The 224,378-nt window shown below is 73.3% G+C and carries 198 protein-coding genes, 3 tRNA genes, 2 pseudogenes and 1 riboswitch (2 of these 204 running past the window's edge); of the genes and pseudogenes, 83 read left to right on the top strand and 120 right to left on the bottom strand.

Annotation, left to right across the window (positions count from 1 at the left end):
- The 10 genes from ACZ3IL_RS11650 to ACZ3IL_RS11605 all read right to left on the bottom strand — a co-directional run.
- Positions 1–264: the beginning of an AvrD family protein gene (locus ACZ3IL_RS11650; protein WP_467389044.1), read on the bottom strand. The gene continues 780 nt to the left of window position 1, outside the view; 264 of the gene's 1,044 nt are visible here — the first part of the coding sequence; its start codon is at positions 262–264; its stop codon lies off the left edge, out of view.
- A 3-nt stretch (positions 265–267) separates the two neighbouring features.
- Positions 268–549 (bottom strand): acyl carrier protein, encoded by a 282-nt coding sequence (locus ACZ3IL_RS11645; RefSeq protein WP_388690920.1) that lies wholly within the window; start codon positions 547–549, stop codon positions 268–270.
- Positions 543–1,271: an SDR family NAD(P)-dependent oxidoreductase gene (locus tag ACZ3IL_RS11640; RefSeq protein ID WP_467389041.1), complete on the bottom strand. Its 729-nt coding sequence runs from the start codon at positions 1,269–1,271 to the stop codon at positions 543–545. The genes ACZ3IL_RS11645 and ACZ3IL_RS11640 overlap by 7 nt, the downstream gene beginning before the upstream one ends.
- A complete protein-coding gene (locus ACZ3IL_RS11635) occupies positions 1,268–2,617 on the bottom strand; it encodes a class I adenylate-forming enzyme family protein (RefSeq protein ID WP_467389038.1) in 1,350 nt (449 codons plus the stop codon). Before ACZ3IL_RS11635 ends, ACZ3IL_RS11640 begins: the two co-directional genes overlap by 4 nt.
- Complete coding sequence (locus ACZ3IL_RS11630; RefSeq protein ID WP_467389036.1) at positions 2,614–3,375, bottom strand: HAD family hydrolase; 762 nt, start codon at positions 3,373–3,375, stop codon at positions 2,614–2,616. Before ACZ3IL_RS11630 ends, ACZ3IL_RS11635 begins: the two co-directional genes overlap by 4 nt.
- A 164-nt stretch (positions 3,376–3,539) precedes the next feature.
- Positions 3,540–5,003 (bottom strand): MFS transporter, encoded by a 1,464-nt coding sequence (locus tag ACZ3IL_RS11625; protein WP_467389034.1) that lies wholly within the window; start codon positions 5,001–5,003, stop codon positions 3,540–3,542.
- Between the two features lie 39 nt (positions 5,004–5,042).
- Positions 5,043–5,837, bottom strand: a complete 795-nt coding sequence (locus ACZ3IL_RS11620; RefSeq protein ID WP_467389032.1) for an AAA family ATPase — start codon at positions 5,835–5,837, stop codon at positions 5,043–5,045.
- A 62-nt stretch (positions 5,838–5,899) separates the two neighbouring features.
- Positions 5,900–6,547 carry an AAA family ATPase gene (locus tag ACZ3IL_RS11615; protein WP_467389030.1) on the bottom strand — a complete coding sequence of 216 codons (648 nt, stop codon included), beginning with the start codon at positions 6,545–6,547 and terminating at the stop codon, positions 5,900–5,902.
- Positions 6,548–6,719: 172 nt separating this feature from the next.
- On the bottom strand, positions 6,720–7,580 hold the full coding sequence (locus ACZ3IL_RS11610; protein WP_467389028.1) for an MBL fold metallo-hydrolase: 861 nt from the start codon (positions 7,578–7,580) through the stop codon (positions 6,720–6,722).
- A gap of 323 nt (positions 7,581–7,903) precedes the next feature.
- Entirely contained in the window at positions 7,904–8,734 is an 831-nt protein-coding gene (locus tag ACZ3IL_RS11605; protein WP_467389026.1) for a helix-turn-helix domain-containing protein, read from the bottom strand.
- Positions 8,735–8,945: 211 nt separating this feature from the next.
- Here ACZ3IL_RS11605 and ACZ3IL_RS11600 point away from each other — a divergent pair, with 211 nt between their 5' ends.
- The gene (locus ACZ3IL_RS11600) at positions 8,946–9,974 is read left to right on the top strand and encodes a TetR family transcriptional regulator (RefSeq protein ID WP_467389024.1); all 1,029 of its coding nucleotides are present in this window, start codon (positions 8,946–8,948) and stop codon (positions 9,972–9,974) included.
- A 186-nt stretch (positions 9,975–10,160) separates the two neighbouring features.
- Here ACZ3IL_RS11600 and ACZ3IL_RS11595 read toward each other — a convergent pair whose 3' ends face one another.
- On the bottom strand, positions 10,161–10,814 hold the full coding sequence (locus tag ACZ3IL_RS11595) for a ScbR family autoregulator-binding transcription factor (RefSeq protein WP_467389023.1): 654 nt from the start codon (positions 10,812–10,814) through the stop codon (positions 10,161–10,163).
- Positions 10,815–11,302: 488 nt separating this feature from the next.
- Between ACZ3IL_RS11595 and ACZ3IL_RS11590 the strand changes: the two genes are divergently transcribed.
- Positions 11,303–12,319 (top strand): ScbA/BarX family gamma-butyrolactone biosynthesis protein, encoded by a 1,017-nt coding sequence (locus tag ACZ3IL_RS11590; protein ID WP_467389022.1) that lies wholly within the window; start codon positions 11,303–11,305, stop codon positions 12,317–12,319.
- 91 nt (positions 12,320–12,410) lie between these two features.
- Here the strand turns inward: ACZ3IL_RS11590 and ACZ3IL_RS11585 are convergent, their stop codons facing one another.
- The 12 genes from ACZ3IL_RS11585 to ACZ3IL_RS11530 all read right to left on the bottom strand — a co-directional run bounded on the left by ACZ3IL_RS11585 (position 12,411) and on the right by ACZ3IL_RS11530 (position 31,977).
- A complete protein-coding gene (locus ACZ3IL_RS11585; RefSeq protein WP_467389021.1) occupies positions 12,411–14,789 on the bottom strand; it encodes a non-reducing end alpha-L-arabinofuranosidase family hydrolase in 2,379 nt (792 codons plus the stop codon).
- 555 nt (positions 14,790–15,344) lie between these two features.
- Entirely contained in the window at positions 15,345–16,895 is a 1,551-nt protein-coding gene (locus ACZ3IL_RS11580) for a sigma-70 family RNA polymerase sigma factor (protein WP_467389019.1), read from the bottom strand.
- Between the two features lie 217 nt (positions 16,896–17,112).
- A tRNA-Thr gene (locus ACZ3IL_RS11575) sits at positions 17,113–17,186 on the bottom strand.
- A gap of 85 nt (positions 17,187–17,271) precedes the next feature.
- A complete protein-coding gene (locus ACZ3IL_RS11570) occupies positions 17,272–18,819 on the bottom strand; it encodes an alpha/beta hydrolase (RefSeq protein WP_467389017.1) in 1,548 nt (515 codons plus the stop codon).
- Positions 18,820–18,958: 139 nt separating this feature from the next.
- Complete coding sequence (locus ACZ3IL_RS11565) at positions 18,959–20,158, bottom strand: DNA polymerase III subunit delta' (protein ID WP_467389015.1); 1,200 nt, start codon at positions 20,156–20,158, stop codon at positions 18,959–18,961.
- 225 nt (positions 20,159–20,383) lie between these two features.
- A complete protein-coding gene (gene tmk, locus ACZ3IL_RS11560) occupies positions 20,384–23,794 on the bottom strand; it encodes a dTMP kinase (RefSeq protein ID WP_467389013.1) in 3,411 nt (1,136 codons plus the stop codon).
- A gap of 152 nt (positions 23,795–23,946) precedes the next feature.
- Positions 23,947–26,787, bottom strand: coding sequence for a type I DNA topoisomerase (gene topA, locus ACZ3IL_RS11555; RefSeq protein ID WP_467389011.1), 2,841 nt, complete (start codon positions 26,785–26,787; stop codon positions 23,947–23,949).
- A 363-nt stretch (positions 26,788–27,150) separates the two neighbouring features.
- Positions 27,151–27,348 carry a hypothetical protein gene (locus ACZ3IL_RS11550; protein WP_467389009.1) on the bottom strand — a complete coding sequence of 66 codons (198 nt, stop codon included), beginning with the start codon at positions 27,346–27,348 and terminating at the stop codon, positions 27,151–27,153.
- Between the two features lie 787 nt (positions 27,349–28,135).
- The gene (locus ACZ3IL_RS11545) at positions 28,136–29,683 is read right to left on the bottom strand and encodes a DUF7059 domain-containing protein (protein ID WP_467389007.1); all 1,548 of its coding nucleotides are present in this window, start codon (positions 29,681–29,683) and stop codon (positions 28,136–28,138) included.
- A 307-nt stretch (positions 29,684–29,990) separates the two neighbouring features.
- Positions 29,991–30,665: a small secreted protein gene (locus ACZ3IL_RS11540; RefSeq protein ID WP_467389005.1), complete on the bottom strand. Its 675-nt coding sequence runs from the start codon at positions 30,663–30,665 to the stop codon at positions 29,991–29,993.
- Positions 30,666–31,149: 484 nt separating this feature from the next.
- A complete protein-coding gene (locus ACZ3IL_RS11535) occupies positions 31,150–31,608 on the bottom strand; it encodes an ATP-binding protein (RefSeq protein ID WP_467389003.1) in 459 nt (152 codons plus the stop codon).
- A gap of 15 nt (positions 31,609–31,623) precedes the next feature.
- Entirely contained in the window at positions 31,624–31,977 is a 354-nt protein-coding gene (locus ACZ3IL_RS11530) for an STAS domain-containing protein (protein ID WP_056569340.1), read from the bottom strand.
- 80 nt (positions 31,978–32,057) lie between these two features.
- Between ACZ3IL_RS11530 and ACZ3IL_RS11525 the strand changes: the two genes are divergently transcribed.
- Positions 32,058–34,598, top strand: a complete 2,541-nt coding sequence (locus ACZ3IL_RS11525) for a DEAD/DEAH box helicase (protein ID WP_467389000.1) — start codon at positions 32,058–32,060, stop codon at positions 34,596–34,598.
- Positions 34,599–34,776: 178 nt separating this feature from the next.
- Here ACZ3IL_RS11525 and ACZ3IL_RS11520 read toward each other — a convergent pair.
- The 7 genes and pseudogenes from ACZ3IL_RS11520 to ssd form a co-directional block, all read right to left on the bottom strand.
- Positions 34,777–34,974, bottom strand: a pseudogene (locus ACZ3IL_RS11520) (Rv3654c family TadE-like protein); the annotation flags it as partial.
- 142 nt (positions 34,975–35,116) lie between these two features.
- Positions 35,117–35,569 (bottom strand): TadE family type IV pilus minor pilin, encoded by a 453-nt coding sequence (locus ACZ3IL_RS11515; protein WP_467388998.1) that lies wholly within the window; start codon positions 35,567–35,569, stop codon positions 35,117–35,119.
- Positions 35,556–35,792: a DUF4244 domain-containing protein gene (locus ACZ3IL_RS11510; RefSeq protein ID WP_467389298.1), complete on the bottom strand. Its 237-nt coding sequence runs from the start codon at positions 35,790–35,792 to the stop codon at positions 35,556–35,558. Before ACZ3IL_RS11510 ends, ACZ3IL_RS11515 begins: the two co-directional genes overlap by 14 nt.
- A gap of 106 nt (positions 35,793–35,898) precedes the next feature.
- Positions 35,899–36,669 carry a type II secretion system F family protein gene (locus tag ACZ3IL_RS11505; protein ID WP_467388996.1) on the bottom strand — a complete coding sequence of 257 codons (771 nt, stop codon included), beginning with the start codon at positions 36,667–36,669 and terminating at the stop codon, positions 35,899–35,901.
- Complete coding sequence (locus ACZ3IL_RS11500; RefSeq protein ID WP_467388994.1) at positions 36,666–37,535, bottom strand: type II secretion system F family protein; 870 nt, start codon at positions 37,533–37,535, stop codon at positions 36,666–36,668. Before ACZ3IL_RS11500 ends, ACZ3IL_RS11505 begins: the two co-directional genes overlap by 4 nt.
- Positions 37,532–38,707 carry a TadA family conjugal transfer-associated ATPase gene (locus ACZ3IL_RS11495; protein ID WP_467388992.1) on the bottom strand — a complete coding sequence of 392 codons (1,176 nt, stop codon included), beginning with the start codon at positions 38,705–38,707 and terminating at the stop codon, positions 37,532–37,534. Before ACZ3IL_RS11495 ends, ACZ3IL_RS11500 begins: the two co-directional genes overlap by 4 nt.
- A complete protein-coding gene (ssd, locus tag ACZ3IL_RS11490) occupies positions 38,704–39,819 on the bottom strand; it encodes a septum site-determining protein Ssd (RefSeq protein WP_467388990.1) in 1,116 nt (371 codons plus the stop codon). Before ssd ends, ACZ3IL_RS11495 begins: the two co-directional genes overlap by 4 nt.
- A gap of 578 nt (positions 39,820–40,397) precedes the next feature.
- On the opposite strand from ssd, the gene ACZ3IL_RS11485 reads away from it, so the two are divergent.
- On the top strand, positions 40,398–41,264 hold the full coding sequence (locus ACZ3IL_RS11485) for an HAD family hydrolase (protein ID WP_467388988.1): 867 nt from the start codon (positions 40,398–40,400) through the stop codon (positions 41,262–41,264).
- 363 nt (positions 41,265–41,627) lie between these two features.
- Here ACZ3IL_RS11485 and ACZ3IL_RS11480 read toward each other — a convergent pair whose 3' ends face one another.
- Positions 41,628–42,446, bottom strand: a complete 819-nt coding sequence (locus tag ACZ3IL_RS11480) for a Fic family protein (RefSeq protein WP_467388986.1) — start codon at positions 42,444–42,446, stop codon at positions 41,628–41,630.
- Between the two features lie 102 nt (positions 42,447–42,548).
- Between ACZ3IL_RS11480 and ACZ3IL_RS11475 the strand changes: the two genes are divergently transcribed.
- Positions 42,549–43,535, top strand: coding sequence for an ATP-binding protein (locus ACZ3IL_RS11475; RefSeq protein ID WP_467388984.1), 987 nt, complete (start codon positions 42,549–42,551; stop codon positions 43,533–43,535).
- 28 nt (positions 43,536–43,563) lie between these two features.
- On the opposite strand, the gene ACZ3IL_RS11470 is transcribed toward ACZ3IL_RS11475, so the two are convergent.
- Positions 43,564–44,883: a polysaccharide deacetylase family protein gene (locus tag ACZ3IL_RS11470; RefSeq protein ID WP_467388982.1), complete on the bottom strand. Its 1,320-nt coding sequence runs from the start codon at positions 44,881–44,883 to the stop codon at positions 43,564–43,566.
- A gap of 303 nt (positions 44,884–45,186) precedes the next feature.
- On the opposite strand from ACZ3IL_RS11470, the gene ACZ3IL_RS11465 reads away from it, so the two are divergent.
- The 6 genes from ACZ3IL_RS11465 (at position 45,187) to ACZ3IL_RS11440 (ending at position 53,142) form a co-directional block, all read left to right on the top strand.
- Positions 45,187–47,553, top strand: a complete 2,367-nt coding sequence (locus ACZ3IL_RS11465) for a SulP family inorganic anion transporter (protein ID WP_467388980.1) — start codon at positions 45,187–45,189, stop codon at positions 47,551–47,553.
- Between the two features lie 229 nt (positions 47,554–47,782).
- A complete protein-coding gene (acs, locus tag ACZ3IL_RS11460; RefSeq protein WP_467388978.1) occupies positions 47,783–49,738 on the top strand; it encodes an acetate--CoA ligase in 1,956 nt (651 codons plus the stop codon).
- Between the two features lie 245 nt (positions 49,739–49,983).
- Positions 49,984–51,375, top strand: a complete 1,392-nt coding sequence (nhaA, locus tag ACZ3IL_RS11455) for a Na+/H+ antiporter NhaA (protein ID WP_467388976.1) — start codon at positions 49,984–49,986, stop codon at positions 51,373–51,375.
- A gap of 36 nt (positions 51,376–51,411) precedes the next feature.
- A complete protein-coding gene (locus ACZ3IL_RS11450) occupies positions 51,412–51,897 on the top strand; it encodes a phage holin family protein (protein ID WP_467388974.1) in 486 nt (161 codons plus the stop codon).
- Complete coding sequence (locus ACZ3IL_RS11445) at positions 51,894–52,829, top strand: alpha/beta fold hydrolase (protein ID WP_467388972.1); 936 nt, start codon at positions 51,894–51,896, stop codon at positions 52,827–52,829. The genes ACZ3IL_RS11450 and ACZ3IL_RS11445 overlap by 4 nt, the downstream gene beginning before the upstream one ends.
- 121 nt (positions 52,830–52,950) lie before the next feature.
- Positions 52,951–53,142, top strand: coding sequence for a hypothetical protein (locus tag ACZ3IL_RS11440; RefSeq protein WP_467388970.1), 192 nt, complete (start codon positions 52,951–52,953; stop codon positions 53,140–53,142).
- Positions 53,143–53,225: 83 nt separating this feature from the next.
- On the opposite strand, the gene ACZ3IL_RS11435 is transcribed toward ACZ3IL_RS11440, so the two are convergent.
- From ACZ3IL_RS11435 to nth, 3 genes are all read right to left on the bottom strand, one after another.
- Positions 53,226–54,425, bottom strand: a complete 1,200-nt coding sequence (locus ACZ3IL_RS11435; protein WP_467388968.1) for a MarP family serine protease — start codon at positions 54,423–54,425, stop codon at positions 53,226–53,228.
- Between the two features lie 78 nt (positions 54,426–54,503).
- Positions 54,504–55,253, bottom strand: a complete 750-nt coding sequence (locus ACZ3IL_RS11430; protein ID WP_467388966.1) for an NUDIX hydrolase — start codon at positions 55,251–55,253, stop codon at positions 54,504–54,506.
- Positions 55,254–55,480: 227 nt separating this feature from the next.
- A complete protein-coding gene (nth, locus tag ACZ3IL_RS11425) occupies positions 55,481–56,485 on the bottom strand; it encodes an endonuclease III (protein WP_467388964.1) in 1,005 nt (334 codons plus the stop codon).
- 186 nt (positions 56,486–56,671) lie between these two features.
- On the opposite strand from nth, the gene ACZ3IL_RS11420 reads away from it, so the two are divergent.
- The gene (locus ACZ3IL_RS11420) at positions 56,672–57,346 is read left to right on the top strand and encodes a Crp/Fnr family transcriptional regulator (RefSeq protein ID WP_015034542.1); all 675 of its coding nucleotides are present in this window, start codon (positions 56,672–56,674) and stop codon (positions 57,344–57,346) included.
- A gap of 83 nt (positions 57,347–57,429) precedes the next feature.
- Here ACZ3IL_RS11420 and ACZ3IL_RS11415 read toward each other — a convergent pair whose 3' ends face one another.
- The 5 genes from ACZ3IL_RS11415 to ACZ3IL_RS11395 all read right to left on the bottom strand — a co-directional run bounded on the left by ACZ3IL_RS11415 (position 57,430) and on the right by ACZ3IL_RS11395 (position 60,985).
- Entirely contained in the window at positions 57,430–58,314 is an 885-nt protein-coding gene (locus tag ACZ3IL_RS11415) for a prohibitin family protein (RefSeq protein WP_467388962.1), read from the bottom strand.
- 246 nt (positions 58,315–58,560) lie between these two features.
- The gene (locus tag ACZ3IL_RS11410) at positions 58,561–59,391 is read right to left on the bottom strand and encodes an MBL fold metallo-hydrolase (protein ID WP_467388960.1); all 831 of its coding nucleotides are present in this window, start codon (positions 59,389–59,391) and stop codon (positions 58,561–58,563) included.
- A complete protein-coding gene (locus ACZ3IL_RS11405) occupies positions 59,391–60,275 on the bottom strand; it encodes an NUDIX hydrolase (RefSeq protein ID WP_467388958.1) in 885 nt (294 codons plus the stop codon). Before ACZ3IL_RS11405 ends, ACZ3IL_RS11410 begins: the two co-directional genes overlap by 1 nt.
- Positions 60,276–60,359: 84 nt before the next feature.
- Positions 60,360–60,830 (bottom strand): RidA family protein, encoded by a 471-nt coding sequence (locus tag ACZ3IL_RS11400; protein ID WP_467388956.1) that lies wholly within the window; start codon positions 60,828–60,830, stop codon positions 60,360–60,362.
- Positions 60,827–60,985, bottom strand: coding sequence for a DUF4177 domain-containing protein (locus tag ACZ3IL_RS11395; protein WP_106969341.1), 159 nt, complete (start codon positions 60,983–60,985; stop codon positions 60,827–60,829). The genes ACZ3IL_RS11400 and ACZ3IL_RS11395 overlap by 4 nt, the downstream gene beginning before the upstream one ends.
- Before the next feature lie 123 nt (positions 60,986–61,108).
- On the opposite strand from ACZ3IL_RS11395, the gene bagA reads away from it, so the two are divergent.
- On the top strand, positions 61,109–62,071 hold the full coding sequence (bagA, locus tag ACZ3IL_RS11390; RefSeq protein WP_467388954.1) for an ATPase BagA: 963 nt from the start codon (positions 61,109–61,111) through the stop codon (positions 62,069–62,071).
- A gap of 113 nt (positions 62,072–62,184) precedes the next feature.
- Positions 62,185–63,615, top strand: a complete 1,431-nt coding sequence (gene bagB, locus ACZ3IL_RS11385; RefSeq protein WP_467389296.1) for an ATPase BagB — start codon at positions 62,185–62,187, stop codon at positions 63,613–63,615.
- A 234-nt stretch (positions 63,616–63,849) separates the two neighbouring features.
- On the opposite strand, the gene ACZ3IL_RS11380 is transcribed toward bagB, so the two are convergent.
- Entirely contained in the window at positions 63,850–64,194 is a 345-nt protein-coding gene (locus ACZ3IL_RS11380) for a WhiB family transcriptional regulator (RefSeq protein WP_030495795.1), read from the bottom strand.
- Between the two features lie 416 nt (positions 64,195–64,610).
- On the opposite strand from ACZ3IL_RS11380, the gene ACZ3IL_RS11375 reads away from it, so the two are divergent.
- A complete protein-coding gene (locus tag ACZ3IL_RS11375; RefSeq protein ID WP_467388952.1) occupies positions 64,611–66,842 on the top strand; it encodes a transglycosylase domain-containing protein in 2,232 nt (743 codons plus the stop codon).
- A 94-nt stretch (positions 66,843–66,936) separates the two neighbouring features.
- Here ACZ3IL_RS11375 and ACZ3IL_RS11370 read toward each other — a convergent pair whose 3' ends face one another.
- Positions 66,937–67,401: a GatB/YqeY domain-containing protein gene (locus ACZ3IL_RS11370; protein ID WP_467388950.1), complete on the bottom strand. Its 465-nt coding sequence runs from the start codon at positions 67,399–67,401 to the stop codon at positions 66,937–66,939.
- Between the two features lie 74 nt (positions 67,402–67,475).
- Here ACZ3IL_RS11370 and ACZ3IL_RS11365 point away from each other — a divergent pair, with 74 nt between their 5' ends.
- On the top strand, positions 67,476–68,414 hold the full coding sequence (locus tag ACZ3IL_RS11365; RefSeq protein ID WP_467388948.1) for a metallophosphoesterase: 939 nt from the start codon (positions 67,476–67,478) through the stop codon (positions 68,412–68,414).
- Between the two features lie 114 nt (positions 68,415–68,528).
- A tRNA-Pro gene (locus ACZ3IL_RS11360) sits at positions 68,529–68,602 on the top strand.
- A 98-nt stretch (positions 68,603–68,700) separates the two neighbouring features.
- Here ACZ3IL_RS11360 and ACZ3IL_RS11355 read toward each other — a convergent pair.
- The 3 genes from ACZ3IL_RS11355 to ACZ3IL_RS11345 form a co-directional block, all read right to left on the bottom strand.
- On the bottom strand, positions 68,701–68,895 hold the full coding sequence (locus ACZ3IL_RS11355; RefSeq protein WP_467388946.1) for a hypothetical protein: 195 nt from the start codon (positions 68,893–68,895) through the stop codon (positions 68,701–68,703).
- Between the two features lie 243 nt (positions 68,896–69,138).
- A complete protein-coding gene (locus ACZ3IL_RS11350; protein WP_467388944.1) occupies positions 69,139–69,840 on the bottom strand; it encodes a class I SAM-dependent methyltransferase in 702 nt (233 codons plus the stop codon).
- Positions 69,841–69,947: 107 nt separating this feature from the next.
- Complete coding sequence (locus ACZ3IL_RS11345) at positions 69,948–70,412, bottom strand: glycine-rich domain-containing protein (RefSeq protein WP_467388942.1); 465 nt, start codon at positions 70,410–70,412, stop codon at positions 69,948–69,950.
- A 188-nt stretch (positions 70,413–70,600) separates the two neighbouring features.
- Between ACZ3IL_RS11345 and ACZ3IL_RS11340 the strand changes: the two genes are divergently transcribed.
- Positions 70,601–71,185 carry a helix-turn-helix domain-containing protein gene (locus tag ACZ3IL_RS11340; protein ID WP_467388940.1) on the top strand — a complete coding sequence of 195 codons (585 nt, stop codon included), beginning with the start codon at positions 70,601–70,603 and terminating at the stop codon, positions 71,183–71,185.
- Positions 71,186–71,815: 630 nt separating this feature from the next.
- Here the strand turns inward: ACZ3IL_RS11340 and ACZ3IL_RS11335 are convergent.
- Positions 71,816–72,694 (bottom strand): glycosyltransferase family 2 protein, encoded by an 879-nt coding sequence (locus tag ACZ3IL_RS11335; protein ID WP_467388938.1) that lies wholly within the window; start codon positions 72,692–72,694, stop codon positions 71,816–71,818.
- Positions 72,695–72,934: 240 nt separating this feature from the next.
- On the opposite strand from ACZ3IL_RS11335, the gene ACZ3IL_RS11330 reads away from it, so the two are divergent.
- On the top strand, positions 72,935–74,017 hold the full coding sequence (locus ACZ3IL_RS11330; RefSeq protein ID WP_467388936.1) for a serine/threonine-protein kinase: 1,083 nt from the start codon (positions 72,935–72,937) through the stop codon (positions 74,015–74,017).
- Positions 74,018–74,199: 182 nt separating this feature from the next.
- On the opposite strand, the gene ACZ3IL_RS11325 is transcribed toward ACZ3IL_RS11330, so the two are convergent.
- Positions 74,200–75,648 (bottom strand): tetratricopeptide repeat protein, encoded by a 1,449-nt coding sequence (locus ACZ3IL_RS11325; protein WP_467388934.1) that lies wholly within the window; start codon positions 75,646–75,648, stop codon positions 74,200–74,202.
- Positions 75,649–75,972: 324 nt separating this feature from the next.
- Complete coding sequence (locus ACZ3IL_RS11320; protein ID WP_467388932.1) at positions 75,973–76,803, bottom strand: class I SAM-dependent methyltransferase; 831 nt, start codon at positions 76,801–76,803, stop codon at positions 75,973–75,975.
- Between the two features lie 70 nt (positions 76,804–76,873).
- Between ACZ3IL_RS11320 and ACZ3IL_RS11315 the strand changes: the two genes are divergently transcribed.
- Positions 76,874–78,712 carry a S9 family peptidase gene (locus ACZ3IL_RS11315; RefSeq protein ID WP_467388930.1) on the top strand — a complete coding sequence of 613 codons (1,839 nt, stop codon included), beginning with the start codon at positions 76,874–76,876 and terminating at the stop codon, positions 78,710–78,712.
- 24 nt (positions 78,713–78,736) lie between these two features.
- Positions 78,737–79,477 (top strand): SURF1 family protein, encoded by a 741-nt coding sequence (locus ACZ3IL_RS11310; protein ID WP_467388928.1) that lies wholly within the window; start codon positions 78,737–78,739, stop codon positions 79,475–79,477.
- Between the two features lie 387 nt (positions 79,478–79,864).
- Here the strand turns inward: ACZ3IL_RS11310 and ACZ3IL_RS11305 are convergent, their stop codons facing one another.
- The 6 genes from ACZ3IL_RS11305 to ACZ3IL_RS11280 all read right to left on the bottom strand — a co-directional run bounded on the left by ACZ3IL_RS11305 (position 79,865) and on the right by ACZ3IL_RS11280 (position 85,631).
- Entirely contained in the window at positions 79,865–80,980 is a 1,116-nt protein-coding gene (locus tag ACZ3IL_RS11305) for a hypothetical protein (protein WP_467388927.1), read from the bottom strand.
- Between the two features lie 170 nt (positions 80,981–81,150).
- Entirely contained in the window at positions 81,151–81,879 is a 729-nt protein-coding gene (locus ACZ3IL_RS11300) for a SigE family RNA polymerase sigma factor (RefSeq protein ID WP_467388925.1), read from the bottom strand.
- A 534-nt stretch (positions 81,880–82,413) separates the two neighbouring features.
- The gene (locus ACZ3IL_RS11295) at positions 82,414–83,685 is read right to left on the bottom strand and encodes an aspartate kinase (RefSeq protein ID WP_467388923.1); all 1,272 of its coding nucleotides are present in this window, start codon (positions 83,683–83,685) and stop codon (positions 82,414–82,416) included.
- A gap of 223 nt (positions 83,686–83,908) precedes the next feature.
- On the bottom strand, positions 83,909–84,571 hold the full coding sequence (locus tag ACZ3IL_RS11290) for a DUF5063 domain-containing protein (RefSeq protein WP_467388921.1): 663 nt from the start codon (positions 84,569–84,571) through the stop codon (positions 83,909–83,911).
- A gap of 43 nt (positions 84,572–84,614) precedes the next feature.
- Positions 84,615–85,214 carry a recombination mediator RecR gene (gene recR / locus ACZ3IL_RS11285; protein ID WP_188271073.1) on the bottom strand — a complete coding sequence of 200 codons (600 nt, stop codon included), beginning with the start codon at positions 85,212–85,214 and terminating at the stop codon, positions 84,615–84,617.
- Between the two features lie 81 nt (positions 85,215–85,295).
- Positions 85,296–85,631, bottom strand: coding sequence for a YbaB/EbfC family nucleoid-associated protein (locus ACZ3IL_RS11280; protein WP_467388919.1), 336 nt, complete (start codon positions 85,629–85,631; stop codon positions 85,296–85,298).
- Between the two features lie 320 nt (positions 85,632–85,951).
- On the opposite strand from ACZ3IL_RS11280, the gene ACZ3IL_RS11275 reads away from it, so the two are divergent.
- On the top strand, positions 85,952–86,656 hold the full coding sequence (locus ACZ3IL_RS11275) for an SLATT domain-containing protein (protein ID WP_467389294.1): 705 nt from the start codon (positions 85,952–85,954) through the stop codon (positions 86,654–86,656).
- Between the two features lie 174 nt (positions 86,657–86,830).
- Here the strand turns inward: ACZ3IL_RS11275 and ACZ3IL_RS11270 are convergent, their stop codons facing one another.
- The 4 genes from ACZ3IL_RS11270 to ACZ3IL_RS11255 all read right to left on the bottom strand — a co-directional run bounded on the left by ACZ3IL_RS11270 (position 86,831) and on the right by ACZ3IL_RS11255 (position 90,507).
- A complete protein-coding gene (locus ACZ3IL_RS11270; RefSeq protein WP_467388917.1) occupies positions 86,831–87,481 on the bottom strand; it encodes a hypothetical protein in 651 nt (216 codons plus the stop codon).
- Positions 87,482–87,733: 252 nt separating this feature from the next.
- Positions 87,734–88,462: a GntR family transcriptional regulator gene (locus ACZ3IL_RS11265; RefSeq protein WP_467388915.1), complete on the bottom strand. Its 729-nt coding sequence runs from the start codon at positions 88,460–88,462 to the stop codon at positions 87,734–87,736.
- Between the two features lie 70 nt (positions 88,463–88,532).
- Positions 88,533–89,894, bottom strand: coding sequence for an aminotransferase class III-fold pyridoxal phosphate-dependent enzyme (locus tag ACZ3IL_RS11260; protein WP_467388913.1), 1,362 nt, complete (start codon positions 89,892–89,894; stop codon positions 88,533–88,535).
- Between the two features lie 166 nt (positions 89,895–90,060).
- Positions 90,061–90,507: a hypothetical protein gene (locus ACZ3IL_RS11255; RefSeq protein WP_467388911.1), complete on the bottom strand. Its 447-nt coding sequence runs from the start codon at positions 90,505–90,507 to the stop codon at positions 90,061–90,063.
- A gap of 156 nt (positions 90,508–90,663) precedes the next feature.
- Here ACZ3IL_RS11255 and ACZ3IL_RS11250 point away from each other — a divergent pair, with 156 nt between their 5' ends.
- The 3 genes from ACZ3IL_RS11250 to ACZ3IL_RS11240 all read left to right on the top strand — a co-directional run bounded on the left by ACZ3IL_RS11250 (position 90,664) and on the right by ACZ3IL_RS11240 (position 93,077).
- Entirely contained in the window at positions 90,664–91,500 is an 837-nt protein-coding gene (locus tag ACZ3IL_RS11250) for a helix-turn-helix domain-containing protein (RefSeq protein WP_467388909.1), read from the top strand.
- Entirely contained in the window at positions 91,497–91,736 is a 240-nt protein-coding gene (locus tag ACZ3IL_RS11245) for a DUF397 domain-containing protein (RefSeq protein WP_467388907.1), read from the top strand. Before ACZ3IL_RS11250 ends, ACZ3IL_RS11245 begins: the two co-directional genes overlap by 4 nt.
- A gap of 138 nt (positions 91,737–91,874) precedes the next feature.
- Positions 91,875–93,077: an FG-GAP-like repeat-containing protein gene (locus ACZ3IL_RS11240; RefSeq protein ID WP_467388905.1), complete on the top strand. Its 1,203-nt coding sequence runs from the start codon at positions 91,875–91,877 to the stop codon at positions 93,075–93,077.
- Between the two features lie 92 nt (positions 93,078–93,169).
- On the opposite strand, the gene ACZ3IL_RS11235 is transcribed toward ACZ3IL_RS11240, so the two are convergent.
- From ACZ3IL_RS11235 to ACZ3IL_RS11220, 4 genes are all read right to left on the bottom strand, one after another.
- Positions 93,170–94,066 (bottom strand): glycoside hydrolase family 19 protein, encoded by an 897-nt coding sequence (locus tag ACZ3IL_RS11235; RefSeq protein ID WP_467388903.1) that lies wholly within the window; start codon positions 94,064–94,066, stop codon positions 93,170–93,172.
- A gap of 241 nt (positions 94,067–94,307) precedes the next feature.
- Positions 94,308–95,252 carry an FG-GAP repeat domain-containing protein gene (locus tag ACZ3IL_RS11230; protein WP_467388901.1) on the bottom strand — a complete coding sequence of 315 codons (945 nt, stop codon included), beginning with the start codon at positions 95,250–95,252 and terminating at the stop codon, positions 94,308–94,310.
- Positions 95,253–95,400: 148 nt separating this feature from the next.
- Entirely contained in the window at positions 95,401–96,033 is a 633-nt protein-coding gene (locus tag ACZ3IL_RS11225; RefSeq protein ID WP_467388899.1) for an AAA family ATPase, read from the bottom strand.
- A 99-nt stretch (positions 96,034–96,132) separates the two neighbouring features.
- Entirely contained in the window at positions 96,133–96,954 is an 822-nt protein-coding gene (locus ACZ3IL_RS11220; RefSeq protein ID WP_467388897.1) for an NAD(P)H-binding protein, read from the bottom strand.
- Positions 96,955–97,042: 88 nt separating this feature from the next.
- Between ACZ3IL_RS11220 and ACZ3IL_RS11215 the strand changes: the two genes are divergently transcribed.
- A complete protein-coding gene (locus ACZ3IL_RS11215) occupies positions 97,043–97,465 on the top strand; it encodes a winged helix-turn-helix transcriptional regulator (RefSeq protein WP_467388895.1) in 423 nt (140 codons plus the stop codon).
- Positions 97,466–97,616: 151 nt separating this feature from the next.
- Here ACZ3IL_RS11215 and ACZ3IL_RS11210 read toward each other — a convergent pair whose 3' ends face one another.
- Positions 97,617–98,558, bottom strand: coding sequence for an NADP-dependent oxidoreductase (locus tag ACZ3IL_RS11210; protein WP_467388893.1), 942 nt, complete (start codon positions 98,556–98,558; stop codon positions 97,617–97,619).
- Between the two features lie 331 nt (positions 98,559–98,889).
- On the opposite strand from ACZ3IL_RS11210, the gene ACZ3IL_RS11205 reads away from it, so the two are divergent.
- Both ACZ3IL_RS11205 and ACZ3IL_RS11200 read left to right on the top strand, forming a co-directional pair.
- Positions 98,890–100,425 (top strand): PstS family phosphate ABC transporter substrate-binding protein, encoded by a 1,536-nt coding sequence (locus ACZ3IL_RS11205; RefSeq protein ID WP_467388891.1) that lies wholly within the window; start codon positions 98,890–98,892, stop codon positions 100,423–100,425.
- 166 nt (positions 100,426–100,591) lie between these two features.
- On the top strand, positions 100,592–102,520 hold the full coding sequence (locus ACZ3IL_RS11200) for a serine/threonine-protein kinase (protein WP_467388889.1): 1,929 nt from the start codon (positions 100,592–100,594) through the stop codon (positions 102,518–102,520).
- Between the two features lie 155 nt (positions 102,521–102,675).
- Here the strand turns inward: ACZ3IL_RS11200 and ACZ3IL_RS11195 are convergent, their stop codons facing one another.
- The gene (locus ACZ3IL_RS11195) at positions 102,676–103,959 is read right to left on the bottom strand and encodes an adenylosuccinate synthase (RefSeq protein WP_467388887.1); all 1,284 of its coding nucleotides are present in this window, start codon (positions 103,957–103,959) and stop codon (positions 102,676–102,678) included.
- A gap of 143 nt (positions 103,960–104,102) precedes the next feature.
- Here ACZ3IL_RS11195 and ACZ3IL_RS11190 point away from each other — a divergent pair, with 143 nt between their 5' ends.
- Positions 104,103–104,897, top strand: a complete 795-nt coding sequence (locus ACZ3IL_RS11190) for a diacylglycerol kinase family protein (protein WP_467388885.1) — start codon at positions 104,103–104,105, stop codon at positions 104,895–104,897.
- Between the two features lie 102 nt (positions 104,898–104,999).
- On the top strand, positions 105,000–106,061 hold the full coding sequence (locus tag ACZ3IL_RS11185) for a hypothetical protein (RefSeq protein ID WP_467388883.1): 1,062 nt from the start codon (positions 105,000–105,002) through the stop codon (positions 106,059–106,061).
- A gap of 159 nt (positions 106,062–106,220) precedes the next feature.
- Here the strand turns inward: ACZ3IL_RS11185 and ACZ3IL_RS11180 are convergent, their stop codons facing one another.
- From ACZ3IL_RS11180 to ACZ3IL_RS11105, 16 genes are all read right to left on the bottom strand, one after another.
- Positions 106,221–107,417, bottom strand: coding sequence for a cytochrome P450 (locus ACZ3IL_RS11180; protein WP_467388881.1), 1,197 nt, complete (start codon positions 107,415–107,417; stop codon positions 106,221–106,223).
- Between the two features lie 142 nt (positions 107,418–107,559).
- The gene (locus tag ACZ3IL_RS11175) at positions 107,560–108,225 is read right to left on the bottom strand and encodes a response regulator (RefSeq protein ID WP_467388879.1); all 666 of its coding nucleotides are present in this window, start codon (positions 108,223–108,225) and stop codon (positions 107,560–107,562) included.
- Positions 108,222–109,544, bottom strand: a complete 1,323-nt coding sequence (locus tag ACZ3IL_RS11170) for a sensor histidine kinase (RefSeq protein ID WP_467388877.1) — start codon at positions 109,542–109,544, stop codon at positions 108,222–108,224. Before ACZ3IL_RS11170 ends, ACZ3IL_RS11175 begins: the two co-directional genes overlap by 4 nt.
- Positions 109,545–109,658: 114 nt before the next feature.
- Positions 109,659–110,525, bottom strand: coding sequence for an alpha/beta hydrolase family protein (locus ACZ3IL_RS11165; RefSeq protein ID WP_467388875.1), 867 nt, complete (start codon positions 110,523–110,525; stop codon positions 109,659–109,661).
- A 252-nt stretch (positions 110,526–110,777) separates the two neighbouring features.
- Positions 110,778–112,019, bottom strand: a complete 1,242-nt coding sequence (kynU, locus tag ACZ3IL_RS11160) for a kynureninase (protein ID WP_467388873.1) — start codon at positions 112,017–112,019, stop codon at positions 110,778–110,780.
- Positions 112,012–112,872, bottom strand: coding sequence for a tryptophan 2,3-dioxygenase (locus ACZ3IL_RS11155; protein ID WP_467388871.1), 861 nt, complete (start codon positions 112,870–112,872; stop codon positions 112,012–112,014). Before ACZ3IL_RS11155 ends, kynU begins: the two co-directional genes overlap by 8 nt.
- Before the next feature lie 121 nt (positions 112,873–112,993).
- Positions 112,994–113,809, bottom strand: coding sequence for a DUF3152 domain-containing protein (locus tag ACZ3IL_RS11150; protein WP_467388869.1), 816 nt, complete (start codon positions 113,807–113,809; stop codon positions 112,994–112,996).
- A gap of 473 nt (positions 113,810–114,282) precedes the next feature.
- On the bottom strand, positions 114,283–114,696 hold the full coding sequence (locus ACZ3IL_RS11145; RefSeq protein ID WP_467388867.1) for a DUF3151 domain-containing protein: 414 nt from the start codon (positions 114,694–114,696) through the stop codon (positions 114,283–114,285).
- A gap of 139 nt (positions 114,697–114,835) precedes the next feature.
- Entirely contained in the window at positions 114,836–115,996 is a 1,161-nt protein-coding gene (locus ACZ3IL_RS11140; RefSeq protein WP_467388865.1) for a MalY/PatB family protein, read from the bottom strand.
- Between the two features lie 75 nt (positions 115,997–116,071).
- A complete protein-coding gene (gene fbaA / locus ACZ3IL_RS11135; RefSeq protein WP_467388863.1) occupies positions 116,072–117,094 on the bottom strand; it encodes a class II fructose-bisphosphate aldolase in 1,023 nt (340 codons plus the stop codon).
- A gap of 222 nt (positions 117,095–117,316) precedes the next feature.
- Positions 117,317–117,856 (bottom strand): orotate phosphoribosyltransferase, encoded by a 540-nt coding sequence (gene pyrE / locus ACZ3IL_RS11130; protein ID WP_467388861.1) that lies wholly within the window; start codon positions 117,854–117,856, stop codon positions 117,317–117,319.
- A 55-nt stretch (positions 117,857–117,911) separates the two neighbouring features.
- A complete protein-coding gene (locus ACZ3IL_RS11125) occupies positions 117,912–118,697 on the bottom strand; it encodes an aldose epimerase family protein (protein WP_467389292.1) in 786 nt (261 codons plus the stop codon).
- A 50-nt stretch (positions 118,698–118,747) separates the two neighbouring features.
- Positions 118,748–119,662, bottom strand: a complete 915-nt coding sequence (locus ACZ3IL_RS11120) for an SRPBCC family protein (protein WP_467388859.1) — start codon at positions 119,660–119,662, stop codon at positions 118,748–118,750.
- A 99-nt stretch (positions 119,663–119,761) separates the two neighbouring features.
- Entirely contained in the window at positions 119,762–121,408 is a 1,647-nt protein-coding gene (locus tag ACZ3IL_RS11115; protein ID WP_467389290.1) for a polyamine aminopropyltransferase, read from the bottom strand.
- Positions 121,409–121,695: 287 nt separating this feature from the next.
- Positions 121,696–122,217, bottom strand: a complete 522-nt coding sequence (locus tag ACZ3IL_RS11110) for a DUF2617 family protein (RefSeq protein ID WP_467388857.1) — start codon at positions 122,215–122,217, stop codon at positions 121,696–121,698.
- A gap of 294 nt (positions 122,218–122,511) precedes the next feature.
- Entirely contained in the window at positions 122,512–122,799 is a 288-nt protein-coding gene (locus ACZ3IL_RS11105) for a hypothetical protein (RefSeq protein WP_467388855.1), read from the bottom strand.
- A gap of 101 nt (positions 122,800–122,900) precedes the next feature.
- Between ACZ3IL_RS11105 and ACZ3IL_RS11100 the strand changes: the two genes are divergently transcribed.
- Positions 122,901–124,073 carry a pyridoxal phosphate-dependent aminotransferase gene (locus ACZ3IL_RS11100; RefSeq protein WP_467388853.1) on the top strand — a complete coding sequence of 391 codons (1,173 nt, stop codon included), beginning with the start codon at positions 122,901–122,903 and terminating at the stop codon, positions 124,071–124,073.
- Positions 124,074–124,249: 176 nt separating this feature from the next.
- Here ACZ3IL_RS11100 and ACZ3IL_RS11095 read toward each other — a convergent pair whose 3' ends face one another.
- Positions 124,250–124,783, bottom strand: coding sequence for a type III secretion system chaperone family protein (locus ACZ3IL_RS11095; RefSeq protein ID WP_467388851.1), 534 nt, complete (start codon positions 124,781–124,783; stop codon positions 124,250–124,252).
- Between the two features lie 107 nt (positions 124,784–124,890).
- On the opposite strand from ACZ3IL_RS11095, the gene ACZ3IL_RS11090 reads away from it, so the two are divergent.
- Positions 124,891–125,343: a hypothetical protein gene (locus ACZ3IL_RS11090; RefSeq protein WP_467388849.1), complete on the top strand. Its 453-nt coding sequence runs from the start codon at positions 124,891–124,893 to the stop codon at positions 125,341–125,343.
- Positions 125,344–125,353: 10 nt separating this feature from the next.
- On the opposite strand, the gene clpB is transcribed toward ACZ3IL_RS11090, so the two are convergent.
- Positions 125,354–127,945 carry an ATP-dependent chaperone ClpB gene (clpB, locus tag ACZ3IL_RS11085; protein ID WP_467388847.1) on the bottom strand — a complete coding sequence of 864 codons (2,592 nt, stop codon included), beginning with the start codon at positions 127,943–127,945 and terminating at the stop codon, positions 125,354–125,356.
- Between the two features lie 142 nt (positions 127,946–128,087).
- Here clpB and ACZ3IL_RS11080 point away from each other — a divergent pair, with 142 nt between their 5' ends.
- Positions 128,088–128,492, top strand: a complete 405-nt coding sequence (locus tag ACZ3IL_RS11080; protein WP_467388845.1) for a pyridoxamine 5'-phosphate oxidase family protein — start codon at positions 128,088–128,090, stop codon at positions 128,490–128,492.
- A 285-nt stretch (positions 128,493–128,777) separates the two neighbouring features.
- Here the strand turns inward: ACZ3IL_RS11080 and ACZ3IL_RS11075 are convergent, their stop codons facing one another.
- Both ACZ3IL_RS11075 and ACZ3IL_RS11070 read right to left on the bottom strand, forming a co-directional pair.
- Entirely contained in the window at positions 128,778–129,098 is a 321-nt protein-coding gene (locus ACZ3IL_RS11075) for a (2Fe-2S)-binding protein (RefSeq protein ID WP_388691288.1), read from the bottom strand.
- The gene (locus ACZ3IL_RS11070) at positions 129,095–129,370 is read right to left on the bottom strand and encodes a hypothetical protein (protein WP_467388842.1); all 276 of its coding nucleotides are present in this window, start codon (positions 129,368–129,370) and stop codon (positions 129,095–129,097) included. Before ACZ3IL_RS11070 ends, ACZ3IL_RS11075 begins: the two co-directional genes overlap by 4 nt.
- A 194-nt stretch (positions 129,371–129,564) precedes the next feature.
- Between ACZ3IL_RS11070 and ACZ3IL_RS11065 the strand changes: the two genes are divergently transcribed.
- Both ACZ3IL_RS11065 and ACZ3IL_RS11060 read left to right on the top strand, forming a co-directional pair.
- Positions 129,565–130,548, top strand: coding sequence for a helix-turn-helix transcriptional regulator (locus ACZ3IL_RS11065; RefSeq protein WP_467388841.1), 984 nt, complete (start codon positions 129,565–129,567; stop codon positions 130,546–130,548).
- A gap of 5 nt (positions 130,549–130,553) precedes the next feature.
- On the top strand, positions 130,554–131,024 hold the full coding sequence (locus ACZ3IL_RS11060) for a hypothetical protein (protein WP_467388839.1): 471 nt from the start codon (positions 130,554–130,556) through the stop codon (positions 131,022–131,024).
- Positions 131,025–131,085: 61 nt separating this feature from the next.
- Here the strand turns inward: ACZ3IL_RS11060 and ACZ3IL_RS11055 are convergent, their stop codons facing one another.
- The 4 genes from ACZ3IL_RS11055 to dnaK are packed head-to-tail and all read right to left on the bottom strand — an operon-like array spanning position 131,086 to position 135,234.
- Positions 131,086–131,529, bottom strand: a complete 444-nt coding sequence (locus tag ACZ3IL_RS11055; protein WP_467388837.1) for a heat shock protein transcriptional repressor HspR — start codon at positions 131,527–131,529, stop codon at positions 131,086–131,088.
- 4 nt (positions 131,530–131,533) lie between these two features.
- Positions 131,534–132,700, bottom strand: a complete 1,167-nt coding sequence (dnaJ, locus tag ACZ3IL_RS11050) for a molecular chaperone DnaJ (RefSeq protein ID WP_467388835.1) — start codon at positions 132,698–132,700, stop codon at positions 131,534–131,536.
- 30 nt (positions 132,701–132,730) lie between these two features.
- Positions 132,731–133,393: a nucleotide exchange factor GrpE gene (gene grpE / locus ACZ3IL_RS11045; protein WP_467388833.1), complete on the bottom strand. Its 663-nt coding sequence runs from the start codon at positions 133,391–133,393 to the stop codon at positions 132,731–132,733.
- Positions 133,390–135,234 carry a molecular chaperone DnaK gene (gene dnaK / locus ACZ3IL_RS11040; protein WP_467388831.1) on the bottom strand — a complete coding sequence of 615 codons (1,845 nt, stop codon included), beginning with the start codon at positions 135,232–135,234 and terminating at the stop codon, positions 133,390–133,392. The genes grpE and dnaK overlap by 4 nt, the downstream gene beginning before the upstream one ends.
- A 405-nt stretch (positions 135,235–135,639) precedes the next feature.
- On the opposite strand from dnaK, the gene ACZ3IL_RS11035 reads away from it, so the two are divergent.
- From ACZ3IL_RS11035 to ACZ3IL_RS11025, 3 genes are all read left to right on the top strand, one after another.
- The gene (locus tag ACZ3IL_RS11035; protein ID WP_467388829.1) at positions 135,640–136,221 is read left to right on the top strand and encodes a sugar transferase; all 582 of its coding nucleotides are present in this window, start codon (positions 135,640–135,642) and stop codon (positions 136,219–136,221) included.
- A gap of 57 nt (positions 136,222–136,278) precedes the next feature.
- Positions 136,279–138,534 (top strand): (Fe-S)-binding protein, encoded by a 2,256-nt coding sequence (locus ACZ3IL_RS11030; RefSeq protein WP_467388827.1) that lies wholly within the window; start codon positions 136,279–136,281, stop codon positions 138,532–138,534.
- Positions 138,535–138,727: 193 nt separating this feature from the next.
- Complete coding sequence (locus tag ACZ3IL_RS11025; RefSeq protein ID WP_467388825.1) at positions 138,728–139,630, top strand: Yip1 family protein; 903 nt, start codon at positions 138,728–138,730, stop codon at positions 139,628–139,630.
- 139 nt (positions 139,631–139,769) lie between these two features.
- Here the strand turns inward: ACZ3IL_RS11025 and ACZ3IL_RS11020 are convergent, their stop codons facing one another.
- Entirely contained in the window at positions 139,770–140,267 is a 498-nt protein-coding gene (locus tag ACZ3IL_RS11020) for a phosphoribosyltransferase (RefSeq protein WP_467388823.1), read from the bottom strand.
- 13 nt (positions 140,268–140,280) lie between these two features.
- On the bottom strand, positions 140,281–140,856 hold the full coding sequence (gene dcd / locus ACZ3IL_RS11015) for a dCTP deaminase (protein WP_467388821.1): 576 nt from the start codon (positions 140,854–140,856) through the stop codon (positions 140,281–140,283).
- A gap of 426 nt (positions 140,857–141,282) precedes the next feature.
- On the opposite strand from dcd, the gene ACZ3IL_RS11010 reads away from it, so the two are divergent.
- Positions 141,283–141,356: transfer RNA gene (locus ACZ3IL_RS11010), tRNA-Gly, on the top strand.
- A gap of 340 nt (positions 141,357–141,696) precedes the next feature.
- On the opposite strand, the gene ACZ3IL_RS11005 is transcribed toward ACZ3IL_RS11010, so the two are convergent.
- Positions 141,697–142,332, bottom strand: coding sequence for a TetR/AcrR family transcriptional regulator (locus ACZ3IL_RS11005; protein WP_467388819.1), 636 nt, complete (start codon positions 142,330–142,332; stop codon positions 141,697–141,699).
- Positions 142,333–142,459: 127 nt separating this feature from the next.
- On the opposite strand from ACZ3IL_RS11005, the gene ACZ3IL_RS11000 reads away from it, so the two are divergent.
- Positions 142,460–143,398: an alpha/beta fold hydrolase gene (locus tag ACZ3IL_RS11000; RefSeq protein WP_467388817.1), complete on the top strand. Its 939-nt coding sequence runs from the start codon at positions 142,460–142,462 to the stop codon at positions 143,396–143,398.
- A gap of 389 nt (positions 143,399–143,787) precedes the next feature.
- Here ACZ3IL_RS11000 and ACZ3IL_RS10995 read toward each other — a convergent pair whose 3' ends face one another.
- Positions 143,788–146,898: an FG-GAP-like repeat-containing protein gene (locus ACZ3IL_RS10995; RefSeq protein ID WP_467388815.1), complete on the bottom strand. Its 3,111-nt coding sequence runs from the start codon at positions 146,896–146,898 to the stop codon at positions 143,788–143,790.
- A 681-nt stretch (positions 146,899–147,579) separates the two neighbouring features.
- Here ACZ3IL_RS10995 and ACZ3IL_RS10990 point away from each other — a divergent pair.
- Positions 147,580–147,801 carry a hypothetical protein gene (locus tag ACZ3IL_RS10990; protein ID WP_467388813.1) on the top strand — a complete coding sequence of 74 codons (222 nt, stop codon included), beginning with the start codon at positions 147,580–147,582 and terminating at the stop codon, positions 147,799–147,801.
- A gap of 866 nt (positions 147,802–148,667) precedes the next feature.
- Positions 148,668–149,111, top strand: coding sequence for a rhodanese-like domain-containing protein (locus tag ACZ3IL_RS10985; protein WP_467388811.1), 444 nt, complete (start codon positions 148,668–148,670; stop codon positions 149,109–149,111).
- 2 nt (positions 149,112–149,113) lie between these two features.
- Here the strand turns inward: ACZ3IL_RS10985 and ACZ3IL_RS10980 are convergent, their stop codons facing one another.
- Both ACZ3IL_RS10980 and ACZ3IL_RS10975 read right to left on the bottom strand, forming a co-directional pair.
- Entirely contained in the window at positions 149,114–150,055 is a 942-nt protein-coding gene (locus ACZ3IL_RS10980) for a GNAT family N-acetyltransferase (protein WP_467388809.1), read from the bottom strand.
- Positions 150,052–151,371 (bottom strand): KamA family radical SAM protein, encoded by a 1,320-nt coding sequence (locus ACZ3IL_RS10975; RefSeq protein ID WP_467388807.1) that lies wholly within the window; start codon positions 151,369–151,371, stop codon positions 150,052–150,054. The genes ACZ3IL_RS10980 and ACZ3IL_RS10975 overlap by 4 nt, the downstream gene beginning before the upstream one ends.
- Before the next feature lie 747 nt (positions 151,372–152,118).
- Between ACZ3IL_RS10975 and ACZ3IL_RS10970 the strand changes: the two genes are divergently transcribed.
- The 5 genes from ACZ3IL_RS10970 (at position 152,119) to ACZ3IL_RS10950 (ending at position 158,628) form a co-directional block, all read left to right on the top strand.
- Entirely contained in the window at positions 152,119–153,417 is a 1,299-nt protein-coding gene (locus ACZ3IL_RS10970; protein WP_467388805.1) for a DinB family protein, read from the top strand.
- Between the two features lie 141 nt (positions 153,418–153,558).
- Entirely contained in the window at positions 153,559–154,857 is a 1,299-nt protein-coding gene (locus ACZ3IL_RS10965; RefSeq protein ID WP_467388803.1) for a lysine N(6)-hydroxylase/L-ornithine N(5)-oxygenase family protein, read from the top strand.
- Positions 154,857–156,026 (top strand): aminotransferase class V-fold PLP-dependent enzyme, encoded by a 1,170-nt coding sequence (locus ACZ3IL_RS10960; RefSeq protein ID WP_467388801.1) that lies wholly within the window; start codon positions 154,857–154,859, stop codon positions 156,024–156,026. The genes ACZ3IL_RS10965 and ACZ3IL_RS10960 overlap by 1 nt, the downstream gene beginning before the upstream one ends.
- 200 nt (positions 156,027–156,226) lie before the next feature.
- Positions 156,227–157,429, top strand: a complete 1,203-nt coding sequence (locus tag ACZ3IL_RS10955) for an MFS transporter (protein ID WP_467388799.1) — start codon at positions 156,227–156,229, stop codon at positions 157,427–157,429.
- The gene (locus ACZ3IL_RS10950; protein ID WP_467388797.1) at positions 157,426–158,628 is read left to right on the top strand and encodes an ATP-grasp domain-containing protein; all 1,203 of its coding nucleotides are present in this window, start codon (positions 157,426–157,428) and stop codon (positions 158,626–158,628) included. The genes ACZ3IL_RS10955 and ACZ3IL_RS10950 overlap by 4 nt, the downstream gene beginning before the upstream one ends.
- Here the strand turns inward: ACZ3IL_RS10950 and ACZ3IL_RS10945 are convergent.
- The 3 genes from ACZ3IL_RS10945 to ACZ3IL_RS10935 all read right to left on the bottom strand — a co-directional run bounded on the left by ACZ3IL_RS10945 (position 158,615) and on the right by ACZ3IL_RS10935 (position 160,859).
- A complete protein-coding gene (locus ACZ3IL_RS10945; protein WP_467388795.1) occupies positions 158,615–159,163 on the bottom strand; it encodes a GNAT family N-acetyltransferase in 549 nt (182 codons plus the stop codon). The two genes, ACZ3IL_RS10950 and ACZ3IL_RS10945, sit on opposite strands and share 14 nt — an antisense overlap.
- A gap of 135 nt (positions 159,164–159,298) precedes the next feature.
- Positions 159,299–159,514, bottom strand: a complete 216-nt coding sequence (locus ACZ3IL_RS10940; RefSeq protein ID WP_467388793.1) for a DUF6243 family protein — start codon at positions 159,512–159,514, stop codon at positions 159,299–159,301.
- Between the two features lie 271 nt (positions 159,515–159,785).
- The gene (locus ACZ3IL_RS10935) at positions 159,786–160,859 is read right to left on the bottom strand and encodes an alpha/beta hydrolase family protein (protein WP_467388791.1); all 1,074 of its coding nucleotides are present in this window, start codon (positions 160,857–160,859) and stop codon (positions 159,786–159,788) included.
- A 106-nt stretch (positions 160,860–160,965) separates the two neighbouring features.
- Here ACZ3IL_RS10935 and ACZ3IL_RS10930 point away from each other — a divergent pair, with 106 nt between their 5' ends.
- Both ACZ3IL_RS10930 and ACZ3IL_RS10925 read left to right on the top strand, forming a co-directional pair.
- The gene (locus tag ACZ3IL_RS10930) at positions 160,966–161,610 is read left to right on the top strand and encodes a GNAT family N-acetyltransferase (RefSeq protein ID WP_467388790.1); all 645 of its coding nucleotides are present in this window, start codon (positions 160,966–160,968) and stop codon (positions 161,608–161,610) included.
- Positions 161,607–162,545 carry a PaaX family transcriptional regulator C-terminal domain-containing protein gene (locus ACZ3IL_RS10925; RefSeq protein WP_467388788.1) on the top strand — a complete coding sequence of 313 codons (939 nt, stop codon included), beginning with the start codon at positions 161,607–161,609 and terminating at the stop codon, positions 162,543–162,545. The genes ACZ3IL_RS10930 and ACZ3IL_RS10925 overlap by 4 nt, the downstream gene beginning before the upstream one ends.
- A gap of 168 nt (positions 162,546–162,713) precedes the next feature.
- Here ACZ3IL_RS10925 and ACZ3IL_RS10920 read toward each other — a convergent pair whose 3' ends face one another.
- Positions 162,714–163,466 (bottom strand): maleylpyruvate isomerase family mycothiol-dependent enzyme, encoded by a 753-nt coding sequence (locus ACZ3IL_RS10920; RefSeq protein ID WP_467388786.1) that lies wholly within the window; start codon positions 163,464–163,466, stop codon positions 162,714–162,716.
- A 373-nt stretch (positions 163,467–163,839) separates the two neighbouring features.
- On the opposite strand from ACZ3IL_RS10920, the gene ACZ3IL_RS10915 reads away from it, so the two are divergent.
- On the top strand, positions 163,840–164,394 hold the full coding sequence (locus tag ACZ3IL_RS10915; protein WP_467388784.1) for a GNAT family N-acetyltransferase: 555 nt from the start codon (positions 163,840–163,842) through the stop codon (positions 164,392–164,394).
- 376 nt (positions 164,395–164,770) lie between these two features.
- Positions 164,771–165,607 carry an isocitrate lyase/PEP mutase family protein gene (locus tag ACZ3IL_RS10910; RefSeq protein ID WP_467388782.1) on the top strand — a complete coding sequence of 279 codons (837 nt, stop codon included), beginning with the start codon at positions 164,771–164,773 and terminating at the stop codon, positions 165,605–165,607.
- 195 nt (positions 165,608–165,802) lie between these two features.
- Here the strand turns inward: ACZ3IL_RS10910 and ACZ3IL_RS10905 are convergent, their stop codons facing one another.
- From ACZ3IL_RS10905 to ACZ3IL_RS10890, 4 genes are all read right to left on the bottom strand, one after another.
- Positions 165,803–166,303, bottom strand: coding sequence for an iron chaperone (locus ACZ3IL_RS10905; protein ID WP_467388780.1), 501 nt, complete (start codon positions 166,301–166,303; stop codon positions 165,803–165,805).
- A 106-nt stretch (positions 166,304–166,409) separates the two neighbouring features.
- Positions 166,410–166,808, bottom strand: coding sequence for a helix-turn-helix transcriptional regulator (locus ACZ3IL_RS10900; protein WP_467388778.1), 399 nt, complete (start codon positions 166,806–166,808; stop codon positions 166,410–166,412).
- Between the two features lie 25 nt (positions 166,809–166,833).
- Entirely contained in the window at positions 166,834–167,244 is a 411-nt protein-coding gene (locus tag ACZ3IL_RS10895; RefSeq protein WP_467388776.1) for a VOC family protein, read from the bottom strand.
- A 99-nt stretch (positions 167,245–167,343) separates the two neighbouring features.
- Positions 167,344–168,729, bottom strand: coding sequence for a glutamate decarboxylase (locus ACZ3IL_RS10890; RefSeq protein WP_467388774.1), 1,386 nt, complete (start codon positions 168,727–168,729; stop codon positions 167,344–167,346).
- Between the two features lie 593 nt (positions 168,730–169,322).
- On the opposite strand from ACZ3IL_RS10890, the gene ACZ3IL_RS10885 reads away from it, so the two are divergent.
- From ACZ3IL_RS10885 to ACZ3IL_RS10865, 5 genes and pseudogenes are all read left to right on the top strand, one after another.
- Positions 169,323–170,264 (top strand): class I SAM-dependent methyltransferase, encoded by a 942-nt coding sequence (locus ACZ3IL_RS10885; protein ID WP_467388772.1) that lies wholly within the window; start codon positions 169,323–169,325, stop codon positions 170,262–170,264.
- Between the two features lie 337 nt (positions 170,265–170,601).
- Positions 170,602–170,805 carry a cold-shock protein gene (locus ACZ3IL_RS10880; protein WP_030206327.1) on the top strand — a complete coding sequence of 68 codons (204 nt, stop codon included), beginning with the start codon at positions 170,602–170,604 and terminating at the stop codon, positions 170,803–170,805.
- A gap of 262 nt (positions 170,806–171,067) precedes the next feature.
- The gene (locus ACZ3IL_RS10875) at positions 171,068–172,477 is read left to right on the top strand and encodes a DEAD/DEAH box helicase (protein WP_467388769.1); all 1,410 of its coding nucleotides are present in this window, start codon (positions 171,068–171,070) and stop codon (positions 172,475–172,477) included.
- Between the two features lie 189 nt (positions 172,478–172,666).
- Positions 172,667–172,831: pseudogene (locus tag ACZ3IL_RS10870) on the top strand (CBS domain-containing protein); the annotation flags it as partial.
- 148 nt (positions 172,832–172,979) lie between these two features.
- Positions 172,980–173,237, top strand: a complete 258-nt coding sequence (locus tag ACZ3IL_RS10865) for an SCO5918 family protein (protein WP_388694865.1) — start codon at positions 172,980–172,982, stop codon at positions 173,235–173,237.
- 66 nt (positions 173,238–173,303) lie between these two features.
- Here the strand turns inward: ACZ3IL_RS10865 and ACZ3IL_RS10860 are convergent, their stop codons facing one another.
- Complete coding sequence (locus ACZ3IL_RS10860; protein WP_467388767.1) at positions 173,304–173,663, bottom strand: hypothetical protein; 360 nt, start codon at positions 173,661–173,663, stop codon at positions 173,304–173,306.
- Positions 173,664–173,767: 104 nt separating this feature from the next.
- Here ACZ3IL_RS10860 and ACZ3IL_RS10855 point away from each other — a divergent pair, with 104 nt between their 5' ends.
- Together ACZ3IL_RS10855 and ACZ3IL_RS10850 are read left to right on the top strand one after the other, a co-directional pair.
- Positions 173,768–174,196: a MerR family transcriptional regulator gene (locus ACZ3IL_RS10855; RefSeq protein WP_467388765.1), complete on the top strand. Its 429-nt coding sequence runs from the start codon at positions 173,768–173,770 to the stop codon at positions 174,194–174,196.
- Between the two features lie 337 nt (positions 174,197–174,533).
- Positions 174,534–175,142, top strand: coding sequence for a DUF5994 family protein (locus ACZ3IL_RS10850; RefSeq protein ID WP_467388763.1), 609 nt, complete (start codon positions 174,534–174,536; stop codon positions 175,140–175,142).
- 120 nt (positions 175,143–175,262) lie between these two features.
- Here the strand turns inward: ACZ3IL_RS10850 and ACZ3IL_RS10845 are convergent, their stop codons facing one another.
- Together ACZ3IL_RS10845 and ACZ3IL_RS10840 are read right to left on the bottom strand one after the other, a co-directional pair.
- Positions 175,263–175,619 (bottom strand): GntR family transcriptional regulator, encoded by a 357-nt coding sequence (locus ACZ3IL_RS10845; RefSeq protein WP_467388761.1) that lies wholly within the window; start codon positions 175,617–175,619, stop codon positions 175,263–175,265.
- Between the two features lie 2 nt (positions 175,620–175,621).
- The gene (locus tag ACZ3IL_RS10840; RefSeq protein WP_467388759.1) at positions 175,622–176,572 is read right to left on the bottom strand and encodes a DUF1648 domain-containing protein; all 951 of its coding nucleotides are present in this window, start codon (positions 176,570–176,572) and stop codon (positions 175,622–175,624) included.
- Positions 176,573–176,863: 291 nt separating this feature from the next.
- Here ACZ3IL_RS10840 and ACZ3IL_RS10835 point away from each other — a divergent pair, with 291 nt between their 5' ends.
- Positions 176,864–178,393: an ABC-F family ATP-binding cassette domain-containing protein gene (locus tag ACZ3IL_RS10835; RefSeq protein ID WP_467389288.1), complete on the top strand. Its 1,530-nt coding sequence runs from the start codon at positions 176,864–176,866 to the stop codon at positions 178,391–178,393.
- 45 nt (positions 178,394–178,438) lie between these two features.
- Here ACZ3IL_RS10835 and cobN read toward each other — a convergent pair whose 3' ends face one another.
- On the bottom strand, positions 178,439–182,044 hold the full coding sequence (gene cobN / locus ACZ3IL_RS10830; protein WP_467388757.1) for a cobaltochelatase subunit CobN: 3,606 nt from the start codon (positions 182,042–182,044) through the stop codon (positions 178,439–178,441).
- A 39-nt stretch (positions 182,045–182,083) separates the two neighbouring features.
- Positions 182,084–182,220, bottom strand: a riboswitch (cobalamin riboswitch).
- A gap of 109 nt (positions 182,221–182,329) precedes the next feature.
- Between cobN and ACZ3IL_RS10825 the strand changes: the two genes are divergently transcribed.
- The 3 genes from ACZ3IL_RS10825 to ACZ3IL_RS10815 are packed head-to-tail and all read left to right on the top strand — an operon-like array spanning position 182,330 to position 185,702.
- On the top strand, positions 182,330–183,553 hold the full coding sequence (locus ACZ3IL_RS10825) for a cobalamin biosynthesis protein CobG (protein ID WP_467388755.1): 1,224 nt from the start codon (positions 182,330–182,332) through the stop codon (positions 183,551–183,553).
- Positions 183,550–184,203, top strand: coding sequence for a precorrin-8X methylmutase (locus ACZ3IL_RS10820; RefSeq protein WP_467388754.1), 654 nt, complete (start codon positions 183,550–183,552; stop codon positions 184,201–184,203). The genes ACZ3IL_RS10825 and ACZ3IL_RS10820 overlap by 4 nt, the downstream gene beginning before the upstream one ends.
- The gene (locus ACZ3IL_RS10815) at positions 184,200–185,702 is read left to right on the top strand and encodes a precorrin-2 C(20)-methyltransferase (protein ID WP_467388752.1); all 1,503 of its coding nucleotides are present in this window, start codon (positions 184,200–184,202) and stop codon (positions 185,700–185,702) included. Before ACZ3IL_RS10820 ends, ACZ3IL_RS10815 begins: the two co-directional genes overlap by 4 nt.
- Positions 185,703–185,747: 45 nt before the next feature.
- Here ACZ3IL_RS10815 and ACZ3IL_RS10810 read toward each other — a convergent pair whose 3' ends face one another.
- On the bottom strand, positions 185,748–186,479 hold the full coding sequence (locus ACZ3IL_RS10810; RefSeq protein WP_467388750.1) for a cobalt-precorrin-6A reductase: 732 nt from the start codon (positions 186,477–186,479) through the stop codon (positions 185,748–185,750).
- A gap of 12 nt (positions 186,480–186,491) precedes the next feature.
- On the opposite strand from ACZ3IL_RS10810, the gene ACZ3IL_RS10805 reads away from it, so the two are divergent.
- Positions 186,492–187,616: a cobalt-precorrin-5B (C(1))-methyltransferase gene (locus ACZ3IL_RS10805; protein ID WP_467388748.1), complete on the top strand. Its 1,125-nt coding sequence runs from the start codon at positions 186,492–186,494 to the stop codon at positions 187,614–187,616.
- 14 nt (positions 187,617–187,630) lie between these two features.
- Here ACZ3IL_RS10805 and ACZ3IL_RS10800 read toward each other — a convergent pair whose 3' ends face one another.
- Positions 187,631–188,044, bottom strand: coding sequence for a PIN domain-containing protein (locus ACZ3IL_RS10800; RefSeq protein ID WP_467388746.1), 414 nt, complete (start codon positions 188,042–188,044; stop codon positions 187,631–187,633).
- Entirely contained in the window at positions 188,041–188,319 is a 279-nt protein-coding gene (locus tag ACZ3IL_RS10795; RefSeq protein ID WP_388694895.1) for a CopG family transcriptional regulator, read from the bottom strand. The genes ACZ3IL_RS10800 and ACZ3IL_RS10795 overlap by 4 nt, the downstream gene beginning before the upstream one ends.
- A gap of 119 nt (positions 188,320–188,438) precedes the next feature.
- Between ACZ3IL_RS10795 and ACZ3IL_RS10790 the strand changes: the two genes are divergently transcribed.
- Complete coding sequence (locus tag ACZ3IL_RS10790) at positions 188,439–188,513, top strand: 50S ribosomal protein bL37 (RefSeq protein ID WP_372460710.1); 75 nt, start codon at positions 188,439–188,441, stop codon at positions 188,511–188,513.
- A 69-nt stretch (positions 188,514–188,582) separates the two neighbouring features.
- Here the strand turns inward: ACZ3IL_RS10790 and cobM are convergent, their stop codons facing one another.
- The 3 genes from cobM to ACZ3IL_RS10775 form a co-directional block, all read right to left on the bottom strand.
- A complete protein-coding gene (gene cobM / locus ACZ3IL_RS10785) occupies positions 188,583–189,332 on the bottom strand; it encodes a precorrin-4 C(11)-methyltransferase (RefSeq protein ID WP_467388743.1) in 750 nt (249 codons plus the stop codon).
- Positions 189,329–190,552, bottom strand: a complete 1,224-nt coding sequence (gene cbiE / locus ACZ3IL_RS10780; RefSeq protein WP_467388741.1) for a precorrin-6y C5,15-methyltransferase (decarboxylating) subunit CbiE — start codon at positions 190,550–190,552, stop codon at positions 189,329–189,331. Before cbiE ends, cobM begins: the two co-directional genes overlap by 4 nt.
- Positions 190,553–190,685: 133 nt before the next feature.
- On the bottom strand, positions 190,686–190,826 hold the full coding sequence (locus ACZ3IL_RS10775; RefSeq protein WP_467388739.1) for a DUF6126 family protein: 141 nt from the start codon (positions 190,824–190,826) through the stop codon (positions 190,686–190,688).
- 187 nt (positions 190,827–191,013) lie between these two features.
- On the opposite strand from ACZ3IL_RS10775, the gene ACZ3IL_RS10770 reads away from it, so the two are divergent.
- Positions 191,014–192,105 (top strand): LLM class flavin-dependent oxidoreductase, encoded by a 1,092-nt coding sequence (locus tag ACZ3IL_RS10770; protein WP_467388737.1) that lies wholly within the window; start codon positions 191,014–191,016, stop codon positions 192,103–192,105.
- 5 nt (positions 192,106–192,110) lie between these two features.
- Positions 192,111–192,734 carry an FMN reductase gene (locus ACZ3IL_RS10765; protein WP_467388735.1) on the top strand — a complete coding sequence of 208 codons (624 nt, stop codon included), beginning with the start codon at positions 192,111–192,113 and terminating at the stop codon, positions 192,732–192,734.
- Positions 192,735–192,779: 45 nt separating this feature from the next.
- On the opposite strand, the gene ACZ3IL_RS10760 is transcribed toward ACZ3IL_RS10765, so the two are convergent.
- Positions 192,780–193,781, bottom strand: a complete 1,002-nt coding sequence (locus ACZ3IL_RS10760; protein ID WP_467388733.1) for an alpha/beta fold hydrolase — start codon at positions 193,779–193,781, stop codon at positions 192,780–192,782.
- Between the two features lie 217 nt (positions 193,782–193,998).
- Here ACZ3IL_RS10760 and ACZ3IL_RS10755 point away from each other — a divergent pair, with 217 nt between their 5' ends.
- The 3 genes from ACZ3IL_RS10755 (at position 193,999) to ACZ3IL_RS10745 (ending at position 195,828) form a co-directional block, all read left to right on the top strand.
- Complete coding sequence (locus ACZ3IL_RS10755) at positions 193,999–194,475, top strand: DUF7144 family membrane protein (protein ID WP_467388731.1); 477 nt, start codon at positions 193,999–194,001, stop codon at positions 194,473–194,475.
- Between the two features lie 75 nt (positions 194,476–194,550).
- Complete coding sequence (locus ACZ3IL_RS10750; RefSeq protein WP_467388729.1) at positions 194,551–195,573, top strand: endonuclease/exonuclease/phosphatase family protein; 1,023 nt, start codon at positions 194,551–194,553, stop codon at positions 195,571–195,573.
- Between the two features lie 18 nt (positions 195,574–195,591).
- Positions 195,592–195,828 (top strand): DUF2630 family protein, encoded by a 237-nt coding sequence (locus ACZ3IL_RS10745; RefSeq protein ID WP_467388728.1) that lies wholly within the window; start codon positions 195,592–195,594, stop codon positions 195,826–195,828.
- A gap of 154 nt (positions 195,829–195,982) precedes the next feature.
- On the opposite strand, the gene ACZ3IL_RS10740 is transcribed toward ACZ3IL_RS10745, so the two are convergent.
- Positions 195,983–196,390, bottom strand: a complete 408-nt coding sequence (locus ACZ3IL_RS10740; RefSeq protein ID WP_467388726.1) for a hypothetical protein — start codon at positions 196,388–196,390, stop codon at positions 195,983–195,985.
- Between the two features lie 138 nt (positions 196,391–196,528).
- Between ACZ3IL_RS10740 and ACZ3IL_RS10735 the strand changes: the two genes are divergently transcribed.
- From ACZ3IL_RS10735 to ACZ3IL_RS10725, 3 genes are all read left to right on the top strand, one after another.
- Entirely contained in the window at positions 196,529–198,487 is a 1,959-nt protein-coding gene (locus tag ACZ3IL_RS10735) for an FUSC family protein (protein WP_467388724.1), read from the top strand.
- 191 nt (positions 198,488–198,678) lie between these two features.
- Entirely contained in the window at positions 198,679–200,160 is a 1,482-nt protein-coding gene (locus ACZ3IL_RS10730) for an APC family permease (protein WP_467388722.1), read from the top strand.
- 339 nt (positions 200,161–200,499) lie between these two features.
- The gene (locus tag ACZ3IL_RS10725; RefSeq protein ID WP_467388720.1) at positions 200,500–201,489 is read left to right on the top strand and encodes a hypothetical protein; all 990 of its coding nucleotides are present in this window, start codon (positions 200,500–200,502) and stop codon (positions 201,487–201,489) included.
- A 36-nt stretch (positions 201,490–201,525) separates the two neighbouring features.
- On the opposite strand, the gene ACZ3IL_RS10720 is transcribed toward ACZ3IL_RS10725, so the two are convergent.
- Complete coding sequence (locus ACZ3IL_RS10720; protein WP_467388718.1) at positions 201,526–203,604, bottom strand: PhoX family protein; 2,079 nt, start codon at positions 203,602–203,604, stop codon at positions 201,526–201,528.
- A gap of 274 nt (positions 203,605–203,878) precedes the next feature.
- Here ACZ3IL_RS10720 and ACZ3IL_RS10715 point away from each other — a divergent pair, with 274 nt between their 5' ends.
- Entirely contained in the window at positions 203,879–205,726 is a 1,848-nt protein-coding gene (locus tag ACZ3IL_RS10715) for a VWA domain-containing protein (RefSeq protein WP_467388716.1), read from the top strand.
- 167 nt (positions 205,727–205,893) lie between these two features.
- On the opposite strand, the gene ACZ3IL_RS10710 is transcribed toward ACZ3IL_RS10715, so the two are convergent.
- Both ACZ3IL_RS10710 and ACZ3IL_RS10705 read right to left on the bottom strand, forming a co-directional pair.
- Complete coding sequence (locus ACZ3IL_RS10710) at positions 205,894–207,030, bottom strand: sensor histidine kinase (protein WP_467388714.1); 1,137 nt, start codon at positions 207,028–207,030, stop codon at positions 205,894–205,896.
- The gene (locus ACZ3IL_RS10705) at positions 207,027–207,680 is read right to left on the bottom strand and encodes a response regulator transcription factor (RefSeq protein WP_467388712.1); all 654 of its coding nucleotides are present in this window, start codon (positions 207,678–207,680) and stop codon (positions 207,027–207,029) included. The genes ACZ3IL_RS10710 and ACZ3IL_RS10705 overlap by 4 nt, the downstream gene beginning before the upstream one ends.
- Before the next feature lie 131 nt (positions 207,681–207,811).
- Here ACZ3IL_RS10705 and metG point away from each other — a divergent pair, with 131 nt between their 5' ends.
- Positions 207,812–209,419 (top strand): methionine--tRNA ligase, encoded by a 1,608-nt coding sequence (gene metG / locus ACZ3IL_RS10700; RefSeq protein WP_467388711.1) that lies wholly within the window; start codon positions 207,812–207,814, stop codon positions 209,417–209,419.
- Positions 209,420–209,546: 127 nt separating this feature from the next.
- Here metG and ACZ3IL_RS10695 read toward each other — a convergent pair whose 3' ends face one another.
- The gene (locus tag ACZ3IL_RS10695) at positions 209,547–209,813 is read right to left on the bottom strand and encodes a DUF397 domain-containing protein (RefSeq protein WP_467388710.1); all 267 of its coding nucleotides are present in this window, start codon (positions 209,811–209,813) and stop codon (positions 209,547–209,549) included.
- A complete protein-coding gene (locus ACZ3IL_RS10690) occupies positions 209,810–210,652 on the bottom strand; it encodes a helix-turn-helix domain-containing protein (RefSeq protein WP_467388708.1) in 843 nt (280 codons plus the stop codon). The genes ACZ3IL_RS10695 and ACZ3IL_RS10690 overlap by 4 nt, the downstream gene beginning before the upstream one ends.
- A gap of 155 nt (positions 210,653–210,807) precedes the next feature.
- Here ACZ3IL_RS10690 and ACZ3IL_RS10685 point away from each other — a divergent pair, with 155 nt between their 5' ends.
- The 8 genes from ACZ3IL_RS10685 to ACZ3IL_RS10650 all read left to right on the top strand — a co-directional run bounded on the left by ACZ3IL_RS10685 (position 210,808) and on the right by ACZ3IL_RS10650 (position 220,240).
- The gene (locus ACZ3IL_RS10685) at positions 210,808–211,245 is read left to right on the top strand and encodes an ATP-binding protein (protein WP_467388706.1); all 438 of its coding nucleotides are present in this window, start codon (positions 210,808–210,810) and stop codon (positions 211,243–211,245) included.
- A 299-nt stretch (positions 211,246–211,544) separates the two neighbouring features.
- On the top strand, positions 211,545–212,420 hold the full coding sequence (locus ACZ3IL_RS10680; RefSeq protein ID WP_467388704.1) for a helix-turn-helix domain-containing protein: 876 nt from the start codon (positions 211,545–211,547) through the stop codon (positions 212,418–212,420).
- 38 nt (positions 212,421–212,458) lie between these two features.
- The gene (locus ACZ3IL_RS10675; RefSeq protein WP_467388702.1) at positions 212,459–213,292 is read left to right on the top strand and encodes a hypothetical protein; all 834 of its coding nucleotides are present in this window, start codon (positions 212,459–212,461) and stop codon (positions 213,290–213,292) included.
- A 189-nt stretch (positions 213,293–213,481) separates the two neighbouring features.
- Positions 213,482–214,069 carry an SseB family protein gene (locus ACZ3IL_RS10670; RefSeq protein ID WP_467388701.1) on the top strand — a complete coding sequence of 196 codons (588 nt, stop codon included), beginning with the start codon at positions 213,482–213,484 and terminating at the stop codon, positions 214,067–214,069.
- Entirely contained in the window at positions 214,066–214,713 is a 648-nt protein-coding gene (locus tag ACZ3IL_RS10665) for a hypothetical protein (RefSeq protein ID WP_467388699.1), read from the top strand. The genes ACZ3IL_RS10670 and ACZ3IL_RS10665 overlap by 4 nt, the downstream gene beginning before the upstream one ends.
- Positions 214,713–219,353, top strand: a complete 4,641-nt coding sequence (locus ACZ3IL_RS10660; RefSeq protein ID WP_467388697.1) for a putative T7SS-secreted protein — start codon at positions 214,713–214,715, stop codon at positions 219,351–219,353. Before ACZ3IL_RS10665 ends, ACZ3IL_RS10660 begins: the two co-directional genes overlap by 1 nt.
- Positions 219,343–219,846, top strand: coding sequence for an Imm50 family immunity protein (locus tag ACZ3IL_RS10655; protein WP_467388695.1), 504 nt, complete (start codon positions 219,343–219,345; stop codon positions 219,844–219,846). Before ACZ3IL_RS10660 ends, ACZ3IL_RS10655 begins: the two co-directional genes overlap by 11 nt.
- Positions 219,833–220,240: an Imm50 family immunity protein gene (locus tag ACZ3IL_RS10650; protein WP_467388694.1), complete on the top strand. Its 408-nt coding sequence runs from the start codon at positions 219,833–219,835 to the stop codon at positions 220,238–220,240. The genes ACZ3IL_RS10655 and ACZ3IL_RS10650 overlap by 14 nt, the downstream gene beginning before the upstream one ends.
- A gap of 150 nt (positions 220,241–220,390) precedes the next feature.
- On the opposite strand, the gene aspS is transcribed toward ACZ3IL_RS10650, so the two are convergent.
- Positions 220,391–222,214 carry an aspartate--tRNA ligase gene (gene aspS, locus ACZ3IL_RS10645; protein ID WP_467388692.1) on the bottom strand — a complete coding sequence of 608 codons (1,824 nt, stop codon included), beginning with the start codon at positions 222,212–222,214 and terminating at the stop codon, positions 220,391–220,393.
- Between the two features lie 146 nt (positions 222,215–222,360).
- On the opposite strand from aspS, the gene ACZ3IL_RS10640 reads away from it, so the two are divergent.
- Positions 222,361–224,378, top strand: partial view of an ATP-binding SpoIIE family protein phosphatase gene (locus ACZ3IL_RS10640; RefSeq protein ID WP_467388690.1) — the 5' portion only. It continues 103 nt past the right edge of the window; 2,018 of the gene's 2,121 nt are visible here — the first part of the coding sequence; it begins with the start codon at positions 222,361–222,363; its stop codon lies beyond the right edge, outside the window.

The raw sequence follows: 224,378 nt of genomic DNA, 5'->3' as shown, positions 1-224,378 counted from the left end.
GAGCTGGACGCCGAGGACGAGGGCGTCCACGGTGCTCAGGTGCGGGCGCAGGTCCGTGCCGTCCTTCTTGCGGGACCAGTCGGCGGGGTAGCCGACGTCCACGGTGGCCCGGATGCCGGGCCGTTCGGTCCCGGCGGGGGTGGCGACGACGTCCCGGACCAGATAGGAGGCCCGTTGGTACCCGCGGGAGAAGAAGCGGCCCTCACCCGGCCCCAGGTAGTCGTCGATCGACTTCAGGGTCAGTGCGGAAACGGCGGCGGTCACGGCTCACGCACCCACCGTCGCACCGGTCGCCGCCCGCTCCAGCGCGGCCTCGTAGGCGCCGACCAGCTCGCGCAGCGTGCGGACCTCCGTGATGGAGAGCTGCTCGCCGAACGGGTCCACGCCCAGCTCGGTCTCCAGCTGTATCAGCAGCTGCGCCAGCATCAGGGAGTTGACCCCGGACTTGAGCAGCTCGTCGTCCAGCGACAGCTCCTCCTGGTCCGAGCTCAGCACCACGGACTGGATCTCGCGCTCGATGATCTCCTTGACGTTCTGGTCGTTCAGCATGTGATTCCTCCGTCGATGACCAGTGACTGACCGGTGATGAAACGTGCCTGCGGGGAGGCCAGGAAGAGGACCGCGTCCGCGATCTCCTCCGCCGTGCCGAGCCGCCCCAGGGGGGTGCGGTGCTGGATCTTCTCCCGATTGCGATCGGTGACGTCCGAGGTGAGTTCGCTGTCGAAGAAGCCGGGGGTGACGGTGTTGACCCGGATGCCGACCGGCCCCAGCTCCCTGGCGAGGGCGCGGCCGAAGCCCTCCAGGCCGGCCTTGGCCGCCGCGTACACCCCGACGCCGCGGTAGCCCCGGACGGCGTTGATGGACGAGATGTTCACGACCGCCCCGCCGTCGCGCATCATCAGCCGCACGCACGCCTGGGTCAGGTGGACGGGCGCCGTCAGGTTGGCGGCCAGCAGGTCGTCGATCTTCCGGGGGGCGATCGTCGCGAAGAGCTCCTGGTGGAGCACGCCCGCGTTGTTGACGAGCAGGCCGACCGAACCGAACCGTTCCCGCACGGTCTTGACGAACCGCCGGAGCGCCGCGGTGTCGTGGAGGTCGACCGGCTCCCACAGGAAGTCCTCCGGCCGCTCCCGCTCCGTCGTCTCCGTGAACCCGCTGGGCTTGCGGCTGAACGTCGCCACCCGCCAGCCCTCGGCCAGCAGCCGTTCCACCAGGACCCGGCCCAGTCCCCGGCTGCCGCCGCTGACCACCGCGACCCGGGGCCCGCTCACGCCGCGACCCGGATCTTCTTGAAGCGGTCCGAGTGCGTGTCCGTCTCGGTGACGTCGACCACGACCGGCACCTTGAAGGCCTCCAGGCGCCGCGCGCAGTGCTCGCGCACCCGGCGCGCGGTGACCCTCGGGTCGTCGCAGGGCCCGGTGAGCTTGACGACCGCCTTGACGACCTGGCCGGTGACGTGGCTCGGGCGGCCCGAGACGACGGCGTCGGCGACGTAGTCGAGCTCCAGGAGCACGTTCTCGACCTCGTTGGGGTAGACCTTCTCCCCCGCGACGTTGATGAGTTCGGACGTGCGGCCCAGGATGCGGACGTACTCGCCGTCCGTCTCCACCGCGTCCTGCGTGTTGAAGTAGCCCTCCTCGTCGAAGGGCGCCGGCGCGTTGAGGTAGCCGAGCATCGCCATGTCGGAGCGGATCCACAGGATGCCGTCGACGATCCGGTACGAGAACCCCTCGCCGCCCAGCTTCACCCACAGGCTGCCGTCGTCGCGGGACTTGGTGGGCATGATCCCCAGCTCGGAGAGCCCGTAGGTCTGCTTCAGCCGGACGCCGGGCAGCGCCTTGGCCAGCCGGGTCAGGGTGCCCTCGGGCATCGGCTCGGTGCCGTAGGTGATCAGCTTCAGCGAATCGAGGTCGTACCGCTCGTAGGCCCGGGATATCAGCAGCATGTTCAGGAACGTCGGCGTGGTCGGCAGGATCTGGATGCGGCTCCGCTCGATCTCCGCGCAGACGGTCTCGGGGGTGCGCTCCCCGACGGTGACGAGGGCGCCTCCCTGGCTGAGGGTGTGCAGCAGGGTGTTGATGCCGCCGATGTGGTCCAGGCTGAGGAAGCCCAGGGTGCGGGCGGGCCGGACCGGCGGGCCGTACTTGGCGAGCACCTTGGAGAAGTCCAGGACGCTCGCCTTGCTGCGGCCGGTGGTGCCGGAGCTGAAGAGCACCAGGCCGGGCACGCCGTCGGCGCGGAGCCTGCCGTAGAGCTCGTGGCCGGCCTCGCGGCCGGTGGTCTCGACGGCGCGCCGCCAGTGCGTGGAGTCGATCGAGATGACCGTCTCGACCTCGGCGACCTCCAGGAACTCGGTGCGCTTGGCGGCCGGCAGGGGGGTCAGCGGGACGACGATCGCGCCGCGTGCGACGAGCGCGAGCAGCCCCGCGCAGGCCTCGACGCTGCTGATGCCCTCGATCGCGACGACCCGGCCGGCCCGGACGTCGTGCCGGTCGAGGAACCGCTCCCAGTCGCCGGTCAGCCGCACGAGCTCGGCGTAACTGTGGGTGACGCCGTCGAAGACGATGGCGTCGGCGTCGCCGAAGCTCCGCATCCGGTCGAAGAACCAGGAAGTCATACGCTTTCCACCTCTTTCACCTCGTTCGTCACGGCCTCCGGGAAACCGGTCGGGCCGGTGTGCCACAGCGGTAGGTCGAGCGCCGGCGGGACCGGCGCGGCGGGCAGCAGGGACCACCCGTTGATGCGTGCGTGGGCGCGCAGGACCTTGTCGCCGCCGACGACCACCGCGGTGCCCGCGGCCCTGAGCATCGGCAGGTCGGAGACGTGGTCCCCGTACGCGACGCAGCGCTCGGGCCTGGTGCCGTGCGCGGCGGCGACCTTCCGCAGCGTCTCGGCCTTGCGGCCGGCGAGCATCGGGGGGCGGTACAGGTTGCCGGTGTAGCGGCCCCAGACGATCTCCGGCTCGGTGCACCAGACCTCGTCGGCGCCGAGGTGGTCGGCTATGGGGTCGAGGACGGCGGGGAAGGAGCCGGAGACGAGGACGACGCGGGTCCCGTCCTGCTGGTGGCGGCGCAGTGCCGCGACGCCGTGTTCGTGGAAGAAGCCCCCGGCGCGCAGTTCCTCGCGGAACCAGTCCTCGGCGAGGACGTTGACCTCGGCGGCCCGGGCGCCCTCCAGGTTGGCGAAGTAGGCCCGGTTGGTGGCCTCGCGGGGGCAGCCGATCTCGTTCATCGCCTTCAGTTCGCGGCGGCGGCCGATGTACTCGTGGGGCGGGTGTCCCCGCGCGGAGAGGTAGTGGCGCAGGAAGCGGAACATGCTCGGGACGGTGGTGAGTGTGCCGTCCACGTCGAAGAATGCGGTGCGGTGGCCGTTCATCTGCGTCCTCAACCTTTCCGGGCGTGGTCGGGCCGGGGGCCCCGGCGGGGCCGGGGCGCCCTGGCCGCGGTGGGAGTGGTCCCGGCGCACCGCGCCCCTCCCCCCGCGGGGGTCTGTGGAGGGAGGGGCCGTGCGACGGGCGTCCGGCGCGAGGGGGAGCCGCGTCAGACGCCTTCGGTGACGGCCGGGGCCGGCTCGGCGGTCACCGTGTTCGCGTCACCGGCGGCGACCCGCGTCGCGGCCGGCTTCTTCAGGCCGAGCGTCGCGAGGAAGGTCAGCGCGATGCCGGCGGCGGTGGCCCAGGTCGCGACGAGGATGCCGTCGGTGAGCCGGGCCGGGTCGGTGGTGTCGCCTCCGGCGGCGGTGGCCGCGACGGCGATCAGGACGGCGAGGCCGACGGCGCCGCCGATCTGCTGGCCGGTGGTGGCGATGCCGGAGGCGATGCCCTGCTCCTCGTCGGCGACGCCGGTGGTGGCGGCGGCGAACATGGCCGTGAAGATGACGCCCTGGCCGAGCGAGAGGACGATCAGCGGGACGGCGATGACCGCGTACGAGGAGTCCCGCGTCAGGGTCAGCGCGAGGGCGACGGTGCCCACCAGGCCGACGGTGAGGGCGAGCAGCAGGGTCTTGCGGGCGCCGTAGGCGTTCATCAGCTTCCCGGCGGCGACGGTTCCGATCAGGACGCAGCCGGAGGGGAGCAGGAAGGCGAAGCCGGTGGCCCAGGCGCTGTAGCCCTGGACGACCTGCCAGTACTGGGTGAGGAAGTAGGCGTAGGCGCCGAACGTCGCCATGAAGAGGAAGGTGACCGAGGTGCCGACCGTGACGTTGCGGTTGGCGAAGAGGCGCAGCGGCATCATCGGCGCGCGCGTCCTGGACTCGATGCCGAGGAAGAGGGCGAAGAGCGCCAGCGAGCCGATCAGGCTGCCGACGGTGGTGAGCGAATCCCAGCCCGCCTCGGGCCCGTTGACCAGGGTGAAGACCAGGAGGGTGGAGGCGACGGTGCCGGTGACGGCGCCGGGCAGGTCGAAGCCGCGGGTGCTGGCCTTCGCGGTCTTCGGCAGGGCGCCGATGCCGTAGGTCATGGCCGCGCCGGCGGCGATGACGTTGACCCACATGACCGCCTGCCAGCCGAACCAGTCGGTGAGCAGGCCGCCGAGGATGGCGCCGAGGACCATGCCGAAGCCGCCGGCACCGCCCCAGACCGCCAGGGCCCGGTTGCGCTCGGTGCCCTCCGCGAAGAGGGTCGTGACCAGGGACAGGGTGGCCGGCGCGAGGAACGCGCCGCCGAGGCCCTGGACCACCCGGGCCGCCACGAGCAGCCAGGACTCGGTGGCGAGACCGCCGAGGACCGAGGAGGCCGCGTAGAGGAAGAGGCCGAAGAGGAACATGTTCTTCCGGCCGAAGAGGTCCGTGGCACGGCCGCCCAGGAGCAGGAAGCCGCCGAAGGCGACGGAGTAGGCGGAGATCACCCACTGGAGGTTCTGGGCGGAGAATCCGAGGTCGCTGCCGATGTCGGGCAGTGCCACGAACATGATGTTGTAGTCGATCGCGATGATCATCTGGGCGAAGGCCAGGAGGCCGAGGATCGCTCCCAGACGACGCGGCTTGGCCTGCACGCTCGTGGGCACGCCGGTTTCCTTCCGGTCGGGTACGGGTGGGGGGGTGGATCAGTAGCGGAAGGCGTAGGCGAGGCGGCGTCCGAAGGACTTCCGTCGCTGCGCCTCCATGTAGGCGAGGTTCGCCTGGAGGTCCTCGATGTCGGCGGCGACGCGTCGCTCCGCCTCCTCGATGGCCTCGGGGATCGGGACGACGACCGGCAGGCCGAAGATCTCGACGATCTTCTCGATCCGCTCGGGGATCGGGCCGCCGACGATGCGGTAGGGGATCTTGATCTCTTCCAGGGCCTCGACGAGCAGGTCGTCGGAGAGCCGGCGGAACGGCTCGGACACCGGGCGGTGGCCGTCGGCGTCCATGTCGAACTCCACCGGCAGGTGCACGTAGGCGTCGTACGAACGCTTGGCGCGGTCCTTCTGGATCTCGCCGAGGGTGTCCGTGTACTTCTGGTAGAAGCGCTTGGACGTCACGCCCATGGCCTTCTTGACGCCCTGGAACCACCACGGCATGCCCGGGTTGATGCCGACCCGCATGCGGGCCTCGAAGTACACCCACTCGTGGAAGACGCCGCCGTCGGATATGAAGGCCCCGGTGCCGGACTCGTTGGCCAGGCGCTCCTCGTAGCGGCGCAGCCCCAGCTTGACGAGCTCCATGGCGTTGAGCTCCATCACCGTCTTGCCCGGGACGAGGTCCACGAGCAGTTCGCGGGAGGTCTTGGCGTGGGTGCGCGGTATGCCGGTCGCGATCGAGAGTGCTTCCGTGGTGGTCGACTTACCGGACGAGTACGTACCGGATATCGCCAGCTTGAGATCGGGCTTGTCGCTCCACTGGGGAACATCGAGCTTCATTTTCTCGTGCCTTTCTCTGGTGGCGCTTCGGATGCTTCGAGGTGAGTGGAACGGAGCCGTGACTACTTTCCCTGTACGGCGTCGAGCGCCTTGTCGATGTCGACGACGGCGGGCAGCCCGGTGATGTCGAGAACCTTCTGGAGACGCTCGGCCGGCGTGCCGGTGACCGTGTGGACGGGAAGCCCGGTGTCCGCGAGCGCGGGCAGCAGGACCTCGTCGGAGAGGGTGCGGAAGATGTCGTTGATCGGCGGGTTCTGCTCCGACATCGGGAATTCGATCGGGAGGTGGAAGAACGCGTCGTACGCGGTCTTGGCGTGCCGCACGGCCAGCTTGCCGATGTTGTCCGCGACGTCCTCGTAGGCGGCGGTGACCTCGTCGCGGAAGCGGCTGTCCACGGGGGCCTCGGTGCCCGGGGTCGGGCCGGTGACCAGGCGGAGCTTGGCGAAGACCCACTCGTGGACGATCGAGCCGTCGCTGATGAAGCCGGCCGGGTGGGCGGCCTCGTTGAGGGTGCGCTCGGCGTAGCGCTTGACCGTGAGCTGGAGGAGCTCCCCGGGGGTCCAGTTCCAGATGTGCTTCCCCTCGCCGCCGATGGGCTCGCGCATGGCGGTCCCCTGCGTGTAGGGAAGTCCGGTCGCCTCGGAGAGGGCCTTGGAGAGGAGCGTCTTCCCGGAGCCGTAGGCGCCGACGATTGCGATTCTCTGAGTCATGCCGAAATCATTTCAGCCGACTCGCTCCTGTCCCAGCCCTTATTGGTGGTGCTGTTGCGGCACCTATTGCCGCCGGCAACAGGGAGGAAAGAAAAGGAGACATGCGGAGGTCCCGGCCCCGCGAATACCGGGGCCGGGCCGAAGGAAAGGAATTCCTGTCGCGGGCGTCATGTCATGCGCGAAGTTCTTCCAGGGGCTCCCAGCGGGCGGTTCCGGATTTCTCGGAAAGGCGTCCGAAGACGACGTCGGAGAAGTGGTTGGCGAAGGCGAGGGTGCCGGGCTCGGCCAGTTCCGCGAGCATCGCCCGCCGGGTGGCCACGCCCTGCTCGGGCAGGGCGTCCATGGAGACCTTCCACTCCGGCCGGGCGAGCTGCGCCGGGGTGTGGAAGACGTCGCCGAAGGCGATCAGCCGGCCCTCGTCCGTGTCGAGGACGTACGAGGTGTGACCGGCCGTGTGGCCGGGGGTCACCCGGGCCGTCACGCCGGGGAAGACCTCCTCGCCGTCGTCGATCACCCGGACCCGGGGCGAACCTCCCACCGGTTGCGGCCAGTTCGCCCATTCGGGCGCGGAGGCCGCGAACACGGCGGAGGAGAAGGGGGACGCGGCACCCTCACCGGGCCGGAAGGCCCAGCCGAAGTGGTCGTCGTGCAGATGGCTGAACGCGACCAGCTCGATGTCGGCCGCCCGCACGCCGGCCCCCTCCAGCGCCGCGGGCAGCTTCCCGCCGACGAGCACGCCGAGGGCGGGGTGGGTGTGGGCGGCGGGGATGTCATGGGGGCCGAAACCGGCGTCCACCAGCATGGCCCGGTCCCGGTACTGGACGAGCAGGGCGCCGATGGAGGCGGCGAGACAGCCCTCGGGGTCCAGCAGCCCGGCGTTCTCCCCCGCCCAGTCGGCGGCCGTGGTCTCCGGCAGCCAGCGGCGCGGGTCGAGCTGCACGTAGCCGTCGGGGAGCCAGGTGACCGTGTGGTCGCCCAGCTTCAGCGAACGGGCCGTGCGGGCCGGGGTGTTCCACGGGGTGGCCATCGCCATGACGGAGGGCTCCTCTACTGGTCCGGTGGGACGGGGTCGGGGCGGGGGTGGGTCAGGAGTGGGGGCCGGTGCCGGGCCGGAGCCGGAGCCGAGTCCGGGGCGGTGCCGGGTCCGGGGCGGTGCCGGGTCCGGGGCGGTGCCGTACGGGCGTGGGCCGTTCGGGCACGTGCCCTTCAGGCGCGGGGCGTTCATCCGTGGGCCGCTCGCCCGCGGGCCGTTCGGTCACGCACCGTTCGGCCGCCGGTCGTCCGGGCGGGCGCCGTTCGGTCGTGTGCCGTTCAGGCGACGGCCGTTCGGGCAGGTGCCGTCTGGTCATGTGCCGTTCATACGGCGGCCGTTCGGGCGGGAGCGCGGGACGCCCACAGCCCGGTCAGTTCCGCAGTGTCGTACTGCGGGGTCAGTAAGATCACCTGCACTCCGGGACGGCCGCCCACGCACATCGAGACCCGGGTGAACTCCAGCTCGCCCAGCTCCGGGTGGCGCACCGTCTGGGTCTCGCCGCCGCTCCCGGCGACCAGGTGCCGGGCCCACAGCGAGGCGAACACCGGGCTGCGTTCGGCGAGTCCGCGCACCAGCGCGGCCAGCCGGGCGTCGGTGAGCATGTCCCCGCTCTGCACCCGGAAGGCGGCCACCGCGGCGGCGGCGTCCCGCTCCCAGTCCGGCAGCCGCTCGCGTGCGGCCGGGTCGAGGAAGAGCGTCTCCAGGTAGTTCGGCCGCTCGCCGGTCAGGCCCAGCAGCCGGGTGGCGGAGGAGTTCGCGACCATCACGTCCCAGTAGGGGTTGAGGACGTAGGCGGGGCTGGGCAGGAAACCGTCCACGATCCTGAGGAGCAGCGGGAGTTCGTCGTCCGCGCAGGACTGCGGGCGTCCGGCGCCCGCGTACCCGGCGAGCCGCAGGGCGTACCGCTGCTGGGCCTCGTCGAGCCGGAGCACGCCGGCGATGGCGCCGAGGATCTCCGGGGAGACGTTCCTGGCGCGGCCCTGCTCGATCCAGGCGTACCAGGACACCCCGATGCCGGCCAGCATCGCGACCTCCTCGCGGCGGAGTCCGGGGACCCGGCGCGCGGCTCCTCCGGGCAGTCCGACCTGCTGCGGGGTGACCTCGGCACGGCGCTCCGCAAGGAAGTTGCCGAGTTCGGCCAGCCTGGGATCCACGCATCTCCGGGGCCGCGCGACAGCGGCGGAGGGCGCCGTTCCGTTACGAGTCATCGTGCATCTCCTCCTCACTCCAACGGAAGCGTAGAGAACGCTCGCTCTTTTTTCTACATCATAGAGAGTACTCTCTTTGTTTTTCTGGGATGCTCTTTACCCATGAGGACCACGGCCGGGGGGCCGGAAGGACGCCGACCACCGTGAAGGGCCAGGCATGACGAACTACGGGCGATCAGCAACCAAGCAGGAGCGGGGCGGACGCACGCGCGCGCTCCTCATCCAGGCAGCGGGCCAGGAGTTCGCGCACCGCGGGTACGCGGGCACCTCCCTGACCCGGATCAGCCGGGCGGCCATGGCCACCATCGGCGCCCTGACCTTCCACTTCCCCGCGAAGAACGAACTGGCGGAGGCCGTGTGCGAACGCGGCTGCGCGCTGACCCGGCTCGCCGTCGAACGGGAGATCCGCGAGGCCCGCTCCCCCGCCGAGGGGATCGCCAGGGTCACGGAGGCGCTCGCCGGACTCCTGGAGAAGGAGGACGTGGTGCGGGCGGCGGCGCGGCTCTCCCGCGAACTTCCGGTGGAGCACGACTGGCGCGACGCCTGGGCGCCGGCCGTGCGCTCGCTGCTCTCCGCCGCCCACCGCGGCGGCGAACTGCGCGAGGAGGACCTGGAGATGGTCGGGGTGTTCGTCGTCTGCGTCGTGTCCGACCTGGAGGTCTCGGCCCTGCGCGCGCACCGGCCCCCCTTCGGGGGCGGGGGCCGCGACGGCGCCCCGGGCGCGGGCGGGGGGGACGACGGACGCGCGGGGACCGGCCTCCCCGGCGCGGGGCTTCCCGGCACGGGGCTCCCCGGCACGGGGCTTCCCGGTGCCGACGGCGCGTGGGGCGTGCGGGGCCGGCTGGCCAAGGTGTGGGAGGTGGTCTGGGCGGGAATCCCGGGGCGGCACGGCCGCCCGCTGCCGGAGACCCCCGGGACGGAACGGCACGGCAGCGCCCGGGCGGAGGCCCCCGGGGCGGAACGACACGGCAGCGCCCGAGCGGAGGCCCCCGGGGCGGAACGACACGGCAGCGCCCGAGCGGAGGCCCCCGGGGCGGAACGGCACGGCAGCGCCCGGGCGGAGGCCACCGGGCCGGGACCGCACGGCCGCCCCCTGCCGGAGGCCCCGGGGGCGGGGCCGGGGCGGCGCGCGCCGGAGGGCGTCCTGCTCCCCGGCGGACGCGACGACGACCCCTCCATGGCCTGAAACCCACCGCCGGACTTCACCGCGATCGCACACGATCCCCCAACTCCGCTCTTGCTGAAGGGAGTTGGGGTTAAGTTCGAACGGTCCGCCCGGGGCCGCGGGCCCCGGCCCCGGGCGGGCCGGCCGGGGCGCGACGGCGGCACCGCGCCGGCGTGGGACCGGCGCCCGCACCCCCGGGCGGGCCGGTCAGGAGCTGTTCGCGGAACTCTTCCGGCGGCTCTCGGCGACGACTTCACGACCGCGCAGGTCGAGGCGCTCGATCACCTCGGGCGTGGCGATGGAGGGCAGCAGGTACCGCCAGAGCGTGGCGATGCGCTCCATCAGGTCCTCCCGGCCGGTGGTGATGTTCGACATCAGCTGGGTGCCGGTGTAGGCGCCGACGAGGATCTCGGCGAACTCGGCCGTGTCCACCCCCGGCAGCAGCTCGCCCCGGCGCGCGGCGGCCTCGAGCTGCTCCCGGAACACCTCCGCCCACAGCTCGTACGGGGCGGCGTCCCGCATGCCGAAGTCGCCCTGCTCCACGGCCAGCCGGACGCCGGCGCGGAAGAGGACGTTGGTGCGCATCTGGTGGGCGACCTCGAGGTTGATGTCGAAGAGCCGCTGCAGCCCGTCCTCGCCCTCGGGGAACGTCAGGTCGGACGCCTGCTCGCTCATGACCGTCTGCGCTATCTCCTCCTTCGAGGCGAAGTGGAAGTACATCGCTCCCATGGTCGTCTCCGCCCGGCGCATGATCTTGTTCATGCTGGCCCCGGAGAAGCCGCTCTCGTCGAACACCTCGGCGGCAGCCCGGATGATCTTCTCTCGGGTCCGGATGGCACGGGTTTGCCTTGGCTGCGGCACGATCACTCCAACTACCCCTGGGACGAATGTCTGACGGCCCCCCGTCGAAAGAAAGCGAACACCCGCTATGTTATGCGAAGGGGTCGCCTGAGGCCCGTTCAACGATCAACGCATCCTCCGGCAGTCAGATCAAGCCACTCTCGGGTTTCGATCGTTCTCCTCTCGACAAACAAAACGAGCACTCTCTACTTTAATCCCGAGCAGCCAGCCGCGAGGGGAACCCGGGCTTCGCCCCTCGTCCTGTCGGCACCACGCCTGTGCGACGACCGCGCACCACGAACTGCGCCACTCCAGCACATGCTCCAGCACCCGGCACAGCACCCGCACCGCGTCAGCTTCAGTACTGGACCTGTACCCGCGTCAGCACTTGCCGTCCGCACCCGTGCTCGAACCCGGGCCGCCCTCGCGGCCTCCGGGGCTCCGCCCCGCCCTGCCCGAGCCCGTCCGTGCCAGGCCTGTGCCCATCACACATCTTCCAGGGGGATCACATGGAGATCGAGTACGCCCAGCGCACGTCCAGCACCGCCCTCCGGGCCGCGTTCGGCGGGCCGGCCGAACCGCCCGCCACCGTCACCACCACCGTTCCCCGCGAGTACGTCCACAAGGCCGCCCTCGCCGAGGTGCTGCTGACGGGCTGGTACCGCACCGGTGAGGACGCCTTCACGGTGACCGCCCAGTGGCCCCGCTCGCACAGTGTCCTGCGGTCCCGGCACGGCGTCCACGACCCCCTGCTGTTCGCCGAGACGGTGCGCCAGGTCTTCCCCCTGCTCTCCCACGCCGCCTACACCGTGCCGTTCGGCCACCACCTCATCTGGGAGCACTTCAGCTACACCACCGACCCCGCCACCGAGGGGCTGCGCGCCGGCCTGCTGCCCGCCGAGATCACCCTCGACATCACCTGCCACGACATCGTGCGGCGGCGCGGCGGCCTGTTGGCCCTCTCCCTGCGCGTGGAGGCCCACCGCGACGGAGTCCGCCTGGGCAACGCCGAGACCCGTTTCACCAGCCACGCCCCGGCCGTCTACAACCGGCTGCGCGGGGCGTACGCGGACAAGGAGGCCGCCCTGGCGGCGGCCGTCCCGGTCCCGCCGCCCGTCCCCGCCCACCGGGTCGGCCACAAGCTGCGCGAGAACGTGGTGCTCGCCGCCACCCGGACCCCGCGCCGCTGGCAGCTGCGGGTGGACACCCGCCACCCGGTGCTCTTCGACCACCCCGTCGACCACGTCCCCGGCGCGGTCCTCCTGGAGGCGGCCCGCCAGGCCGCCCACGTGGTCGCCGGTCCGCTGCCGACCGCCGCCACGGCCATGGAGACCCGCTTCACCCGCTTCGCCGAACTCGACTCCCCCTGCTGGGTGGACGCCGAGCCGGAGGCGGACACCGGCCGGGTGCGCGTCACGATCCACCAGAACGGCCGGGAGCTCTTCACCGCGGCCGTGACCACCACCCGCCTGACGGCGGACGGCCCGCTGGTGGCGGCCTCCCGCCCCGCGTACGCCCACTCCTGACCCCGGCGGAACCCGGAACGGGGCCCGGGCCGGTCACCGGCCCGGGCCCCGTCGGGGCGCGTCACGCGGCGGTCACCGCCGGCGGGACGGGTCAGCGGCGCAGGGTGAGGAGCCCCGGCCGGTACGGCAGCCGGTCGTAGGGCCCGGTCGCCGTCGGGGACTTGCCCTGGTAGAGGAACTGCAGGTTGCAGGGGTCGACGGTCATGGTCTGGTCGGGGTTGCCGCGGACCAGGTCGCCGTGGCTGATGTCGTTGGTCCAGGTGGCACCGCTGTTGGCACTGCCCGCGAAGGGGTTGCCCTCGGTGGCGGCCTGCGGGGTCCACGAGCCGTTCAGTGTGGTGGCCGTGAACGAACGGAAGTAGCGCCCGTTCGCCCCCATCGCCTCGACGATCATGAGGTACTGGTTCCGGCCCTGCACCTTGTAGACCTGCGGCGCCTCGAACAGGTTGTTCTTCGTGTCGCTCATGACCGTCGTGTACGAGGAGCCGAAGTTGCCCGGGAAGTTTCCGATCGGCATGCTCGCCCGGTAGATCTTGCCGTTGTCACCGGCGAAGAACAGGTACATGTTCTGCCCGTCGGCGATCAGGGTCTGGTCGATCGGGCCGGTGTCGGAACCGGAGACGCTTCCGGTGAACAGCGGCTGCGGCGCGGACCAGCCGTTGGGGTCGGCGGGGTTGCTCGACGTGCGGTAGACGAAGGGCCACGCCCCCCACTGGTACGCCAGCACCCATGTGTTCTTGGGCGCGAAGTAGAACAGCGTGGGCGCCACCGCGGGCCGGCTCATCCCGGTCTGGGCGGCCGACGCCATGTCCGACCAGTTCGTGAAGGGCCCGAACGCCATCGAGCCGTACGACGAACCCGACGCGTTCGACCCGTAGACCAGGTGCTTGCCGTTGTGGACCACGTGGGTGAAGTCCTTCAGCGAGGCCCATCCGTTCGCCGGCTGCGCCAGGGCGCCCGTCGAGCTCCACCGGTACGTCGCCGGAAGGGCGCACCCGCCCGCCGGCGGAGGGGTCGCCGCCCCCGGGCCGGTCCACTTCTGGTTGGCGCCGCCGGACCAGCAGGAGTACAGCTGGAGCCCGGTGCCGTCGGTGGTGCCCGCGCCGACGGCGTCGAGGCACAGGCCCGACTGGACGCCGGTGATCGTGCCGTCGGCGTTGACGTTCCACTGCTGGTTCGCGCCGCCGTTGCAGTCCCGGACGACGACCTCGGTGCCGTTGACGGTGCCCTTGCCCAGGGCGTCCAGGCACTTGTTCCCGTGGACCGTCAGCTGCTTGCCGGAGGTGTGGGTCCAGCGCTGGCCGGTGCCGCCGTCACAGCCCCACAGCCGCGCCCGGGTGCCGTTGGCGGGAACGGAGTCGCCCGCGCCGACGCAGCGGCCGGAGGGAACGCCCCTGATCTCCCCCGTGCCGGAGGCGGAAGCGGAGTCGAGGGCGTTCCTGACGGCGGCACGGGCGGGCTTGGGCTTGCCGCCCCCGTCGAACAGCAGGGGTTTCTCGGCGCTGCGCCAGGAGTCGCTGTCCCGGACGCCCCACACCGTGACGCCGGTGCACCGGGCCACGGACAGACAGGCCCCGACCGCGTCGGCGTAGTGGACGGGCGACGCCTGGGCGATGTCCAGCTCGGTGATCTGGACGTCGACGCCCAGGGCGGCGAAACGGGACAGGGCGGTCCGGAAGCCGGCCGGCGGTCCGGCGGTCCCGAAGTGGCTCTGGAAGCCGACGCAGTCGATGGGCACGCCGCGGGACGTGAAGTCCTTGACCATCCTGTACACGGCCTGCGTCTTCGCGTCCGGCCAGTTCTCGATGTTGAAGTCGTTGTAGCAGAGCCTGGCCGAGGGGTCGGCCGCGCGGGCGGTGCGGAACGCCTCCTCGATGAAGCCGTCGCCCAGCACGTTCTGGAAGACCGAGTCGCGGCGCTGGGCCGAACTGTCGCCGAACGCCTCGTTGACCACGTCCCAGGCGTAGATCCTGCCCTTGTAGCGGGACATCGTGGTGGTGATGTGGTGGTTCATCACGGCGCGCAGCGTCCGCGCGTCCTTGATGGACCTGACCCAGGCGGGGAGCTGCGCGTGCCAGACCGTGGTGTGGCCGCGCACGCGCTGGCCGCGGGCCGCGGCGTGGTTCACGATCCGGTCGGCGGAGCCGAAGGTGAAGTTGCCCCGGGACGGTTCGACCGCGTCCCACTTCATCTCGTTCTCCGGGGTGACCACGGTGAACTCCCGGTCCGCGATCGCGGTGTACGCCGGGTCGCCGAGCCGGCCCGCGGCCACGGCGGTACCGAGGTACCTGCCCGCGGTCGCGGCGGTGGCGGAGTACGGGCCCGCGGGGGCCGCCCCCGTGCCCGCGCCCGGGGCCGAGGCTCCGGCGGAGCCGGGGAGGAACGTCGCGGCGCCGGCGATCAGCGCCGCGGCCGCCAGTCCCGTCGTCAGTGCCCGGCGGCGCCGGCCGAGCCGGTGCAGGCCCTTCATGACTCTCCTCGGGGGTCTCGGGGCACCGCGGGTGCCGTGGTCGCGCGCGAACCGGCCGCGCGGGGTTCTCGGGTGTGTCGCGTCATCGGAGCGGCTTTCTTCGGGGGATACGTCACGGGGGAGGCCGGAACCCGCCGCACCGGCACGTCGTGACGAGCGGCGGGAAGGACACCCCCGTGAAAGGAGGCCGCCGGGCCCCCGGCCCCGTAACGGAAAAGTCGCGCCGCCCGGGAGAACGCCCGGTGACACATCTCGCAGCCGGAAAGCGTTACGCCGGACCCCCCGGCGTGGTCGTCACCGCGGAGGGGCGCGCGGCGGCGGGGGCCCACCGCCGTGGAGAAGTAGAGGTACGCCGGACGGGGAACGGCGCGGCACGGGAGCACGGCGCGGCACGGACGCGCGCGGCACGGACGCGCGACGCGATACGGGAACGCGGCACGGTACGAACGCACAACGCGGTACGAGAGCACGGCACGGTACGGGAACACGACGCGGGCGATCGGCGGCCCGGCCGGGCGCCGCGCGGCCCGGCCCCGGAGGGCCGGGGGACGGCTCTCAGGCCCAGGGGCCTCGGACGAGGAAGGAGGCCTGGCCGGCGAAGGCCCGGGTGCCGTCGGAGCCGTCGAGCCGGATGCCGCCGTCGCGGTGGCGCAGGACCGAACCGGGATAGTTGTGCGCGCGCAGCGTCACCGACCCGGCGACCGCCCCGGGCCCCGGGCAGAAGGTGGCGTCCTCGCGGAACAGTTCGCTGCCGTCGTCGGGGCTCAGTCGCAGCCGCAGGTCGCGGTGGCGCAGGTAACGGCCGTCGGCGGCGCGGAAGGTGACGCACCGCGCGTCGGCGAGTCCCCGGACGACCGAGAAGGTGGCCCGCTGCCGTGCCCGCGCGCCGCTGGACGCGGAGACGCGGCCGAGCGTCGCGAAGTCACCGGCGTACGTGAGGTACAGGGCGGGCCGGTCTGCGGACTCCAGCGCGTGCGCGCCCGGCGGAACGGTGACCGCGGTGGCGGACGGGCTCACCGGGGACGGCCCGGCCGGCGGGGCGGTGCGCGACGGAACCGGCGTGGGGCCGCCGGTCGTGGGGGCGGCGACGGGGCCGTGCGCCGGACGCGCCGGTTCGGGCCGGGTCGCGTAGGTGGCGGCCCCGCCGATGAGCACCGCGCCGGCGGTGAGGCCCACCAGCGGATGGGCGGCCGTCGCCCACAGCTTGCCGGCCAGCGAACCGTGCAGGCCGCCTCCCCCCGCCGCCGTGCCGGCGGCGGCCTGGGCCGCAGCCGGCACGGCGGTGCCGAGGGCCGTGCCCGACAGCAGGCCCTTGGCGGCCAGCGCGGTGACGAGAGCGGCCGGGACCGCCAGCGGCGCGAGGTCGAGGAGCAGCCGCTCGGCCGGGACCCGCTCCGCCGCCGTCGCCGCGCAGACCGGGCATTCCCGGACGTGCCGCGCGATCCGCTTGCGCCACACCGACGCGGGGAGGCCGTCCCAGCCCGTGACGGTCTCCTCCAGGCGCGGGCAGCGCGGTTCGGCCTCCAGCGCGGCGACGATCGTCCGGCCCAGTTCGAGCTGCTCGCGCATCCGCTGGAGCCGCACGCCGGCGTGGGGGACCGTGAGCCCCGTCGCGGCGGCGATGTCCTCGCGGCTCAGCAGGCCGGCGTTCTCCTGCCACCACAAGGCCAGCAGGGCCCGGTGGTCCGGGTCGAGCCACCGGCCGGCCTCGACGATCCGGCGGCGCTCGTCCGACATGCGCAGGCGCAGGATCGTCGCGTCGTCGGGTCCGGCACCGGCGTCCGGCACCTGGTGCGCCTCGTCGAGGACTGCGGTCCGGCGGACGGAGGCGTGCTGCCGGTGCCGGTGGGTGCTGATCTGACGGAGCGCGATCGACACCAGCCAGGACCGGAAGCTCTCCGGGGCGCGCAGGGAGGGCAGGTCGCGCACCACGCGCAGCAGGGTCTCCTGGACGACGTCGTCGACGTCGGCGTGCCCTGCCAGCGCCCGCCCGACGATGTTGTAGAGCAGCGGCAGGTACGCGGCGATCAGCTCCTCGCGCGCCCGCCCGTCACCGGCCTGCGCCGCCACGACCAGCCGCGCGTGCTCCGCGTCCGTGAGCCTCATCCCCACTCCCTCAGGGGAACGATCCACCCCGTACGGCACCCCCTCGGCGCCGGTACACGTATCCGACACGCTGCGACCGGGTCCGCGCAAGATCCGACCCCCACCGAAGCCGCCCCCAACCGGCACCGCCCGGCCCCCGGGCAGCCCCGCACCCCACGACCACCCCCGGAAAGCACAAAACCCCAGGTCACGGCGAGTGAGTCCTGGGGTTTCGCAGAGCCGCCTTCGGGATTCGAACCCGAGACCTACGCATTACGAGTGCGTTGCTCTGGCCAACTGAGCTAAGGCGGCATGCCGTGCGTTCCCATGGTGGGTGCAGCGGCCTCGCCAAGTCTACACAGTTTCCGGGGGTGGTCCGACCACCCCCGGGGAGGGCCTACGAGCAGCGCTTTCCGTCCGTGGGAGGGGTGCCTTCCAGGAGGTAGGTGTTGATCGCCGTGTCGACGCAGTCGCTGCCCCGGCCGTACGCGGTGTGGCCGTCGCCCTCGTAGGTCAGGAGGGTGCCGGAGGAGAGCTGGGAGGCGAGGGACCGGGCCCACTTGTACGGGGTGGCCGGGTCGCGGGTGGTGCCGACGACGAGGATCGGGGCGGCGCCCCCGGCGGTGACGCGGTGCGGGCGGCCGGTGGCGGGGGTGGGCCAGTACGTGCAGTTGAGGGCGGCCCACGCGAGGCCCGCGCCGAAGACCGGGGAGGCCTTCTCGAAGGACGGGACGGCCTTCGCCGCGTCGGCGGGGCCCTGGTAGGCGGGCGGCAGGTCGAGGCAGTTCACGGCGGCGTTGGCGTACATGAGGTTGGCGTACGTGCCGTCCGGCTCGCGCTCGTAGTAGCTGTCCGCGAGGGCCAGCAGGCCCGAGCCCTCGCCGCCGATGGCCCGGGTGAGGGCCTCGCGGAGCTGGGGCCAGGCGCCCTCGTCGTACATCGCCGCGATCACCCCGGTGGTGGCGAGCGACTCGCCGAGCTTCCGGCTCTCCCCCGTGGGCAGCGGCGCGGCGTCCACGACGCGGAAGAACTTCTTCAGCGCCTTCCCGGCCGCCGCGACGGACTCCGTGCCCAGCGGGCAGTCCTTCCTGCGGACGCAGTCGGCGGCGAAGGCCCGGAAGGCGGTCTCGAAGCCGGCGGTCTGGTCGCGGTTGAGGTCGAGCGCGGAGAGCGAGGGGTCCATCGCGCCGTCGAGGACCAGGCGGCCGACCCGGTCCGGGAAGAGTTCGGCGTAGGTGGCGCCGAGGAAGGTGCCGTACGAGGCCCCCACGTAGGTGAGCTTCTCGTCGCCGAGGACCGCCCGGAGGACGTCCATGTCGCGGGCCGTGTCGACCGTGGAGACGTGGGGGAGGATCTTGCCCGAGCGCCGGGCGCAGCCGGCCGCGAAGTCCTTGAAGGCCGTGCCGAGCGCCCTGGTCTCGGCGGCGTCGTCGGGCGTCTGGTCGACCTGGGTGAACGCGTCCATCTGCGGGCCCGTCAGGCACTCGACCGGTTCGCTGCGGGCGACTCCGCGCGGGTCGACGGCCACCATGTCGTAGCGGGCCCGGACGGGCGCCGGGTAGCCGACGCCCGCGTACCCCTGGAGGTAGCCGACGGCGGAGCCGCCCGGTCCGCCGGGGTTGACCAGGAGCGAGCCGAGCCGCTTGCCGGGGCCCGTGGCCCGTACCCGGGAGACGGCCAGCTTCACCTCGCCCGCGTCGGGCTTCGCGTAGTCCAGGGGGGCGCGCAGGGTCGCGCACTGGAAACCCGTCACTCCGCAGTCGCGCCACGTGAGCTTCTGCGTGTAGTACTTCTCCGGGGCGGCGGAGGCGGAGGGGGCCGCCACCTGCGCGCGGGTCGTCGTACGGGGCGCGGCGGCGTCGCTTCCGCCCGAGCAGCCGGAGAGGATGAGTCCGGCGGCGGCCAGGGCCGTGGCGGACGTGCGGAGCAAACGCCTGGAATCCATCCCCGGAGCGTATCCGGACCGGTACGTACCGTGTCCAATCGTGACGGGTCGCCCGGACGACCGGCCGCTCCGCGGGCCCGTGGCTCCCGGGGGTCACTCCGCGGGGCCCGTGGCTCCCGGGCCCGCCGTCTCCGTCCCCCTACCGCAGCGCCATCGTCATCGCCTCCACCGCGAGGAGCGGTGCCACGTTCCGGTCGAGCGCCCTGCGGCAGGCGAGGACGGCCTCGATGCGGCGGAGGGTGCGCTCGGGGGTGGTGTCGCGGGCGATCCGTTCCAGCGCGTCCCGCACGTCCTCGTTGGCCAGGGCCGTGCGGGCGCGGAGCTGGAGGGCCAGGACGTCGCGGTAGAAACCGGTCAGGTCGGTGAGGGCGAGGTCCAGGCTGTCGCGCTGGGTGCGCGTCCTGCGCCGCTTCTGCCGCTCCTCCAGCTCCTTCATCGCCCCGGCCGTGCCGCGCGGCATCCGTCCGCCCTGGGCCGCGCCGAGGGCGGTCTTCAGCTCGTCGGTCTCCTTGACGTCGATCTCCTCCGCGGCCTGCTTCGCGTCCTCGGCCGCCGCGTCGACCAGTTCCTGGGCGGCCCGGAGGCAGCCGCCGATGTCCTCGACCCGTGAGGGCAGCTTGAGGACGACGGACCGGCGCGCGCGGGCCCGTTCGTCGGTGGCGAGCCGCCGGGCCCGGTCGATGTGTCCCTGGGTGGCGCGGGCGGCGGCCCGCGCCGTCTCGGGTTCGATGCCGTCGCGCCGTACGAGCACGTCGGCGACCGCCTCCACCGGCGGGGTCCGCAGGGTCAGGTGCCGGCAGCGGGAGCGGATCGTGGGCAGCACGTCCTCCAGGGACGGCGCGCAGAGCAGCCAGACCGTGCGCGGCGCGGGCTCCTCGATGGCCTTGAGGAGGACGTTCCCCGCGCCCTCGGTGAGCCGGTCGGCGTCCTCCAGGACGATGACCTGCCAGCGTCCGCCCGCCGGGGAGAGCTGGGCCCGCCGGACGAGTTCGCGGGTCTCCTTCACGCCGATGGACAGCAGGTCGGTGCGAACGATCTCGACGTCCGCGTGCGTGCCGACGAGGGTCGTGTGGCAGCCGTCGCAGAAACCGCAGCCCGGGGCGCCGCCGAGGGCCCGGTCGGGGCTCACGCACTGGAGGGCGGCGGCGAACGCCCGCGCCGCCGTCGCCCTCCCGGCCCCGGGAGGGCCGGTGAAGAGCCAGGCGTGGGTCATCTTCGAGGTCTCGGGGTCGGGCGCGCCGGCGGAGTGGGCGGTCACGAGCGCGTCGGCGTCGCGCGCGGCGGCGGCGAGCTGTTCCTCGATCCGGGTCTGTCCGACCAGGTCGTCCCATACGGCCATGTCTGCCCCTCCTCAGGTACGCCCTCCATTGTGGGGCAGGGCTCCGACAGTCCCCGCCGGACCGGGAGCGGGAGCGCGGCGGCGGCAGCAGCCACGTCGCGCGGCCTCACGGGAAGAGCCGGGAAGAGCCGGGACGAAGGCGCGGGAGCCGGTCCCCCCGCCCGGAAACCGGCCCCCCGCCCGGGACGGGGGGGCCGGCTCCGTCCCCGGGCCGGGGACCGCGCGTCAGCCGCGGCGGCGGAAGTCCTCGTCCTCGTCCCCGTGCGGGCCGAACAGTTCGTCGGCCAGCGTCGGCAGGTCGTCGAGCGGGGTCTCCTCCGCCCAGTCGGAGCGCCGGCGCGGGCGGCCGTTCTCGTCGAGCTGGGGCAGTTCCCGGGTCCGGTCGTTCGCGCCGTCCGGCTCCTCCCGCCGCGCGCCACCGGACGCACCGGTCCGCTCGTCGCGGAAGAACCCCTTCGGCACCCGGGGGGCCGGCCCGGTCGTCCGGGCGTCCCGTGCGGCCGCCGGGCCGGACGGCGTCCGGGGGTCCTCGACGGCGGGCAGGACGGCGGTCTCGTCGGCGTCCCGCTCCTCGCGGATCTGCGGCAGGACGGCGGTCTCGGCCTCCGGACGCACGATCGGCGTGGCCACGGTGACCTCGTCGGGCGAGACGGTCGGGGCGTCCGGTTCCGTACGGTCCCGCTTCCCGGCCGTCCCGGCGTCCCGTGCTCCGCCGGGCCTTCCGCCGGGCTTCACGACCGGGGTCGGGACGGTGACCTCGTTCGGCGAGACCTCGGCGGCACGGACGGTCCCGGCCTCCCCGGCCTTCCGCCGTTCCGCCCGCTCGGCCTCGGCACGCTCCCGGGCCGCCCGTTCCCGGTCCTCCCGCTCGCGGGTCTCCTTCGCCTCGGCCGCGCGCCGGGCGGCCTCCCGCTCCGCCGCCGCGCGTTCGGCGGCGGCGCGCTCGGCCGCCGCCTTCGCCGCGGCCTCGGCCGCGAGCCTCTCCGCCGCTTCCTTCGCGGCGGCCTCCTCGGCCGCCTTCGCCGCCGCGGCGGCCTCGGCCGCCCTGCGGGCCTCCTCCGCGCGGAGCAGCGCCTCCTCGGCCTTGCGCTGCTTCTCCAGACGGCGGGACTCGGCCTCGGCACGCAGCCGGGCCTCCTCCTCGGCCTGCCGGCGGAGCCTTTCCTGCTCCACCTGGCGGGCCTTCTCCTCCGCCTCGCGCCGCCTGCGCTCCTCCTCTGCGGCGATCCTGGCCTCCTCGGCCCTGCGGCGGGCCTCCTCCGCCTGCCGCTCGGCCTCCAGGCGGCGCGCCTCCTCCTCCTCGCGGCGCTTGCGCTCCTCCTCCTCGGCCCGCAGCCTGGCGAGCTGCTCCTGGCGCTCGCGCTCCAGGCGCTCCTCCTCGGCCTTGCGGGCGGCCTCCTCCTCGGCCTTGCGGCGCGCTTCCTCCTCCGCCCTGCGGCGGGCCTCCTCCGCGGCCCTCACCTCGGCCTCGGAGAGGGGCAGCATCCGGTCGAGCCGGTGGCGCACGACGGTGGTGACGGCCTCCGGTTCCTGGCCGGCGTCGACGACGAGGTAGCGGCTCGGGTCGGCGGCGGCGAGGGCGAGGAAACCGGCCCGCACGCGCGCGTGGAACTCCGGCGGCTCGGACTCGAGCCGGTCGGGCGCCTCGGTGAACCGTTCCCTCGCGGTCTCCGGGGAGACGTCGAGCACGACGGTCAGGTGCGGCACGAGGCCGTCGGTCGCCCAGCGGGAGATGCGGGCGATCTCGGTCGGGGACAGGTCCCGGCCCGCGCCCTGGTAGGCCACGGACGAGTCGATGTACCGGTCGGAGAGGACGATCGCGCCCCGCTCCAGGGCCGGCCGGACCAGGGAGTCGACGTGTTCGGCGCGGTCGGCCGCGTAGAGCAGGGCCTCGGCCCGGTTCGAGAGCCCCGCCGACGACACGTCGAGGAGGATCGAGCGGAGCCGCTTGCCGATCGGGGTGGCACCGGGCTCGCGGGTGACGACGACCTCGTGCCCCTTGGCGCGGATCCAGTCGGCGAGCGCCTGGACCTGGGTCGACTTCCCGGCCCCGTCACCGCCTTCGAGGGCGATGAAGAAGCCGGTCGGGGACGGCGCCTGGGCCGGGTCGGAGCCGCGCAGCGCGTCGCGCAGGTCGCGCCGGAGCGGAACGCCCGCCCGGTCGTCGGTCTTCGCGAGGACGAGCGCGGCCACGGGGAGCAGCAGGGCGCCGGCCAGGGCGAGCGTGAAGGCGGCGCCGCCGTGCGCGAGGACGGAGTCGCCGGGGGCGATCCGGTGCGGGCCGATCGCGGCGGCGAGCAGCGGCGCGGCGAGCGCTCCCGCGCCCGTCGCGACCCGGGCGGTGGCCTGGAGGTGGTCGGTGGTCCGGGCCCGGCGGGGCTCCTCGGTCTCCTGGTCGATCAGGGTGTGGCCGGTGTGGGCGGCGACCCCGGCCGCGTATCCGGTGAGGACGGCGAGGAACAGCACGGTCGCCGTGTCCGGGACCAGGCCGACCGCGATCAGGGCGACGCCGGTCACGGTGATCGCGAGGGCGAGCAGCCGGCGCCGGGACAGGGCGGGCAGGACGGAGCCCGCCGTGCGGATGCCGGCGGCGGTGGCACCGCTGAGGGCCAGGATCAGGAGGGCGTACGTGACGGGTCCGCCGCCCAGGTCGTACGCGTGGAGCACGGCGACGGACGCGGCGGCCGCGACGGCCCCGGCGACGACGGCGCAGGCCAGGACGAGGAGGGAGAGGATGCCGGTGCGGCCCCTGTCGGCCTCCCTGCCGGGCTTCCCGTCCCTGCCGGGCTTCCCCGGCTTCCCGGTGGACGGCCGGCGCAGGCCCTCCAGGGGCGAGCGGGGCCGGGGCGTCTCCCCGCCGGGGAGCGCCATCGCGTAGAGGACGGTGACGGAGGCGGCGAACAGTCCGGCGGCGACGTACGAGCCGAGGGCGGCCTGGTGCAGCGTGAACCAGTCGAGTCCGACGCCCAGCAGGTGGCCGATCAGGGTGGCGACGAGCAGGACGGCGGCCGCGGCCGGGACGGCGAGGAAGCCGGTGCGCTGGGACAGCTTCCGCAGCGCGCCGAGGTGGTCGGGGAGCGGCCGTACGGCGGCGCCTTCCAGCGGTGGCGCGGGCAGCAGCGCGGGGGCGGCGCCCTCGCGGCTGATCGTCCAGAGTCGTTCGGCCGCGCCGGTGACGAAGACGGTGCCGAGCAGGTACCAGAGGGCGCTGCCGGGCGTCCAGTCGATCCACAGGGGTGCGACGACGAGGAGCGCGATCCGCACGCCGTCGGCGCCGATCATGGTCCAGCGCCGGTCGAGTTTCCCTCCGGGCCCGGTCAGCGCGGTCAGCGGGCCCAGGAGGACGGCCCCGAACAGGACCGAGGCCACCAGGCGCGTGCCGACGACGGCGGCCACGGCGAACGCCGCCCCCCGGTAGTCGCCCCCGAGCGCGCCCTCGGCGACGGCCGCCTGGAACCCGAGGAGGACGAGGACGAGGAGGGAGAGCGCGTCGCCGGTGGCGCCGAGCAGGTGGGCGCTCCACAGCCGGCGCAGCGGCTGGTGGCGCAAGAGGGCGCGTACGGCACGCTCCCGGGAATCCGCGACGAGTGCGGCGTCGGAATCGCCGAGACGGTCTGGCTGCTCTGCTCGCGTCATCCGTCCACCCTATCCGGACGGCCTTCCTCCCCGCGGCCTCCGCCCGAACATCCGGACGAGGCCGTGACGGGGGGCGGTGGCGGGGCGGACACGGCGAAGGGACGGAGGCCGTCCGCCTCCGTCCCTTCGCCGTGTATCCCGTCGCGCCCGGTCTATTCGGCCTTCGCCGACGCCGACGTCTTCTTCGCGGCGGTCTTCTTCGCCGCCGCCGTCTTGGCCGTCGTCGTCTTCTTCGCGGCGGTCTTCTTCGCCGCCGTCTTCTTGGCGGTGGTCGCCTTCTTCGCGGGCGCCTTCTTCGCCGGGGCCTTCTTGGCGGTCTTCTTCGCCGGCCCCTTGGCCCGCTTCTCGGCGAGCAGCTCGTAGCCGCGCTCGGGCGTGATCGTCTCCACGCTGTCGCCGGTCCGCAGCGTCGCGTTCGTCTCGCCGTCCGTCACGTACGGGCCGAACCGCCCGTCCTTGACGACCACGGGCTTCTCGCTGACCGGGTCGGTGCCCAGCTCCTTCAGCGGCGGCTTGGCCGCGGCCCGGCCCCGCTGCTTCGGCTGCGCGTAGATCGCGAGCGCCTCTTCCAGCGTGATCGTGAAGAGCTGCTCCTCGTCGGTGAGCGACCGCGAGTCCGTGCCCTTCTTCAGGTACGGGCCGTAGCGGCCGTTCTGCGCGGTGATCTCGACGCCCTCGGCGTCCGTGCCGACGACCCGCGGGAGGGACATGAGCCGGAGCGCGTCCTCCAGGGTGACGGTGTCGAGGGACATCGACTTGAAGAGGGAGGCCGTGCGCGGCTTCACCGCGTTCTTGCCGGTCTTCGGGGTGCCCTCGGGCAGGATCTCCGTCACGTACGGGCCGTAGCGGCCGTCCTTGGCGACGATCTGGTGGCCGCTGACCGGGTCGGTGCCCAGCTCGAAGTCGCCGCTCGGCCTGGCGAGCAGTTCCTCCGCCAGCTCGACGGTCAGCTCGTCGGGCGCCAGGTCGTCGGACACGTCCGCCTTCTGGTAGCCCTCCTGGTCCTTCTCGCCGCGCTCGATGTACGCGCCGTACTTGCCGACGCGGAGCACGATGCCGTTGCCGACGGGGAAGGAGGAGATCTCCCGGGCGTCGATCGCGCCGAGGTCGGTCACGAGCTCCTTGAGGCCGCCGAGGTGGTCGCCGTCGCCGTTCCCGGCGTCCGCCGCGCCACCGGATGCGGCCGAACCGCCCCCGGTCTCACCGAAGTAGAAGCGCCGCAGCCACGGCACGGACTGGGCCTCGCCGCGCGCGATGCGGTCGAGGTCGTCCTCCATGCGGGCGGTGAAGTCGTAGTCGACGAGCCGCCCGAAGTGCTTCTCCAGGAGGTTGACGACGGCGAAGCTCAGGAAGGACGGGACGAGCGCCGTGCCCTTCTTGAAGACGTAGCCGCGGTCGAGGATGGTGCCGATGATCGAGGCGTACGTCGACGGGCGGCCGATCTCGCGCTCTTCCAGCTCCTTGACCAGCGAGGCCTCGGTGTAGCGGGCGGGCGGCTTGGTCGCGTGGCCGTCCGCCGTGATCTCCTCGGCGGACAGGGCGTCGCCCTCGGCGACCTGCGGCAGGCGCCGCTCGCGGTCGTCCAGCTCCGCGTTCGGGTCGTCGGCCCCCTCCACGTACGCCTTCATGAAGCCGTGGAAGGTGATCGTCTTGCCGGACGCGCTGAACTCGGCGTCACGGCCGTCGGACGCCCGGCCGCCGATCTTCACGGTGACCGAGTTCCCGGTCGCGTCCTTCATCTGGGAGGCGACGGTCCGCTTCCAGATCAGCTCGTACAGCTTGAACTGGTCGCCGGTCAGACCGGTCTCCGCCGGGGTGCGGAAGCGGTCGCCCGAGGGCCGGATCGCCTCGTGCGCCTCCTGCGCGTTCTTGACCTTGCCCGCGTGGACGCGCGGCTTCTCCGGCAGGTAGTCGGCGCCGTACAGCTGCGTGACCTGGGCCCGGGCCGCCGAGACGGCGGTGTCGGAGAGGGTCGTGGAGTCCGTACGCATGTAGGTGATGAAGCCGTTCTCGTACAGCTTCTGCGCCACCTGCATGGTCGCCTTCGCACCGAAGCCCAGCTTGCGGCTCGCCTCCTGCTGGAGGGTGGTGGTGCGGAAGGGCGCGTACGGGGAGCGGCGGTACGGCTTCGACTCGACCGAGCGCACGGAGAACGCGGTGCCGGCGAGCGCGGCGGCGAGCGCCCGCGCGTCCGTCTCGTCCAGGTGGAGCACGTTCGCGCTCTTCAGCCGCCCGTCGGAGCCGAAGTCACGGCCCTGCGCGACGCGCCTGCCGTCGACGGTCGCGAGGCGCGCGACCAGCGAGGACGGGTCGGAGGCGTCACCGGTGCGGCCCGTGCCGAAGGTGCCGGTGAGGTCCCAGTACTCGGCGGAACGGAAGGCGATGCGCTCGCGCTCGCGCTCGACGACGAGCCGGGTGGCGACGGACTGCACGCGGCCGGCGGAGAGCCGGGGCATGACCTTCTTCCACAGGACCGGCGAGACCTCGTAGCCGTACAGGCGGTCGAGGATGCGGCGGGTCTCCTGGGCGTCGACCATGCGCTGGTTCAGCTCGCGCGGGTTGGCGACGGCCTCGCGGATGGCGTCCTTGGTGATCTCGTGGAAGACCATCCGGTGGACCGGGACCTTGGGCTTCAGGACCTCGCGGAGGTGCCACGCGATGGCCTCGCCCTCGCGGTCCTCATCGGTGGCGAGGTACAGCTCGTCGGAGTCGGCGAGCAGCTCCTTGAGCTTCCTGACCTGCGCCTTCTTGTCGGCGTTGACGACGTAGATGGGCTGGAAGTCGTGCTCGACGTCGACTCCGAGGCGGCGCACCTCGCCGGTGTACTTCTCGGGCACCTCGGCGGCGCCGCTGGGGAGGTCGCGGATGTGCCCGACGCTCGCCTCGACGACATAGCCGGGGCCGAGGTAGCCCTTGATCGTCTTCGCCTTGGCAGGCGACTCGACGATGACGAGTCGGCGGCCGCCGTGTGCGGTCTCGCTGGTCGGGGACAACTTCGCTCTTCTCTCCGGTTCGGCTCTCTCTGGGCACGTACGGGGCGCACGCACGGGACGCGTACGGGGCACGTACGGCGCCGGCACGCACGGCAGCGGCACGGACGGTGTCGCTCCCGTCGCTGCGGAGTGTGACGGTACAACCCGCCCCCGTGTCAAACGGCGAAAGCCCGCAACGGCCACTCGAACGGTAACCCGAGTCCTGGCATTCCTGCCGCCCGGACTCCCGGTCCGGCGGGGCGGAAGGAACCGCGTCCCTCCCGGCCGGAGGGGCCCGGAGGTGTCCGGAACGGGTTCGGGAGCGGGGCCGGGGCGGGTGCGGCGGCGAGGACGGGGGCCCGGAGGCGGGGCCGGGCGGGAAGGTCAGAGGCGGCCGAAGCACCAGACGCCGAGGACGAGGGAGAGGAAGCCGAAGAGGCTCGTCAGCACGACCGCGACGCGCGGGGCGACCCCGTGCGCGACGGGTTCGCGGTGGAGGGACCGCAGGGTGGTCCACAACAGCAGCGCGCCCCCGAACAGCGTGAACGCCGTTCCCGCGAAGATCGCCGGCCCGCTCTCCATCCCCGTACCCCGTTCCGTTCGCGTGCGGTGTCCCGCCCCCCGGGAGCGAGGCTGACACCCCCGGAAGACGCGGGTGCGAATTCCGGATGAACGGCGCGGGCCCTTCCCCCGGGGGCTTCCCGAAGATGGCCGGTAGTGGCCTTCTCCACGCCCGGGGTCCCTCCGTCCGCCCCGCCCCCACCCGGCGCCTCCTCCCCCGCTCCCCCGCCTGTCGCCCATGTCACTTCCTTCGCGTCGCCGGACGCGACGGGCCGTCCGGTCCGCGACGGCGTTCGGTGGCGGGGCGAAGGCGGGACGAAGGCGCGGCGAAGGCGGTACGGGAACGGTACGGGCCGGGGGCCGCGGCGACGGCTGTCGGCACCGGGCGGGGTGGCGGCGTGGCGGGGTGGCGGCGTGGCGGCGTGGCGGCGTGGCGGCGTGGCGGCGTGGCGGCGAGAACGTGCCATCGTGTGCGCGGGAGGCGGAAGCCCCGGGGACGGCGTTCCCGGCGGGACGGAAGCGTCCGTCGGCGTCACCCCGTTTCCGGTCCGGGAGGACGCGAGGGGAACCCGGGGAAATGGCCCGACCAGCGGTGTTGCGACGGGTGGCGGCGCGGCGGTCCCGCCGGGCGGCACACGGCGGCGAGCCGTCCCGCCGACGGCCACGGCAGGGGGCCACGACGAAAACGGAACACGTCGGCCGGGCCCCGTACGATCCGGGGCGGGGGCCGGGGGCGGGGCCTCCGGCCGGGCCGGGTCGGGTCGTGCCTGCCGAACGCCGGCCCCTCCCCGGGACGTCCCGGCCCGCGTCAGGCGTCCTCTTCCCCGGTCCCTTCGCCGACGGGCAGCAGGAAGCCCTCCTCCACGAGGAGCCGGATCGCCTGCGGGGTGCGGTCCCGCAGCAGGACCGGGTCCTCACCGGTCAACTGCCCGATGGCGTCGAGGATGCGGCCCGCGCTGAGGGTTCCGTCGCAGACCCCGGCGAATCCGGCGCCCACGTGGTCCACCCGGGTCGCACGGCGCATGCCCCGGTTCTGCCGGAGCACGACGTGTTCCGGGTCCTCCGCGCCCGGCAGCCCGACCTGTTCCTGGAGCACCTCGGGCGCGAGCGTGAACCGGTCGGCGAGGAGGGCGGCGTCGTCGCGGGTCCGCAGGTAGTCCTGGCGCTCGAAGTGGGCGCGGACGGTGGGGCCGAGGGGCTGTTCGACCGGGTGCGGCCACTCCTCGATGACGATCGAGGGTTCGACCTCGCCGGAGGCCACGGCTCCGTTCCGCCGGATCGTGATCCAGCCGAAGCCCACCGCGCGCGTCCCGCGGGCCTCGAACTCGTCGAGCCAGCGGTCGTACGCGGCCCGGTACGCCGCCGGATCGCCCCGGTGGTCGCCGCTGTCCCGCAGCCACAGTTCGGCGTACTGGGTGACGTCCTGGACCTCCCGCTGCACGATCCAGGCGTCGCAGCCGCGCGGCACCCAGGAACGCAGCCGGTCCTGCCACTCCTCACCGTCCACGTGCTGCCAGTTGGCCAGGAACTGGGCGTAACCGCCGTCGTTGAGCCGCTCGCCCGCCTCCTGCACGAGCGTCCGGCACAGGTCGTCGCCGCCCATCCCGCCGTCCCGGTAGGTGAGCCGGGCTCCGGGGGAGATCACGAACGGCGGGTTGGAGACGATCAGGTCGTACGTCTCGCCCTCGACCGGCTCGAAGAGGGAGCCCGCGACCAGCTCGGCCTCCTGGGCCCCCGAGAGGGCGAGGGTGAGCCGGGTGAAGTCCAGGGCTCGCGGGTTGAGGTCGGTGGCGGTGACCCGGGTGGCGTGCTGGGCGGCGTGCAGCGCCTGGATGCCGGAGCCGGTGCCGAGGTCGAGCGCGGAGGAGACCGGCGTGCGGACGGTGATGCCGGCGAGGGTGGTGGAGGCGCCGCCGACGCCGAGGACGACGCCCTCGTCCTTCTGCCCGATGCCACCGGCACCGCCCACGGCACACCCCAGGTCGGAGACGATGAACCAGTCCTCACCGGCGGGCCCGCCGTACGGCCGGATGTCGACGGTGGCGCGCACGGTGTCGTCCTGGCGGACCACCCAGCCGTCGGCGACGGCCTCGTCCAGCGGGAGGGCGACGGCCGCGCGGGCCCGTTCGACGGGTTCCTGGAGCAGGAAGAGCCGGACGAGGGTCTCCAGCGGGGAGTCGCCGCGGGTGGCCCGCAGGGCCGGCACGGTCTCGCTGCGGGCGAGCGCCGCGTAGGCGGGGGCACCGAGCAGGTCGAGCAGGCCGTCCGCGGTGAAGGCGGCGGCGAGCAGCGCCTCGCGCAGACGGTCGGCGTGCGCGGGCACCGGGAGGCGGGAAGACAGGCTGGTCGTACTCACCGCTCCATTGTGACGGCCGCCACCGGCATCCGGGCGGGCGACCCGGCGGCGAAGGGCGGATCACCCCCGGGCCCACCGTTCCGGCCCCGGGGCGCGGAGCCCGAAGGCTCAGGAGCTACGGGAGGGTTGCGGGGGCCCGGTGCCCGGAGGCCCGGAAGCTCGATGCCCGAGGGCTCAAGGCCCCGGCGGCCCGAGGCCCCGGTGGCCCGGTGCTGGTGGTCCGACGCCGACGGTCCGACGCCGACGGTCCGGCGCCGACGGTCCGGCGCCGACGGTCCGGCGGCCCGGGCGAGGGCCCGTCGGCCGCCTACTCGGTCTTGGCGTCCGGGCTCTCCCCGTCCGGCTTCGCGGACGGCTCCCCGGCGGGCCGGGAAGCCCCGGCGTCGGCGGTGGCGCCGGCTCCCGGAGCGGCGGAACCGGAGGACTTCGGCGGGGTGGAGGCCGTGGGCTTCTGACAACCGGGCTGCTTGGCCATCGCCTTGCCCAGCTCGCCCCCCTCCAGCTTGGACAGGGCGTTCTGGTCCATCTTCTCGATCTTGGTCAGGCCGTTGGCGACGCCCTGGAGGCCGTCCGCGAACTTCTGCTGGTTCGTCGGGTCGAGCGCGTCGACCTGCTTCTTGAGCCCCTCGTACGCCACGGCGGTGTCGTTGAGCTCCTTCATGGCGTCCTGCTTGACCTTCTCGCCGTTCTCGACCGGCGGGGCGCCTGAGCTCTCGACGGCCTTGGCGAGGGCCCGGTCGGCGTCGGCGATGTCCTGGAACGCCTTCGAGTCGGCGGCCTGGATGTCGGCGGGCTTGCTGTCGGCCGCCGTCGAGATGATGATCTGGTGGGCGTCGGCCCGCTTCTGGATCTGGGGCTTCGCCCGGTCGCAGAACGACTTCGCCCAGTCGTCCACCTTGTTGCCCTCGTCGTCGCTGCAACCCGACAGCGCGAGCACCAGTACCGCGCCGCCGGACAGTGCGGCCGCAAGCTTCTTGTTCACCGGATCGGTCCCTTCCAAGGCTCTCGGCCCCGGAACATACACGCCGAACGGGCGACTTCCACCTTTCGTACGACTGGTTACTGCCGTATTGAAGCCTTTTGAACCAAGGGAGAGGCCTCTCACGCACCCCTCGCGGTCCTGCGGAATGAGACGGACGACACGTCAGAACACCCCTGCGAAGAGCTTCTTGGGACGGGGCCGGGCGGGCGTCGGTACGCGGCGGCGGCCGGGGCAGGCACCCGCGTACGGGCGAGCCGTCGTCGTTCTGCTTCGCCCGCGGCGAAGGAGGCGGCCTCGTCACTCCCGGGAGGGAAACGCACGCCGCCGTGGGCCGGCCGCCTCCCCCGGGCGGGCGGCCCGTCGCCGGAAAGGGCCCGTCTTCAAAGAAAAAGGGTCCGTCTTCAAGGAAAACGAAAGGGGCCCCGCTCGGCGGGGCCCCTCCGTCACTGCCGCTGCCACTCCCGGGGTCCGCGCGGCACCCCGGTCAGGACAGGACGCCCACCGGGCTCACCGGCCAGGTCATCCGGATGGTGCCGCCGTCCGCCCCGGCGCTCACCTCGACGTCGTCGACGAGCCCACGGATCACCGCGAGGCCCATCTCGTCCTCACCGTCGGCGTCGTCGAATTCCTCGGCCGGCGCCGCGGACCGCGCGCCGGGAACCCCGACGGCATCGGCCGCCGCCACTCCCGCGCCCGGCACCTCGTCGCCGACCTCGATGGAGAACGTCTTCTCCTCCTCGGTCAGAACGACCCGGATGGGGGTCGTGACGTCGTTGCTGCGATGCAGTCCGACGGCACGGGAACACGCCTCGCCCACGGCGAGGCGCACCTCGTCGAGGGCCGCCTCGTCCACCCCCGCCCGGCGCGCCACCGCGGCCGCCACCAGGCGGGCCGTCCGGACGTGCTCGGGCTGAGCGCTGAAACGGAGTTCAACGGTGGCCATGCGAACCCCCTGGGCTCAGTCGACGGCGTTGACGGCCTCGTCGACCGAGGTGTGGATCGGGAACACCTTGGTGAGACCCGTGATCCGGAAAATCTTCAGAATGCGCTCCTGGTTGCAGACCAGACGCAGCGAGCCCTCGTGGGCCCGCACGCGCTTCAGGCCGCCGACGAGCACGCCGAGGCCGGTGGAGTCGAGGAAGTCCACGCCCTCCATGTCGACGACCAGGTGGTAACTGCCGTCGTTCACCAACTCGACCAACTGCTCGCGCAGCTTGGGCGCGGTATACACATCAATCTCGCCACCGACCTCGACGACCGTACGGTCACCGCCAGCACCGGTCACATTGCGAGTCGACAGGGACAGGTCCACGGATCCTCCAGCACCTTGCTATCGGGCGATCATCCTCTCGGGTCTCCGGGACGGAGCCGAGGAACGGATCGCCAGCCGCGATGGCATTCAATCACTTACCAGCAGCCATGCACGACGCCTTGGAAGCATTGTCCGTCATGGCAGTGACACACTCGATGCCAATGCCCAGGAATCACCGATCCACTCGCCCCGCCGAGGACAAAGGCGGCCGCCCTTCTCCCGGCCTGGTCCTCGACCGGCTCTCCTCGGGTGAGAGCCGGGCCGCGCGCATCACTCATACGGAGCACATGCCCGCCCGGGCGGGCCGTCATGCGGTCTGGCCGCACCGCATCCGCCCGGAGGTGATCGCCGCGATCGAGGAGGCCGGGATCGAGCACCCCTGGGCCCATCAGGCGGAGGCCGCCGAGCACGCCCTCGACGGCGAATCCGTGGTGATCGCCACCGGTACCGCCTCGGGCAAGTCGCTCGCCTACCTCGCCCCGGTCCTCACGACCCTCCTGGACGGCTCCGAGGCCCCCAACGGCCGGGGGGCGACCGCCCTGTACCTCGCTCCCACCAAGGCCCTCGCCGCCGACCAGCGGCGCGCCGTGCGGGAGCTGTCCGCCCCGCTCGGCCATCGCGTCCGCCCCGCCGTCTACGACGGCGACACACCGGTGGAGGAACGCGAATGGGTCCGGCAGTACGCGAACTACGTGCTGACCAATCCCGACATGCTGCACCGGGGCATCCTCCCCTCCCATCCCCGGTGGTCCTCCTTCCTCCGTGCCCTGCGCTACGTCGTCGTCGACGAGTGCCACACCTACCGGGGCGTCTTCGGCTCCCACGTCGCCCAGGTGCTGCGGCGCCTGCGGCGGATCTGCGCCCGGTACGGCTCCGAACCGGTCTTCCTCCTCGCCTCGGCCACCTCCGCCGACCCCGCCCGGACCGCCGGCCGCCTCACCGGCCTTCCGGTCACCGAGGTCTCCGACGACGCCTCCCCCCGGGGCGAGCTGGTCTTTGCCCTGTGGGAGCCGCCGCTGACCGAGCTGCACGGCGAGCGCGGCGCCCCCGTGCGCCGCACCGCCACCGCCGAGACCGCCGACCTGCTGACCGACCTGACCCGGCAGGGCGTCCGCTCGGTCGCCTTCGTCCGGTCCCGGCGGGGCGCCGAACTGATCTCGGTGATCGCCCAGGAACGACTGGCCGAGACCGACCGCGCCCTGTCCCGCCGCGTCGCCGCCTATCGCGGCGGTTACCTGCCCGAGGAGCGCCGCGCCCTGGAGCGCGCCCTGCACTCCGGGGAACTCCTCGGCCTGGCCGCCACGACCGCCCTGGAACTGGGCGTGGACGTCTCCGGCCTGGACGCCGTCCTGATCGCGGGCTACCCGGGCACCCGGGCGTCCCTGTGGCAGCAGGCGGGCCGTGCCGGCCGCTCCGGAGAGGGAGCCCTCGCGATCATGGTCGCCCGGGACGACCCACTGGACACCTTCCTGGTCCATCATCCGGAGGCGATCTTCGACCAGCCGGTCGAGTCGACCGTCCTGGACCCCGACAACCCCTACGTCCTCGCCCCCCATCTGTGCGCCGCGGCCGCCGAGCTGCCGCTGACCGAACCGGACCTGGCCCTCTTCGGCCCGGCTGTCCCCGACCTGCTGCCCCAGCTGGAGGCGGCCGGCCTGCTGCGCCGTCGCTCCACCGGCTGGTACTGGACCCGCCGCGAGCGCGCCGCCGACCTCACCGACATCCGGGGCGGCGGCGGCAGCCCCGTCCGCATCGTGGAGGCCGGGACCGGCCGCCTCCTCGGCACGGTCGACGAGGCCGCTTCCCACACCGCCGTCCACGAGGGCGCCGTCCACCTCCACCAGGGCCGCACCTACCTGGTGCGGGAACTCGACCTCGAGGACTCCGTGGCCCTCGTGGAGGAGGCCGTCCCGCCGTACTCCACCACCGCCCGCGACACCACCTCCCTCTCCGTGCTCGACACCGAGGCCGAGATCCCCTGGGGGGCCGGCCGCCTCTGCTACGGCTCCGTCGAGGTCACCAACCAGGTCGTCTCCTTCCTCCGCCGCCGGCTGATCACGGGCGAGGTGCTGGGCGAGACCAAGCTCGACCTGCCGCCCCGCACCCTGCGCACCCGGGCCGTGTGGTGGACGGTCACCGAGGACCAGCTCGACGCCGCCCGGATCAACCCGGAGATCCTCGGCGGCGCCCTGCACGCCGCCGAGCACGCCTCCATCGGCATGCTGCCGCTCTTCGCCACCTGCGACCGCTGGGACATCGGAGGCGTCTCCGTACCGCTCCACCCCGACACCCTGCTCCCCACCGTCTTCGTGTACGACGGGCACCCGGGCGGTGCGGGCTTCGCCGAGCGGGCCTTCCACACGGCCCGCGCCTGGCTGACCGCGACCCGGGAGGCCATCGCCTCGTGCGAGTGCGAGGCGGGCTGCCCCTCCTGCATCCAGTCGCCGAAGTGCGGCAACGGGAACGACCCCCTCCACAAACGCGGCGCGATCCGCCTCCTCACGGAGTTCCTCCGGGAGGCCCCGGGCGGTCCGGAGAGCCCGGGAGATCCAGGTGACCCGGCTGGTCCGGGACACCCGCGGGAGCCGGGGGGACCGGCACGGCCGGGGGGCCGGGAGTAACCAGAGGGTCCGGAACGGCCGGGAGGTCCGGAGCGGCCGGAGGGCCCGGGAGCCCCAGCGGTTCCAGGGGCTCCGGCGGTGCCGCCGGGCCCGGAAGCGCCGCCGGGCGGGACTCCGACGGGCCCGCCCGGGACCTGACCTCCGGCCGGTACGGACCGCGTACGACGCGCGCGGTCACCTCGGCCAGCTCGCCCCGCACCGCACACCGCACCAGTTCGGCCCCCTGTGCGCCGGCCACCCGGGAAGCGGCGGCACACGCCTCTTCCTCCCCCCGGAGAGCGCGGTCGGCGGCGGCGAGGGCAGCCATGTCGGCGGCCCCGCCCGCCCGGTGTCTGGCCGCCACCGCCTGTCCCAGCGCGAGCACCGTCCCGAACACCACGCACAGCGCACAGGCCGCGAACGCCGTCCACACGGTCGCCGCGCCCCGGTCACCGGCACGGGCACGGCTCCGGTCCCGGTGCCGAACCCGGATGCCGATGCGAATGCGGATACGAATGCGGACACGCCCGCCGTCCCGTTCACCGGTCGTCACGAGCGGCCTCCGCCCCGGGGCCGCCGGGCCGGGGAACCCCGAACTCCGCTCCTTCGCCCTCCACCGGCTCCACGGTCTCCACCGGCTCCGTGTCCTCCGCCAGCGCCGCCGCGTCCGCCCGCAGGGTGAGGCCCAGGCCGCGAGGCCCCGGGGCCCTGGCCTCCACGGTCACCCGCCACAGTTCCCCCGCCCGGATCACCGACACCCGGGCGCCCTCGGGCGCGGCGGCCCGCGCGGCTCCCTCGGCGGAGGCCACCGGTTCCGAGCGGGCCGCCATCCGCGCTCCCGCCCGCGCCGCGTCCACGCACCGGATCTGCGCGGCGGCCGCGGCCAGGGCCCAGAGCAGGGTCACCGTGAACAGTGCCAGGACGGGCAGGACCATCGCCGCCTCCACGGTCACGAAGCCCCGGTCGGAGGAGCTCCGGTCAGAACGGCGCATCGAGGGCCTTCCCGATCACCGATTCCAGGGCTCCCGAGACCGCTCCGCTGGTCACGATCTTGTAGAGCACCGCGGCGAACGCCGCCGCGGCGATCGTCCCCACCGCGTATTCGGACGTGGTCATCCCCGTGTCACGACGCGCCGCTTCCCGTCGTGCCCGCCACCAGCCGCCGACCCGCGCCCTGACCGTCGTCGCCGTCACTGTCGTCGTCACCGTTGCCATGCCGTTCTCCTCGTCCCGTTTCGTCTCGTCGTGTTCGTCGTGTTCGTCGTGTTCGTCGTGTTCGTCTTGTCCGGACGTCATGTCCGTCGTCGTGTGCGTCTCGTGCTCATCGGTCCAGCAGGCCCGTCGCGAGGCCGATCACCACCGGGGCGACCCCCACCGCCAGGAAGGCGGGCAGGAAACAGAGCCCCACGGGCGCGCTGATCAGGACCTGCGCCCGGCGTGCTCTCGCGGCCGCCGTACGGGAGCGGGCCGCTCGCAGCGCGGTGGCGTACCGGGCCACGGCCTCCGCCGAGGGGGCTCCCGAGGAACTCGTCCGCTCCATGCAGCGGGCGAGTCCCGCAGCGCCCGGTATCGCGCCGAACCTCCGCCACACCTCGGCCGGCTCACCGCCCAGGTGCAGTTCGGCAGCCGTGCGGGTGAGGCGCGCTCCGAGTGGGCCACCCAGCGACCGGCCCACAGCCTCCGCCGCCTCTCCGGGGCCGGCACCCGAAGCGGCACACGCCGCCAGCAGGTCCGCCGCCAGCGGAAGGTGGCGCACCGCCTCCTCCCCGTCCGACGCCCCCGATGTCCGCGGTCGAGGAATCCGGCCGCGTACCCCGCAGGCCAGCAGAGCCCCGGCGCCCGGGCCGGCGATCCCGCCGAAGAGGGCCCAGCCGAGTCCGGCCGCCGCGAACGGCACCGCCCAGTGCCCCACCCACGGCGGCACCCCCGCCCGGACCCGTCGAAGACGCGGGGACGGCATCCCCAGGAGGCTCCTCACCCGTCGGCGTGTCCGGCGCGCCCGCACCTCGCGCAGCACCTCCCGGACGCCCCGCGCGCACAGGTACACCACCACCGTCATGAGCACCACGGGCCCGGTGCCGTCCGCCGTCATGCCCGTTCCCCTCCCCGTACGATCCGCGCGGCCCACCACAGTCCGGCCGCCTCCAGAGCGCCGCCCACGGCCAGACAGCCCAGGCCCGCCGGGGTGTGGAGCAGGACGCGCAGCGGTTCGGCGCCGAGTGCCGATCCGAGGGCGAGTCCCGCCGCCGGGAGCAGCGCGAGGACGGCCACCGTGGCCCAGGCTCCGGCCAGCTCGGCCCGCAGCCGCTCGCGCTGCTCGTGGTGGCCCCGCAGGGCCCCCTCCAGGCGGTCGAGTCCGGCGGCCAGGCCCGCGCCGCCGTCCACGGCCACCTGCCAGCAGGCCGCCATGCCCGCGAGGCCGTCGGCCCCGTCCTGCCGGGCCGCTCTCCGCAGCGCCTCCGGTACGTCTCCGCCGAACCGCGCCGCCGCGAGCACCCCCGCCTCCTCTCCGCCCAGGGCACCCGTCTCCCGGGCCGCGAAGGACAGCGCCTGTGCCGGTTGCCACCCGGCCCTCAGCTCCCCGACGACCGCCCCGCACAGGGCGACCACCCGTTCGGCCCGTGCTTCGCGTTCCCTCCGCAGAGCGGCGGCCCGCAGACGCCGCCCGACCAGGGGCACCGCGAGCGCTCCCGCCACCAGGGGCAGCGGCGACTCGCCGAGCAGGGCGAGGGCCCCGGCGAACGGCAGACACAGCCACGCGCGCCGTTCCCTCAGCAGGGCCCACCGCCGTACGGCCGCCGCCCGCCAGGCCACGCCCCTGCCGGTGCCCTCCGGCATTCCATCCGCCAGCACCGACCTCACCCGGCCCGTTCCGCGCCGCCGCTCGGCCGCCCACCACAGGGCGAGGCCCGCGCAGAACACCGCCGCACCGCGCGTCGGCTCCAGTACCGTCGTCACCGCGCTCCCCCTCCGATCAGCGAGTCCAGCCGTCCCCAGCCCCGCTCCCGCTCGAACCCGGACGCACTCCAGCGCAGTGCGGGAACCGTCCGGACCAGCCCGTCCCGGTCGCGTTCCAGGACGTGGATCTCGGCGATCCGCCGCCGGCCGTCCCGGTCCCGTGCGAGGTGGAGCACCGCCGAGAGCCCGGCGCCCAACTGGCTGTGCAGCGCGGCCCGGTCGAGTCCGGCCGCCGTGCCCAGCGCTTCGAGCCGTGCCGGAACGTCCGCCGCCGTATTGGCGTGGAGGGTTCCGCACCCGCCCTCGTGGCCCGTGTTGAGGGCCGCGAGGAGGTCCACGGCCTCCCCGCCCCTCACCTCGCCGACCACCAACCGGTCGGGTCTCATCCGCAGTGCCTGCCGGACCAGGTCCCGCAGGGTGACGAGTCCGGCGCCCTCCTGGTTGGCGGGCCGCGCCTCGAGACGCACCACGTGCGGGTGGTCCGGCCGCAACTCGGCCGAGTCCTCGGCGAGCACGATCCGTTCCCGTTCCCCGACCAGTCCCAGCAGGGAGGCGAGGAGCGTGGTCTTCCCCGTTCCCGTGCCGCCGCTGACGAGGTACGACACCCGGGAGTCGATCAGGGCCCGCAGGACCGGGGAGCCGCCGGGCGGCACCGTGCCCGCCGCGGCCAGTTCCTCCAGGGTGAAGGCGCGCGGGCGGACCACCCGGAGCGACAGGCAGGTCGAGCCGACCGCCACCGGCGGCAGCACCGCGTGCATACGGGTGCCGTCGGGAAGCCGGGCGTCCACCCAGGGCCGGGCGTCGTCGAGTCTGCGTCCGGCGACGGCCGCGAGCCGCTGCGCGAGCCTGCGCACGGCGGCGGCGTCGGGGAAGGACACCGGGGCCCGTTCGAGACCGGCTCCCCGGTCCACCCACACCAGATCGGGTGCGGAGACCAGGACGTCGGTGACCGCCGGGTCGGCGAGCAGTGGTTCCAGCGGGCCGGTACCGATCAGCTCGCACCGCAGCTCCTCCGCGGCCCCGAGGACTTCCGCGTCACCGAGCAGCCGGCCCTGGGCCCGCAGCGCGGCCGCGACCCGGGCCGGGGTGGGCTCGGCCCCGCTCGCCGCGAGCCGCTGTCGCACGGCGTCGAGGAGGCCCGCCCCGCCGCTCTCGCCCCAGGTCCCGGTCATGCCGCACCGCCGGGCGCGAGCGCACGCTCCCAGAAGGCGGTGCAGAACCGGCCGAGCGGCCCCCGGGGTTCGGCGCCCGGGGGAACCCCGGCGTCCTGGTCCGCCACGATTCCCGGGTCGTGGGGGAGTTCTCCGGCGAGGGGCAGTCTCAGCGCGTCGGCGATCCACCGCTCGTCGAGTCCCCCCGCGTACGGGCCGCGCACCACGGCCCTCAGGTCGCGCACGGTCACGCCGAGGACGGACGCCATCCGGTGGGCCGCCGCGACGGCCCTCAATTCCCCGGGGACCACGAGCAGCCCGAGGTCGAGCTGGGCCATGGCCTCGACGGTCGACTCGTCGCCGCCGCGCGGCAGGTCGACCACGACGACCCCGCCGCGGCGGCGTGCGGCGGCGAGCACGGACCGTACGGCCACGGGCGGCACCGGCGTCGTGGGGTCCCTTCCCCAGCTGAGCACCCGGACTCCCCGCACGGAGGGCAGGGATTCCTCCAGGGCGCCTCCCGCCAGCCGGCCCTTCGAGGCCGCGAAGTCGGACCAGCGTCTGCCCTCCTCGCGCTCGCCTCCGAGCAGCACGTCGAGACCGCCGCCCAACGGGTCGCCGTCGACGAGCAGGGTGCGCCGTCCGGCCCGGGCGGCGGCGAGGGCGAGGGCGCAGGCCAGGGTGGAGGCACCCGCTCCTCCCCGTCCTCCGGCGACGCCGACGGTCAGCGCCTGCCGGCCCGCCCCCTCGGCCGCGTCGGCGATGCGGTCGACGAGAAGGCTCTCGGCGTCCGGGAGCCGCAGCACGCACTCCGCGCCGATCTCGACGGCCAGCCGCCACATCCCCGGATCGTCCCGTTCACGGCCGACGAGGACGACTCCGGGCCGCCGCACGGCCCCCCGGCACCGGGCCGCGGAGTCGTCGCCCACCAGGACGAGGGGCGGGTCCGTCCAGTTCGTCCGCCGTTCGGGCACCCGGTGGTGCACTTCGGGGTCGACCCCGGCCGCCGCGCAGAGCCGGAGGAGGTCGTCGAGCAGGCCGAGGTCCTCGGTGACGATCAGCGGTCCGGCCCGGCGCGCCTCGCCGGCCTCCGGGGACTCCGTGCCGCCTACTCCCGCGTCCCGGGCTCGCACGGCTCTCCCCGCCGTGCCGCGCGCCTCCGTCGAAGCCGCTCCGTCCGGCGCCGGGCCCGGTGGAGAGCCCCACCCCGTGGTCCCGGTCCTCCTGGTCCCGGCGCCGGAAGTCCTGGATGCCCCCATGGCACACGCTCCTCTGGTGATTCCTGCCGTCCGCGAACTTCGCGACAGGAATCACCGTGGGGCCGCCCCGGAAATCATGGGGACCTCGCCGAAAAACTGTGGATAAGGGCGGCCCTGTGAATAACTTCGCCACCCTGCCGGAACCTGCCCGGAACGCAGCAAGTCAGTTACTCTGAGTGAGTATTCAAGGCCGCGCCACCCTCTCGTCCGATCCGCGGCCGGGAGGCGTGAAGGAGGGAGAAGGCCATGCCGCACCTGCCGAAAACGGCTCCGGACATGCGACGACCCCCGCCGGGGGGGAGAGCGGGGGTCGTCTTCTCCGGCCGACTCGGGGGGGGGAGGAGTCGGACCGGGGTAGCACGGTCGCGAACGATCCGTGACTTCCATGGTGTACCCGAGAGCCTTCTCAGGCAAACCCACGCGCTCCAGCGTACGCCGAATGGCGGGCACCTATGCTCGGGGTCGTGGAAAACCACTCCTTGCCGCGCGCAGCCGCCTTCTTCGACCTGGACAAGACGGTCATTGCGAAGTCCTCGACGCTGACCTTCAGCAAGTCCTTCTACCGGGGCGGGCTGATCAGCCGCCGCGCCGCCCTGCGAACGGCCTACATCCAGTTCGTCTTCCTGGTGGGCGGGGCCGATCACGACCAGATGGAGCGGATGCGTGAATACCTTTCCGCGCTCTGCAAAGGCTGGAACGTCGCCCAGGTGAAGGAACTCGTCGCCGAGACCCTTCACGACCTGATCGACCCGATCATCTACGACGAGGCGGCCTCTCTCATCGAGGCCCACCACGCCGCCGGCCGGGACGTCGTCATCGTCTCGACCTCCGGCGCCGAGGTGGTCGAGCCGATCGGCGAGATGCTCGGAGCCGACCGGGTCGTCGCCACCCGCATGGTGGTCGGCGAGGACGGATGCTTCACGGGAGAGGTGGAGTACTACGCCTACGGTCCGACGAAGGCCGAGGCGGTCCGGGAGCTGGCGGAGTCGGAGGGCTACGACCTGTCGCAGTGCTACGCCTACAGCGACTCGGCGACCGACATCCCCATGCTGGAGGCCGTCGGCCACCCGCACGCGGTCAATCCCGACCGGACGCTGCGCCGCGAGGCCGTCGCCCAGGAGTGGCCGGTCCTGGTCTTCGACAAGCCGGTCCGGCTCAAGCAGCGGCTTCCCGCGTTCCGGATGCCGCCCCGGCCCGCGCTCGTCGCCGCGGCGGCCGTGGGAGCGGCGGCGGTCGGGGCCGGGATCGTCTGGTACGCCGCCCGGCGCCGCCAGGTCACCTCCGCCGCCCGTCGAACGGCCGCTTCCGCCCGGTTCTGAGCCCGGGGAAGAGAAGCGGAATCAGCACTTTCGCTTCCATCCCGGGAGGAGTACAAAGGAAGCAGGCCCGCGAGACCTGAGGCATCCGAGAGGATCACCTGTTGAGCAAGAAGGCCCCACGGACCTAGCACGGAAATCCGGCACCCACGCGACGTCGACCCGTCGATTACGGGCCAGCCGCACCAGGCCACGGGCAAAGCACCCGGCCTGATGGGCACCTATCGAGGACGCTTGGTAACTGGACGGACGTGCCGGCGGCGGTACCTGAAGAGGTGCCGCCGCACCCCTTTCCGGGAATGAGGGCGGGCCCGGGAGCAGATCCGGCGTCCACACCCCGGGCCGGGGTGGTCCGCGGGAGGGTCCTCAGGCCGCGCCGCGCTGGAGCGCCTCGCAGACGGCCGTCGATTCCCGGACCCCCAGCCCGACCGAACGCCCGCAGTGCGCGATCCATCCGCCCACGCCGTCCGGGGTGCCGGACAGGTATCCCTCGAACGCGGCGAGGTACGCCGCCCGTCCCTGTTCCGCGTGACCGACCTCGGCCGGGCAGATCGCCTTGGGGTCGAGACCGCTGCCGACCAGCACGATCCGTTCCGCGGCCCGGGCGACCAGGCCGTTGTACGAGGTGAAGGGGCGCAGTGCGAGGAGTTCGCCGTGGACCACGGCGGCCGTCACGAGCGCCGGGGCCTCACCGCCCGCGACGATCAGCTCCGCGAGGCCGTCGAGCCGTCCGGCCACCTCCGCGGGCGTCGGGACGGGGCCTTCGACCAGCGGTTCGTCGACCTCCTCGCCGTCCAGCCGGGGCCGGCCCACCGAGTCGCCCGGTTCACCTGCGGCGACCAGGTGGAGACGGGCGAGCACCCGCAGCGGCGACTGACGCCAGATGGAGAGGAGCTGCCCGGCCTCGGCCCCCAGGCGCAGGGCTGCGCCGACCGTGCGGGCCTCGGGGTCGCCGCTGAAGTCCGTGCGCCGCCGGACCTCTTCCAGCGCCCAGTCGGCACCGGACAGGGCCGCCGAACCGCGCGCCCCGCGCAGCGCCGCCTCGGAGGAGATCTCGTTGCTGCGACGGCGCATCACGCGGTGGCCGTAGACCCGGTCGACGGCCTTGCGTACCGAGTCCACCGCTTCGGCGACGCCCGGGAGGGAACCGAGGGCGGCCAAGGGGTCAGAGGCGTGCGTACTCATAAGTAGGGAGGCTACGCGCCCGGGGGCCCCGCCCCACGATGGAGTGGTCTTCTTCACGCACTCCGGCCACACCGAGCGATCATGCCGCTACCCTAGGTGAACATGAAGATCGCTTTCGTGGGGAAGGGCGGCAGCGGCAAGACCACGCTGTCCTCGCTCTTCATCCGCCACCTCGCCGCCAATGAAGCCCCCGTCGTCGCCGTGGACGCCGACATCAACCAGCACTTGGGCGCCGCGCTCGGCCTCTCCGAGGCCGAAGCCGCCGCGCTGCCCGCGATGGGCGCGCACCTGCCGCTCATCAAGGAGTACCTGCGGGGCACCAACCCGCGGATCGTCTCCGCCGACACGATGATCAAGACGACGCCGCCCGGGGAGGGTTCGCGGCTGCTGCGGGTCCGCGAGGACAATCCGGTCTACGAGGCGTGCGCGCGCCCGGTCCCGCTGGACGACGGAGAGATCCGGCTGATGGCGACCGGACCCTTCACGGAGTCGGACCTCGGGGTCGCCTGCTACCACTCGAAGGTGGGAGCGGTGGAACTCTGCCTCAACCACCTGGTCGACGGTGCCGACGAGTACGTGGTCGTCGACATGACGGCGGGCTCGGACTCCTTCGCGTCCGGCCTGTTCACCCGTTTCGACATGACCTTCCTGGTCGCCGAGCCGACCCGCAAGGGGGTCTCGGTCTACCGCCAGTACAAGGAGTACGCACGGGACTTCGGCGTCGCGCTCAGGGTCGTCGGCAACAAGGTGCAGGGCCAGGACGACCTCGACTTCCTGCGCGAGGAGGTCGGCGAGGACCTCCTCGTGACCGTGGGCCACTCGGACTGGGTCCGCGCGATGGAGAAGGGCCGCCCGCCACGCTTCGAACTCCTGGAGGCGGAGAACCGCATGGCGCTCCAGGCCCTCCAGGACGCGGTGGACGACTCGTACTCCCGGCGTGACTGGGAGCGCTACACGCGCCAGATGGTCCACTTCCACCTGCGCAACGCGGAGAGCTGGGGCAACGCCAAGACCGGGGCCGACCTGGCGGCGCAGGTCGACCCCGGTTTCGTGCTCGGTGAGCCGGTGGCCGTCTCGCAGTCCGGCTGACGGCTTCCGCCCGGGTGGCCGGCCCCGGTCAGCCCGCCGACCGGGGGGCCGTGCCCGCCGGAGCCCCCGCGGGGACGGCGGGCGACGCGGGCTTCGCCGGCTGGGGGGCGAGGAAGTCCTTCCAGCCGGCCGCCGGGGCCTGGCCTACCTTGAGGGTCCGCATCTTGGCGATGACGTCGGGGTCCTGGGCGTCGAGCCAGTCGGCGAGCTGGCGGAAGGAGACGCACTTGACGTCCTTCTGCACGCAGACCTTGGCGATCGTCTCCTCGACGGCCCGCATGTACGTGCCGCCGTTCCAGGACTCGAAGTGGTTGCCGATGATCAGCGGCGCGCGGTTGCCCCGGTAGGAGCGTTCGAAGGCCTGCACCAGGCCGTCCCGCATCTGGTCCCCCCAGTGACGGTGCTGGGAGGGATCGCCCTGGGTGGTGCCGGGCGACTGGTTGACCAGGAAGTTGTAGTCCATGGACAGCGTCTGGAAGGCGCGGCCCGGGACGGGCACGAGCTGCAGCGACAGGTCCCAGAGGCCCATGTCCTTCTTGGGCCAGATCTGGTCGTTGACGCCGCTGGTGTCGTAGCGGAAGCCCATCTGCGCCGCCGCCCGGACGAAGTTCTTCCGCCCCTCCAGGCAGGGGGTGCGGGCGCCGACGAGTTCCTTGTCGTAGTCGAAGGGGAGCGGCTGCTCGGTGCGCAGGCCCGCGTTCGTCTTCCAGCTCTTGACGAAGGACTTGGCCTGGTTGATCTCGCTCTTCCACTCCTCGACGGACCAGGTGCCCACGCCGCCGTCGGCACCGCAGAAGTGCCCGTTGAAGTGGGTGCCGATCTCGTTGCCGTCCTGCCACGCCCCGCGGAGTTCACGGACGGTGGCGCGGATGCCCTCGACGTCGTTGAAGCCAATATCAGAACGGCCCGCGCTGTGCTGGGGCGGGTCGTAGAGGTTCCGCTTCTCCTCGGGCAGCAGGTACACGCCGCTGAGGAAGTACGTCATGGTGGCGTCGTACTTCTTGCCCACCTCGCGGAAGTGGGAGAACAGCTTCTGGCTGTCCTCGCCCGCGCCGTCCCACGAGAAGACGACGAACTGCGGCGGGGTCTCCCCCGGCTTGAGGCGCTGCCACACGGGCTGGCGGGGCTGGGCGCCGGTGAAGGCGGTCGATCCGTCGCCGATCAGGCGGGGCGCCGTCTGCGGGGCTGCGGCCTGGCCCTTCTTGGCGCCCGCACCTCCGGCGGGCGTGCCCCGTGCGGCGTCGTCGGAGCCCGAGCACCCGGCGAGACCGGTGATCAGGGCGACGGTGAGGGCGCCGGCGGCGAGCGCCCTCCTCTGGGCAGTGGTCCTTCTCCCGGCGGCTGTCATCCGCCCACCTCTCCTCGGTTCCGTGCGAGCGGCGCCAACGTCGCACCGCGACAGCCGGAGAGATGAAACGACAAGCTGAAGAATGGCCGCCTACCACCGGATCGGGTGAACAGTTGCCCTGTTTGCCCGTATAGTCCCACCTCGATCTTTACTCTCCATTACGATTCATTTACCGAGCGTTGATCCTCCATTCGAGAGGCCTCGCCGGGTATCCCGCCGCTGTACGCCGTGACCCCACGGCCGCGAGCCCCCGCGTCCGTCGCGCACGAGCCGCGACCGCGCCGCCCCGGAGGAGACGGGAACATGACCCTCTGCACCCCTGACCGCACGACCACCAGGCCCCGCGTCCAACGGCCCCACAGCCCCCCGGGCGGGCCGCGTCGCTTCCGCGTCGCGGGCGCCGACCTGTCCGCGTCCATCGCCGTCTTCCTGATCGCGCTGCCGCTCTCGCTCGGCATCGCACTCGCCACCGGAGCCCCGCTCCAGGCCGGTCTCGTCGCCGCCGCCGTCGGCGGCCTCGTCGCCGGCCGCCTCGGAGGCTCCCCGCTCCAGGTGAGCGGTCCCGCCGCCGGCCTCACCGTCGTGACCGCCGAACTCATCCAGCTCTACGGCTGGCGCACCACCTGCGTCATCACCGTCCTCGCCGGCCTCGCCCAACTCGGACTCTCCGTCCTGCGCGTGGCCCGTTCGGCTCTCGCCGTCTCGCCCGCGATCGTGCACGGCATGCTCGGCGGCATCGGCGTCACCATCGCCCTGGCCCAGCTCCACATCGTGCTCGGCGGCACCCCCCAGAGTTCCGCCGTCGACAACGCCCTCGGGCTGCCCGCCCAGTTGGCGCGCGTCCAGCCGGCCGCGTTCGCCGTCAGCGCGCTCACCGTGGCCGTACTCCTGTGCTGGCCGCGGCTGCCGGGCCGGGCGGGAAGACACGCCCGGAAGGCTCCGGCCGCGCTCGTCGCGGTGGCGGGCGCGACGGCCGTGGCGACGCTCGCCGGACTCGCCGTACCCCGCGTCGACCTGCCGTCCTGGAGCAGTCACGCCCTGCCCGGCCTGCCCGAGGGACCGGTTCTCGGCATCGCCGCCGGCGTCCTCACGATCACCCTGGTCACCAGCGTGCAGTCGCTGCTCTCCGCCGTCGCGGTCGACAAGCTCGTCGCCGCCCGCCCCGACCACGGCCTGGGCATCCCGCGCACCGCCCTCGACCGGGAGCTCGCGGGCCAGGGCGCGGCCAACGTGGTCTCCGGCGCGCTCGGCGGACTGCCGGTGGCCGGAGTCGCGGTCCGCAGCGTCGCCAACGTCTCGGCGGGCGCGGTGAGCCGCGCCTCCACCATGCTGCACGGCCTGTGGGTGATGCTCGCGGCCCTGCTGCTCGTGCCCGTGCTCGACCTGATCCCGCTGCCCGCGCTCGCCGCGCTCGTCATGGTCGTCGGCATCCAGATGGTCAGCATCACCCACATCCGCACGATCACCCGCCACCGCGAGGTCGTCGTCTACGCGGCGACGCTCTCCGGGGTCGTCCTCGTCGGCATCCTGGAAGGGGTCGCCCTCGGCATCGCCGTGGCCGTCGCGGTCGCCCTCCACCGGCTCTCCCGCACCCGGATCACCCGTGAGGAGCGGGACGGGCACCACCTGCTGCGCGTCCGGGGCCAGCTGACCTTCCTCGCCGTGCCCCGGCTGAGCCGGGCCCTGCACCAGCTGCCGCCGGGTTCCGACGTGGTGGTCGAGCTGGACGGGTCCTTCATGGACCACGCGGCCTACGAGACCCTGAGCGACTGGACGGCCGGGCACCTCGCGCACGGCGGCACGGTCGAGACGACCGGCTCCTCCGGCGCCCGGATCGCCGCCCCCTCTCCCGGCACCGTCCCGCACCCCTGCTGCCGCCCCTGGACCCCGTGGCACAACCACCAGTGCGGGCAGCCGCCGGGGAAGGCGGACGGGACCACCGGCCGCGACGACGAACGGCCCGCGCCACGGACCGCACCGGGACTGAAGCTGGCGAGCGGGATCGGCAACTTCCAGCGGAACACCGCCCCGCTCGTGCGGGACGAACTCGCCCGGCTCGCCCGGGAGGGCCAGCGTCCCTCACAGCTCTTCCTGACCTGCGCCGACTCCCGTCTGGTCACCAGCATGATCACGGCGAGCGGTCCCGGCGACCTCTTCACCGTGCGCAACGTCGGCAACCTCGTCCCGCTCCCCGGCGAGGAGAGCGGGGACGACTCGGTGGCGGCGGCCATCGAGTACGCGGTCGAGGTGCTGCGGGTCGAGTCGATCACCGTCTGCGGCCACTCCGGGTGCGGCGCGATGCAGGCCCTCCTGAACGGCGGTCCGGACGACGCGCCGTCCCCGCTCCGCCGCTGGCTCCGGCACGGCCGGCCCAGCCTGGAACGGATGGCGAGCAGGCGCCACGCCTGGGCCCGGATCGCGGGACGCCTCCCGGCCGACGCGGTCGAACAGCTCTGTCTGACCAACGTGGTGCAGCAGCTGGAACACCTGCGGGCGTACGAGTCGGTGGCACGCCGGCTCGCCGACGGCAGCCTCACGCTGCACGGCATGTACTTCCACGTGGGCGAGGCCCAGGCGTATCTGCTGGGCGGCACGGCGGAGCCGCAGGGTTACGACGACGTCTTCACCCGGGTCGTGCCGGCCGAACCGGAGGCGGCGCACGCGTCCTGAGCGTCCGCCCCGCCGCACCCGGGCCCCGCGTGTTCCGAACCGTCCGCTCCGGCCGGCCGTGAGAACGTGTGGCCCCTTCTCCCCGCCGCTCGGGAAGAAGGGGCCCCGCGCCGGTTCACTCATAGGTCTAAACCAATTTCCTGGTTGCTCTTGTCACCCGGGCATCTGACTGATGAGCTATGACGCGGGACACATACGCACAGAGGACGCCCTGGGAAAGGGAGATGTCGTGAGCAACGAAAGCCTGGCCAATCTGCTTCGCGAGGAGCGCCGCTTCGCGCCGCCCGCCGAGCTGGCGGCGGACGCCAATGTGACGGCGGAGGCGTACGAGCAGGCCGGGGCGGACAGGCTGGGCTTCTGGGCCGAGCAGGCCAAGCGCCTGACCTGGGCCACCGCGCCGACCGAGACCCTCGACTGGTCGAACCCGCCGTTCGCCAAGTGGTTCGCGGACGGCGAGCTGAACGTGGCGTACAACTGCGTCGACCGGCACGTCGAGGCCGGCCACGGCGACCGGGTCGCCATCCACTTCGAGGGCGAGCCGGGCGACAGCCGCGCGATCACCTACGCCGAGCTCAAGGACGAGGTCTCCAGGGCCGCCAACGCCCTGACCGAGCTGGGCGTGCGCAAGGGCGACCGGGTCGCCGTCTACCTGCCGATGATCCCCGAGGCGGCCATCACGATGCTGGCCTGCGCCCGCGTCGGCGCCGCCCACTCGGTGGTCTTCGGCGGCTTCTCGTCCGACGCGGTGGCCTCCCGCATCCAGGACGCCGACGCCAAGCTGGTCGTCACCGCCGACGGCGGCTACCGGCGCGGCAAGCCGAGCGCCCTCAAGCCGGCCATCGACGAGGCCGTCACCAAGTGCCCGCAGGTCGAGCACGTCCTCGTGGTCCGCCGCACGGGCCAGGACACCGCCTTCACCGAGGGCCGCGACGTGTGGTGGGACGACATCGTCACCCGCCAGTCCGCCGAGCACACCCCGGAGGCGTTCCCGGCGGAGCACCCGCTCTTCATCCTCTACACCTCGGGCACCACGGGGAAGCCGAAGGGCATCCTCCACACCTCCGGCGGCTACCTCACCCAGACCGCCTACACCCACCACGCCGTCTTCGACCTCAAGCCGGAGACCGACGTCTACTGGTGCACCGCCGACATCGGCTGGGTCACCGGCCACTCGTACATCGTCTACGGCCCGCTGGCCAACGGCGCGACGCAGGTCATGTACGAGGGCACCCCGGACACTCCGCACCAGGGCCGGTTCTGGGAGATCGTGCAGAAGTACGGCGTCACCATCCTCTACACGGCGCCCACCGCGATCCGCACGTTCATGAAGTGGGGCGACGACATCCCCGCGAAGTTCGACCTGTCCAGCCTCCGCGTCCTCGGCTCGGTCGGCGAGCCGATCAACCCCGAGGCCTGGGTCTGGTACCGCGAGCACATCGGCGCGGGCAGGACCCCGGTCGTGGACACCTGGTGGCAGACCGAGACCGGCGCGATGATGATCTCGCCGCTGCCGGGCGTCACCGAGGCCAAGCCGGGCTCCGCCCAGCGCCCGCTGCCGGGCATCTCCGCCACCGTCGTGGACGACGAGGCCAACGAGGTGCCGAACGGCGGTGGCGGCTACCTGGTCCTCACCGAGCCGTGGCCGTCGATGCTCCGCACCATCTGGGGCGACGACCAGCGTTACGTCGACACGTACTGGTCCCGCTTCGAGGGCAAGTACTTCGCGGGCGACGGCGCCAAGAAGGACGAGGACGGCGACATCTGGCTCCTCGGCCGGGTCGACGACGTCATGCTCGTCTCGGGCCACAACATCTCGACCACCGAGGTCGAGTCGGCCCTCGTCTCCCACCCGGCGGTGGCCGAGGCGGCCGTCGTCGGCGCCGCCGACGAGACGACCGGCCAGGCGATCGTGGCCTTCGTGATCCTGCGGGGCACGGCGAACCAGGACGACGGCCTCGTCGACGAGCTGCGCAACCACGTCGGCGCGACCCTCGGCCCGATCGCCAAGCCGAAGCGCATCCTGCCGGTGGCGGAGCTCCCGAAGACCCGCTCGGGCAAGATCATGCGCCGTCTGCTGCGCGACGTGGCGGAGAACCGGGAGCTGGGCGACGTCACCACGCTGACCGACTCCTCGGTCATGTCCCTCATCCAGACCCAGCTGCCGGCCGCCTCCAGCGAGGACTGAGCCCCGGCGGTACGACGTGAGGAACGCCCGTCCCGGTCCGGGGCGGGCGTTCCCGTGTGCTCACGCTCCCGGAGGTACAGAAGAGACGAAACAGGACAATCCGCATAGGCTGCTTCTCGCCGGATGCCCCACCGCCTCCTTGGGTAGGGTGTGAGTCGCGTCAAAGGCGCGACAGAAGGACCTAGGTGCGCCGGGAAGTCTGGTCGGCATGTGCTTCGCCCTGCCCGCCCGACGGAGGTTCCCACATGTCCGCCCCCACCGACCGCAAGCTCCTCGGGCTTCTGCCCCTGCCGGAGCGTCGCCATCTCGCCGACGCCCTGCGCACCGAGACCGTCGGCGGCGTGCTGCTGCTCCTCGCCGCCGTCGCCGCCCTGATCTGGGCGAACACCCCGCTGAGCGGCAGTTACGAGTCCGTACGGGAGTTCCATCTCGGCCCCGCCGCCCTCGGCCTCGACCTGTCGGTCCAGCACTGGGCCGCCGACGGCCTCCTCGCCGTCTTCTTCTTCGTCGCCGGTGTCGAACTCAAGCGCGAACTCGTCGCGGGCGAACTGCGCGACCCCCGGGCCGCCGCGCTCCCCGTCATCGCCGCCCTCTGCGGCATGGCCGCGCCCGCCCTGGTCTACACCCTGGTCAACGTCCTCGGCGACGGCCCGCTCGACGGCTGGGCCGTCCCCACCGCGACCGACATCGCGTTCGCGCTCGCCGTCCTCGCGGTCATCGGCACCTCACTGCCGTCCGCGCTCCGCGCCTTCCTGCTCACCCTCGCCGTCGTCGACGACCTCTTCGCGATCCTGATCATCGCGGTCTTCTTCACCGGCGACCTGAACTTCGCCGCGCTCGGCGGCGCCCTCGCCGGCCTCGCCGTCTTCTGGCTGCTGCTCCGCAAGGGGGTCCGCGGCTGGTACGTCTACGTACCGCTCGCCCTGGTGATCTGGGGCCTGATGTACAACAGCGGCATCCACGCCACCATCGCGGGCGTGGCCATGGGCCTGATGCTGCGCTGCACCACCCGGGAGGGCGAGGAGCACTCCCCCGGCGAGCGCGTCGAGCACCTCGTCCGCCCGTTCTCGGCCGGCGTCGCGGTGCCGCTGTTCGCCCTCTTCTCCGCCGGCGTCAGCGTCTCCGGCAAGTCGCTCGGGGACGTCTTCACCCAGCCGGTCACCCTCGGCGTCGTCCTCGGTCTCGTCCTCGGCAAGGCGATCGGCATCTTCGGCGGAACCTGGCTCGCCGCCCGCTTCACCCGCGCCGAACTCAACCCCGAACTGAACTGGCCCGACGTCTTCGCCCTCGCCACCCTCGCCGGGATCGGCTTCACCGTCTCCCTCCTCATCGGCGAACTCGCCTTCACCGGGGACCCGGTCCTCACCGACGAGGTGAAGGCCTCCGTCCTGGCCGGCTCGTTCGTCGCGGCCGTCCTTGCCACCGTCCTGCTGAAACTGCGGGTGCGGAAGTACGCCGCCCTCTGCGCCGAGGAGGACCGCGACGAGGACCAGGACGGCATCCCGGACATCTACGAGGAGAACAGCCCCGAGTACCACCTGCGGATGGCCGAGATCCTCGAGAGGAAGGCCGCCGAACACCGTCAGCGCGCCCAAGTGGCGGGGGCACCGAGCGACGGGGCCGACCGTCCGGCATGATCTGAGTCGGACCGTAGACGAGCAGAGGGAGCAGCGATGAGCGACCTGTACGACAAGGCCGAGCCCAGCCTCGGTCAGCTGGTCGCCTCGGCGACCGCCGAGATGTCCGCACTGGTGCACGACGAGATCGCCCTGGCCAAGGCCGAACTGAGGCAGGACGTCAAGCGCGGCGCGATCGGCAGCGCGGCGGGCATCTCGGCCGCCGTGGTCCTGCTGTTCTCGCTGCCGATGCTGAGCTTCGCCCTCGCCTACGCCATCAACACCTGGACCGGCGGGCACAACGGCCACGGGGGCTGGAACCTCGTCTGGTGCTTCCTGCTCTCCTTCGCCGCGAACGTCCTCCTCGCGGGCCTGCTCGGCGCCCTCGCGTACTCCAAGTTCAAGAAGGTCAAGCCGCCGGAGAAGTCCATCGCGTCGGCCAAGCGGACGGCCGCGATCGTCCAGAACGTCAAGCCCCACCCGCGTCCCGAGCAGCCCAAGGCCCTGGACAAGGCCACCGCTGTGGGACGCTCCTCGGTATGACCCTCCCCGAGAGCAGCACCGCCGGCGGGCCCGTACGGCTCGACGGGCCGTGGACCCATCGGGACGTGGCCGCCAACGGCGCCCGCTTCCACATCGCCGAGATGGGCGACGGCCCGCTGGTGCTGCTCCTGCACGGCTTCCCGCAGTTCTGGTGGACCTGGCGCCACCAGCTGCCGGCCCTCGCCGAGGCGGGGTTCCGGGCCGTGGCGATGGACCTGCGCGGAGTGGGCGGCAGCGACCGCACGCCGCGCGGTTACGACCCCGCCAACCTGGCCCTCGACATCACCGGGGTCGTCCGCTCCCTGGGCGAGCCGGACGCCGCCCTCGTCGGCCACGACCTGGGCGGCTACCTCGCCTGGACGGCGGCCGTGATGCGGCCCAAACTGGTGCGCCGGCTGGTGGTCTCCTCGATGCCGCACCCGCGCCGCTGGCGCTCCGCGATGCTCTCCGACGTCGCCCAGTCGCGGGCCGGTTCGCACGTCTGGGGCTTCCAGCGTCCGTGGCTGCCGGAACGTCAGCTCGTCGCGGACGACGCCGCGCTCGTGGGCCGGCTGATCCAGGACTGGTCGGGACCGCGTCCGGACGTGGACGAGGAGGACATCGACGTGTACCGGCGGGCGATGCTCGTCCCGTCGACGGCGCACTGCTCGATCGAGCCGTACCGCTGGATGGTGCGGTCGCTCGTCCGTCCGGACGGCGTCCAGTTCAACCGGCGCATGAAGCGCCCGGTGCGGGTGCCGACGCTCCATCTGCACGGCTCGCTGGACCCGGTGATGCGGACCCGCAGCGCGGCCGGTTCGGGCGAGTACGTGGAGGCGCCGTACCGCTGGCGGCTCTTCGACGGCCTCGGGCACTTCCCCCACGAGGAGGACCCGTTGGCCTTCACCACGGAGCTCGTCGACTGGCTGAAGGACCCCGAGCCCGACCGCTGACGCGCCGTCTTCCCTCCCCGCCCCACGCGGAGTTGCCCCGGCCGGCCATGTGCCCCGCGCATACTCCAATTGGCGGGCCCCGGAGGGGTTACCGACCTTGGGCCACGGGCACACGTCGGGTATGGGCTGGACGCACGACTACGGTGACACGACAGCACGCGACCACGGCTCGGCAGCCGGGTCGGGGCCCCTCGGAAGAGGTGGTTCTCCGGAGGAGATCCGGGCGCACGCCGTGCAGGGGGTGGGGATCTCGCGCATCCTGCGCCGCCGGGCCCGCTGGGTCTCGGCCCGGCTGAGGCATTCCCGCGACTGACCTCCGGCGGGGGCCGGGGTGACGCTTCCGCACCGGCGCCCCGGGTTCTCCCGGGGCGCCGGCGGACGGAAGGGACGGAGAGGTCAGAGGGCGCAGCCCTGGGTGTCGACCTGCTGGGCGGCGGTCCGGCCGAGTTCGATGTCCTCGTGGATCTCGTCGGCCGTCAGGGCGTAGCCCGTGTTCGCGTCGTCGCGGGAGCGGGCGAAGATCACGCCGTACACCTCACCCTTCTCGGTGAGGAGGGGTCCGCCGGAGTTGCCCTGACGGACCGTCGCGTACAGCGAGTACACGTCCCTGTTCACCGTGCCCCGGCTGTAGATGTCCGGGCCGTCCGCGCTGATGCGGCCGCGCACCCGCGCCGAGCGCACGTCGTACGAACCGTTCTCGGGGAATCCGGCGACGATCGCGCCGTCACCGCTGCGGGCGTCCCCGTCGGTGAAGGCGAGCGGGGTGGCCTTGAGGTCCGGCACGTCCAGGACGGCGATGTCGCGCTGCCAGTCGTAGAGGACGACCTTGGCGTCGTAGAGCCTGCCCTCCCCGCCTATCTGGACGGTCGGCTCGTCGACGCCGCCCACGACGTGCGCGTTGGTCATGACGCGGCGATCGGCGAAGACGAAGCCGGTGCCTTCGAGGACCTTGCCGCAGCTCGGTGCGGTGCCGACGACCTTCACGATGGAGCGCTGGGCGCGCGCGGCGACGGGGCTGTCCATGAGCGCCGGGTCGGGCGGCAGCACCGGGGTGATCGGCTCGTTGACGAAGGGGCTGAAGACCGGCGGGAAGCCGCTGCGGGCCAGGGTGGAGCGGAAGTCGGCGAACCAGCCGGACGACTGGTCCGGCATCACCCGTTCGATGCCGAGCAGGACCCTGGAGTTCCGCACCTCCTTGGCCACGGTGGGCAGCGAGGTGTTGGCGATGAGCGACCCGATCAGCCAGGCCACGAGCAGCATCGCGACGACGTTGACCAGGGCGCCGCCGGTGGCGTCGAGTGCGCGCGCGGGCGACCAGGTGATGTGCCGGCGCAGTTTGTTGCCGAGGTGGGTGGTGAAGGCCTGGCCGACCGAGGCGCAGACGATGACCACCATCACGAAGACGACCGTCGCCGTGGTGGAGACCTCGCTGTTGTCGGTCAGCTCGTTCCAGAGGACCGGGAGCAGCAGAACGGCGACGAGGCCGCCGCCGAGGAATCCGATCACCGAGAGGATGCCGACCACGAACCCCTGGCGGTAACCGATGATCGCGAACCACACGGCGGCGAGCAGCAACAGGATGTCCAGCACGTTCACCGTCAATAGCCTCGCAGATTCTTTCCGGTCGCCCGGGGGTCCGGCCCGCCGGGGGTCCGGCCGCCGGGAGTCAGCCTGTCATGAGCGCCGGTCGAGCGGGACCTGCCGGGACCTGTCCCAGGGCAGCTCCCAGCCGGCGAAGTGGAGCAGCCGGTCGATCACCCCGGCCGTGAAGCCCCACACCAGGGTGGACCCGACCAGGAACGCGGGGCCCCGGTGGCCGCTCGGGTGGAGGGAGGTCACGCGGTTCCGGGGGTCCGTGAGGTCCGCCACGGGCACGGTGAAGACGCGGGCGGTCTCGGCGGGATCGACGACCCCGACCGGGCTCGGGTCCCGCCACCAGCCGAGGACGGGGGTGACGACGAAGTGGCTGACCGGGATGTAGAGCGGGGGCAGCACGCCGAAGAGCTGAACGCCGTCGGGGTCGAGTCCGGTCTCCTCGCGGGCCTCGCGCAGGGCGGCGCGCAGCAGTCCGCCGTCCGCCGGCGGGCCGTCCTCGGGATCGAGGGCGCCCCCCGGGAAGGAGGGCTGTCCCGCGTGCGAACGGAGGGTGCCGGAGCGCTCCATGAGGAGCAGTTCGGGGCCGCGCGCGCCCTCGCCGAAGAGGACGAGCACGGCGGACTGGCGGCCGTCCCCGTTCGCGGGCGGCAGGAAACGGCTCAGCTGCTCGGGCCGGACCGTACGGGCGGCCCGGTCGACGGGGGCGAGCCAGGCCGGCAGGCCGTCCCGGCTGATCAGGCCGTCGGCCACGGCCCCCGGGACCGTACGGCCGTGGCTCTCCTGCCCATGGGCCCGTCGCTCATGGGCCTCTTCGTCAGTGCGCGTCATAGGCACCCCCAGTGGTTCACAACGCGGTGGGTGGACGGGTTCGTTCCCGGCGCCCCGGCCGATACGGACCGGGGGCCTGACGGACCGGACGGCCGATACGGAACGGGTGGGACCGGGCGGCCGGGCGGGACCGGGCGTTCGAGCGGGCCGGGCGTTCGAGCGGCCAGGCGGGGTCGGGCGGTCGGGCGGGACCGGCCGGGGCAAGGCCGAACGGCCCGGACGGGGGCTCAGCCGCTCGCGCCCAGGGGCGGCGCCGGACGGCCCGGGTAGTCGGGCGGCGGGTTGAGCCGCTGGCCCGGGAAACCGCCCTTCTCGTACTTGAGCAGCTTCCTCGCCTTCTCGGGATCGGTCTCGCCCTCCCCGTACGACGGACAGAGGTGGGTGATCGGGCAGGCGCCGCACGCGGGCTTGCGGGCGTGGCAGATGCGGCGGCCGTGGAAGATCACCCGGTGCGAGAGCATGGTCCACTCGCCCTTCGGGAAGATCGTGGCGACCTCGGCCTCGATCTTCACCGGGTCGTCGGACGTGGTCCACCTCCAGCGCCGGGCGAGACGCATGAAATGGGTGTCGACGGTGATGCCGGGCACCCCGAAGGCGTTGCCGAGGACGACGAAGGCGGTCTTGCGGCCGACGCCGGGGAGTTTGACGAGGTCCTCCAGGCGGCCGGGCACCTCGCCTCCGAAGTCGTCCCGGAGGGCGGCGGAGAGCCCCATGATCGACCTGGTCTTGGCGCGGAAGAAACCGGTCGGCCGGATCAGCTCCTCCACCTCCTCGGGGACGGCGGCGGCCAGGTCCTCCGGCGTGGGGTACTTCGCGAAGAGGGCGGGGGTGGTCTGGTTGACCCGCAGATCGGTGGTCTGGGCCGAGAGGACCGTGGCGACGAGCAGTTCGAAGGGGTTGCGGAAGTCCAGCTCGGGGTGGGCGTACGGATAGACCTCGGCCAGCTCGCGGTTGATGCGGCGCGCCCGGCGGACCATCGCGAGCCGCGACTCGGGCTTGGCCGAGGACTTGGCGGCGGGCTTGGTTGCGGGCTTCACCGGAGACTTGGCCGACGGTCCGGCCGGGGCCGGGGCGGTCGACGGCGCGTCCGGTCGCCCGCCCGACGGCTCGGCGGATTTCCGTTTCGCGGCTTTTGCCCGCTTCGACACACCCTGTTCGCCCACAGCGGAATTACTTTCGGCCGTCACTCTTCCAGCCCCCTTGGCCTGCGCTCTCACCGGCGAGTTGGACACGCGGCCAGCCTAGGGGCCGCCACCGCCGTCTGCCCCGGGCACGGCCGATCAGCCCCCGATCGGGTCCCCGACGTACGGAGGGGTGGCGCGGTGCGTCAAACTTGTTGTGATTGATCGCACTGTTTTGTGCGTCCGGCATTATGGGATGCGGGTCCCATGAGCAGGTCGACAGTATGGAGAGAACTCGTGGACGACGTTCTGCGGCGCGCCCCGCTCTTCGCGGCGCTCGATGACGAGCAGGCTGCCGAGCTGCGCGCCTCGATGAGTGAGGCGACGCTCGCCCGTGGCGACGCCCTCTTCCACGAGGGCGACCCCGGCGACCGCCTGTACGTGGTCACCGAGGGCAAGGTGAAGCTGCACCGCACCTCCCCCGACGGCCGCGAGAACATGCTGGCCGTCCTCGGCCCCGGCGAGCTCATCGGCGAGCTGTCCCTCTTCGACCCGGGCCCGCGCACCGCCACCGCGACCGCGCTGACCGAGGTCAAGCTGCTCGGCCTGGGCCACGGCGATCTCCAGCCCTGGCTGAACGCCCGCCCCGAGGTGGCCACCGCGCTGCTGCGCGCGGTCGCCCGCCGGCTGCGCAAGACCAACGACCAGATGTCCGACCTGGTCTTCTCCGACGTGCCGGGCCGTGTCGCCCGCGCGCTCCTCGACCTGTCGCGCCGCTTCGGCGTGCAGTCGGAGGAGGGCATCCACGTCGTCCACGACCTCACCCAGGAGGAGCTGGCCCAGCTGGTCGGCGCCTCCCGCGAGACGGTCAACAAGGCGCTCGCGGACTTCGCCCAGCGCGGCTGGCTGCGCCTGGAGGCCCGTGCCGTGATCCTGCTGGACGTGGAGCGCCTCGCGAAGCGCTCGCGGTAGGCGCGGTACCCCCTCGCGCACGCGGAAGGCCGCCCCCGACCGACGGGGGCGGCCTTCCGCGTGCGTGTGCGCGTACGGGCGGGTCAGCGCTTCGTGCCGTCCACGATCACCGGGGCCGAGCCGCCGTTCGCGCAGGGCACGGTGTAGACCGGGTTCTTCTCCGCGGCCTCCTTGAAGGCGTCGATGCACTGGTTCATCAGGACCTTGTCGGTCAGCGAGTCGTTGAGGATCTTGTTGGCGCGGGCGATGCCCTCCGCCTCGATCCGGCGCCGGTCGGCCTCCGCCTTGGCGGTGCGGGAGGCCTCGGTGGCCCGCTCGGTGGCCTGCTGCTGCTGGATCTTGCGGTCGATCTGGCCCTGGAGGGCCTCTGAGGGCTTCACGTTGCGCAGGTTGACCGTGGTCACGTCGATGCCGCGCGGCGCCAGCCGCTCCTTGACCAGGGTGGCTATCTCGGCGTTGATCTTCTCGCGGTCGGAGGCGTACCCCTGCTCGCTCGTGTAACGGGCGAAGACGTTGCGGACGATCTCGCGGCTGTCCGGGAAGACGAGCCGCTGCTGGATGGCGTCCTCGCTGCCCGCGAGCTTGTAGAGCTCGACGGACTTGGCCGGGACGACCGCCCACTTGACCGTCACCTCGGCGTACATGACGCCGCCCTGGGAGGAGCGGACCTCGACCACGTCCTTGTCGGAGAGGTTCAGGTCGACGGGGCGGGTGGAGAAGGTGGTGACGCTGGTGAACGGCGACTTCAGGTGCAGGCCCGACGTCATGGGCGAGCCCACCTTGCCGAAGGCGACCGGTACGCCGACCTCGTACGCGCTGATCACGTACGTCATGCTCGCGATCAGCGAGAGGAGGCCGGCGACCACGGCGCCGAGGGCGCCCAGCTTCAGGCCCTTCGACTCGTTGGAGCGGCCGACGAAGTAGAGCACCACTGCGGCGACGAGCAGCAGGACGGCGATGACGAACACGGGCGTTCCCCCCAAGAACCACGGCCATGAGTAAGCGGAACGTAAAGGTAGAACACGGTCCGGACCGGGTGTAGGGGCGGGGGCCGTCTCGGGACAGGATCGTGACGCCGTCGGCCCGCCCGGCACGCCGGCCCACCGACACGCCGGTCCACCGGTCCACCGACACTCCGGCCCACCGGTCCCCCGGCCGGACGGTCCGAGCCAGGGGGGAGCCCGGGAGCAGCCGGCTCGTCCCGACCTTCCCGTCTAGATCAACCCGCGCTCCCGCAGGTACTCCAGCTGCGCCCGTACCGACAGCTCGGCCGCCGGCCACAGGGAGCGGTCCACGTCCGCGTACACGTGGGCGACGACCTCGGGCGCCGTGCGGAGGCCGTTCTCGGCCGCCGTCTCGACCTGGGCGAGCCGGCTCGCCCGGTGCGCGAGGTAGAACTCCACGGCTCCCTGCGCGTCCTCCAGGACCGGTCCGTGGCCCGGCAGGACCGTGCGCACCCCGTCGTCCACGGTCAGCGAGCGCAGCCGCCGCAGCGAATCCAGGTAGTCGCCGAGCCGCCCGTCCGGATGCGCGACCATCGTCGTCCCGCGCCCCAGGATCGTGTCCCCCGTGAGGACCGCCCGGTCGGCGGGGAGGTGGAAGGAGAGGGAGTCCGCGGTGTGCCCGGGCGTCGGGACGACCCGCACCTCCAGCCCTCCGACCGTCACCACGTCCCCCTCGCCGAGTCCTTCGTCGCCGAGGCGGAGGGCCGGGTCGAGGGCCCGTACGGGCGCACGGGTCAGCTCGGCGAAACGGCCGGCGCCCTCCGCGTGGTCGGGGTGGCCGTGGGTCAGCAGGACGAGCGCGATCCGTTTGCCCAGCTCTCCGGCGGTCTCGACCACGCGGCGCAGGTGGCCCTCGTCCAGCGGGCCGGGGTCGACGACGACGGCCAGCCCGGAGCCGGGTTCGGAGAGCAGCCAGGTGTTGGTGCCGTCGAGGGTCATCGCGGACGGGTTCGGTGCCAGGACGTTCACGGCGCGGTCGGTCGCGGGCCCGGAGGTCACGCGTCCGCGCGGCTGCCCGGGCAGGGCGGCGGCGTCGCTCATCACGCACCCCCGGCGGGAATGATCTTGGTGAACTCCTCGTGCCCCGGCCAGCTCAGGACCAGCCCCCCGTCCTCCAGGCGCGCCCGCGCGAGCACGGGGGCCAGGTCCCGCGTCTCCGCCGCCGCGAGCGCCTCCGCCACCGTGGCGTACGGCTCCAGGGCGCGCAGGGTCGAGATCGTCGGCGGCATCATCGTCAGCTCGCCCCGGTCGTATCCGGCCGCGGCCTCCGCCGGGCGGATCCAGACCGTGCGGTCCGCCTCGGTGGAGGCGTTCCGGGTGCGCTGCCCGGCCGGGAGCGCGGCCACGAAGAACCACGTGTCGTACCGGCGCCGCTCGAACTCGGGCGTGATCCAGCGGGCCCACGCGCCGAGCAGGTCCGAGCGCAGGACGAGCCCGCGCCGGTCGAGGAAGTCGGCGAAGGACAGGTCCCGGGCGACCAGCGCCTCCCGGTCCCGCTCCCACTCCTCGCCCGTCGTGTCCCGGACGATCCCTTCCCCGGTCTCCCCGGCGAGCAGGACGCCCGCCTCCTCGTACGTCTCGCGCACGGCGGCGCAGACCACGGCCTGGGCCTGCGCGGGGTCGTCGAGGCCGAGACGGGCCGCCCAGGTCTCCAGGGACGGGCCGGCCCACCGCACCGGCTGTTCGTCGCGCGGGTCGACGCCGCCGCCGGGGTAGGCGTACGCGCCTCCCGCGAAGGCCATCGAGGTGCTGCGGCGCAGCATGTGGACGTCGGGTCCGGCGGCGGCGTCCCGCAGGAGCAGGACGGTGGCGGCGCGCCGGGGCGTCACCGGGGTCAGCTCACCGGCGGCGAGGGCCCGGATGCGGTCGGGCCACTCCGGCGGGTACCACTGACCGTTCGACTGCTTCGACTGACCATTCGACATGGCCGGATGCTATGCGCAAGGACACGAATGCACGAGGGCCGACCGCCCCGGGAGGCCGGCCGGCCGCGCGCGTACGGGCCGGGGTCAGTCCTCGACCAGCTCCACCTGCACCTCGACCTCGACCGGGGCGTCGAGCGGCAGCACGGTCACGCCGACGGCGCTGCGCGCGTGCACGCCCTTCTCGCCCAGGACGGCGCCGAGCAGTTCGCTGGCGCCGTTGATGACGCCGGGCTGCCCGGTGAAGTCGGCGGCGGAGGCGACGAAGCCCACGACCTTCACGACGCGCTTGACGCGGTCGAGGTCACCGGCGACGGACTTCACGGCCGCGAGGGCGTTGAGCGCGCAGGTGGCGGCGAGCTGCTTGGCCTCCTCGGCGGTGACCTCGGCGCCGACCTTGCCGGTCACCGGAAGCTTGCCCCCCACCATCGGGAGCTGGCCCGAGGTGTAGACGTACGCGCCCGACCGCACGGCCGGCTGGTAGACGGCCAGCGGAGGCACGACCTCCGGCAGGGTCAGGCCCAGCTCGGCGAGCTTCGCCTCGACGGCCCCGCTCACGACTTGGGCCGCTTCAGGTAGGCCACGAGCTGCTCGGGGTTGTTCGGCCCGGGCACGACCTGGACGAGCTCCCAGCCGTCCTCGCCCCAGGTGTCCAGAATCTGCTTGGTCGCGTGCACCAGAAGCGGCACCGTGACGTACTCCCACTTGGTCATGGCCCGACTGTATCCGCTGCCGGTGGACGGGTCCCCGGAGGCCGTCCCCGAACTCCCCCCTAGGGATCTTCTCCGGGGCGGCCTCCTGATTGGGCGCCGCCGCCAATGGTTAGGCTCGACAGCGTGAGCAGGCTCCAGGTCGTCAGTGGCAAGGGTGGTACCGGTAAGACGACGGTCGCCGCCGCCCTCGCCCTCGCCCTCGCGACGGAGGGGAAGCGGACCCTCCTCGTCGAGGTCGAAGGCAGACAGGGCATCGCACAGCTCTTCGAGACGGAGGCCCTTCCGTACGAGGAGCGGAAGATCGCCGTCGCACCGGGCGGCGGCGAGGTGTACGCGCTGGCGATCGACGCCGAGCGCGCGCTCCTCGACTACCTCCAGATGTTCTACAAACTGGGCAGCGCGGGACGGGCCCTGAAGAAGCTCGGCGCGATCGACTTCGCGACGACGATAGCGCCGGGCGTACGGGACGTCCTGCTGACCGGCAAGGCGTGCGAGGCGGTCCGGCGGCGCGAGAAGGACGGCCGTCCCGTCTACGACCACGTGGTCATGGACGCGCCGCCCACCGGCCGCGTCACCCGCTTCCTCAACGTCAACGACGAGGTGGCCGGCCTGGCCAGGATCGGCCCGATACACAACCAGGCACAGGCCGTCATGCGGGTCCTCAAGTCCCCCGAGACGGCGGTCCACCTGGTGACCCTCCTGGAGGAGATGCCGGTCCAGGAGACGGCGGACGGCATCGCGGAGCTCCGCGCGGCCGAGCTGCCGGTGGGGCGGATCGTGGTCAACATGGTCCGGCCCCACGTCCTCGACGAGGCGGCGGTACGGGCCGCCTCCGGCGACCACCGGGAGGCGGTCGCGAAGACCCTGGCCTCCGTGGGCGTCACGGGCGCCGCGACGCTGGTCGAGCCGCTCCTCGACCAGGCGGCCGAGCACGCCCGGCGGGTGGAGCTGGAACGGACCCAGCGCACCGCCCTGGAGGGCGTCGGCGTGCCCCTGCACGAGCTTCCCCATCTGGGGGGCGGGGTGGACGTCGCGGGTCTCTACCGGCTGGCGAAGGAACTGCGGAGGCAAGGGGTGGGCGCGTGACGGACACGGAGAGGACCGCCCCGGGCGGGTTCGGCACGAACCCCGCCCCCGGCGGGCCCGGTACGGACCCCGGCGGGCCCGGTGCGGTCACCGGCGGGGGCGGGGGCGGCACCGTGCCCGTCCTGGAGCTGGACCCGCTGCTCGACGACCGGGGCACCCGCATCATCGTCTGCTGCGGCTCCGGCGGGGTCGGCAAGACGACGACGGCGGCTGCCCTCGGCGTCCGGGCGGCGGAGCGCGGGCGGCGCGTCGTCGTCCTCACCATCGACCCGGCCCGTCGCCTCGCCCAGTCGATGGGGATCGACTCCCTCGACAACACCCCCCGCAAGGTGGAGGGCATCAAGGGGTCCGACGGCGGCGAGCTGCACGCGATGATGCTGGACATGAAGCGGACCTTCGACGAGATCGTCGAGGCGCACGCGGACCCCGCGCGGGCCCGGGCGATCCTGGAGAACCCCTTCTACCAGTCCCTGTCGGCCGGGTTCGCCGGCACGCAGGAGTACATGGCGATGGAGAAGCTGGGGCAGCTCCGGGCGCGCGACGACTGGGACCTGATCGTCGTCGACACCCCGCCGTCCCGGTCCGCGCTCGACTTCCTGGACGCGCCGAAGCGGCTCGGGTCGTTCCTCGACGGGAGGTTCATCAAGCTGCTCATGGCCCCGGCGAAGGTGGGCGGCCGGGCCGGGATGAAGTTCCTGAACGTCGGCATGTCGATGATGACGGGGACGCTCGGGAAACTGCTGGGGGGTCAGTTCCTGGGCGACGTGCAGACGTTCGTGGCGGCGATGGACACGATGTTCGGCGGTTTCCGGACCCGTGCCGACGCCACGTACAAGCTGCTCCAGGCCCCGGGCACGGCCTTCCTCGTGGTGGCGACGCCGGAGCGGGACGCGCTGCGCGAGGCGGCGTACTTCGTGGAGCGGCTGGCCGCCGAGAGGATGCCGCTGGCCGGCCTCGTCCTCAACCGCGTGCACGGCAGCGCGGCCGCCGGCCTTTCGGCGGAGCGGGCGCGGGCCGCCGCGGAAAATCTTGAGGAGGGGAGCATGGTGGATCAGGGGGACGGGAAGAATCGCCTGGGCGGCTCCCCGGCCACCGGCCCCGAGCCGTCCGAACTCGCCACCGCCGCCACCGCAACACCCGGTGAACCCGCCGGACCCGCCGGACTCGAGGCTGCCCCCACAGCCGACCCGGCCGCACAGCACGACGACGTACACGACGACACCGGTACAGCGAACGAGGCGCCTCACGACGTCGCGACCGACGAAGTTCCGGCGCACCCCACCACGGGAGACCTGGCCCCCGCGGACGACGACGGCGTGGACGCGGCCGTGGACGTACGCCGTCTCACCGCGGGTCTTCTGCGCCTGCACGCCGAGCGCATGCGGGTGCTCACCCGCGAACAGCACACGCGTGACCGCTTCACCGCACGCCACCCCGAAGTGGCGGTGGCCGAAGTGGCCGCCCTGCCCGGCGATGTGCACGACCTCGCCGGGCTGCGGGCCATCGGTGACCGTCTCACGGCCGGACGAACGTCTCCGGTCTGAGCGGATCACCCTCTCGCACGTCGGGACGACCGGCCCTCTGCGCGTCTCCCACGCGCCGGGGCTCCGTCCCCGTGCGCGCCCTTCCGCACGCCGGGCGCCTGTACCGGGCGTCCGCGCCTCTACCGAGCGTCCGCGCCGGACGCCGTGTGCCGGCGCCGTGCGCCGAAGGCGGAGTTCCGGTCCCGGTGCGCCTGCGCCTCGCGCCTGCCCGCCAGGAGCGCACTCCCGGCGCGTTCAGCCGACCGCCGCGTACTCCTCGTACGTCGCGTCGTCCTCCATCGCCACGGGCAGCAGGCCCGCTCCCCGCTCGTACTCCGTACGCGCGGTCTCCAGGAGCCGGCGCCACGAGGTGACGGTCGGCCTCCTGCGCAGCAGGGCACGGCGCTCGCGCTCCGTCATGCCGCCCCACACGCCGAACTCCACCCGGTTGTCGAGAGCGTCCGCAAGGCACTCGGTCCGCACCGGGCACCCGGTGCACACCGCCTTGGCCCTGTTCTGCGCCGCTCCTTGCACGAAAAGTTCATCCGGATCGGTAGTGCGGCAGGCCGCCTGCGCACTCCAGTCAGCTACCCAGCCCATACCGGCGCCGTCCTCTCCCGAATCGAGGCTCCCCCACGGCGGCAGCGGCATATTCACCGCTGCCAGTTGGGACGTTACGGAAGGCGGGCACAGCACAACACCCCCTTCGGGCCCAATCTTGGATGGCCCGAACGGACTATGCGTGCGCGTGAGATCACCCAGGGGAGTGATCGATGGACATGCGTGGAATAACGGACATACCACGTGGATATGCCCTTCCTCTCCGGGGTCACTTGGGACGCCGGGTGACGCACGTGCCGGAATCGGACACGGAGCTTCCGCGTTTCGGGTTCACGGGAGTCCATGTCGCCGTCACACCCGGGTCCTGACGCCGGACCACACCGCTGTGACAGTTGTGAGCAGCTTAGGCCAAGGCATATACGCGTGTCCGGCGAATGAGAACGTAGGGTGCTCCCATGCCAAAGAAGCGCTCGGGCGGCGGTCTGACCGGGACCCAGCAGGCCGCCAAGTTCCTCGGTGTCAGTGTGCTCTCCGGAGCCGTCCTCGCGGGCATCGCCCTGCCCGCGGCCGGCGCGCTCGGACTGGCCGCGAAGGGCACGGTGGAGGGGTTCGACGAGATCCCCTCCAACCTCAAGACCCCGCCGCTGAGCCAGCGCACCAAGATCCTCGACTCCGCGGGCGGGTTGATCGCCACGGTGTACTCGCGGGACCGGACGGTCGTCCCGATCGAGAAGATCTCCCCGTACATGCAGAAGGCCATCGTCGCGATCGAGGACGGACGCTTCTACGAGCACGGAGCGGTCGACCTCAAGGGCGTGCTGCGCGCGATCAACCGCAACGCCCAGTCCGGCGGGGTCTCCGAGGGCGCGTCCACCCTCACGCAGCAGTACGTGAAGAACGTCTTCGTCGAGGAGGCCGGTGACGACCCCGAGAAGGTCGCACAGGCCACCCAGCAGACCATCGGCCGCAAGATCCGCGAGCTGAAGTTCGCGATCCAGGTCGAGGAGGAGCTGGGCAAGAAGAAGATCCTGGAGAACTACCTCAACATCACCTTCTTCGGCCAGCAGGCGTACGGCATCGAGGCCGCCTCCCAGCGGTACTTCTCCAAGCACGCCGCCGACCTGACCCTCGGCGAGGCGGCGATGATGGCCGGCCTCGTCCAGTCGCCCAGTCGCTACGACCCGATCAACGACGTCCAGGAAGCCACCAAGCGCCGCAACGTGGTCCTCCAGCGGATGGCCGACGTGAAGGACATCAGCCAGGCCGAGGCGGACAAGGCGAAGGCCGCACCGCTCAAGCTGAAGGTGAAGGCCCCGAAGAACGGCTGCATCACCGCCGTCAACGGCGCCGGCTTCTTCTGCGACTACGTCCGCAAGACGATCCTCAGCGACCCCGTCTTCGGAAAGACGTCCGAGGAGCGCCAGAAGCTGTGGAACCTGGGCGGTCTCACCATCAGGACCACGCTCAGCCCGCGCGCGCAGGCCGCCGCCAACGAGGCCGCCACCGCGAAGGTCAACAAGGACGACCCGGTCGCCACCTCGGTGGTGCAGGTCCAGCCCGGCACCGGCAAGATCCTCTCGATGGGCCAGTCCCGCCCGTACGGCCTGGACCCGAAGAAGCACGAGACGACGCTCAACCTCGCCGTCAGCAACCGGATGGGCGGCAGCACCTACGGCTTCCAGGTCGGCTCGACCTTCAAGCCGATCACCGCCGCGGCGGCCCTGGAGAAGGGCATCAGCCCCGCCCAGACCTATACGACGCCGTGGAAGATCGAGCTGGACAAGAGCTCCTTCCGCACCTGCAAGGGCGCCCCCACCGGCAGCGACAAGTGGAAGCTGCAGAACGAGCTGGAGTCCGAGGCCGGCACCTGGGACATGACGGGCGCGCTCGGCAAGTCCATCAACACCTACTTCGCGCTCCTGGAGCAGCAGGCCGGTCTCTGCGAGACCATCCAGATGGCGAAGAAGCTCGGGTACGAGCGCGGTGACGGCCGGGCGATCGAGGAGAACGCCTCGATCACCCTCGGCGGCGAGGTCAGCACCCCCCTGTCGATGGCCTCCGTCTACGCGGCCTTCGCCAACCGGGGCCTGTACTGCACGCCGGTCGCCATCGAGTCGGTCAAGGCCGCCAACGGCGACAAGCTCAACGTGCCGCAGACGAAGTGCTCGCGGGCGATGAGCGACCGGACCGCCGACACGATCAACCAGATGCTGAAGGGCGTCGTCGAGGACGGCACCGGTACGAAGGCCGGTCTCAGCGACCGCGACAACGCGGGCAAGACCGGTACGACCAACGAGCGCATGGACGCCTGGTTCGTCGGCTACACGCCGAACCTGTCCACCGCGGTCTGGGTCGGCGACGACATCGGCAAGAAGGACACGTCGATGTTCCGGATCACCATCGGCGGCGAGTACTACGACAAGGTCTGTGGTGGCTGCCTCCCCGGCCCGATCTGGAAGATCGCGATGACGGGCGCGCTGGACGCCGGTCAGACCCCGTCCTTCGTCCCCGTCGACGTGCCGAGGGCCGAGACCCCCGCGGACAAGGACAAGGAGGGCGGCCAGGGCCCGAACAAGCCCGGGAAGCCGAACAAGCCCGCCAAGCCCAACGACGGCAAGCCGGGTGACCGGAAGCCGAACAACCCGTTCCCCGGCATCTCGTTCCCGCCGGGCATCTTCGACCGCTGACGGGACTCCGGGCCCACCGGGCCCGTGGACACGAGGAAGGGCGCCCCGCCGTGCGGGGCGCCCTTCCTCGTACTTTCGCGCGTCCTGCCGCGGCTCAGCCCGCGAGCAGCCTCTTCACGGCGGCGGCGACCCGGCCGCCCTCGGCCCGGCCGGCCACCTTCGGGTTCACGATCTTCATGACGGCGCCCATGGCGCGCGGCCCCTCGGCGCCCGCCGCCCTGGCCTCCTCGACGGCCGCCGCGACGATCCCCTCCAGCTCCTCGTCGCCGAGCTGCTTCGGCAGGTACGCGTCGAGGACGAGGCCCTCGGCCCGCTCCCGCTCGGCGGACTCGGGGCGACCGCCCTGGGCGAACGCGTCCGCGGCCTCGCGGCGCTTCTTCGCCTCCTTGGCGATCACCTTGCGCACCTCGTCGTCGGAGAGTTCGCGCTTGGTCGTGCCCGCGACCTCCTCCTTGGTGATCGCGGTGATGGTCAGCCGCAGGGTCGAGGAGCGCAGTTCGTCGCGCTCCCTGATCGCGGCGTTGAGGTCGTCCTGGAGCTTCGCCTTGAGCGTGGTCATGGGGCCAAGTGTGGCAGGTGCCGCCCCCGTACCGCCCGCGCATTTCCTCCGCGCGGGTCTGCGACGATGGGGAGATGCGCGCACGGTACGGGATTCCCCTGAAGATCACGGCAGGCCTCACGGCGACGGCCGCGGCCGGGCTCGTCTACGCGGCGGGCTTCGAGGCCCGCTCCTTCCGGCTCCGCCGGGTGACGGTCCCGGTCCTCCCCCGCGGCATGGGCGACCTGCGGGTCCTCCAGGTCTCCGACATCCACATGGTGAGCGGTCAGCGCAAGAAGCGGGCCTGGCTCCAGTCGCTCGCGGGGCTCCGCCCGGACTTCGTCGTCAACACGGGCGACAACCTCTCCGACCCGGAGGCGGTGCCGGAGGTCCTGGACGCGCTCGGGCCTCTGATGGAGCTCCCGGGCGTGTACGTCTTCGGCTCCAACGACTACTACGGCCCCAAGCTGCGCAACCCCGCCCGCTACCTGATGGAGAAGGCGCAGGGCCGCCACGGCCTCAACGGCAACAAGCCGGCCGTCGGCGCCGTCCACAACCCCTGGGAGGGCATGCGGGACGCCTTCGACGCGGCGGGCTGGGTGGACCTCACCAACACCCGGGGCCGGCTGAAGCTGTCGGGGGCCGAGCTGGCGTTCACCGGCCTGGACGACCCGCACATCAAGCGCGACCGGTACGACCGGGTGGCGGGCGGCCCGGACCCCGACGCCGACTTCACGGTGGGCGTGGTCCACGCGCCGTACCTGCGCTCCCTGGACGCCTTCACGGCGGACGGGTACGAACTGATCCTCGCCGGCCACACCCACGGCGGGCAGCTCTGCGTCCCCTTCTACGGGGCGCTCGTCACCAACTGCGACCTGGACACGGACCGGGTGAAGGGCCTCTCCACCCACACGGCCGGGAACCGCACCTCGTACCTGCACGTCTCGGCCGGCTGCGGCACCAACCGCTTCACCCCGGTCCGCTTCGCCTGCCCCCCCGAGGCCACCCTCCTCACCCTGACGGCCCGCCCCTGACCACGGGCCCCGCCCGACCTGCGGCGCCGCCCCCCGAATACCGGATTTCGCCTGAGCGCGCGCGTGGGCTAAAGTAATCGATGTCGCCGCGACGTGAACACAGAGCAGCGACATCGGGGTGTAGCGCAGCTTGGCAGCGCGCTTCGTTCGGGACGAAGAGGTCGTGGGTTCAAATCCCGCCACCCCGACTTCGTAAACGCAGATCAGGGCCGGTCTCCCTTCGGGGAGACCGGCCCTGATCGCGTTGTATCCGGGTGTCATCCGCGTGTGGTCCTGAAACGGGGTGTCACCGCTCGGCGGCGCTCTGCTGCAACAAATACGAGGAGACGAGCCGCACGGACCAGATGTGGGACGGCGTGCGAAAGCTGCGCGGCCGGCTGGACGAGGAGGACCAGACCGCGGCCGGCGACGTGCGCCTGCCGCGCGTGCTCAAGATCGGTGAGGAGTCCGGGGAGGCGGCGGAGGCCATCACAGGGGCCATCGGCGCCAACCCGCGCAAGGGCAACAGCCACACCCGGGGGAACGTCGAGAAGGAGCTGTGCGACGTCATCGTGACTGCCCAGGCGGCCCTGCTCACGATCAACCCGGAGGCGGAGAAGGTCCTGGACGCGCGAGTGCAAAGGCTCCTGGAGCGGCTGGACCTCGGCTACCCCTCAGCGCGAACGCACCGCCGTCCCGGAGTCCGGAGACCGGGCCCCGGGCAGCGGCATTCCCCGGCCCGGTCTCAGGCGGCGGGGCGCTCGGCCGTGACGAGGAGGGCGGCGGCAGGCCGGGGGCCGTCGCCGGCGGGCAGCTCCTCGACGCGGATGCCGGTGAATCCGGCCCGGTCCAGGACCTTGGTCCACACGTGCTCCTGCAGCACCCACCGGCGCATGGTGGCGCTCTCGCCCGCCGGGGTCTTCGCCGGCACCTCGGCGGCCGTGACGTCCGGCTGCGCGGCCTTGCCGGACAGGTACTGGGCGAGGGTGGAGAAGACCAGGTGTCCACCGGGGCGGAGCGCGTCAGCGGCGGCCGGGAGCAGCTCGCGGGGGTCGGTGAAGTCCACCGCCCCGAAGTGGCTGTAAAGCACGTCGTAGGCGCCCGGGTTCGCGCGAAGGTGGGCGACGACGTCCGCGTGGACGAAGTGCAGGCGCGGGGCGAGGTCGGCGTACAGGGCGGTGGCCATGCCGTGCTGGGCCGGGGACGCGTCCACGGCGTCGATCCGGTTCGGGGCGTGGTGCACGGCCAGGTGCGCGGCGTGCCGGGCGGCGCCGGCGCCGAGATCGGCCACGGTCTTGCCGGTGAGGTCGCCGAGGACTTCCGGGCCCGGTCCGTCCTGCTGGTCCCAGGCCCAGCGGAAGAAGTCGGGGACGGCGCGGTCCTGCGCTGCGCGGGCCCGGCCGTAGTGGTGCCATAGGTCTGTGGTCGTGGTCGTCACCCGCGTCATCCTGGCGGCGCCGCGCGGGGGCTGCTGCCGGTTCGGGCGAAAGTCACCCGGGCGTGCCTCGGCGGCCCGAGCCGTGGGCCCGGACCGCCGAAGGCGTCACGTGGGGGTCAGTGCGAGTCGTTGCCCGGGTGGCAGGGGCCGCAGTCGGCGGCGTCCTCCCACAGCGGGAGGACCACCTCCCGACCGGCGCGGGCGACGAGGTGGGCGGTCTTGATGACCGACCCGTCGTTCTTCATCTCGACCTCGGGCACGTGGTGCAGGAAGTGCCCGCCGTTGTACTTGTCGCACAGCTCGGCGTAGGCGACGGTGTCCAGGGTGATCGTGTGGGCGCCGATGTCGACCAGCTTGCCCGGGGCGAGTCCCAGGCCCCGGCCCCGGAGGGGCATGGCAGTGAGCAGGTAGGCGTAGCCCTGGCCGAGGACGCGGGTGGCCATGACGGAGTCGTACGGGCAGTCCCGCATCAGCAGGCCGACCTGCTTCTCCCAGAGGTCCGCCGGCACGATGTCACGGGGGGAGCGGACCGGCCCGGTCACCGGGTCGGTGGTGACGGGGGTGTCGGCTGCGGTTGCCATGGTGCCTCCCTTGGACGGTGCCCCACGAGATGAGGGGCGGTATGACGAGAACACCTCGTCCGGCACCCGGTCGGAGACCAACTGGCTTTTCCTGCAAGGCGTTTGCACGTTGTGCAAGCGGCCTCGACGGGTGCCGTTCCGCGCCCGTACCGTGGTGACCCCCGGTCGTGCAGCAGGGGGAGGGACCAGTGCCCGGTGACCCGCTCTGGAACAACGCGAAGGTCAGGGAGCTGGTCGCCCGGCGACAACCGGGCGGACTCGTACGGTTGGGCCGTGAACACCGAGGATGGACGCTCGCCGAACTCGGCGAGCGTCTGGGGTGCTCGGCGGCGACGGTCTCGCGGATGGAACGCCGTACCCGGGCGACCGACCTGACGCTCGTCCACCGGGCCGCCTCCACGGTGGGCGTCCCTCGACACGTCCTGGTGAGTTCTCTGGCGCCCCCCGCTCCTTCCGGACAGGCCGGCACTAGAGTGACGGCCCGTCCGGACGCCGAGGAGGACCCGATGCGCCGCCGCTCGTTGCTCGCCGCCACGGCTACCGTCCCGGCCACCATGCTGCTCGGCATGGACCGGGCCCTGGCCGACACCCCGCCACCGACGGGCAGGGGTGCCCTGGACGCCCGTGTGGCCTCCGCCCGCGACCTCTACGACAAGAGGGGGCCCACACGCAGCTCCTCGGGCTGCTGCCGGGCCTCCTGGCCGACGGGCACGCCGCTGCCTCCTCGCGCCGCGAGCTGGACCAGGCCCGCATGTCCTCCGTCTACAGCCTGAGCGCCGCCCTGCTGATCAAGCTCGGCTCGTACGAGCAAGCCCGCCTCACCGCCGACCGCGCGCGCACCTGGGCCGAAGTGTCCGAGTCCCCGCTCGCCGCCGCTGCCGCCTGCCGCTCCAGGCGCCTGCCGGGCGTCTCTTCCCCATCGGCCCGGCCGCCGTGGATCTCTACGCCGTCGGCGTCCACTGGGCCCTCGGCGACGCCGGCGCCGCCTTGGAGGCGGGGCGGAACCTTCGGCCCGAGCATTTCCCCACGGCCGAGAGGAAGGCACGCCTGGGCACGGACATGGCCCGTGCCTGGTGGGCGTGGGGCCGCCCTGAGCAGGCCGCCCGCGCCTTGCTCGACGCCCACCGTGCGAGCCCCGGCGAGGTGAGGGACCGCCCCGCGATCCGCGGCATCGTGACCGAGTTGGCGCGGCGGCACCCTCGTGCCGTTGGCGTGCGGGAGCTGCACGTCGCCGTGTCCGCCCCGGCGAGCTGAGAACGCCGCCCGTCGGACCCCACCGGGTCCGGACAAGCCTCGCTTCCGGCGCCGAGGGGACCCGGTCGGCCGTCGATCCGGTCCGAGTCGGCACTCGCCCGGGGGCGGGCCGGACGTCGGAGGGGACGTCCGGCCCGCGGTGGCCCGGGTCAGATGACCGGGGGGCGGCCCAGCTTCGTCATGCGGAGGACCGTGGACCAGCGCATCGGGGTGCGGGGGCCGCCGGAGCGGCGGACGCCCTCCGCGAAGCCGGCGAACCAGGCCCTGAGGCCCGTGAGGGAGCGGGTGCGGGCCAGGGTGAGGAGGGTCCAGACGCCGAGATAGACGGGGACGAGGGGGGCCGGCAGGTTGCGCTTGGCCAGCCAGACGCGGTTGCGGGCGGTCATCCGGTAGTAGACGGCGTGCCGGGCCGGGCTGGTCCTCGGGTGCTGGAGGAGGAGTTCCGGCGCGTACACGACCTTCCAGCCCGCGTCGAGGGCGCGCCAGGCGAGGTCGGTCTCCTCGTGGGTGAAGAAGAAGTCCTCCGGCCAGCCGCCGATCCGGTCGAGCATCCGCATCGACAGGCCGTGGCCGCCGCCGAGGAAGGTGGTCACCTCCCCGCCGCGCAGGGGGTCCTTCGCGCCGAGCCGGGGGACGTGGCGGCGCTGGGTCTCACCGGTCTCGTCCGCGATGCGGAACGAGACGACGCCGAGGTCCGGGTCCGCCTCGTACAGGTCGGCCAGGCGGCGGAAGACGTCCCGGTCCACGAGGAGGCCGTCGTCGTCGAGGTCCACCACCACGTCGACGTCGCCGAAGCCGCGCAGCGTCTCGATCGCCACGTTCCGGCCGCCCGACACGCCCCGGTTCTCCGGGAGTTCTACCCCGATCACGCCTTCGGGCAGCTCCGGCAACGACCCCGTGCCGTTGCCGACGACCACGATCCGGGCGGCCGGTTCGTCCTGGTCCGCCACGGCGTCGAGCAGCGCCCGCAGCTCGGTGGGGCGCGTGCCCATCGTCAGTACCGCCACACCCATACGGGGTCGTGCCACGTTCCACTCCGTCCCGTGTCCGCCGTCCGTCGACAGCAGTCCCGGAGCGCGATGCTAGCCGCCCGGCGACACCTTCCGTTCATCCGTGCCACGGGCGCCGTGCACGGCGGGGGCCCCGGGACGGGGGAGGGCGGCGAGGACCGGGGCCGCTCGGCTCTACGCTGGTCCTCTTCCGAGAGGTTGATCGATCTTCGAAAGGGTGGTCTCCAGGTGCTGGTCGCGGACCGATATCGGCTTCACGTGTGTATCGGCCGGGGCGGCATGGGCGAGGTGTGGCAGGCCACCGACGAGGTCCTCGGCCGGGACGTGGCGGTGAAGCTGATGCTGGCGAACGCGGCCGACCCCTCCGCGGGGGACCGGTTCCGCCTGGAGGCCCAGACCGCCGCCCGGCTGAGCCATCCGCACGTGGTGGGCGTCTTCGACTTCGGCACGTGGGACGGGAAGCTGTTCCTCGTCATGGAGCTGGTCGAGGGCGACAGCCTCGCCGGAAGCCCGTCCGAGCCCCTGGTCCTGCCGCCCGAGCGGGTCGCCGTGGTCGCCGCGCACGCCGCCGCCGGACTCGCGGCCGCGCACCGCCAGGGCGTGGTGCACCGGGACATCAAGCCGGGCAACCTGCTCGTCGACGCCGAAGGCACGGTGAAGCTGGCGGACTTCGGCATCGCGCGTTTCGTGGACGACCCCTCGGCGGCGCTCACGACGACGGGACAGATCGTGGGCACGGGCCTCTATCTGGCGCCCGAACGGGCCCTCGGCCAGCCCGCCTCGTCCGCCTCCGACGTGTACTCGCTGGGCTGTGTGCTCTACCAGCTCCTGACCGGCAGACCCCCGTTCCGGGCGGACACCGCGACGGCCCTGCTGTACCAGCACATCGACACCCCGCCGACGCCGCCCGCGCACCTCGGGGTGGCGCTGCCGCCCGAGTTCGAGTCGTACCTGCTGAGCCTGCTGGCCAAGCAGCCCGAGCAGCGGCCCTCCGCGCAGGCGATCGCCGACTGGTTCTCCTCCGGCGCCTGGCGCTCCTACGGGCACCCCGCCCCGGCCCGGTCCCACGCCCCGCGGCACCGTCCCGCCGGGCCGCCCGCCGCCACCGGTCCCTCGCCCATGCCCCTGCACATGGCCGCGCCGACCCCGCCGCCGGCGACCGCTCCCGGGTTCGCCGCCGCGCCCCCCGCCCGGCGGCGCGAGCGTCCCGCCGCCCCGGCCACCGGTACCGGCGGCGGGCTCGCGGAGCTCTCCCGGCGCCGCCCGCGCAAGACGGCCGCGGTGGCCGGGGTCATCGCCTTCGTGGTCTTCCTGCTCATCGGGATGTCCTGGCTCTCCTGAGTCCCGCGACCGGCCGGCGGGCGGGCGGAACGCCGGGTCCGGGCGTTCCTTCGCGGTCACCGGCGACGGCCGGGCCGCGCACGGGGGTACGTACGGAGCGGGGCGGGTCCGCTGGAGGCCGTCCGGCCCCCGGGACGCGTGGCCGGGCACCCGCCGGGCAGGCGGGGCTTCCGGCGCGCGCCCTAAGGGGCTTCCGCGAGGGCGAACAGGCCCAGGCGCGCTCCCTCCTCGTACGCCCGGCGCAGTTCCGTCCCGTCGAGCGCCTCCCCGAGCGCCCGCCGGCTGCGGTCCCGTGACGCCGCGCAGGACGCCGCCGGACGGTACGCGTCCCCGAAGACGGAGGTCCGCAGCACGTCCACGGCGCCCAGGAGACGGGCGGCGGAGACGGGCTCCCCGGTCATGAGGCGCAGTTCGGCGAGGAGTTCGGCCGCGCCGGACGCGCCGGACGCCGAACCGAGCGTCAGGTGGTCCCGGAGCGCCCGCCGGGCGTGCCCGACGGCCCGCTCCCCCTCCCCGTCCCAGGCGAGGAGTCCGGCACGCGCCTGGTGCGCCCAGGCGTCGGCCCACAGGTCCCGGGCCGCCCAGGCCCGCCGCCCCGTCCGTTCGAGCGGCAGCCGGTCCAGGGCCTCCTGCGCCGCCTCCGGGTCGGTGCGGCCGAGGGAGAGGGCGAGCGCGGACCAGCACAGTTCCCGGGTCGGCCCGATGTCCGGGTCCTCTCCCGTCAGGGCCAGCGCCTCCCGGAACTCGGCCGCCGCCGCGCGCGTGCGTCCCTGGAAGAGGGCGGCCGAGCCGCGCAGGTGGGCGAGCAGGCCGAGGCAGCGGCCGTCGCCGTCCCGTACGGCCGCCGCCCAGGCCTGGACGAGGAGCGGGTCGGCATCCGCCGGACGGCCCGCCTCCAGTTCCAGGTAGGCGGCGAGCCACAGGGCGCGGGCGGGCGGTGGTCCGGAGTGCAGGGCGAGGGCGTGGCGCAACCGGGCCCGGCCCTCCTCGACCCGTCCGCAGGCCACCCACAGGAACCACAGGGTGACCACGATCTCGACGGCCGTGCCCGCCTCGGCGCGCGGGGACAGGGGCGCGGTCGTCGGGTCCATGGCGACGGCCAGGTCGGGGAGTTCCCGCAGGGCGAGGTCGCGGGCGTCGAGCTGCCGGCCGCTCTGCCAGCGGTCGGCGGCCCGCCGGGCGAGCCGTACGCACCACCGGCGGTGGTGGAGGACGACGGTCCGGCGGTCGCCGCGTTCGGTGAGCCTGCGGGCGCCCACGGCGCGCATGGGGTGGGGCATCCAGTAGCGGGGCACGGCCTCCTCGCCGTCGAACAGGTCGTCGACGGGCAGGAGCGCGAGGGGGGCGAGCCGGTCGAGGGCCGCCCGCACCCGGGCCGGGGGGAGCGCGTCGGAGGCGCACACCGCGCGGACGGCGTCCCGGCCGAAGGCGCCCTCGAAGACGGAGAGCCGTTCCCACAGGAGCCGCTCGTCCGGCCCGCAGCCGGCGTATCCGCTCTCGGCCGCGGCGAGCTGGTCGGCGGACACGGGCTCGCCCCACACCAGCTCGCCCCTCGGGTGCGGCCCGGCCCCGGACACCGTCCCGGCCCCGCCTCCGGCCGGACGTCCGCTCCCCCGTGGCTGTCCTGTCATCCTCCGCCCTTCCCCCGGTACGCGCGTCGTGGTGTTCCCGGAACCCCGATGGCCCGGAACCGACCTCCCGGGTTTACCAGGGATCGGCGGAGGAGACGCGGGGACAGCGGGAAATTCGTCACGGGAGGGGTGCGCGCGGCGGCGATTCGCGCGCCGGGGGCGCTCCCGCATCGCGATCAACCCCGCATCACGGACATTCCCGCCGCCGGGGCGTTCCGGCGGCGGGGCGCCCCGGCGGGGCCGGGCGGGGCCGGGGCGTCCCGGTGGATTCGGGGGGCCGGCGGATTCTGGAGGGGCCGACGGGTTCGGGCGGGCTCCGGGGCCTCAGGCCGGGCGGGAGGCCTTGACCGAGTACATCAGGGGGACGCGGGGGCGGTCCGCCGGGAAGCGGTAGTAGCCGTCCTCGTGCCGCTGGAGCGTGTCGTAGCGGGGGACGAGCGAGACGTCGTGCTCGTGCAGGAACTCGATGCGCAGGCCCGCCCGCGCGAGCGCGGTGACGACCTCGCCGACCGGGTGCACCCACTCCACGCTGCGGTTGTGGACGGTGGGGGCGGCGAGGTCGGCGTACGTGCCGGGCGTGGTGTCCACCCACGGGTCGCGGACGAAGTAGTCGTGCACGACCCGGCCGCCGGTCTCGTCGTCCAGCGAGTCGGTGAAGGGGTGGAACTCGGCCACGTAGAGGAAACCGCCGGGGGCGACGAGCGAGGCGGCGGTCTCCGCCCAGCGTTCGAGGTCGGGAAGCCAGCACAGGGCCCCGACGCCGGTGTAGACGATGTCGTACGAGTTGTCGGGGACGGCCCCGGCCGCGTCGTACACGTCGGCGGCGACGAAGGCGGCCCGGTCCTGGGTGAGGCCCAGGTCGGCGGCGAGCGAGCGGGCCGTCTCGACGGCCGGCTCGGAGAAGTCCAGGCCGACGACGCGGGCGGCGCCGTGCCGGGCCCAGGAGAGGGTGTCGAGGCCGATGTGGCACTGGAGGTGGAGCAGGGTGCGGCCGGTGACGTCGCCGACCTCCGCGAGCTCGAAGTCCCGGAGGGCGTCCTTGCCCGCGCGGAAGGCGTCGAGGTCGTAGTAGGGACTGGCGGCGTGTATGGGGACGCGCTCGTCCCACCTGGCACGGTTGGCCGCGTGCCAGTCGTCGGGGGTCGGGGAGTACATGCCGGGAGGTTATCCACAGGCTGAGGAGGCCGCGACCCGTTTGTCGGCCGCGCGGAGCATGATGGTGGCCATGACTACCGAGAGCAAGGAATTCGACACCCCCGTCTGGGAGCAGCGTTTCCGGGCACCCCGCGTCTCCCTGCCCGAATGGGCCGAGGAGGCCCCGGACCGTTCACTGTTCGTGTCCAACGCGACGGGGACGTACGAGCTGTACGCGTGGGACCGGGCGACCGGGGAGCAGCGGCAGGTCACGGACCGGCCCAACGGGACGACGGACGGAACGCTGTCCCCGGACGGCGAGTGGATCTGGTGGTTCGCGGACACCGACGGGGACGAGTTCGGGGTGTGGATGCGGCAGCCGTTCGCGGGCGGCGCGGACGAGCCGGCCGTGCCGGGCCTGGCCCCCTCCTATCCGGCGGGCCTGGCCATCGGCCGGGAGGGCACGCTCGTGGTGGGCCGCTCCACGGACGAGGACGGTTCGACGGTCCACCTCGTGCGGCCCGGGGCAGGCGCCCCGGTCGAGATCTACCGGCACCGGGAGTCGGCCGGGGTCGGGGACCTGTCGTACGACGGTTCGCTGATCGCGATCGAGCACACCGAGCACGGGGACGCGATGCACTCGGCGCTGCGGGTGCTGCGCGCCTCGGACGCGAGTGTGGTGGCGGAGCTGGACGACACCAAGGGCGGCACGGAGGAGCTGGGGCTCACGGTCCTCGGCTTCGCGCCGGCGGCCGGGGACACCCGCCTGCTCGTCGGCCACCAGCGGCGCGGCCGGTGGGAGCCGATGCTCTGGGACGTGGCGACGGGCACCGAGACGGACCTGCGGCTCGACCTGCCGGGCGACGTGTCGGCGGAGTGGTACCCGGACGGCTCCGGCCTGCTGATCGTGCACGGCTACGAGGCCCGCAGCGAGCTGTGGCGGTACGAGATCGCCACCGGCGCGCTGGTGCGCGTGGAGACCCCGGCCGGTTCCGTGTCGAGCGCGACGGCCCGGCCGGACGGGAGCGTGGAGTACCTGTGGTCCTCGGCCGCCGAGCCGCCGGTGGTGCGCTCCACGACCGGCGCCGTCGTCCTCGACCCGCCCGGACCGAAGGCGCCGCCGTCGGTGCCGGTGGAGGACGTGTGGGTGGACGGGCCCGGCGGCAGGGTCCACGCGCTCGTGCAGCGCCCGGCGGAGGGCGAGGGCCCGTTCCCCACGGTCTTCGAGGTGCACGGCGGCCCGGCCTGGCACGACAGCGACGCCTTCGCGTCGGGCCCGGCGGCCTGGCTGGACCACGGATACGCGGTGGTGCGGGTGAACTACCGGGGCTCGACGGGCTACGGCCGGGAGTGGACGGACGCGCTGAAGCACCGGATCGGCCTGATCGAGCTGGAGGACATCGAGGCGGTCCGCGCGTGGGCGGTGGCGAGCGGGCTCGCGGACCCCGAGCGGCTCGTCCTCTCCGGCGGCTCGTGGGGCGGTTACCTCACGCTCCTCGGCCTGGGCACCCGGCCGGACTCCTGGTCGGTCGGCCTCGCGGCGGTCCCGGTCGCGGACTACGTGACGGCGTACGAGGACGAGATGGAGGCCCTGAAGGCGCTGGACCGGACGCTCCTGGGCGGTTCCCCCGAGGAGGTGCCCGAGCGGTACGCGGCCTCGTCGCCGCTGACGTACGTGGACGCGGTGAAGGCGCCGGTGCACATCTCGGCCGGCGTCAACGACCCGCGCTGCCCGATCCGCCAGATCGACAACTACGTCGACCGGCTCGCGGCCCGGGGCGCGGTCCACGAGGTGTACCGGTACGACGCGGGCCACGGTTCCCTGGTGGTGGAGGAGCGGATCAAGCAGGTCGCCCTGGACCTCGCGTTCGCCGCGAAGCACCTGGGGACCCGGCCGGTGGACACGGGGACCCGGGCGGCGGGGAGCTGAGTCGTCTTGCGTACCGTGGGGGGGGTGTACCGGTTCCTGAGAACACCCCGCTGGTGGGGGATCAACGTCTTCGTCCTCCTCGCGATCCCGTTCTGCGTCTTCATGGGGACCTGGCAGCTGGGGAAGTTCGAGGACCGCGTCGACTCCCACCGGGAGGCCGGGGACCGGCCCTCCGCGAGCACGCTGAGGCCCGCGCCGCTGGACTCCCTGCTGCCGGTGGACAAGGAGACGTCGGGCCGCCCGGCCGAGGCGCGCGGGCGGTTCGGGGAGCAGTTCCTCGTGCCGGACCGCGAGCTGGACGGCAGGAACGGCTCGTACGTCCTGACGCTGCTGCGAACGGACGGCGGCCGGTCCCTGCCGGTGGTCCGGGGATGGCTGCCCACGGGCGCGAAGGCGCCCGCGCCGCCGCCCGGCGAGGTCACGGTGGTGGGCGCGCTCCAGGCCTCGGAGAACCCGGGCACGAAGGGCGTGCGCGCGGCGGGCGGGCTGCCGGAGGGGCAGCTCGGCATGATCAGCGCCGCTGCCCTGGTGAACGTGGTGCGGGACGACGTCTACGACGCCTGGGTCACCCTCACGGACTCCCCCGCCGGCCTCACGCCGGTCCCGGCGGCGGCCGCCGCGGGAACGGGCCTGGACGCGAAGGCGTTCCAGAACCTCGGCTACACGGCGGAGTGGTTCGTCTTCGCCGGCTTCGTCCTCTTCATGTGGTTCCGTCTCGTGCGCCGCGAGGCCGAGGCCTCCCGCGACGAGGCCCTGGGCCTGTAGGAGCCTGACGGGCGACCCCGCCCGGAAGGCCCGGGTGCTCCGCGACGGGACCGTCCGGACGCGGGACCGACCGGGCACGGGAGCACCTGGAGACGGGGCCGCCCGGACACGGGACCGATCGGGGACGGGAGCACCGGGGACGGGAGCACCCAGGCACGGGGCCGCACGGGCACGGGGCCGCACGGACGCGGGAGCCCACGGATGCGGGAGCGCCGGAGGCTCAACCGCCACAGGGCCCCATCGGCTCACCACAACGGGAGCCCTGGCAGTTCACCGCCACGGAGCCCCGGAGGCTCACCGCGACGGAGGCCTGGCGGCTCTTCGCGATCGAGCCCCGGCGGCTTCCCGTGACGGAGCCCCGGGCCCGTGGGGTCCGGGGCTCCCGTCTCAGGAGGCGTCCAGGAGGCCCGTGCGGTAGAGGGTGCCGGAGCAGGCGGAGGGGACGGTCACCGACGCCGAGGGGCCGCCCGGCTCGGCGGTGTGGCTGACCACGACGCCGCCGGCCGCAGGGGCCTCGTCCGCGCGGATCAGCTGGGGGGCCGGGCCGCCCTCCGCACCCGCGCCCGCGCCCGCTTCCGGGCCGGAGCCGGGTCCGGCACCGGAGCCGCCGGAGTCGGTGCCCGGGGTGGGGTCGGGTCCGCCCGGTTCCGTCGGCGGGGTGGTCGTCGGGGGCGGAGTGGTCGGGGGTTCGCTCGGTTCGGTCGGTGTCGGCGTGGGGGTGACCCCGGTCGTCGGACAGGACCCGCTCGGGACCCAGACGAACCTCACCTCGTAGGAGCCGTTCGGCTTCAGGAGGAGCGCGGACGACTCCCGCGACGGGTCGGGCAGTCCGCTTCCGTCGCCGGAGGAGTGCCGGACCACCGCGATCCGGCCCGGATCGGCCGCTCCCCGGGCCGTGAAGCCGACGAGGCCGGCGCCGTCCACGCGGCAGGACCGGCCGGAGACGTTGGCGACGCGGAAGCCGCCGCGCACCCTGCCGCCGGCGTCGGGCCCGCCGGCGTACGCGGCGCTGACGCCGAGCTGGCCCGCGGTGCACCGTCCGGAACCGGCGACCGGGCTCTGCGCGTTGTCCGGGCCGCCTCCCGTGGGGCCCGCTCCCGGCTGCCGCGGCTTGCCGGAGGGGTCACCGGTCCCGGTCCGCGTCGGGGAGGCGCTGCTCGCGGGGGTTCCGGCGCTCCGGCCGCCCTCGACACCGGTCTCGATGCCGGTGCCGCCCTGGGCCTCCTCGCCGTGGCCCGCGTTCACGGGGCTGGCCGCGGTGGTGCCGCCGGAGGCGGCGACGTGCACGAGGGCGGGGACGGCCGTTCCGATGAGGACCGCGGCGGCCGCGGCGCCCACGACGGCCTGCCGCTTGCGGGCACGCCGGGCGGGCACGGCGCGGTGCAGGTGCTCCAGCGAGCCGGGGGAGGGTTCCAGCCCCGCCACGGCGCCCTGGAGCAGCAGCCGCAGCGCCAGCTCCTCGTCGCCGTCGCCCTCGCCGGGCCCGGGCTCGATGTGCACCATGCGCCGTCCACTCAGCTCGTCACGTTCTCCACGGGCACGGGGCCCGGAAGTGTCGTCCTCGCGTCCCTCCGCCGCGCCGTCCCCGGCCGACACGCCGTCCCCCGGTGACACTCCGTCCCCCGGGGCGGACCCCTCCTCGGGGCCCGTGCCGTTCTCGCCGCGTACCCGGCTCATGTCGTCGCTCCCATCACGACGCGCAGCGCCGCGATGCCCCGCGAGCCGTACGCCTTCACCGAACCCAGGGATATCCCCAGCGTCTCGGCCACCTGGACCTCGGTCATGTCCGCGAAGTACCGCAGGACGAGCACCTCGCGCTGCCTCCGCTGGAGGCCGCGCATCGCCTTGATCAGGTCGTCGCGCTCCAGCAGGTCGTACGCCCCCTCCTCCGCGCTGGCCATGTCCGGCATCGGCTTCGAGAGGAGCTTGAGGCCGAGGATGCGGCGGCGCAGCGTGGACCGGGAGAGGTTCACGACGGTCTGGCGCAGGTAGGCGAGCGTCTTCTCGGGCTCGCGCACCCGCTTGCGGGCCGAGTGGACGCGGATGAAGGCCTCCTGGACGACGTCTTCGCAGGAGGCGGTGTCGTCGAGGAGCAGCGCGGCGAGGCCGAGCAGCGACCGGTAGTGGGCGCGGTAGGTCTCGGTGAGGTGGTCGACGGTGGTGCCGACGGCCGGGGAGCCTTCGGCGCCCGTACGGGGCGAGGGGATGCCGTCCACCTCCGTGGCCCGGGAACCGGTGGACACGGGGACGATCACCGGCGCTCCGGCGTGTGCGCGCGGGCGCCCGGACGGACCGGTCGCGGAGCGGCGCACGGCACCGACGGGGACGCTCCGCGCGGGGAGCACCGCCGTGCCCCCGCCGCGCGGCGGGGCGATGGTCGCGATGTCGAGTACCTCTGCCACGCCTGTTGGACCCGCTTCCCCCCGGCGGGGTTGTACGCGCGCGCCGTCTTTTCCGACGGCGGGTTGTTCGTCCTCATGCGTCACCGTTCTCCCCCGATGCCCCGATGCTCCGCCCGCCCCGCTTCCCGGCCGTGCGGCCCGTGCCGTGCGGCGCGTGCCGTGCTCGGGGTGCCCGCAGAGACGCGTCCCGTTCGGCTTCCGGTTGCGGGAGGGGGAAAGAGCATCGTCAACCACGACATCACCGCAGTTCAAGGGGTTTCTGACGCCTTGTTGCTCACAGCTCGTTCACAGATCCCACAAATCCATGACGAGTGGTTCCGGGGTCCACGACCCGCGACCCGGAGTGCGCGATGCGCGGGCGCCGGGCGCGGGCGGCCGGGGCGGTGGGAAAAGCCGACCGCCCCGGCCGGCGGGCGAACCGTCGGGCGGGGCGGGGCGGGGCGGGAGGGCGGCGGGCGGGCCGCTCACCGGGGCGCGGACGTCACGGTGCCGGTGTCCCCGGTCGTGCCACGACCGGGGACACCGGCGTCCGGATCAGCGTCCGGTGCCTCCGTAGACGACGGCCTCGTCCGAGTCGCTGTCCAGGCCGAAGGCGGTGTGCACGGCGCGCACGGCCTCGTTGACGTCGTCGGCGCGGGTGACGACCGAGATGCGGATCTCGGAGGTCGAGATCAGCTCGATGTTCACGCCCGCGTCGGAGAGCGCGCGGAAGAAGTCCGCGGTGACGCCCGGGTTGGTCTTCATGCCGGCGCCGACCAGGGAGATCTTGCCGATCTGGTCGTCGTAGCGCAGCGAGTCGAAGCCGATGGCGCCCTTGGCCTTCTCCAGGGCGTCGATGGCCTTGTGGCCCTCGGCCTTGGGGAGGGTGAAGGAGATGTCCGTGAGGCCGGTGGCGGCGGCGGACACGTTCTGCACGATCATGTCGATGTTGATCTCGGCGTCCGCGACGGCCCGGAAGATGGCCGCGGCCTCGCCCGGCTTGTCCGGCACCCCGACGACGGTGATCTTCGCCTCGGAGGTGTCGTGGGCGACACCCGAGATGATGGCCTGCTCCACCTTCTGGGCTCCTTGCGGTTCGTTGCTGACCCATGTGCCCCGGAGTCCCGAGAAGGACGAGCGGACGTGGATCGGGATGTTGTAGCGGCGCGCGTACTCGACGCAGCGGTGCAGCAGCACCTTGGAGCCCGAGGCGGCGAGCTCCAGCATGTCCTCGAAGGAGATCCAGTCGATCTTCTTCGCCTTCTTCACCACGCGCGGGTCGGCGGTGAACACGCCGTCGACGTCGGTGTAGATCTCGCACACCTCGGCGTCGAGCGCGGCGGCGAGCGCCACGGCCGTGGTGTCGGAGCCGCCGCGGCCCAGGGTGGTGATGTCCTTCTTGTCCTGGGAGACGCCCTGGAAGCCGGCGACGATGGCGATGTTGCCCTCGTCGAGGGCGGTGCGGATGCGGCCCGGCGTGACATCGATGATGCGCGCCTTGTTGTGGACCGAGTCGGTGATGACACCGGCCTGGCTGCCGGTGAACGACTGGGCCTCGTGGCCCAGGTTTTTGATCGCCATGGCCAGCAGGGCCATGGAGATCCGCTCTCCGGCGGTCAGCAGCATGTCGAACTCGCGCCCGGCAGGGATCGGGGATACCTGCTCGGCGAGATCGATCAGCTCGTCCGTCGTGTCGCCCATCGCGGAAACCACGACGACCACCTGGTGGCCGTTCTTCTTGGCGTCCACGATCCGCTTGGCGACGCGCTTGATGCCTTCGGCATCGGCAACGGAGGAGCCTCCGTACTTCTGCACGACAAGGCCCACGTGCGCTCCTCGCTCAGTCTGTGCCGCAGCCGGCGCTGCGATCGGCTCAGTCTATCGGGGGACTCGAAAACGCCTACGAGGTGCCGCATGCTGAGACATGCCGCTCAGTACGTGATCACCCGCGCGAAAGGCGCCCGACGGACGGCCTCCGGCTCCCCGGCGGCTCCGGTTCCGGCTCCGCGGCGCTTCCGGCTCCCCGGAGGCCGGGGCCCCCGCGGCGGCCTCAGCTCCGCAGCGACTTCAGCCCCAGCGGTCCCGCGATCTCCTGGATCATCACCCGGCCCGCCTCCTCGGCGAGGTCGTCCTCGGCCAGGTCCTCGTCCGTGTCGAGGCCGTCCAGGGCCGCCAGCGGCTGGTCGAGGCGGACGTGGGCGACGAGGGACTGGAGGGCGCGGAGGGTGGCGGAGGCGGTGGGGCCCCAGTTGGAGAAGTAGGAGAACTGCCACCACCACAGGGCCTCGCTGGTCCGGCCCGCCCGGTAGTGGGCCAGGCCGTGGCGCAGGTCGGCGACGATGTCGGCCAGGTTGTCCGAGATCCGGGCCGGGATCGGCGCCTTGCGCGGCTCGTACGGGTCGAAGACCTCCGAGAAGACGTCGACCGGGTCCAGGAGGGCGGCGAACCGTTCCCTCAGGTCGTCCACGTCCGGCTCCGGACCGGTGTCCGTCTCGTACTCCTCCTCCGGGAGGATGTCCTCGTGGGCGCCGAGACGGCCGCCCGCCAGGAGGAGCTGGGAGACCTCCAGGAGCAGGAAGGGCACCGCGCTGTCCGGTTCGTCGCCCTTGGCGACCTCGGTGGTCGCGACGATGAAGCTCTCGACGGAGTCGGCGATCTGGACCGCGAAGTCGTCCGGGTCCTGCGCGACGGAGTGCAGTGTGGGGTCAGACATCGAGCCGCCTTCCTCGGGCACCCACGCGTGGGCTGGTTCGTCGTCATACATCCAGCAGCCTCCGCCCCTCGAAGGCGCGGCCGAGCGTCACCTCGTCCGCGTACTCCAGGTCGCCGCCGACCGGGAGCCCGCTCGCGAGCCGGGTCACCCTCAGCCCCATGGGCTTGATCATCCGCGCCAGGTACGTCGCGGTGGCCTCGCCCTCCAGGTTCGGGTCGGTGGCGAGGATCAGCTCGGTGACCGTGCCGTCGGCGAGCCGCGCCAGCAGCTCGCGGATGCGCAGGTCGTCCGGGCCGACCCCCTCGATGGGGCTGATCGCCCCGCCGAGGACGTGGTAGCGGCCGCGGAACTCACGCGTCCGCTCGATCGCCACGACGTCCTTCGGCTCCTCGACCACGCAGATGACGGTCAGGTCCCGGCGGGGGTCCCGGCAGATGTTGCACTGCTCCTGCTGCGCCACGTTGCCGCAGACCGCGCAGAACCTGACCTTCTCCTTGACCTCCAGGAGGGCGTGCGCGAGCCGGCGGACGTCCGTGGGCTCGGCCTGGAGGACGTGGAAGGCGATCCGCTGCGCGCTCTTGGGACCGACGCCGGGCAGCCTGCCCAGTTCGTCGATGAGGTCCTGAACCACGCCTTCGTACAACGGAACGCCCTTCTCGGGGGTGCTTGATTCTTACGGTAGTGGCTGGGGGCGGGCCTTAGTAAGACCGGCGTGGGCCGGGGCTCAGAAGCCCAGGCCCGGCATGCCGCCCATGCCCTGCGCCAGCGGGCCGAGCTTGGCCTGCTGGATCTGCTGGGCGTTGTCGTTGGCGGCCTGCACGGCGGCGACGATCAGGTCGGCCAGCGTCTCGGTGTCCTCCGGGTCGACCGCCCGGGGGTCGATCACCAGGCCGCGCAGGTCGCCGGAGCCGGTGACGGTCGCCTTCACCAGGCCGCCGCCCGCCTGGCCCTCGACCTCGGTGGCGGCGAGCTCCTCCTGGGCGCGGGCGAGGTCCTGCTGCATCTTCTGGGCCTGCTGGAGAAGCTGCTGCATGTTGGGCTGGCCACCACCGGGAATCACGGTCACTCCTGAGGGTCGGTACGTCGTCGCGTCCGCACGGTTACGTCCGCATGTGTCGGTACGCCGAGCCTACGTGTTCCCCGGCCGCCCCGCCTCCACCACTCTTTCGGGTGAGAGAGGTCGGGCGCCTCTACCTGATCAACGCCCTCTTGCGGGCGGAAATCCTGGGATTCCGCGCCCATCGCCCACCATTCGGCGGTAGGAAGGGCGGGCACCACGTGCACCGCACGGCACAGCAGGACACGAGCGACACGAGCGCCGGGCCGAAACAGCGGCGCTGAGCTGAACAGAGGAGTCCCCCGGTGAGCCAGCAGCCGGAGATGCAGCCACCGGGGCACCCCGGGGAAGACGTCCACCGCGATCTGACCGGTAAGCCCTTCCCCCTGGGTGACTGGGGCGAGCCGGCCGAACGGCTCGACGAGCTGTACCGCTGGGTGGAGGCCCATGCCCTCCGCACCGCCGAGTGGTACCTGGCCGACCGGGTCCGGAAGCGCCGGGGCGCCCGGTTCCTGCGGATCGGCACGGCCGCCGGCGTGATCGCGGGCGCCGCCCTTCCCCTGCTCGACCTGACCGGGGTGGTGACGGGCGCCGCCGGCTGGGGCTATCTGTCGCTGCTCCTGGGCGCGGCCTGCATCGCCTGCGACCGGTACTTCGGTCTCACGTCCGGCTGGATGAGGGACGTGGCGACGGCGCAGGCGGTGCAGCGGCGGCTCCAGGCGCTCCAGTTCGACTGGGCCTCGGAGAGCGTCCGGGAGGTCCTGGGCCCCACGGAGGGCACCGCGAGCGAGGCGGCCGAGCGCTGCCTCGGCGTGCTGCGGCGCTTCTCGGAGGACGTGACGGAGCTGGTGCGGGCGGAGACCGCCGACTGGATGGTCGAGTTCCGTTCGGGTCCGGCGCCGCTCGCCCTCCAGTCGGTGGGCGTGACGCCGCCCCGCACCGAGCCCGTCCACCCGGCGGGGCGCTTCCCGATGCCGCCGGTGGCCCGGCCGAACATGCCGCGCCAGCGGCCCCCGGAGGCCCGCTAGGTCCTGCCGGAAGCCCGCCAGGTCCCCGCCGGGGGCCCGCCAGGTCCCGCCGGAAGCCCGCCGGGGGCCCGGGCCCGGGACCCGGGAGACGCCGTCCCGGGCCCGGGAAGCACCGGCCGGGGCCCGGGAGACGCCGTCCAGCACCGTCCCGGCCCTGGAAACACCGGCCGGGCGTCAGCTCAGGACGATCATCGAGCCCTGGGCCAGGCTCCGGGTCGCCGCCGCGTGCAGCCCCAGCCACACGTGCCGCTCCCGGGCGAAGGGGCCGTCGTCGTACGGGACGGACCCGGCGGGCTCCTCCAGGGTGGTCGGCCGCTCCGGGGGCGACGGCGCCGGGGGCGGGTTCATCGGGTCGATGCCGATCGAGGGCGCCACGAACTGCAGCTCCCGCAGCAGCCCGTACGAGGAGCCGAGCGGCCCGCCGCCCTCCAGGAGCTCGTCGCTGGCGAGCGGCACCGGGAAGTCCACCGGCACGTACGCGCCCGCGTAGTCGTAGTGCCACACCAGGTGCGACTGCTGGGCGGTCGTCTCGAACATCTCCAGGAGCTGTTCGTAGTCCCCGCCCAGCTCCCCGACCGGCTCGACGGGCAGTCCGCACACCTGGAGCAGGTAGGCGCGGCGCAGGAAGTGCAGGGCCTCGTAGTCGAATCCGGCGACCGGGGCGACGTCGCCGGAGAGCCCCGGCATGTACGCGTAGACGGGCACGGTCGGCAGGCCGGAGGCGCTGAGGACGGCGTCGTAGGCGGCTATCTCTTCGGCGAAGGGGTTGTCGGGGCTGTGGCACAGCACGTCGACGAGGGGGACCAGCCACAGGTCACAGGCCAAGGGAGACTCGCTCTCCGTCAGTCACGGGGACGGCGGTTGCAGGGACGGGTGGGCACGGGGACGGCGGGTGCGGGGACGGCCGTCACGGCGGGGTCGCCGGGACGGTCGGTCGCGGGGACGGTCGGTCGCGGGGACGGTCGGTCGGGGTCGGCGCGGTGGGCGGGGCCCGCCCGCCGGGCACCTGCCTGAGGACCTGCCCCCGGAGGCGGGGCCTCAACCCGCGAGGGACCCGGCCCGCCGTGCGGGGAGCCGTCACCCGGACCGCCGCTCCAGCCGGTCCGCCCACTCCAGCGCGTGCGCGTCGTACTGCCGCACGACCTCCACGGCCCCCTCCGCGTCGCCGCGCGTGACCGCGTCGACCAGGTCCACGTGGCCGCTCCACAGCCACCCCAGGAGGTCCCGCTCGGAACGCAGGTACGGCACGGAGAAGGCCCAGGTCTGGACGCGGAGCCGGTGCAGGAAGTCCACGAGGTGGTCGTTGGCGGCGAGCAGGTGGCCCAGCTCGCGCCAGTAGCGGATGTCGTATCCGATGAGGACGTCCAGGTCCCCGGCGCGGGCCGCGCGGGCGGCCGCCTCGCCCCGGCGCCGCACGGAGACGAGCGCGACCCCGGCGCCGGGGGTGAACACGGCCCCGGTGCCGGGGACGGGTTCCGGTCCCGTGCGGGGCGGCGGTACGGCGGTGCGGCGGCGGAGGACGCCCTCGACCACGAGCATCCGGGCCTCGACCATCCGCCGGTAGTCGTCCACCGAGTACGCGCGGACGCGGAAGCCGCGGTGCTGGTCGGAGTCGAGGAGTCCCTGCCCGCAGAGGTCCACGAGGGCCTCCCGGACGGGCGTGGCCGAGACCCCGTACTGCTCGGCGATCTGCTTGACCGTGAACTCCTGGCCGGCCTTGAGACGGCCCGCGAGCACTTCGTCACGCAGCGCGTCCGCGATCTGCTGTCGCAGGGTGCTGCGGGTGACGGCTCCGCTCGCGGGCATGGTGGTGGGTCCCCCTCCGTCCGGCTGCGGACACCCTAGTCCAGACGGAGGGGGGCTCCCCGGCGCGCGGTCAGACGGTGTGCTCGTCGGCCACCGAGAGGGCCGCGTCCAGGGCCGCCAGGCCTTCCCGGGCCTCCGCCTCGGAGACGTTGCAGGCGGGGACGGCGTGGGTGCGGTTCATGTTCACGAAGGGCCACAGGCCGTGCTTCTTCGCGGCGGCGGCGAAGGCGGCCATGGGGGCGTTGGCCTCGCCGGCGGCGTTGTAGGGGACGAGCGGTTCGCGCGTCTCCTCGTTCCTCACCAGGTCGAGCGCCCAGAAGACGCCGGTGCCGCGCACCTCGCCGACGGAGGGGTGGCGTTCGGCCAGTTCGCGCAGGCCGGGGCCGAGGACGGTCTCGCCGATGTGCGCGGCGTGCTCCACGACCTTCTCGTCCTCCATGACCCGGAGGGTGGCGACGGCGGCGGCGCAGGCCAGCGGATGGCCGGAGTAGGTCAGGCCGCCGGGGTAGGGCCGCTTGTCGAAGGTGGCGGCGATCTCGGCGCCGATGGCGACGCCGCCGAGCGGCACGTAGCCGGAGTTCACGCCCTTGGCGAAGGTCATCAGGTCGGGCACGACGCCGAAGTGGTCGGCGGCGAACCACGCGCCGGTGCGGCCGAATCCGGCCATGACCTCGTCCAGGACGAAGACGATGCCGTACCGGTCGCAGATCTCGCGGACGCCGGGGAGGTAGCCGGGCGGCGGGATCATGATCCCGGCGGTGCCGGGGATCGTCTCCAGGACGATCGCGGCGATCGTCGCCGGGCCCTCGAAGACGATCGTGTCCTCCAGGTGCTGGAGGGCCCGCGCGCACTCCTCCGCCTCGGTGGTGGCGTGGAAGGGCGAGCGGTAGAGGAAGGGCGCCCAGAAGTGCACGACGCCGGCGGAGGCGGTGTCGGAGGGCCAGCGGCGCGGGTCGCCGGTCAGGTTGACGGCGGTGGAGGTGGCGCCGTGGTACGAGCGGTAGGCGGAGAGCACCTTGGTGCGGCCGGTGTGCAGCCGGGCCATGCGGACGGCGTTCTCGACGGCCTCGGCGCCGCCGTTGGTGAAGAAGATCTTGTCCAGGTCGCCGGGGGTGCGCTCGGCGATGAGGCGTGCGGCCTCGGAGCGGACGTCGACGGCGAAGGCGGGCGCGAAGGTGGCGAGCTTCCCGGCCTGTTCCTGGATCGCGGCGACGACCCGGGGGTGCTGGTAGCCGATGTTGGTGAAGACGAGGCCGCTGGTGAAGTCGAGGTAGCGGTTGCCGTCGTAGTCCCAGAAGTACGAGCCTTCGGCGCCGGCGACGGCGAGCGGGTCGATCAGGCCCTGGGCGGACCAGGAGTGGAACACGTGCGCGCGGTCGGCGGCCTTGACGGCGGCACCGGCCTGGGGGTCGGGTGCGGCGTGAGGGGTCATGCGCCCGAGGGTACGGACGCGCGGCCGGGGAGGACCATGGCCATCCTGTCCACCGGGGCCGGGAGGGACGCGACACGTTGCCGGGCCGCCGGACGGGGTCCGGGCGCGTCCGGCCCCGGCGGCGCCGCTGCTCCCCGCGCGGCGGCGCCCGTCCGCGCCGCCGGTCTCAGCCCTCCTGCGGGATCTGGGCCGGGAGCAGCGGGCGCCGCTCCAGCAGTTCCGTGACGGCGCTCCGCAGGAGCAGCGGGTGCACGAACCGGTCGGGTCCCGTCGGGAGGCACCGCCACGCGAGCGGCCAGGTCCGGCCGGTCAGGGCGGGCACCGGCACGTAGCTGACGTGGGCCGGTCCCGAGTTGAACCGGGTCACCCCGCGCGGCCACGACTTGTGGGACGTGGACCCCGGCGGCACCAGGAAGTACACCCCGCGCCGGCCGTTCGCCTCGATGACCACCGGTCCCGGATCGCCGTCCGTGAGGGCCTCCATCCAGTCGGCGAGCCTCCGCCCGTCGTCACCGTCGACGCGAACGGCGTCGAATTGCACGCCCGCCTTACGGAGCTGAAATCCGGAAACCGGAATCCAGCCCGCGTTTACTTCCCGGTTCTCTTCGTTCACGGGGACATGCTCCCGCGTCGGCGCTAGCGTTTTCCAGGACTGCTGAGGGTGCGTCGGCAACCGCTTGACCTGCGCCAACCCGCCCTGTGAGCAGTTGAATTCGGCGGGGATCAGTTGAGACCGGTTGAGTCCGGTTGAGCTCGAATGGGGAGCACTGTGGCGCGAGCGGAGAACAAGGAAACGGCGGGCCCGGCGGCACGTACGGTCGCGGCGGTGGCGAAGAAAATGCGGATGCGCAAGGGGCTCACCCAACCGCAACTGGGGTCGCTGATGGGGTACACCGGAGCGGCGATCAGCGCCATGGAGACCCTGGCCCAGCCGGTGAGCGACGGCATGCTGGTGCGGCTGGAGGTGGTGCTCGGGGAGGGGACGGGCATCTTCGAGGAGCTGCGTCCGCTCGTACGGCTGGAGAAGCTGCCGGAGCTGTTCAGGGACTACGCGCGGATCGAGCAGACGGCACGGAGCTTGTGCCTGTACTCGACCCCCAACATCAACGGATTGTTCCAGACGGAGTCGTACGCGCGGGCGCAGATCGCGGGCGGCTACCCAACACCCACGGACGAACGGGTCGAGGAACTCGTCAAGGCCCGGATGGACCGCAGGGCGATCTTCGACAAGAAGCCACTGCGGCTGATCGAACTGATCCTGGACGAGGCAGCGCTGCTCCGGAAGTACGGCAGCGAGGAGGTCATGCGGGAGCAGTACCGCCACTTGGCTGAGTGCGCCCGGCGCAATAACGTCACGGTCCAGGTCCTGCCCCTGGACATCGGCCTGTGTGGTGAGAACGCCGGGGCAAGGGGCGAGTTGAATCTGGTGGAGACCGACGAACACACCCGACTCGTCTACCTGGAGGTCCAGGACGAGAGCGTGCTGCTCACCGACCCTGTGAAGGTGAGTACGTACGCCCAGCGTTATGCGAAGATCCGGGCACAGGCCCTGGACCCTCGTGCCTCCCTGGGCCTCATCGAGCGGTTGGCGGGAGAGGGAACATGAGCGAGACCCTGCACTGGTTCAAGTCCAGCTACAGCAATGACAACGGGGGCAACTGCGTCGAGGTCGCCTTCGACTGGCGCACGTCCTCGTACAGCAACGACAACGGCGGTGACTGCGTCGAGGTGGCCACCTGCTCCCACGCCGTGCACCTCCGTGACTCCAAGCAGCGGGACGGCGGACCCACGTTCGCCGTGGAGCCCGCCGCCTGGTCCGCGTTCGTCGCGTGGCAGAGCTAGGACACGTTCCTGCGCTCCTGCCCGTGGAGCGGGCCGGGCCGGGCTGTACCTTCTGACCCACCATACGAACGAAACCGTGTGCGAGGAGCGGGAACGCCCTCGCACACGGCCTTGGGGAGGGGAAGTTTGCGTACGGTGATGAAACGCGGCCTGGCGTCCTTGCTGGGTCTGGCGGCCGCGGGGGTTCTCGGCACGGCGACGGCCGCCCCCGCGCAGGCGGCGAGCAGCGACTGCCCGAAGGGCTACTTCTGCGCCTGGAAGACGGACAACGCCACGGGCACGATGTTCAAGACGAACAAGTCCCTCGCGACCCTGGGCACGTGGAACAACACGTTCAGGTCCCAGGTCAACCGCACCTCGAAGTTCGCCTGCGTCTACGACCTGCCGAACTACGAGCTCGGCACCTACTGGTCCCTGGAACCGGACGAGAACCTCCGGAACGGCTACGACATCGTCGTGAACCCGCACGCCGGCTCGGTGAAGCTGGTCGGTACGGAACGCGAGTGCACCGGCGACGCGTACCCGACGTGGTACGCGGAGAAGTCGCCCAGGGCCGCCGGGTTCGGTGACCTGAACGGCGACCTGAAGGCGGACGTCCTCGTCCGCGACCGCGTGGGCCGGTTGTGGTACCTGCCGGGCGGCTTCGACGGCAGGCTCGTCGGCTCCGGCGGCTGGAACGCCATGAACACCCTCGTCCGGCACGGCGACTTCAGCCGCGACGGACGCGAGGACGTCATCGGCCGCGAGGCGTCGACGGGCAGGCTGTGGCTGTACCCCGGCACGGGCACGGGGTCGCTCGGCGCCCGCAAGCTGCTCGGTTCCGGCGGCTGGAACGCCATGTCGAGGATCGCCGCCGTCGGCGACCTCTCCCGCGACGGCCGCGCCGACCTGCTCGCCGTGGAGAAGTCCACCGGGAAGCTGTGGCTGTACCCCGGTACGGCCTCCGGCACGCTCGGGGCCCGCAAGCTGCTCGGCTCCGGCGGCTGGAACGCCATGAACGCCCTGACCGGGCCGGGCGACATGAACGGTGACGGCCGCGTCGACCTGATCGCCCGCGAGGCGTCGACGGGCAGGCTGTGGCTGTACCCCGGTACGGCCTCCGGCACGCTCGGGGCCCGCAAGCTGCTCGGCACCGGCGGCTGGAACCTGATGGGCACGTTCCTCTCCGTCGGCGACTTCACCGGCGACGGCAGGGCCGACCTCGCGACGATCGCCAACGACCCCCGGCTGACGCCCGAGCACCAGGGCGAGCTGCGCACCTACCGGGGTCTCGGCACGGGCGCCCTGGTGTGGGACGGTACGGGCGACGGCAACTGGTGGGGTCTGAACGGCGCGTTCTGACCCGCCGGACCCGCACACGAAGGGCCTCCACCCCGGAGAGGGGCGGAGGCCCTGTGCGCGTGCCGCCCGCCCCGCGCGGGGCCGGCCGGACGTCAGCAGTACAGGTTCGCGCCGGTCGGGACGCCCAGGATCTGGGTGAACTGCTGGTACTTGGTGACCCGGCTCTGCACCTGGGCCGGGTTGCCGCCGTTGCACTCCAGGGAGCCGTTGATCGAGCGGATCGTCTCGCCGAAGCCCGCGCCGTTGACCATGGCGTTGTGGGGGGTCATGGTGCCGGGGCCGTTCTGGGTGTTCCAGTACCAGAGGCCGGTGGCCATGGCGACGGCCGGGTCCTGCTCGACACGCCAGGGGTTGTTCAGGAGGTCGATGCCGAGGGCGTCGCCGGCGGCCTTGTAGTTGAAGTTCCAGGAGAGCTGGATGGGGCCGCGGCCGTAGTAGGCGGCCTGGCCGGCGGGGCAGCCGTAGGGCTTGCCCGCGTCGCAGTAGTGGGGGTAGTTGGCCGTGTTCTGCTCGACGATGTAGTAGAGCCCGGCGGTCTCGTGGGAGACGTTGGCGAGGAAGGCCGCGGCCTCCTGCTTCTTCACCGTGTCGCCGCCGGTGGTGGCGAAGGCGGGGTACGACTTCAGGGCGTTGACCAGGCCGGCGTACGTGTAGAACGGGTTCCGGTTCGGGAACATCTGGTTGAACTGGGCCTCGGAGACGACGAATCCGGTGTTCTGGCCGCCGTCGCCACCGCCGCCGCCCGTGCCGCAGACGCCCTCGTCGCGCCAGACGCCGGAGGCGCCGCCGGGCGTCTCGTTCTGCGTCCACCACTGCGCGTACCAGTTGTGGCCGTTGTACGAGGCGGTCTTGCCGCCGGTGTAGACCGTGGCGGGGTTCCAGGCGGTCACGCAGGCGGGAGCCGCGCCGGCGGAGGCGGCGGGGAGGAGCACGGTGACGCCGAGGGCCGTACAGAGTGCGGCGAACAGCGTGAGCAACTTGCGGAGCATCGCTCGTCCTTCCGGGTGGGGGCCGGGTACGGGAAGGGCCAGCGAAGCGCGATTGGTCTGGACCTGTCAAGGTCTGGACCAGGAAACGTGACAAGGGGTCGAGGGGTCGGTGGACCGGAAGGGCGGAGGACCGTCGGACCGGAGGAGCGGTGGGGCGGAGGAGCGGTGGACCGGTGGGGCGGTGGACCGGTGGGGCGTCGGGCCCGGGGCGGACGGAAGCCGTCCGCCCCGGGCGCGCCGCTTACAGCAGGTTGAAGTTCTGGAAGCCGTAGCCGATCTTGGCCGGCGCCTTGAACGGGGCCTTGGCGCTGCCCGTACCCGAGTAACGGAACAGGTCGCCGTTCTTCTTGCGCGCGATCAGGTCCGTCCTGCCGTCGCTGTCCATGTCACCGACGGAAAGCAGGCGGTCGTACACGTTCCACCCGCCCCCGACCTTCGTGCGGCCCGCGAAGGGGGCCTTGTAGTCGCCCGTGCCCTTGTAGAGCCACAGGACGCCGCCCTTGTCCAGGGCGACGATGTCGGCCCTGCCGTCGCCGGACAGGTCCCCCTGGCCGGCGATCTGGACGTACTGGCCCCAGCCGCCGCCGACGCGCACGCGCGGGGCGAGACGGCCGTCCGGGTACGCGAGGTACTCCCACAGGACGCCGGACCTGTCGAGACCGAGGAGGTCGGCCTCCTTGGCCCCGCCGAGGTTCCCCGGCGAGAGGACCGTGCCGTAGATGTTCCAGCCGGTGCCCACGGTCTTCACCTGGACGTCGTCCCCGACGACCGAGATGTGGTCGAGCGAACCGTCCTTGTAGAGGTGCCAGGAGCTCTCGGCGAAGCCGTCCTTGTCGTTGTCGGCGTCGAACGAGCCGGCGACGAAGGAGAAGTCTCCTTCGAGCTTCTCACCGGGCTCGAAGCCTCCCCGGAGGTTCGGGATGTAGAGGTGCAGATTGGCGGTCTTCTTGTGGACCGCGACCATCGGGAAGGTGGGCGTCCGCACCTGGCCGTCCTGGGCACCGAACGTGCCCGCCGCCGGCGCTCCGGCGGCCCGCTGGGCGGCCTTGGCCTTGGCCCGCGCCAGGTCCGTCCCGTCCGGAGCGCCGGCGGCGAAGGCCGTGCCGGCGGCGGTCGCCGCCGCGACGGTGACGGCGGTGGTCACGAGCGCCCCCCGGAGCACGTGACGGTGTCGGTTGATCTTCATGAGGTGTCCCCCCTGTGATGTTCCCTCGGCGGCGCGTGACGCGAACCACCGGTGTCCCCACCTTCTCATGCGCCTCCGACAGACCACTCGGGAGTTTCTTCGCCCCTTCTCCCTTCACCAGCGGCCTTGTTGGGCGTACCGGGACGAGTCAGTCGAACCGAATGTGCCGGACCCCGACCGCCACCCGGCGCAACCGCCCCCGGAGCGGGCCGTCGGTGCCGGGCGTGAGGCGCAGCCCGGCCGAGGCGGCGACCCGGTCCGCCACCTGAGGGAGCGTCAGGCGGTCGGTGCGGACGTGCTCCGCGAACTCCTCGCCGCTCAGGCGCTCCAGGCACAGGTCGAGCCGGGACACGGCGAAGCTCTCCCGCCGCCGCGGGGCGTCCTTCCCCGCGACGTACCGCACCACGCGGCCCACGCCGCGCTCGCGCAACCGGCGGAGCACCGTCCCTCGCTCGGCGAGGAGCGTGAAGTGCCGTACGTCGTGGCCCTGTTCGCGCAGGCGTCCGACGGTCTCGGCGAAGTACTCCGGCTCCACCACCGTCATCGGCACGATCACCGTGCCCGGGTGCTTCCGGAGGACCAGGTCCAGCACGTCGTGGACGCCCCGCCGCCAGACCGGAAGGTCCTGGAAGTCACCACGGAGGTCCGGGGGCATCATGCGGTGCAGGCCGAAGCCCAGGTGCTCGGGATCGCAGACGACGCTGCCCGGGAGCCGCCGCCGCAACTCGTACGCGGTCTGCGTCTTGCCCCCGCCGAAGGGTCCGTTGAGCCAGATCAGCATGGACCGACCCTAGGGGGCGGCCCGGGGGGTGCGACCTCGGTGCCGCCGGGAGGACGTACCACCGCGAGGACGTACCACCGCGAGGGCGTGCCGCCGCCGCTACACGCGTGCTTCCGGCCTGGCGGCGGCAGCGGCCGCGACGGCCGTGGGCAGCGGATCGCGGACCACCCGGCCGAGGAGGTTGGTGAGATCAGGCGTGGTTCCGTCCAGGAAGCCGTGCCGGACGCCCGTGGCCATCGAGGCGAGCATCGGCGGCTGGAACGGCAGCAGCCCCGCCGTCTCGTCGAGGAGCCGGCGCCGGTACTCGCCGAGGCCGATGGGACGGTGCGCGACGCCGAGAGCGCCGGCCACCTGCCCCGCCGTGATCGGCGTGCCGACGAGGTCGTAGACGCGCCCGCGATGAGGCGCGGGACGCGACGCCACCACCGCCGCGGCCTCGGCCAGGTCCTCCCGGGGGACCGCGGCCAGGGCGCCGTCCCCGAACGCGGACTCCACACCGTCGCGGCCCCACATCAGCAGACCGCCGAAGAGTTCGGCGTACAGGCCGTTGCGCAGGATCGTCCACGGCAGCCCGCTCGCCCGCACCAGGCGCTCGGTCGCACGGTGCGCCAGGGCGAAACCGAGGTGATCGCCGGCGGTGGTCAGGCTCGTGTAGACGACGTGGCCGACGCCGTCACGGACGGCGGCGTCCAGGACCGCCGCGTGCCGGGCGACGACCCGGTCGTCCTCCGCGTAACCGGCGGAGACGAGCACCAGGGTCGACACGCCGGTGAGGTCGAGGCTCGCGCGGTCGTCGAAGTCGAGACGCCGCATCCCCTCGCCCGGCGTGCGGCTGCCGCCCGTCGCGACGGCCCCACGGGCCCGCAGGGCCGCAAGAGTGGTCGAGCCGAGATTCCCGTTCGCTCCGGTCACCAGAATCATGATCAATCGCAGTCTTCCGCAGTGGTTCTCATCAGTAACTACGCTTGATCCTCGACCGCGCACCCACCGGCCACAAGAAGGCATTCCGATGTCACTCACGCACACCGGGGTAACCACCACCCCCGCCGACCTCGACCCGTGCGGGCGCGAGGACCACCCCGACTGCGGCATCCGCGACGTCCTGGACCGCATCGGGGACAAGTGGTCCGTGCTCGTGGTCGTCGAACTCGCCGGCGGGCCGCGTCGCTTCCGCGAACTCCAGCGCGCCGTCGAAGGCATCTCCCAGCGCATGCTCACCCTCACCGTGCGCAGGCTCGAACGCGACGGCCTCGTGCTGCGCACCGTGTACCCGACCGTCCCGGCCCAGGTCGACTACCGCCTGACCGAGACCGGGGCGGGCCTGACCCACCTGGTCAAGGCGCTCGCCGACTGGTCCCTCGCGCATCGTGCCGTCATCGCCGAGGCACGGCACGCGTACGACCGGTCCCACCCCGGCCACGACATCCACTGAGGTCCACCGGCGTTCGCCGACGCGGACGGCCGCCGTCGTGGCTCGGACCGGGGTGGGTCGGGTCGGGCTGGGGCGGGCTGGTCTGGGCCGGCCGGGTCGGGCCAGATCAGATCAGGTCAGGTCAGATCAGGTCAGGTCAGGTCAGGTCAGGTCAGATCAGCAGCACGATCCGGCCCGGGCGGTGGCCCGCCTCCGCGCGGCGGTGGGCCTCGGCGGCCGAGGTCAGGGGGAGGACGTCCGCCGTGCGGGTGGCCAGCTCGCGGGCGGCGACGCTCTCCAGCATCTGCTTCAGGCGCGGGGCGTCCGGCCGGGGGCGGATCGCGGTGACGGTGATGTCCCGGTCGGCGGTCGGCAGTTGCTCGCCCGAGGCCGAGACGAAGACCCCGCCGTCCCGCACGGCGGGCAGCAGCGCCTCGCCGATGAGCGCCGCGTCGAGGACGGCCGCGACCCCCTCCGGGACGTGGCCGAGCACTCCGGGGACGACCTCGGCCGGGTCGCCGCGCGGGACCAGCTCCTCGGCGCCGAGGGAGCGCAGTTCGTGCCGGTCGCCCTCGTCGGCGAGGGCGATCACCCGGAGGCCCACGGCGGTGGCGTGCTGGACGGCGAACCGGCCCACCACCCCGCCGGCTCCGCTGACCAGGACCGGGGAACCCTTCGGAAGGTCCAGGAGGTCGACGGCCTGGGCCGCCGCCATCGAGGAGAGCGGCACCGAGGCGGCCGTGGTGAAGTCCATGTCCTCCGGGAGCGGTGCCAGCCAGGACGGGTCGGCGCGGATCACCTCCGCGTAGGTGCCCTCGCCCGTCCCCTCCGTCACCCAGGGCACGAAACCGGCCACCCGGGTGCCCTCGGGGAGACCGGGCGCGTCGTCGAGGAGGACGCCCGCGAAGTCGAAGCCGAGGACGAAGGGCGGGGCCAGTTCGCCCAGGAGGGCGGCCCACCGGCCGGAGCGGATCCTCAGGTCGGCCTGGTGCACGGCGGCGGCCTTGAGCCGCACGCGCACGCGGCCGGGGACGTCCCCCGCCTCCGGGTCGGGGCGCTTGGCGATACGGAGGACCTCGGGTCCTCCGTAGGAGGTCACTTCGATGACGCGCATGGGGTAACTCCTCGGACGGAAGGCCCCCTCGCGGCCCCGGACGAAGGCCCCCTCGTGGCCATTACACCCAGGCTCCCCGCCCCCGGCAACCTCTGATGACCCGCCCGCGCGACGCCCCGGCGCGCCCCGGGCACCGCGCGTCCCGCGCCGCCCGGCGGAGGACCGCGCCCCGCCCGTACTCCGCCCGCGCCCCGCCCGTGCCCCGCCCGCGTCCCGACCGCTCCCCGGCCCCGGGAGGCCCGTGCCCCTCCCGCTTGCGGAAGGAAGAACTCCAGGTGGCGGGTCGCGACGTACCCCCCACGACCGCACACACGTCCGTACCGTCGCGCCCATGGAATGGTTCACCGCCGAGAACCTCATCGCCGTGGTCACCGCGCTCCTCGGCGTCCTCGTCTCGGTCGGCGTCGCCTGGTACCAGTGGTGGATGCTGCGCCAGCGGCGGATCGGCTACCGCGTCCAGCTCGACACGTACATCGGCGACGGCGCGACGGCCGGCGCCACCGGAGCCGGCGCGGCCGTGCGGCGCGGTTACTTCGACACCAGCCCCGACCTGGAGGACGCCACCCTCGTCCTGCTCAGGATCGAGAACGACGGGGCCGTGTCCGTCACCGCCGACCACTACACGGACGGGGACGACCACGGGCTCACGGTGGAGTTCGAGGACCGGCACGTGAAGGCGGTCGTCGTCACCGCCCCCGACCACCCCCGCCTCCTGAGCCACTTCCCCGCGACCTGGACGGGTCCGGCGGAGGGTGCCACCAGCATCCTGCTGCCGAAGGTCCCGCTCAACCGGGGCGCCTCCTACAAACTGCTCGTCCTGCTCGGCGGGGGCCCCACCGGCAGCCCGGTCACGGTCGACGGCAGCATCGCCGAGGGCCGCGTCCACCCCAACCGCAGCATCACCCCCGACGACAAGCTCCCCGTCTTCAGCCGGGCCGCGCTGACCGTCACCGTCCTTCTCACCGCGTGCGTCGTCGCCCTCGCCGCGATCATCGTCCGGGAGGAGACCCCGCAGCCGATCGGCTGCGCCCGGGGCGCCCTCACGGTCACCGGCTCGACGGCCTTCGCACCCGTCCTGCGGGACGCCGCGAAGAAGTACGAGGAGGACTGCCCGGGATCACGGGTGACCGTGGACGCGCGGGGCTCGGCCACCGGGGTCCGGGAACTGGCCCTCACCGGGGAGAAGGCGGCCGGGAGCCCGCCCGCCGTCGTCGTGTTCTCCGACGGGCGCAAGCCGAACGGCTTCCCCCGGCTGCGGGAGAGCGCGGTCGCCCTCTCCCTCTTCACCCTCGTCGTCAACGACGGGGTGCCCGTCGACAACCTCAGCAGGGCGCGCGTCCGGGACGTCTACCGGGGGAGGATCACCAACTGGAGCGCGCTCGGCGGCCCGGACCTGCCGATCCGGCTGGTGAGCCGGAACGCCGGCTCCGGCACCAGGGAGGTCTTCCAGCGCCGCGTCCTCGGGCGGAACGAGCCGGGCGCCTCCTCCTTCGACTGCGAACACCGCACCGACCCCGACGCGAGGGTCACCCTCTGCGAAGTCGACTCCACCGAACAGGTCCTGGCCACCGTCGCCCGGATTCCCGGCGCCCTCGGCTACAGCGAACCGCGCGCGGGCAGCACCCTCCGGGGCGTGCGCCGGGTGGCGATCGACGGCCGCGACGCCGACGCGGCCGATCCGGACGGGAACGGCTACCCGTACCGGGAGGTCGAGTACGCCTACACCTGGGACGAGCCGCCGGCCGGCTCCCTGGCCGCCGGCTTCCTCGCCTACCTCGTCCGGGGCGCCGGCCAGGACCTCGTCCGCCTCCACGGCCACCTGCCCTGCGCGACCCCGAAGGGGCTGCGGCTCTGCGGGGAGGACTGAGGGCCGGGGCCCACGGCCGGAGGGCGGACGAGAGGGGCGGACGACGGCGGACGGCAGTGGGTGGCAGGCGGCCACGGACGGCGGGCGGACGACGGTGGGTAGCGGCGGGTGGCGGCGGGTGGCGGCATGGAGACGCCCGGCGACCGGTCTGGCATGCTCTGACGGCGTGGAGCCATTGACCGAGGAAGACCCCGTCGCCATCGGCCCGTTCCGTCTGATCGGCCGGCTGGGGGCCGGGGGGATGGGCCGGGTGTTCCTGGCGCGCTCGGCCGGCGGCCGGACGGTCGCCGTGAAGGTGGTGCACGCCGAACTGGCCGGCCGGGACGAGTTCCGGCGCCGGTTCGCCCGCGAGGTCGCCGCCCTGGAGCGGGTCGGCGGCACGGGCACGGCGCCCGTGCTCGGCTCGGACACCTCCGCCGACCCCCCGTGGGTCGCCGTCGGCTACGTGCCGGGGCCGTCGCTGCGGACCGTGGTGGGCGACGAGTACGGGCCCCTGCCGACCGGCACCGTGCGGACCCTGGCGTCCGGCCTCGCCCGCGCCCTCGGCCACATCCACGCCGCCGGGCTGGTCCACCGCGACCTCAAGCCCTCCAACGTCCTGCTGACCGTCGACGGACCGCAGCTCATCGACTTCGGCATCGCCCGCGCCGTCGACACGGTCGCCGAGGGCGGCGACCTGACCACCACCGGGGCCGTCGTCGGCTCGCCCGGCTTCATGTCCCCGGAGCAGGTGCGCGGCGAACGCCTCACGCCCGCGTCGGACGTCTTCTGCCTCGGTTCGGTCCTCGTCTACGCGGCGACCGGCCGCGCCCCCTTCGGCTCGGCGGACAGCGGCATCCACGCCACCATGTTCCGCATCGCCCACGACGAGCCCGACCTGACCGGCCTCCCGCCCGAACTCTCCGGGCTGATCCGCGCCTGCCTCGCCAAGGACCCGGCGTCCCGCCCCGCGCCCGGGGAGATCACCGCGACCCTGCCGCTCTCCGACCCCTGGCTCCCGGCGGACGTCCTGGCCCGCCTCGGCCGCCACGCCGCCCGGGTCCTGGAGGCGGAGGCATCGGGGCCGGGCCCCGGGGCGGGACCGAGTACGGGTACGGAGACCGGCACGGGTACGGAGACCGGCGGCCCCGGCACGGAGACCGGCCCGGACCACGGCGGGGCCGGGGAGGGGTCCCGGCCGACGGCCGCCGTCCCGCGCCCCCGGCGCCGGACCCTGACCGCCGTCCTCACGGCCCTCGCGGTGGCCGCCGCCGCCACCGTCACGTACGTCCTCTGGCCCGGCCCGGACACCGGAACCGGCGCCGACGGGCGGAAGGACCGGGGAAAGGGGCGGACCGGCAGCTCCCCCGCCCGCCCCGCCGGGGTCGTCCCGGCCGGTTTCCTCGGTGCCTGGGAGGGCGTGCTCCAGGGCGGGGTGGACTCCCCCCGGGAGACGTTCCGGATCGAGATCACCCAGGGCGCGGCGGGTACCAAGAACGCCGTCTACACGCACGTCACCCCGAACCGCCTGTGCACGGGCCGCTCCCGGCTCGTCTCGGCCGACGAGGACGAGGTCGTCTACGGCGAGTCCGACGTGACGTCCGGCGTACCCGCCGGACGCTGCACCCCCGCCGCCCACCAGACCCTCGCCCTGCGCTCCCCCGACGTCCTGGAGTGGTCCTCGGGCGCCGTGAGGGCCACCTTCCGCAAGGCGCCCACCGGCACCGCCGTCGTCCCCGCCCGCTTCCTCGGCCGGTGGGAGCAGGTCCCCCTGCCGGGGACGGACAAGGACACCGAGCGGCGCTACACCTCGACGATGACGATCGCCCAGGGGCCGGTCGGCACCCGGCTGGTCGAGTTCCTCGACTCCTTCCCGCGCACGGACGAGACGGGCGCCCCCACCCGGGAGAACGTCACCTGCGGCTCCACGGCCGTCCTCGCGGGCGCCGGGGGCCTCCTGGTGATCGGCCCGCAGGTCCGCGACCCGGCCCTCTGGAGCACGGAGTGCGCCGAGAACGACTCCGCCTACCTGACGGTCGGCAAGTGGAAGGGCGAGGACATGCTCCTCCTCTACCCGATGGCGGACGCGGAGCCGGGCGAGTACCGGCGTTCGTAGCCGGACGCGCGGGGGACCGGACGCGCGGGGTGCGGACACGCGGAGGCCGGACACGCGGGGTGCGAAGACGCGGAGGCCGGACACGCGGGATGCGGAGACGCGGAGGGCCCGCCGTCCCGGCGAACCGGGAGGGCGGGCCCTCGCACGTCCTCCCGTCAGATGAAGGAGTTGATCTCGATCGTCTCGGTGCGGCCGGGGCCGACGCCGATGGCGGAGATCGGGGCGCCCGACATCTCCTCCAGGGCCTTCACGTACGCCTGCGCGTTCTTCGGCAGGTCGGCGAAGGTCTTGGCCTTGGTGATGTCCTCGGACCAGCCCGGCAGCATCTCGTAGACCGGCTTCGCGTGGTGGAAGTCGGACTGCGAGTACGGCAGCTCCTCGACGCGCTTGCCGTCGATCTCGTACGCGACGCAGACCGGGATCTGCTCCCAGCCGGTGAGCACGTCGAGCTTGGTGAGGAAGAAGTCGGTCAGGCCGTTGACGCGGGTCGCGTAACGGGCGATGACCGCGTCGAACCAGCCGCAGCGGCGGTCACGGCCGGTGGTGACGCCCCGCTCGCCGCCGATGCGGCGCAGGTCCTCGCCGTCCTGGTCGAACAGCTCCGTCGGGAACGGTCCGGCGCCCACGCGCGTGGTGTACGCCTTGAGGATGCCGATGACCCGGGAGATCTTCGTCGGGCCGACGCCCGTACCCGTGCAGGCGCCGCCCGCGGTCGGGTTCGAGGAGGTGACGAAGGGGTACGTGCCGTGGTCGACGTCCAGGAGCGTGCCCTGGCCGCCCTCGAAGAGCACGACCTTGTCCTCGTCGAGCGCGTTGTTGAGGATCAGGGTGGTGTCCGCGACGAACGGCCTGATCTGCTCCGCGTACTGGAGCATCTCCTCGACGATCTGCCCGGCGTCGATGGCCCGCCGGTTGTAGAGCTTGGCGAGGAGCTGGTTCTTGCCCTCCAGCGCCGCCTCGACCTTCTGGGTGAGGATCGACTCGTCGTAGAGGTCCTGGACGCGGATGCCGACGCGGTTGATCTTGTCGGCGTAGGTCGGGCCGATGCCCCGGCCGGTGGTGCCGATCTTGCGCTTGCCGAGGAACCGTTCCGTCACCTTGTCGAGGGTGACGTTGTACGGGGTGATCAGATGGGCGTTGCCGCTGATCAGGAGCTTCGACGTGTCCACGCCGCGTTCGTTCAGTCCGCTCAGCTCGGAGAGCAGGACCGCCGGGTCGACGACGACACCGTTTCCGATCACCGGGGTGCACCCCGGTGAGAGGATTCCGGAAGGGAGAAGGTGCAGCGCGTACTTCTGGTCGCCCACGACGACCGTGTGGCCGGCATTGTTGCCGCCCTGGTAGCGCACCACATAGTCAACGGACCCACCGAGCAGGTCGGTGGCCTTTCCCTTGCCCTCGTCACCCCACTGAGCACCGAGCAGCACAAGTGCGGGCACAGGCGTACACCCCTTCCGGGTGGGGCATGTCCAAGGTCAGGGGGCGTACGCCGCCTCACCGGTGTGCCCCGGAATAGACGAAGCCCCTGGCGCAATAGCGCAAGGGGCTCTTGCACAAAGATGCTACCCGAGGAAGGACCGAGGTGTCGGATCACGACCAGCTGCTGGTCATCGTCGACCCGGTCGCCCGCCGAAGTGACGGCGAGTCCGTACGGATCGCGAAAGATGTGCTGTGCGCAGGCGCGGAAGCGAAGATCTGCCTGCCGGACGGCCCGGAGGAATTCTCCCGGGCCCTGGCCCGGCGCGGCTCCCGGCGCCCGGTGGTGCTCGGCGACGACCGGGCGCTGCTGCGCACGGTGGCGCTGCTGCGCCGGGAGCGCGACCTCGCCGGAAGGTCCCTCTCCCTCGTCCCGATCGGGGTGCCGGGGGCCCTGGAAGTGGCCCACGCGCTCGGCGTGCCGCGCTCCACCCCGGCGGCGGCGCGGGCGGCCCTGGGCGGGACCGTCCGCCGCCTGGACCTCCTGGTCGACGACAGCGACGGCATCGTCCTCGGAGACCTCCTGGTCCCGGCCGCGCCCGTCACGGACCCGGGCCCGTCGGTCTGGGGCACCTGCCGCTCCCTCGTCCGCACCCTGGTCCGGCCCGCCCCGGCGGCCCTGGCGGTCCGCACCCACCGGCTGCGGGTGGAGGCGGACGGGATACTCCTCGCGGACGTCGACACCCCCCTGGAGGCCCTGACGGCCCGCTCGGTCGCGGGCGCGGCCGAGGTGACCGTCCACCCCCCGTCGTCCCCGCCGCGCCGCGCGACCGCCCACACCCTCACCGTCTCGGGCCCGGACTTCCGCTACCGCGCGGACGGCCGGCTGACGGGCCCGGTCCGGCGGCGGACGTGGACGGTGCGGGAGGGGGCGTGGGGGCTGACCCTGCCGGGCGCGTGACGTCGCGGAGGGGGCGACGTTGCCGGAGGCGCGAAGGGAATCCCGTACGGGAGACGGATAGCGTCACGGGTGGTGGGGGACACCGGGGACGACGGGGGCACGATGACGCGCGCACTGGACACGGCGGGGACCGCCGAGGCGCTGGACCGGTACCGGAAGCGGGCCGGACGGACGCTGGCCGGGGGTGTCGCCGCGCTCGCCGGGGGCGTGGTCGTCGGGCTCCCGCCGGGGCCCGCGTGGACCGGCGACGTGGTCGCCTGGGCCGTCTGCCTCGGCGTCGCGTTCGTCTTCACCGGGGCCGGGGCCCTGGTGACCGCCCGCAGGATGCGGGCCGTCCTGGCCACCGGGGAGTGGTCGGCGCACGCCGCCGTGCCGGTGGCCCGCAGCCTGCACTCCCCGGTGATCGTCCTCGCCTCCCCGGCGTCCGGCGAACTGTGGCCGCTCACCGTCGTGGCCGTGCGGTGGCGCCAGACCGGGGCCCTGCCCGGTCCGGACGGCGTGCTGTGGTGGTGCGGCGACCCGCGCACGGGCGGGGTGTTCACCCGCCCCCACAGCGGGGAGCTGTTCTGGGCGCTGCCGGTACGGGGCGGGAGCGCGCGGCGCCGGATCGCGAGGCGGGCCGAGGAACGGGGACTGCCCGTCCTCGTGGCCCCGGGACGCCCCGGGCCGGCCGGGAACGGGACCGCTCCCCCGCCGAGGACCCGCCGTCGGAGCCGCTGGCGTTGGCTGGTCCTGGCGTCGGTCCTGGCCCTCGCCCCCGCCGTCCACTGGGGCCTGGCGTCGGTCGACGACCCGCAGGTCGAACTGACCGTGCTGAGCGAGGAGCCCGACGGCGACTGCGTGGTCCGCTGGAAGGACCCGTGGGACGGCCGGGAACGCACCGGTCCGTTCCGGTGCGACCCCGACCGGGACCCGCTGCTCGCGACGTGGGAGACGGCCTTCGTCGTGTCGTACGGCCCCTGGAAGGGCGAGCTCTACGGCTGGGTCGGCGACGAACGGCACGGCTCCCCGGCCCAGACCGTGACCGACGGCCTCGCGGTGGGCGGCGCCCTCGGACTCGTCGCGGGGCTCGGCGGCGGCGCCGTGAGCCCGTGGTGGCGGCGCGGGGCGAACGCCCCGGTCCCGGCCGGACTCCCCGGGGGGACGGACTCCGCCAGGCCGTAGCCCGCCCGGCCCCGGCGGAGGCGTGGCCCCGTGCTCGCCCCGTAGACTTCCGCACCGCCCAGGCCGGCGAGGCGGGCCGGGGCCCGTCCCGTACCGCTGCCGGCCGCGGGACCGTACGGGCCGGGCCCGGCCGCGCCCTCCCCTCCCTCGGGGCGGCCCTCACACCTCCACCAGCACCTCCTCGTACCCCCTGATCACGAACCCCGGTTTCCGCACCGGTTCCGCCACCAGGCGCATCCCCGGCGCCTGCCTCAGCAGCTCCCCGAAGACCGCCCCCAGTTCGAGGCGGGCCAGCGGGGCGCCGAGGCAGTAGTGGATGCCCGCGCCGAAGGTGACGTGGGGGTTGTCGGCGCGGGTGAGGTCGAGGGCGTCGGCGGTGGGCCCGAAGCGGGACGGGTCGCGGTTGGCGGAGCCGAGGAGGAGGGCCACCTCCGAACCCCGGGGGACGACCCGGCCGCCGATCTCGATGTCGTCCAGGACCCAGCGCTCGAAGAGCTGGAGCGGGGTGTCGTGGCGCAGGAGTTCCTCCACGGCCGCGGGCAGGTTCCCGGGGTCCGGGCGGAGGCCTTCGCGGAGCAGCGTGCACCACCCGTTCACCGTGGTGTTCACCGTGGCCTCGTGGCCCGCGTTCAGGAGGAGGACGCAGGTGGAGATCGTCTCCTGCTCGGTCAGCTCCGGGACCCCGGCCAGCGCCGAGAGCAGGTCGTCCCCGGGGTGCGCGCGGCGCCTCGCGATCAGTTCCCGCAGGTAGTCCGAGAACTCCACCGACGCCTCGACGGCCCGCCGTGCCGTCTCCTCCGAGGGGTTCAACTCGTACATTCCGCAGATCGCCGCGGACCAGGGCCGCAACCGTGCCCGCCCCTCGTCCTCCTCCGGGATGCCCAGCATCTCCGCGATCACCGCCACCGGCAGGGGTTCCGCGACCTCGGCCTGGAGGTCGCCGCCGCCCGCCGCCACCAGTCCCCCGACCAGATCGGCGGCGAGCCGCCGCACCGTCGGGGCCAGGCCCTCCACCGTCCTCGGCGTGAACGCCTTCGAGACGAGCCGCCGGATGCGGGTGTGGTCGGCCCCCTCCAGGTCGAGCAGCCCGTGGTCGTTGAGCGTGTGGAAGGGCTCGTGGGCGGCGTCCGGGGGCTCCTGCCCGAACTCCTCGTGGGTGAACCGGTGCGTGTAGGTCCGGCCGAGCCGCCGGTCCCGGAGGAGCGCCGAGACGTCCTCGTGGCGCGGGACCAGCCACTGGCGGGACGGTCCGTACCAGTGGACGGGGCCCGCGGCCCTCAGCTCGGCGTAGGCGGGGTACGGGTCCGCGACGAACTCGGCGGACCAGGGGTCGTACGCGGTGTCGGTGGCGTCCATGGACGGACGCTACCCACCCGCGGGCGCCCCCGACCCCCGCCGGACGGCGCCCCCGCGCGGGTCCGGCCGCCGGGCCGGGCCCGTACGGACCGCGCCGCCGGGACCCGCCCCGGCCGGGTCCCGGCCCGGTCCCGGCCGGGCCTCAGCCGCCGACCCTCACCAGACCCGCCTCGTACGCGAAGACCGCCGCCTGCGTCCGGTCGCGGAGGCCCAGTTTCACCAGGACGCGGCTCACATGGGTCTTGATCGTGGACTCCGCGACGACGAGGTGGTCGGCGATCTCGGAGTTCGACAGGCCCTGCGCGATGAGGACGAGGACCTCCGTCTCGCGTTCGGTCAGCTCCCCGACCCGTGCCATCACGGGCGGGCGGGGGGAGGAGCCCGGCGCCTTCGCGAACTCGGTGATCAGCCGCTTGGTGACGGTCGGCGCGAGCAGTGCCTCGCCGGCCGCGACGACCCGCACGCCGTCCGCGAGCTGCCGGGCCGAGGCGTCCTTGAGCAGGAAGCCGGAGGCGCCGGCGCGCAGCGCCTGGTACACGTACTCGTCCAGGTCGAACGTGGTGAGGACCAGCACCTTCGCGTCCGCGTCGGCGGCGACGATCTCCCGGGTGGCCTCGATGCCGTTCAGCTCGGGCATCCGGATGTCCATGAGGACCACGTCGGGGCGGAGGGCCGCGACCTGCGCGATCGCCTCCCGGCCGTTGACGGCCTCCCCGACGACCTCGATGTCCGGCATCGCGCCGAGCAGCACCGAGAAGCCCTCCCGGACCATCATCTGGTCGTCGACGATCAGCACCCTGATGCTCATTCCGCCGTCTCCTCGCGGCTCACGGGGACGAAGGCCGTCACTTCGTAGCCGCCGTCGCCGGCCGGCTCCGCCGTCATCTCGCCGCCCAGCATCGCCACCCGCTCCCGCATGCCGGTGATGCCGTGCCCGGCGCCCGGGGAGGGCTTCACCAGCCCGCGCGCGGGCCCGTTGACGACGCGCAGGCCGAGGCCGCCGAGGACATAACCGACCTCGACCCTCGCCGCCGCGCCCGGCGCGTGCCGCAGCACGTTCGACAGGGCCTCCTGGACGATCCGGTACGCGGAGAGCTCCACGCCCTGCGGCAGTTCGCGCACCGCGCCGGTCACCGTCTTCTCCACGTCGAGCCCGGCCTCGCGGACGTTGGCGACGAGGGCGTCCAGGTCGGCGAGGGTCGGCTGCGGGGCGTCGGGCGCCTCGTAGTCCTCGGCCCGGACGACGCCGAGGATGCGGCGCAGCTCGGTCAGCGCGGCGACCGCGTTCTCGCGGATGGTGAGGAACGCCTGCTCCAGCTCCGGCGGCGGGTTCTCGACCCGGTACGGCGCGGCCTCCGCCTGGATCGCCACCACCGACATGTGGTGGGCGACGACGTCGTGCAGCTCCCGGGCGATGGTGGTGCGCTCCTCCAGGAGGGTCCGCTTCGACCGTTCCCGCTCGGTGACGGTCTGCTGGGCGGTGACCTCGCGGTCGGCCTCGCGGCGGACCTGGAAGACGGTGACGGCGAGCAGGACCAGGGCGGAGACGAAGATCATCGCGACGGCCTCGGAGTCGTCCCCCGTGCCGAGGAACATGCCGGTGAAGAGGCCGAAGGCCGCCGTCACCAGCCACATCCACACCGCCGCGCGGGGCCGGGTGCGGGCGGCGACCACGGCGAGGACCACCAGGTGGGAGAAGAACGTCGTGTGCGACCAGGGCCAGCCGGCGTCGTAGTCGGTGAGGTAGCCGATGAAGGGGGCGGAACCGAGCGAGGCCCAGAAGGCGAGGACCGGCCGGACCAGGGTGAGCAGCACGATCGCGGGCGGCGCGCAGGAGACCACGAGCGTCAGCGGGGGGAAACGGATGTCGGCGCTCTCGTACCCCGCGACGAAGGCGATCGCGGCGAGGAACGCGACGACCGCGTGCGGGAAGAACCCCGCGCGCGCCCGTATCCGCTTCGGCAGGAGGCGCGCCGGCCTGCTGGTGACCTCCACGGGAGGCAGCGGCCGGTAGGCGAGGGCGTCGTGGAAGAGTTCCTGCCGCAGCCCGCCGAGGACGACCTGTACCAGGTGGAACTCGGGGGCGCGGCTCGTCCCGGGGGTCTGTGTCTGAGTCACCCGGATCACGGTACGGGGGCGGGGGGACCGGGTCGTCCCACCGCGTACGGATTCTCCCCCGTCCCCCCTGAGTACTACGGAGTCCCCCGCGCCGCCGCCGGGGCCGGCGCGGGGCCGGTCCCGTCACCAGGCCAGCTGGGCGATCTCCTCCGCGACCACCGCGCACGCGTCCGCCGACGGGTCGATCGGCGGGAAGTGGCCGGCGTCCTCCAGGAGCGTCAGGCCGACCGTCTCGCCCGCCGCCGCGGCCGCCTCCGCGAACGCGTCGGCGACGGCGTACGGCACGACGACGTCCTCGCGGCCCTGGACGACGGTGGTCGCGATCCCGGTCGGGAGGAGGCGGGCGGGGTCGGCGGAGGCCGCCCGCTCCTCGTACGCGCCGGGTCCGCCGAGGAGTTCGGTGACCGCGCCGCCGCACACCCCCAGCTCGGTCGCCCTCCCGAAGTGGGCGATCGGGGCGAGGGCGACGACGCCGCGCAGCGCGGGCGGGGCCGGGAGCCGCCACGGGGAGCCGGCGGGCAGGACGTGCCGGGCGGCGGCCCACAGGGCGAGGTGGCCGCCGGCCGAGTGCCCGGTGAGCACGATCCGGCCCGTGTCGGCCCCCGGCAGGTGCGCGGCGGCGAGTTCCGGCACGGCGTCCAGGGCGGCGGCCACGTCGTCGAAGGTCTCGGGCCAGCGCCCGGCGACCGGGGCCGCGCCACCCTGACGGGGGAGGCCGCCGCCGCGCCGGTACTCGACGCTGGCGACGGCGAAGCCGCGCCGGGCCAGGAAGTCCGCGAACGGGGAGAGGTGCCGCCGGTCGTACGGTGCCCGCCAGGCGCCGCCGTGCAGGGCGACGACGAGCGGGGCCCGGACGCGCCCGTCGCGCGGGGCGTAGAAGTCGACCACCTGGTCCGGGTGGCCGCCGTACGCGGCGGAGGCGTCCGGGGCGACGGCCGGGTGCGAGAAGGCCGACGCCTCTTCGGCGGCGTCGCGCGCGGCGGGGTCCATGGGCTCTCCAACCTCTCCGGTACGGGGCCGGTCCGGCCTGACCTGCGGGGACGGTACCAGGACCGGGGCCCCCGGTCCTGACGGTCGCCGGTCCGGGGCGCCCCGGGCTCCCGGGGGCCCGCCGGGCGGCCCCTGGGGACCTGCCGCGGGCGGCCCCTGGAGACCCGCCGGGACCTGCCCGGCCCTCCGGGACCTGCCGGGGACCTTCCGGGACCTTCCGGAACCCGGTGGTCCCGGAAGGTCCCGGCGTGGTCACGCCTCCGGAGCCTCCGGAGTGCCCGGGGCGCCCGTGCCCGCCGGCACGTCCGTCAGCACCTCCGCGAGGGTCCGCGCCGCCCGCTCGGTGTCCGCGAACCCGACGTACAGCGGCGTGAAGCCGAACCGCAGCATGTCCGGGAGGCGCAGGTCGCCCACGACGCCGCGCCGGATCAGCTCGGCCATCACCGCCGGGGCCTCGGCACAGCGCAGCGCGACCTGGCTGCCGCGCTCGGCGTGCGCCCCGGGCGTGACCGACGCGACCCTGCCCTCGGGGGCGTACGCCCGGACGCACTCCAGGAAGAAGTCCGTCAGGGCGAGGGACTTGGCCCGCACGTCCTCGATCGCGACCCCGTCCCACACGTCGAGCGCCGCTTCCAGCGCCAGCATGGAGAGGATGTCGGGGGTGCCGACCCGGCCCCGCACGGCGCCCGGGGCCGCCTCGTACCCGGGGACCATGGCGAACGGGTCGGCGTGCGAGTTCCAGCCGGGCAGCGGCGAGTCGAAGGCGGCCTGGTGGCGCTCCGCGACGTACAGGTACGCGGGGGAACCGGGCCCGCCGTTCAGGTACTTGTACGTGCAGCCGACCGCCAGGTCGACCCCGTGGGCGTCCAGGCCGACCGGCAGGGCGCCCGCGGTGTGGCACAGGTCCCAGACGGCGAGCGCGCCCGCCGCGTGCAGGGCGGCGGTGATGCCCGGCAGGTCGTGGAGCCGGCCGCTGCGGAAGTCGGCGTGGTTGACGAGGGCGGCGGCCGTGCGCGGGCCGGCCGCCTCCGCCATCCCCGCGGGGTCGACGGGCACCATCCGGTGGCCCGTCATCCGCGCCGCCGATTCCGCGACGTACCCGTCCGTGGGGAAGGTCGTCGCGTCCACCAGGATCTCGTCGCGTCCGTCGCCGGCCAGGCGGGCGGCGGCGACGACCGCCTTGAAGACGTTCACGCTGGTCGAGTCGCCGACCACGATCTGCCCGGGACCGGCGCCGACGATCGGCGCGATCCGCTCGCCGATCCGCTCGGGCGCGGTCCACCAGCCGGACTCGCTCCAGGAGCGGATGCGCAGCTCGCCCCACTCGCGGGAGACGACGTCGGCCACGCGGGCGGGGACGTGGGCGGGCAGCGCGCCGAGCGAGTTGCCGTCGAGGTAGACGGTGTCCGCGTCGAGGACGAACTTCTCCCGGTGCTTGGCCAGTTCGTCGGCCGTGTCGAGGGCGAGGGCCTTGCCCTCCAGCGACTCAGACATGGCTGCGGGCCGTCCACAGCTCGGGGAACACGTTCTTCTGCGCCCGCTTCTCCAGCCAGGCCACGCCCGCCGAACCGCCGGTGCCGGTCTTGGCGCCCATCGCGCGCCGGGTCGCCACCAGGTGGTCGTTGCGCCAGCGCCAGACCAGCTCGGCCACGTCGCTCAGGGCCTCGCCCAGGCGGACCAGCTCGCCGTTCTGGTCGGGGTCCGCGTAGATCCCGGCCCAGACCGCCTCGACCTCGGGCGAGGGCTCGTACCGCTGCGAGAGGTCGCGGCCGAGGACGGCGGCGGGCACGGGCAGGCCGCGCCGGGCGAGCAGGCCGAGGACCTCGTCGTACAGGCTCGGCTCGTGGAGCGCCTTCTCCAGCTCGGCGTGGACGCGGGGCGCGCCCCGGTGCGGGACGAGCATGGACGCGGACTTGTCGCCGAGCAGGAACTCCATCCGCCGGTACATCGCGGACTGGAAGCCGGACCCTTCGCCCAGGGAGCCCCGGTAGGCGTTGAACTGGGCGGGGGTGAGCTGGGCGAGCGGCCGCCAGGAGTGGTTCAGCGCCTCCAGCTCGCGCACGGAGCGCTTGAGCGCGTCCATCGCGACCGGCACGCGGTCCTCGCGCAGGGCACGGCTCGCGGTCTCCCACTCGTGGACGATCACCGTGAACCACAGCTCCATCACCTGAGTGGTGACCAGGAAGACCATCTCGCCGGGGTCGTCCGAGCGGAGGTGCTGGAGGTGGGTGAGGACGTCCGCCCGGACGTAGTCCTCGTACGGTGTCGTGCCCGCGAAGTCGAGGTTCGGATCGTCGGCGGCCGAGTCGGCTGCGGAGGCGTCGGGAGAACCCGGGAAGGTGGACATTTCTGTCTCCTCGAAACGTTCTACCGGGTAGCGGTCCGCTCCTTCCGTGCGGCACCACGTACGGCACGGGAGCTCCGGTCCCCTCGGGAGGCGCGCTGCGTCGCGTGCCGTCCCAGACGCATCATGGCACGATCGGACCCGTGATGTAGCTCCCGTCTTCGTCGTACGGATAGGCGTTCGACCGGCAGCCGTTCAGGCCCTTGATCTGCTGCATCATCGCGGGGGCGAGCTTGCCCGGACCCGGGCAGGCCATGTGGGACCGGATGCCGATCTCGTGCCCCACCTCGTGGTTGATGATCAGGTGGCGGTACTCGGCGGCCCCGCCCGTGAAGGTCGGCGAGCCCAGCATCCACCGCTTGAGGTTCACGACGACGCCGTCGGTGGTCTCGCAGTTCAGCTCGCCGTGGGTGTCGAGGCCCTGGCGGAGGCAGAGGGCGTCCGCCGTGTCCGGGGTGGCGATCCGGATGACGAAGTCGGCGTTCTCCGAGACCAGCTGGAAGCGGCCCCGGCCGTGCGCCGCCCAGCTGCGCGGATGGGCCAGGATGCGCTGGATCTCGTCGGCCGCCTGGCGGGCCGAGAGCGCGATGCCGTCCTCGACCTGGACCCGGTAGCGGCGCAGGACCCCGCTGTCGCCGGTGGGGGCGCCGGCGGCCCGCGCGGTGGTGAAGGTCCCGGGACCGGACCGCGGCACCTCGGGCTTCTTCGGGGTGGGCTTCGGCGTGGGCGTGGGCGTCGGTGTGGGCGTCGCCTTCGGCTTCGGCTTCGGCGGGGTGGTGGCGGGCGCGGCCGTCGACGGGTCCGCCTCCCCCGCCGGGGGCCCGGACGCGGGCGGGGCCGCCGTGGCACCGGTCCCCGTGCCGTGGAAGTGGGCGAGGGCGGCACCGCCACCGAGCGCGAGGGACGCCAGGAGCAGGGCGGGGAGGACGAGCCGGCGCACGGGGCCGCGCCCGCCTCCGCTCCGTCGCCGGCTCCGTGTTCGTCGCTGTCCTGCGGATGCGGCACGCTTGCCCACGACAGACTTCTCCCCTGCTCGGCCGGTGTGGGGGAAGAGGGGGTGGGGCCTCGGAACCGGCTTTTTCTTTCCTGCGGTCCCGGGGATCGTACCGGCCCGTTCGAACACGCTCGAATGACGCGGGGCGGTATGTACGGGTCCGTTCCCCGGGAGCGGAACGCCCGGCCCCCCGGGGCGCTCCGGACGAAAGCCCAGGCCGGAGCGCGTGGGCACCCGCGACGAGGCGCGCACGAGTCCGGGGCGCGGCACGCGGGAGCCCGGACCGCGCCGCACACGCGCCCGGAACGAGACGCACGGAAGCCCTGGCCGCGCCGCACACGCGCCCGGAACGGAACGTGCGGGAGCCCGGGGCCACCGCCCCGGGCTCCCGCACACCGCTCACGCCGCTTTCGCGGACGTCAGCCCAGCGTCTCCGCCGCCGTCTCCGAGGAGTCCCGCAGGAACGCCGTGCAGCGCTCGTGCTCCTCCTTCTCGCCGATCTCCCCGGCCGCCCGCGCCAGGGCGTGCAGCGCGCGCAGGAAGCCCCGGTTCGGCTCGTGCTCCCACGGCACCGGGCCGTGGCCCTTCCAGCCGTTGCGGCGCAGCGCGTCCAGGCCCCGGTGGTAGCCGGTGCGGGCGTAGGCGTACGACTCGACGACCCGTCCGCCCTCGTAGGCGTCGTCGGCGAGGCGCGCCCAGGCGAGCGAGGAGGTCGGGTACTTCGCGGCGACCTCCGCCGGGTCCGTACCGTTCGCGAGCAGTTCGCGCGGTCCCGGCTCGTCGGGCAGGTGGGTGGGGGCCGGTCCCCCCAGCAGGTTCTCGTGGATGGCCATGGGGCCAGTCTGCCTCAGTGCGGGGCCGGACCCGGCGCCCGGCGGCCCCTCCGGGCCCGGCGCCCGGCGCCTCCGGGGCCCGGTCCCCGGGCCGGCCGCTCCGCCCGCTCCCCCGGTCCCGCCCCGGAACCGGCCGGCCTCAGGCCGTCCGCAGCCGCGCCGCCGCCCCGACCAGCGCGTCCACGCCCCGTTCCGCCTTGGCGCGGGGGCAGCCCACGTTCAGCCGGACGAAGCCCGGGGTGCCGTACGTCCCGCCCGGCATGATCGCGACCTTCTCCGCCGTCACCAGCTCCTCCTGGAGCCGGGCCTCCCCGATCCCCAGGGGCCGCAGGTCGATCCAGGCCAGGTAGCCGGCCTGCGGCGGCTCCCAGACCACCCCGGGGAGACCCTCCGCCAGCCGCTCCCGGACCAGCTCCATCGTGCCCGCGACGTAGCCGCGCAACTCGTCCAGCCAGGCCGCGCCGTGCCGGTACGCGGCGATGTGAGCGGTCAGCGAGAGCACGGCGGGCGAGGCGAGCCCCTCGCCGGTCTCCACGCGCCGGACGAAGGCCTCCCGCTCGGCGGGGTCGCCGAGAACCCCGTAGGAGCCGGAGAGCGCGGGGAAGTTGAACGCCTTCGTGGCCGAGGTGATCATCGCCCAGCGGCGGCCCCGGCCCGGTTCCGCGATCCGGGCCCACGGCACGTGCCGGTGCCCCTCCGCGGTCAGGTCCGCGTGGATCTCGTCGCTGACGACGCTCACCCCGTGACGGTCGGCCAGCGCGGCGAAGCCGGTCAGCTCCTCCTCCGTCCACACCCGGCCGGTCGGGTTGTGCGGGGAGCAGAGCAGCAGCATCCGGCTGTCCGGCCGGGCCAGCTCGCGCTCCAGGGCCTCCGCGTCCCCGACCGGGACCCCGCGCGGCTCGCGCCCGAGCCCGGTGACGGCCTTGCGGAAGCCGTCGTACGTGGGGGTGTGGACGACCACGCCGTCACCGGGCCCGGTCCACATCCGGAGGAGCTGCGAGAGCTGGCTGAGGACCGAGGGCGCGTACACCAGGGAGTCCGGGTCGATCAGGGTGCCGTGCCGGCTCGCGTACCAGTGGCACACCGCCTCCCGGAAGCCGCCGAGCCGCCAGTCCGTGTAGCCGAGGACCCCGTGGTCGACGCGCTCGCGGAGGGCGGCGAGCACCTCCGGCGGGGAGGCGAAGTCCATGTCGGAGATGGTGAAGGGGAGCAGGTCGGACACGCCGAAGCGGGCCGCGGTCCCGTCCCACTGGACCGACCAGGTGCCGCGCCGGTCGATCTCCCGGTCGAAGTCGTACATCAGGCCCTCCCTCCGGCGCGCGAAGGGTCCGGTGCCCCGCGGGGCACCGGACCCTTCGTTCACACGACCGCTTCGTTACTTCAGCTTCGTACCGGTCGAGCGCAGCGCGGCGCACGCCTCGGTCACCCGGGCGGCCATGCCGGCCTCGGCCAGCTTGCCCCAGGTGCGCGGGTCGTAGGTGGACTTCTTGCCCACCTCGCCGTCGACCTTCAGGACACCGTCGTAGTTGCGGAACATGTGGTCCACGACCGGGCGGGTGAAGGCGTACTGGGTGTCGGTGTCGAGGTTCATCTTCACGACGCCGTTCTCCAGGGCGGTGGCGATCTCCTCGGCCGTCGAACCCGAACCGCCGTGGAAGACGAAGTCGAACGGGTCGGCCTTGCCGAACTTCGCGGCCACGCCGGCCTGGAGGTCCTTGAGCAGCTCGGGACGGAGGACGACGTTGCCCGGCTTGTAGACGCCGTGCACGTTGCCGAAGGAGGCGGCGAGCAGGTAGCGGCCCTTCTCGCCCAGGCCCAGGGCCTCGGCGGTGCGGATCGCGTCGTCCACGGTGGTGTACAGCTCGTCGTTGATCTCGTGGCTGACGCCGTCCTCCTCGCCGCCGGTCGGGGTGATCTCGACCTCGAGGATGATCTTGGCGGCGGCGGCCTTCGCGAGCAGCTCCTGGCCGATGGCCAGGTTGTCCGCGAGGGTCTCGGCGGAGCCGTCCCACATGTGCGACTGGAACAGCGGGTTGCCGCCGGCCTTGACGCGCTCGGCGGAGACGTCGAGCAGCGGGCGGACGTAGCCGTCCAGCTTGTCCTTCGGGCAGTGGTCGGTGTGCAGGGCGACCGTGATGTCGTACTTCGCGGCGACGATGTGCGCGAACTCGGCCAGGGCGACGGCGCCCGTGACCATGTCCTTGTTGTACTGACCGCCCAGGAACTCGGCACCGCCGGTCGAGATCTGGATGATGCCGTCGCTCTCGGCCTCCGCGAAACCGCGCAGCGCAGCGTGCAGGGTCTGGGACGAGGTCACGTTGATGGCCGGGTAGGCGAACTTGCCTGCCTTCGCCCGGTCGAGCATCTCGTTGTAGACCTCGGGGGTTGCGATGGGCATTCGTCCGCTCCTTGTGATGTGCGGGGTGTGTGCTGTTGCTGTCCCTGACCTGGGGGCGACGTCATCGTCGCCCCCATCCTTCCAGACTCTTCCCCGGGCTCCCACGGGCCCGGCACGCCGAGGGGCGGGGTGTTTCACGTGAAACACCCCGCCCCGGGGCAAAGCAGCAGGTCGGAGCCGAATCCGGCGCGGCCGGAGGCCCACTTCACGACTTCGCGGCGGTTACGCCAGGCCAAGATCCCCGAGCTGGTAGGCGGTGAGGTACGGAAGCTCCGCCTCCGCGATGGCGCCGGCGGCGCCCCGGTCCACGATCGTGGCCACGGCGACGACCTCGCCGCCCGCCTCGCGGACGGCCTCGACGGCGGTCAGCGGCGAACCGCCGGTGGTCGAGGTGTCCTCCACGACGAGGCAGCGGCGGCCCTTGACGTCCGTCCCCTCGATGCGGCGCTGCATGCCGTGCGCCTTCTGCGCCTTCCGCACGACGAAGGCGTCGAGACGCCGCCCGCGCGCGGCGGAGGCGTGCAGCATCGAGGTGGCGACCGGGTCGGCGCCCAGCGTCAGACCGCCGACGCAGTCGAAGTCCAGGTCGGCGGTGAGGTCGAGCATGACCCGGCCCACCAGTGGCGCGGCCTCGCCGTCCAGCGTGATCCGGCGCAGGTCGATGTAGTAGTCGGCTTCCCGACCCGAGGAGAGGGTCACCTTGCCGTGCACCACGGCCTTGTCCTTGATCTGCTGGAGCAGGTCAGCGCGTACGTCAGTCATGCTCCCGAGCTTAAGGGGCCGCCCGTCCGCCGGCGCCTCCCGGCCGGGGGGCCGCTCACGGGCGCCGCCAGCTCCAGGTGCTCTCCATCTCCAGGGGGTCGATCGGGGTGACCAGGCGCGGAAGGGTGTTGAGGCCGTTCGGGGGGCCGGACTGCGGCTCGACGCAGACCGCCTCCGCCGGCTCGTCGTAGACCACGACCCACTCGGAGCGGGAGGTGATCCTCAGCTCCAGCTCCTCCGGCCAGGTGAGGGTGACGTCGACGCCGCCGGGCATGCCGAAGCAGTCGTCCCAGGGGCCGGGCAGGGGGGCGATCCGGCGGCCGGTGGGGAGGTGGTTCTCGCCGCGCTCCTCCTGCCAGGCGGGCGTGAAGTCGAGCCGCACGTCCTGGCCGCCCCGACCGAGGTTGCGCAGGAACCACGGGTGCCAGCCGGCCTGGGCCGGGAAGGAGTCGTCGTGGGCCTCGACGCCGAAGCGGAGCGTGAGGGAGTCCCCGGTCAGCTCGAAGACCTGGGTGACCCGGCCCGCGTACGGCCAGGGGTCGCCCAGCTCGCAGACGAACACGGCCTCGGTCGCGGAGGCGCGGGCGGTCTTCCAGGCGAGGTCGCGGACGGTGCCGTGGATGGCGTGCGGGGGCGCGTTGAGCGGGAGCCGGTGGAGGGTGGCGCCGTCGCGGAAGCGCCCGTTCTCGGTCCGTCCGCACCAGGGCACCATCGGGAAGCACCCGTACCGCTCGCCCTGGCGCAGCACCTCGGTGCCGCCGACGCGCAGGCTCTCGATCCGGCAGCCGTTCTCGGGGCTGATGGTCAACTCGGCGTCGCCCGCCGACAGTCGTGTCTGCATGCTCACCCCCCGACCCTAATCCCGCGGGGCACGGAACGCGGCCGGACGCCTCAGCGGCGTCGCCGCAGGGCCCGGCCGACGACGACGGCGGAGGCGAGCGCGAGGGCCGCGGCCGGCGCGAGCCAGCGCAGGGTGGCGCCGGCGCCGATCGCCTCGGGGGCGGGAACGGGGGCGTACCGGCCGCGCGGCGGGGCGTGGTCGACCTCCTCGGCGCTCCTCCCGATCATGGTCCGGCGGGCGTGGGCGGCCTCGGCGGCGGGCTGCGGGGCGGGGAACGCGACCGGCGCCCCGTCGGGGTCCCCGTCGGGAAGGGGGCCGGGCACGGACGGCGGCACCGGCGCGTCGAAAAGGCCGGCGGGCTCCTCCACGCCGTCGTCCACACCGTCCTCGTCGGCGGTGCCGGCGGTGCCGGGGCCGTCGGTGGCCCGCCCGGAGCCGGGGAGGGAGGGTTCCTGCGCGCCGCCGGCCGGGGCCTCCGCCGTCCCGGGCTCCTCCGGAAGGGCCGTCCCGGGCTCCTCCGGAAGGGCCCCGCCGGACTCCTCCGCGACTCCCGCCACCGCCTCCACGAACCGGCCGAGGAGACGGGCGGCCGCCGTGGACCGGGCCTCGTCCGTCGCGTCGGCGAGCCGGCCGGTCGCCGTCAGGGCGCCCGTGAAGAGCATGCTCGTGCCCTCCGCCACCGGGGTGAGGACGACGGTGAGCGACAGCTCCGCCCCGCCCTTGCCCCGGACCTCGGCGCCCTCGCCCTCGTAGGTGATGGCGCCGTCCCGCTCGACGATCCGCAGCGCGCCCCGGTAGGTGATGGTGTTGCCGCCGGTCCTGACCTTGAGCCGGCCCGTGAGGGGGTCCGCCTCCGCGTCGGCGTCCCGCTGGAAGCCGGGGACGCAGCGCACCACGCGGGCCGGGTCCGTGAGCGCCGCGCGCAGGGCCTCGGCCGGTACCGGGACGAACACCTCATGCTCCATGGGAGCCGAGCCTACTCAGGCCGGGGCGCCGCGTCGCCCGTTCGCCCCGTACCGCGTCACCCGTTCGCCCCCGCACCGGGACGCGCGCGTCCCGTCCGTTCAGCCGCCGTACCGCGGATGGACCAGGGTGGAGGGCGGCTGCGCGGCGCCCCGGGTCCGTTCGGCACGGCGCGCGGCGGCCTCCAGGGCGTCCGCGTCGAGCGAACGCGGCCGGGGCGCGTCGGGGGCGAGGCCGAGGGCGGGCGGCCGGATGCCCGGAGCCGCCAGGAGGAAGCCCCAGTCGCCGGGCCCCCGTCCCGTGCCGCTGCGCCGGTCGGCGCGGTCGGGGCCGGCGGCGAAGCCGGGGGTGCGGCCGCTCGCGCTGTACGGGCGGGTGGCGAAGCCGGCGGCGCGCAGGGTGGCGTCGACCGTCCAGTAGGCGCGGGGGCGGTCGGTGACCGACCCGGCGTGGACGGAGAGCCGCCCGGAGCCGGAGAGGACCCGGGCGACGAGCCCGTAGAACTCCTCCGAGTACAGCTTGGTGCTGGGCGTGATCCCGGGGTCCGGCAGGTCGGAGACCACCACGTCGTACCGTTCCCGCGCCCGGTCGGCGGCGCCGCGCAGCCAGTGGAAGGCGTCCGCCCGGACCACCCGGACGCGCGGGTCCCCGAACGCCCGCCCGTTGAGCCGGGCGAGCGCCGGGTCGGTCCGGGCGAGGCGCACGACCCCGGGGTCGAGTTCCACGACGGTCACCGAGCGGACCCCGGTGTGGCGCAGCACCTCGCGGACGGCCATCCCGTCCCCTCCCCCGACGATCAGCACGCGCGCGTGCGGGCCGTTCATCGCGGGGTGGACGAGCGCCTCGTGGTAGCGGTACTCGTCCTGGCCCGCCACCCGGAGCCGGCCGTCGAGGAACAGGTCCGGGGGCCCCTCCGGGCCCCCCGTCACCACGACCTCCTGGACGTCGGTGTGGACGGCGACCCGCACGTGCTCCCCGTACACGGCCCGGCGCGCGGCCCGTTCGAAGTCGTCCACGAGCACGGTCGCGGTGGCGAGGAGGGCCAGGACGCACAGGTTCACGGCCAGGAGCAGGGTCCGGGAGCGGGCGGTCAGGTCGCGGCGGAACACCCAGAGGACGAGGCCGCCGCCCGCGACCGCGTTCACCGCCCCGGTGACGAGCGCGCCGGTGAGCTGGCCGAGCCAGGGCAACAGCAGGAACGGGAAGGCGAGGCCGCCGGCCAGCGCGCCGACGTAGTCGGCGGCGAAGAGGTCGGCGACCGTCCCGGCGGCGTCGTCCGGTTCTCCGGGAGCCGCCTTCCCCCCGGCCCGCTGCATCAGCGACATCAGGAGCGGGATCTCCGCGCCGATGAGCACCCCGATGGCGAGCGAGAACGCGACGACCACGTACCGCGATTCGCCGAGCCAGGCGAAGGCCGCGTACAGCGCCATCGCCGAGCAGCCGCCGACGAGCGCGAGCCCGGCCTCGACCAGGCCGAAGCCGACGGCGGCGCGACAGCGCAGCCGTTTGGCGAGGAGCGAGCCCACCCCCATCGCGAAGACCATCACGGAGAGCACGACGGAGGCCTGGGTGACCGAGTCCCCGATCAGGTAGGAGGCGAGCGCCACCAGTTCGAGTTCGTAGACCAGGCCGCAGGCTGCGCAGACGAAGACCACCGCGAGGACCGGGAACCGCACCGTCCCCCGGGGTCGTACGGGCCGTCGGGCGGGCGGCCGGGTGGGCGGCCGTCTCACCCGCCCGGGCGGCATGGTCACGGTCGGCTCGATCATGGTCGTAACGCTACGTCACTCCCCGTACGCCTCCTGTCACCCATGCGAGTGCACCGGGCGCACCGGGGGGCGCACGGGGGTGTGCCGCGCATGGGTTCCGGAGGAGGCGCACACGGCCGCCCGGGGCGCGGTCCGGGCGGCCGCCGGACCACCGGTCCCGGCTTTCGTCCGGCGCGCACGGGCGCCCGGGGCGCGGCCGGCGGCACCTCGGCCCAGGACACGGCCGACGGCACCTCAGCCCAGGACACGGCCGACGGCACCTCGGCTCAGGACACGACCGACGGCATCCGCGCGCCGACCCTGGTCCGGGTCACCACCAACTGCCCTTCCTGCGGGTAGGCGTGCCAGGTGCGCCAGCGCACCTGGCCCTCGTGGCGGTGGGCCAGCATCGCGGTGAAGGCGTGCGGGGAGCCGGGGAAGGTGCCCGCGAGTCCGTGGGGGTGGTCGGCGACGAGGGCGAGCAGTTCCTGGGCCCGGCCCGCGAAGGAGCCGCTGGAGAGCGTCTCGACGCGCGCGGCGAACTCGTACTCCCAGCCGTTGACGCGCTTGGACACGCCGAGCGGGAGCGGGGTGCTGCTGCCGGGCATGCACGCCACGGTCTCCGAACAGGTGCGCCCCTCCTCCTCCAGGAGGACCTGGTGGGAGGCGCCTAGGAGCCTCAACTGAATCTTCGCGCCGGTGAGTTCGAGGTCGAGCACGGCGAGCGAGGGCAGTGGTTCCCGCCCGAGGGCCCAGGCCAGGTCGGCCGCGCGCGTGTCGGTGTAGGAGGTCTTCAGGGTGGTGAGCATGGGTCGGCTCCGCAAACACGGTTTGGCGGGTGGGCCGGGGGCGCCCCGGTGAAGGGTTCAGCGGGAGTGGGGAATCGCCGGCTCGGGTCCACACACGGTCCGAGGGCTGTCTCTGTCAGGAGCGAGAGAACCACGCTCGTCGGACGAGTCGCAGTGTTTTTACCCAACTTGCTGTGTTTTCCAACCCCTTCGGGGCCCTTACAGTTCACTTGTTCAATCAAAACCGGTCGGCGGCCGGTCGGCGGCCGGTCGGCGGCCGGTCGGCGGCCGGCCGGTGGCCGGCCGCCCGTGTGCTCAACTCCCGCCGCAGCCGGAGCCGCAGGAGCTCCCGGAGCTGCACGAGCTTCCGGAGCCACAGGAGGTGCCGGAGCCGCAGGAGGTGCCGCCGCCCCCGTCGGCCCAGCTCCTGCCCTTCCGCTTCCCGCGCCGCGAGCCGGTGCCCCGGGCGGACACGGCGTGGTAGTCGGAGAGGGCGCGGCGGATGACGGCGCGCCGGGCGGCCGACGCCTCGCGGCGCCTCTTCGTGGCGGAGACGAGACCGATGGCGACCAGGGCCCCCACGACGACGATGACGATTCCCATGTGTGTTTCCCCCCATTCTTCTGTGCGGGGGAGATTCCCACGCCGCTCGCGCGCCAAAGCGCACTTGAGCAAGTCCAGAGCTTGACCCCAGGATGACGGACATGACACGACCGCCGCTCAACCGCCGCCTCGCCGGGTTCGGCACGACGATCTTCGCCGAGATGTCCGCGCTCGCCGCCAGGACCGGGGCGATCAACCTCGGCCAGGGCTTCCCCGACACCGACGGCCCGGAGGAGATCCGGGAGGCGGCGGTGCGCGCCCTGCGGGACGGCCGGGGCAACCAGTACCCGCCCGGTCCGGGCGTCCCCGAGCTGCGGACGGCGATCGCGGACCACCAGCGGAAGCGGTACGGGGCGGAGTACGACCCCGACACGGAGGTCCTGGTCACGGCGGGTGCCACCGAGGCCATCGCGGCGGCGCTGCTCGCCCTGGTCGAGCCGGGCGACGAGGTCATCGCCCTGGAGCCGTACTACGACTCGTACGCGGCCTGCGTCGCGATGGCCGGCGGCACCCGCGTCCCCGTCACCCTCCGCCCCCGCGGGGGCTCCTTCGTCCTCGACCTGGACGAGCTGCGGGCCGCCGTCACCGACCGGACCCGGCTGCTCCTGCTCAACACCCCGCACAACCCCACCGGCACCGTCCTCACCCGGGCCGAGCTGGCCGCCGTCGCGGAGCTGGCGGTCGAGCGGGACCTGCTCGTCGTCACGGACGAGGTCTACGAGCACCTGGTCTTCGACGACGCCGAGCACGTACCGCTCGCGACGTTCCCCGGCATGCGGGAACGCACGGTCACCCTCTCGTCGGCCGGCAAGACGTTCTCGTTCACCGGCTGGAAGGTCGGCTGGGCCGTGGCGGACGCCCCGCTGATCGCCGCCGTCCGCACCGCCAAGCAGTACCTGACGTACGTGAGCGCGGGTCCCTTCCAGTACGCGGTCGCCGAGGCGCTGCGCCTGCCGGACGCGTACTTCGACGGCCTCCGCGCCGACCTGCGGCGCAAGCGCGACCTGCTCGGCGACGGCCTGCGGGCGGCCGGGTTCGAGGTCTACGTGCCCCGGGGCACGTACTTCATCACCACCGACATCACCCCCCTCGGGGAGGAGGACGCCCACGCCTTCTGCCGCTCCCTGCCCGAACGCTGCGGCGTCGTCGCCATCCCCAACTCCGTCTTCTACGACGATCCCGGCGCCGGACGCGGCCAGGTCCGCTTCGCGTTCTGCAAGCGGGACGACGTCCTCGCCGAGGCCGTCGCCCGGCTGGGGCGCCTGGCGGCCTGAGCCCGGACGCGCCGGCGTCCGCCGCCGGTTCCGCCGTGTCCACGGGTCCGCTCCCCGCGCTCCGCGGCCCGTCCCCCCGGTGGGGCCGGTGCGGCGGGCGCCCCGGGACGCGAAGGAGCCCGGCCCCTCCTGACGGGAGGGACCGGGCTCCTTCGCGTGCGCCGGGTGGCGGAGGCTCAGGCCTCGTCGCCGCCGGCCTTGTCCTCGGGGGACTCCAGGCCGAACTGCTCCACGATCCACTTGTCGAACTCGATGGAGGCGCGGACCCAGCTCACCGTGGAGGACACGAAGTGCTCCAGGGCGACGCCGGTGCCGATCAGCATCTGTGCCTCGCCGATGAGGCGGAGGGTGGCGGAGCCGTCCTCCTCCTCGTGCAGGTGGGTGTAGACCTTGGGCCACAGGGTGCGGCGGTTCCAGTCGTCGATCGCGTCGAGGATCTTCGCGCGGTCGTCGGCCGAGTGGGGGCGGTCGTAGAACGTCCGGACCGAGAAGACCTGCTGCTCCTCCTCGCCGCGGAACATGAAGTAGGTTCGGAACTCCTCCCACGGAGCCGCGAGGTCGCCTTCGTCGTCGACGACGTACTTCAGTTCCATCTGGTCGAGGAGCTGCTTGACGAGGTCCTGGTCGGGGACGACGGGGCCCGCCGGTCCTGCGGCCTGAGGCTGGGGCTGGCCCCCGAAATTCGGAATCGAGGACGGGTCGATGCTCACCGTGTATTTCCCTTCGTACGGATGCTCGCCATCCTCCCCCATCCCGGGCGGTCCGTGGCAACCCCGGCTTCCGGCGATCCGCTGCGGGCTGACAGGATCCGGTGCCCATGGGGGACGACGGGAACACGGAGCGGAAGCCGGCGAAGCGGCGCGGGCGGACCTGGATCTGGGTGTCGGCGCTGTCGGTGGTGTTCTGCGGCGGGCCGACGGCCCTGCTGTTCTGGGGCGCCGCGGCCTGGGACGACGCCGGGAAGCCGAAGCCGGCCGACTGCGCCGAGGTGATGGCCTTCGCCCGGGGGTCGCTGCCGGCGGACGTCCGGGACGCCCGGTGCACGGCCGCCCACTGGCAGGACACGCTGGCCGTGGCCGAATTCCGCACGGGGCGGGCCGGGGTCGCGGCCTGGCTGGCCGCGACCTACCCGGCCGGGAGGCCCGCGTCCTCCTGCGAGCGGGACGTGTGCGTGGACGTGGCGTACGGCCAGGAGCTGTACGTCCGCGTCCTGGTCGCGTACGAGGACGGGAAGACCGCCCTCGTACGCGTCAGGGCCTTCGACACCTGACCCGGCGGGCTCACCGGGCCGGGCCCACCACCAGACCGTCCCCGGAGCGGTCCACCCGGACCGTGTCGCCGTCCTGGATCTCGCCCGCCAGGATCTCCCTGGCGAGCCGGTCGCCGATCGCCGTCTGGATGAGGCGGCGCAGCGGCCGGGCGCCGTACGCGGGGTCGTTGCCCTCCTCCGCCAGCCACTCCAGGGCCTCCGGGGTGACGTCCAGGGCGAGGCGGCGGTCGGCGAGCCGCTTGGCGAGCCGGTCGATCTGGAGCCGCGCGATCCGGCCCAGCTCGGTCCGGTCGAGGGCCGAGAAGACCACCAGGTCGTCCAGCCGGTTCAGGAACTCCGGCTTGAAGCTGGCCCGCACCACCTCCATGACCTGCTGCTTCTTGACCTCCTCCGAGGTCGTCGGCTCGACCAGGTACTGGCTGCCCAGGTTCGAGGTCAGGATCAGGATGGTGTTGCGGAAGTCCACCGTCCGGCCCTGCCCGTCGGTGAGCCGTCCGTCGTCCAGGACCTGGAGCAGGATGTCGAAGACCTCCGGGTGCGCCTTCTCCACCTCGTCCAGGAGGACCACGCTGTACGGGCGGCGGCGGACCGCCTCCGTGAGCTGGCCGCCCTCCTCGTAGCCGACGTAGCCGGGGGGCGCGCCGACGAGCCGGGCGACGGAGTGCTTCTCGCCGTACTCCGACATGTCGATGCGGATCATGGCCCGCTCGTCGTCGAAGAGGAAGTCCGCGAGCGCCTTCGCCAGCTCGGTCTTGCCGACGCCGGTCGGGCCGAGGAAGAGGAAGGAGCCGGTGGGCCGGTCGGGGTCCGCGATCCCGGCGCGGGTGCGGCGCACGGCGTCGGAGACGGCCCGCACGGCCTCGGTCTGGCCGATGAGCCGCCTGCCCAGCTCGTCCTCCATGCGGAGCAGCTTCTGCGTCTCGCCCTCCAGGAGGCGGCCGGCGGGGATGCCGGTCCAGGAGCCGACCACGTCGGCGATGTCGTCGGGGCCGACCTCCTCCTTGACCATCGTGTCCTTCGCGGACTCCTGCCGGGCCTCGGCCTCGGAGGCCTCCTCCAGCTCCCGCTCCAGGGCGGGGATCTCCCCGTACAGCAGCTTGGAGGCGGTGTCGAAGTCGCCGTCCCGCTGGGCGCGCTCGGCGCGGCCGCGGGCCTCGTCCAGGCGTTCCTTCAGCTCGCCGACCCGGTTGAGGGACTGCTTCTCCTTCTCCCAGCGGGCGGTGAGGCCGCGCAGCTCCTCCTCGCGGTCCGCGAGGTCCCGGCGCAGCTTCTCCAGGCGCTGCTTGCTCGCCGCGTCCGTCTCGTTCTTCAGGGCCAGCTCCTCCATGCGGAGCCGGTCCACCGCGCGCTGGAGCTCGTCGATCTCGACGGGGGACGAGTCGATCTCCATGCGGAGCCGGGAGGCGGCCTCGTCGACGAGGTCGATGGCCTTGTCGGGGAGGAAGCGGGAGGTGATGTACCGGTCGGAGAGGGTCGCGGCGGCCACCAGGGCGGAGTCGTTGATCTGCACCTTGTGGTGGGCCTCGTAGCGGCCCTTGAGCCCGCGCAGGATCGCGATGGTGTCCTCGACCGTCGGCTCGGCCACCAGGACCTGCTGGAAGCGGCGCTCCAGGGCGGGGTCCTTCTCGATCCGCTCGCGGTACTCGTCCAGGGTGGTCGCGCCGACCATGCGCAGCTCGCCGCGGGCCAGCATCGGCTTGAGCATGTTGCCCGCGTCCATGGCGGAGTCGCCTCCGGCGCCCGCGCCGACGACGGTGTGCAGCTCGTCGATGAAGGTGATGATCCGGCCGTCGCTCTCCTTGATCTCGGAGAGGACGGTCTTCAGGCGCTCCTCGAACTCGCCGCGGTACTTGGCGCCGGCGACCATCGCGCCGAGGTCGAGCGAGACCAGCCGCTTGTCCTTCAGGGACTCGGGGACGTCGCCCTTCACGATCCGCTGGGCGAGGCCCTCCACGACGGCGGTCTTGCCGACGCCGGGCTCCCCGATGAGGACCGGGTTGTTCTTGGTGCGGCGGGAGAGCACCTGGACCACGCGCCGGATCTCGTGGTCGCGGCCGATGACCGGGTCCAGCCTGCCCTCGCGCGCGGCGGCGGTGAAGTCCGTGCCGAACTTCTCCAGTGCCTTGTACTGCCCTTCCGGGTCGGGTGTGGTCACCCGGCGTCCTCCCCTGTTCGTCTCGAAGGCGGCGAGCAGCCTCTCGGCGCTCGCGCCCTGCTCGCCGAGGATCTCACCGGTCCGGCCGCCCTTGGCGGCGATGCCGATGAGCAGGTGCTCGGTGGAGACGAACTCGTCTCCCAGTTCCCCGGCTCGCCGCGTGGCGTCCGCGACGACCGCGAGCAGTTCCCGGTCGGGCTGCGGGGGCGCGACCGTGGAGCCGGTGACGCTCGGCCGGGCGGCGAGCAGCCGCTCCGCCCCGGAGCGCACGGCGGCCTGGTCGGCGTCGACGGCGGCGAGCAGGTCGGTGATGTTCTCGTTGTCCCGGCCGGCGAGGAGGGCGAGCAGCAGATGGGCCGGGGTCAGGTCCGAGTGCCCTTCGGTCACGGCACGGCTGCTCGCCGCGTTGAGCGCGTCCCGGCTCCTGTTGGTCAGTTCGGCGTCCATGTGCGGTGCTCCTCCTCGGCGTGCGGTCGCTCCGTGGGCCCCTTGCCGGAGCCACGATTTCCATGACCCTCACAGAGTACACAAACTTGAGCCTGGTTCGCTCAAGTCGGCGGAGGGAATCCCGCCCGGGTAGTTTCCGGTCATGGCAACGGACCCCAGGAACCCCACCGACTCGTACCTCGCCTTCTGGCGCGAACGTCACATGTGCACCCTCACCACCCCCCGCCCGGACGGCACGCCGCACGTGGTGGCGGTCGGCGTCACGTACGACCCCGCGAACGGGTACGCGCGCGTGATCACCAACGGGAAGAGCCGGAAGGTCGCCAACGTCCTGGCGGCGGGCCCGGAGGGCGCGCGGGTCGCGGTCTGCCAGGTCGACCGGGGGCGCTGGGCCACCCTGGAGGGCGTCGCCCGCGTCCGCACGGAGCCGGAGGCCGTGGCGGACGCCGTCGCCCGCTACGCCGAGCGGTACGGGCGCACCCCGTCCCCGAACCCGGACCGGGTCGTCATCGAGATCGCCCTCACCCGGGCGATGGGCCGCGCCTGACCCCGCGCGGGACCGCGGAAGGGCCTCCCGGCCCGGCGGACACACGGGGACGGGCTGCGGCCTCGGCCCGGGACGTACGGGCGCGGGGGACGTCGGCGGGCCGGGACGTACGGGCGCGGGGGCGTACGGGCGCGAGGGGGACGTCGGCCGGGAGCGTACGCGCGGGGGCGCCTCCCGGTCGGGGGCGCACGGGCGCAGCACAGCGGCGCCATCGCGTTTCAGGTCCGCGATGGCGCCGCTGTGTGGGGGAAGTGCCTGGGCGACCTATGACGACGGGGGGATCGCTCAGGCACTGCGGGGGGTGGCGGTGATGGTCTCGGGTTCGATCAGCTGGTGGTCCCGCTGGTCGAGGTTGACGAAGATCATGCCGTACCGGACGGCACAGCGGATGGGCTGCGGCGCGCCGCGCGGGCGGCGCAGGCACCGGTACGCGCGCACGTCCTCGTCCTGTTCTCGCGCGACGACGACCGGCTCGCCGAAGAGGGTGATCCTCAGCGAGTCGCCACGGTGGGGGATGGCCGTGGCGAGATCGACGAAGTGCCAGCCGGAGCGGTAGGCCGAAGCCATCTCCCGGCGGAACCTGCGGTCGTCCGGCGGGACGGTCACGCTTCCGCACCCGCCCGGACGGTGTCCCAGGTCGGCTCGTCCTTGGCCGGCGCGACGTCCCACGTCGGCTCGGGGAAACCGGCGGAGACGACGTCCCACGTCGGCTCCGAACCCCTGGCCGGCGCGACGTCCCACGTCGGCTCGGGGAAACCGGCGGAGACGACGTCCCACGTCGGCTCCGAGCCCCTGGCGGGCGCGACGTCCCAGGTGGGCTCACCCGGAAGAGCGACGACGTTGCCCGCGGGCGGCGTGTCCCACGTCGGCTCCCCCACGGCGAAGACTCCGAGAGTAGCCGCGGCAGCGAAAGCTATGCCGCCAAGTGCACGAACCATCCTGGTCATGGCCGATCTCCACCTCTTTTGATCATTACCTCCCCCGCAGATAAGACGATGGCTCACTCCGAACCCTTCCACCAGAAGCACCAGGCATCATGTTCCTGTAATTCAGGACCCTGAGGGGGGCGCAAATGGAGCCCAAACGCTGCGAAACGGGCAGCGCGCACGGCCCGGAAGAGCTGTGCGACGCGGGAAAGCTCCTCTACGCCGCCGCGCTGAGAGCCGGCCGCGTGTCCCGGGCGGACGCCGAACGGGCCCCCTGCCTGGTCGACCTCGCCCTGCTGCACCCCGACCCGGACGAGAGCCAGTGGCTGCGGCCCGTCCCGCCCTCCATCGCGCTCAACAAGCTGATCCACCCCATCGAGCAGGAGATACAGAAGCGGCGCCAGGAGGCCATATCCCTGGCCGACACGTTCGAGCCGTTCATGACGATCCACGCTCCGGACCCGGCCGCCACCCAGGTCATCACCGTCCTCGAAGGCCTCAGCCTCATCAACGCGACCCTCGACCGGGTCATCAACGAGTGCGCCGAGGAACTCCTCACCATCCAGCCCGGCAGCGGGCGCAAGCCCGAGGTCGTCCAGGCGGGGCTGCGCCGCGTGGAACCGCTCGTGGCGCGCGGCATACGGATGCGGACCCTCTACCAGCACACCGCCCGCCACCACTCCGCGACCATGGGGTACGTCGAGCGCATCAGCCCCCACGGCCTGGAGGTCCGCACCCTCGAGGAGATCATCGACCGCCTGATCATCGTCGACCGCAAGGTCGCCTTCGTGCCGGCGCGCAGCGACCGCCAGGTCGCCCTGGAACTGCGCCACGAAGGGCTCGTGCAGTACCTCGTCGGCGTCTTCGACCAGTTCTGGCTGCACGGCGTGCCCTGGGAGGAGGAGATCCCCTACAGCCCGTCCGTGGACGGCATAGGCGGCGTCCAGCGCTCCATCGCCAAGCTCCTCGTCGAGGGCCACGTGGACGAGGCCATCGCCCGCCGGCTCGGCATGAACGTGCGCACCTGCCGGGCCCACATCGCCAAACTCGCCGCCGCCCTCGGCAGCGGGAGCCGGGCCCAGCTGGGCTACCTCATCGCCCAGTCCGGCCTTCTCGAACGGGAGGACTGACCGCCGTGTACGTACGCGTCGACCTCGACGGGCCCGCCGGCACCCTCCGGGTCTCCGGACACGGGCTGCCCACCGTGGAACTCGTGCGGGCCCCCGGGACCGCCCCCGACAACCACACCCCGATAGGGACCCGGAAGGCGGCCCTGCTGACCCTGACCGTCGACGGGGAGCCCGCCGCGATCCGGCCCGCCCGGGGACGGCTGCTGCGGCGCTCCTACCGCGTGGACGTGCGGACCGCCGGCGGCGTCCGCCACCGGCTGACGCCCTGCGGCCACACCGACAGCCGGCTCACCCGGAACGGGCGGCGGACCGGCACCCTGACCTCCTCCGGCGACGGCCGGGTCACCGACGCGTGGGAGCCCGGCGCGGCCCCCCTCGACATCGCCCTCGGCACCGCCCTGGCCGCCGCGTTCGGCACGGGGGCCGCGCCCTGGTTCGAGACGGTCGGCGAGATCGTCGCCGAGCTGATCCCCTGACCCGGACGCGCGTGAGGCCCCCTCCACCGTCGTGGAGGGGGCCTCACGCGTACCGCGGGGACTATTCGCCGCGCTTGGGGCGCCAGACCACCAGCGCGCTCGCCTGCTGCACGTCCTGGTACGGCACGAGGTCGCGCCGGTAGGAGGCGTGCACCTGGGCCTCGCGCTGCCGCATCGCCGCCGCCGCGCCGTCGAGGGCCGCCGACAGCTCGGCGATCCGGCTCTGGAGCGCCGCGACCTGGTTCTCCAGCTCGATGATGCGCTTGATCCCGGCCAGATTGATCCCCTCGTCCTGCGACAACTGCTGCACCTGGCGGAGCAGTTCGATGTCACGGGCCGAGTAGCGCCGTCCCCGGCCGGCCGTGCGGTCCGGGGAGACCAGGCCGAGCCGGTCGTACTGACGGAGGGTCTGGGGATGCAGACCGGAGAGCTGGGCCGCCACCGAGATGACGTACACCGGCGACTCGTCGGTCAGTTCGTACGGATTGCGTCGGCGCCCTTCCACCGGGTCACGCTCCCTTCGCGGCCTGGAACAGCTCGGCCCGCGGGTCCTCGGAGGCGGTCGCCTCGCGGTAGGTCTCCAGGGCCTCGCGTGCCTTGTCGTCCAGCTCCTTCGGCACGGCGACCTCGACCGTGACGAGGAGGTCGCCGCGCGTACCGTCCTTGCGGACCGCGCCCTTGCCCCGGGCGCGCATGGTGCGGCCGTTCGGCGTGCCCGCGGGCAGCTTGAGCGTGACCGCGGGACCGCCGAGGGTCGGCACCCTGATCTCGCCGCCGAGCGCCGCCTCCGTGAAGGAGACCGGCACCGTGACGGTGAGGTTGTCGTCCTTGCGGCCGAAGACCGGGTGGGCGTCGACGTGCACGACGACGTACAGGTCGCCGTTGGGCCCGCCGCGCTCGCCCGGGGTCCCCTTGCCGCGCAGCCTGATCCGCTGCCCGTCGGAGACGCCCGCCGGGATGCGGACCTGCATGGTGCGGGAGGACTTGGCCCGGCCGCTGCCCTTGCAGACCTCGCAGGGGTCCTCGGCGATGAGGCCGCGCCCCTTGCAGTCGACGCAGGGGTCGGTGAGGGAGAAGCCGCCGCCGCTGCCGCGCGACACCTGGCCGGTGCCGACGCAGGTCGGGCACACCCGGGGCGTGCCGTTCTTGTCGCCGGTGCCCGAACACGCCGCGCACGGCTGCTGGCTGGACATCCGCAGCGGTACGGTCGCGCCCTCGATCGCCTCGGTGAAGCTGAGCGTCACCTCGGACTCGATGTCCTGGCCGCGCCGCGGCTGGGTGCGCGCCCCGCCCCCGCCCCGGTTGAACAGGCCGCCGAACACGTCCCCGATGCCGCCACCGCCGAACCCGCCGGACCCGCCCTGGGCGCCTCCGAAGAGGTCGCCCAGGTCGAAGTTGAACGAGCCGCCCCCGGGACCGCCGCCCCTGAGGCCGCCGTTCCCGAAGAGGGCGCGGGCCTCGTCGTACTCCTTGCGCCGCTTGGGGTCGCCGAGGACGTCGTTCGCCTCGGAGATCTCCTTGAAGCGCTCCTCGGCCCTGGTGTCGCCCTTGTTGGCGTCCGGGTGGTTCTCGCGTGCGAGCTTCCGGTACGCCTTCTTGATCTCGGCCTCGGTGGCGTCCTTGGGGACGCCGAGAACCTTGTAGTAGTCCTTCTCGACGAAGTCCTTCGTGCTCATCGACGTCCCTCCTTCCGGACGATCGTTGCGTCACCCCTCCTCGGGGGCACCGCTCTCCTCGTCGGCCGACTTCTTCTCGTCCTTGGCCGGGGCCGCGCCCGGCTGGGGCTCGGCGACGGCCACGCGCGCGGGCCTGATGGTCCGCTCGCCGATCCGGTACCCGGGCTGCAGGATCGCCACGCAGGTCGTCTCGGTGACGTCCGGCGCGTACGAGTGCATCAGGGCCTCGTGGATCGTCGGGTCGAAGGGCTCGCCCTCCTTGCCGAACTGCTGCAGACCCATCTTGGCGACGACGGTCTCCAGCGATTCGGCCACCGACTTGAACCCGCCCACGAGTTCGCCGTGGTCCCGGGCCCGGCCGACGTCGTCGAGCACGGGAAGGAGCTCGGACAGGAGGCTCGCGACGGCGATCTCCTTGACCGTGACCCGGTCCCGCTCCACGCGGCGGCGGTAGTTCTGGTACTCGGCCTGGAGCCGCTGGAGGTCCGCGGTGCGCTCGTCGAGCGCGGAACGGGCCTGGTCCAGCTGGGCGGTGAGGCCCGCGGCGGCGGCCGTCTTCTGGCTGTTCGCGTCCCCGGCCGGGGCCGTCGCGTCCTCCTGGGCGGAGTTCTCGACGGCCTCGGCGGCGTCGTCAGGGGTGGCGCCGGAGGGGACGTCGGGCTTCTCCTCGAAGCCCGGGGTCTCCTCGGTCACGCCTGGCCACCCTTCTTGGGCTCGTCGTCGACGATCTCGGCGTCGACGACGTCGTCGTCCGCCTTCGCCTGGCCGGCACCGGCGTCGCCGCCGGCGGCCTGCGCGCCCTGGGCGTCGGCGTACAGCGCCTGGCCGAGCTTCTGCGAGACGGCGGCGACCTTCTCGGTGGCCGTGCGGATCTCGGCGGTGTCCTCGCCCTTGAGCTTCTCCTTCAGCTCGGCGAGAGCGCCCTCGACCTCGGTCTTGACGTCACCGGGGACCTTGTCCTCGTTGTCCTTGAGGAACTTCTCCGTCTGGTAGACGAGCTGCTCGCCCTGGTTGCGGGACTCGGCGGCCTCGCGGCGGCGGTGGTCCTCCTCCGCGTACTGCTCGGCCTCCTGGCGCATCCGGTCGACCTCGTCCTTCGGCAGCGAGGAGCCGCCGGTGACGGTCATCTTCTGCTCCTTGCCCGTGCCCAGGTCCTTCGCGGTCACGTGCATGATGCCGTTGGCGTCGATGTCGAAGGCGACCTCGATCTGCGGGACGCCGCGCGGGGCCGGCGGCAGACCGGTCAGCTCGAACATCCCGAGCTTCTTGTTGTACGCCGCGATCTCGCGCTCGCCCTGGTAGACCTGGATCTGCACGGACGGCTGGTTGTCCTCGGCCGTCGTGAAGATCTCGGACCGCTTGGTCGGGATCGTGGTGTTGCGCTCGATGAGCTTGGTCATGATGCCGCCCTTGGTCTCGATGCCGAGGGACAGCGGGGTGACGTCGAGGAGCAGGACGTCCTTGACCTCGCCCTTGAGGACACCGGCCTGGAGGGCGGCGCCGATGGCGACGACCTCGTCCGGGTTGACGCCCTTGTTGGCCTCGCGGCCGCCGGTCAGCTCCTTGACCAGCTCGGCGACGGCCGGCATGCGGGTCGAGCCGCCGACGAGGACGACGTGGTCGATCTCGGAGAGCTGGATGCCCGCGTCCTTGATGACGTTGTGGAACGGCACCTTGCAGCGCTCCAGGAGGTCCTGGGTGAGCTGCTGGAACTGGGCGCGCGTGAGCTTCTCGTCCAGGTGCAGCGGGCCCTCGGCGGAGGCCGTGATGTAGGGCAGGTTGATCGTGGTCTCGGTCGAGGACGAGAGCTCGATCTTGGCCTTCTCGGCCGCCTCGCGCAGGCGCTGGAGCGCCATCTTGTCCTTGGCCAGGTCCACGCCGTGGCCGTTCTGGAACTGCGTCACCAGGTAGTCGACGACGCGCTGGTCCCAGTCGTCACCACCGAGGTGGTTGTCGCCGTTGGTGGCCTTCACCTCGACGACGCCGTCGCCGATCTCCAGGAGGGACACGTCGAAGGTGCCGCCACCGAGGTCGAAGACGAGGATCGTCTGGTCGTCCTTGTCGAGGCCGTAGGCCAGGGCGGCCGCGGTCGGCTCGTTGACGATGCGCAGGACGTTGAGGCCCGCGATCTCGCCGGCCTCCTTGGTGGCCTGGCGCTCGGAGTCGTTGAAGTAGGCCGGAACGGTGATGACCGCGTCGACGACCTTCTCGCCCAGGTACGCCTCGGCGTCGCGCTTCAGCTTCTGCAGGATGAAGGCGCTCATCTGCTGCGGGTTGAAGTTCTTGCCGTCGATCTCGATCTTCCAGTCGGTGCCCATGTGGCGCTTGACCGACCGGATGGTCCTGTCGACGTTGGTGACCGCCTGGCGCTTGGCGACCTCGCCGACGAGCACCTCGCCGTTCTTCGCGAAGGCGACGACGGACGGCGTGGTCCTGGCGCCCTCGGCGTTGGTGATGACGGTGGGCTCGCCGCCTTCCAGAACGCTGACGACGGAGTTAGTCGTGCCCAGGTCGATGCCGACCGCACGTGCCATTTCGATTCCTCCAGCTGCCTGACTTGAGTGGTACTGGCTCAAGGATGCACCACACCCGGCATCGAGTCAACAGACGTGAGTCGATGCGACTCAACTCTTCGGTCTTCCCTCCACTCAAAGGGCCGTCACGTCATCCGAAGAGCCGCCACGCCACTCGAAGAACCGCGACGCCCCGGGGAGCCGCCACGCGCCCCAAGGACCGCCGCACCGGGAGGACGCGCGTCATTCCCCGCTCCGGCGGGGTGCCCCGTGAGAGAGTCCGGGTGCCCCTTCCCGGGCATAGCAGGCATATTCCATGAATGTCCGACGATTCCCGTTCGTCCCACCCCGAAAGGGGCGGGCGGTGCCCGTACCGCCCGGAAGGGTGCGGCGAACGCTCGTCCCGCGCGGTAAAGGGAGCGGCGCATGACGGCCAAGCGCGCGTTCGACGTCCTGGGCGCCCTCGCCCTCCTCGCCGTCCTCTCCCCGCTGCTGGCCGCCGTCGCCCTCTCGGTCGCCCTCGGCTCGGCGTCCCCCGGCGGCGGGGTGCTGCGCCGCCGGACGGTGGCGGGCCTGGAGGGGCGGCCCTTCACGATGCTGACCTTCCGCACGAAGAGCCCGCTGGCCGCGCTGCCCCTGCTGCTGCACGTCGTGACGGGACGGATGTCGCTGGTCGGCCCGTGCCCGCTGACACCGGGCCACCGCGAGTGCGCGGGCGAGGGGCGCCGCCGGCTCTCGGTGCGTCCGGGGCTGACCGGACCGTGGCAGATCAGCGGGCGGTCGGACCTGCCGTGGGAGGAGCGCGAGCTGCTCGACCTCCACTACGTGGACCACCACTGGCTCGGGATGGACCTGGCCGTCCTGGCGCGTACGCTTCCAGCAGTCCGCCGACGCCGGGCGGCGTCCCGCGCGGGCGCGCGCGGCAAGGGTCGCCTGAGCGACACAGATCACCGCGAGGGCCGCTGCGCCACGGGCCCCGAACGGGTAATCTCAGCACGGACTAGATAAGTTACCGCTTAGTAGGCTCAGCTCAGGCACTGAGCGGGCCCGCTCGAGGAGCCCGTCATGCAACTCGCCGCGATCATTGTGTCGCTGACGCTGACCGTGGTCGGCGTTGCCCTGCTCGCTCGCGCCGTCGGCCAGTTCGTCCGCCACTTCAAGCTCGGCCAGCCCGTCCCGGCCGGCACCCGGACCGACAACCCGTACCAGCGGAGCGTGACCCTGGTCAGGGAGTTCCTCGGCCACACGCGCATGAACCGCTGGGGCGTCGTCGGCTTCGCCCACTGGTTCGTCGCGGTCGGCTTCCTGACCCTGCCCCCGACGATCGTCACCGCCTACGGCCAGCTGTTCCGGGCCGACTGGACGCTGCCGGTCATCGGCGGGTTCCTGCCGTACGAGCTGTACATCGAGTTCATCGGCACGATGACCATCCTCGGCATCGCGACCCTGACCGTGATCCGGCTCCTCAGCCTCCCGGGCCGGGCGGGCCGCAAGTCGCGCTTCGCCGGCTCCAAGGCCGGCCAGGCGTACTTCGTCGAGTACGTCATCCTCACCATCGGCCTGGCGATCTACGTGCTGCGCGGCCTGGAGGGCGCGCTCCACCACGTGGACCACTACGAGGCCGCGTACTTCGCCTCGTACCCGCTGGTCCTGGCCTTCAAGGGCCTGAGCGTCGCCGCGCTGCAGAACCTGGTCTACCTCTTCGCCATGATCAAGCTGAGCACCACCATGATCTGGATGATCGTGGTCTCGCTCAACACGAACATGGGCGTCGCCTGGCACCGCTTCCTGGCCTTCCCGAACATCTGGTTCAAGCGCAACGCCGACGGCTCCACCGCGCTCGGCGCGCTCCGGCCGATGACCAGCGGCGGCAAGGAGATCGACTGGGAGGACCCGGCCGAGGACGCCGTCTTCGGCGTCTCCCAGGTCGAGCAGTTCTCCTGGAAGGGCCTGCTGGACTTCTCCACCTGCACCGAGTGCGGCCGCTGCCAGTCGCAGTGCCCCGCCTGGAACACCGGCAAGCCCCTCTCCCCCAAGCTCCTGATCATGTCGCTGCGCGACCACGCGCACGCCAAGGCGCCGTACCTGCTCGCGGGCGGCGGCAAGACCATGGAGGGCGACGAGAAGGCGACCGAGGAGCAGCTGAAGGACGTCCCGGCGTCGGCCCTGGCCGAGGCCGAGCGCCCCCTCGTCGGCACCGTCGAGGAGAACGGCGTCATCGACCCCGACGTCCTGTGGTCCTGCACCACCTGCGGCGCCTGCGTCGAGCAGTGCCCGGTCGACATCGAGCACATCGACCACATCGTCGACATGCGCCGCTACCAGGTGATGATCGAGTCCGCGTTCCCGTCCGAGGCGGGCACGATGCTCAAGAACCTGGAGAAGAAGGGCAACCCCTGGGGCCTGGCGAAGAAGCAGCGCGTCGAGTGGACCAAGGAGGTCGACTTCGAGGTCCCGATCGTCGGCAAGGACGTCGAGGACCTCACCGAGGTCGACTACCTGTACTGGGTCGGCTGCGCCGGCGCCCTGGAGGACCGGGCCAAGAAGACCACCAAGGCCTTCGCCGAACTCCTCCACATCGCGGGCGTCAAGTTCGCGATCATGGGCGGCGAGGAGAAGTGCACCGGTGACTCCCCCCGCCGCCTGGGCAACGAGCCGCTGTTCCAGCAGCTCGGCCAGGAGAACGTCGCCATGCTGAACATGGCGTTCGGCGAGGACGACGAGGACCCGGAGACGAAGAAGCCGAAGTCGGCCAAGAAGATCGTCGCCACCTGCCCGCACTGCTTCAACACCATCGCCAACGAGTACCCACAGCTCGGCGGCGAGTTCGAGGTCATCCACCACACCCAGCTGCTCCAGCACCTCATCGACGAGGGCAGGCTGACCCCGGTGACCCCGGTCGACGGCCTGATCACCTACCACGACCCCTGCTACCTGGGCCGCCACAACAAGGTCTACACGCCGCCGCGCGAGATCATGTCCGCCGTCCCCGGCCTGCGCCAGCAGGAGATGCACCGCCACAAGGAGCGCGGCTTCTGCTGCGGCGCCGGCGGTGCCCGGATGTGGATGGAGGAGCGGATCGGCAAGCGCATCAACAACGAGCGCGTCGACGAGGCCCTCTCCCTGAACCCGGACATCGTCTCCACCGCCTGCCCGTTCTGCCTCGTCATGCTGACCGACTCGGTCAACGGCAAGAAGAACGAGGGCAAGGCCAAGGAGTCCGTCACGGTCGTGGACGTCGCCCAGCTGCTCCTCGACTCGGTGAAGACCCCGGTCGACCCCGAGCCGGCGGAGGAGCAGGAGCCCGAACCGGCCGCCTGACCCGCCCGCCGAGAAAACGAACGGCCGCCCCGCACGCGTCACGCGGGGCGGCCGTCCCCGTTCCCGCGCCCCCGCCCCTCCCCCCCTCTCCCCTCCCCTTCCCCTCTCCCCGCCCCTCCCGCGTCCCCTAGGGGATGTCACAGGTCAGCCGCAAAGGAGCACCCCGGCGGCGGAAGCGGGTACGTTCATTGACGTGGCTGGATTCAGGAACGGACGCGGCCGGGACAACCGCCCCCCGCAGCAGCAGGCGCAGCAGGCGCCGTACGGGTACGACGCGGCCCCGCCGCCGCCCCACGCGCGGCAGCCGTGGCCCCCGCAGGGCCAGGGCCCCGCGCCGTACGGGCAGCAGGGGTACGGACAGCAGGACCGGCAGGGCCGGCCCGGGCAGCAGCCCTACGGCGAGCCGGAGTACTTCGGCGACCCGTACGGGCACCAGCCGCAGCACCCGCACGCGGCCGCGGCGAACAACCCGGGCCACACGCAGATGTTCAGCGTGGACGACCCGTACGGCCCGGCCGCGGGCCCCCCGCCCGGCGCGGCGCCCGCCCCGGTGGGCCCCCGGCTCCCCTGGAAGGCGCTCCTGAGCGGCATCGTGCTGCGCCCGGCGGACACGTTCCTGCGGATGCGGGACCACGCCGTCTGGGGACCGGCGCTGATCGTCACCTCCCTCTACGGCCTGCTGGCGATCTTCGGCTTCGACACGGCCCGCGAGGAGGCGATCAACGCCACCCTGTCGACGGTGATCCCGTACGTCCTGATGGTCGCCTTCGGCTTCGTCGTCGGCGGGCTAGTCCTGGGCGCGGTCACCCACACCCTCGCCCGCCAGCTCGGCGGCGACGGGATGTGGCAGCCGACCGTCGGCCTGTCGATGCTGATCATGTCCCTCACGGACGCGCCCCGGCTGGTCTTCGCGCTCTTCCTGGGCGGCGAGAACGGCCTGGTCCAGGTCATCGGCTGGCTGACCTGGCTGGCGGCGGGCGTGCTCTTCACCGCGATGGTGAGCCGCTCCCACGACCTGCCCTGGCCGAAGGCCCTGGGCGCGTCGGCGATCCAGCTGGTGGCGCTCCTGAGTCTGATCAAGCTGGGCACGCTGTAGCACGCGGGCGGCGAGGACGGCGAGGACGACGGAAAGGCCCCCACCGGGTGCGGTGGGGGCCTTTCGCGCGTCCGTGACGTCCGTGGCCGCCCGTGGGCGTCCGTGACGTCCTGGCGTCCGTGGGCGTCCTGTCGTGGGCTCAGGCGTCGAGGATCTGGCCCTCGCGCTTGACGACGGGCGGCTCGACCGACCAGGGGAAGTTGATCCAGTCGTCCGTCTTCTTCCACACGTACTCGCACTTCACGAGGGAGTGCGACTTCTCGTAGACGACGGCCGAGCGGACCTCGGCGACGTGGTCGACGCAGAAGTCGTGGACGAGCTTGAGGGTCTTGCCGGTGTCGGCGACGTCGTCGGCGATCAGGACCTTCTTGTCGGAGAAGTCGATCACGTTGGGGACGGGCGCCAGCATGACGGGCATCTCCAGGGTCGTCCCCACCCCGGTGTAGAACTCCACGTTCACGAGGTGGATGTTCTTGCAGTCGAGGGCGTAGGCCAGGCCGCCGGCCACGAAGACGCCGCCACGGGCGATGGAGAGGACGACGTCGGGCTCGTAGCCGTCGTCGGCGATGGACTGCGCCAGCTCGCGGACGGCGCGCCCGAATCCCTCGTACGTCAGGTTCTCGCGTACTTCACTCATGACTGCGACCGCCTCACACCTGGGTCCGATGGAAGTTCATGTACGAGCGGGACGCCGTCGGCCCCCGCTGGCCCTGGTACCGCGAGCCGTACCGCTCGCTCCCGTAGGGGTACTCGGCGGGCGAGCTGAGCCGGAACAGGCACAGCTGCCCGATCTTCATCCCCGGCCAGAGCTTGATCGGCAGGGTGGCGAGGTTCGACAGCTCCAGGGTCACGTGCCCGGAGAAACCGGGGTCGATGAACCCGGCGGTCGAGTGGGTCACCAGCCCGAGCCGCCCCAGGGAGCTCTTCCCCTCGAGCCGGGACGCGATGTCGTCCGGGAGGGTGATGACCTCGTAGGTGGAGGCCAGGACGAACTCGCCCGGGTGCAGAATGAACGCCTCGTCGCCCTCCGGCTCGACCTCGCGCGTCAGGTCGAGCTGCTCGACGGCGGGGTCGATGTGCGGGTAACGGTGGTTCTCGAACACCCGGAAGAAGCGGTCAAGCCTCACGTCGATGCTCGAGGGCTGCACCATGGATTCGTCGTACGGGTCGATGCGCACCCGCCCGGCATCGATCTCGGCCCGGATGTCCTTGTCTGAGAGAAGCACGCCCCCACGATACGCAGAGGGCGCGGACCTGCCCCAATCGGCAGGACTCCGCGCCCCCGGACGCTTCCCCGGCACCGCCGGCGCGGTCAGCGCCGTTCGAGTTCCACCGGCACCGCGTGCCGCAACCGCGCACACCGCGGACACCGGATGAGCCGCCCGGGCCCGATCCGTCCGGCCCCGAGCTGCTGGAGCGGGAACGAGGCGGTACTGAACACGTGCCCTTCGGCACAGCGGACGACGGTGCGCTCCATCGGACCCATCAAGTCCCTTCCCCTACACGTGCGGCGAACGAGAAGCCACCCTAGGGGATCGGGACCCTCGCCCCCGGACGGCACTCCGCACGCGCCCCCGGGACCGGCGGCTTCGCCCGCTGGGGAGCATGGGGTACAGTGTGCAACGATGCGGCAGGGATCATCCGGCCGCTGCGCGGATGTAGTTTAATGGTAGAACATGAGCTTCCCAAGCTTATAGCGCGGGTTCGATTCCCGTCATCCGCTCCATGACAAAGCCCCAGGTCAGAGACCTGGGGCTTGTTTGTTGCCCGATCCAGATCCGAGCCTCGCACCACCTGTGCACCGCATGGGCCCCCGCATGGCCCTCAGTTGGTGCTCGGCTGACGTGGGGATCCGCGTCAGATCCGGTCAGGGCGCCGCATCGCGCAGGCCGGGGCGGTTCCTGGGCGGTCCGAAGCCCGCCATCTCCTGTTCCTCGTACGGCAGGAACCCCGAGCTCCGACGCCGCTCCTCATGCCCGATTCGACACCCTGCCCGACTCCACGTCCGCCGGACCGGTACAGATCGGCACCTCACTCTGCGCCGCGCGCGAGTGCTTCGCGACACGTCAGGTTGAGCCCGCTCCCCTCTCGGACGTCCCGGCAGCCGTGAAGATCCGGTCCAGGTGGTGGCGGAGCACCGCGATCGCCGACTCCGGACTCCGCTGGCCCACGAGGATGCTGGTACCCATGGTCGCCGCCATCGCGAGCAGGCTGATCGCCTCCGTGCGCGCGTCGGCGTCCGGGTCAGCCAGGCCGGCCCCCTGCGCCTGCTCGAGGAGTCCCGTCATGGTGTTCTCCGCGGCGTCGGGGTTGTCGATGAAAGGCTGGGCGGCCAGCGCTTCGTCGGTCACCGACAGGATCGCGTAGGAGCTGTACAGCAGGTGGAACGCGCGGCTCTCCTCGTCGGTCGGCAGCGAGGCCAGCAGCAGCGCCTCCACCGTGACGCGAGGGCCCGGGTCCGGGCCGACAGCGGCCAAGTGGGCACCCACCCTCGCGGTGAAGCGGTCGGTCAGGTGCTGGAGGCCGTAGAGGAGAAGCTTCTCCTTGGTATCGAAGTAGTACTGCACGAGCCGGAGCGACACACCGGCCTCCGCAGCCACGTCGCGCATGCCGACGGCATGCAGCCCCCGCCGCGCCGCGACCCGGATGAGGGCCTCGGCGATCTGGGCGCGCCGCTCCTCGTGATCCACACGCTTCGGCATGTTCCCGCGTCTCCGCCTGTCGATGGTGGGTTCGTGCTCCGCTGCCCGAACCCCTTCATGATACCGATGTACCACATTGGTGATACGGTCGTACCACGAAGAACGGATCTTCACCGGAGGCGCCGCCGTGCCCGAGAACACCGCCCGCGTACGCCGCGACGTCGGCCGCTACGTCAACGACACCCTGCGCGACCGCTACTTCGCCGCCGCCGACGTCCTCTACGCAATGGGGGCACCCGCCCGCTCCGAGACGGACGTCGAGACGAGCTTCGGCACCACCCACGTCTACCGGTACGGCCCCTCGGACCCCGCCGCCGGCTCCCGGACCCCGATCGTCCTGATCCACGGCGCCGGCTACAGCTCGGCGATGTGGTACCCCAACACCCCCGGCCTCAGCCTCGACCGCCCCGTCTACGCCCTCGACACCCCGGGCGACGCGAACCGCAGCATCCACCGCGAGCCCATGTGGCAGCCCGAGCGCGCCGCCCAGTGGATGGACGAGGCCCTCGACGCACTCGGCCTCGACCGGGTCCACCTCGTCGGCTCCTCCTACGGCGGCTGGCTCGTGCTCAACCAGGCCCACCTCCGACCCGGACGGCTCGCCTCGGTCACCGCCCTCGACCCCGGCGGCCTGGAGAAGGTCGGCCTGCGCTTCTTCGCCTGGGTCTTCGTGAGCCTGTTCGCCACCCTCGCCCCCAAGGCGCTGCGCCCCCGGCTCGCCAAGTGGCTGGACCAGCCGGTCATCGCCGTCCCCGAGATGCGCAAGTGGATCCAGCTCGGCGCCCGCGCGTACCGGATCCGCCGCCCCGCACCGCTGCCGCTGGCCGAGGAGGCGCTGCGATCCATCCGGACCCCGCTCTACGTCATCATGGGCAAGCACAGCCTGCTCGTACACCCCAAGCGGCAGCTGGAACGCGTTCCGCGCCTTGTTCCCGGAGCCCGCGCCGAGATCATCACCGCGACGGGGCACGGCCCGCAGATCGACCACCCCGACGTGGTCAACGCCCGGATGCTGTCCTTCATGGAGGACGTCGACTCCCTCGACCCTGCTGCGGCCGACGCATAGGGCTACGACAGGGGGAAAACGCGTCGGCGACGCCCGCGCCGTGCCACAACGTGCCAGTAGGGGCGGTGAACAGCGGTCAACACAGGAGCCGCCAGGACCGACCGGCACAACTCGGCTGGGGGTGTTTCCGCAGGTCAGAACCCACACGCAGGCCCAAGCACCGGGTGATTCCCAAGCTTATGGCGCGGGTTCGATTCCCGTCGTCCGCTCTCGGGAGAAGGCCCAGGTCAGAGACCCGGGCCTTCTTCATGGTCCGATGCCGACCGTTACGGGGCGCCTCTGGCTGTTCGCCCGGTGAGTCACGCAGGCCACCGCGCCCCCGGACGCATGTCCTGGGGGCGCGGTGGCCACGGGGCTGAAACGGGTCGTCGCGGCCATCACATCACGGGTCAGGACAGCGTCTTGTACACCTGCCAGCCGCCGCCGATCTTCACCCGCGCGGAGAACGTGCCCACGCCGGTCCCGTTGTAGCGCCACAGCACTCCAGCCGTGTCCCGGGCGACCAGATCCGCTCTGCCGTCGCCGGTGATGTCACCGACGCCCGTGAGCGCGTTGTAGATCTGCCAGCCGGTACCCACCTTCACGCGGCCGCCCAGCGTGCCCTTGCCGTTGCCGTAGTACCGCCACAGGTCACCGGCGGCATCGCGGGCCAGCAGGTCACCTGCCTTGTCGCCGTTCAGATCGCCGGTGCCGACGAGCGAGTTGTAGATCTGCCAGCCGCCGCCCAGCTTCACGCGCCCCTTGAACTTCCCCGCGCCGTCGGCGGCGTACATCCACAGCTCACCGGCCGGGGTCCGGGCGAGGAGATCCGTCCGGCCGTCGCCGGTCAGATCGCCGGGCACGGTCAGCATGTTGTACATCTGCCAGCCCGACCCGATCGTCAGCCGGGGCCCGCCGGTCGAGAAGGCCTTCCCACAGCTTCCGTCGTATCGGGTCAGCACACCCGCGGAACTGCGCACGAGCACGTCGTTGCACCGGTCGCCCGACAGGTCCCCGAACGGCACGACCGTCGACGTCGCCGGCCATCCGGTCGCCGAGGCCCCCGTCCCGAGCCCACCAGTCCCCGTACCCGTACGTACGGTCAGTGCCCCGGCCGAGGTCAGCGCGAGCAGGTCGCCCTTGCCGTCACCGCTGAAATCACGCCATGCGGGAAGCGGCTTGGGTGCCGGAGCGCCACCAGTCACGGTCACCGAACCGCTCACCGTCAGATCGGCGCCGACCCCATCGGCAGGCTTGGCGGTCAGGGTCCAGCTGTACGAACCGTTACGCACGACCTGTCCAGAGGCGTTCTTGCCGTCCCAAGCGGCATTGATGCGGCCGCGCGCCTCGGCGCCGGAGACGGTGCGGACCACGGTCCCGGTGGCGGACTCCTTCAGCGACAGGTTCCATGCACCGGTGGGCTTGGAGGTCCACCAGGTACCCGACCAGCGCGGGGCGGGGGCGGTCAGGTCGAGCGCCGTGCCGCTGACGACGGAGTCGATCACGTTGACGGCCGGAGCGGGAACCCCCGTGCCGACGATACGGGCGCGCTGATCGTCGCCGGCGTAGGCGACGTGGCCGCCGAAGCGGTCCACGGTCCAGCCCCCGCCGGGCCAGTTGTTCGGCCCGAGGTCGGCGGGGCTCACCAGAATGCGCTGGGGCACGGTGGAGCCGGTGGCGGGAAGCCCGGCGTGCAGGTCGTAGAGCCGCAGGCCCTCGCCCTTGACCTGCCGGACGAGGTAGCCGTCGCCGAGCAGGACGTTGCGGATGTTGCGTCCCGGAATGGGCATGGTCCGCCTGGTCAGGCGGTCGTAGACGCCCGACCCCTTCTCAGGTCCCCACTCGCTGTCCTCGCAGGACCAGTACACCCAGCGTCCCGCCGCCTGGAGGCTGGTCGGAACGCACGCGTTGGGCGTGGTGAAGGACGCGCCGACGGCACCGGACGGCAGCGTCTTCGACGTGATCTTCGGGCTGTCCTTGGTGACGCTCCACAGGGTGGAACCCCACAGCGCGGCCAGAGCGTAGTCAGTCCGTTCCAGGACGGTCCCGCCCTCGGGCTCCTTGAACTCCACGACGGACGGCGAGTCACCAGGGACTCCGCTGACGACCACACCGAACCGGCCGGAGAGGTCGTTCAGCCGCTCTCTGTCCGCGTCGACGCGCGGGCCCCAGCCGCTCTCGCCGTTCTTGTGGAGCAGCGCGTACCCCTGGTCGGTGACATCCATCTGTCCGTGGAAGCCGTCACCACTCGCCCACATCCGCACACAACGCTGTGCGGAATCCATGTCGCAGCCCCCGCCGCCGATGCCCAGCAGCCCGTCCACGGTCGTGCGGACCGGCTGCGGCCGGCCGGTGGAGCTGAGCCAGGTACTCCGGTACACGCCGTAGTAGTCGCCGGGCTGGAAGTAGGTGCTGTTCTCTGCCGTGGTGAGGATGCCGCTGCCCAGGGAGAGGCCGTAAATGCGGGCGGGCATGGGATCGACGGTCCGAAGGCGGCGAGCCTCCACCCCGCCGTCGGCGGTCGGTACGAGCCGATGCACGGCCCAGTCGATGTCGCCCTTCGGGTCCGCGGTCTTCGCTCCGGCGACGAGTGCGGTGCCGTCGGGTGCGAGGACGACCTGCGCGTAGGCCTGTTGCAGCACGGGCGCGCTCAGGCCCTCGTCCTCCCCCGGAAGGCTCCACAGCTCCGAACCCCGGTACTCGCTGTCGCCGGCGTTCTGCGGCCGGACCGCCAGAACAGCCGTGCCGACAGGGACGAAGGTCGCGTTGTACGAGACGACGCCGGAGTTGACGGTACGGATCACGGTGTCCGGAGCGGCACGGTCCAGGAGATCGGTCCCACTCCGCAGGATCGTCCCGGCGCCGAGCCGGAAGCCGTCCACCCTCCACGGCTGGTCGGGAACCGGACGATCGGGGAGCGGCTTCGCCACCCCGTCCGCAAGGTCCACGATCCTCCAGCGCGCCCATCCGTCCTTGGCCGGCTCCGAGTACCGGAGGATGAGCGACTTCGCGTCGGCGTCCTCCACCCTGATGAGCACAGACCCCTCGGGGAAGCCGGTGACCGGCGTGTCCGTCACCTTGCCGGCCTCGTGGCGCAGCAGGTGGTAGCCGGTCGGCGCGTCCGCCTCGCCCGTGCGGGTCAGGACCGTGTCGCCGAACGTTCCGACGTACGACTGCCCCTCGGGCAGCACCACGTCGGCGAACACGACGCCCGCGCCCTTCTGGAGCGTCACGTGCGGTACGGGTGTGGCGGAGTAGAGGGCGACGGTGTCCGAGCCGTCGCCGTAGTAGCCGCCGCCCCCGAGGGGCAGCCGCTGGCGGTAGTCCCAGTAGCCGTTCTCGAAGTCGTAGCGCGGCTTCTCGGGTAGCGTGACGGCGAGAGGTGTCGCCGAGCCCGTCGCGTAGTCGATCCACAGCAGGCGGTCGTCGTCTTCCTGCGCCAGCAGGTAGCCGGTCTCCCCCGCGTTGAGGATCGAGGTGGCGCGAGGCGAGAAGCGTGGGGCCGCCGGCAGGACGGTCACGTCCGAGGCCGAGTCGGCGAACGCCGACGGTGCAGTGATTCCCGATGCCGACACCGTCAGCGTCGCCAGCGCCAACGCGAGAGCGGCACGGATGCGGCCGTTTCCACGCAGCCGGGCATTGCTCGTACGAGCCAAAGCGAGGTCCCTCCCCAGGGCATAAGGCAGGAGGCGCACGGCGTCGGCTCATCCAGCCACGCGAGTACGGACGAAAGGCCCCCCAGCCGTACCGCCTCATGCAAACGCCGCGATGCTAACAGCAGAACCGAACAGTGCCCGGAGGGCATCCACAGGGCGCGCGAAGGCTCATTCGGAGGCCCTGGCCCACTCCTTCTCGGCGCGATCACGGCGACCCGGTGGGCAACGAGGAGCAAGGATGGTCGTCGGCCCCTCGTGCCCCAACCGTGTCCTTCAGGACGGACAACAGCGGTCGACACGGGTGCCCACGAGCCTGCGGAATGAGCGCCGTCTGAACATGTTCTCGCAGGTCAGAGGCAGGATATCCCGGCCGGGCAACGGTGATTCCCAAGCTTATGGCGCGGGTTCGATTCCCGTCACCCGCTCTTGAACGAAGCCCCAGGTCAGCGACCTGGGGCTGTTGTTTTCGGCGAGCCCCTCCTCGGCTGCCGCGCGCTGCGGACGCGAACGGTCGCAGCACGTGCGCGTGGGCGCATACTGGCAGCAATGACAAAGCCCAGTGCACCGAAGCGCTTTTTGCCCACCAGCCCCTTCAAAGCCCAGGTCGCGCCGCCTCCTCCGCAGTTCGCCGTAGGCGACCAGGTCACACACGACGTGCACGGCCTCGGCCGGGTCATCGGCATCGAGGACGGCATCGCGGCGGCCGTGGATTTCGGCTCGGCGCAAGAGCGGATCCTGAGTCCGTACGCCAAGATGAGCAAGCTGTAGGACCGCCGTGCCCGGTCACGGCACACCAGATCCGTTCATGGCCCCACGTTGAAGAGGACCCCTCCCATCGATCTGACCTCGCCGTTCTCCGCTCCGGAAGGGGCGTCCCCCTGTGCCGCCGCGACATCGCCGCAGCCCACCACGACCCCCTTCCGGGCGCCTGACTTCGAGGAGGTCGACGCCTTCCCGCTCGACGAGGACGCGCAGGCGTCCGCCTCGGATCGAGCATGGATCGAGCACTCTCACGTGTGACGATCCGGAAGTGCGGCCTCGGCAGAGGGGATGCGCCGGGGCCCTTGCGACGAACACCGCCGTGAGGCCGCTCCCCCCGACCACCGCTTCGACGGTCGGGCGGGCCGTGCGTCCCAGCGAGGCCGTCACCGCGCTCCTCGTGGACGAACCCGTCGTGGACGAGAAGGACCGCGGTCGAACCGGCCAGGAGCCCGCCCACCCCGGAGACCGTCGAGGTCCGCCCCCTCCTCGCGTCCGCCTGGACGACACGGCTCCGAAGCCCTCCGGCGAAGAGCGCCGCGCAACAGGCCGGAACGGCCCGCCCACCGGGGCCGGAAGGCCGTGCCGCAATGTGCCGGCGGGGATGGTGGACAGCGGTCGACCAGGGGCAGGACGAAGCAGCCCAGCCGTAGCCACCGCAGAACGTTCGTGCAGGTGAGGGGCCATCAGCGGGTTCAAGCACCGGGTGATTCCCCCGCTTGTGGCGCGGGCTTGATTTCCGTCATCCGCTCGCGAATGGAGGCCCTGGGCCGAGACCAGGACCTTCTCCTTTATTTTCTCGTTCTTGAAAAAACCGCAGGCGAACTCATATCCTCTTGCACACAGAAGCGGAAAATCTTCACCGAGGAGTGACGGTGTCCAAAAGTCACGAGCTTTTCGAGTTCCTGAAGGCCGAGAGCAAGATAGCCGGAGTTCCCGCCTCGTCCGAAATGTCGGCGACGTACTTCCTGGCGAAGCTCTCTTCCGAATGCGACCCTTCGGACGTCGAGCACGACATCTCCCACAAGGTGCCGGGCGTGGCCGTCATCGACACGCGCAGCGCGGAGTCCTACGCGGAAGCCCACATTCCTGGCGCGCTCAACCTTCCGCACCGGGATCTTTCGCCCGAACACGTCGCCGGCCTCGACCGTGACGTCACTTATGTCACCTACGGCTTCGGACCCGACTGCAACGCCGGCACCAAGGGGGCCGCGAAGCTGGCCGTGCTGGGATTCCGGGTCAAGGAGATGATCGGCGGATTCGAATACTGGAAGCGCGACGGGTTCCCGGTCGAGACCGGAAACCCGAACGCCGTCTAGGATCAGCCTTCCGTTCCCCGGGGAGCCCCCGGGGGACGGGCTTCCGCCCCGGTGAGGAACGGTGCCGAGAACCGGCTGAGGTCGACGCCGGCCTCCGTGATGAAGACGGCACCGAGGTCGCGCACCGAGTCCTCGACCGGGTCGGTGTAGCCGAGGATCAGGCTCGGGTCGGACAACCGGGTCAGGTCGAGGACGAGATCCGCCTCGTCGCACCCGGTCGGGTCCGCGAAGTCCTGCGACGGGACCGCGGTGAACCCCATGCTGACCTTGAACGAGAAGAGCCCCGCCCGCGTCAGGTGGCCGTACAGGTTCGGCTCGTCGCCCAGGGTCACCCAGGTGTAGCCCTTCCGCCGCGCGGTCCGCATGGCCGCGAAATAGAGGGTGCGGGCCAGGCTCGCCTTCCGCCAGGTCTCGCTCACCGCGGAGAAGCGGATGCGGACCGCGTCCTCCTCCGGGCATTCGAGCACCAGGCAGCCGCCCACCAGTTCGTCGCCGTCGAAGGCGAAGTGGGCGAAGTACTTCTGGGGCCCGTGCAGCACGGCCTCCCGGTGCCGGCGGGCGTAGGGCACGCCGAACCGCATGGTGGAGACCCGCTCTTCGTAGACGGTCAGGAACCGGTCCAGGGTGTCCGGGTCGACGACGTCCTGCTCCTCCTGCCGCAGCACCGCGTCGGCCCGCCGCCGGGCCCGCCGGATGTCCTGGCGCGACTTGTTCTCCAGGCGCTCCAGGAAACGCTCCTCGTCCTCCTCGAGCCGGGCGCGCCACGTCAGCATCTCGGGCTTGCGGACGAATCCCCGGGCCGCCAGTTCCGCCCGGACCTCCACGGGCGGCTTGAGCATTCTGACCACGTCGATGTGGCGGTCGGCCGACGTCCAGGGGGCCGTCCCCAGATCGGCGGGCTCGATCAGGGCGACGGAGAGTCCGTGCTCGTCGATGATCTTCATGCGGTGTCCTCGGAGTTCGGTGCCTCGGAGGTCGGCGCCGCCGGATCGGCGCTCTTCCTCCACCAGTCCCGGCCGCTCGGCGGCAGGGTCGGGATCGGGTCGTAGAAGGGGAAGGCCTGGTGGACGGTGGAGGAGGTGTCGGTCTCCAGGGGGGTCCGGTAGTTCTTCGTCCAGTACGAGATCCCGCGCTCGCGGTCGTACGCGTCCACCTGGTCGATCCAGCGCTTGCCGACGAACGGGACGTCGCAGACGATGCGCGGGGTGGCGAATCCGGGCAGGTAGCCCATGATGCCGCGCTGCAGGGCCTGTGCCTCCCAGACGGCGACCCGCCAGTGCTCGCTGTTCGGGACCATGTCGCAGAGGTAGAAGTAGTACGGCATGATCCCCGCGCCGTCGAGCAGGGCGAAGCTCAGGTCGAGGAGGGCCTCGACGGAGTCGTTGATGCCGCGCATGAGGACGCCCTGGTTGCGCACGTCGCGCACGCCGGCCTCGAACAGCGCGGTGGTGGCGCGGGCCACCGCCGGGGTGACGGACTGCGCCGCGTTGGCGTGGGTGTGCACGGCGATCTGGACGCCCCGCCGGCGGGCCTCGGCGCAGACGGCGGCCAGTCCGTCGAGGATCTCCTTCTGGAGCCAGTGCTGCGGGAGGCCGACCAGGCCCTTGGTCGCCAGCCTGATGTCACGGATGCTCGGGATGTCCAGGAGCGCGTGGAGGAAGGCCTCCAGCCGGGGCCAGGGCACGTTGGCCACGTCCCCGCCGGACACCACGACGTCGCGGATGTTCCGGCTGGACCGCAGGAACTCCAGCATCCGCTCCAGGCGGTCGGCCGGCTTGAGCTCCAGGCGCGCCTTGGTGAACTGGGGCGTCGAGTTGCCGACCAGGTCCATCCGGGTGCAGTGCCCGCAGTACTGGGGGCAGGTCGGGACCAGTTCCGCGAGGACCTTGGTCGGGTAGCGGTGGGTCAGGCCCTCGACCGCCCACATCTCCGCCTCGTGCAGCGAGTCGCGGCTGGCGTAGGGGTGGGAGGGCCATTCGGTGTGCCGGTCGCTGTGGACCGGCAGCATGTAGCGGCGTACCGGGTCCGCGTAGAGCCGGTCCTCGTACCCCGGATCGCCCGGGGCCAGGTCCGGCACGACGGTGTTCAGCATCTGCGGCGTGACGAGCATGGACATCGTCGCCCGGTCCCTCTGGTCCCGGGCGAGGTCGGCCACGAAGGACGGGGCGAGCCGGGGGCCGAGGACCGCTTCGAGCTGGCCGATGTTCTTGACGCAGTGGGCGCGCTGCCACTGGCTCGACGCCCACTCGGCGGCGGTCACGCCGGCCCAGCCGGGGAACCGTGTCCAATCCGGTTCGACCAGTGGGCGGAATTCGTACTCGTATGGCTGGGATATCCGTGTGACCCGCTCGTACCCTTCCGAAACATGCGAAAGGGCGTCGGGGTCGGGCTGAGTGTTCATGCTCTGCAGTCCCCATGCTTTAGGCAGCCCAGGAGCCGGTCCTGCGATGCACCGTGCCGGCCGCCTCGTCGGAAATTTGAATCGCTCGACGGAATCTACTGAGGAGAGATCTGCGACGCCCCCTTACACGATCCACCAATCTCTACCCGACGCCGTCTCCGGCGGGCAAGGGGTTGATTTTCATTTTGGCGCGTGTTAACGAGCACCCTCATAGCGGATCGGAGGGGAAATTGACGACATTGCGCCGCACTCGGACAAGCGCCCGCTTCGCCGGCGGCACTGGCCGGATTCGACTGGCCGAAAACAATCGGTGGCGTTTGCCGGATGCTCCTTGACAGGCCGTTGCTCGATGCCTGTAGGTTCACGAACCGGTGGCGGGAGGGGGGACCACACCTATCCCCTTCTCCTGCCCATACGGGTGCAGATTGTCGGGAGGGACATGCCGTGGCGATCAAATGGGCCGATCAGCATGATTTTCAGGCGCTTCTGAAGCGCTCCGAGGTGGAGGACAAGCCCGTACTGCTCGACCTCCATTCACCGGAATGTACGGGCTGTACGGGGCACGACCGAACCATCTATTCCGATCCCGAAATCGCTCGGGACATCATGGAGCACACACTTCCGGTACGGGTTGTCACGACAAATCCGGACGCGGCGAGCACGGACATCATCAACAACCACATCTTCATCTGGTCGCCGACGGTGCAGCTGCTCGCACCCGACCAGACCCGCTACCACGAGTGGAACGGCGCTCCGCGCCGCACCCGGCTCTCCGTGGGCTACCAGTCGGTCTTCCACGACACCCCCGGCCACCTGACCCCCGATTCCTTCCGGGCCCAGATGCTGGTCGGACGGGCCAAGGCCTCGCTCCGCAAGAAGAAGTACGGGGAGGCGATCCGTCTCTTCGACGAGGCGATCGCACGTCACCCGCACGACCGCGTCACCGTCGAGGAGGCGGAGCGCTGGCGCAAGGTCGCCCGCGAGAACGGCACGATCGAGTCCTCGTGGGACATGCGGCAGCAGGTCACGACGTCGCCGCTCGCCGCCGCGGTGGAGCGCTTCGCGCAGACGGTCGCCGCCCTGCCGGACAGCGTCCTGATGAAGGACTGGATCGGCAAGCCCGGCCCGGGCGACTGGCAGTGGTACTCCGACTGCCTTCGCGAGGTCGTGCTCCAGGCCTACCAGGAGCTGTGCGACTTCGCCGTCGTCGCCGAGCGCGAACGCGCCAAGCACGGCCCCGAGTTCAACGACACCCACCGGCTGCTGGGACAGCACCGCTTCGCCTACCGCGAGTTCCAGTCGCTCTTCGTCGGCGTCCCGGACTCCCTCCTGGACAAGACCCCGCTGCGTTCCGAGCGGTCGATCCGGGAGAACCTCGCCCATGTGATCATGGCCGAGTGGTGGGCCTACCGGCCGCAGATCCTGCACGCGCTGGACCGCGGACGCCAGGGCCTCTCGCCCGAGGTGGTGCCGGCCACCGACACCGTCGCCGAGCACGGCGAGCCGCTGGGCAGCCACGAGAGCCTGCACGAGCTCCTGGCCCTCTACGAGCGCCTGCACCTGCAGAACACCGAGGACTACTCGGGCATCACCGAGAACGAGCTCGGCATCCGGTCCGCCTGGTGGGAGCTCGGCCCCGTCGAGCTGCGGTTCCGCCTCAAGCGGTACATCTGGCACCCGCGGGACCACGCCGTCTCGATCGACAAGATCCTCGACGCCGCGGGTCACCGCCACACGGCCAACCACCGCTTCGCGTCCCGCCTGTTCAGCGGCCTCGGCACGGCCGAGGCGGCGCTCATAGGCGCCGACGGCTTCATGTCCGACCGGCTGGCCGCGCTCACGGCGACGATCGAGGAACGCGCCGACGAGGCCGCCCGCCTGCTCAGCCAGGTCGCCCCGTCCTGACGTCCCGCCCGGGCCGTTCCCGCACCGTCACGGCGCGGGAACGGCCCGTCCACCCCCACCCGCGGGCCGAAGCGACGCCTCCGGGCCGCCCGCCACGACCCCGGCCCGTACCCACGCCGTCGACAGAGAAGGCTGCACAACATGACCCACCTCGAGGTGGACGTCCTCGCGATCGGGGCCGGCCCGGCCAATCTCGCACTCGCCGTGGCCCTTGAGGAACTGGCCCCGGAACTGGCCCGGAACACCCTCCTCGTCGAGCAGAGCGAGGCCACCGTCTGGCAGCGCGGGCTGCTGCTCCCCTGGGCGCAGAGCCAGGTCTCCTTCCTCAAGGACCTCGCCACGCTGCGCAATCCGCGGTCCCGCTTCACCTTCGTCAACCACCTGCACGAGACGGGCCGGCTCGACGACTTCATGAGCATGGGCACCTTCACGCCCTACCGCAGGGAGATCTCGGACTACCTCCAGTGGGTGGTGGGCGAGCTGGAGCACGTGAAGGTCCACTACAACCGCCGGGCCGTCGGCATCGCGCCGGTCCGGAACGCGGCCGGCCGGCCGGCCCACTGGGACGTCGCCTTCGCCGACGGGACGTGCGTACGGGCACGTCACCTGGTGACGGCGTGCGGCCGCGCCCCGTACGTGCCGGAGGTCTTCCGGGACCTGCCGGACGGGCGGGTCGTACACAGCAGCGCCTACTCGCAGCGGATATCCGCGCTGCCCGGCGGGGGCCCGCGGCGGATCGCGGTGATCGGCGGGGCGCAGAGCGCGGTCGAGATGGTCCGGGCCGTCCAGGACGACCTGCCGGGCTGCTCCCGCGTGCTGATCACCCGGGGGCTCGGCCTCACCCCGTACGTGACCTCCAAGTTCACCAGCCGCCACTACACGACCGCCGCCTCGCGGGAGTTCTTCGGGCTGGGCGACCGGGGACGCGCGCTGGTCCTGGACGAGATGGCGCGCAGCAACTACTCGGGGGTCACGCCCGAACTGCTCGACAGCCTCTACGACGAGATGTACCGCGACCGGCTGGAGGGCAAGGAGGGCCTGCGCATCCTCACCTCCCGCGAGGTCGTCTCGGCGGCCGAGAACGAGGACGGCGTCGTCCTCGGCCTGCGCGACCGGCTCACCGGCGAGACCTCCGAGCTGGAGTGCGACGCGGTGCTGCTCGGGACGGGCTACGACAGGGCGATGCCCGCCCTGGTCCGGCGGCTCGGCGACGCGCTGGGCCTGCCCGGGCTCCGGGTCCTGCGCAGCTACCGGGTCGACACCGGCGACCCCGGCGACCCGGCCCGCCTCTACCTCCAGGGGGTCAACGAGTCCACCCACGGCATCGCCGACTCGCTCCTGAGCACGATGGCGGACCGTGCCGCGGACATCGTCGCGGACCTGACCGGGGAGGCGGCCGCGGGGGCGCCGGCGGGCGGGGACGGAACGGCGCCCGCCTGATGGACGTCACCGAGCTCCGGGCGCGGACCCCCGGGTGCGACCACGCCGCGTACTTCGACAACGCGGGCTCCGCCCTCCCCTCCGAACACATCACCCGGACCGTCGTCGACCACCTCATGCTGGAGCGGCGCGTCGGCGGATACGCGGCCGCGGACCTCGCGGCCGGGCGGACGGAGGCGGTGTACACCTCCGTCGCCGCCCTCCTCAACGCGCACCCGGACGAGATCGCCCTGGTGGACAGCGCCACCCGGGCCTGGCAGATGGCCTTCTACGCCATCCCCTTCCGCCCCGGCGACCGCATCCTCACCTCGCGGAGCGAGTATCCGAGCAACGCGCTCGCGTTCCTGCACGCGAAGAAGCGGTACGGGGTCCGGGTCGAGGTCGTCCCGGACGACGAGGACGGGCAGCTCTGCGTCGACTCCCTCGCCGGGATGCTCGCCGAGGGCGACGTCCGGCTGGTGGCCGTCAACCACGTGCCCACGTACAACGGGGTGGTCCATCCGGCGGCCGCCGTCGGCGAGCTGGTGAAGGGCACGGACACCCTGTTCCTCCTCGACGCCTGCCAGTCCGCCGGGCAGATCCCCCTGGACGTGCGGGAGATCGGCTGCCACCTGCTGTCGGCGACCGGGCGCAAGTACCTGCGGGGACCGCGCGGCACCGGCTTCCTCTACGCCTCCCGGGAAGTCGTCGAGAGCCTGGACCCGCCCCTGCTCGACCTGCGGGCCGCCACCTGGAAGGACCCCGACGGCTACGAGGTGCGGCCGGACGCCCGGCGCTTCGAGACGTGGGAGAAGAACGTGGCGGGCCTGCTCGGCCTCGGCGCGGCGGTCGACGAGGCCCGCGCGCTCGGCCTCGACGGCATCCGGGCCCGCGTCGCGCTCCTCGCCGACCGGCTCCGGGACGGGCTCTCGGGGGTCGGGGACGTGGAGGTCCGGGACACCGGCACGGTACGGAGCGGCATCACCACCTTCACCAAGCGGGGCCGCGGCGCGGAACGGCTCGTGGCCGGCCTGGCCGCCGCCGGCGTGAGCGTCGCGGCCTCCTTCCCGTCCCGCGCCCGCTTCGACACCAGGCCGGCCAAGCCGGACGAGGTGGTGCGGGCCTCGGTGCACTACTACAACACCGAGGCGGAGGTGGACAGGCTCGTCGACGCCGTCGCCGGGCTGTAGGCCATGGCGGACCCGCGCGCGGCCGTGCCCGCGCCTTCCGGAGCGGCCGGACGGCCGCCCGGAACAGTCAGGAACAGAACGAACGGCCCGGGAGCCTCCCGGGGCCCGACCCGGGTGCCGTCGCGCGACGGCGGCGTCGGGGAAGAACGGAAGGATACGCGGATGCCCATGGAGACCCCTCGCCGGAGGCAGCCGGTCCGATGAAGACTTTCTGGCTGTTCACCGGCGCTTCCGCGATCTCGACGATGGGAAACACCTTCCTGTACGTCGCGATCCCCCTGGCGCTGCTGGAGTCCACCGACTCCGCCTTCCTCGCCGTCCTGAGCGTCGCCGCGCAGACCCTTCCCTACCTGCTGGCACCGCTGCTCGGCCCGCTCATCGACCGCTACGACCGCCGTGTCCTCTTCGCGCTCGGCGAGCTGATCCAGGCGGCGGCGGTCGCCCTCATCCCGCTGGCGCTCGCGTACGACCGGATTCCGGCGGTCTTCGTCGCGCTCTTCGTCATCGGCCTGGCGAACGTCGTCTCGGACGTGGCGGGCGACTACGGGCTGATCCCCATGCTCGTCCCGAGGGACCGGCTCGACCGCGCCTCCAGCCAGTTCACCTCGCTGCTGCTGACGGCCCGGTTCGTCGGCCCCGCGCTCGCCGGCCTCGTCGTGGCCGGCCTGGGCACGACCTGGGCCCTGGAGCTCAACGCCGGCACGTTCCTGCTGACCGCGCTCACCACCGTGGTCATGCCGTACGTCGCCCAGGAGCCGACGCGGTCCTCGATGGTGACGATGCTCAAGGAGGGCTTCGCCTACTTCAGGTCCCGGTCCGACCTGCGCCGGCTCGCCCTGGTCCTCGCCCTGTACAACGTGGGCGCCGGCGCCCTGGAGTCCACCCTGCTGACCGTCGGCGGCGGCGCATGGAAGTGGTCCGCCGGGGAGCTGGGCGTCGCCATGTCCGTCGCCGCCGTCGCCGCCGCGGCCGGTGCCGGGCTGAGCTCCCGCACCCTGAAGGGCGGCGACAGGAAGCGCCAGCTCACGATATGGCTGGTGATCTGCGGCGTCGGCGCGGCGGCCCTGCTCACCCCGTGGCCCCTGGTCATCGTCGCCGGCTTCGCGGTGCTCTGCTTCGGCGAGGGGGGCATCAACGCCTCGACGATGGCCTACCGGCAGCAGGTCATCCCCGACCAGCTGTCCGGACGCGTGAACGCGGTGATCCGCACCTTCATCACCGGAGCCGTTCCCGTCTCCTCCCTGGTGCTCGGATTCACCGTCACCCTCGGCACCTCGGCGTGGGTCTTCGTCCCGGTGCCCCTCATGGTCGGCTCCGCGATCCTGCTGTGGTCGCGGATGCGGCCCTCGGAACCGACACAGGCCGGCGAACCCGCCGCCTCCGACGAAAGGATCGCGGGATGAAGAAGGTCCTCCTGGTCAACACGAGCGGCGACGTCGCGGCCCGCCGGCTGCAGCGGCGCACCGACATCCGGCTCTCCGTCATCACCAGCCCCCACTACTCCGGCTTCTACGACGAGGGCACCGACGTCACCTACGTCGACGACGTCGAGGACCTGACCCAGGTCCGGCTCGCCGCCCTGCGGATACGCCGGCACAACCCCTTCGAGCACGTCGTCGCCCCGTCCGAGTACAGCCTGCAGGCGGGCGGTTACGTCCGCTCCTACTTCGGAATCCCCGGCATCGGCTACGAGGCCTCCAACGCCTTCTCCAACAAGCACGTCATGAAGCAGCGGCTCCGGGCCGCCGGACTGCCGGTCGCGGCCTTCCGGCAGCTGGCGCAGCTGAGCGACGTCCCCGGGGCCGCGCGGGAGATCGGCTGGCCGCTGGTCGTGAAGCCCGTCATCGGCGGCGGCAGCGAGGACGTGTTCGCCATCGGGAGCCCCGAGGAGGCCGCCGAACTCGAGACGGCGGAGCGGTCCGCCTCGCTGCGGCGCTCGCCCTACCCGATGCTCGCCGAGGAGTTCGTCGACATCGAGACGGAGTTCCACTGCGACGGCGTGGTGATCGACGGCGAGGTCCGCTTCGCCTCGGTCTCCAAGTACTTCGCCCCGCTCCTGCAGAGCGTGGGCCGCCTGGTCGGCTCGTACACCGTCCCCCTGGACGCCCCGGACGCGAAGGAGGTCCGGCGGCTCCACGAGGAGGTGGTCGCGGCGCTGGGGCTGCGCGACGGCGTCACCCACCTCGAGGTCTTCAAGGTCCCGGGCGGCTTCCTGGTCGGCGAGGTCGCCTGCCGGCCGGGCGGCGGCGGCATCGCGGACCTGGTCCACCGCCACCACGGCGTCGACCTCTGGCACACCCTCATCGAGACGTCCCTGGGAGAGGCGCCGGAGGTCTCCCCCAGGACGATGCCCGGCTGCTCCGCCGTGTACTTCCTGCCCCGGCCGCAGGGCACCATCACCGAGCTGAGCACAGCCGACGAACTCCGGGCCGTCCCCGGCGTGTCCCACGTCGAGCTGCGCTCGCGTCCGGGCGACGTGGAGACGGGGGCCCTCCACTCGGCGTCGCAGGCGGGCTTCGTCCTGCTCAACGCCGGCACGGAGGAGGAGGTCGCCCGGCGGGTCGCGGAGCTGACCGACCGCTACCGGATCAGGACGTCCTGACCTCCCCGGCCAGCCGGGCCGCCACCGCCGCCGGCCAGGTGTACTCGATCACGGGAAGCTCGAAGCCCGGGGGGAAGCGCGCCGTCAGCTCGGCGGTGGGGCGGCCGCCCCGGCGTTCGTAGAAGGCGATCGCCCGGGCGTTGGCGGCCAGGACCTCCAGGTACACGGGGCGTCCCGGGCACGCGGCGGCGGCCCAGCCGAAGGCGCGGAGCAGCAGGCGGCGGCCCGTGCCGGTGCCGATGAGCGCCGGGTCCACGTGGAGGTTGTCCAGCAGGACCCGGCCGTCGGCCTCCGGGACGAGATAGGCGAACCCGCGCACCGTCGCCGCGTCGTCGAGGGCGACCAGCAACCGGGGCGCCGGGGAGCCGTCCGCCGGCGCGGTGAGCCGGGTCCGCCACAGGTCCGCGAATTCCTCGTGCAGCGGGCCGTCCAGATACGCGGCGGGCATGATGCCCGCGTAGGCCGACCGCCAGCTCTGGGCGTGCAGGGCGGCGACGGATGCCGCGTCGGCCGCTCCTCCCGTTCTGAATCTCATGTGCCAAAGGTTCGCAGGTCCACCCGGCCGGTCCCGCGGGCGGGCCCCCGGTGACGCGTCGCCCCACCGGGGGCGGGTCACCGGGGGCGGGTCATGCGACGGGGCGCCCCGGGTGTGCTGGACCGCGGCGGTGTCTCAGTCCTGCGCGGTGTCGTCGTCCGCCCGTCCGGTGCTCCCGGTCGTGCCGGTCTTCTCGCGCATCTTGCGCACCAGCTCGGCCTTCCGGTCGGCGGCGCTCCGGCGGTCGAGGTTGCGGTGCGGGCCGTTGTTCTGCCGTTCGGCGCGGGACAGCTTCTTGCGCTGGCCACCGCCCTGGCCCACGGGGTTGTTGATGTTCTTGCTGTCGGTCACGGGTTCTCCCGGTGCTGAGGTGGAGTGCGGTGCGGCGGTGGGGACGGGCGCGGCGGCGTCGGAGGACGCCGGCGAGCGTGCGTGCCGGGCGCCGCCGGGCAGGCGGGACCTTCGGCACACGCCCCGGGGCCCGTCACGCCCTCACCCGCGGAGCGGCGTCCGGAAGAAAAGGACGTTACCCGGTTCCGCGCGCCTCGCACGCCGGGCCCCTCGCCGTCCCGGGGCGCCCGGCCCGGCGCCGGCTCCCGTCGCGGCCCGCCGGGGCGGGTGTTCACCGCCCGGTCCCTCCCGCGTCGAGGGAGGACAGGAACCGCCGCTGGTCGGCCAGGAAGCCCTCGGCGAAGAGGGCCCGTGGCGCGCACAGCGCGGTCAGGGTCAGGCGCAGCGGCGAGCGCTCCACGTCGTGCCGGACCAGGCCGTGGGTGGCGTCGGGGTAGTGGGCGACGCGCAGGGCCGGCGCGGGGAGCAGCCGGCGGTAGACGGCCTCGGTCTCGGCGGTGTCCACGTTCACGTCGTGGCCCGCGAGCACCAGCAGGACGGGGATCCCGCGCAGGGCCGGCAGGCCGGCGGTGGCGTCGGCGGTGTGGTTCCTGGAGACGAACCGCCAGCGGGCGGCCGTCATGCCCTGCGGGTCCCCGACGGCCCGTACGTACTCCTCGTACGGGGCGCCCCTCCGGAGCAGTCGCAGCCCGGTCTCGCGGCGGCGCAGGGCGGCGGCGGTCTCGGCGTCGGAGGCGCCGTCGCGCCTCAGTTCGGCCAGGAGGTTGTAGCGGCCCTGGCGGTGCCAGTTGACGGCGGGCGAGACGGCGACGACGAAGCGGACGCGCCCGTCCCGCGCGGCGATCCCGGGCAGCACCCAGCCGGCCTGGCTGGCGCCCCACAGGCCGATCCGGTCGCCGTCGACGTCCGGCCGCAGCCGGGCCCAGGCGATCGCGTCGGCGGCCTCCCGCGCCCGGTCCTCCATCGTCTGGTCGAGCCAGTCGCCCGGCGCGCCGTCCACGCCCGGCTTGTTCCAGGACAGCGAGGCGTACCCGGCGCGGGCGAAGGCCTCCCACATCGGCCGGTAGAAGCCGTCGTGGGTGGCGTCCACCGGGCCGTCCCCGTGGACGAACACCACCAGGGGGAAGGGTCCCTCCCCCCGCTCGGGCAGGGCCAGCACGCCGTGCAGGGTCCGCCCTCCGTGCCGCACGGTCACCGTCTCCTCCCGCAGGTCGTAGGTGTTCCCCAGGATCACCGTCCCGCCCAGGCCGGCCGCGACGGCCACCAGTGCCGTCACGGCCGCGAGGAGGGCCCGCAGCGTCCGGCGGCGGCGCGCCGGGGTCCCGCGTCGTGCTCTCTCCGTCATCCGTCCCCCAAAAAACTAACGAATCCAAAACGCTCGTTTGCGTTGCGACCGTATCCGGTTCGTTCGTAGAATGCGAGGGCAGGGGAAGGGACACGGAGGAGGAGCCATGGACACGACGGCCGTCATCAGGCGCGGGGTGCCCCGGGGCGCCGAGGAGCGGGTGGCCGAGCTGTACTGGGAGGCCTTCGGCCGCAAACTCGGAGCCGCCCTGGGACCGGCCGGGCGCGGCCGCGCCTTCCTCGCCCGCCACCTCCACCACGACCGCGCGGTCGTCGCGCTCGCCCCCGGCGGCGAACACGTCGTGGGCGTGGCCGGCCACCGGCTCGGCGGGCGCGGCCTGACCGGCGGCGGCGCGCGCGACGTGCTCGCCGCCTACGGACCGTTCCGCGGCCTGCCGCGACTCGCGGTGCTGGCCCTCCTCGAACGCGCCCCGGCCCCCGGGGAACTCGTCATGGACGGCATCGCCGTCGACCCCGCCCACCGCGGCGCGGGCATCGGCGGCCTCCTCCTGACGGAGACCGCCGCCGTCGCCGCCGAGCACGGCCTCTCGCGGATCCGCCTGGACGTCGTCGACGTCAACCCGCGCGCCCGCGCCCTGTACGAGCGGCACGGCTTCACCGCCGTGCGCACCGAACGGACCCCGTACCTCCGCGGCCCGATGGGCTTCGGCGCCGTGACGACGATGCATCGCGCCGTCCCGGACCGCCCGGACGGCGGCGCACCCGGCGACACCCTGGAGCGACGGCGATGACCAGCAGGCCCGAGGGCGTCCCCGGGACGGAACCCGGCACGACCGGGATCGGCACCCGGACCCTGGTGTTCGCCCTCGTCCGCGAGGACGGCACCGTCGACGCCGGTGAGCTGTACGCCGTCGCCGGAGCCCTCGGCATGACCGACCAGCAGGTCCGGCTCTGCCTCAAACGGCTCGTCGCCGAGGGCCGGTTCGCCCAGGAGGGACGGGGGCGCAAAGCGGTGCTGCGCGCCACCGCCGACGCGACCGGCGCCGTCGCGCCGGACGTGGAGTACGTCCGCCACGCCTACCGGCAGGACCAGGGGCTCGCCCCCTGGGACGGGACCTGGCACCTGTTCGCCTTCGCGATCCCCGAGACCGCGCGGCAGGCCCGCGACGCCCTGCGCGACACCCTCCTCCACCTCGGCGCGGCCCCCCTCCAGGGCGGCCTCTACGTCAGCGCCAACCCCATCGGCGAGATCGTCGGGGCCCACGCCCGCCACCTGGACGTCCTGCCCTCCCTCACCCGCCTCACCAGCCGTGACCTGCGGGTCGGGGACGAGACCGCCCCGGACCGGCTGGCCGCCCTGCTCTGGCCGCTCCGGCGGATCGCGGACCGCCACGAGGCGCTCGCCGCCCTCGCCACGGACCGCCTGGCCCGGCTGTCCGGCGCGGACCGCCCCACGGACACCGAGCGCCTGACGTACGCGATCGAGCTGGCGGCGGCCTTCACCGCCGCCATGGAACCCGACCCGCTGCTGCCCCCCGAACTGCTCCCCCGGCCCTGGCCCGGCACCCGCGCCCGCGCCCTGGCCGCGCGGTGCTGGCGGGCCCTCGACGCCGGGGGCGACCGGGACCCCCACCGGCTGCGCCTGTTCCGCCTCTACGACGGCGCCCTCCGGTCCGGGCCTCCCCCCGCCCCTCCGGCACCCCCCGGGCCGCCCGGCCCGGGCTGACGCGGACACCGGCACCGGCACCGGCACCGGCACGGCCGGGAACTCCTCCGGCCGCCGGACCGCATCCCTCCGGCCGGGCGGCCCGGGCGGGGGGGGAAGGCCTTCGCCCGCATCCCGCACACCCGCCGCCTCCCCTCCGGCCGGGCGGCCCGGGAGAGGTGTCCGGCCTCACCCGTCCCGTCGCTCCGCGCGGGGCCCGGCCCCCGTCGTCGTGGAGGACCGCGAGTGGGCACGGGATCGGCCCAGGGCGAGCCGGCGGATGCCGAGCCGTTCGGCCCGCGCGGCCTCCGCTTCGTCCAGGGGCTCCCGCCCGGTGGCCTTGCGCAGGAGGCGGGGCCGGCTCCACCCCAGCTCGCCGGCCGCCGTGGCGTGCTCCGGGCCGAGCAGCAGTTCCGCCACGGCGTCGCCCGCCGGCGGGGTGAGCCAGGGCTCGCGGCCGAGCGCGTCGGCCAGGTCGAGACCGTGGACGGCGACCTCCACGACGCGGGTGAGGAGGAACTCCGACAGGAGCATGGCGTCGCCGTGGCGCGTCCGCACGGTCCGGCCGTCCGGCTGGGCCCGGCACAGCCGGTCGACCCGCCGCCAGGTCGCCGCGAAGTCCCCGGCGACGGCGGCACCGTCGGCCGGCTCCGCCGCGCGGTCCCGGGCCAGGGCGATCCGTTCGCCGTCGGCCCGCGGTGAGAAGCGGTCGTCCGGACGGTAGTACTCCCCCGCGGAGACCTCCGCCCCGCCGGGCGCCGGTGCGGCCAGCATGTCCGGAAGCCAGTCGATCACCACGCACACGTGCCCGAGCAGATCGCGCACGGTCCAGGGAGCGCAGCGCGTCGGGAGGTTCCGCTCCGCCTCGGAGAGTCCGGCCACGGCATCGGTGAGGGCCTCGCACTCCCGCCGGAACGCTTCGCGCACCCGCTCGTCGTTCATGCCGCTCCCTCTCCCGTGCGCCGGCCGCCCCGTGTCCGCGCGCCGATCCGCGTCCACGCGCCGTCCCGTATCCACGTGCCGATCGGTGTCCTTTCGCCGTCCCTCACCCACGTGCCGTCCCTCACCCACGTGCCGATCCGCGTCCACGCGCCGCCCCGCGCCCGCTCCCCGTCCCGCGTCACTCGTCGTTCCCCGTCCGTCCGGCATGGCACCGCTCCTGTTCCTCCCGGCCGCACGGCCGCGCCCGGAGCGCGGCCGTGGCGGGCAACGGCTTCTCGTGTCCCGCTTCCCCGTCACGTCCCTCGCACCCCCGCCTCCTCGCCGTCTTCCCCGCCCCCTCCTCCCGTCCCGGGCGTGCGGTAGGTTCCCCGCCATGACCGCTCCCGGAGCCTTCGCCCGGCCGCCCGCGCCGATGGCGACCGAACGGCTCGTGCTCCGCGCGTCCGAGGGCCGGGACCGCGCGGCGTTCGTCGAGCTGTTCGCCTCGCCGGAGGTGGGTGCCCACATCGGCGGCGCCCGGCCCCGCGACGCACTCGAACGCGCGCTGCCCGACGTGCCCGGCCGTCGCCCCGGCTGCTTCGTGGTCGACCGCGACGGAACGATGATCGGCCTCGTCACGCTGGACCCGCGCGGCGCCGAGCGCCGCGGGCACGTCCGCCCCGAGGCCGGGGAGGCCGAACTCGGTTACCTGCTCCTGCCGGAGGCGTGGGGGCACGGATACGCCTTCGAGGCGTGCGCGGCGGTGCTCGACCGGTTCTCCGGCGCGCGTCCCGGTGAGCCCGTGGTGCTCTCCACCCGGGTCGCCAACGTCCGTGCGATGCGCCTCGCGGCGAGGCTGGGCTTCACCGAGGTCGAGCGGTTCGAGGAGTACGGCGCCGAGCAGTGGTTCGGCGTGCGCCACCCGGCCGCTCCGGTGACCCCCCGCTGAACCCGGGGGCGGACGGCCGGACGGCCGGAGGGGGCCCCGCCCGTTTCGGGCCGTCGCGCCCCACTGGGCCGGAGGCGCGGTCAACCCGTGTACGGGCCGAACGAATTCGGCGCGTTCGCGTCCTGGCAGGGCAGCGGAGAGAGGGGGCCCGCGGTTCGCCGGCGGGTCGTCCGGCACGACGCCGCCGGGAGACAGGTCCGCGGCGGCGGGCGCGGTGACCTCCTCCGCCGGCGTCACGCGGCCCGGCCCCTTCCGGACCCGCCCGTGACCGCCGCGTCCGGCTCCGGCGGTGATGTCCGGAAACCGTACCCTCCGGAAACGGCAATGCCGAGAAGTCGCCAGCGGCGGGGCCGCCGGTCCTGATGCAATACCGCGCATGACCACACAGCACGACAGCGCAGAGCTGTTCCACGCCCTTCACGACCCCGCCGCCCCCCTGGCACTGGCCAACGCCTGGGACGCCGCGAGCGCCCGGCTGATCGAGGGCACCGGGGCCCGCGCGATCGCCACCACCAGCGCCGGCGTCGCCTGGGGGCTGGGGGCGGCGGACGGCAACCGGCTCGACCGGGACCAGGCCGTCGCCCTGATCGCCCGGGTGGTGGACGCGGTGTCCGTCCCGGTCACCGCGGACATCGAGAGCGGGTTCGGCGCCACCCCGGACGAGGTCGCGGAGACCGTCGCCCGGGTCGTCGCCGCCGGGGCCGTCGGCATCAACATCGAGGACGGGCACCCGGACGGCGGCTCCGTGCTGCGTCCGTCCGCCGAACAGTGCGCGCGCGTCGCCGCCGCCCGCGCGGCGGCGGAGGCGGCGGGCGTCCGGCTCTACATCAACGCCCGGGTGGACACGTACCTCCTCGGCGCCGGCCCGGAGGAGACCCGCCTGCGGGAGACCCTGGACCGCGCCCGCGCCGTCCTCGGCGCCGGCGCCAGCGGCGTCTTCGTCCCCGGCGTCACCGACCCCGACACGGTGGCCGCCCTCACCGCGGGCATCCCGGCCCCGGTGAACATCCTGGCGGGCCCGGGCGCCCCGACCGTGGCCGAGCTGTCGAAGCTGGGCGTCGCCCGGGTCAGCCTCGGCTCCTCGGTCGCCCAGGCGGCGTACGCGACGGCCCGCCGGGCGGCGGCGGAGCTGGCCGCCACCGGCACCTACACGTCCCTCGCGGACGCCGTCGACTACGGCGAGATCAACGCCCTGATGGGGGAGCGGAGTTAGCGTCGCCTCCGGTTCCGGGAGGCGACGGGCCCCGCGCCCCGCCTCCCGGGACCCGCGTACGCCGGGCCGTTCGCGGACGGCACCCGGGACGTCCCGCCGGTCGCGGGTCCCGTTCCGCCCCGGTCCCGCGTCCCTCCCGGTCCCGCGTCCCACCCGACCCCGCGTCCCGCCCAGTCCCGTTCAGCCCAGTCCCGTTCAGCCCGCCGCCCTCGTGACGAGCGCGGCGATCCTCTCCTCGACGGCGGGGGTCAGGTCCGTCAGGGCGAAGGCGGTCGGCCACATGTCGCCGTCGTCGAGGGCCGCCGCGTCGTTGAAGCCGAGCGTGGCGTACCGCGCCTTGAACTTGTACGCGCCCTGGAAGAAGCAGACGACCTTGCCGCCCCTGGCGTACGCCGGCATCCCGTACCAGAGCTTCGGCGCCAGCTCCGGGGCGTTCGCGCGGACGACGGCGTGGACCCGCTCGGCGAGGGCACGGTCCGCCTCCGGCATCCCGGCGATCTTCGCGAGGACGTCGGCCTCCCCGTCGGCCCCGGCGCGCGGGCCCCGGCGCGCGGCCGCCCTCAGCTCCCCGGCGCGCTCCTTCATCGCGTCGCGCTCTTCACCGGTGAAGCCGTCGTGGCCCTCCTCCCGGCCGGACGTCCCGGTCGCGCCGGTGGTCGTAGCGGTCCTGGCGGTCCTGGCGGTCCTGGCGGTCATCGTCTTCTCCTCTTCCACGGTGTTCCGTCGGTGTGTTCCGGTGCCGGGGACCCGCCCTCGCGGGTGCTTCCCGGGGGCCGGCCCGGCTCCCGGCCACAGGCCCCCGTCACGCGCCCCGCTCTCCGGGGAGGCGGCACGCGGCCGCCCGGTGGTAGGCGCCGGGCGGTGTGCCGACCAGTTCGGCGAAGCGGGCGCGGAAGGCGGACGGCGTCGGGAAGCCGACCAGACCGGCCAGTTCGGCCTCGCCCGGGTCGCCGTGGTGCAGCAGCGTCCTCGCGCGTTCGACGCGCCGCGCCGTCAGGTAGACGTGCGGCGGGGCGCCGTACGCGAGCCGGAACGCACGGCCGAGGCGTCCGGGCTCCATGCCCGCGCCGCGGGCCAGCTCTCCGACGTCCGGCGGTCGCGCGTACTCCCGGTCGAGCCGGTCGCGGACGCGGCGCAGGCGGACGAGGTCGTCCAGGTGCCGCGCCTCGGCGCGGGCGCGTGCCCAGGCGGGGTGACACATGACGGGCTCCTCCCGGCCGTGCGGGTCAGCGGAGTTCCTGGACGCGGATCAGGTTGCCCGCCGGGTCGCGGAAGGCACAGTCGCGGATGCCGTACGGCTGCTCCGTCGGCTCCTGGACGACCTCGGCCCCGGCGGCCCGCACCTTCTCGAAGGTGGCGTCGAGGTCGGGGGTGGCCAGCAGGATCCAGCCGTACGTGCCCTTGGCCATCATCTCGGTGATGGTGCGGCGCTCGTCCTCGGTGATGCCGGGGTCCATGGCGGGCGGCGCGAGCAGGATCGACGTGCCGGGCTGCCCGGCCGGTCCGACCGTGATCCAGCGCGTCCTCCCCTGGCCGACGTCACCGCGGACCTCGAAGCCGAGGATGTCGCGGTAGAAGGCCAGGGAGGCGTCCGGGTCGTCGTGCGGGAGGGCGGTGGTGTGAATGGTGAGGTCCATGCACAGCACGCTAGACGGGTGCCGGGGTCCCGCGCTTCTCCGATCCTGACCGGTTCCGGGCCGCCCGGGAAGGGCACGGGTCCCGGCGGTCCGGCCCGCTCAGTGGTGGAAGCCGGTGCGGTCCTCGTCCGCCGGCCGGCCCCGCGTCAGGCGCTCCAGGGAGTGGCGCACGTCCCGGGCCAGCAGGTCCACTTCGTCCCGGCCGATGCCGTGCCGGATCAGGACCCGCTGGACGACGGTCTCGTGCCGGTCGGCGGGCAGCGGGTAGGACGGCACCTGCCAGCCGCGCATCCGGAGCTGGTCGGAGAGGTCGTACAGGCTGAAGCCCGCGCCCGCCGGGTCGGTGAGGGTGTACGAGACGGCGGGCAGCGCGCCGTTCCCGTCGTGGAGCAGGGTGAAGGGGCCCATCTCCGCGATCCGGCCGGCCAGGTACCGGGCGGTGTCCGCGCAGGCCTCCTGGACGAGCCGGTACCCGGTGCGGCCCAGGCGCAGGAAGTTGTAGTACTGGGCGACGATCTCGCCGCCGGGGCGGGAGAAGTTGAGGGCGAAGGTCGGGAGGTCGCCGCCGAGGTAGTCGACGTCGAACACCAGGTCCTTCGGCAGCAGGTCCCGGGTGCGCCAGACCGCCCAGCCGACGCCGAGGGGCGCGAGGCCGTACTTGTGGCCGGAGGCGTTGATGGAGGAGACCCGTTCGAGGCGGAAGTCCCAGACGAGGTCCCGGTGGAGGAAGGGCGCGACGAAGCCGCCGCTCGCGGCGTCGACGTGGAGGGGGACGTCGATGCCGGTCTCCCGCTCGATGCGGTCGAGTTCGGCGGCGATCTCCGCGACCGGCTCGTAGGCGCAGGTGAAGGTGACGCCGAGGATGGCGACGACGCCGATGGTGTTCTCGTCGACGTACGCGCGCAGCTGGTGGGGCCGCAGGCCGGTCGCCCCCTCCTCCAGGGGGACCTGGCGCAGTTCGACGTCGAAGTAGCGGGCGAACTTCTCCCAGCAGACCTGTACGGGTCCCGCGACGATGTTGGGCCGGTCGGCGGGCCTGCCCCCGGCCCGGCGGCGCTCGCGCCACCGCCACTTCAGCGCCAGGCCGCCCAGCATGGCGGCCTCGCTGGAGCCGGTGGTGGAGCAGCCCATGGCGCCGCCGTCCCCCGCCACCGGGGCGTTCCACAGATCGGCCAGGATGTTCACGCACCGCGCCTCGATCTCGGCGGTCTGCGGGTACTCGTCCTTGTCGACCATGTTCTTGTCGAGGCACTCGTCCATCAGCCGGCGGACCTCGTCGTCCGACCAGGTCGTGCAGAACGTCGCCAGGTTCTGCGCCGCGTTCCCGTCGAGCAGCAGCTCGTTGTGGAGCATCGCGTAGACGACCTCGGGGAGGGAGGGCTCCTCGGGCATGCGGTACTTCGGCAGGACCCGCTCACTGAGCGGCGAGGCGAACACGTCCGTCGCCCTGTCGCCCGCCGGGGGCCTCATCTCGTGGAGCGCCACGGTCTCCCCTTCGCTCGCCGACACCGGCCCGTCCGGCGCGGACGGCCGTCCCCCCATCAACCCACGGGGGCGGGGGCCGTGCCCGGCGGCGGAGGCGGCGGTTGACCCGGGCGGGTGAGGAGGGGCGGGGCGGAGGTCACGGGCCGGGGACCGGACGGGTGAGGAGGGGCGGGGCGGAGGCGGCGGTCGGCCCGAGCGGGTGAGGAGGGGCGGGGCGGAGGTCGCGGGCCGCCGACCGGGGCCCGGCGGCGGGCCCGGGGCCGGGCCCGTTCGCCGCCTTGACGGTCCTCGCGCCTCCGACCTGCGGTTCCGTACGGCGGCCGGGCCGGGGGTTCGCCCGTTGGAGGGGTGCGGGAGCGTCCTCTCGCGTCGCGCGCGCCCCCTCCACCCGGCCCCGCCCGGCGGCCCGTCGCCTGCCTGACCTGCGAGGACCCTCCGCCGCACGAGGATGATCCCGGCTGATCGGGCGGATACCGGCACGACGGGACAACCAGTACGTTCCGGCGGAACCGGATCACGGCGGAGCCGGGGACGGGCCCCGGCTCCCCCCGGCCCCGGCCGGCCCCGAACCGACCACCGAAAGGCGACCCCGTATGACCCTGACGACCCCCACGAGCGGCAGGAACGACACCGGCGGCGCGAACGGCACCGGCCCCGGAGCGGTGCGGGCGGGCGCCGACGGCCCCGCCGGCGGCCACGGCCCCCACAACCCTCACGGCCCCCACGACCGCCACGTCCCCCAGGGCGACCTCGCCGACGGCCACGGCTCCCCCGCCCCCCACGGCGACCCAGCCGACCCCGCCGACAGCTACGGCTCCTACGACGACCTCGCCGACGGTTACGCCTCCTACGACGACCTCCCCGAGCGCCTCATCGGCTACCCGGCCGTCTTCCACGCCCTCGGCATCGGCTCCTCCGCCGTCCGCACGGTCCTGGACCACGGCTGCGGGCCGGGCAGGGTCGCCGCCCGCGTCGTCGCGGCCTCGGACGCGCGCGTCGTGGCCGCCGACGTCTCGCCCCGCATGCTGGCCCTCGCCCGCGAGCGGTACCCGCACCCCCGGATCGACCTCCGCCTGATCGACGACGGCCGGCTGGCGTTCCTGGACGACGGCTCCGTGGACGCCGCCATGTCCTGCTTCGTCTTCGTCACCGCCGGCGGGACCGGGACCCTGCACGAGATGGCCGCCGAGGTCCACCGCGTCCTGCGTCCCGGCGGCCGGTACGCCGTCCTGGACGTCAACCCGCGCAGCACCGGCGTCCGCTTCTCCACCTTCCGCACCGGCGAACCCGGCCGCGTGTACACCAAGGGCGAGCGCCGGCGGACCCTGCTCGACCGGCCGGGCGGCGGCGCCCCGCTGGAGCTGTCCGACCACCACTGGCCGTGCCAGACCTACCTGGACGTCCTGGGCAAGGCCGGTTTCACCGATCTCGACGTCCACGAGCCGGTGCTCCCCCGCCACTCCGCCCTGCTGGGGAACGATCCGGCGGAGGCGGACCGTCCGCCGTTCCTCGTCGTCTCGGGAACGAAGCGGTGACCTGGCGACGCACCGGGCTGCGGACCGGGCCGCGTACCGGGCTGCGGACCGGGCTGCGGACCGGCGGGCGGTGGACCGAATGGCGGACCGGGCCGAAAAAATCTGTTTCCGCGACGTAAGAATTCGGCACCACGCGCCGTGAGGATTTCTCACCGGTCCACGCGGAAAGGATCGCCCACCCCACAATGCGCTCCCCACCGTGCTACTGTCGATAGAAGTTGCAGTTGTGGTTCCCAAAGCTTGAGCATTTCCGGTCTTTTCCGGTTGGGGCAATCATCGCGGCGACACGGAGTCCACACGGTGTGGGCTCCGAGCACTGCCCCGAAGGAGAATTGACATGGCATCTGGCACCGTGAAGTGGTTCAACGCGGAAAAGGGCTTCGGCTTCATCGAGCAGGACGGTGGCGGCCCCGACGTGTTCGCCCACTACTCGAACATCGCCTCGCAGGGCTTCCGTGAGCTCCAGGAAGGCCAGAAGGTGAACTTCGACATCGCGCAGGGCCAGAAGGGCCCGACGGCCGAGAACATCGTCTCCGCCTGAACATCGACGCCGAGCTCTGACGCCGACACCGGCACGGAGCGCTGACGCGTAGGACGAGCCGGGACCCGCACCTTGGGGTGCGGGGCCCGGCTCGTTGCACATTTCGATCATGCGTATGAACGCATGTTTCGGCGTTCGACCCGTAGCAGGAACCGCCGGTCGGCCGCACTCCCACTTTCGGTTCGGCTTGTCTCGCAATTATCCGTGCTGCACTTCTGCTGCGGGAATTCCTTGATATGCGCCGCATCGAGGAAGGTTCGCCGTGAACCGTACGCACACGCACACCCGCTCCGCCCGCACGCAGCCCCGCGGCCGCACCCGCCCCCAGGGCGGAGGCCGCGCCCCCTCGGGCCCGCCCGCCGAGTTCGCCCTCCCCCGGACGGTCACCCCCGCGCTGCCGGCCGTCGAGACGTTCGCCGCGCTCGACCTGCCCGCCCCGCTGCTCTCCGCGCTCACCGCCGAGGGCATGACGGTGCCGTTCCCCATCCAGGGCGCGACCCTGCCGAACACCCTCGCGGGCCGTGACGCCCTGGGACGCGGCCGGACCGGTTCCGGCAAGACCCTGGCCTTCGGCCTCGCGCTGCTCGCCCGGACCGCCGGGAAGCGCGCCGAGCCCCGCCAGCCGCTCGCCCTGGTCCTCGTGCCCACCCGCGAGCTGGCCCAGCAGGTGACCGACGCCCTCACCCCGTACGCCCGCTCGCTCAGGCTCCGGACGACCACCGTCGTCGGCGGGGTGTCGATCGGGCGCCAGACGCACGCGCTCCGCGCCGGTGCCGAGGTCGTCGTCGCCACCCCCGGCCGTCTGAAGGACCTCATCGACCGCGGCGACTGCGTCCTCGACCGCGTCGAGATCACCGTCCTGGACGAGGCCGACCAGATGGCCGACATGGGCTTCATGCCGCAGGTCACCGCGCTGCTCGACCAGGTGCGGCCGGAGGGGCAGCGGATGCTGTTCTCCGCCACCCTGGACCGCAACGTCGACCTGCTGGTGCGCCGCTACCTGACCGACCCGGTCGTCCACTCGGTCGACCCGTCCGCCGGCGCGGTCACGACGATGGAGCACCACGTGCTGCACGTCCACGGCTCCGACAAGCAGGCCACCACGACGGAGATCGCCGCCCGCGACGGGCGCGTGATCATGTTCCTCGACACCAAGCACGACGTCGACCGGCTGACCCGGGACCTCCTCCTGAGCGGGGTGCGGGCCGCCGCGCTGCACGGCGGGAAGTCGCAGTCGCAGCGCACCCGCACCCTGGCGCAGTTCAAGACCGGGCACGTCTCCGTGCTCGTCGCCACGAACGTCGCCGCCCGCGGCATCCACGTCGACAACCTCGACCTCGTCGTCAACGTGGACCCGCCCGCCGACCACAAGGACTACCTGCACCGCGGCGGCCGCACCGCTCGCGCGGGCGAGTCCGGCAGCGTCGTCACCCTGGTCACCCCGGGCCAGCGCCGCGGCATGGTCCGCCTCATGGCGGACGCGGGCATCCGGCCCCACGTCACCCAGGTCCGCTCCGGCGAGCCCGAGCTGCACCGCATCACCGGCGCGCAGGCCCCGTCCGGCGTCCCCGTCGTCATCACGGCCCCGGCGGCGGAACGGCGCCGCGACGGCGCCACCGGCCGCCCCCGGCGGAGCCGGCCCCGCCGGGCCCCCCGCCGCGCCGCCGCCTAGGCCGTCTCCGCGCGGGGCCGGGTGCCCGTCCGCCCCGGCTCCGCGCGACGGCCGGGGCACGTCCCGGGCCGGTCGCGCGTCCCGGTACGGCGCACCCCACTTCTCCGCAGGAGGCACCCCGTGACACCGCTCCCCACGCAGCCCCGCCGCGTCTCCCCCGACGAGGCGGCCACGCAGGCCTCCGACCACATGACCGTCGAGGTGGCCCTGTCCGTCATGGCGGGTGCCCGCACCGGGCGGCTGCTCGTCTGCGACGTCGACGGCGAGTCCACCGGCCTGGTCACCCGGGCCCAGCTCGCCGCCGTCCGCGACGGCTCCTCGTACACGGACCGGCTCCGGCTGCGGGACGTCGTCGTCGCGCCGGCCCGCTGAGCGTCCGCCCGGACGTCCTTCCCCGGACGCCGCCGGGCACCCGCTCCTCCGCACCTCCTCCGGTCCGTACGCCCCCCCGGCGCCCGGGCCGGTTCCCGCCCCCGCTCCCCGCTACCCCCTGAGAGGCATCATGCGCTGTGTCATCGCCCGTTTCCCCTTCGACCTGACGAAGAGCGGCGTGCTGGATTCGATGAAGGGCGTCAAGCCCGAGCCGGGCACCGGCGAGTTCGTCACCATCGGCCGCCGCCAGTACCCCGTGAAGCAGGTCGGTGAGGTCGTCACCCGCCAGGACCGGCGCGACTTCAGCGCGGGCGAGGTCGTGCGCGCCATGACCCGCCTCGGCTTCACCTGCGGCACGTTCCCCGTGGAGACCGCCGAGACCGTCTGACCGCCACCGGCGGACGGAACGACGACAGGGCCCGACCGGCACGCCGGTCGGGCCCTCGTCGTCGGGTCAGTGGTCGGAGTAGCTGATGTCGCCCACCGTCCAGGCGCTGACATCCGCGATCGCGACGCGGTACATGCCGCCGGTCTCGGGGATGCCCACCGTGCCCTGGAGAATCCGGGCGAGGTGGAAGTGGAGGTGCGTGGGGGGCTCCTCCTTCGGTTCGACGGGGCTGAAGACCTTGGAGAACTCGCCCAGCCGGGCGGAGTCCGTCAGGACCTCCGACACCCGTTCTCTCCACAGGGCCTCCGGGGCCAGCCGCCCGGTGATGACCACGCCCCCCGCGACCACGGTCAGGGACATCTGGTTGCTCTGTCCGGACTCCACCGTGGCGGCAATGTCAACGAGCAGTTCGTCAGGCTTCGACATGAGAGCCGATTCTAGGCGGCGCGCCCTCCGGTGGTTGAATTTGCCCCGGGGCCCCGGTGCCGCGCGGCACCGGGGCCCCGAAGCGTTCCCTGGAAGAGGTGCAGATGACAGCGGACAATCCGCTCGGCGGCCGACTCGACGACGACGACTACCCGGCCTACACGATGGGCAGGGCCGCAGAGATGCTCGGCACGACCCCGGGCTTCCTCCGCGCCATCGGTGAGGCCCGCCTGATCACCCCGCTGCGTTCCGAGGGCGGCCACCGGCGCTACTCCCGCTACCAGCTGCGGGTGGCGGCCCGCGCCCGGGAACTCGTGGACCAGGGCACTCCGGTCGAGGCGGCCTGCCGCATCGTCATCCTGGAGGACCAGCTGGAGGAGGCCCAGCGCATCAACGCCGAGTACCGGCGGGCGGCGGAGCGGACGGGGGCGGAGACGCCCTCGGAGGCGGGCCGGGCCGGGCGGGCGGAACCGGCCGGGGGCGGGGAACCGGGTCAGGAACCGGGGCAGGAGCCGGGCCGGGCGGCGGGCTGAGCCGGGCGCCGTACGGGCGACGGGAATCCGCACGGCGGGGCACGGCGCGGCCGGCCGCCGCTCCACGGGCCCCGCGCGGGCCCTTCGCGGGCCGTCGCACGGCGTCCCGGCGCCCCCGGCACGGACCCGGCCGCACGGCACGGGAACCCCGGACTCTCCGGTGCCTCCCGGGGCGGTGGCGAAGACCGGGGGCCGGAAACGGCCCGCCGGGCGCCCCACCGGAGTAAGCTGGCGGTTACCGGGAGTATCCCGTACATCCGCTTCCACGCGGACGTCGTTTCCGGCGATCAATACGCTGGGCCGCTCCCCGCGGGCGGCCCGGGGACAGGTCCGTGCCATGTCCGCGACCATCGACCGGAGCGCCGTCCGCGCGCCCGTCGCCCCCCTTCCGGCCCGCTTGGCGCTCACGCCCGCGAGCCCGCTCCCCGGCCGTCTGGACGGAGCCTGGTGGCCCCGCTCGCGCGATCTGGCGGCCGAACTCCCGGCGCTGGTGGACGCCCTCCGGGAACGCTGGGGCCGCGTCACCCGCGTCGCGGTGCACCCCGCCCACTGGACCGTCGTCCCGCACAAGGTCCCCGTTCCCGGGCACACCGTGCACGCGGGCTGGTTCACGGAGCAGGACCCCGACAAGATCATCCTGCTCTCGTACGCGGTCGCCCGCTGCGACCTGCTCGTGATCCCGCCCGGCACCGATCCCGTCGCCGCGGCCCGGCTGATGGCCGCCGCCTCGGTGCCCGGCGGGCACAGCACCGCGGGAACGCTGCTGTCCGACGAGGCCGCGACCGGCCGCCGCCTCCGGGACGACCGGCGCGGCGAGCGGTCCCGGGAGGACGACGGCGGGGCGGCCCCCCGGTCCGCGCCGCTCCCGGCCACACTGCCCCCGCCCGCGCCGCTGCCGGCCGTCGGGGGACGGACGGCCCCCCTGCCCGGCGGTTTCCCGGGGTGAGGCCGCGGAGGGCGTAGCCCCGTCACGGCGACCGCCCTTCCGCACGAGGAAGACCGAGGCGGCGAACGACGCGTCACCCCCGTCACGGCGACCGCACTCCGGCCGTCCCCGCTCCGGGCCCTACCCCAGGCTCGTGCGCGCCAGCTCCAGGAACTCCTCCTCCGAGAGGCCCAGGGCGCGGGCGTCCGCCGCCGCCTCGCGGAGCCGGGAGACGAGGCGGGCCCGGCCGGGGGCGCCCGCGCCGGGGACGACGACGGCGCCCCGGCCCCGGCGGAGTTCGATCAGGCCCTCCTCGCGGAGCCGCTGGTAGCCGCGGAGGACGGTGTGCACGTTGACGCCGAGGGAGTCGGCGACCTCCCGGGCGGCGGGCAGGCGTTCGCCCGGTGCGGCCGAGCCGTCCGCGAGCGCCCTCCGGACGCAGGCGGCGATCTGGTCACCGAGGGGCACGGCGGAGGCCGGGTCGACACGGAAGAGCACGGTCAGACCTTCCCGTGCCGCTCGGCGAGCGTGTTCAGCAGGGCGGCGGCGGTGCGCGCGTCGGGCACGGTGACCGCGAAATCGCGCCCGCCCTCCCGCCGTACGACGAGGGCTTCGCCGGAGCGCAGCACCACGCCCGTGCCGCGGGGCCCCACCCGGTAGCCCCAGCCGCCGAACTCGGAGAGCGCGTCGACGTCGCGGGCGGTCGCGGACACGATCCGTTCGAGCGGGACGCGGACGCGGGGGCGGGGGACGAGCGCGGACCGGACGGTCAGGCCCCGCCGGTCGACGGTGACCCGGACGCGCGCGAGGGCGAGCCCCGGCACCCCGGCGACCGGGCCGAGGAGGGCGGGCCAGGCCTCGGGCCACGGGGCCAGGAGCAGGGCGGCGGGGGTGGCGGCGAGGGCGAGCGCCGAGAGGACGACGAGGACCCGGGAGCCGGTGGCGCGGGACCAGCCGGCGACCTCGCCCGTGCCGAGCGGGAGCCGGGGGACGTCGGCGCCGTTCGCGGGGGCGGGCGCCTCCGGGGGGACCAGCCGGGCCAGGGCCAGGCCGGTGAGCGCGCAGAGGACGGCGGCGCCCGCCGCGGCGGCGAGGTCGGTGGGCGGGGAGACGACCAGGGTCGCGTCGGCGGCGTCCAGGTTGTTCCCCGGGACGAGGAAGAGGAGCGTCCCGGTGAGTCCGGCCGTCGCCCAGGCGCCCCACAGGGAGGTGCGGCGGACGGCGAGCGTCCAGCAGGCGGCGGTGGCGAGGAGCAGGGCCGCGGCGACGGCGGCGTAGGCGGCCCGGCCGGTGAAGCCGTCGGCGCGGCCTCCGCCGGAGAGGCCGAAGTGGGTGGCGAGGGGGTCGGGAAGCCGGTCGTACCAGAGGGCGAGCGGCAGCAGGCAGGCGGCGAGCGCGAGGACGAAGGGGAGCGCGGCGAGCGCCCGGAGACGAGGTGTGGCGTGGTTCATGAAAACCTCCCTTGTTCGCACTCTACTAGAACAATGCGGCATGGCGGGAGCCCCGGGAGCGCGGACGCGACGGGGCCGCCGCCGTACCGGAACCCGCCGGGAGCGGACCCGACGAGACGGAACGTCTTGCGGGAGGCCCGTCCGTGCCGTACGGTCACTGGAACACAGCGAGACGAGACGTCTCGTCCAGCTCGTTCCACGGCGCCGACCCACAGGAGAACGCCCTTGTTCCGTGCCCGACTCACCGACGTCACCCAGTGCCACGTCACCCCGGACGCCCGGGTCCGCACCGTGCTCGACCGGGTCTCCCTCACCGTCCGCCCCGGCGAACGGCTCGGGGTCGTCGGGGACAACGGGTCCGGGAAGTCCACCCTGCTGCGCCTGCTCGCCGGCCTGGAGGCCCCCGGCAACGGCGACGTCGACGTCGAGGCGCCCGGCGGCCTCGGGTACCTCCCCCAGACCCCCGGCCTCCCTCCGGACGCCACCGTCGGGGACGCCGTCGACCACGCGCTCGCCGAGGTGCGCGCCCTGGAGCGGGCCGTCCGCGCCGCCGAGACCGGCCTCGCCGCGACCGGCGACCTCGACGGATACGCCCGGCTGCTCGCCGCGTACGAGGCCCGGGGCGGCGCCGGGGCCGACCGGCGGGTGGAGACGACGCTGCGGCGGCTCGGAGAGCGCCGCCCGCCCGCCCGTGACCGGCCCCTCGGGACGCTCTCCGGCGGACAGCGCTCCCGGCTCGCCCTCGCCGCCGTGCTCGCCGCCGAACCCGAACTGCTCCTCCTCGACGAACCCACCAACGACCTCGACGACGAGGCCGTGGCCTGGCTGGAGGAGCGGTTGCGCGCCCACCGGGGCACGGTCGTCGCCGTCTCCCACGACCGCGTCTTCCTCGACCGGGTCGCCACCGCCGTCCTGGAGGTCGACGAGGACCGCCACACCCTGCGCCGCTACGGCGACGGCTACGCCGGCTACCTGGCCGGACGCGCCGCCGAACGGGCCCGCAGGGCCAGGGAACACGAGGAGTGGAAGGCCGAACTCGCCCGGTACACGGCCCTCGCGGACACCCACATCGACCGGTTCTCCGCGATCCCCCGCAAGGCCCCGGCCGCGTTCAGCGGGGCCGGGGCCTTCCGGGCCCGGTCACGGGCCCACGGCGCCATGAGCCGCGTCCGGGCCGCCCGCGAACGCCTCGCCCGGCTCGCCGCCCACCCCGTGCCCGCGCCCCCGGAACCCCTCCGGTTCCGCGCGCACCTCGCGGGGGAGGGCGCGCCCGTGGACCTCGCGGACGTACGGGTGGACGGGCGGCTCCGGCTCGGCGCCCTCCACCTCGACGCGGGCGAACGGCTCCTGGTCACCGGCCCGAACGGCGCCGGGAAGTCCACCCTCCTGAAGGTCCTCGCGGGCGAGATCGTCCCGGACGGCGGCACCGTGGAGGCGCCCGCCCGGGTCGGGCTGCTCCGCCAGGAGACGGCCCCGCCCGCCGGCCCCCGCACGGTCGCCGAGGCCTTCGGGGCGGACCGCGCGGACGAACTCCTCGCCCTCGGCCTCTTCTCCGCCCGCGACCTGACGACCCCCGTCCGGCACCTGTCGGCCGGGCAGCGCCGCAGGCTGGAGCTGGCCCGGCTCGTGACCTCGCCCGCCGACCTGCTCCTCCTCGACGAGCCCACCAACCACCTGGCCCCGGGCCTGGTGGAGGAGATCGAGGCCGCCCTCGCCGCGTACCGGGGCACGCTGGTCGTCGTCAGCCACGACCGGCGGCTGAGGGCGGGCTTCCGGGGCCGCGTGCTCGAACTGGCCCCGGAGACCGACCGCGTGCCCTAGGAGGCACGAACCGGGCGCCGCCGGACGGGACTTCCGGCGCACGCCCTAGTCGTCGTCGGAACCCTCCAGATCGCCCTCGGTCTCCAGGAACACCTGCCGCAGCGCGGCCAGCGTCTCCGGGTCAGGCTTCTCCCACATGCCCCGGGACTCGGCCTCCAGGAGGCGCTCCGCGATGCCGTGCAGGGCCCAGGGGTTGGCCTCCTCCAGGAAGGCCCGGTTCTCCGGGTCGAGGACGTACTCCTGCGTCAGCTTGTCGTACATCCAGTCCGCGACCACGCCCGTCGTGGCGTCGTACCCGAAGAGGTAGTCGACGGTCGCCGCCAGCTCGAACGCGCCCTTGTAGCCGTGGCGGCGCATCGCCTCGATCCAGCGCGGGTTGACCACGCGGGCGCGGAAGACGCGGGAGGTCTCCTCGACCAGGGTGCGGGTGCGGACGGTCTCCGGGCGGGTCGAGTCGCCGATGTACGCCTCGGGGGCCGTGCCCCGGAGCGCGCGGACGGTCGCCACCATGCCGCCGTGGTACTGGAAGTAGTCGTCGGAGTCCGCGATGTCGTGCTCGCGCGTGTCCGTGTTCTTCGCGGCCACCGCGATCCGCTTGTACGCGGTCTCCATCTCGGCCCGCGCCGGGCGCCCCTCGAGCCCGCGCCCGTACGCGTAGCCGCCCCACACCGTGTACACCTCGGCGAGGTCGGCGTCCGTGCGCCAGTCGCGCGAGTCGATGAGCTGGAGGATGCCCGCGCCGTACGTCCCCGGCCGGGATCCGAAGATGCGGGTCGTGGCGCGCCGCTCGTCGCCGTGCTCGGCCAGGTCGGCCCGCACGTGCGCCCGCACGTGGTTGTCCGGGGCCGGCTCGTCGAGTCCGGCCACGAGCCGTACGGCGTCGTCCAGGAGGCCGATGACGTGCGGGAACGCGTCCCGGAAGAAGCCCGAGATGCGCAGCGTGACGTCGACGCGCGGGCGGCCCAGCTCCTCCAGGGGGATCGGCTCCAGGCCGTTCACGCGGCGCGAGGCCTCGTCCCACAGCGGGCGGACGCCGAGGAGGGCCAGCGCCTCGGCCACGTCGTCGCCGGCGGTGCGCATCGCGCTCGTGCCCCACAGGGAGAGGCCCACCGAGGTCGGCCACTCGCCGTTGTCGGCGCGGTAGCGCTCCAGGAGCGAGTCCGCGAGCGCCTGGCCGGTCTCCCAGGCGAGCCGGGAGGGGACGGCCTTCGGGTCGACCGAGTAGAAGTTCCGGCCGGTCGGCAGCACGTTGACCAGGCCGCGGAGGGGGGAGCCGGACGGGCCGGCCGGGACGAAGCCGCCGTTCAACGCGTGGACGGCGTGGGTGAGTTCGTCGGTGGTGCCGGCCAGGCGCGGCACGACCTGCTCGGCGGCGAAGCGCAGCACGGCCCGGACGTCGGCGTTCCGGCCGGCCGCGACCGACTCCACCGCCTCCACCGCCCAGTCCGCGGCCTCCATCGCCTCCACCAGCTCGCGCGCCTCCGCCTCCGCCTCGTCGGCGGTGGTGCGGGTCGCGGCCGACTCGTCCAGGCCGAGGGCCTCCCGCAGGCCGGGCAGGGCCTGCGCACCGCCCCAGATCTGGCGGGCGCGCAGGATGGAGAGGACCAGGTTGACCCGGGCCTCCCCCTCCGGGGCGCCGCCGAGGACGTGCAGGCCGTCGCGGATCTGGGCGTCCTTGACCTCGCACAGCCAGCCGTCGACGTGCAGCAGGAAGTCGTCGAAGCCGTCGTCCTCGGGGCGCTCCTCCAGGCCGAGGTCGTGGTCGAGCCGGGCGGCCTGGATCAGCGTCCAGATCTGGGCGCGGATCGCGGGCAGCTTCGCCGGGTCCATGGAGGAGATCTGCGCGTACTCGTCGAGGAGCTGCTCCAGGCGCGCGATGTCGCCGTACGAGTCGGCGCGGGCCATCGGCGGCACCAGGTGGTCGACCAGGGTCGCGTGCGCGCGCCGCTTGGCCTGCGTGCCCTCGCCCGGGTCGTTGACCAGGAACGGGTAGACCAGCGGCAGGTCGCCGAGGGCCGCGTCCGGGCCGCAGGCGGCGGACAGGCCGGCGTTCTTGCCGGGCAGCCACTCCAGGTTGCCGTGCTTGCCCAGGTGCACCATGGCGTCGGCGCCGAAGCCGCCGTCCTCGGCGCGGGCAGCGATCCAGCGGTAGGCGGCCAGGTAGTGGTGGGACGGCGGGAGGTCGGGGTCGTGGTAGATCGCGATCGGGTTCTCGCCGAAGCCGCGCGGCGGCTGGATGAGGATCAGGAGGTTCCCGCGCCGCAGGGCGGCGAGCACGATGTCGCCCTCCGGGTTGCGGGACCGGTCGAGGAACATCTCGCCGGGCGCCGGGCCCCAGTGCTCCTCGACGCGCGCGCGCAGCTCCTCGGGGAGGGTCGCGTACCAGCGCTTGTAGTCGGCGGCCGGGATGCGGACCGGGTTCTTCGCGAGCTGCTCCTCCGTCAGCCAGTCCTGGTCGTGGCCGCCGGCCTCGATGAGGGCGTAGATCAGCTCGTCGCCGTCGCCGGAGACCACGCCGGGGAGGTCCTCGACGGGCCCGAAGTCGTAGCCCTCGGCGATCAGGCGGCGCAGGAGCGCGACGGCGGAGGCGGGGGTGTCGAGGCCGACCGCGTTGCCGATGCGGGAGTGCTTCGTCGGGTACGCGGAGAGGACGAGCGCCAGCTTCTTCCCGGCGTTCGGGATGTGGCGGAGCCGGGCGTGCCGGACGGCGATCCCGGCGACGCGGGCCGCGCGCTCGGCGTCCGCGACGTACGCGGGCAGGCCGTCCTCGTCGATCTCCTTGAAGGAGAACGGGACGGTGATGAGGCGCCCGTCGAACTCGGGCACGGCGACCTGGCTGGCGGCGTCCAGCGGGGAGAGGCCCTCGTCGTTCTCCTCCCACGCGGACCGCGAACCGGTCAGGCACAGGGCCTGGAGGACCGGCACGTCGAGCGCGGCGAGCGCCCCCGCGTCCCAGGCCTCCTCGTCGCCGCCGGCCTGCGCCTCGGCGGGCCTGGTGCCGCCCGCCGCGAGGACGGTGGTGACGATCGCGTCGGCGGTGCGGAGGGTGTCGAGCAGTTCCGGCTCGGGGGCGCGCAGGGAGGCCACGTACAGCGGGAGGGCCTGGGCCCCGGCGTCCTCGACGGCCTCGCAGAGCGCGTCGACGAACGCGGTGTTCCCGCTCATGTGGTGGGCGCGGTAGTAGAGCACGGCGACCGTCGGACCGCCGGTCGTCCGGGGGGTGCGCGCCAGCGGGCCCCAGGTGGGGGCGGCGGCCGGGGCCTCGAAGCCGTGGCCGGTGAGCAGGACGGTGTCGGAGAGGAAGCGGGCCAGCTGTTCCAGGTTGGCGGGGCCGCCGTGCGCCAGGTAGGCGTGCGCCTCGGTGGCGACGCCGACGGGCACGGTGGAGGCCTCCATCAGCTGGGCGTCGGGCGCCTGTTCGCCGCTGAGGACGACCACCGGCTTCCCGGCGGCGCGGATCGCGTCGAGCCCGTCCTCCCAGGAGCGGAGCCCGCCGAGGAGCCGGACGACGACGAGGTCGGCGCCGTCGAGGAGGCCGGGGAGGTCGGCGAGCGGGAGCCGGGACGGGTTGGCGAACCGGTAGGCGACCGGGCCGCCGGCCGCGCGGGCGCTGAGCAGGTCGGTGTCGGAGTGCGACAGCAGCAGGAGCATGGCGAGCGCAGGCCTTCCTCGGGGTTGTCCGCGCCCCGGGTGGTCGTGTGGACGGCGGGAGTTCCTGACTCACCGCCCCGGGGTGCCGGGCCGGCTCACAGTGGCGGGACCGCGCCGGAATCTCACCGGGCTTCCTCCCCGGGGTCCTGGGACCCCATGCCGCTTGCATCCTAGATCGTGCGCTCCGGAGGCCGGAGGGAACGGGAGGGTCGGGCGGATCACACCGGCCCGGAAGCCCGGGAGCCGGACCGGTCGCACCCCGCCGGCCGCCGGTTCCCCGTGGGTATGCTCGCCGCCATGCCGCCCACCCCGCCCCCGCCGCCCGCCCCCGGCGCACCCCGCGTACGGGACCGCGGCGACGCCTGCCCCGGGGCCCTGCGCCTGCACTCCGCCGACGACGGGTTCCTCGCCCGACTGCGGCTGCCCGCAGGCCGCCTGACGCCCGATCAGGTCGAGGTCCTGGCGCACGCGGCGGAGACCCTGGGCGACGGGCGGATCAGCGTCACCTCGCGCGGCAACGCGGAGCTGCGCGGCCTGGCGGACGGCTGCGGGGCGGAGCTGGCGCCGCTCCTGACGGAGGCGGGCCTGCTGCCCTCCCCCACCCACGAACGCGTCCGCAACATCGTGGCCTCCCCGGTCGCCGGCCTCGACGGACTCGGCGCCGCCGACGTGCAGTTGTGGGCCCGCGAACTGGACCGCCTGCTCTGCGCCGCGCCCTGGGCCGCCGCGCTCTCGGGCCGCTTCCTCTTCGTCCTCGACGACGGCCGGGGCGACGTCACCGGCCTCGGCGGGGATGTGACCTTGGTCGCAGCGGACCCGGAGGGCGCGCTCCTGCACACCGGCGCGCGGGCCGTCCGCGTCGCCGCCCCCGACGCCCCGCGCGCCGCGCTCGCCGCCGCCCGCGCCTTCCTGACCGCCGCCCGCGGCGCCGGTACGGGCGCCTGGCGCGTCCGCGAACTGCCGGAGGGGCACGGCGTGGACGTGCGGGGAGCGCTCGCGGAGGCCGGGATCGCGGCGGAGGACGTACGGGAACCGGTCCTGCCCCGGGGGGCGCCCCCCGCCCCCGGCCCCCTCGGCGGGACCGCCCTCCACGTCCTCGCCCCCCTCGGCCGCCTCACCGCCGCCCAGCTGCGGGCCCTGCTGCCCGCCGGCGAGGTGCGGCTCACGCCCTGGCGCGGGGCCGTCGTCACCGGCGCCGGGGCCGGCCGGCTGCCCGGACTCGACGCGCACGGCCTGATCACCCGCCCCGGCTCCCCCTGGGCCGGCGTCAGCGCCTGCACCGGGCGGCCCGGCTGCGCCAAGTCCCTCGCGGACGTACGGGCGGACGCCGTGCCGGGAGCCCCCGGCCTGCCCGTCCACTACTCCGGGTGCGAGCGCCGCTGCGGCCACCCGCACGGCACCTGGGTCGACGTCCTCGCCACCGGCGGCGGCGGCTATCTGGTGGACGGCGCCCCCACCCCCCGCACCTCCCTGCCCGAAGCAGTGACCACGGCCCGTACGACGAGATGAGCGAGAGCACCAGGATGTTCGACTACGAGAAGGACGGGACGGAGATCTACCGCCGGTCCTTTGCCACGATCCGCGCCGAGGCGGATCTCACGGGCCTGCCCGCCGACGTCGCCCAGGTGGCGGTCCGGATGATCCACGCCTGCGGCATGACCGACCTCGTCCAGGACATCGCGTACTCGCCGGGCGTCGTCGCGAGCGCCCGCGCCGCGCTCCGGGCCGGCGCGCCGGTCCTGTGCGACGCGCAGATGGTCGCCAGCGGCGTCACCCGCAAGCGGCTGCCCGCCGGCAACGACGTGGTCTGCACCCTCTCCGACCCGGCCGTGCCGGGCCTCGCCGCCGAGCTGGGCACCACCCGCTCCGCCGCCGCCCTCGAACTGTGGCGCGACCGCCTCGAAGGCTCCGTCGTCGCCATCGGCAACGCGCCCACCGCCCTCTTCCACCTCCTGGAGATGGTCGCGAAGGGCGCGGGGAGGCCGGCCGCCGTCCTCGGCATACCGGTCGGGTTCATCGGCGCGGCCGAGTCCAAGGACGCCCTCGCCGCCAACACCCTCGGCCTCGACCACCTCGTCGTCCGGGGCCGGCGCGGCGGCAGCGCCATGACGGCCGCCGCGATCAACGCCCTCGCGCACGAAGCGGAGATCCAGGCATGAGCACCGACCGCACGGCGCCCGGCAGGCTCTACGGCGTGGGCCTCGGCCCCGGCGACCCGGAACTCCTCACCCTCGCCGCCGTGAGGGCGATCGCCGAGGCCGACGTGGTCGCGTACCACTCGGCCCGCCACGGGCGCTCCATCGCCCGTTCGATCGCCGCCGGGCACCTGCGCGAGGACCACATCGAGGAGCGGCTGGTGTACCCGCTCACGGTGGAGACCACGGACCACCCCGGCGGCTACCGGGGCGCCCTGAACGACTTCTACGAGGAGGCGGCGGCCCGCCTCGCCGCCCATCTGGACGCGGGCCGCACCGTCGCGGTCCTCGCCGAGGGCGACCCGCTCTTCTACGGCTCGTACCAGCACATGCACAAGCGGCTCGCGCACCGCTACGACACGACCGTCATCCCCGGCGTCACCTCGGTGAGCGCCGCCGCCGCCCGGCTCGGGGAGCCGCTGTGCGAGGCCGAGGAGGTCCTGACGATCGTCCCCGGCACGCTCCCGGAGGACGAGCTGACGGCCCGGCTCGCGGGCACCGACTCGGCGGTCGTCATGAAGCTCGGCCGCACCTTCCCCACCGTGCGGCGGGCCCTGGAGCGGGCCGGCCGCCTGGAGGACGCCCGGTACGTGGAGCGGGCGTTCATGGCGGGCGAGCGGACGGAACGCCTGGCGGAGGTGGACCCGGAGTCCGTCCCGTACTTCTCGGTCGCCGTGCTGCCCTCCCGCGTCGACCAGGAGCCCCCCGTACGGGAGAGCGGCGAGGTCGTCGTCGTCGGCACCGGCCCGGCGGGCGCGCCCTGGCTGACCCCGGAGTCGCGCGGGGCGCTGCTCAACGCGGACGACCTGGTCGGCTACACCACCTACCTGGACCGGGTGCCGGTCCTGCGCCCCGGCCAGCGGCGCCACGGCTCGGACAACAAGGTGGAGTCGGAGCGCGCCGAGTTCGCCCTCGACCTGGCCCGGCGCGGCCGGCGGGTCGCGGTCGTCTCGGGCGGCGACCCGGGCGTCTTCGCCATGGCGACGGCGGTCCTGGAGGTGGCGGGCGAGCCGGAGTACGCGGACGTGCCCGTACGGGTCCTCCCGGGGGTGACCGCCGCCAACGCGGCCGCCGCCGCCGCGGGCGCCCCGCTCGGCCACGACTACGCGACGATCTCGCTCTCCGACCGCCTCAAGCCCTGGGACGTCATCGCGGACCGGCTGCGCGCCGCCGCCGGGGCGGACCTGGTGATCGCCCTGTACAACCCGGGCTCGAAGTCCCGCACCCACCAGGTGGCCGCCGCCCGCGACCTGCTCCTGGAACTCCGCTCCCCCGACACCCCGGTGGTCGTCGCGCGCGACGTGGGCGGCCCGGAGCAGTCGGTGCGGGTGGTGACCCTGAAGGCCCTGGACCCCTCCGAGGTCGACATGCGCACCCTGCTCCTGATCGGCTCCTCGCAGACCCGGACGGTGGAACGCGCGGACGGCCGCACGCTCACGTGGACGCCGCGCCGGTACGGCTAGGGCGCGTGCCGGAAGCCCCGCCCGGTGGCGCCCCGCACGCACGCGTCAGGGGGCTTCCCGCAGGACCCGGGCGGCGGCCTCCTCGGGGGTCGTCGCCACCGGGACGCCCTCCGGGACCGGCGGGCGGCGGACGACGACCACCGGAACGCCGGCCTCGCGGGCGGCGGTGAGCTTCGGGGCGGTCGCCGCGCCGCCGCTGTCCTTGGTCACCAGGACGTCGATCCGGTGGCGGCGCAGCAGCTCCCGCTCCCCTTCCAGGGTGAACGGCCCCCGGTCGAGCAGGATCTCGGCGCGGGCCGGCACCGGGCCGTCCGGGGCGTCCACCGAGCGGACGAGGAACCACTCCGGGCGCGCGGCGAAGACGGCGAGGCCCATGCGGCCGGTGGTGAGGAAGACGCGGTCGCCGAGGCCGTCGAGGGCGGCGGCGGCCTCCGCCAGGGAGCCCGCGTCACGCCAGTCGTCGCCCTCCTCCGGGACCCAGCCGGGACGGCGCAGCGCGAGCAGGGGAACATGGGTGGCGGCGGCCGCACGGGCCGCGTTGAAGCTGATCCGCTCGGCGAAGGGATGGGTGGCGTCGATGACCGCGTCCACCGCGTGTGCGCCGATCCAGGCGGCGAGTCCGCCGGCGCCGCCGAAGCCGCCGATCCGGACCTCGCCCTCGGGCAGCCGGGGCCGGGCGACCCGTCCCGCGAGCGAGCTGGTGACCCGCACGCGGGGGTGGAGCAGTCCGGCGAGGGCGCGGGCCTCGGTGGTCCCGCCGAGAACGAGTACGTGCACAGGAGCCCCTTCGTGAGTGCAGGCGGCGGGCGCGAGGCCCAACTCAAGCACACCGGTCTGCGGCCGGGGTGGACGACCGGTGCCTGTGCGACGGCGGCGACGACCGCCGCGTACACGGCCCTGCTGACCGGGGACTTCCCCGACCCGGTGACGATCACGCTGCCGAAGGGGCAGACGCCGTCGTTCGCGCTGACCGCCGAGTCCCTGGGCGACGGTACGGCCATGGCGGCCGTCACCAAGGACGCGGGCGACGACCCGGACGTGACGCACGGGGCCGTGGTCCGCTCGGCGGTGCGGCTCCTGCCGCCGGGCTCCGGCGTGGTCTTCCGGGCCGGGGACGGCGTCGGCACGGTCACCCTGCCGGGCCTCCCGCTGGACGTGGGCGAACCGGCGATCAACCCGGTGCCCCGGCAGATGATGCGCGAGCACGTGGCGCGGGTCGCCGCCGCGCACGGCGGCACGGGGGACGTGGAGGTCACGGTCTCCGTCGACGGCGGCGCCGAGATCGCCCGCTCCACCTGGAACCCCCGGATCGGCATCCTCGGCGGCCTGTCGATCCTGGGGACGACCGGGATCGTCGTCCCGTACTCCTGCTCGGCCTGGATCGACTCCATCCGGCGGGGCGTGGACGTGGCCCGCGCGGGCGGCCTCACGCACGTCGCGGGATGCACCGGCTCGACCTCGGAGCGGACGGTGACGGACCTGTACGGCCTGCCGGAGATCGCCCTGCTCGACATGGGCGACTTCGCGGGCGCGGTCCTCAAGTACGTCCGCCGCCACCCGGTGGACCGGCTCACGATCTGCGGCGGCTTCGCGAAGCTCTCCAAGCTGGCGGCCGGCCACCTGGACCTGCACTCGGCCCGCTCCCAGGTCGACAAGGGCTTCCTGGCGGACCTGGCCCGTACGGGCGGCGCGTCCGAGGCCCTGGCGGCGGAGATCGCCACCGCGAACACGGGCCTGGCCGCCCTCCGCCTCTGCGAGGCCGCCGCCGTCCCCCTGGGCGACCTCGTCGCCGTCCGCGCCCGCGACGAGGCCCTGGCGGTCCTGCGCGGCGCCCCGGTCGCGGTGGACGTGGTCTGCGTCGACCGGGCGGGGACGGTGGTGGGGCGGTCGCCGGTGCGAGGGGCGGGGGCGTAGGGCGGGCCGGTCCGTCAGACCTCGACGACGACGATCCGGTCCGGAACCAGCTTCTCCAGGTCGTCCACGTCCGACGTGAAGACCGTGACGTCGCCCGCCTGCTCCCGGGCGACGACGGCGAGGACGGCGTCGATGGCGTACTTGTGCCCGTGCAGTCCGGTGTCGGCCAGGAGGCGGCGGGCCCGGCGGGCCTCGTCCCTGCCGATGTCCGCGACCCGGACACGGGACAGCACCCAGTCCCAGCGCTGCTCGGTCGTCCTGCCGTCGTACGCCTCGACGAGGGTCAGGGGGGAGGTGATCACATCGGCCTCCCCACGGGCGGCCAGGTCGAGGCGGGCGATCATCACGCGGTCTCCCCGGACCGCGAGCGAGAGCGCTTCACTGTCCAGGACGAAGACCCGGGGCCGCCGGTCCGTCCGCTTCGTCACGCGGCCTCACCCGTGCGCGCCTCCCGCGCCCGCCGACGACGTTCGTGCTCGGCGTCGAGCTCGTCCAGCTCGGCGTGCGCGCCGGCCCGTTCGGCCGCCGTGACCGGCCCGTGCTCCTCCTCCAGCCAGTCGACCAGTTCCCGCAACCGGTCGCGGTCGCGACGCAGCCGCAGCGCCTCCGCGACGTACGCCGACAAGCCGTGCTCGGCCGCCTCGGCGCGGACCTCCTCCAGGAGGTCCTCCGGAATCGTCACCGTCACCTTCTTCGTGGCCATACTCACGACCATACTCTCCGTACGGAGCGCCGTACCGGTTTTCGGTCCACGTGCGACTCCGGTCCCCCGCCCCTAGGCTTGCCGACGAACACCCGACCGATGAACCGAGAGGGAGTCTCATGTCGAAGCGCGGCAACAAGCGGCGGGCCCGGAAGAAGAAGGGCGCGAACCACGGCAAGCGGCCGAACACCTGAGCCGGGCCGACGCGCCGGAGGGGCCCCGGGGAGATGTCCCCGGGGCCCCTCCTCGCGCGCGGACGGCCCTCAGCAGGCGTGGCGGTCGCGCGCCGGGTCGTACAGGTGGCTGTCGCGGAACTCCGAGGCCGCGAGGGTGCGGCCCACGATGATGACGGCGGTCTTCGTGATCCCGGCCGTCCCCGTCCGCTCCGCGATGTCGTCCAGGGTGCCGCGCAGGACGACCTCGTCGGGGCGGCTGGCCATCGCGACGACGGCGGCCGGGCAGTCGGCGCCGTAGTGGGGGACGAGTTCGGCGACGACCCGGTCGACGTACCGCGCGGCGAGGTGGAGGACGAGCAGGGCGCCGCTGCGGCCCAGGGTCGCCAGGTCCTCGCCCTCGGGCATCGGGGTGGCCTGCTGCGCGACGCGCGTGAGGATGACGGTCTGGCCGACCGTGGGGACGGTCAGTTCCCGCTTGAGCGCGGCGGCCGCCGCCGCGAAGGCCGGGACGCCGGGGACGACCTCGTACGGGATGCCGAGCGCGTCCAGGCGGCGCATCTGCTCCGCCATCGCGCTGAACACCGACGGGTCCCCGGAGTGCAGCCGGGCCACGTCCCGCCCGGCCTCGTGGGCGGCGGCGATCTCGGCGACGATCCCGTCCAGGTCCATCCGGGCCGTGTCGACGAGCCGGGCGTCCGGCGGGCACTCGGCGAGCAGTTCGACGGGGACCAGGGAGCCGGCGTAGAGGCAGACCCCGCACTTCGCCAGGGTCCGCGCGCCGCGCACGGTGATGAGGTCGGCCGCGCCCGGCCCCGCGCCGATGAAGTAGACGGTCATGCTTCCTCTTCCTTGGTGACGGACCACTGCGTGACCGGCATCGCCTGACGCCAGCCGGTGAAGCCGCCGACGGGGGCGGCGGTGGCGACCGCGAGGCGGACCAGCTCCCCGCCGTGGCGGCGGTGGGCCCCGGCGAGCAGCGCCTCGGACTCCAGCGTGACGGTGTTGGCGACGAGCCGTCCGCCGGCGGGCAGCGCGTCCCAGCAGGCTTCGAGCAGGCCGGGGGCGGTCAGGCCGCCGCCGACGAAGACCGCGTCCGGGGTGGGGAGGCCGGCCAGGCCCTCCGGTGCCGGGGCGGTGACGACCCGCAGGCCGGGGACGCCGAGGGCGTCGGCGTTGCGGGCGATGCGGGCGGCCCGTTCGGGGCTCCTCTCGATCGCGACGGCGCGGCAGGACCGGTGGGTCCGCATCCATTCGATGCCGATGGAACCGGAACCGCCGCCGACGTCCCAGAGGAGTTCGCCGGGGGCGGGGGCGAGGGCGGCGAGGGTGGCGGCGCGCACGTACCGCTTGGTGAGCTGCCCGTCGTGCTCGTACGCCTCGTCCGGGAGTCCGGGCACGGCGCCGAGCCGCAGGGCGCCCGGGTCGCGCACGCAGTCCAGCGCGAGGACGTGGAGGGCGTCGGTCCGCTCGTACGGCCAGTCGGCGGCGGTCGCGTCGAGGACCCGTTCGCGGGGGCCGCCGAGCTGTTCCAGGACCCGGACGCGGGTGCCGCCCCAGCCGGTGTCGCGGAGGTACGCGGCCACGTCGGCGGGGGTGCCGGGGCCCTCGCCGAGGACGAGGACCCGGCGTCCGGGGTGGAGGACGGCGGCGAGGGCGGCGAGGGGCCGGGCGACCAGGGACACCGTCTCGGTCCGCTCCAGGGGCCAGCCGAGCCGGGCGCAGGCGTACGAGACGGAGGACGGGTGCGGGTGGACGCGGAGCCGGCCGGCGCCGACGGTCTCCGCGAGGGTGCGGCCGATGCCGTGGAAGGAGGGGTCGCCGCTGGCCAGGACGGCGATCGCGCGGCCCTCGTGGGCGGCGATCAGGCCGGGGACGGCGGGGCGGAGGGGGGAGGGCCAGGCGATCCGTTCGCCGGGGCAGTCGCCTGCGGGCAGCAGGCCGAGCTGGCGGGGGGCGCCGATCAGGACCTCGGCGGAGCGCAGCACGCGGCGGGAGGCCTCGGGGAGCCCGTCCCAGCCGTCCGCGCCGATTCCGACGACCGCTATCGCACCGTTCACGCCGCCGAACTCTACGGGAGCCCGGGGTTCCGCCTCTCCGTGGGCGTCGTCACTCCCGGGCCCGCCTCCGGGCGTGCCCGCTCCCGCCCCGCCGCCGCGTGCGCCCCGTGACCGGGCCCGCCTCGGGGCGCGTTCACTTCTGGGCGTGCTGCCCCACGGAGAAGAGGATCCAGACGAAGCCGGCGAAGGCGTGCGTGGCGAAGACGTACACGAACACGCGGAGCATCACGCCGCGCTCTTTCCAGCGCTCGGTGTCGGTCCCGGGTTCGGTCATGCCCTCCAGCGTACGGGGCCCGGAGGAGAGGGCGGGGGGCCGGCGGTGCGGACGGGGTCCGGGACGGGGAAGGGGCCGGGGCGGGAAGGGGTCCGGAATAGGGAGGGGGGTCGCACCGTTGGACATGATGGTTTAAGGTTCAACCATTAGTCGGGAAAGGCACCCGGCAACGCGAGAGGTGAGCACGATGCAGTTCGGGATCTTCACCGTCGGCGACGTGACGACCGACCCCACCACCGGCCGCACCCCCACCGAGCACGAGCGGATCAAGAACACCGTCGCCATCGCGCTCAAGGCGGAGGAGGTCGGCCTCGACGTCTTCGCGACCGGCGAGCACCACAACCCGCCGTTCGTCCCGTCCTCCCCGACGACGCTCCTCGGGCACATAGCCGCCCGCACGGAGAACCTGATCCTGTCGACCTCCACCACCCTGATCACCACCAACGACCCGGTGAAGATCGCCGAGGACTACGCCACCCTCCAGCACCTCGCCGACGGACGCGTGGACCTGATGATGGGGCGCGGCAACACCGGCCCGGTCTACCCGTGGTTCGGCCAGGACATCCGGCAGGGCATCCCGCTCGCCATCGAGAACTACGCGCTGCTCCACAAGCTGTGGCGGGAGGACGTGGTCGACTGGGAGGGCAAGTTCCGCACCGCCCTCCAGGGCTTCACCTCCACCCCGCGCCCGCTCGACGGCGTCCCGCCCTTCGTCTGGCACGGCTCCATCCGCTCCCCCGAGATCGCCGAGCAGGCCGCCTACTACGGCGACGGCTTCTTCGCGAACCACATCTTCTGGCCCAAGCAGCACACCGAGAAGATGGTCCGGCTCTACCGGCAGCGGTACGCGCACTACGGCCACGGCACCCCCGAGCAGGCGATCGTCGGCCTCGGCGGCCAGGTCTTCCTGCGGAAGAACTCGCAGGACGCGGTGCGGGAGTTCCGCCCGTACTTCGACAACGCCCCGGTCTACGGCCACGGACCCTCCCTGGAGGACTTCAGCCGCGAGACCCCGCTGACCGTCGGCTCCCCGCAGGAGGTCATCGAGCGCACCCTGTCCTTCCGCGAGTACGTGGGCGACTACCAGCGCCAGCTGTTCCTGGTCGACCACGCCGGACTGCCCCTGAAGACCGTCCTGGAGCAGCTCGACCTCCTCGGCGAGGAGGTCGTCCCGGTGCTGCGCGAGGAGTTCGAGAGCCTGCGCCCGGCCGGCGTCCCCGCCACCGCCCCGCTCCACCCCGCCGTCACCGCCACCGCCACCGCCACCAAGGAGGTCTGACCCCCATGCGCACGCTCAAGCTGGTCGCCGTCTCCGCCGGCCTCGGCAGCCCCTCCTCGACCCGGCTCCTCGCCGACCGGCTCCTCCAGGCCGCCCGCCACCGGCTGGCCGAGCGGGAGTACGCGGTCGACGTCGACGTGGTCGAACTCCGCGACCTGGCCGTCGACATCGCGAACAACTTCGTCACCGGCTTCCCCTCCGGGCGGCTCCGGGAGGCGATCGACACGGTGACCGGCGCGGACGGCGTCATCGCGGTGACGCCGGTCTTCACCGCCTCGTACAGCGGTCTGTTCAAGTCGTTCTTCGACCTGGTCGACCCGGCCGCGCTGACCGGCACCCCGGTCCTGATCGGCGCGACCGGCGGCACCGCCCGCCACTCGCTCGTCCTGGACCACGCCCTGCGGCCGCTCTTCTCCTACCTGCGGGCCCTCACCGTCCCGACCGCCGTCTACGCGGCCTCGGAGGACTGGGGCTCCGGCGGCGACACCTACGCCGACGGGCTGCCGGCCCGGATCACCCGGGCCGGACACGAGCTCGCGGACGCGGTGGCGGCCCGGCCCGCCCCGACGGCGGACGAGGACGGGGTCGTGCCGTTCGAGGAGCAGCTGGCGGGTCTGCGCCTCGGCTGACCGGACCGCCGTACGGCCCGCCCCGGCCGTACGGCGCCCCGCTCCTCACCGGGCGAGGTGGACCCGCAGGAGTCCGGCCACCTCCGGGGCCGCCTGCTCCGGAATCCAGTGCCCGACACCGGTCAGGACGTGGAAGGCGTAGGGGCCGGTCACGAACCTGCGGGTGCGTTCGGCCCCGGCGCGGCTCAGCGCGGCGTCGCCGTCGCTCCAGACGTACAGGGCCGGCACGGTCACCCGGGCCAGGCTCCCCGGCGTGCCGAACACCATGGCCCGGTACCAGTGGACGGCGGGGGTGAGCCCCTTCGAACGCGCCGCGAACTCCACGATCCGGGCCGCCCCCGCCTCGGTCTGGCCACCGGCCACCAGACCGGCGGCGGCGCGGTCCCCCGCGTTCCGGGCGAGTGCGCGGATGACCAGCTCGGGCAGCCAGGGGATCTGGAAGAGGTACATGTACCAGGACATCAGGAACTGGCGGCCGGTGAAGAGGGACCACAGGAACGCGGCCGGGTGCGGGACGGACAGGGCCGTCACCGTGGCCACCGCGTCCGGGCGGTGGGCGGCGAGGGTCCAGGCGACCGAGGCGCCCCAGTCGTGGCCGACGACGTGCACCGGGCGGCCGCCGGCGGCGGCCTCCTCCACGAGGGCGAGGGCGTCGTCCACGAGGGCGGACAGGCGGTAGGCGAACCTGCCGCGCGGCCGGGCCCGGGGCGAGTACCCGCGCTGGTCGGGTGCGAGCGTGCGGTACCCCGCCGCGTGCAGCAGGGGCGCGAGCGCGTCCCAGCAGCGTGCCGTCTGGGGAAACCCGTGCAGCAGCACCACGACGTCCCCGTGGAGCGGGCCCCGGTCGGTGACGTCGAAGACCAGGCCGTCGCGCTCGAAGGACGTGATGCGCCGGGCGCCGGGTCCTCCGCCGGCGACGCGGCCGGACGGATGGTCCCCCGCTCCGTCCCGGTGCGGGGTTCCGGCCGGTCCCGGGGGGACGCGTCCCCGGTCCGGACGGGGTCCGTCGTCGGCCTTCCGGGCCCGGCCACCGCGTCGCAGATCCACGAGCACTCCTGTGCGATCGGAACACACCCTGACGTGACGGTCGATTGGATTCCCTCCCGGGGCCCGCGTCAAGGCGGGTGCGGCCGTTCCCGCACGCGCCCGCCCCGGACGGCGGCCCCGGACGGCGTCCCGCGCGAGGGCCCCGGAGAAGGGGCCCCTCACCCGTACGGCTCAACTGAAGGTTCGCGGACGGGCGGACGCTCCCACGATGGGGGACATGAGCCAGAACGACGACGGAGCCACGGGCCGGAACACCGCCCCGCCCCGCGCACAGAGCACCGACCCGTCCCGCAAGCGGAGCACCGCCGGGGCGTGGGCCTCCGGCGGCACCCTCTTCGCCGGCGTCCTCATGCTGGTCATCGGCTTCATGGACGTCTTCCAGGGCATCGCCGGAATCGCCGAGGACGACGTCTACACCCGCGTCGGCGACTACGTCTTCAAGTTCAGCCTCACCGCCTGGGGCTGGATCCACCTGATCCTGGGCGTGGTCCTGGTCGTCGCCGGTTACGGCATCCTCAAGGGCGCCGAGTGGGGCCGGGTCGCGGGCATCACGCTCGCCTCCCTCAACATCCTGTTCCACTTCCTCTTCCTGCCGTACCAGCCGTGGTGGTCGCTCTTCTCCATGGCCGTGTCGATCTTCGTGATCTGGGCCCTGGCGTCGGACGACGCGTACGGCCCGGACGAGAGGTACTGAAGATCGCGGGCGCGCCGCCGGGCCCGCGTCCGGCGGCGCGCCCGCGCCCGGGCGGCCCCTGCGACACTGAGGGGCGTGGCCCCCGACCCCGTCCTCGCCGCCTCCCCCTCCGGACCCGTCACGGCGGACGCGGCCCCGCCGCCCCTCCGGCGGAGGCACCGCCTCCTCGCCGGGACCGCCGGAGCGCTCCTCGCCGTGCCCGCCCCGGTCGCCGCCTGCCGTCTCCTCGGCACCGACGCGGTCACGCCCGTGCCGCAGCTGCTCTCCTTCCTGCCCTGGCTCGCCGTGCCGGCCGGGCTCGGACTGCTCCTCGCGGCCGCCGCCCGCCGCCGCGCCCTCTCCTTCGCGGCCGCCGTCGTCCTCGCCGCCACCGGCTGGAGCGCCCTGCCCCCGCGGGCGGAGGCCACCGGTGACCACGGGGCGCTCCTCGCCCGGGTCCGCGTCCTGGCCGCGAACGTCGAGTTCGGGCAGGCCACGGAGGCGCTGATCACCGCCGTCCGGCGCGAACGCCCGTCGCTCGTGTACGTCTCCGAGTGCGACCGCGCCTGCGGACGCGCCCTCACCGGGGCCTTCGCCGCCGAACTGCCCCACCACGTCTCCGTCGAGGCGGACGGCTCGTCGGGCTCCGTCCTGCTGAGCTCCTACCCGCTGCGCGACCGGCGGGTGGTCCCGGCGACGATGGGCATGCCGGGCGCCACGGCCGAGATCGCCGGGCGTTCCGTGCGCGTCCAGCTCGCCCATCCGATGCCGCCGCTGCCGGGCCAGGTGGGCGTGTGGAAGCGGGAGCTGCGCCGGATCGCGGACTTCGCCGCCGGATCACGGGAACCGGTCCTGATCGCCGGGGACTTCAACGCGTCCGGGGACCACGCGGCCTTCCGCGCGGTCCTGGAGGCCGGCGGGCTCCGGGACGCGGCCCGGCAGGCCGGGCGGAGCCGCGTCCCCACCTGGCCCGCGGAGGGCCCCCTCCCGCCGTTCGTCCGGATCGACCACGTCCTGGCCGGCCGCCCGTTCGTCCCGGTGGGCTTCCGGGTCCTGGACCTGGCGGGCAGCGACCACCGGGCCGTGCTCGCCGATCTCGACCTGCGGGAAGGGCGCTGATCGGCCACGCTGGAAGACATGGACAACGAGGAGATCCTGGACGACATCGGTGCCCTCGTGGAGGAGGAGCGCGCCCTGCGGCAGCGCGGGGGCGACCTCACCGCCGGGGAGCGGGCCCGGCTGACCGAGGTGGAGATCCGCCTCGACCAGTGCTGGGACCTGCTGCGCAGGCGCCGCGCGAAGGCGGAGTTCGGCGGGGACCCGGACACGGAGACGCTCCGCCCGGCGGCCGAGGTGGAGTCCTACCGCAACTGAACCGGCCCGGGACGGGACCGCCGGAGCGGGAACCGCCCGGGCCGCTGAACCGGGAACCGCCCGGGGCCGCCCGGCCCGGGGCCGTTCGGGCCGCCCTGGACCGTTCGCCCGGGCCGTTCGCCCGGTAACCGCCCGGGGCCGTTCGCCCGGGGCGTCAGAAGACGCGGGCGTAGATCCGGGCCCCGCTGTGGAACGACACGGTCAGCCCCGCCTGGGCCCCGGTGTCGGACGAGGCGGACCACCGCTCGATCTCCGAGATCTCCGCGGACCCGGCCCGCGCGAGGGCGGCGGCGAGCCACGCCTCCGGGGTGTCGTCCGCCCGGGGCTCCTCCCCGGCCGGCACCGGGTCGCCGGTGACGGGCTCGTCCAGGAACCCCTCGTGCTTGGCCCCCTCGGGCAGCAGCCCGGTGAACTGCCACCGGTGCTCGGCCGACCCCACGGTGACGACCACCCCGAAGGGGTGCTTCGTGTCGCCCGTCTCGGCGAGGGTCCGCACGCTCCCGGCGGACGGGGTGTTCTTCACGACGTCCACCACGAAGTCGGTGAACCGCTGAGGACGCATCCGTGCTCATTTCTTCTCGTGACGGCCTTCCATCGTAGGACGGGGCGCGGGGCGGGACGGACGTCACGGCCCGCCCGCGCCGCCCGGCGGACCGGCCCGCCCCGGCGGACGGCCGGCCCGGACAGTACGTTGGACGGCATGGCGCGTACCGAAGGAGCCGGACGGCTCACCCCGCCCGCCTGGCTGACCGCCGGCCTCAGGCCCGCGCCCGTGCCGGTCCCCCGGGCCGCCGTGCTCCGGGCCGGCGTCGCGATGGCCGCGCCGCTCGCCGTCGGGCTGGCCGCCGACCGGCCCGCGTACGGGGCGCTGGTGTCCATGGGGGCCCTGTCCGGGGTCATCGGGGACACCGCCGACGCCTACCGCATGCGGGTCTTCAACATCGCCGTGCCACAGCTCTTCGGGGCCGTCGGCGTCACCCTCGGCACCCTCGTCTTCGGGCACGGCTGGGCCGCCGTCGCCGTCCTCACCGCCGTCGCGCTCGTCTCCGGGATGATCTCCTCGATCGGCGCGGTCGCCTCCGTCTCCGGTCTGCTCCTGCTCCTCAACGCCGTCGTCGGCGCCGGGCTCCCCATGCCCGACCCCTGGTGGACGGCGCCCGTCCTGCTCACCCTGGGCGGGCTCGTCGTCCTCGTCCTCACCCTGCTCGGCTGGCCGCTGCGGCGCGCCGCGCCCGAGCGGGACGCCGTCGCCGCCACCTACCGGGCGGTGGCCGACCTGTACGAGGCCGCAGGCACCTCCGCGTACGACGACAGACGGCAGGCCGTCACCGCCTCCCTGAACCAGGCCTACGACCTGGTCCTGGCCCGCCGCGCCCGCCAGCACGGCCGCGCCTCGCCCCTGGTCCGGCTGCTCGCCCAGCTGAACGTCGTCGTCCCCCTCGTCGAGGCCGCGCCCGCCGCCCACTTCCGGGCCCGGCTCTCCGGACCGCTGCCCGCCGCGATCCCGGCGGCCGTACGGGAGCTCGCGGACGCCGTCGGGGAGGGCCGCACCGGCTCCCCCGTCCTGGACCTGCCCGTCCCGGAGCGCCCCTCCGAGAAGGCCGTCGACCACGCCCTGCGGCACGCGGCGAACGTCGTCCACGAGGGGGAACCCGACGCGTACGACGGGGACGACCGGCTCGGCCGGCCCGCCGCGCTCCGCGTCCGCGTGCGGCGCACCGCCCGCGCCGTCCTCCTCTCCGGCGCCTCCTGGCGGTACGGCCTGCGGCTCGCGCTCTGCGTCGGCCTGGCGCAGGCGCTCGTGTCGCTGGTCCCCGTGCCCCGCTCGTACTGGGTCGCCCTCACCGTCACCTTCGTCATGAAGCCCGACTTCGGCTCGGTCTTCTCCCGGGCCGTGCTCCGCGCCTTCGGCACCGCCCTCGGTCTCGTCCTCGCCGCCCTCGTCCTCTCCGGAGTGCCCCGGGGCTGGTGGGACGTGCCCGTCCTGCTGGTGCTCGCCGCCCTGATCCCGGCGTTCTCCGCGAAGGGGTACGCCTTCCAGACGGCCGCCATCACCCCCGTCATCCTGCTGCTGTCCGACGTCCTCAACCACCAGGGCTCCGCCCTCGTCCTGCCCCGCCTCTACGACTCGCTCCTCGGCTGCGGGATCACCCTCGTCGCCGGTTACCTGCTCTGGCCCGAGTCCTGGCACACCCGGGTCGGGGCCCGGCTCGCGGACGCCGTCTCCGACGCCGCCGACTACGTGGACAGGGCGTTCCCCGGTACGGAGGGGGCCGACCCGAACGCCCGGCTGCGGGCCCGCCGGGCGCTCTACCGGGACCTGTCGGCGGTCCGCTGCGAGTTCCAGCGGGCGCTGACCGAGCCCCCGCCGACCGGCACCCGCGCCGCCGCCTGGTGGCCGCTGGTCGTCGCCGTCGAGCGGATCGTGGACGCCACGACCGCCGCCCGCATCCGGGTCGACCACGGCGCCCCCGCCCCCGACCGGGCCGAAGTGGCCGAGGTGGAACGGGAACTGCGCGAACTCGCCGAGGGGCTGCGGTCGAGCGACACCCTCGTGGAGGTCCGCACCGAACTGCCCGGCGACGAGAGCGGAGTGCTGGAACCGCTCCGCCAGGAGGTCCGGGCCGCGCGCGGCATCGCCGGTCCCGACCTGCGGTGACCCCTTTCCCGGGGCGCGGGGGAGAACGTACCGGCGGTCACGGAACGGAACCCTCCCACCACGGTTACCGGAAGCCGCCCCTGCGACTACGATGCGCCCATTCACGGTGATCCGTGCCCGCCGCCGGTGTCGACCGGCCCGGCGGGCGGGCCACTTCGACCTGCCTCGCCCCCGCGCCCCGAGGACCCGCCATGCGCACCACCACCAGCAGAGGGCTCCAGCCCAATGTCCTCGGCACCTTCGACACGATCGTGATGGCCGTCGCCGGCAGCGCCCCCGCCTACTCGCTCGCCGCGACCACCGCCGTCCTCTTCGGCGCGGTCGGCTTCGGCGGCCCGGCGGCGCTGCTGTACTGCGCGATACCGATGCTCGGCATCGTCCTCGCGTACGCCCGGCTCGGCCGGATCGACGTCAACGCCGGTGCCGCGTACTCCTGGGTGGGCCGCACCCTCCACCCCTTCCTCGGCTTCCTCTCCGGCTGGGCGCTGATCTTCTCCACCACCGTCTTCATGGTGGCCGGTTCGCTGCCCGCCGGCACCCTCACGCTCTCCCTGATCGCCCCGGGCCTCGCCGACAGCACTCCGCTCGCGGCGGCGGTCGGCGCCTGCTGGTTCCTGGCGATGCTGCTCGTCGTGCTGGGCGGCGCCCGGCTCACCGTGCGGGCCCAACTGGTCATGTCGGGCGTCGAGATGCTGATCCTGCTCGGTTTCGTGCTCACGGCCGTGGCGCACCGGGGCCGGGCCACCGCCTTCGACTGGTCGTGGTTCGGCCTCGGTCAGTTCCACGGGACGCAGGGCTTCGCCGCCGGGGCGCTGATCGCCGCGTTCTACTACTGGGGCTGGGACGTCACCGGCAACCTCAGCGAGGAGACCCGCGACAGCCGCCGGACGGCGGGCCTCTCCGCGCTCGTCGGCGTCGGCTTCGTCTTCGTCCTCTTCGAGGCCATCACCGTCACCGTCAACCTCCTGCTGACGGCGGAGGAGATCCGGGCCGCCGGGCCCAACGTCCTCGCCGTCGTCGGCCAGGAGGTGTGGCCCGGTGTCGGCGGCAAACTGCTCGTCGGGGCCGTGCTCCTGTCGACCGTCGCCACCCTGGAGACCACGCTCATCCAGGTCACCCGCTCGCTCTTCGCGATGGGACGCGACCGGACCCTGCCGGCCGCGCTCGGCACCGTGCACCGCCGCTGGAACACCCCGTGGGTCGCGGTCGCCACGGTCGGCGGGGCGGCGCTGCTGCTGTTCGCCGCCGCCGCGGCGGCCGGTTCCGTGCAGCGCGTCCTCAGCGACGCCGTCGCCGCGATCGGCCTCCAGATCGCCTTCTACTACGGCCTCGCGGGCATCGCCGCCGTCGTCGCGTACAAGTCGGTCCTGTTCCGCTCCGTGTCCAACCTGGTCATCGGCGGTCTGTGGCCGCTGTTCGGTTCGGCGTTCATGTTCTGGGCGTTCGCCGAGTCGCTCGGCGAACTCTCCACGACCGCGCTCGTCATCGGCCTCGGCGGCCTGCTCCTCGGCGTGGTCCCGATGGTGATCCACCGGAGGACGGGCAGCGACTACTACCGCCGCCCGGCCCGCCTGGACGCCGTCCGCGCCCTCGCCGCCGCCGAGGCCGCCGGCGCGGCCACCCCGGGCGCCCGCACGGGTGCCCGCGACAAGAGCTACGCGACGGACTTCTGACCGCCGGGGGCCCGGGAACGGCCGTATTCCCGGGCGGCGGACTCATAATCCGCCGGTCCCGGCTTCCGGGGAGCCGGACGGGCCGCTACACGGGGGGACGGCGCCGCACCGGCGTCCAGCCTCCCGGGCGCCTCGCGGCTCCCCGGGCTCCGCCCCGGGACGAGGGGGGCCGGGGCCCGTGCGCGCCGGGGGTGGAATACGCTGCGGCCACGTTCGAGCCCCGTTCCCGACCCGGCGCGATCACCCCCCCCTGCCCTCGCCCCGGCCCGGACCCGTGCTCCGCCGGCCCTCCCCCCTCCCCCCCGGCTCCCCGGCCCCCGCCCCCGAAGGAGGACCCCGATGGCCGTAGGCCGCCGCTCCCGCCGCCCGGCGCGTCCGGAGCGCTTCGCGCCCGCCTTCGACCCGGACTGCGGGGACCGCGCGCTGACCGAGGCGCGCCACGACATCGTCATCGGCCGCTGGCAGGGCGTGCGGGACCTGCTCGCCGCGACCGGCGACGACTGGGCGCGCCGCACCCACCGCGTCCGGCTCCTGTCGCACGCCGTCGCCGGCGGCTGCGCCGTGGAGACCTGGCGGAGCGCCGAGCCGGACAACCCGGACGCCGCCGTCCTGCGGGCCGCGACCGAGGTCGTGCGGGTCTTCGACGCGGCCATCGCGGCAGGCCGGGGCGTCCCCGTCGAACGGGGCCGGATCGACGCGGCCGTGGACGCCTGCCGCGAGGCGGCCGGGGCGGCGCCCGCCGACCCGGTGCCGTGGGTGTCGCTGCTGTCCGTGGCCCGGCTGTACGAGGGCGGGGTGCCGCGCCGCGAACTGCGCCACTGGTTCGACGAGCTGCGCCGCCGCGACCCGTACAACACCGAGGGGCACATCCAGGTGCTGCGCTACTGGTCGGCGCGGTGGCACGGCACGCACGGCAGCATGTACGACTTCGCCCGCGACGCGGCGGGCGTCGCGCCGCCCGGCTCCCCGCTGCCGGTCCTGGTGCAGGTGGCCCGGGTCGAGGAGTACCGGTACATCGCGGACGGGGCGCTCGGCCGGGGCCCGGTGCGCGGTTTCGACCAGCACTGGAAGCACGAACTGGCCGTGACCGAGCTGCGCCGCACGCACGCGCGGTGGATCGGCGGCCGGGAACCCGGCGCCCCGGTGCCCCCCGAGGAGGTCGGCGACCTCAACTTCCTCGCGCACGCCGCCTGTTACGCGGGCCAGGTGGAGATCGCCAGGGAACTGCTCGGCCTGCTGGGCCGGCGGGCGACCTGGGTGCCCTGGGCGTACACCGGGGACCCGGAGGAGCAGTTCCTGCGGTTCCGGGAGGGCCTGGGGGCGGAGTGAGACCGCTCCGCCCCCGGGCCGCGCGACCGCGCGGGGTCAGACGCCGATGTCGCGGCCGTCCTCGCGCCAGACGGCGACGACCGACGGGCGGACGATCTTCCCGGGCCCGTCGGGCCAGGTGCTGGCGGGCTTCTCCACGGACGCCCCGTCGATCTCGCCCGGGTGCTGCACGGCGACGAGCACGCGCCGGTCCTGGATGACCGGGCCGCAGGTCTCGGCGCCCTTCGGCACGGTCAGGAACTGCTTCAGCTCACCGCGCCGCTCGCCCTGCACGGCGACGCCGAACAGGCCGTCGTGCGAGCCGAGCTGGTTGCCGTCGGTGGAGATCCACAGGTTGCCGTGCGGGTCGAAGGCGACGTTGTCCGGGCAGGAGATCGGGGAGACCTTCTCCTTGGGGAAGCCGGCGAAGTAGGTGGACGGGTCGTCCGGGTCGCCCGCGACGAGGAAGAGGCGCCAGGCGAAGCCGTCCGAGGCCGGGTCGTCCCAGTTCTCGGCCAGCTCCAGGACCTGCCCGTGCTTGTTGAGGTTGCGCGGGTTGGCCTCGTCCGCGCCCGCCTTGCCGGCCTTGCCGCGGTCGGTGTTGTTGGTGAGCGCGACGTACACGCGGCCGGTGCGCGGGGACGGCTCGACGTCCTCGGGGCGGTCCATCTTCGTGGCGCCGACCTTGTCGCCGGCGAGGCGGGTGAAGACGTACACCTCCTCGGCGGTCATGCCGGGGACGTGCGAGACGTTCCCGGTGGCGAGCGGAATCCACACGCCGGTGCCGTCGAACTCGCCGTCGTTCGGGAGCTTCCCGGTGCCGTCGACCTCGGCGGCCGGGGAGTCGCCGGTCAGCTTGGCGACGTACAGCGTGCCCTCGTCCAGGAGGGTCAGGTTGTGCTCGCGGGCGGACCGCGAGTTCCCCTTCCTCATCCGCTTCGAGGAGACGAACTTGTAGAAGTAGTCGAAGCGCTCGTCGTCGCCCATGTAGACGACCGGGCGGCCGTCGGCGGTGAGGCGGGGCTGCGCGGCCTCGTGCTTGAAGCGGCCGAGCGCGGTGCGCTTGCGGGGCGTGGAGTCGGGGTCGTACGGGTCGAGTTCCACGACCCAGCCGAAGCGGTGGACCTCGTGGGGCTCCTGCTTGAGGTCGAAGCGCCGGTCGAACCGCTCCCACTTGCGCTCGGTGGCGCCGGAGCCGACGCCGTACCGCTTGTCGGTGGCGCTGGAGCCGTTGGCGAAGTACTGGTTGAAGTTCTCCTCGCCGTGGAGGGTGGTGCCCCACGGGGTGGTGCCGCCGGCGCAGTTGTTGAGCGTGCCGAGGACCTTGCGGCCGGTCGGGTCGGCGGAGGTGCGCAGCAGCGGGGAGCCGGCGGCGGGGCCGGTGACCCGGAACTCGGTCGTGGTGTGCAGCCGCCGGTTGAGGTGGTGGCGGGGGACCGGGGTGAGCCTGCCGGTGCGGCGCTCCTCCTCGACCACGACGACCGACAGGCCGTGCGCGGCCCAGGCGATCTCGACCTGCTCGCGGGTCGGGTTCTGCGGGTCGTAGCCGCGGAACATCAGGACTTCGTCGGTGTACTCGTGGTTCGCGACGAGGACCTGGCGTCCGCGCTCGCCGGGCAGCGGCAGCAGGGAGAGGAAGTCGTTGTTGTAGCCGAACTGGCCGGCCTGGGCCTTCGCGGTCTGCTTCTCGGCGTCGAAGGCGGGGGCGCCGCGCAGGATGGGCTCGCCCCAGCGGATGACCACGTTCTGCGCGTAGCCGGCGGGGACGGTGACCTTGTCGGCGGTGTTGGGCGCGACGGGGGAGAAGCGGAGGCCGCGGGCGCCGTCGGCCTTGCCGGGGACGTGGCCGTGTCCGTGCCCGTTCCCGTGGCCGTGGCCCGGGCCGTGGGCCTCGGCGGCGGGGGCCTCACCGAGGGCGACGGCACCGCCGACGGCGGAGGCGACCGTCACGACGGCGGCGGCGCGGAGGGCGGAACGGCGGGAGAGGACACCGGCTATGAGGTCACCGGCGTACTCGTTGTCGCTGGTGTTGGGCACCTCGTGGAAGCAGGCGTCACCACAGCGGTACCGGCAGGTGAGAGCGGAACGGCCGCCTCCGTGCGGGTTCGTGCTCAGCAGCGGCAGCAGTTTGCGCACTTCGTCCTCCTCCGGCGCACCGTCTGCGCCGACATGGTGTCGGGATGGCTTCGGCGGTGACGCTATGTGCGCGCCCCGGCCCGGGGACGGCCTCGGCGTGAACGCCCGATGAATGCGCGGCGACCGGGGATGGCGGAGGAGCGACCGGGCCACGGAGGGCGCCGGGGACGGCCGCTAACCTTACGTATCCGCCGTGGCCAGGGACGAAGGTCCCGAAACACGCCCGGTACGGACATTCACACCGCACCCCCACCTCATGCGAAAGGGTTCGCCCATGGGTATTCGGAGCATGCTGCGCAAGGTGTTCGGCCGGGACCGCGAGGACTCCCCGGCACCCTCCGTCCCCTCCCAGTCGCGTGAGACGCCGGAGGCGGTGGAGGCACCGGAGACGCCGGAGACGGTGAAGGCGACGGTGACCACGGGGACGGCGGAGACGACCGCGCCCGGAGAGGTACCCGTTACGCCGGTGACTCCGGAGACGCCGGTGACCGGAGAGGCCGTGGAGGCGCCGGGCGACCCGGAGCCCCCGGCGGCTCCGGAGGAACCGGGGACGGCGGCCCGCCGGGCGGCGGACGACCTGGTGGCGGCGTCCTTCGGCAACCCGCAGGTGCCCGGGGCGAGGACGGCGGAAGCGGAGCCGGTCGCGGAGACCGCCGAGGAAGCGGTCACGGGGACCGCCACGGCTCCGGAAGCGGTCACGGAGCCGTCCGTGGAACCGACTGTGGAACCGGAGACGGTCCCGGAGCCGAGGACGGCCGTGGAACCGGAACCGGAAGCGGTCGTGGAGACCGCCGCGGCTCCGGAAGCGGTCGCGGAGCCGGTCGCCGTACCGGAGCCGGCCGTCGCCGTCGCCGTTCCGGTCGCGGAAACGGAACCGGTCGCGGAAACGGCCGAGGAAGCGGAACCGGCCGTGGAGGTGACGGACCCCGCCGTCTCGGCCGCGGTCGAGGCGGCGGAGCGGGAGGCCGCCGCCGTCGACGGGGGCGTTCCGGCGGAGGACCCCGCTCCGGAGGAGCGGAGCGCCGGGCCCGAGGTGGAGGCTCCGGCCGCCACCGCTCCGGAGGCCGCCGTCGTTCCCGCCCCGGCCGAGCGCGAGGTCGTCGTGGCCCCCGCTCCGGCGGCCGCCGTCATCCCCCTCCCCGAGGCCGTCGCGGAGTCCGTCGTGGTCGTCCCGGAGCCCACTGCGGCCCCGGCGCACGTCGAGGCCCCGGCACCCGTCGCGGTACCCGAGCCCGTCGAGGCCCCGGAGCCCGTCGCGGCACCCGAGGCCGCCGACCCGGCCCCGTCCGCCGATCCGACCCCGGCCGCCACTCCGGCCCCGGTCATCGACCCGGCTCCGGCCGCCGACCCGGCTCCGTACGTCGTTCCCACCCCGGCCGCCGTTCCCGCCCCGGCCGCCGTTCCCGCCCCGGCGGAAGCGGTCTCCGCGCCGGAGGTTCCCGCCGCTCCCCGGTCCGCCGCCCCCGCCCTCTCCCTCGCGCGGGTCAAGGCCGCCGCCCCCCACCTCGTGGACGCCTACAAGGCCGCCGGGGCCGCGCTCAAGAAGCAGGGGCTCGCCGGGGCGCGGGCGGACGTGTACCTGGTGGTCGACCGGTCCGGTTCGATGCGCGGCTACTTCAAGGACGGGTCCGTGCAGCGGCTCGCGGAGCAGACGGTGGCGCTCGCGGCGCACCTCGACCCCGACGCCAGGGTCACGACCGTGTTCTTCTCCACGGACATCGACGGCACCGCCGAGCTGACCCCCGCCACGCTCACCCCCACCCGGGTGGAGGAGATCAACGGCACCCTCGGCCGTCTGGGCCGCACCCACTACCACCGCGCCGTGGAGGAGGTCCTGGCCCTGCACGCGAAGGCCGACCCCGCCCGCCCGGCGCTCGTCGTCTTCCAGACGGACGGCGCGCCGGACGCGAGGACGGCCGCCACGCAGGCGCTCGCCGAGGCGGCGGACCGTCCGCTGCACTGGCGGTTCGTGGCCTGGGGCGACGAGGACAACAAGGCCTTCGACTACCTCCGGAAGCTCGGCGGGACGCCCCGTACCGCCGCGTACTTCCAGGGCACGGACCCCGCCGGGACCGAGCACGCCGCCTTCTACCGGGGACTGCTCGCCGGCCTGGAGCTGTAGGCCCGGGCCGGTTCCGGGGCGCGGCCGCCGGTCCGGTGGCCGCGCCCGGGGCGCCGGGAACGGGGCGCCGGGAACGGGGCGCCGGGAACGGGCGCGGGGTCGGGATCAGGCACGCGATCAGGCACGAGACCGGGATCAGGCCCGGGGCCGGGCGCGGACCCGGCGGCTCACCGCGTGCCGACCGGCAGGGTCACCGTCACCACGAGTCCGCCGCCCTCGGCCGCGCTCCGTGCCACCGCCGTCGCGCGGCCCCCGTGGGCGACGGCGATCGACCGGACGATGGAGAGTCCGAGCCCCGCGCCGGGCCCCGTCCGGTCCCGTCCCTCGCCCCGCCGGAAGGGTTCGAAGAGGGCTTCGACGCCGTCCGGGGGAATCACGGGTCCGGTGTTGACGACGGTCAGGACTCCGCCGTCGACCCGCACGCGGACCGTGCCCCCGGGGACGTTGTACGCGACCGCGTTCGCGACGAGGTTCCGCACGAGCTGTCGGAGCAGCACCCGGCTCCCCCGTACGACCCCGCTCCCGTCCCCCACCTCCACGTCCTCGTACTCCTCCGCGACGGTCTCGGCCAGGGGGACGTCCTCCCTCTCCGCGAGTCCCCGCTCGCCGCGGGCGAGGAGGAGCAGGCCGTCGAGGAGGCGTTCGCTGTGCCGGTTGGTGTCGAGGAGGATCTGCCGCACCTCGCAGTCCTCGCCGAGGCCGACCTGGAGGGCGGCGCGCTGGGTGGCGAGCGGGGTGCGCAGTTCGTGCGAGGCGTTGGCGATGAAGCGGCGCTGGCTGTCGAAGGCCTTCTCCAGGCGTCCGAGCAGCGCGTCGATCGTGTCGCCCAGCTCCTTCAGCTCGTCGTCGGGTCCGCGCACCGCGAGCCGCTGGTGCAGGTTCCGTTCGGAGAGGCGGCGGGCGCGGGCGGTCATCTCGTGCACCGGCCGCAGGACGCGCCCGGCGGTCCACCAGCCGACGACGACGGCGCAGCAGGCCGTGACGAGCAGGGCCAGGCAGGACCACATGAGCATCTGTTCGGCCGCCGCCCGGGTGATGTCGTCGCCGAGCCGGTACGCCTCCGTCCCGCCGGTGCCGTCCGCCCGGGAGACGATCACGTCGGTCGCCCCGGCGGTCCCCGCGAGGACGAGCAGGTCGACGACGAGGAGGAGGACGGCGCCGAGGACGAGGAAGGCGCCGCCGTAGACGAGGGCGATCCGGGTCCGGATGGTGGACCCGGAGCCGAGGTAGGCGTCCCGGACGCCGGGGCCTGAGCGGTCCTCCCCGTCGCCGGAGGCACCCGGGGGGCCGCCGGACGGGCTCACAGCCGGTACCCCACGCCCTGCACGGTGCCGATCAGCGGGGGTTCCCCCAGCTTGGCCCGCAGCTTGCTCACGCAGACGCGCACGGCCCCGGTGAAGGGGTCGGCGTGGGCGTCCCAGGCGCGTTCGAGCAGTTCCTCGGCGGAGACGACCGCGCCGTCGGCCTCCAGGAGGATCTGGAGGACGGAGAACTCCTTCGGGGAGAGGCCGAGGTCGCGCCCGTCGCGGGTGGCGGTCCGCCGGACGGTGTCCATCCGCAGTCCGGCCCGTTCGAGGAGCGGCGGCAGGGGGCGGGCGGAGCGGCGGCGCAGGGCGCGGACGCGGGAGACCAGCTCGGGGAACTCGAAGGGCTTGCCGAGGTAGTCGTCGGCGCCCAGGTCGAGGCCCTCGACGCGGTCCTCGACGGCGGTGGCGGCGGTCAGCATCAGGATGCGGGTGCGGGAGCCGCCGGCGACGAGCCGCCGGGCGACCTCGTCGCCGTGGACGCGGGGCAGGTCGCGGTCGAGGACGAGGACGTCGTACGCGTACAGGCCGAGCCGTTCCAGGGCGTCCTCGCCGTCGTGGACGGTGTCGACGGCGAAACCGGCCCGCCGCAGCCCGGTGGCGACGAGTCCCGCGAGGACCCGCTCGTCCTCCGCTACGAGTACACGCATGCCGTCCATCTTCCCCGTGCCGTCCCGGCGCCCGGCGCCCGCCCCCCGGCGCCGGCCCCCTCCCCGGGCCACGGTCCCGCCCGGGTCCGACGATGTGAGGGGATCTTCACGGGGCCGTTAGGATTTCGGCCATGGCGGCCACTGGAACCGAGAAGCGGGGGACGAAGGCGTTCTACGTCACGACCCCCATCTACTACGTCAACGACGCTCCTCACCTGGGCCACGCCTACACGACCGTAGCGGGCGACGTGCTCACGCGCTGGCACCGTCAGCGCGGCGAGAAGGTGTGGTACCTCACCGGCACGGACGAGCACGGTCAGAAGATCATGCGCACGGCCGAGGCGAACGACGTGACGCCCCAGGCCTGGTGCGACAAGCTCGTGGAGGAGGCCTGGAAGCCCCTCTGGGAGCACCTGAACATCGCGAACGACGACTTCATCCGCACCACGCAGAAGCGTCACACCGACCGCGTCCAGGAGTTCGTGCAGGACCTGTACGACAAGGACGAGATCTACAAGGGCGGCTACGAGGGCCCGTACTGCGTGGGCTGCGAGGAGTACAAGCTCCCCGGCGACCTGATCGAGGCGGAGGACGGCACGAAGCTGTGCCCCGTCCACAAGAAGCCGGTGGAGATCCTCAAGGAGGAGAACTACTTCTTCAAGCTGAGCGCGTACGGCCCGAAGCTCCTGGAGTTCTACGAGGCGAACCCGGGCTTCATCCAGCCCGAGTCGGCCCGCAACGAGGTCGTGAACTTCGTCCGGCAGGGCCTCGAGGACCTCTCGATCTCGCGCTCGACGTTCGACTGGGGCGTCCCGGTGCCGTGGGACGAGAAGCACGTCATCTACGTGTGGATCGACGCGCTCCTGAACTACGCGACGGCCGTCGGCTACGGCGCCGACCAGGCGAAGTTCGAGGAGACCTTCCCCGCGGACGTGCACCTCATCGGCAAGGACATCCTGCGGTTCCACGCGGTGATCTGGCCGGCGATGCTGATGGCGCAGGGCCTGCCGGTCCCCGGCCGGGTGGCCGCCAACGGCTGGCTGATGGTCGGCGGCGAGAAGATGTCGAAGTCGAACCTGACCGGCATCAAGCCGCAGGACCTGACCTCGCACTTCGGCGTGGACGCGTACCGCTGGTACTTCCTGCGGGCCATCGCCTTCGGCCAGGACGGCTCGTTCTCGTGGGAGGACTTCACCGCCCGCTACACGAGCGAGCTGGCCAACGACTACGGCAACCTCGCCTCGCGCGTGGCGGCCATGGTCGGCAAGTACTTCGGCGGCGCGCTGCCCGCGCCGGCGGCGGACGGCGACGCGGAGAGGGCCGTCCACGACGGCCTGGCGAAGGCCGTGGCGACGGCCGACGCGAAGATCGGCGAGGAGCTGGACTTCCAGGCCGGCATCCTGGCGATCTTCGACTTCGTGAAGCAGGTCAACGGCTACATCACGGAGCAGGAACCGTGGAAGGTCGCCAAGGACGAGTCGGAGGAGGGCCGCGCCCGCCTCGCCACGATCCTCTACACCGCCGCCGAGTCCCTGCGCGCGGTCGCGGTCCTGCTCAACCCGGTCATGCCGGAGACGTCCCAGGCCCTCTGGGACTCCCTGGGCGCCGAGGAGTCCCTGGGGGCCCTGGCCGACCAGCGGGTCCAGGACGCGGCCACGTGGGGGCAGCTCCCGGCCGGCGCGACGGTGACGAAGGGCGCGGTGCTGTTCCCGCGCCTGGAGGACCCGAAGAAGGACTGACGGCCCCCCGGCCGTGACGAAGGCCGCCGCCCCGTACGCACGGGACGGCGGCCTTCGCCGTACGCGCCACGGGCCGCCGGGACGGGACCGGGGCGAGGAGTGCGGCCCTGCTCCGGAGTAGCCTTCTTCAGGCGCGGGCCGCGTACCTCACGAACCCGGCCCACGCGCCGGTCCCGACCGCGAGTTGGGGGCCGTCGAGGACCTTGGAGTCACGGACGTGGACGGTGGCGGGGGTGGCGGCGACCTCGACGCAGGAGTTGCCGTCGTTGCCGCCGCTGTAACTGCTCTTGCGCCAGGCGACCTCGACGCAGGAGTCACCTTCGCTGCTGCTGCTGTAGCTGCTCTTGAACCACACCAGATCAGAGACATCCCCGGCGGAGGTGTTGTGCGTCATGTCTCTCCTAGCAGTCCCTGGATGACGTCGGTGGACTCACTGGGCGTGAGGGCCTGAGTCCGGATGATGCCATAGCGCAATTCCAGGATACGGAGCTGCCGCAGGTCGGTCACCGGCCTTCCGTTGGCCACCGCCGGTGATCGGCCGACCGCCGAGCCGTCCTCGAACTTGAGCACCTCGATGCCCCCCGCCAAGCCCGCGTGCTCCGCCCGCGCCATCGGCATCACCTGGAGCTCCACCTGCCGCAACTCGGCTGCTTCCAGAAGGTGTTCCAGCTGACGGCGGAGCACCTCCTTTCCTCCCAGTGGCCGCCGGAGCGTCCACTCCTCCAGTACGAAACTCAGTTCCGGAGCGGGAAGCCGCTCGAACACCGCCTTGCGGGCCACGCGTGCCGCCATGTACCGCTCCACCTCGTCCTGCGTGTACGCCGGGCGCCTCATCAGGAGCAGTCCGCGCGCGTACTCGGGCGTCTGCAGCAGCCCGTGGATGTTGAGCGGGTCGTAGAGCTGCATCTCGGCCGCACGCGCCTCCAGTTCGGCGAGGTCGCGGACCTTCTTCGGGTAACGGACCTTCGCCACGTCGTCCTTCATCGCCGAGATGAGGCCACCCGCCCCCAGGATCTCGTCCGACTTGTCCAGGAACTCGGGGCGCGGAATGCGTTTCCCACTCTCGATCTTGTAGATCATGTCCTCGCCGTAACCGACGGCGAGAGCGAACTCGGCGGCCCGCATGCCCACCGCCTCGCGGCGCAGGCGCAGTTGGCGTCCGACAGTGGCGATGACGGCGACACCCCATTCGTCGTCCGGGTCGACCTCCCAGCTGGGTTCCTCCACCGACATCCCACACTCCTCCGTCTGTCCTGTCCGGCCGCGTCGCCCCTACCCGTGACGAGGCTTCGGACAGACCGGACAGCGGTGGACAAGCTCCGGACAGTCACCCTACGTACCGGTGGAGTCACTGTTCACGGTAGGCAGGAGCGGCCACGCTCGGTGCCGTGAACCAGAAGAACACCACCCAAGCCCCCTCCCCCGCCCGCGACTTCGGCCTCCTGCTGTCGTCCACGCCGCGCGGCGCCCGGCTCGCCCGGCTGCTCGCCGCCGCATGGCTGCGAGATCTCGAACTGCCGTACGGAGTGGCCGAGAACACCGCACAGGTCGTCGCCGAACTCGCGGCGAACGCGGTCACCCACGGCCGGGTCGGGGGCCGGGACTTCCGTCTCGCGCTCCGGCTTTCGGCCGGGGTGCTCCGGGTCGAGGTGACGGACACCCGGGCCGACGCCCTCCCCCGCCTCCGGCCGCCCTCACCGGGCGGGGACGGGGACGGCGGGCGCGGGCTGCTCCTGGTCGAGGCGCTGGCCGACCGGTGGGGCGTCGGCCTCGGCCCCGTACCGCAGAAGACCGTGTGGGCCGAACTCGCTCTCCCCCACCCCTGACCCGCGTAAACGACTCAGGCACCGGGTCCCGGGAACCTGGTCTCCGGTGAGGCGGACGGTCTCCCGGGACAACAACCGGAGAGAAAGAAACCCACCGAGCCCCACCCCTCCTCCCGCTCGGACAGGCGCTCACTCGCCCGGGTGAAAAACACCAACACGGCTGGCTTTGGGACGGGTTGCCTGTCTTACGCTCTGCCCCACTGGCATATGACCGCCGGCCTCAGACATGCGTCGGCCCCCGCCGGGACTAGCGATCCCAAGGCGAGGGCCTGACCATCCAGGAAGTAAAGGGCTTCCCGATGGGTACCCAGCACACTAGCGCGCACCCGCACGCCCAGTCCCGCAATGACGGGAAAAACCTCCCCTCCCGGCGAGCCGGAGCGGCCACGCGTCACGGCGGCGTCACGCACGACAACGCCCGTCACACCACTCGCTTCACGGTGATCGGCAACCACCTCGCCCAGCACCCCGAGCTGTCGCTGCTCGCCATCGGCCTCGGCGTGCACATCCAGTCGCTCCCCGGCGGCGCGTCCGTCGACATCAGGAGCCTGGCCGCCCGCTTCCCCGAGGGGACGACCCGGATCGCCGGTGCCCTGCGCGAGCTGGAGGCCCACGGCTACCTGCGCCGTACCCGCGAGCGCACCCGGGACGGGCGCATCGTCACCCGCACGGTGTCCTGCAACCAGCCGGGCCGGGCCGCCGCCACGGACGAGCCGAAGCCCGAGCGCCCCGCCCGCCGGGAGGAAAAGCCGCCGCGCCGCGCCCTGCCCGCCGTACCGCGGCCCGCGTACCCCGCCCCCGGCCTGCTCGCGACCGCCCTCGGAGTCCTCTCGGGCCTCCGCCGCACCGACCCCCGCCTCCTGGTCTCCGCGACCGACGCCGAACACCTCGCCCCGGGCGTCGCCGCCTGGCTGGAGCGCGACCTCACACCCGAGGAGGTCCACCACGCCCTGACCACCGGCCTCCCGCCGGAGCCCCTGCACCGCCCGGCCGCCCTCCTGGCCCACCGCCTCGCCGCCCAGCTCCCGCCCCTGCCGCCGTTCCGTGCGCCCGGGGCCCCTTCCGCCCGGCACCCGCTCCAGAACTGCGACGTCTGCGACCGCGCCCACCGCGCTCCCGAACCCGGAACCTGCGGCGCCTGCCGCACCCGGCCGACTCCGTCCCCACACTCCTAGGAATCAGGAACCCCGCGGTCAACCCACCGCACGAAGCGATGCACCACATCTTCCGGCACGACCTCCACCTCTTCAGCCGTCTGAAGGACGTGCTGGGGCTCCCCCTCCCGGACACCGTCGAGGCGATCGTCCTGCCCAACGACCTCACCGAGACACGGCCGGTCGAGCGCCGCGTCGACACCCTCCTGCGGCTCGACAGCGCCCGGGACGGCTCCCTCCTCCTCGCCATCGAGGCGCAGGGAAGGAAGGACCCGTCCAAGCCGGCGAGCTGGGCGTACTACGCCTCCTACCTGTGGACGAAGTACGGCCTGCCGACCTCCCTGCTCGTGGTCTGCCAGGACCGGACCACGGCGGAATGGGCCGCCCGGCCGGTCGCCGGCGGCCCCTCCTCCATGCCCACCCTCGAGATCCGGCCGATCGTCGTGGGCCCGCACAACATGCCCGTCATCACCGACCCGGCCAAAGCCGCCGAGGACCTGGCACTGTCCACCGCACTGCGGGACGTTCCCGAGAACGTCGCCGACCCGATCATCGAATTCACCGCACAGGGGCTGGGCAAGCGCCCGGCCCAGGACCTCTGGAGGACTCTGGTGGCCGTGGACCTCTCCTTCTACAAGTCGTACCTCGCCGAAGAGATCCGGGACGAAGGCCGGGCCGAGGGCAAGGCAGAAGGCAAGGCCGAGGGCCAGGCCGAAGGGCGCGCCCAGGCCGCCGCCGACGCCGTACTGCTGGTCCTGGAGCAGCGCGGCCTCGACGTGCCCGAGGACGTACGCGCCCGCGTCACCGCGTGCGGCGACCCCGATACGCTGCGCGTCTGGCTGACCCGGGCCGTCACGGCCGCCTCGGCCGAAGAGATCTTCGCGGAGGAGTAGCCCCGGCGGGCGGACAAGCGCGGGAGCACCGGGCTCCCGCCCCTCCCCCACGGCGCCTTCGTCCCTCCCTGCCCGGCTCCGCCCCTCCCCTTCCGCGGGAACGAGCCGCCCCTGATCCCGGGAAGCAGGGGGGGCTCGTCACCGGTCACCGGCATGGCGGGATCGCTCCTTTGTTCGTTGCTCATGTGAATGGGCACATGGCAGCATGCGGGCGTGAAGGACAACGGGGACGACATGCCGAAGCCTCGACCGGTTTCGAAGTTGACGGAACTGGCCCACCTCCCGGTTCCGCCCGCACCACCGGTGCCCGCCGTGCCGGCGCCGGCCGTCTCGGAACGGGCGGGGCCGGACGACGCGATCGCGACGGCCCGCCGTGAATTTGCGCGTTTGCTGGGCGCGTTCCGGCGTACCGCCGTCCTGGTGCCGCTCGACGAGCGGGAGAGCCTGTGGACCGCCGACTTCAACGGCGTCCGGTGGATCTGCGCCTTCTCGGACGAGGAGGCGCTGGCCCGGTTCGCGGAGGCGCGCGGGGAGACGGGACGCCCGTGGGCGTACCGGACGATCCTGGGCGCGCGGCTCCTCGACGTGATGGTGCCGATGCTGCCCGGCCCCGGCGGGGTCGCGCTGGACGCGGGCAGTGCGGACGGGACGCTGTTCCCGCCGGTGGCCGGGATCGTCCCGGACGAGGTGGCGGTGGACCTCGGGGAGACCGGGGCGGGGACCGGCACGTCCCCGGACACGGGTGCGCGCACGGACAGGGGGGCGGGGACGCGATGAGTGGGAACGAGCCCGAACTCGCGGCGTCGGCGGAGGCGCTGGCGGCGATCGCGAAGGGCATCGACCTGGCGCACGCCGAGCTGAAGGAGCTCGGCATGACCGGTGAGGCGTCGGCGGGCCGGGGCTTCTCCGACCTCGCCCTCTCGGGGCTGGAGCTGGGCCACGGCGGTCTGGCGTCGGAGTTCGGGACCTTCTGCGAACGGTGGGAGTGGGGGGTGCGCGCGCTCTCCCTGCGGGGGAACGTCTTCGCGCAGGGGGTCGGCCTGTCGGCGGGCTCGTTCGCGGAGCAGGAGCAGTACGTCAAGGACTCGTTCAAGATCGGGGTGAACGCGGTCAACGGCAACCCGCACCTGTCCGAGGACGACGTCAAGAAGATGCGCTGGGAGACCGTGCGCGACCAGCGCGCGTGGGACGACGCGGACTGGAGCCCGGGCTCGCTGGCCGGGGCCCGCGCGGAGATCGAACAGACCTGGAAGAACACGGGCTACGACGTGATGGACGCCCAGTTGGACGCGATGGAGCGTGCCGGGCTGATCGACCCGGCGGCGCGTGACGGTGTGGACGGGCGGCTCGAGGAGAGTCTCGGCCCGGACCGGGCGACGGTCGAACAGGCCGAACAGCCGCGGTGGGGGGAGAACCGCTGATGGCGGACTGGGGGGAACTGTTCGACAAGGGCATCGACAAGTTCGGCGACGGCATCGACAAGGGCAAGGAGTTCGCCGGCAAGGGCATCGACTTCGCGACCGACCAGACCGGCCGGCTCCTGGACGGGGTGGGCGCGCACGACTGGGCGGACTCGGTCGAGGGCTGGGGTGACGAGACCGCCTCCTCACTCGGCGCGCACGTCGGGGAGAAGCGGCTCGGGCAGACCGAGCGGGCCGAGGAGCTCGTCCACGGCAAGCCCGAGAAGATCGCCGCGACGGTGAAGAACCTGCGGGACTTCCAGCGCGCGTTCGACCTGGTCGGCGGCGGGATGAAGAAGCTGGACGCCGGCCACTGGAAGGGCGGGGCCGCCGAGGCGTTCCGCAAGAAGTTCCAGCCCCTGCCGACCGAGTGGCTCCACGCGGCGGACGCGATGGAGAGCGCGGCCGAGGCGCTGGAGACGTACGCCGGGACGGTCGTGAGCGCCCAGGGGAAGGCCCGCGAGGCGATCGCGCTGTACAAGGAGGGCGACGAGGACTCCAAGGCGGCCGAGGACAACCACCGGAAGAAGGTCGAGGCGTACACGGCGGCCCTGAGCGGGGACAGCCCGCTCCCCGACCCCGGCCCCTGCCCCGACCCCGGCGAAGCCAAGCGGCAGCGCGCCCGGGAGATCCTGAACGACGCGCGCAGGGCGCGCGACGAGGCCGGGGAGACCGCGAAGGCGGCGGTCCGCGCCGCGCTCGCCCACGCGCCGAAGGAGCCCTCCGGCCGCGAGCGGGTCAAGCTGGAGCTGACGGACCACCTCCTGGGGCAGGGCGTCGAACTGGCGCACTTCGGCGGGGGCGTCATCAAGGGCGGGGCCGGCCTGGTCAACTTCGTCCGTTCGGTGAACCCGACCGACCCGTACAACCTGACCCACCCCGCGGAGTACTACAAGGGCGTCCACATGACGCTCGCCGGCCTGGTCTCCTCGGCGGCGAACCCGGACCGGGCGCTGAAGAACTCCTGGGACGCGGCGAAGGGCGACCCGTCGGAGTTCCTCGGCCGCCTGGTGCCGGAGCTGATCGGGACGAAGGGCACCGGACTGGCGCGCGGCGGCGCGCGGTTCGGCCCGAACGGCGCGAAGCACCTGCCCGGATCGAGGAAGCCGGGCGGCGCCGGCGAACCGGAGAAGCCGGGGAGCAGCCGCGGGGACCACGAGAAGGACCCGGACAACCGGAGCAACGAGTGCCGTGAGAACGTGTGCGACGGCGACCCGGTGGACATGGCGTCCGGCCGCGTCCTGCTGCCGCAGACGGACATCGCCCTGCCCGGCTCGCTGCCGCTGGTCTTCCGGCGCGTCTTCGACTCCTCGCACCGCTCCGGCCGCTGGTTCGGCCCGACGTGGTCGTCGACGGTGGACCAGCGCCTGGAGATCGACGCGGAGGGCGTCGTCTTCGGCTGTGACGAGGGCAGCCTCCTCGCCTACCCGCACCCGGCCCCCGGGGTCCCGGTCGTGCCCGCGCACGGGCGGCGGTGGCCGCTGGACCGGGTCGGGGACGGCTACACGATCACCGACCCCGACACCGGCACGGTCCGGCACTTCGCCGGCCACGGCGACGGGCTCGCGCTCCTGGTCCGGATCGACGACCGCAACGGGAACCGGATCACCTTCGAGTACGACGAGACGGGCGCCCCGGAGTCGATCGTCCACCACGGCGGCTACCACCTGAAGCTGACCACGGACGCGGGCCGCGTGACCGCCCTCCACCTCGCGGGCGCGGCACCGGACGGCTCCGACCAGGAGATCCTGCGCTACGGCTACACCGACGGGCACCTCACCGAGGTCGTCAACTCCTCCGGGCGGCCCCTGCGCTTCGGCTGCGACGAGCACGGCCGCATCACGTCGTGGACCGACACCAACGGCAGCCGCTTCGACTACGTCTACGACGAGCAGGACCGCTGCACCTACCAGGCCGGAACCAACGGCCACCTCGAATCCCACTTCACCTGGGACGACACCGACCCCGAGACCGGACTCAGGACGACGTCCATCACCAACGGGCTCGGGCACACCAAGCGGTTCGTCGTCGACGGACGCTCCAGGGTCGTCGCCGAGATCGACCCCCTGGGCGCGGTCACCCGCTTCGCGTACGACCGCCACAACCGCCTGCTGTCCCGGACGGACCCGCTGGGCCACGTCAGCCGTTCGAGCTACGACGAGCGGGGGCGCCCGACGTCCGTGGAACGCCCGGACGGGCGGCGGGCGCGGGCCGAGTACGACGGGAACGGCTTCCCGGTGCGGATCGTCGGCGCCGACGGCAACGCCGTGCGCCAGACCTTCGACGAGCGCGGCAACCGCACGTCGGTGACGGCGCCCTCGGGCGCCCGGACGGAGTTCGCGTACGACACGGCGGGCCGGCTCGTCTCGGTGACGGACCCGTTCGGCGCCACCACCCGGATCGTCCCGGACTCCCGGGGCCTGCCCGTCGGGATCACCGGCCCGCTGGGCGCCACGACCCGGTACGCGTACGACGCCTTCGGCCGTACGGTCCGGATCACCGACCCCCTCGGCGGGGTCACGCGCCTGGAGTGGACGGTGGAGGGCCGGCCGTCCCGGCGCGTCGCGCCCGACGGCACGGAGGAGTCCTGGACGTACGACGGCGAGGGCAACTGCCTGAGCCACACGGACGCGTCGGGCGGCACGACCCGCTTCGCGTACACCGACTTCGACCTGCTGACCTCGCGTACGGGCCCGGACGGGGTGCGGTACGAGTTCACGCACGACACGAACCTGCGCCTGACGCGGGTGACGAACCCACAGGGCCTGACCTGGGAGTACGCCTACGACCCGGCGGGCCGGACCCTGTCCGAGACGGACTTCGACGGGCGGACGCTGGGGTACGCGTACGACGCGGCGGGCCGGCTCGTCTCCCGTACGAACGGCCTCGGCCAGGCGGTCCGGTTCGAGCGGGACGCGCTCGGGCGGATCGTCCGCAAGGACGCCGAGGGCGCGGTCAGCACCTACGAGTACGACGTCTTCGACGAGCTGGCGGTGGCGACGAACCCGGACGCGCGCCTCGAACGCCTCCGGGACCGCTACGGCCGTCTGGTGTCCGAGACGGTCAACGGACGGACGCTGTCGTACGCGTACGACGCGGCGGGCCGCAGGACGGGCAGGACGACGCCGGGCGGTTCGGTCAGCACGTGGGCGTACGACGCGGCGGGCCGCAGGACGAACCTCACCGCGTCCGGGCACGAACTGGCCTTCTCCTACGACGCGCTGGGCCGCGAGGTGGAGCGCTCGGTCGCGGACTTCGCGTCGCTGACGTCGTCGTACGACGTGATGAGCCGGCTGACGGCGCAGGAGGTCACGTCCCCACGCGGCGGCGGTCGCCTCCAGCGCCGGACGTACGACTACCGCCCTGACGGCGGTCTGGTCGCCGTCACGGACGGGTTCTCGGGGACGCGCCGCTTCGACCTGGACGGGGCGGGGCGGGTCACGGCGGTGCGGGCGGACCGGTGGACGGAGCGGTACGCGTACGACGGGGCCGGCAACCAGACGGAGGCGGACTGGCCGTCCGCGCACCCGTCCCACGCCGCGACGGGGCCGCGCGCGTACGAGGGGACGCGGATCACCCGCGCGGGGGCGGTCCGCTACGAGCACGACGCCCAGGGCCGGATCGTCCTGCGCCGGAAGACCCGCCTGTCGCGGAAGCCGGACACCTGGCGGTACGCGTGGGACGCGGAGGACCGGCTGACGTCGGTGACGACACCGGACGGCACGGTCTGGAGCTACGCGTACGACCCCCTGGGCCGCCGCATATCCAAACGGTCCCCCTTCGAGACGGTCCACTTCACGTGGGACGGCACGGCCCTCTGCGAGCAGACGACCGAGAACGTCGTCCTGACCTGGGACCACGCGGGCCTGCGCCCCCTGGCCCAGACGGAACGCCGCACGGACACGGACGACGAACGCTTCTTCGCGATCGTCACCGACCTGATCGGCACCCCGACGGAACTCGTCGACGAGTCGGGAGAGTTGGCCTGGCGCACCCGCTCCACCCTCTGGGGCACGACAACCTGGAACCGCGACGCCACGGCGTACACCCCCCTCCGCTTCCCGGGCCAGTACTTCGACCCGGAGTCGGGGTTGCACTACAACTACTTCCGGTACTACGACCCGGAGTCGGCGCGGTACCTGAGCCAGGACCCGTGGGGGTTGGGCCCGGCGCCGAACCCGGCCGCGTACGTGCACAACCCGCACACATGGGGCGATCCGCTGGGCCTTGCGCCTGACGGGTGTCCTCCCGCGAAGGCCGGACGCGGCCTGGCAGAGGCCAAGGCCACAGCATTGAGAGAAGCAGGAATTCCGGAAGGAGCCACACCCATCGAAGTGGACGACTACGTCCCCGCGACGACACCGGAGTGGCAAGGAGCAAAGCAGTTGCTGGATGAAAATCACCAGCCGATCTACTACCGGGAAGAGGTGTACGAACACCCCAACGGACAGGACCTCATCGTATTTCAGGACCACTGGTTTGGACACCAGAAGCCCGGGGAGCCTGGTCACCAGCCGTCGCACGTACATGTGAGACCTTTTGAAGACACCCGCAACGGCCAGGTACCGGGTACCGAGGAGCACTACTACTATGATCGATAATCTCAGCCTGACTCATGCGGGTGACATCCTCGACCTGTATGGCACAGCTCCCCCGCTCAATGAGTTTCGCTTGCGCTCGGTAAACCTGAACTGGCGAGGCCCGACGATCACGCTCCGAGTGGACATTTCGAGTTTCCCGGAAGATCCCCCCCAGGACTGGAAATCGGCAGAAGTCGACACCGTTCAGTGCCATCTGAGATTTCTCGCCGTAGACGATCTCCTCCTGTCGGAGTGGGACCCGCCTGCGCCTGCCACACTCCTCAGGGCCGAACCCCTCGAAAAGAACCAGAGGGTTCGGGTTCGATTGACGGGTGCTCGGGTGGACCTCACCTTCACCAGTAGCAATTCCGCGCAGGTAGGGCACGTGAGTGCCTTCAAGATCGGCAGCGGCGGTACGGATGAAGTCCCGCACCTCTTCTTGAGGAATCTCGACAAAAGGCGCCACAAAACCATCCCGAACCCCGAGGACAGAACGTTTTATGAAAGAGTCTGACTGGACAACGCTTGTCGACTCGGCGAGCGAAGTGGCAAACCTCTACACGAGACCCCCCAGCTTGAGCGAATGCAAGCTAAATTATGCACAGATCGACGAAAGAGGCGCATCGGTAACTTTGATGTTCGAGACTCGCGCGCTTCCCGACGACCCTCCACCAGCCTGGGCGGACAGGGAATACAATGCCGTTGAGTTCTACCTGAAATTCACGGGGGTAAAAGACCTTCGGGTAATCGGCTGGGACTTCAGCATCAGCAACGCAAGAGTCACACTGCGCCCTCAAGAGGATGATCGGATCCAGGTTTCCGTCGAAGCAGCGAGTTCACGTATCCACTTCAATGCATCCGGGTCCGCCCTGACGCGGACGCGAACCTACCTCGCAGGGGCGGAGTGATCGCAGATTCAGTTCGCTTGATCCCGCACTCATAATTCCTGTAGAAACCTTCATCCTTCCGGCGAGGACCTGACGTCAGGCGAGAGGGGCCCGGAACCGTACCCACGGTTCCGGGCCCCTCGTCAGTACGTCGTCGGCGTCTCGTACCGCTTACCGCGCCGCGTCCGGGTGGACCGCGTCCGTCACCGGGCGGTCCTCCGTCTTCGCGGACGGCTTCTCGACCGGCTTGCGGAGCTGGATGTTCAGCTCGCGCAGGCGGGCCTCGTCCAGCTCCGTCGGGGCGCCCATCATGAGGTCCTGGGCGTTGCCGTTGAGCGGGAAGGCGATGGTCTCGCGGATGTTGGGCTCGTCCGCGAGGAGCATGACGATGCGGTCCACGCCGGGGGCGATGCCGCCGTGCGGCGGGGCGCCGAACTGGAAGGCGCGGAGCATGCCGGCGAACTCGGTCTCGACGGTCTCCTTCGAGTAGCCCGCGATCTCGAACGCCTTGAACATGATCTCGGGCTCGTGGTTCCGGATGGCGCCCGAGGACAGCTCGATGCCGTTGCAGACGATGTCGTACTGCCAGCCGAGGACGTCCAGCGGGTCCTGGGTCTCCAGGGCCTCCAGGCCGCCCTGCGGCATCGAGAACGGGTTGTGCGAGAAGTCGATCTTCCCGGTCTCCTCGTCCTTCTCGTACATCGGGAAGTCCACGATCCACGCGAAGCGGAAGACGTTCTCCTCGAACTGGCCGGCGCGCTTGGCGGCCTCGACCCGGACCGGACCCATGATCCTGGAGACCTCGTCGAACTCGCCCGCGCCGAAGAAGACGGCGTGGCCGGGCTTCAGGCCCAGGCGCTCGGTGAGGACCGCGACGTCGTCCTCGGTGAGGAACTTGGCGATGGGGCCGGTCAGGGCGTTGCCCTCGCCGACGCGGACCCAGGCCAGGCCCTTCGCGCCGAGGGAGACGGCGTAGTCGCCGAGGGAGTCGAAGAACTTGCGCGGCTGGTCGCCGGTGTCCGGGACGGCCAGGGCGCGGACGTGCTTGCCCGCGAACGCCTTGAAGCCGGAGTCCGCGAAGACGTCGGTGAGGTCGACCAGCTCCAGGGAGGTGCGCAGGTCGGGCTTGTCGTTGCCGTACTTCAGCATCGACTCGCGGAACGGGATGCGCGGGAACGGCGAGGTGACGTGGCGGCCGCCGCCGAACTCCTCGAACAGCTCGGTCATGAGCTTCTCGATCGGCTGGAAGACGTCCTCCTGCTCGACGAAGCTCATCTCGACGTCGAGCTGGTAGAACTCGCCCGGCGAGCGGTCGGCGCGGGCGTCCTCGTCGCGGAAGCAGGGCGCGATCTGGAAGTACCGGTCGAAGCCGGAGATCATCAGGAGCTGCTTGAACTGCTGCGGGGCCTGCGGCAGCGCGTAGAACTTGCCCGGGTTCAGGCGGGAGGGGACGACGAAGTCACGGGCGCCCTCGGGGGAGGTCGCGGTGAGGATCGGGGTCGCCATCTCGTTGAAGCCGAGGGCCACCATCTTGGAGCGGATCGACGCGATGACCGCCGAGCGCAGCATGATGTTGCGGTGCATGCGCTCGCGGCGCAGGTCGAGGAAGCGGTACTCCAGGCGCCGCTCCTCGTTGACGCCGTCGTCGGCGTTGATGGTGAAGGGGATCTGCTGGGCGGCGCCGAGGACCTCGACCTCCGCGACCTCGACCTCGACCTCACCGGTGGGCAGCTCGGCGTTGACGTTCTCGGCACCGCGCGAGACGACCTTGCCGTCGACCCGGACGACCGACTCCTTGGTCAGCTTGTCGAGCGCGTCGTACGCGGCGGTGCCGGGGCGGGCGACGAGCTGCGTGATGCCGTAGTGGTCGCGCAGATCGATGAAGAGGATGCCGCCCAGGTCGCGCCGATTGTGCAGCCAGCCGCTCAGCCGGACGTCGGTGCCGACGTCAGAGGCGCGGAGCTCGCCGCAGGTGTGGGACCTGTACCGATGCATCGTCGTTCATCCAGTCTTCGGGATTCGGTGGAAATCTTGACGGCTTCAAGGACAGCGCCAAGGTTTCCAGCGTACCGGCCGGGTCATGATCGCTTTTCGAATACCGGCGGTGGCGGCCCGCGGTCACCTCTTCATAAAGTGGGGCAATGCGCACCGAGGACGTCCTGGCCGCCATCGCGACCGGTTTGTGGCGCTGGGACAACGCGTCCGGGATCGTCTCGCTCGACGCGGAGGCGGCCCGGCTGCTCGGGCTGCCCGCCGAGCCCGTACGGCTGACCGAGGCCGCCGTGCGCTCCCGGTTCCACCCCGTCGACTGGAACGAGATCGACGGGGTGGTGGGGCTCGCCGTCGCCGAGGGCACCCTCGCGGAGTCCCGGCTGCGGATCATGGACGAGCACGGACGGGTGATCCGTACCGTGCGGAGCCGGTCCAAGCCGCTGGTCGAGGAGGGCGGCTACCAGCTCGTCGGCACCCTCCAGGAGGTCGCGGAGCAGTCGCCGGGCATCGCCGCCCGCACCCCGGTCACCGGCGACTGGCGCCGTTCCCGCGAGGCCTTCCTCCTCGACGCCGGCCGGGCGCTGGCGGAGGCGCGGTCGACGGCCGAGGTCCTGCGGGTGGCCGCCTCGCTCTCCATGCCCGGCTTCTCGCCGGACGGGCTCGCCGTCTTCGGGGTCGCCGGCGACCGGCTGACGGTCATCGGGCACCACGGGCAGCGCCGGGAGGACGAGGAGCCCTTCACGTCGATGTCGCTGGACACCGACTATCCGGCGGCGGAGGTGGTGCGCACGGGCCGGGCGATCTACCTGCCGACGCCGGAGGAGTACCTGGGCCGCTACCCCGCGACGTGGCCGCTCGCCCGGCGCTTCGGGCGCCGCTCCTGGGCCTTCCTTCCGCTGGTGGTCTCCGGGCGCACGATGGGGGCCTGGATGGCCGCCTTCAAGCACCCGGTGGCCTTCACGCCGGACGAGCGCTCCGTGCTCACGACGGTGGCGCGGATGCTGGCGCAGGCCCTCGCGCGTGCGGGCGTGGCGGAGTCGGAGCGCGAGCTGACGCTCGGCCTCCAGCGGACGATGATGCCGGTCCTGGGCCCGGGGGTGCCCGGCGTCCGGGTCGCCGGGCGGTACGTGCCGACCGGCGGCGGGCTCCAGGTGGGCGGCGACTGGTACGACCTGATCCGGCTGCCGGGCGGCAGCTCCCGCGCGGACGGGGACGGCACGGGCCGGATCGCCCTGGTCATCGGGGACGTCCAGGGGCACGACGTACGGGCGGCGGGCCTGATGGGGCAGCTGCGGATCGCCCTGCGCGCGTACGCCTCCGAGGGGCACCGGCCGGACGCGGTCCTCTCGCGCGCCTCGCGCTTCCTGTACGGGATCACGGACGGCACGGGCGGGGAGGACGGGGAGGAGGGGGAGGGCGGTCCGCGCTTCGCGACCTGCCTGTACCTGGAGGTCGACCTGGAGACGGGGAGGGTGGAGATCGCGCGGGCGGGACACCCCGAACCGGCGGTGCGGATGAACGACGGAACGGTTCTGCTCAAACCGACGGCCGGCGGCCTGCCGCTCGGCATCGTCCCCGACACGGACTATCCCACCACCCGGCTGACCCTGGACCCCGGCGAGATCCTGATGGTCTGCACCGACGGCCTCCTGGAGACCGGCGGGCACGACCTGGACAGCGGCTGGGAACGGGTCAGGAAGACTCTGGAGTCCCACGACGGCGAGGACCTGGAGGCCCTCGCCGACACCCTCGTGGAGGCCGTCCACGGCCCCGGCTCGCACCACACCACGGGCCCGCTGGCGGACCGGCGCGAGGACGACATCGCGCTCCTGCTGCTCTCCCGCCGCCCCGCCGGCACCGTGCGGGAGGCCCCGCGCCGCACCCTGATGACGATCGCCCAGGCGGAACCGGAGCGGATCGCGGAGGCCCGGGAGCAGGTGCGGCAGCTGCTGCACGACTGGGCGGACGAGGACCAGACCGACTCGGCGGTCCTGATGGTCTCCGAGATGGTCACCAACGTCCTCGTCCACACGGACGGCGACGCGTTCGTGCTCGCGGAGGTCTCCTGCGGCGAGAGGTCCCGCTGCCTGCGCGTGGAGGTCTCCGACACCAGCGACGAACCGCCCCACCGGCGCCGGCCGGGCGAGATGGCGTCGAGCGGGCGCGG

The sequence above is a fragment of the Streptomyces sp. NPDC014907 genome (assembly GCF_055562975.1).
Note: the sequence above shows the minus strand (reverse complement) of the source record. Positions and strands in the feature narration are given on the sequence as shown.

Bases quoted from the DNA above. Each gene is read 5' to 3' on its own strand.
- dnaK (WP_467388831.1), bottom strand. From the start codon at position 135,234: ATGGCACGTGCGGTCGGCATCGACCTGGGCACGACTAACTCCGTCGTC.
- ACZ3IL_RS11175 (WP_467388879.1), bottom strand. From the start codon at position 108,225: ATGAGCATCAGGGTGCTGATCGTCGACGACCAGATGATGGTCCGGGAG.
- ACZ3IL_RS10910 (WP_467388782.1), top strand. From the start codon at position 164,771: ATGACCACACAGCACGACAGCGCAGAGCTGTTCCACGCCCTTCACGAC.
- ACZ3IL_RS11590 (WP_467389022.1), top strand. From the start codon at position 11,303: ATGGAGATCGAGTACGCCCAGCGCACGTCCAGCACCGCCCTCCGGGCC.
- ACZ3IL_RS11505 (WP_467388996.1), bottom strand. From the start codon at position 36,669: ATGACGGCGGACGGCACCGGGCCCGTGGTGCTCATGACGGTGGTGGTG.
- ACZ3IL_RS11165 (WP_467388875.1), bottom strand. From the start codon at position 110,525: ATGGACCCCGCCGCGCGCGACGCCGCCGAAGAGGCGTCGGCCTTCTCG.
- ACZ3IL_RS10925 (WP_467388788.1), top strand. From the start codon at position 161,607: ATGACCAGCAGGCCCGAGGGCGTCCCCGGGACGGAACCCGGCACGACC.
- metG (WP_467388711.1), top strand. From the start codon at position 207,812: ATGGCGGCCACTGGAACCGAGAAGCGGGGGACGAAGGCGTTCTACGTC.
- ACZ3IL_RS11610 (WP_467389028.1), bottom strand. From the start codon at position 7,580: ATGGCGATGGCCACCCCGTGGAACACCCCGGCCCGCACGGCCCGTTCG.
- ACZ3IL_RS10865 (WP_388694865.1), top strand. From the start codon at position 172,980: ATGCGCTGTGTCATCGCCCGTTTCCCCTTCGACCTGACGAAGAGCGGC.
- ACZ3IL_RS11580 (WP_467389019.1), bottom strand. From the start codon at position 16,895: ATGAGGCTCACGGACGCGGAGCACGCGCGGCTGGTCGTGGCGGCGCAG.
- ACZ3IL_RS11225 (WP_467388899.1), bottom strand. From the start codon at position 96,033: ATGCTGATCTGGCTCAACGGACCCTTCGGCGGGGGCAAGACGCAGACC.
- ACZ3IL_RS10980 (WP_467388809.1), bottom strand. From the start codon at position 150,055: ATGAAGATCATCGACGAGCACGGACTCTCCGTCGCCCTGATCGAGCCC.
- ACZ3IL_RS11525 (WP_467389000.1), top strand. From the start codon at position 32,058: ATGGCATTCAATCACTTACCAGCAGCCATGCACGACGCCTTGGAAGCA.
- ACZ3IL_RS11470 (WP_467388982.1), bottom strand. From the start codon at position 44,883: ATGACAGCCGCCGGGAGAAGGACCACTGCCCAGAGGAGGGCGCTCGCC.
- ACZ3IL_RS11115 (WP_467389290.1), bottom strand. From the start codon at position 121,408: ATGCCGCCCGGGCGGGTGAGACGGCCGCCCACCCGGCCGCCCGCCCGA.
- ACZ3IL_RS11510 (WP_467389298.1), bottom strand. From the start codon at position 35,792: ATGGCAACGGTGACGACGACAGTGACGGCGACGACGGTCAGGGCGCGG.
- ACZ3IL_RS10825 (WP_467388755.1), top strand. From the start codon at position 182,330: ATGCTCGCCGCCATGCCGCCCACCCCGCCCCCGCCGCCCGCCCCCGGC.
- ACZ3IL_RS10960 (WP_467388801.1), top strand. From the start codon at position 154,857: ATGGACGTCACCGAGCTCCGGGCGCGGACCCCCGGGTGCGACCACGCC.
- tmk (WP_467389013.1), bottom strand. From the start codon at position 23,794: ATGACGCGAGCAGAGCAGCCAGACCGTCTCGGCGATTCCGACGCCGCA.
- ACZ3IL_RS11395 (WP_106969341.1), bottom strand. From the start codon at position 60,985: ATGACCAAGTGGGAGTACGTCACGGTGCCGCTTCTGGTGCACGCGACC.
- ACZ3IL_RS11615 (WP_467389030.1), bottom strand. From the start codon at position 6,547: ATGACTCAGAGAATCGCAATCGTCGGCGCCTACGGCTCCGGGAAGACG.
- ACZ3IL_RS10970 (WP_467388805.1), top strand. From the start codon at position 152,119: ATGGAGCACACACTTCCGGTACGGGTTGTCACGACAAATCCGGACGCG.
- ACZ3IL_RS11570 (WP_467389017.1), bottom strand. From the start codon at position 18,819: ATGGATTCCAGGCGTTTGCTCCGCACGTCCGCCACGGCCCTGGCCGCC.
- ACZ3IL_RS10915 (WP_467388784.1), top strand. From the start codon at position 163,840: ATGACCGCTCCCGGAGCCTTCGCCCGGCCGCCCGCGCCGATGGCGACC.
- ACZ3IL_RS10965 (WP_467388803.1), top strand. From the start codon at position 153,559: ATGACCCACCTCGAGGTGGACGTCCTCGCGATCGGGGCCGGCCCGGCC.
- ACZ3IL_RS11105 (WP_467388855.1), bottom strand. From the start codon at position 122,799: ATGGGAATCGTCATCGTCGTCGTGGGGGCCCTGGTCGCCATCGGTCTC.
- ACZ3IL_RS11375 (WP_467388952.1), top strand. From the start codon at position 64,611: ATGCCAAAGAAGCGCTCGGGCGGCGGTCTGACCGGGACCCAGCAGGCC.
- ACZ3IL_RS10955 (WP_467388799.1), top strand. From the start codon at position 156,227: ATGAAGACTTTCTGGCTGTTCACCGGCGCTTCCGCGATCTCGACGATG.
- ACZ3IL_RS10670 (WP_467388701.1), top strand. From the start codon at position 213,482: ATGGGCACATGGCAGCATGCGGGCGTGAAGGACAACGGGGACGACATG.
- ACZ3IL_RS11475 (WP_467388984.1), top strand. From the start codon at position 42,549: ATGAAGATCGCTTTCGTGGGGAAGGGCGGCAGCGGCAAGACCACGCTG.
- fbaA (WP_467388863.1), bottom strand. From the start codon at position 117,094: ATGCCCATCGCAACCCCCGAGGTCTACAACGAGATGCTCGACCGGGCG.
- ACZ3IL_RS10860 (WP_467388767.1), bottom strand. From the start codon at position 173,663: ATGTCGAAGCCTGACGAACTGCTCGTTGACATTGCCGCCACGGTGGAG.
- ACZ3IL_RS10765 (WP_467388735.1), top strand. From the start codon at position 192,111: ATGCGCACGCTCAAGCTGGTCGCCGTCTCCGCCGGCCTCGGCAGCCCC.
- dnaJ (WP_467388835.1), bottom strand. From the start codon at position 132,700: ATGAGCACGAAGGACTTCGTCGAGAAGGACTACTACAAGGTTCTCGGC.
- ACZ3IL_RS11410 (WP_467388960.1), bottom strand. From the start codon at position 59,391: ATGAGCGACGCCGCCGCCCTGCCCGGGCAGCCGCGCGGACGCGTGACC.
- ACZ3IL_RS11240 (WP_467388905.1), top strand. From the start codon at position 91,875: ATGAAACGCGGCCTGGCGTCCTTGCTGGGTCTGGCGGCCGCGGGGGTT.
- ACZ3IL_RS11005 (WP_467388819.1), bottom strand. From the start codon at position 142,332: ATGCCGAAGCGTGTGGATCACGAGGAGCGGCGCGCCCAGATCGCCGAG.
- ACZ3IL_RS11380 (WP_030495795.1), bottom strand. From the start codon at position 64,194: ATGGGCTGGGTAGCTGACTGGAGTGCGCAGGCGGCCTGCCGCACTACC.
- ACZ3IL_RS11450 (WP_467388974.1), top strand. From the start codon at position 51,412: ATGAGCGACCTGTACGACAAGGCCGAGCCCAGCCTCGGTCAGCTGGTC.
- ACZ3IL_RS11350 (WP_467388944.1), bottom strand. From the start codon at position 69,840: ATGACGCGGGTGACGACCACGACCACAGACCTATGGCACCACTACGGC.
- ACZ3IL_RS11210 (WP_467388893.1), bottom strand. From the start codon at position 98,558: ATGCGCGTCATCGAAGTGACCTCCTACGGAGGACCCGAGGTCCTCCGT.
- cobM (WP_467388743.1), bottom strand. From the start codon at position 189,332: ATGACCGTCTACTTCATCGGCGCGGGGCCGGGCGCGGCCGACCTCATC.
- ACZ3IL_RS11020 (WP_467388823.1), bottom strand. From the start codon at position 140,267: ATGAGTGAAGTACGCGAGAACCTGACGTACGAGGGATTCGGGCGCGCC.
- ACZ3IL_RS10690 (WP_467388708.1), bottom strand. From the start codon at position 210,652: ATGTCGGTGGAGGAACCCAGCTGGGAGGTCGACCCGGACGACGAATGG.
- ACZ3IL_RS11535 (WP_467389003.1), bottom strand. From the start codon at position 31,608: ATGGCCACCGTTGAACTCCGTTTCAGCGCTCAGCCCGAGCACGTCCGG.
- ACZ3IL_RS11325 (WP_467388934.1), bottom strand. From the start codon at position 75,648: ATGACAGGACAGCCACGGGGGAGCGGACGTCCGGCCGGAGGCGGGGCC.
- ACZ3IL_RS11355 (WP_467388946.1), bottom strand. From the start codon at position 68,895: ATGGCCCCTGTGATGGCCTCCGCCGCCTCCCCGGACTCCTCACCGATC.
- ACZ3IL_RS11495 (WP_467388992.1), bottom strand. From the start codon at position 38,707: ATGACCGGGACCTGGGGCGAGAGCGGCGGGGCGGGCCTCCTCGACGCC.
- ACZ3IL_RS11220 (WP_467388897.1), bottom strand. From the start codon at position 96,954: ATGATTCTGGTGACCGGAGCGAACGGGAATCTCGGCTCGACCACTCTT.
- ACZ3IL_RS11245 (WP_467388907.1), top strand. From the start codon at position 91,497: ATGAGCGAGACCCTGCACTGGTTCAAGTCCAGCTACAGCAATGACAAC.
- ACZ3IL_RS10745 (WP_467388728.1), top strand. From the start codon at position 195,592: ATGGACAACGAGGAGATCCTGGACGACATCGGTGCCCTCGTGGAGGAG.
- ACZ3IL_RS10885 (WP_467388772.1), top strand. From the start codon at position 169,323: ATGACCCTGACGACCCCCACGAGCGGCAGGAACGACACCGGCGGCGCG.
- ACZ3IL_RS11430 (WP_467388966.1), bottom strand. From the start codon at position 55,253: ATGACGCGCACTGACGAAGAGGCCCATGAGCGACGGGCCCATGGGCAG.
- ACZ3IL_RS10880 (WP_030206327.1), top strand. From the start codon at position 170,602: ATGGCATCTGGCACCGTGAAGTGGTTCAACGCGGAAAAGGGCTTCGGC.
- ACZ3IL_RS11230 (WP_467388901.1), bottom strand. From the start codon at position 95,252: ATGAAGATCAACCGACACCGTCACGTGCTCCGGGGGGCGCTCGTGACC.
- ACZ3IL_RS11585 (WP_467389021.1), bottom strand. From the start codon at position 14,789: ATGAAGGGCCTGCACCGGCTCGGCCGGCGCCGCCGGGCACTGACGACG.
- ACZ3IL_RS11445 (WP_467388972.1), top strand. From the start codon at position 51,894: ATGACCCTCCCCGAGAGCAGCACCGCCGGCGGGCCCGTACGGCTCGAC.
- nhaA (WP_467388976.1), top strand. From the start codon at position 49,984: ATGTCCGCCCCCACCGACCGCAAGCTCCTCGGGCTTCTGCCCCTGCCG.
- ACZ3IL_RS10775 (WP_467388739.1), bottom strand. From the start codon at position 190,826: ATGACCGAACCCGGGACCGACACCGAGCGCTGGAAAGAGCGCGGCGTG.
- ACZ3IL_RS10680 (WP_467388704.1), top strand. From the start codon at position 211,545: ATGGGTACCCAGCACACTAGCGCGCACCCGCACGCCCAGTCCCGCAAT.
- ACZ3IL_RS10990 (WP_467388813.1), top strand. From the start codon at position 147,580: ATGACAAAGCCCAGTGCACCGAAGCGCTTTTTGCCCACCAGCCCCTTC.
- ACZ3IL_RS11065 (WP_467388841.1), top strand. From the start codon at position 129,565: ATGGAGCCCAAACGCTGCGAAACGGGCAGCGCGCACGGCCCGGAAGAG.
- ACZ3IL_RS11630 (WP_467389036.1), bottom strand. From the start codon at position 3,375: ATGAACGGCCACCGCACCGCATTCTTCGACGTGGACGGCACACTCACC.
- ACZ3IL_RS11480 (WP_467388986.1), bottom strand. From the start codon at position 42,446: ATGAGTACGCACGCCTCTGACCCCTTGGCCGCCCTCGGTTCCCTCCCG.
- ACZ3IL_RS11405 (WP_467388958.1), bottom strand. From the start codon at position 60,275: ATGTCGAATGGTCAGTCGAAGCAGTCGAACGGTCAGTGGTACCCGCCG.
- ACZ3IL_RS11485 (WP_467388988.1), top strand. From the start codon at position 40,398: ATGCTCGGGGTCGTGGAAAACCACTCCTTGCCGCGCGCAGCCGCCTTC.
- kynU (WP_467388873.1), bottom strand. From the start codon at position 112,019: ATGTCTGAGTCGCTGGAGGGCAAGGCCCTCGCCCTCGACACGGCCGAC.
- ACZ3IL_RS11145 (WP_467388867.1), bottom strand. From the start codon at position 114,696: ATGGCCATCCACGAGAACCTGCTGGGGGGACCGGCCCCCACCCACCTG.
- ACZ3IL_RS11100 (WP_467388853.1), top strand. From the start codon at position 122,901: ATGACACGACCGCCGCTCAACCGCCGCCTCGCCGGGTTCGGCACGACG.
- pyrE (WP_467388861.1), bottom strand. From the start codon at position 117,856: ATGACTGACGTACGCGCTGACCTGCTCCAGCAGATCAAGGACAAGGCC.
- ACZ3IL_RS11315 (WP_467388930.1), top strand. From the start codon at position 76,874: ATGACTACCGAGAGCAAGGAATTCGACACCCCCGTCTGGGAGCAGCGT.
- ACZ3IL_RS10665 (WP_467388699.1), top strand. From the start codon at position 214,066: ATGAGTGGGAACGAGCCCGAACTCGCGGCGTCGGCGGAGGCGCTGGCG.
- ACZ3IL_RS10930 (WP_467388790.1), top strand. From the start codon at position 160,966: ATGGACACGACGGCCGTCATCAGGCGCGGGGTGCCCCGGGGCGCCGAG.
- ACZ3IL_RS10935 (WP_467388791.1), bottom strand. From the start codon at position 160,859: ATGACGGAGAGAGCACGACGCGGGACCCCGGCGCGCCGCCGCCGGACG.
- ACZ3IL_RS10815 (WP_467388752.1), top strand. From the start codon at position 184,200: ATGAGCACCGACCGCACGGCGCCCGGCAGGCTCTACGGCGTGGGCCTC.
- ACZ3IL_RS10770 (WP_467388737.1), top strand. From the start codon at position 191,014: ATGCAGTTCGGGATCTTCACCGTCGGCGACGTGACGACCGACCCCACC.
- ACZ3IL_RS11110 (WP_467388857.1), bottom strand. From the start codon at position 122,217: ATGCTCACCACCCTGAAGACCTCCTACACCGACACGCGCGCGGCCGAC.
- clpB (WP_467388847.1), bottom strand. From the start codon at position 127,945: ATGGACGCCGAACTGACCAACAGGAGCCGGGACGCGCTCAACGCGGCG.
- ACZ3IL_RS10715 (WP_467388716.1), top strand. From the start codon at position 203,879: ATGGGTATTCGGAGCATGCTGCGCAAGGTGTTCGGCCGGGACCGCGAG.
- ACZ3IL_RS11185 (WP_467388883.1), top strand. From the start codon at position 105,000: ATGACGCGCGCACTGGACACGGCGGGGACCGCCGAGGCGCTGGACCGG.
- ACZ3IL_RS10920 (WP_467388786.1), bottom strand. From the start codon at position 163,466: ATGAACGACGAGCGGGTGCGCGAAGCGTTCCGGCGGGAGTGCGAGGCC.
- ACZ3IL_RS11290 (WP_467388921.1), bottom strand. From the start codon at position 84,571: ATGTCTGACCCCACACTGCACTCCGTCGCGCAGGACCCGGACGACTTC.
- ACZ3IL_RS11620 (WP_467389032.1), bottom strand. From the start codon at position 5,837: ATGAAGCTCGATGTTCCCCAGTGGAGCGACAAGCCCGATCTCAAGCTG.
- aspS (WP_467388692.1), bottom strand. From the start codon at position 222,214: ATGCATCGGTACAGGTCCCACACCTGCGGCGAGCTCCGCGCCTCTGAC.
- ACZ3IL_RS11265 (WP_467388915.1), bottom strand. From the start codon at position 88,462: ATGCCCGCGAGCGGAGCCGTCACCCGCAGCACCCTGCGACAGCAGATC.
- ACZ3IL_RS10855 (WP_467388765.1), top strand. From the start codon at position 173,768: ATGACAGCGGACAATCCGCTCGGCGGCCGACTCGACGACGACGACTAC.
- ACZ3IL_RS11080 (WP_467388845.1), top strand. From the start codon at position 128,088: ATGGCAACGGACCCCAGGAACCCCACCGACTCGTACCTCGCCTTCTGG.
- ACZ3IL_RS10650 (WP_467388694.1), top strand. From the start codon at position 219,833: ATGAAAGAGTCTGACTGGACAACGCTTGTCGACTCGGCGAGCGAAGTG.
- ACZ3IL_RS11635 (WP_467389038.1), bottom strand. From the start codon at position 2,617: ATGACTTCCTGGTTCTTCGACCGGATGCGGAGCTTCGGCGACGCCGAC.
- ACZ3IL_RS11090 (WP_467388849.1), top strand. From the start codon at position 124,891: ATGGGGGACGACGGGAACACGGAGCGGAAGCCGGCGAAGCGGCGCGGG.
- cobN (WP_467388757.1), bottom strand. From the start codon at position 182,044: ATGCTCCTGCTGCTGTCGCACTCCGACACCGACCTGCTCAGCGCCCGC.
- ACZ3IL_RS10730 (WP_467388722.1), top strand. From the start codon at position 198,679: ATGCGCACCACCACCAGCAGAGGGCTCCAGCCCAATGTCCTCGGCACC.
- ACZ3IL_RS11515 (WP_467388998.1), bottom strand. From the start codon at position 35,569: ATGCGCCGTTCTGACCGGAGCTCCTCCGACCGGGGCTTCGTGACCGTG.
- ACZ3IL_RS11320 (WP_467388932.1), bottom strand. From the start codon at position 76,803: ATGTACTCCCCGACCCCCGACGACTGGCACGCGGCCAACCGTGCCAGG.
- ACZ3IL_RS11365 (WP_467388948.1), top strand. From the start codon at position 67,476: ATGCGCGCACGGTACGGGATTCCCCTGAAGATCACGGCAGGCCTCACG.
- ACZ3IL_RS11035 (WP_467388829.1), top strand. From the start codon at position 135,640: ATGACGGCCAAGCGCGCGTTCGACGTCCTGGGCGCCCTCGCCCTCCTC.
- ACZ3IL_RS10755 (WP_467388731.1), top strand. From the start codon at position 193,999: ATGAGCCAGAACGACGACGGAGCCACGGGCCGGAACACCGCCCCGCCC.
- ACZ3IL_RS11565 (WP_467389015.1), bottom strand. From the start codon at position 20,158: ATGGCCGTATGGGACGACCTGGTCGGACAGACCCGGATCGAGGAACAG.
- ACZ3IL_RS10820 (WP_467388754.1), top strand. From the start codon at position 183,550: ATGAGCGAGAGCACCAGGATGTTCGACTACGAGAAGGACGGGACGGAG.
- ACZ3IL_RS10795 (WP_388694895.1), bottom strand. From the start codon at position 188,319: ATGGCCACGAAGAAGGTGACGGTGACGATTCCGGAGGACCTCCTGGAG.
- ACZ3IL_RS11030 (WP_467388827.1), top strand. From the start codon at position 136,279: ATGCAACTCGCCGCGATCATTGTGTCGCTGACGCTGACCGTGGTCGGC.
- ACZ3IL_RS11550 (WP_467389009.1), bottom strand. From the start codon at position 27,348: ATGGAGAGCGGGCCGGCGATCTTCGCGGGAACGGCGTTCACGCTGTTC.
- ACZ3IL_RS11215 (WP_467388895.1), top strand. From the start codon at position 97,043: ATGTCACTCACGCACACCGGGGTAACCACCACCCCCGCCGACCTCGAC.
- ACZ3IL_RS10945 (WP_467388795.1), bottom strand. From the start codon at position 159,163: ATGAGATTCAGAACGGGAGGAGCGGCCGACGCGGCATCCGTCGCCGCC.
- ACZ3IL_RS11305 (WP_467388927.1), bottom strand. From the start codon at position 80,980: ATGGTGCACATCGAGCCCGGGCCCGGCGAGGGCGACGGCGACGAGGAG.
- ACZ3IL_RS10695 (WP_467388710.1), bottom strand. From the start codon at position 209,813: ATGACGCACAACACCTCCGCCGGGGATGTCTCTGATCTGGTGTGGTTC.
- ACZ3IL_RS10850 (WP_467388763.1), top strand. From the start codon at position 174,534: ATGTCCGCGACCATCGACCGGAGCGCCGTCCGCGCGCCCGTCGCCCCC.
- ACZ3IL_RS10705 (WP_467388712.1), bottom strand. From the start codon at position 207,680: ATGCGTGTACTCGTAGCGGAGGACGAGCGGGTCCTCGCGGGACTCGTC.
- ACZ3IL_RS10740 (WP_467388726.1), bottom strand. From the start codon at position 196,390: ATGCGTCCTCAGCGGTTCACCGACTTCGTGGTGGACGTCGTGAAGAAC.
- ACZ3IL_RS11440 (WP_467388970.1), top strand. From the start codon at position 52,951: ATGGGCTGGACGCACGACTACGGTGACACGACAGCACGCGACCACGGC.
- ACZ3IL_RS11260 (WP_467388913.1), bottom strand. From the start codon at position 89,894: ATGACCCCTCACGCCGCACCCGACCCCCAGGCCGGTGCCGCCGTCAAG.
- ACZ3IL_RS11205 (WP_467388891.1), top strand. From the start codon at position 98,890: ATGGAATGGTTCACCGCCGAGAACCTCATCGCCGTGGTCACCGCGCTC.
- ACZ3IL_RS11125 (WP_467389292.1), bottom strand. From the start codon at position 118,697: ATGCAGACACGACTGTCGGCGGGCGACGCCGAGTTGACCATCAGCCCC.
- ACZ3IL_RS10675 (WP_467388702.1), top strand. From the start codon at position 212,459: ATGCACCACATCTTCCGGCACGACCTCCACCTCTTCAGCCGTCTGAAG.
- ACZ3IL_RS10950 (WP_467388797.1), top strand. From the start codon at position 157,426: ATGAAGAAGGTCCTCCTGGTCAACACGAGCGGCGACGTCGCGGCCCGC.
- ACZ3IL_RS11345 (WP_467388942.1), bottom strand. From the start codon at position 70,412: ATGGCAACCGCAGCCGACACCCCCGTCACCACCGACCCGGTGACCGGG.
- ACZ3IL_RS11645 (WP_388690920.1), bottom strand. From the start codon at position 549: ATGCTGAACGACCAGAACGTCAAGGAGATCATCGAGCGCGAGATCCAG.
- ACZ3IL_RS11600 (WP_467389024.1), top strand. From the start codon at position 8,946: ATGACGAACTACGGGCGATCAGCAACCAAGCAGGAGCGGGGCGGACGC.
- ACZ3IL_RS11180 (WP_467388881.1), bottom strand. From the start codon at position 107,417: ATGGACGCCACCGACACCGCGTACGACCCCTGGTCCGCCGAGTTCGTC.
- ACZ3IL_RS10655 (WP_467388695.1), top strand. From the start codon at position 219,343: ATGATCGATAATCTCAGCCTGACTCATGCGGGTGACATCCTCGACCTG.
- ACZ3IL_RS11120 (WP_467388859.1), bottom strand. From the start codon at position 119,662: ATGGAGCATGAGGTGTTCGTCCCGGTACCGGCCGAGGCCCTGCGCGCG.
- ACZ3IL_RS10905 (WP_467388780.1), bottom strand. From the start codon at position 166,303: ATGACCGCCAGGACCGCCAGGACCGCCAGGACCGCTACGACCACCGGC.
- ACZ3IL_RS10840 (WP_467388759.1), bottom strand. From the start codon at position 176,572: ATGAACCACGCCACACCTCGTCTCCGGGCGCTCGCCGCGCTCCCCTTC.
- ACZ3IL_RS11155 (WP_467388871.1), bottom strand. From the start codon at position 112,872: ATGTCCACCTTCCCGGGTTCTCCCGACGCCTCCGCAGCCGACTCGGCC.
- ACZ3IL_RS11370 (WP_467388950.1), bottom strand. From the start codon at position 67,401: ATGACCACGCTCAAGGCGAAGCTCCAGGACGACCTCAACGCCGCGATC.
- ACZ3IL_RS10735 (WP_467388724.1), top strand. From the start codon at position 196,529: ATGGCGCGTACCGAAGGAGCCGGACGGCTCACCCCGCCCGCCTGGCTG.
- ACZ3IL_RS10725 (WP_467388720.1), top strand. From the start codon at position 200,500: ATGGCCGTAGGCCGCCGCTCCCGCCGCCCGGCGCGTCCGGAGCGCTTC.
- ACZ3IL_RS10895 (WP_467388776.1), bottom strand. From the start codon at position 167,244: ATGGACCTCACCATTCACACCACCGCCCTCCCGCACGACGACCCGGAC.
- ACZ3IL_RS11275 (WP_467389294.1), top strand. From the start codon at position 85,952: ATGCAGCCACCGGGGCACCCCGGGGAAGACGTCCACCGCGATCTGACC.
- ACZ3IL_RS11235 (WP_467388903.1), bottom strand. From the start codon at position 94,066: ATGCTCCGCAAGTTGCTCACGCTGTTCGCCGCACTCTGTACGGCCCTC.
- ACZ3IL_RS10660 (WP_467388697.1), top strand. From the start codon at position 214,713: ATGGCGGACTGGGGGGAACTGTTCGACAAGGGCATCGACAAGTTCGGC.
- ACZ3IL_RS10900 (WP_467388778.1), bottom strand. From the start codon at position 166,808: ATGTGTCACCCCGCCTGGGCACGCGCCCGCGCCGAGGCGCGGCACCTG.
- ACZ3IL_RS11140 (WP_467388865.1), bottom strand. From the start codon at position 115,996: ATGTACGACTTCGACCGGGAGATCGACCGGCGCGGCACCTGGTCGGTC.
- ACZ3IL_RS11465 (WP_467388980.1), top strand. From the start codon at position 45,187: ATGACCCTCTGCACCCCTGACCGCACGACCACCAGGCCCCGCGTCCAA.